Below are 224,695 nucleotides of genomic sequence, written 5' to 3'. Positions count from 1 at the left end.
CGGATAGCGTGCCGGACACCGCCAGCTGATCACCCGGGCCCAGATCGCCAAGCGCCGTGGTCACGTCGGTATCGTTCACAGTCGACCAGTCGAGGCGCGGGCCGGTCGGCGCGGTTGTCGAGTTCGATGCCAGCGACATGCCCGACAGCTTGATCTGGACCGCGTCGATGCCCTTGGCCTCCAGCGCGCTCAGCGAGCCGATCACCCCGGTATATTTCACGCCGGTCGTCGTATCGGTCAGCAAGCCGAGCGCGAGATTGCCACCATTCGCATAAAGACCCGCGGCATCGCCCAAGAGGTTCAGCGTGGTCGTGCCGGTCGCCTCATCCGTGGTGGTCGACGCGCCGGTGCCCGCGAAGAACTCAACATCGCTGAGCGTCACAAAGGTCAGCGTGCCCGTGGTGATATCGACGAGGTCGAGCGTCTCGGTGCTGCCCGCCTGCGCGGTCACGTCGATTGCCTTCAGCCCGAAACCCGCGCGCAGATAGACGAAATCGCCCACCGCCAGCGTCAGCTTGCCCGAGACCGCGAGGCTCACCGTGTCGGTCACATCTTCGAGGCCGGTCAGGCTCGACCAGTCGAGATTGGAGAGGTTGGTATCGCTGACCGAGTTGTAGAGCACTTTGAGGCTCGCAAGGTTCAGCGTCACGCCTTCGACATTCACCAGACCGAGGCTCGCGAGGCTCGCCGACACGCCGGTATAGCTGACCGGGATCGGGTCGGTGGTGGTCAGGATGCCGATGTAGAAATTGCCGCCCGCCGCCGAGAAGCCGATAGCGTCCGTCGTGTCGATGCCGCTTGCGCCGATCGTGGCGCCCGCCCCCGCGAAGAGGCTCAGATCGGTGAGCGTGATGTAGAGCAGATCGCCGGTGACGCCGCCGACCGAGGTGCCCGCCGTCTTCTCGACTGAGAAGCTGCCAGTCAGCAGAACGGTGTCCGAGATATTCAGCTCGTCGATGGTCGCGCCGATGAAGAAGCGCTCGGTATTGTCGAAGCCGTCAGTGCCATCGGTCAGCGCGAGCGGCGTGCCGAGATCGAGCCCGGCCCAGCTCATCACCGTCGGGTTCATCCCGCCCATCGCATCAGGTGCATTCACCTCGACCACAAAATCGCTGACGGCAAGCGTAAAGCCCGGAATGCCCGCGACCTCGACGGTGCCGACATAGAGCTTGATCGCGTTCCAGGCGTTCAGCACGGCGCCGGTCGTTCCATCGACATTCTTCACCGAGGCGAATTCGAACAGCACCCCTTCCGCGCCGAAGCCGGTGCCGACCAGCTTGCTATCAAGATCGCGGTCCAGTCCGTTGACCTTGCCATTCCCATCGGTGGTGAAGCTGCCGCCGCTGCCCACGAAGATGTAGCCATCCGCCAGCGCGAAGGTCATCACCTGCGCGTCGGTCAGATCGGAGCCAAGCGGATTATCCGCCGCCGCAATGGTCTGCTTCGTCACCGTGATCGAGATATCGCCCGCCAGCAGAACGGTGCTCTTGATCGTGAAGACCGCGCGCACATCGATGGTGAAGCCCGTGAAAGTGGTGTCGAAGCTGAAGCTCGGCCCGCCCACCTGGCTCCAGTCGAACGCCATGCTCGCATAGGTCACGTCGAGCGCATCGACCGTCGCGGTCACACCGGTGATCCCGTGCAGCGTGGCGGCGGTCGAGAGTTCCAGCGCGGTGACCTTGTGGCCGAGGTTTGCCCCAGCCGAGGTCACGGTGAACATGGCCAGCGTCAGATCGAGGGTCGGGATCTCGAAGCCGGTGGCATTGGTCAGGTCGTAGCTGCCGCCCGAGACCTCGGCGCCGACGCCCGCGAAGAGACGCCCGCCGATGATCGAGAGGGTGAAGTAATCGCCATCCTCCGAAGCACCATTGAACGTCACGCCGGTCTTGGCGGAGCTTTCGAGCGCGAAGGTGCCGCTAACATAGACCGCGTCATTCACGATCAGGGTCGCGGTGGCCTCGACCTTCGTGAGCGCACCGTTCAGCGTCAGCCCGGCTTCGCTCAGCCCGCCTTGGTCCCAGTCCAACGGAGTGGCCACGCCCGAGGCGGTGTTCACCTGAACGGAAACATTGCTGACCTCGGCGGTCAGCCCGGTGATGCCGACCGGGGTCGCGTTGGCGAAGGAGAAGTCGATGCCGGTATAGGTGGTGCCGCCCGCGCTCAGCACCGCGAAGGTGCCGGTGAAGCCGGTGACCGAGAAGCCGAAGGCGTTAGTGGTGTCGACGGTGACCGGGCCGCTCGTATCGAAGACCGCTCCGGTGCCCGCGAAGAATTTGACCGCGTTGAAGCCGAAGACCATCAGATCGCCGATCGTGTCGGTCGCGCCGGTCAGACCGCTGACGAAGGTCTTGGTGAAGCTGAAGCCGCCCGCGATCAGAACCTCGCCGCCGATGGCCAGCGTCACATCGCCCGAGACTTTGGCCAGCGGTGCGGTCGCGCCCGTCGCCACGCTGTCGATCTCGGAGACGACGAGCTTGGCGCTCAGCGCATCGTTCGGGTCGGTCAGTTGCGAGGTCGCCAGTTCCAGCGTGCCGTTGGAGAGCGTCGCGGTCACGTTGTCGACGTTCACCAGACCCAGCGCATCGACGGCGCCATTGGCGATCACCCACTGGCGGTCCGTTGCAGTCTCGCGGATCATCGTGATCGAGAAGCTCAGGTTGTCGACTGCGAAGCCGACCGAGCTGTTGGGCTGGCCGAGGGTGAAGTAGCCGTTCGCACCGCTGCCCGCGAAGAACGAGCCGCTAGTGAGCGAGATGGTCGTCACCTCGAGCCCGCCGGTGACGGCGGTGGTCGTGCCGGTGTCCACTTCGTAGAGCACACCGTCGAGCCCGGTGTCGGTGGTGTAGCCAATCGGCGAGCCGACGCCGTCACTGGTCGCGAGGCTCACGAAGTCACCGACCGAGATTTCCATCAGACCGGCATTGCCCGCGAAGCCCGAGGTCACGAAGCCCGGCCCGTCGATCGCGAAGGCATCGGCATCGGTGCCCCCCTCGAGACGCTCGACCCCGGTGAAGGTGATGGTGAGGCCGTTCCAGCTCAGCGACCCTTCGTTGATGCCGGTGATCGTCCAGACCGTCGCGGCGTCCGGACCCTCGATCGTGTCGTTGAAGCCAGCGCCCGCTGCGATCGAGGTGACCGGGGCGCCGGGCGTGCCATAGGTCGTGCCGTTGACGGTGACGGTGCCGTCGAGGTTCACGGTGTAGGTCAGGTTGCTGTCGGCGGTGCCGTCGAGCGCGCCCCCCGCTTCCGAGATCGCGCCGGCCACCGGAGCGCCGAGGCTCGGGGTCGCGTCGGGAAGGCCGATGCGCTCGCCGGTGCCAAGCGTCGCGCCCATCACCGCTGCGTCCGCGTCATGGTCGAGACCGAGCGCATGGCCGATCTCGTGGAGCAGGACGGTGTAGAGGTCGACGCCCTCAGAGGCCGCACCGTCGGTCGCCACCAGACGGTCGCCTGCGAGCAGATCGAACTCGGTGCTGTCGCCGGGCGTCGCGTCGATGAACCAACCGGCCCCGGCCGCGTCGGCGTCGATCTCGATCAGCGTGCCGGTGATCCGCGCGAGCGCGCCGTCCTCGAGATCGGTGATGGTGAAGGTGAGTTGCGACAGGATCGCCGCGTCGGTGCGGCTGGCCCACTGAGCGAGGGCTTCGTCGAAGATCGGGGCGACCTGTGCCTCGGTGAGATCGGCGGTGCCGGTGCCAGCCGCCGCCGGATCGAGACGAAGCGATTGTCCGCTCTCCTCCGCAAACGGGATCTGGATGCCGAGTGCCGAGGCCAGACCGGCGAACAGCGCGCGGAGGTTCTCGGCGAACCCGGCGCCGGGCGTGATGACCGGCGCGGTGAACGCGTCGGACAGTTGGAGCGCGCCATCGACCGGGTCCGAGGTCGCGAGTTGAAGTTCGGGAAGCGCGATCCGTTCACCCGTGCCGAGGCTCTCCCCCATCACGGCCAGATCGGCGTCGTGGTCGTAACCGAGCGCATGGCCGATCTCGTGGGTGAGGACCGTCAGCAGATCGACGCCATCGATCGGCTCGCTCGTATCGAGACCGGTGAACCAACCGGCCCCTGCCGCGTCGGCATCGACTTCGATATGCGTGCCGGTGATCCGGGCAAGCGCGCCGTCCTCGAGATCGGTGATCGAGATGGTGAGCTGCGACAGGATCGCCGCGTCATCGGTCCGGGCCGCCCACTGAGCGAGCGCTTCCTCGAAGACCGGGGCAAGCTCTTCCTCGGTGAGATCCGCGGCGTCCGCGCCCGTCGGGGCGGTGCCGGCGAAATGGAGGTAATCGGCTTGCGGGCCCCACGGACCAGCGTTGAAAATTTCGCCAAGACCAAGGGTTTCACTGATTTTCTGGAACAGATCCTGGAGCGCAGCAAGAACCGCCCCATTGTTGGAGTTTTGCGTATTTTCGTTATTCGTCAGTGCATTAGTGGTTGCGGCCGGGGGGCCAGTAGGCTCATTTCCGGTCAGATCGACCACGGAGCTGCTTGCGGGGTCTTGTCCCGCGCCAAAGCTTCCACGTAGCTGCGACAGCATCGAACCGAGCAGCTCGCGCAGCCCTTCGATGCCCTGATTTTCTTGAATATCGAACTGGGCAAGGAACGCTTCGAAGGGCGTTGGCTGCCCCTCTTCCTGCACGTCCTGCGGAGCGACGGCTTGCGTTGCAGCGGCAGGATTTCCCCAGTCTTCCGGCCAGTCCACACTGTTCGAACCGGTGTCCGAAGCCCCTTCATCAGCCCCCGTTTCGCCGCGCACATTCTGGTCGAAAGCCGTCTGAACAAGCACGATGAGGTCTTCGAGAAGGTCCAATGGCTGCGCATTGGCTGCCATCCGGGCCAGTTCTCCCGAAATCGGGTCCGCCGAGAGCAAAAGCCGCGGCTCCAGCGCCTCGATGCGGTAATTTTCCTCGCGGTGAAGGGTGTTATCGGCTTCGTGGAGGGCGGTGTCATTGGCCAGACCGACAGCATCCTGCACGTCGGAGCGGGTCCGACGCAGGAATTTCGTCACACTGGTCAAGCCAAATAAAGACAAGACGCGCCTGAAGCTCACCGATATCGGCAAGCTCCCTCCCCAAGTTGCGATATGAACGCGGTTCCGTCATCTGACGAAATTTTGTTCCCCTTTAGGCTGAACTCACGCAGCAATATTGCAACGAAAATAGTATCCACAGGGCGCCAAAATCATATGAAACATATATATTTCAGTGACTTAAAAACCTTACTTTGCGTCAACAATGAAGCTTATCCACAGGGCTTTCTTGACGTAACGAAAACAATTGCGTCCAAGGCGAGGCGAATCGCCGCACCGGGCAATGTGTCGCGCCACGGCCGATAGAGGCCGGATTTCAGTGGAAATCTCGGCTCGGAAAAAGCCGTTTCGCCTGCTCGCGCGGATGGCGTGCGGTGGTCTGCGGACGGGGCCTCGGAGCGTCGTCCGCCTGGGGTGTGGTGAGACCCAGAACATCGTCGAGCGGGTGCCCCAGATCGGCCAGTCGCGGGGACAGATCCTCGATCTTTTCGGCGATCAGATGGACCACCACCCCCTCCCGTTCGAGCCGCCCTGAGACCCGCAGAAGACGCCCGCCCATCACCGCCCGGCGGAACCGCTCATAGAGCTTTGGCCAGACCACGACATTGCTCACACCGGTCTCGTCTTCCAGCGTGATGAAGATCACCCCGGAGGCCGTTCCGGGGCGCTGTCGGGTGATCACGAGGCCACAAACCGTGACCCGATTTTGCAGCGTGCCGACCAGTTCGCAATGTGGTGTGAGGCCGGAAATCGAGGGGCGCAGCAGCTCCATCGGGTGGGCGCGGAGGCTCAATCTGAGCGCCACGTAATCCTCCACGACCTCCTCTCCCAGATGCATCGCGGGCAGCTCCACGGCTGGTTCGCGCCCTCCTTCCCCGTCCATCGGATCGGCAAAAAGCGGTAGCGGCGCGGGGGCGCGGATCGCCTTCACGGCCCAAAGCGCATCGCGCCGCGTGAGGCCAATTCCGGCAAATCCATCGGCCTCGGCGAGCCGTTCAAGCACATGCGGCGGCGTGCCCGCGCGCAGCCACAGGCTCTCGGGATCGGGGTAGCCATTGCCCCGTGCGGCGACGATCCACCCCGCATCCTCCTCGCGAAATCCCTTGATCTGGCGAAAGCCCAGACGCAGCGCCAGGGCCCCGTCCGCGCGGCGTTCCAGCGAGCTGTCCCAGCCCGAATGGTTCACGCAAACGGGCCGCACTTCGATCCCGTGTTCGCGCGCGTCCCGCACGATCTGGGCCGGCGCGTAGAAGCCCATCGGCTGCGAATTCAGGAGCGCGCAGGCGAAGATCGCGGGGTGGTGGCATTTCAGCCAGGAGGAGACATAGGTGAGATGTGCGAAGGCCGCCGCGTGGCTTTCGGGGAAGCCGTATTCGCCGAACCCCTCGATCTGGGAAAAGCAGCGATCGGCGAAATCGGGCGTGTAGCCGCGCGCCAGCATCCCTTCGACAAAGCGGTCGCGGAAGGTGCCGATCGTGCCCATCTTGCGGAAGGTCGCGAGCGAGCGGCGCAGGCGGTCGGCCTCTTCGGGGGTGAAGCCCGCAGCCACCACCGCGATCTGCATCGCCTGCTCCTGGAACAGCGGCACACCGAGGGTTTTGCCCAACACGCCTTCCAGTTCCTTGGAAGGAAAATCGACCTTTTCGCGGCCCTGACGGCGGTTGATATAGGGGTGGACCATGCCGCCCTGAATGGGGCCGGGACGAACGATGGCGACCTCGATCACGAGGTCGTAGAAGATGCGCGGACGCATCCTCGGCAGGAAGTTCATCTGCGCCCGGCTTTCGACCTGAAACACCCCCACCGCATCGGCGCGACACAGCATGTCATAGGTCGGCGTGTCCTCCTGCGGGACGGTGGCGAGCGACATATCGAGCTTCTCGTGGCCGGCCAGAAGGTCGAAGCTCTTGCGGATGCAGGTGAGCATCCCGAGGCTGAGCACGTCGACCTTCAGGATGCCCAGCGTGTCGATATCGTCCTTGTCCCATTCAATGCAGGTGCGCCCCTCCATCGCGGCATTCTCGATCGGACAAAGCGCGTCGAGGCGGCCGTTTGTGATAACAAAGCCGCCGACATGCTGGCTGAGATGGCGCGGAAATCCGATGATCTCGCCGATCAGTTTCAGCGTCTGCGACAGCCGCCGATCGGTGGGGTCGAGGCCCAGTTCGCCCATCCGCGCGTGGTCCGGCCCCTTGCCCGAAATCCCCCAGATCTGGCCCGCGAGGCTCGCCGTGACATCGGCGCTCAGCCCCATCACCTTGCCCACCTCGCGGATCGCGGCGCGGGTGCGGAAATGGATCACGGTCGCGCAAAGCCCCGCGCGGTCGCGACCGTAGCGCTCGTAGATCCACTGGATGACTTCCTCGCGGCGCTCATGCTCGAAATCGACGTCGATATCGGGCGGCTCGCCGCGATATTTCGAGATGAAGCGCTCGAAGACCATGCCGATCTGGTCGGGGCTGACATCGGTGATGCCAAGCGCCCAGCAGATGATCGAATTGGCCGCCGAGCCGCGCCCCTGACACAGGATGCCACGGCTGCGGGCGAAGCTCACGATGTCATGAACGGTGAGGAAATAGGCGGCGAAGCCCAGCTCGGAGACAAGGCGCAGTTCCTTCTCCAGCAGGTCTGCGTGACGCTCCGAAATCCCGCCCGGAGAACGCCGGGCCAGCCCCTCGCGGGCGAGCCGGTCGAGCCGGTCCTGCGCGGGCTCTCCCTGCGCCACCTCGTCGGGATATTCGTAGCTGAGTTCGTCGAGATCGAAGCCGCAACGGGCCGCGATCTCGCAGCTTCGGCGCAGGGCTGCGGGGTGGCGACGGTAGAGCCGCGCCATGTCCTCGGCCCCTTTCAGGCGGCGTTCCGCATTGGGCAGCGCGCGGGTGCCAAGCGCATCGATGGTGCAGCCCTCGCGCAGGCAGGTCAGCACATCGGCCAGCTGCCGGCGCGACCCGCGATGCATCAGCACGTCGCCGGTCGCGACCATCGGCGTCGAGGCCCGAAGCGCGAGCGCCGCGCAGGCGTCGAACCAGCGCTGGTCCGAGCCATCATAGCGCGGCGGCGCGCCAAGGAAGACCTGCCCCGGAAAGCGCCGCCGCATCTCCTGCAGCGGGCGATAGGCACGGGCCAGATCGGCAGGCGGCAGCGCGATCAGGATCATCCCCGCGCAAGCCTCCAGCAGGTCCGCGCGGGTCAGGTGACACTCCCCCTTCCCCGCCCGGCGCTTGCCGCGGGTCAGAAGCTGGCTCAGCCGGTGATAGGCCGCGCGGTCGGTGGGCAGCGCCACCCACTCGACCGGGCAATCGGTCAGCACCAGCCGCGCGCCGACGATCAGCTTCGGCAGTTTCGCGGTTGTGGGTCGGGCCAGATCCTGTGGCGAGCCGATGGGCTGGCGGGAGCTTTCGTCGCGCTGGACTTCCGAGCGGATACGCAGCGCCTCGCCGATCTCGCGCTTGAGCTCCTTGAGCGCCGAGAAGGCCCGGACCACGCCTGCGAGCGAGTTACGGTCGGTGATCGCGATGGCCTCCAGTCCCAGCTCGGCGGCGCGCACCATCAGCTCCTCGGGGTGCGACGCCCCGGTGAGAAAGGTGAAATTGGACGTGGTGCAAAGCTCGGCATAGGCGAGCGGAATGGCGGGGGTGCTGGCGGTGGTCACGACCGTGGAGGGGGCGCTGCCCCCGCGCCCGTCGGGCGCCCCCCGGGATATTTCGGCCAAGGCGAGGGGGGCGGTCATGCGAATACCCCCTCGACATACCAGCCGGGATCCTGCGGCGTGTGGAACATCCAGAGCCGCAGCCCCTGCCCGGTCTCGACGCGCCAATAGTCGCGCATCCCGCGCCGCCAGTTCGGATCGTCGAACCACCATTCCGGGGTCAGCCGTTCCGGCCCCTCGATGCGTTCCGCACTGAGCGACTGGCGGCGCCAACGGAAGCGCCGCGGCGGATCGGGGGCGTCGGACATGAGCGGCTCGGGCGGGAACAGCCGCAGCGGGCGGGGATGCGGCTGGTGCCAGTTGCCCTCAGGTTCGGTGAAGGCGGCGGGCGCGATCAGGAAGCTGCGCTCGGGAATATGGCTGTCGGCGGGCAGGTAGCGCTGAACGTTTTCCAGCCCGATGCGCAGCCCGATCCGGGTGATCAGATCGCCCAGCTTATCGCGCCGCTCGGTGGCGATGGCGCCGATCTGGCGGGCGGGCAGTGCCTCGACCTGCGTGGCGGCGAGGCGCATCTGGTCGATCCCGAAGCCCGCGTCGATATCCTCGATGCCGCGCGCGAAGAGGGCCGCGATCCGGGTGGGGTCGCGGAGCGGGGTGGCGAGGCGTAGCTCGACCTCCTGACTGGCCTGATCGACGCGGCGCAGGGTGAGGCAGAGCACCCGCGCGCCGACCTCGTTTTCCTTGAGTTTGGCGCAGAGCCGGTCGAGCAGCCGCTCGATCCCCGCCATCACATCGGGCTGCTGCCCGATCGGTTCGGGCAGGGTCAGGCGGGTGCCGTAATGGGGCGGATCGGCCACGGGCGAGACCTGTTCGGGCAGATCGCCCAAGGCCTGATCGAGCCGTGCCATCAGCCCTGCGCCAAAGCGGCGCACGAGCGGCGCGCGCGGTGTGCGGGTCAGATCGCCGATCTCGCGCAGGCCCAGCCGCTGCAGCCCCGTCACCGTCTCATGCGGCAGGCGCAGCGCGGCCACCGGCAGCTTGCCCAGTGCCGAGAGCCGCGCGCCCGGCGCAGCCCGGCCGGGGGCGAAACGCGCCAGCGCCCAAGCCGCACCGCGGGTGTCGGCGAGGCCCAGCCGCGCGGTGATCCGTGCGCGCTCCAGCCGGGCGGCCATCTCGGCCATCATCGGCTCCTCCCCGCCCCAGAGGTGATCCGAGCCGGTGATGTCGAGCACCAACCCCTCGTCCTCCAGCCCCACCCACGGGCAATAGCGCGTGGCCCAGCGGCGCAGGGTTTCGAGGAATTGCGCCTCGCGGGCGGGATCGGCGGGCGCGGTCTGCAGCGCAGGGCAGAAGGCGCGGGCCTCGGACAGCGCCATGCCGCGCGCGAGCCCCTGCCCCTCGGCCGCCGCGTTCAGGCAGTGCAGCCGGTCGGTATTGCCCTCGCGCAGGACCAGCGCGAAGGGCCCCTCAACGGGCCGCGCGCGGAGAACCCGGTCGTTCGCCAGCCGGGGAAACCAGAGGGTGAGAATACGCCGTGTGCGCCCGTCGAGCATGTCGCTGAGCCTAGGGTTCGAGTCATCCGTTCGTGCTTTGTTCTTTTTAAGTCTCGCAGGACGCGGAGTCGAGTCCGTCTCGCGGACGGGCGCGTATCAGGGTGTGGCGATCGCGCCCTCGACGAAGGCGATCAGGCGCGGCAGGCAATGGGTGCGCAGGTCGTAACGCTCGCACATATGGGCGCGGGCCGCATCGCGCATCGGGGCGAATTTTGCGGGGTCGCCAGCCCTTCGGTCAGTGCCCTCGACCAACCGGGGATATCGAAGAAATCCACCAGCCGCCCGGTCTGCCCGTCGGTGATCACCTCGCGCACCGGCGCGGTATCCGAGGCCACGATGGCGCAGCCGGCGGCCATCGATTCCATCAGCGACCAGCTGAGCACGAAGGGATAGGTCAGATAGGCATGGGTGCGGCTGACATGGAGCATGTCGACGTAATCGCCGTAAGGGATGCGGCCCAGAAAATGCACGCGGTTCATGTCCAGTCGGTCGCGCACCTCGCCCAAGAATTTCTGCTTCCAGCTTTTGGCGTCCTTCGGCGGGGCGCCATAGCTTTGCCCCTCCTCGCCCACGATCAACACATGCGCCTCGGGCCGCGCGGCGAGCACATCGGGCAGCGCGCGCATAAAGGAGTGATAGCCGCGATAGGGTTCGAGCGAGCGGTTCACGAAGGTCAGAACCTCGTCGCCGGGGCGGAAGGTGAGCGTCGTTCCGGGCACGGTGAAGCGCGCCTGCGGGTTCGGTGCGAGCCGCGCGCAGTCCACCCCGTCATGGCAGATGGTGAGCTTGGCACGCAGCTCCGGCGGGAAGGTCTCGGCCTGAAACTCGGTCGGGGCAAGCCCCGCATCGGCCTGCACCATCGACTGGATCAGATGGGCCGAGCGCGCGGTGGTGGAGATCCGGGTCTCGAGGCCGGGCTTCTGGAACTCGGCATCGAAATCCGTGTCCATCCCGGTCGTACGATACATCAGCTCGGCATAGACCAAGAGCTTCGCCTCGGGCCAGACCTCGCGAAGGAACAGCGTCTCGCCCCAGCCGGAATGGCCGAAGATTACATCCGGCACATAGCCGTGCCTGTCGCGCAACTGCCGGGCGGCGAGCGCGACCTTTGCCCCGCGCGCCGCGCTTTCGGCGTAGAGGCGTGTGAGCCGCGAGGACATCTCGACCGGATCGGGCTTGCGGTATTTCACCACCTTCACCGGCGAGGGGCGCTGGTTCGTCTCGACCGTCAGGGCCAGAACGTCATGACCGCGTGCGGCCAGAGCCGGTGCCAGATGTACGAACTGGCCCGGGAAGTTCTGGTGAACGAAGAGGATCTTCATGCAATCTCGGGGGTCAGCGAACTCTCCCCCAAGGCGGCCACCATCAACTGGCGGGTATAGGCGGTCTGCGGATTGGCGAAGACCTCCGCTGCGTTGCCCGCCTCGACCACGTCACCGCGCTTCATCACCATGATCTTGTGGCTCAGCGCGCGCACCACCCGCAGGTCGTGGCTGATGAACAGATACGCGAGCCCGTGGCGTTTTTGCAGGTCGCGCAGCAGGTCCACGATCTGCACCTGCACCGTCATGTCGAGCGCGGAGGTCGGCTCGTCCAGCACCACCACCTTGGGGCGCAGGATCATCGCACGGGCGATGGCGATCCGCTGGCGCTGACCCCCGGAGAATTCATGCGGGTAGCGCTCCATCATCGACGGGTCGAGCCCGGTCTCCTCCATGATCTCGGCCACCATCTCGCGGCGGTTGCGGCCCGGATCGACGCCGTGGACGGTCAGCCCCTCACCGATGATCTGTTCCACCGTCATGCGCGGCGAGAGCGAGCCGAACGGGTCCTGGAACACGATCTGCATGTCGCGACGCAGCGCGCGCAGCTTGTTCGCCTGCCAGCTGGAAATGTCCTGGTTCTCGTAGATGATCGGCCCTTCGGAGGCGATGAGCCGCATGATCGCGAGCGCGAGCGTGGTCTTGCCCGAGCCGGATTCGCCCACGATGCCCAGCGTCTCCCCTGCCCTGACCGACAGCGAGGCGTCGTTGACCGCCTTCACATGGCCGATGGTCTTGCGCAGCAGACCGCGCTGGATCGGAAACCAGATTTTCAGATGCTCGGTGCGCACCAGTTCGGGCGCATTCTCGGGCACCGGTTCGGCGCGACCGGTGGGTTCGGCCTCCAGCAGCTTCTTCGTATAGGGGTGCTTGGGGTTGGCGAAGATGTCTTCGGTCTTCCCCTGCTCCACGATCTCGCCATGCTGCATGACGCAGACCCGGTCCGCGATACGCCGCACCACGCCGAGGTCGTGGCTGATGAACAGAAGGCTCATCCCCATGTCGCGCTTCAGATCGGCCAGCAGTTCGAGAATCTGCGCCTGAATCGTCACGTCGAGCGCGGTCGTGGGTTCGTCCGCGATCAGCAGATCGGGCCCATTGGCGAGCGCCATCGCGATCATCACGCGCTGACGTTGTCCGCCCGAGAGCTGGTGCGGGTAATCCTGCAGCCGGTCCGCCGGGTTCTGGATGCCGACCTTGTCGAGCAGGTCGATGATGCGTTTCTTGGCCTCTTCGCCGGTCACGCCCTGATGCAGCGCGAGGCTTTCGCCGATCTGCTTTTCCAGCGTGTGCAGCGGATTAAGCGAGGTCATCGGCTCCTGAAAGATGAAGCTGATATCGTTGCCGCGCACCTGCATCAGCTCGCGCTCGGTCGCGCCGACCATCTCGCGGCCCTCGTAGCGGATCGAGCCCTCGACCTTGGAATTGCCTCCGACCAGCGCCACGGTCGACAGCGCGGTCACGGATTTGCCCGAACCGGACTCGCCCACGAGTGCCACGGTCTCGCCCGCATTCACGGTGAAGCTCACGCCTTTCACGGCCGGGGTGAACTTGCCCTCGGAGCTGAAGGCGACCTTCAGGTTTTCGACCTCGAGAACCGGTTTCATCGGAACACCTTTCTGGGATCGAACGCGTCACGGATGCCCTCGAAGACGAAGACCAGAAGCGAGAGCATGATGGCGAAGGTGAAGAAGGCCGAGAAGGCCAACCACGGCGCTTGCAGGTGCTGCTTGCCCTGTAGCGCAAGCTCCCCAAGCGACGGCGCGGAGGACGGCAGCCCGTAGCCCAGATAATCGAGCGAGGCGAGCGCGCCGATCGCGCCGGTGATCACGAAGGGCAGCATGGTCAGCGTCGCGACCATCGCATTGGGCAGGATGTGGCGGAACATGATCACCCGGTCCGACACACCAAGCGCACGGGCGGCGCGGACGTACTCGAAATTGCGCGCGCGCAGGAACTCGGCCCGGACGACGCCCACCAGCGCGGGCCAGCCGAAGAGGATCGAGACCATCACCAGAAGCCAGAAACTTCGGCCCAGGATCGCGAAGAGGATGATGATAACGTAGAGCGCGGGCGTGGAGGACCAGATCTCCAGAATGCGCTGGAAGAACAGGTCCACCTTGCCGCCGAAATAGCCCTGCACGGCACCCGCCGCGATCCCGATGATCGAGCCGATCCCAGTCACGATCAGCGCGAACAGCACCGAGGTGCGGAAGCCGTAGATCACCCGCGCCAGCACGTCGCGCGCGGTGTCATCTGTGCCCAGCCAGTGATCGGCATCGGGGGCCGAGGGCGCGGTGCCCACATCGTTGATCGTGTTGAAGCTGTAGGGGATCGGCGGCCAGAGAAGCCAGCCTTTCTCGATCTTCTCGCCATCGACCTCGCCCGCCTGCAGCGCCTCGTTCGCGAAGGCTTTCGGGTCGTCCGCGTCGAAGCAGCCCTCGGTGCCGCCGGTCTCGATCAGGCATTGCACGGTCGGGTCGCGATAGATCGCCTCGGTGCGGAAATCGCCGCCGAAGGCGGTCTCGGGGTAGAAGTTGTAGATCGGGAAATACAGCTCGCCGCGGTAGCTGACCACGATGGGTTTGTCGTTCGCAATGAACTCCGCGAACATCGCGAGGACGAAGAGCACGGCGAAGATGATCGCGGACCAGAAGGCACGGCGATTGGCCTTGAAGTTGCGCCAGCGGCGTTGGTTGAGAGGAGACAATGCCATCAGCCGGACCTCTTCTCGAAATCGATCCGCGGGTCGACGAAGACATACATCATGTCGGAGATGATATTCACGACGAGCGAGATCAGCCCGAACATGTAGAGCGTGCCGAAGATCACCGGGTAGTCGCGCTCCACCGCCGCCTGGAAGCCCAGCAGTCCCAGACCGTCGAGCGAGAAGATCGTCTCCACGATGATCGAGGCGCCGAAGAAGATGCCGAGGAACTGCGCCGGGAAGCCCGCGATCACGATCAGCATCGCGTTGCGGAAGACGTGACCGTAGAGGACCTTCTTCTCGGACAGGCCCTTGGCGCGGGCGGTCATCACGTATTGCTTGTTGATCTCGTCGAGGAAGGAGTTCTTCGTCAGCAGCGTCATGGTGGCGAAGCTCGCGATGGTCGTCGCCGTCACCGGCAGCGCGATGTGCCACAGGTAATCGAGCGCCTTGCCGATCATCGTCAGCTGGTCGAAATTATCCGATGTCAGGCCGCGTAGCGGGAATATCTTGAAATAGCTGCCGCCGGCGAACAGCACCATCAGCATAACCGCGAACAGGAAGCCCGGGATCGCGTAGCCCACGATGATCGCGCCGGAGGTCCATGTGTCGAAGGGCGTGCCGTCGCGCACCGCTTTGCGGATGCCCAGCGGGATCGAGATGATATAGGCGAGGATCGTCGACCACAGGCCCAGCGTGATCGAAACCGGCATCTTGTCGATCACGAGGTTCACGACGCTCTCGTTGCGGAAGAAACTGTTGCCGAAATCGAAGGTCAGATAGCCCTTCATCATGATCGCGAAGCGCTGCCAGGCGGGGATCTTCTCCTTGTGGCAGGCCGGGTCCGCCAGATCGGGCGTGCCGGTGAAGCCATCATCGCAGACGATCCGCGCGAAGCCCATCTGCACCTCGAGCTGATTGAGCAGCTCCGGAGAGATGCCGCGCGCGCCCTGATAGCCGCTATCCTCGACGCCGCCCTGGTTCTGCGTACCCGCATCCCCGCCGCCCGAGATATTGCGCATCGAATCCGCCTCGCCCTGCACGCGGGCGATCACTTGCTCGATCGGCCCGCCGGGGACGAATTGCGTCAGCGTGAAGTTGATGATCATGATTCCCAACAAAGTGGGGATCACCATCAGCAATCGCCGCAGGATATAGGCGCCCATGTCCGGCCCTCTGCTCGTTTATCGGCGGTCGCTCAGAGTGCGCCGCTCGCTTTCAGTTTCTTGGCCTTGTCGGCGTCATACCACCAGAAATCCAGCTCTCCCAGAGCGTAAGGCGGCAAGTTTTTCGGGTGATCGTACATATCGTAGTAAGCGACCGTATAGGTGGGCTTGAACCATTGCGGCACCCAGAAGCGCAGGGCGCGCAGGCTGCGGTCCAGCGCATGGACGCGCGGCAGCAGCTCTTCTTCGGTATTCGCCTCTTCGACCATCCGGATCATCTTGTCGATCGCCGGGTTCTTCAGCCCCATCGCGTTGAACACGTCATCGGTCGAGCCCGAGCCGAAATACTGCTGCAGGTTCGAGCCGGGGATTTCGTCCTGCCCCAGATGGGTGGTGATCATGTCGAAGTCGTGGCTGCGACGGCGGTTCTCATATTCGCTGTCGTCGACGCGGTCCATTCTGGCGTCGATGCCGAGCGCGCGCAGGTTCTGCACATAAGGGTTGATGACACGGTCGAAGGTCTGGCTGTCATTGAGGATCGCGACGGTCAGTTTCTCGCCCTTGTCGTTGCGGCGCATCCCGTCATCGCCGACGGTCCAGCCCGCATCTTCCAGCAGCTTCGCCGCCTTGCGCATATTCTTGCGGTCCAGCTGGCGCTTGCCCGAGACCGGCTGGATCACCGCATCGTCGGTCAGGACTCCGTCGGGCAGGTCCTTGGCGAGCGGTTCGAGGATTTTCTTCTCCGCGTCCGAGGGCTTACCCTGCGCCTGCAGCTTGGAGTTTTCCCAGAAGCTCTCGACCCGGTCATAGAGCCCGTAGAACAGCGTTTCGTTCGACCACTCGAAATTGAAGACGAGCCCCAGCGCCTCGCGCACGCGGATGTCGTCGAATTTCGGCTCGCGCAGATTGATCGCAAAGCCCTGCCCCGAGGCGATATTGCCGTTGGGCAGCTCCGCCTTCACGACCTCGCCCGTCTGCATCGCCGGGAAGTCGTAAGCGGTGGCCCAGATGATCGAACTGGCCTCGTTGCGGAACGTATAGGTGCCCGATTTGAACCCCTCGAAGGCCGACTGGTAATCGCCGAAATACTCGACGCGGATCTTGTCGAAATTCGAGCGCCCCTTGTTGATCGGCAGGTCCTTGCCCCAGTAGTCGGGGTTCCGCTTCCACGTGATCGCGCGATTGCTTTTGACGCTGTCGAACACGTACGGCCCCGAGCCGATGAAGGGCACCGGCGAGGTCTGCGACAGGTCGATGTTCTCCTTCTCGAACTGCGCCTTGGAGAAGATCGGCAGCGATGCCACCGACTGGATGATATCGCGGCGCGGGTAATCGGGCTGGAACTCGAAACGGATGTGTGTGTCGTCGATCGCCTCGGCCGATTTGACCTGCTGGGCGATCACCGCGCGGAAGGAGCTCAGTCCTTTGTCGCGCAACTGTTCATAGGAGAAGACCACATCCTGCGCGGTCAGCGGCGTGCCGTCGGAGAATTTGATCCCGTCGCGCAGCGTGAAGACGACCCAGTCCTTGCTCGGCGGATATTCGAGGCTCTTGCAGAGCAGGCAATACAGTTCCCCCACCGTATCGGCGGTGCCTTCCATCAACGATTCCAGCGGCACCGACGACAGCGCGGCGGCGCGGCCCTGAATTGAATAGGGATTGTAATTGTCGAACCCGCCCGGCGCCCATTCCGAGATCTCGCCGCCCTTGGGCGCATCCGGATTGACGTAATCGAGATGGGTGTAGTCGGCGGGGTATTTCAGATGTCCGAGCGTCGCGATCCCGTAGGAGGTGATCGTATCGCCGCTTTGCGTGCTGTCTTGTGCATGTGCGCCGAAGGCCAGTCCCGCCCAGATCAGACCCGCTGCAACCAGCCCGCTCAGCGCGCGCGGCGCCACCTGCGTCCAATCCGTATCGATCGCTTTACTCGCCACTCGCGCTTTTGCCATGCACACCTGCTCCCTGCTCCAAAGCGTTTTCGCGTCCGCCTAGCTAAAAGCCTAAGTGCGCAGGGAGCAAGTTACGAATCTGTAAAGCAGGACGGGAAATGCAAAAGGCCGCCCAAAGAGGCGGCCTTGAGAAGATTCGAGAGGGATTTGCCTCAGTTCGAATTCTCTTGCAGATAGGCGATCACGTCGTTGCGGTCTTCGGGTTTCTTCAGACCAGCAAAGGACATCTTGTTGCCCGGGATGTAGTCTTTCGGGTTCTCCAGCCACGAGTTGAGCGCTTCGAGCGTCCACTCGCCGCCATGCGACTTGAGCGCGTCCGAGTAGGAATAATCGCCAACCGAAGCGACCGCACGATTGACCACGCCATCGAGATGCGGGCCAACGCCGTTCTTGCCTTCGAGCGAGTGGCAGGCTTTGCACTTGCCGAAAATCTTTTCGCCCTTGGCGGCGTCACCGGTGCCCAGTTCGACCTGTGCGACCTCTTCTTCCTTCGCGGCGCCATCGCCTTCTTCCGGCGCGGCCAGCAGATCGCCGGGGGCTGCGGACATCGAGTCCTTCATTGCGTGCTCGCTGCCGCCGGAAGCGTCATGGCTCTCGCCAACGGTATAGAGCGCGCTCGAGGCCCAGGCCGTGAGCAGGAAGAACAGCAACGCGCCCAGAAACGCGCCCGCCGCCTTGGTAAAGGTCATGGTATTGAACATGTCTCGTCCCTGATATGCGTCGTCGTCCCGCGCATCTATCCGCACAGGGCCTTTCAGATCAAGGGAACTTTACCAGATGTGATCGGATTTTCAGAGGGTGGATAATGAATGACGCAGCGTGAGCCTCCCGCGCCCCGGCCCTTCCCTTCCGCGCGGGCACGGGCTAGGCAGGGCGCGAGACAAGATCAGTGCGGGGGATTGCACATGAGCCGCCAAGGACAATCGCCGAAAACCGGTCGGATCGCCTTTCAGGGCGAGCTGGGCGCCTATTCGCATCAGGCCTGCCGCGATGCACGCCCGGACCTCGAGCCGGTCCCCTGCCGCACCTTCGAGGACGTGATCGCCGCTGTGAAGAAAGGCGATGCCGATCTCGCGATGCTGCCGGTGGAGAACTCCACCTACGGGCGAGTGGCCGACATTCACCGCCTGTTGCCGGAATCGGGGCTGCATATTCTCGATGAGGCCTTCGTGCGTGTGCATATCAGTCTGATGGCCCTGCCCGGCGTCGAGATCGAGGAGCTGGAAAAGGTCCGCGCGCATCTGGTGCTTCTGCCGCAGGCGGCGAGCTTCCTCGCGCGCTACGGCATCCGTGGCGAGGCGGCCGCCGACAGCGCGGGTGCCGCTGCCGAACTCGTGCAGACGCAGACCCGGAGCGTCGGCGTGTTGGCCTCCGACATGGCCGCCGAGACCTATGGCCTCAACATCCTCGCGCGCCATATCGAGGATCACGCGCATAACACCACGCGCTTCCTCATCATGGGCACCGAGCCCGATACCCGCCCGCGCGGCGAGAAGATGATGACCACCTTCGTCTTCCGGGTCCGCAACATTCCCGCCGCGCTCTACAAGGCGATGGGCGGCTTCGCGACCAACGGCGTGAACATGACCAAGCTGGAAAGCTACATGGTCGGCGGGCATTTCACCGCGACGCAGTTCTATGCCGATGTCGAAGGTCACCCGGACGATCCGGCGCTGGCGCGTGCGCTCGAAGAACTCGACTACTTCACCAGCTATCTGGAAATTCTGGGCGTCTATCCGGCCGCCCCCGAACGCGACGGCTAAGGATCAGGGCGTCAGGCGGTTTTCTCGTGCTGACGCTCGATATCCTGCGCGAACTGGTCGATCCGCTCCTTGAAGCGGCGTTCCAGATTGCCCTTGCCGAGCTTAGCCGACTGGATCATCAGCCGCGCGCCGAGGCTGCGCGGCCTCAGGTCCAACCCCACCAACAACCGCGTGCGCGTCTTCGACAGATCGGTCAGATCGAAATCCATCACCGCCTCGAAACTGTTCGACACGCCCTCGTAGATGATCAGTTCCGGCACCTCGAAATGCTTCACATCGGTGATCATCTGGCGCTGCTTGCCACGAAAGCGAAAGCCGATATCCCAGGACATGCCCGCGCCGGGTTCGCTCAGCGTGTCGAGCCGTTTCAGCGTGATCCCGCGCCGCATCGCCACACGCTCGAAGCTGCCGAAATCCGCGAGCCGCTCGAAGACGAAACCGGCGGGGGCAGATATATCGGTGCGGGTCGACAATTTCATTAGGCGAGTTCCTCAGGGCAGATCGGAGGCCGGGGAGTGGCGCACCGTGCGGGGCAAACTGGCCTCATTCCAGCCGATCTGCAAGCCACTCGCGCATGAGCCAACCGGCAATCGCGCCTTGGCGTGGCGCAGATATCTCAGGATCGCGCCCCGCCACCACCTGCAGCAGCCGCTCACGGCTGATCCAGCGCGCATCGGCGATCTCGACCGGGTCGATGGTGATCTCGGTGGTCGTCGCCACCCCGCGACAGCCCAACATCAACGAAGCCGGAAACGGCCAGGGTTGCGACGCCACGAGAGAGACCTCGCCCACTTCGACGCCGCTTTCCTCGAAGACCTCGCGGCGCACGGCAGCCTCGACCGTCTCACCCGGCTCCATGAACCCCGCAAGGCAGGAATACATCGTCTCGGGCCAATGCGGGCCGCGCCCCAGCAAGAGTTGGTTGCCATGGGTGATCAACATGATCACCACCGGATCGGTGCGCGGGAAATGGTGCCGCTCGCAGACCGGGCAGCGTCGATGCCAGCCCGCCTGTTCGGGCTCGCTCTCGGCGCCGCAGGTGGAGCAGAAGCGATGGGTCCGGTGCCATTCCACGAGCCCGCGCGCGGTGGCGGCGATCTCCGCCTCAACCGGGCTGAGAAACCCCATTCGGCCGCGCAGCTCGGCGAAGACGATATCGTCGGGCAGATCGGGATGGCGCTGCTCGGAGGCGTCGAAGAAGGCGGCTCCATCGGGTTGTTCGCCATCAGGCTCGAACGCCGACACATCGCGGGAAAACAGCGCAAGCCCGCCGTGACAGCCAAGGAAAATCTCCGGTCCCGGCATCGCCTCTAGCGCCGCTTCGCCCGCGCGCAGAAGGTGCAGCCCTTCGGGCCCGAACAGCGGACGCCCGCGCCAAAGCGCGATCACCCGCGCAGCCTCGCCTGCGCGCAGCTCCGCGAGCCGCTCTGCATCGCCCCGCAGATGGGCCGCCCGCTCGTGCGCGCCCGGCGCCTCGGCGAAGGCCAGCCCACGGGGGTCGAGCGCGCGCCCCTGAGACAGTCGGGCGGGCTGCGAAATCGGTTGCTGGGTCTCGGCGAGGGAATCGGGCGGCATGAAAAACTCCTGCGGAACGCCCTACCCATGCCACGAGCCGCCGACCCGAGACCAGTGCCGATCAGGTGACGCGCATCGGCCACATTCGCCACCCGCCTTACCTCGCAAGTACGTTACGTCAATTTAAAACTTGGCAAATGACCGACCTCTACTCTAGGTTGCGTGTGGGGACACGCGACCGCCAAAAGGCGGCATTACAACGATAAAAGGTCAATTTCGGGCCAAGGGGATCATATGGGAAAACTGTCTGACCGGGATTGGCCCGGCCAGTTTTCGGATCAGCGCGTCACACTCGCGCTGAGGCTTCTCGAGACGACCGATTTGCATGGTCAAGCTCGAGGATACGATTACTTCAACGACCGCCCCGCCCCGCGCAGAGGCTTGGCAGCGCTGGCCTCGGAAATCGCGCAAGCGCGCAGCGAAGCCCCGAACTGCCTTCTGTTCGATTGCGGTGATTTCCTTCAGGGCACGCCGTTGACGCAGCTCTGGAGCGAGCCATGCAAGATCGCAGGCAGCCACGACGGCGAGAACCCGATGATCGCGGCGATGAACGCTCTGGGCTACGACGCGGCGGCGCTTGGCAATCATGAGTTCGATTTCGGGATCGGGCCGCTCGCTCAAGCGCTGGAAGCGGCGAAGTTTCCGATGCTCTGCGCCAATCTGAGCGCCTCCATCGGCACGCCGATCCGGCCTTGGGCGATGCTCGAACGCAGCCTGCTCGACAGTCACGGCATAGAGCGGACCCTGCGCATTGCGGTGATCGGCGTGCTGCCGCCCCCTAGCCTCGCTTGGCTCGAGACCCGCCCCGGGGCCGAGCTTTCGACCTCTTCGCTCCTGGAGGCGACGGAGGCGCAACTGCGCATGATCCACGCGTCAGGGGCCGATCTTGTCGTCGCCCTCGCCCATACCGGGATTTCGCCGCTGCCGCTGGACGAGGAATCGCAAGACCCCGAAAACTCTGCCGAACGGGCGGCGCTCTCGATCGCGCGGCTCGACGGGGTCGATATCGTGCTCGCCGGGCATGACCACCACGGCTTTCCCGATGCCACACGGCCGGCTTTCGCGGGGATCGACCCCGTTCTCGGCACGCTTCACGGCAAGCCCGCACTCAATGCGGGCGCGCGCGGGACACATCTGGGGGTGCTCGACCTCGTGCTGGAGCAGGCGCAGGACGGCTGGAAACTCGCAGCGCATCGGGCGGAACTGCGCCCGGCGCAGCAGGAGACCGGGCCGGACAGCGCGGCGGTGCTTGCCGCCTCCGACCGTGCCCATCGCCGCACGCTCGATCACATCCGCCGCCCCATCGGCACCACTGCGGAGCCGCTGCACAGCTATTTCACGCAGATCGCACCGGACCGGACGCTCGCGCTGATCAGCGCGGCGAAACGGCGCTTCGCCCGCGAACGGCTCGCCGGTCGCCCCGAGGCGGATTTGCCCCTCCTCGGTGCCGCGTCGAGCTTCAAATCGGGCGGCGCGGCGGGCTCGGCCCATTTCATCGACATCCCCCCCGGCCCGCTGCGGATGAGCCATGTCGACGACATCTACCTGTTCAATAATACGGTCGGCGGGGTGGAGCTGAACGGCGCGGAGCTGCGCGACTGGCTCGAACAGGCGGCCTCGATCTACAACCAGCAGCATCCCGATGGGCAGTTGCGGATGCTCTGCGACCTCAGCTTCGCGAGCTACCATTTCGATGTGATCTCGGGGATCACCTACAAGATCGACCTCTCTCAACCCCCGCGTTTCCGCCCCGATGGCAGCCTGCGCCCCGCCGCGCCCGGCCGCATCCGCGACCTGCGCCATGAGGGCGCCCGGATCAGCAACACCGACCGCTTCATCGTCGTCAGCAATGATTTCCGCCTGTCGGGCGGCGGCGGCTTCAAGCGGCGGGGCCGTCCCGTTCCAATCGATCCGGAGCCGGTGCTGGTGCGCGATCTGCTGCTCGAAGAGATCGACGCACAAGTGGGGCCGCTGCATCTCGACGCCCCACCGATCTGGCGGTTCTCTCCCCTGCCTGGCGCGCGTGCGCTCTACCATACGGGTCCCGGTGCCGGGGCGTATCTCTCCGAACTGAAACAGGCGGGGCTGCGTGCGTCTCACGGACCGGTCGACGCGAACGGGTTTCTGCCCCTCGAGATTTTGCTCTGAGCGCCCGCTGATGCCGCGCCTAATTTTCTTGCATTCTCGCAGCACACCGCCCAAAACTTAATCACGAAACCGTGAGCGCCTCGCCTGCTCGCATGGCGCGCGCGGTTTGAGTTTACCCCCGCGCGCCGCCGGTCAGGATCGGGGCGAAAACGGATTAACGAAGTGAGGGATATCATGCTGCACATCAAACCGGGGCTTTTCGCGGCGCTCGCGCTTGGCCTCTCGGCCACGCTGGCACAGGCCGAAACCAAGATGCCTTTCGCGCTGGACTGGAAATTCGAAGGCCCCTCGGCGCCCTATTTCCTCGCCGTGGACGAGGGCTATTACGGCGAGGCCGGGCTCGACGTGGAGATCGCAGAGGGCAAGGGCTCGCTCGACGCGATTCCGAAAGTGGCGACCGGCGCCTACCCGGTGGGCTTCGCCGATATCAACTCGCTGATGAAATTCCTCGACCAGAACCCCGGCGCACCCGTCACCGCGGTGATGATGGTCTATGACAAGCCGCCCTTCGCCGTGGTCGGCCGCAAGTCGCTGGGCGTGAACGAGCCCAAAGACCTCGAAGGCAAGGTGCTGGGCGCGCCGCCGCCGGATGGCGCCTGGGCGCAGTTCCCGATCTTCGCCAAGGAGACCGGCCTCGACATGGACAAGATCAAGGTCGAGCCCGTCGGCTTCCCCACGCGCGAGCCGATGCTGGCCGAGGGCAAGGTCGATGCGGTCACCGGCTTCTCCTTCTCCTCGACGCTCAACCTCAAGCGCCTCGGTGTCGGCATGGATGACCAGTCGATCCTGCTGATGGCCGATTACGGCGTGGCGCTGTACGGCAACGCGATCATCGTGAACACCGATTACGCGAAAGCCCATCCCGAAGAGATCACGGGCTTCATCAAAGCGACCGCCGAAGGCTGGAAAGCCGCCGTCGCCGATCCGGGCAAGGCCGTGGAAGCGCTTCTCAAGCGCAACCCCGCCGCCGACAAGGATCTGGAGACCGAGCGCCTGCAGATGGCGATCGATGCCAACGTCCTGACCGATTACGTCAAGGAAAACGGCATAGGCGGGATCGACGCGGACCGCATGGCCACCGCGATCGAGCAGACGAAGACCGTCTACGAGTTCCAGAACACGCCTGACGCGGCGCTCTATTTCGACAGCGAATACCTGCCCGACGCGGCAGAGCTGAAGATCGACTGATCCGTCACCGTCTCGGGGGCGGGCGCCGCAGACGCGCCCGCCCCTTTTCTCTGCCTTCTCGCGCCGGACCCTCATGGAAAACCTCATCGACATTCGCGGCGTGACCCACGCCTATCAAACCAAGCATGGCCCCCTGCCCGTGCTCGACCATCTCGACATCCGCGTGCCGCAGGGCGAGTTCTGCGCCGTGGTCGGCCCCTCGGGCTGCGGGAAATCCACCCTCACCCGTCTCGTGGCGGGCTTAATGAAGCCCGATCAGGGCGAGGTCTGGCTGCATGGCGAGAAGGTCACCAGCCCGCGCAAAACCGTCGGCATGGCGTTCCAGAACCCGGTGATGCTGGAATGGCGATCGATCATCGAGAACGTCATGCTGCCCTTGGAGATCGTGGCTCCGGGCATGGCGAAATCCGAGAAGGTCGCGCGCGCCGAACATCTGCTGGAGATGGTGGGCCTGAAGGGGTTCGAGACCAAGCGCCCCTCCGAGCTGTCCGGCGGGATGCGCCAGCGCGCCTCGCTCTGCCGCGCCATCGTGCATAAGCCCGACGTGCTGATCATGGACGAACCCTTCGGCGCGCTCGACAATTTCACCCGCGAGGATCTGTGGCAGACGATGCGCGACCTGCGCGCCGCCGAGCCCTTCACCGCCGTGCTGATCACCCACGACCTGCGCGAGAGCGTGTTCCTCGGCGATCAGGTCATCGTGCTCTCGGGCCGCCCGGCACATACGCAATATGTGCTGGATGTCGACCTGCCGAAGGATCGCACGATCGACGTTCTCTACGAGCCGAAAGCCGTCGACATGCTGCATTTGCTGCGCGACCAAATCCGCATCGCTCAGGGCCGCGACGAGGAGATGCACTGATGGACTTCAAGAAAATCCTCACCCCGATCCTGTCGATCATCGCCTTCCTCGCGATCTGGGAATTCATCGTCTGGGCGAATGGCTGGCCGAATTACGTCATGGCCTCGCCCTCGGACCTGCCCGCCGCCTATGTCCGCTACTGGAACCTGTTCCTGATCGATAGCTGGCAGACGCTGTGGCGCACCGTGGCGGGCCTCGCGATCTCGATCGTGTTCGGCACGTTTCTCGGCATGGTGATGGGCTTTTCGCGCACCGCCCGCGATGCGCTCTATCCGCTGCTGGTGGGCTTCAACGCAGTGCCGAAAGCGACCGTGGTGCCGGTGCTCGCGCTTCTCTTCATCGGCGCGCATGACTTCAACACCGTGCTGATGGCCTTCATGATCTCCTTCTTCCCGATCGCGGTGTCGGTGGGGATCGGCCTGTCCACGCTGGAGCCCGAATATCGCGATATTCTCGGCGCGCTCGGGGCCTCGAAATTCACCATCTTCCGCAAGATTGCCCTGCCGAAAACCCTGCCCGAGTTCTTTGGCGCGCTGAAGGTCTCGGTGACGCTGGCCTTCATCGGCACCAACCTCGTCGAGATCATCTCGCCGCATGGCAAAGGCCTCGGCGCGCTGTTCCTGTCGGGCCAGACCAACGGGGATTACCCGCTGATGTTCGCGGTGCTGATCGCCTTGGCCTTCCTGGGCATCCTGCTCTACTACGCCGTCGTCGCGCTGGAGAAGATCTTCGCAGGCTGGGCGGAACGGCAACCGGGCTGAGGGGGCTCTGCCCCCGCCGCCGGAAGGCGACAAAATTTAACAGCGAGGGGGCTCTGCCCCCTCGGGCTTCGCCCTCACCCCCGGGATATTTTCGCCAAGGCGAAGGGGGGCCGCTCCGCGATCCGATAAAGAAAAACCGCCCGCACGTCTCTCTCGTGCGGGCGGTTTTGCGTTTCAGGTCGGAGACCGGATCAGGTCTTGAAGATCCGGTAGATCGCCGGGATCACGAGCACGGTCAGCAGGGTCGAGCTGAGCAGACCGAACAGCAGCGAGATCGCGAGACCCTGGAAGATCGGGTCGGCCAAGATCACCACCGCGCCGATCATCGCCGCGATCGCGGTCAGCAGGATCGGCTTGAAGCGGATGGCCCCCGCCTCGATCAGCACCTCGGTCGGCGATTTGCCCTCGTGGCTGCCGTGGCGGATAAAGTCCACCAACAGGATCGAGTTGCGCACGATGATCCCCGCCAGCGCGATGAAACCGATCATCGACGTGGCCGAGAACGGCGCGTGGAAGATCCAGTGACCGAGCATGATCCCGAGGAAGGTCAGCGGCACCGGGGTCAGGATCACCAGCGGCAGGCGGAACGAGCCGAACTGCGCGACGACGAGGATGTAGATCCCCAGAAGCGCCACGGCGAAGGCTGCGCCCATGTCGCGGAAGGTCACCCAGGTCACCTCCCATTCGCCGTCCCACAAGAGCGTCACATGGCTCTCGTCCTGCGGCTGACCGTGCAGCGACACGACCGGTTTCTCGCCCTTGGGCCAGTCCATGTTGTTGATCGCATCGTCGACGGCGAGCATCCCGTAGAGCGGCGCCTCGAACTTGCCGGCGAGCTCTGCGGTGACCATCTCGGCCTCGCGCCCGTTATGGCGGAAGATCGGATAGGACGCCTTTTCCTTGTCGACGCTGACCACGTCGCCAAGCTCCACCACGCCGCGCGCGCCGGGCAGGACATTGGCCGGGATCGGCGTCGAGAGCGTTTCCTCGTTCATCACCTTGTTCGACTTCGAGCGCTCCATCACGATCGGGATCGGCTGGCGCTCCTGCCCGCGATGGGAATAGCCCACCGTGGTCGAACCGTTCAGCATCCCCAGCGTGTCCCAGACATCGCCCTCGGAGACCGAGTAGAACTCCAGATCGTCGGAATTGACCGTGGCGCGCAGCTTGTCGGGCTGGATGCCGAAGCTGTTATCCACGTCGACGATATACGGCACCTGCTTGAAGGCGTCCTCGATCCGGCGGGCAGCGTCACGGCGCATCTCGGGCGTCGGGCCATAGACCTCGGCCAGAAGCGTCGCGATCACCGGCGGACCCGGCGGCGGTTCGACCGTCTTCAGGCTCGCGCCTTCGGGCAGCTTGATCGCCTTGATCTTGTCGCGGATCTCCAGCGCAATCTCGTGGCTGGTGCGGTCCCGTTCCCCTTTCGGCGCAAGCTGAAGCTCGACATCGCCCTGATTGGGCTGCGCGCGCAGGTAGTAGTGGCGCACGAGCCCGTTGAAGTTGAACGGCGCGGAGGTGCCCGCATGGGTCTGCACCGAGAGCACCTCGGGCAGCTTGGTCACGATCTCGGCCACTTGCTGAGCGACCGCATCCGTGCCCTCGACCGAGGTGCCCGCAGGCATATCGACCACGACCGAGAGTTCGGATTTGTTGTCGAAGGGCAGCAGTTTCACAGTGACATGCTTGGTATAAAGCAGCCCCAGCGAGCCGAAGGACAGCACCGACACGACCAGCAGGAACAGACCCGAGCGGCCTTTGGTCTTCAGGATCGGACGCGCCACAGCGCTGTACATCCGGCCGAGCTTGCCGCCCGCATGTTCGCCGCCATAGGCGTCGTCATCGCCGTGATGGCCATGCAGCTGCGCCTTGCCCGCGACCTTCACCATCAGCCAGGGCGTGATGATGACCGCCACGAAGAAGGAGAAGATCATAGCCGCCGAGGCCACCGCCGGAATAGGCGACATGTAAGGCCCCATCAGCCCCGACACGAAGAGCATCGGCAGCAGCGCGGCGACAACGGTCAGGGTGGCGACAATGGTGGGGTTGCCCACCTCGGCCACCGCCTCGATCGCCTTGGTCACGCGCGAGCCCGGCGTCTTCATCGCCCAGTGTCGCGCGATATTCTCGATCACCACGATGGCGTCATCGACGAGAATACCGATCGCGAAGATCAGCGCGAAGAGCGACACCCGGTTCAGCGTGAAGCCCATGATATAGGCCGCAAACAGCGTCAGCAGGATCGTCACCGGAATGACGACCGCGACCACGATGGATTCGCGCCAGCCGATCGCGACCAGCACGAGGCCCACGATCGAGATCGTCGCGAGGCCAAGGTGGAACAGCAGTTCGTTGGCCTTCTCGTTCGCGGTCTCGCCATAGTCGCGGGTGACCTTCACCTCGACATTGTCGGGGATCAGCTGGCCATGCAGCTCGTGCACGCGGTCGAGGATATGTTCGGCCACGACCACGGCGTTGGAGCCCGCGCGCTTGGCGATGGCGAGGGTCACGGCAGGCGAGCGCTCGATCTTGCCATTGGCGTCGCGCTGCACATTGGAGACGATATGGTCCGAGGCGTCCGGCACATAGGAGACCTTCGCGACATCGGCCACATAGACGGGGCGGTTGTCGCGCGTGGTCAGCAGGAGGCCCGCGATCTCGGAAGGCGCGGTCAGCGTCTCCCCTGCCGAAAGGCTGATCTGTTTGCCCTCATGGCGGATATTGCCAGTGTTGAAGGCGCGGTTCGCCTGCGTGACCTTGTTCGAGAGCTGCTGCAGCGTCACGCCGTAAAGCGCGAGCTTGTCGGGCTCGGGTTCGATGCGAATCTCGCTCGTGGCGTCGCCCACCAGATAGGTCAGGCCGACGTTCTGGATCTTCGTGACCTCGGTCTGCAATTCGCGCGCGACACGGGTCAGCTCGTCGCTGTCGACCTGCGCGCCGTCCTTGCCGGTCAGCGTCAGCGAGACGATCGCCACATCGTCGATCCCGCGGCCCACGATCACCGGATCGGGGATGCCTTTCGGGATCTTGTCCATATTCGCGCGGACTTTTTCATGCACGCGCAGGATCGCGGCATCCGACGAGGTGCCGACCTTGAAGCGCGCCATCACCAGCGAATAGTCGTCCTGCGTGCGCGAATAGACGTGCTCGACCTCGTTGATGCCCTGCACGATGGTTTCCATCGGCTCGGTCACCAGCTTCATCGCGTCCTGCGCCTTCAGACCCGGCGCCTGCAGGTGGATATCCACCATCGGCACGGAAATCTGCGGCTCTTCCTCGCGCGGCAGCGAGATCAGCGCGACGAGACCCACCGCGATTGCGGCGAGGATCATCAGCGGCGTCAGCGCCGAGCGGATGAAGGACTTCGTGAGTCCCCCCGCGATCCCCAGCTTGACGTGGATTTCGTCGTCGGGCGTCTCGGGCCCGGTGCCTTGGTTATTGCTCATCGTTCGGCACCACCGTGTCGCCGGCGTTCAGGCCGGTAAGAACTTCGACCATGTCCTGGCCGTCGATATTGACCTGAACGCCCGGCACGACCGTGCGCAGATAGGTGCCGTCCGCTTCCTTCACGCGGACGAAATCGAGCCCGGTGCGGTTGAAGACATAGTCCTGCGGGATGACGATCGCGTCACGCTCGCCCATCGGCAGCTTCACCAGAAGCCGCGCGCCGACGAAGCGCGAATCCAGATCGGGCACTTCGACATCGGCCTGCACCCGGCCGCCCTCGATTTCGGGGTAAATCTTGGCCAGCTTGCCCTCGATCTCCTTGCCGTCGGGGTCGGTGATCATGATCGTGTCGCCCATGTGCAGCGTGTCGGCGTGGCGCTCGGGGATCGACAGACGCAGGAAGAACCCGCCGCCGCCGATCGTCGCGATGGTCTCGCCGCCCATGATGACGGCATCCTTGGTGACCGGAACGGTCACGACCTTACCGTCGATCGGCGCGGTCACGGTGCCGAATTCCTGCTGCTGTTCATAGACCTTGCGCTGCGCTTTCTGCGCCGCGATCTGGCCCTCGTAGACATTCACCTGCGTCTGAAGCTGATCGACATTCTGCGAGGTCGAGACGCCCCGCGCCTGCAATTCCTGCCCGCGCTTGAGCTCGGTCTTCGCGTTTTCCAGCTGCGCTTCGAGCGCATTGATCTGCGCATCGACCGCACCGATCTGATAATCGAGCGTCTGGTCGGTGATCTTTCCGATCTCCTGACCGGCTTTGACCTCGTCGCCCTCGGTCACGTCAAGCGCGGTGATCGTGCCCGAAATCCGTGCACGCGCCGCAATCGTGTTCTTTGCCTCGACCTGCCCGTAGACAGACTTCCAATCGGTCACGACCTGCGGTTCGACCGTAATCGCCCCGTCCTGCGCCAACGCGATTCCCGGCAGGATCAACGCGGCGAATGCCAACGGCAGAAGCTTCAACGTCATCTCGGGTTCCCTTCCCTTACCGGCGCGCCCCTGCGCCTGCAATTTATATTCCGCTTATTGAATATGTATTCACCCAACAGAATACAACCACTCCAGAGGCCCGAATTCATTGACCTGTGTCATGGCCGCATCGCCGGGGGTTTTCGCTTTCACTTTCATGCGCTAAAGCCTTTCCCGCAACAGTCTTGGAGATGGTGAGATGCACGATATCCGCGCAATCCGCGAAAACCCCGAAGAATTCGACGCGCAGCTGGCGCGGCGGGGGCTCTCGCCGCTCTCGCCCGAGATTCTCGCGATGGACGAGGCGCGCCGCACGGCGATCCACGCCGCCGAGACCGCGAAAGCCGATCAGAACGCCGCGTCGAAGCAAGTCGGCGCCGCGAAAGCGAAGGGCGACGAGGCCGAATTCGAGCGCCTGCGCGCACTGGTGACCGAGAAGAAAGCCGAAGTCGCGCAGATGCAGACCGAGGCGGGCGAGCTCGACGGCAAGCTGCGCGATCTGCTGATGACGATCCCGAACCTGCCGCTGGCCGATGTGCCCGATGGTGCAGATGAGGACGAGAATGTCGAAGTGAGCCGCTGGGGCACGCCGCGCGAATTCGCCTTTGATCCGAAAGAGCATTTCGAGCTGTCCGCGGTGGGTGGCGAGATGGATTTCGAGACGGCGGCGAAGCTGTCGGGCTCGCGTTTTGTGGTGCTCAAGGGCGGGGTCGCCCGCGTCCACCGGGCGCTCGCGCAATTCATGCTCGACCTGCATGTCGACAAGCACGATCTGTCCGAGAACATCACCCCCGTGCTGGTGCGCGACGAGGCGATGATGGGCACCGGGCAACTGCCGAAATTCGCTGAGGACAGCTATCAGACGACGAATGGCTGGTGGCTGATCCCCACCGCCGAGGTGACGCTGACCAACTACGCCAATGGCGAAGTGATGGACGCTGCCGCCCTGCCCCAGCGCATGTGCGCCCACACCAACTGTTTCCGCTCGGAAGCCGGGTCCGCAGGCAAGGACACGTCGGGGATGCTGCGTCAGCACCAGTTCGAGAAGGTCGAGATGGTGACGCTCTGCACGCCCGAGACCGCGATCGACGAGCATGAGCGCATGACGAAATGCGCCGAGGCTGTGCTGGAGGCGCTGGAGCTGCCCTATCGTCGTATCGTGCTCTGCACCGGCGACATGGGGTTCGGCGCGCAGAAGACCTACGATCTCGAGGTCTGGCTGCCGGGTCAGAACACCTATCGCGAGATTTCCTCGGTCTCCACCTGCGGCACCTTCCAGGCGCGACGGATGAACGGGCGCTACAAGCCCGAAGGCGGCGGCAAGCCCGAATTCATCGCGACGCTCAACGGCTCGGGCCTCGCGGTCGGTCGCTGCCTGATCGCGGTGCTGGAGAACGGTCAGGAAGAGGACGGCTCAGTCACCCTGCCCGCCTGCCTGCACCCCTATCTGGGCGGCAAGACCCGGCTGGTCGACGGCAAGCTGACCTGACACTGCGACCCGGCGACGCAAGACTCCGGCCGGGAACGTTGTTAACGTTTCCGTGTTCGAAGTGAGTCGCCGGGAGAGCTGCACATGTCCGTAACAGTCACGCACAAGCGGGATAGCGTCTTGATGAGGCGCATTCTCGAGATCGGCGAGGATCAGATTCCCGCGCAGATCATCGCGATGCGCCGGGAAAAGACGCTGTCGAAACTGATGGCGGAGATCAATGCGAGCGTGCTTTCGGACTCGACCGAAGAGCGCGCACGCGCCCAAGCGGCCCTCGATCGGCTGGGCTTTCTGTAAAGCGCGTCGGCCTCGCCGAAACGAAAAACGCCCGCCGAAGATCGACATCTTCCGGCGGGCGTTTTCTTTCAGGATTAAAGGCTTACTCGCCCTTTTTCGCCTCGCGCGCTTTCCGCGCCGATTCCTTGTGGGCCGAGCGCTTCTTCGCATCGACGTGCTTTTTCAGGCGCGACGGGATCGACTTCTTGCGATCCTTATAGGGGTTCGTCTTGCCCTGATCGCGCATGTAGAGGCGGATCGGCGTGCCCGGCATGTCGAAGCTCTCGCGCAGACCGTTGACCAGATAGCGCTCGTAGCTTTCGGGGATCTTGTCGGTATGGGTCGATTTCACCACGAAGCCCGGCGGACGGGTCTTCGCCTGCGTGATGTAGCGCAGCTTGATCCGACGGCCTCCGGGAGCCGGCGGCGGGTGCGCCTCGGTCATCGCGGTCAGCCAGTTGTTCAGCTTCGCGGTCGGCACGCGGCGGTTCCAGACCTCATGGGCCTTCAGGATCGCATTGTGCAGCCGGTCGAGCCCCTTGCCCGTCTTGGCCGAGACGGTCACCAGCGGCGCACCTTTCAGCTGCGGCAGCAGGCGCTCGAACGCCTCGCGCAGTTCCTTCAGCTTCTCAGGTTTGTCTTCTTCGAGATCCCATTTATTCGCGGCAACCACAACCGCGCGCCCCTCGGTCTCGGCGAAATCGGCGATCCGCAAGTCTTGGGTTTCAAAGGGAATATTCACGTCGAGCAGCACCACGACCACTTCGGCGAAGCGCACCGCGCGCAGGCCATCGGCCACGCTCAGCTTCTCGACCTTGTCGGTGACCCGCGCCTTCTTGCGCATCCCCGCCGTGTCCCAGATCCGCATCGGCGTGCCCATGAAATCTGCGGTGACCGAGATCGCGTCGCGGGTAATCCCGGCCTCGGGGCCGGTCAGCAGGCGGTCTTCGTTGAGGATCTTGTTGATCAGCGTCGACTTGCCCGCATTCGGGCGCCCGATCACGGCAAGCTGCAGCGGCTTCGTGGCGGAGGGCGGCTGGTAGGCGGGGATATCGCCTTCCTCGAGCTCGTCCTCGATCACGATATCGGTGACTGGGGCGTTCGCGGCATTACGTTCGGCGAATTCGTCGGCCAGCGGCACCAGCGCGGTGTAGAGATCGTCGAGACCTTCGCCATGCTCGGCCGAGATCCGCAGCGGCTCGCCCAGACCAAGGCTCCACGCCTCTATCGCGCCCGCATCGCCTGCCGCCCCTTCGGCCTTGTTGGCCGCGAGGATGACGTTGGCGTTCTTCTTGCGCAGGATATCGGCGAAAATCTCGTCGGCGGGCGTCACGCCCACGCGCGCGTCGATCATGAAGAGGCAGATATCGGCCTCTTCCACGGCGCGCTCGGTCAGGCGGCGCATCCGGCCCTGAAGGCTGTCGTCTTCGGCCAGTTCCAGACCGGCCGAGTCGATCACGATGAAACGCAGATCGCCCAGACGCGCATCGCCCTCGCGCAGGTCGCGCGTGACGCCGGGCATGTTATCGACAAGCGCGAGTCGCTTGCCGACAAGCCGGTTGAACAGCGTCGATTTTCCGACATTCGGGCGGCCTACGATGGCCAGGGTAAAGCTCATGATGCCCTCCTTGGGCGGTCGTAAGCGGCCCCCTTACACCCTAAAGGGCTCACTGAAAAGCGTGCAGTTTCCCATCGCCGCCGACGACGTAGAGGGTGCGCCCCGCCACGACCGGATCGGTCGCAGCCCCGCCCGGGATCTTCGCTTGCCCGATCAGGCTGCCGTCGATCGGGCTGAAGACGCGCAGCACGCCGTCGGAAGACGCGACGAACAGCTTGTTGCCAGCGAGAACCGGGCCGTAGCTTGCGACGATGTCGCGCTGCCGCTTCGGCTTATCCTTGGTGTAATAGGGCAGATCCTTGGACCAGATCTGATCGCCGGTCTTGGCATCGAGACGCACGATCTTGCCCTGATCGGAAACGAGGAAGATCGAGCCGCCCGCAACCTGAACGGGGCTGTTGGCCCCTTCGGTCGCGGTCCAGATCCGCTCGCCGGAATTCACGTCGAAGGCTGCCAGCTTGCCCGCCGAGGAGCCCGCGTAGACGGTATCGCCCACGACGACAGGATCGCCGGTCAGATCGACGATATTGGCATAGCCCACACCCGGACGTGCGCCCGGCACTTTGGAGTTCCACATCTGCATCCCGCTTTGCGGCAGGACGCCGCTCAGGAAGCCAGAGGAGAACGGGAAGATCACCATGCGGTCGGTGACGGCAGGCGAGGAGACGCCGGTCATGCCCGAAGCCGACGGCGCACCCGGCACCTGCCAGATTTCCTTGCCGTCGCTGGCGCGGATCGCCCAGGCCGAGGAATCGCGCGCGACCACATAGACCACGCCGTTCTTCACGGTCGGCGCACCGCCGATGCCTGCGTCGAAATATTGCCGCCACCTGATGCCGCCGGTGGCTGCGTCGATCGCGACGAGCTCGGCGAAATCGGAGGTCACGTAGACCGTGCCGTTGGCATAGGCCACGCCGCCGCCCGAAGCATCGCCCTGACGATCGCCCGGAGGCGTGATGTCGGTCTGCCAGACGCGCCCGCCATTCGTCGCGGTCGCGGTGACACGGGCCTGACTGTCGAGCGTATAGACCTTGCCGCCACCCACGATCGGATCGGCGGTGATGCGGTAGCGACGCGCATTGCCCGAACCGATATCGGCGGACCAGACCGGCGTCGTGCCATTGCCGAGCGCCGCGTTGAACAGACTATGCGTGGCCGAGCCAGCCCGCTGCGGCCATTCGGCATTGCTCACCTGACGCGGCAGCGAGATCGGCAGCGACTGCTGGGCGGGCGCATCGGCCAGCGGCAGCCCCTCTTCCGCGCGCAGCGCGTCGCGGGGCGAGAGACGCTCGCCGGGAAGGATCGTCTCCTTGGTACAGCCTGCCACGAAAGCCGCCACACTCAGCACGCAGATCGTCTTGCTCAGCTTCACGCCCGTTCCCCCTGCCTGTCTCGGCTCTCTTGCAGTGCCCGCACGCCCGATAAAGGCGCGCCGGTTCAACCCTTTACTCTTGCGGTGCCGGAGCGGTCTGCCCCGGCTGGGTCGGCACTTCGCCACCCAGCGCCACAATCAACTCTGTCGCGCGTTGTTGCAAGCCCGGCGTGAGGCCGGCGTCCTGAAGAATCTGCTGGGCGATCGAGATCGCACCGTCCCTGTCGCCCGATGCGACGGCTGCGGCCGCCTGCTGCTCCATCGCCAGAAGGCGGTAGGGCGCGCCGGGGGTAGCCAGCTCCTGCAGCGTCGCGTCGCGCTTGGCCGCATCCATCTTGTCGCCCGCCGCGATCACCGCCTTGAGCTTCGCGAGATCGCTGATCGAAAGCGGCAGGCCCTGCTCGGCGCTGACTGCGTCGAAGAATTTGATCGCCTCGTCGGGCTTGCCCGCCTCGATCGCGGCGTCGCCCTGCATGATCTTGAGAACCGCGGTGCGGCCGGGACCGTCGGGCGTGACCTTGGCGAGATCGGCGCTGGTGGCGTCACCGTTTACGGCCGCCATCACCTGATCGCCAAAGGCGCGCGCATCGGCCTCGGTCTTTTCCTTCTGCCACGCATTCCAAGCGGTGCCGCCGACGATCGCGAGGATGATAACCGCGCCGATCCAGCCCCATTTCTTGAACGCCGCCCAGAGCTTGTCCTGACGCACGGCATCGGTGACTTCGTCGATGAAACTGTCGGTATCACTCACGCGCGGGTCTCCTCGTAGCTTTGGCGCCCCTCTTACACGGCTCCCCCGGCGCTGCCAAGGGCCGCACGGACTGCGCTGTTCATGCCGGTCCCTGAGGAATGCAAGCCTTGAGATCACGCGCCGCTCTCGGTAAGTTGAACGCTGCGGTTCAGTCCCCATTTTGGCGAGACGCCGTGCCCACATACAGGAGCCCGCCGATGCGTCCGGTCCCGATCCTTAACGCGATCCTCGTTCTTGTCGCGCTCTACCTTCTGGTGTTCGAGCGCGACCGCCTGATGGGCTATCTCGGCGATGCCGCGACGCCTGCCGAGCAAGCGCAGCAGGTCGAGGAGACCGGCACCCCCGCCGTGCCGGTGCAGGCGATGGTCTCGACCGCGCAGCCGCTCGATCAGGGCGTTCTCACGCGCGGGCAAACCGAGGCCGCGCGACGCGTTGAGGTGCGCTCCGAGACGACGGGCAAGGTGATTTCCGAGCCGCTCGGCAAGGGCGCGCAGGTCGAAAAGGATCAACTGCTGTGCAAGCTCGATCCTGGCACGCGGCCCGCAGCGCTGGCCGAAGCGCAGGCCCGGCTGGCCGAGGCGCGGCTCAACGCCACCGCTGCCGAGAAGCTGAAAGAGGGCGGTTACCGTTCGGAAACCTCCACCGCCTCCGCGCAATCGGCGCTCGAAGCGGCCAGCGCCGCCGTCGGGGCCGCGCAGACAGAACTGGCGCGGCTTGAGATCACCGCGCCCTTTGCCGGGATGATCGAGGAAGACACCGCCGAACTCGGCGCGCTTCTGTCGGCGGGCGGGCTTTGCGCCACCGTGATCCAGCTCGATCCGATCAAACTGGTGGGATACGTCCCTGAGACCGAGATCGACCGGGTCAAGACCGGCGCGATGGTCGGCGCACGCCTCGCGACCGGGCGCGAGGTGATGGGCAAGGTCACCTTCGTCTCGCAATCGGCGGATGCCGCCACGCGCACTTTCCGGATCGAGGCCGAAGCGCCCAATGGCGACCATTCGATCCGCGAAGGGCAGACGGTCGAGATGATCGTCGCCGCCGATGGGACCAAGGCGCATTTCCTGCCCGCCTCCGCGATGACGCTGAATGATCAGGGCAAGCTGGGCGTGCGGCTCGCGGTAGACGGCGTGGCCCGTTTCTCCCCGGTCGACTTCCTGCGTGACACGCCAGAGGGTGTCTGGCTGGCGGGCCTGCCGGAGAGCGTGACGGTGATCGTGGTCGGACAGGACTACGTCACCGAGGGCTCGCCCGTGGCCGTGACCCTCGTCGATCACGCGCCGGGCGATGCGGCCCAAGACACGCCTGCCCCCATGACGCCCGCCCCGCAAACCGATGGCGACGCCACCGACGGGGCCGCGCAATGACCGGCATCGTCGATTGGGCCGCAGCACGCGCACGGATGGTGATCGCCTTCGTGGCGATCTCGATCCTCGCGGGGCTCACCGCCTATCTGAGCCTGCCCAAGGAAGGCGAGCCGGATATCGAGATTCCGATGCTGTTCATCTCGGTCCCCTTCCCCGGCATCTCGGCCACCGATTCCGAGAAGCTGCTGGTCAAGCCGATGGAGACCGAACTGGGCGGGCTCGACGGGCTCGACAAGATGACCGGCATCGCGAAGGAGAATTACGCGGGGCTGATGCTCGAATTCGACTTCGGCTGGGACAAGACGAAAATCATCGCCGATGTGCGCGATGCGATGAACACTGCCGAGGGCAAGTTCCCCGACGGGGCCGAGAAATATTCGATCAACGAAATCAACTTCTCCGAGTTTCCGATCGTCGTGGTGACGCTGTCGGGCAACGCGCCCGAGCGCACGCTGCAAAAGCTCGCCCGCGAATTGCAAGACGAGGTCGAGGGGCTGGAGCCGGTGCTGGAAGCCCAGATCGCAGGCCAGCGCGACGAGATGCTGGAAGTGGTGATCGATCCTCTGAAGCTGGAGGCGTATAACGTCACAGCGCCCGAGCTGATCAATGTCGTGCAGGCCAACAACCAGCTGATCGCGGCAGGCGAAGTCGAGACCGATGGCGGCGCGTTCTCGGTTAAGATCCCCGCGACCTTCGAGACCGCGCAGGATGTCTATGCGCTGCCGGTGAAGAAGAACGGCGAGAGCGTCGTGACGCTGGGCGATCTGGCCGATATCCGCCTGACTTTCGAGGACCGCACCGGCACTGCGCGCTTCAACGGCGAGCCGACGGTGGCGCTGCAGATCGTCAAGCGCAAAGGCTACAACGTCATCGACACGGTGGACCTGCTGCGCAAGACGGTGGCCGAGACCGAGAGCAAATGGCCCGAGCCGCTGCAACGCGCGGTCGATGTGGGCATCTCGCTCGATCAATCCAAAACCGTGGGCGCGATGGTCAGCCAACTCGAAGGCTCGGTGCTGACCGCGATCGCGCTGGTGATGATCGTGGTGCTGGCGACGCTGGGCACGCGCTCGGCGCTGCTGGTGGGCTTCGCAATCCCGACGTCGTTTTTGCTGACCTTCCTGCTGCTGGGCGCAATGGGCGTGCCGATCTCGAATATCGTGATGTTCGGCCTGATCCTCGCGGTGGGGATGCTGGTCGATGGCGCGATCGTCGTGGTGGAATATGCCGACAAGCGGATCTCGGAGGGCTCCGGCCCGATGGCCGCCTACACCGAAGCCGCCAAGCGCATGTTCTGGCCGGTGGTGTCGTCCACGGCGACGACGCTCTGCGCCTTCCTGCCGATGCTGTTCTGGCCGGGCGTGCCGGGCGAATTCATGGGAATGCTGCCGGTCACGATCATTTTCGTGCTCTCGGCCTCGCTGGTCGTGGCGCTGATCTACCTGCCGGTCGTGGGCGGCGTCGCGGGCCGGATGAGCCGTCGTCTCGACATGGGCGCGCGGGTCATCAAGGGCTGGCCGTACGGGCTGCGCCTGCTGCTTGCCGTAGCTTCGGCCGGACTCGTCTTCCTCGGCGCGCTGCTGACGCTCAACCCGGCCTTCTTCTCGGGCACGCATACCGCCTCGGGCAATCTTCTGGCCTCGCTGCCCGGCGTGATCCTGTTCGTGATCGCGACGCTGCTCAGCTCGATCACCTTCACGGCGGCTAAGCCCCAAGGCAAACCGAAGCCCATCGAGGCGGGCTATCGCCGCCGCCCCTTCGGCTATTTCACCGCCGCCATCGCGGGCAATCCGATCATGCCGCTGATCGTGGTCGCGGTGATCGTGACCAGCGTCGTCATGACCTTCGGCTATTACGGCAAGAACAATAACGGCACCCAGTTCTTCACCGATAGCGAGGTGGAGCAGGCGATCGTCTATATCCGGGGCCGCGGCAACCTCTCGCTGACCGAGAAGGACGCGCTGCTGCAGGAAGCCGAAAACATGGTGATCGGCACGCCCGGCGTGGGCGCGGTCTTCTCCTTCGCGGGCGAAGGCGGGCTGAACCAGAACAATGGCGGGGCCAGCGCGCCGCGCGACACGATCGGTCAGATTCAGGTCGAGATGATCCCCTGGGCCGAGCGCAAGGACGATCCGGCGCTCGATGGCGATGTGGTGATGGAGAAGATCATGGCGAAGATCGCCACGATCCCCGGCATCCAGTCCGAATATCTCGCTCAGGATCGCGGACCGTCCTCCGGCAAGCCGATCCAGCTGCGGCTCGAAGGCGACGATTTCGTAGCGCTCGACAAGGCCGTGCGGCAGGTAGAGGCGCATATGGCGGATATGAAGGGCGTCACCGCGATCGAGGATACCCGCCCCCTGCCCGGCATCGACTGGGTGATCGACGTGGACGTGACCCGCGCGGGCCGTTTCGGCGCGGATGTGGCGACGGTGGGCGGCATGGTGCAGCTGGTGACGCGCGGCATCCTGCTGGACACGATGCGCGTGCCCTCGTCTGACGAGGAGATCGAAATTCGCGTGCGCCTGCCCGAGGAAGACCGGGTTCTCTCGACCCTCGACACGCTCAAGCTGCGCACCTCCGAGGGGCTGGTGCCGCTCGCGAATTTCATCACCCGCACGCCCGCCCCCAAGCTGGGCCAGATCGACCGGATCGACCAGACCCGCTATTACGACATCAAGGCCGGGGTCGAAGAGGGCCTCACCAATGACGACGGCCAGCCGATCACCGGCAACGAGCGGATCGCGGCACTGGGAGAGTGGCTCGATACTGAGGCCACCCTGCCGCCGGGCGTCAGCTACGAATGGTCCGGCGATCTGGTCGAGCAGAACGAGAGCCAGGATTTCCTGATGACTGCCTTCGGCGGTGCGCTGGCGCTGATGTTCGTGATCCTGCTCGCGCAGTTCAACAGCTTCTACAATTCGGTGCTGGTGCTGCTGGCGGTTGTGCTGTCCACGGCAGGCGTGCTGATCGGGATGCTGGTGATGGGCCAGCAATTCTCGATCATCATGACCGGCGTGGGCATCGTCGCGCTGGCCGGGATCGTGGTGAACAACAACATCATCCTGATCGACACCTATCAGGAATTCTCGCGCTACATGCCCGAGCTCGAGGCGATCATCCGCACCGCCGAGGCCCGTCTGCGGCCCGTGCTGCTGACCACGATCACCACGATGGCGGGGCTCGCGCCGATGATGTTCGGCCTGTCGCTCGACTTCTTCAATGGCGGCTATTCGATCGACAGCCCGACGGCGCTCTGGTGGAAGCAACTGGCGACCGCAGTGGTGTTCGGCCTTGGCACCGCGACCGTGCTGACGCTGGTTCTCACGCCCGCGCTGCTGGCGATCCGGGTCTGGTTCAACACCGGCGCCTATCGCGGGACCAAGGCGCTTTCGGCACTTATGCAGGGCATCGACAGCCGGGCCGCGCGCGACCTCGCGCTGGAACGTGCGATGCGCAAAATGCGAGGGCGCGAGATCATCTGGGAGGATGGCGAACCCGAAGGCGGCGTGAAGCCGCATCTGGTGACACGGCCCGACGCGGCGGAGTGAAGCTGCGAAAATGCCCGGGCGGCTAGCCCGGGCCGCGCCCGACCCTCCCCCCGGGAGGGCGCAATGGCGATTTCGGCGCAGGCACAACCGACCTGCGGGCTTTCGAGATAAAGCGCCAAGCCTCGCAGGGATGGGCGGCGCCCACCCAAGGGTCGGGCGCCGCCCTTCACGCGTTACGCCGCCCCTTGCTCCGCCTCGTCTTCCTCTTCCGCCGATTGCCGCGCCCACATCGAGGCATAGCGCCCGCGCTGTGCCAGCAACTCCTCGTGGCGCCCGCGCTCGATGATCTCGCCCTTGTCGAGCACGAGAATCTGATCGGCATCCGCGATGGTCGACAGACGGTGCGCGATGGTGATCACGGACCGCCCCTCGCCCATCGCCTTCAGGCTCATCTGGATATCGCGTTCGGTCTGCGTATCCAGCGCCGAGGTCGCCTCATCGAGCAACAGGATTGGCGGGTTCTTCAGGATCGTGCGCGCGATGCCCACCCGCTGCTTCTCGCCGCCCGAGAGCTTCAGCCCCCGCTCGCCCACGGCCGTGTCATAGCCTTCGGGCAGGCTGAGCACGAAGTCATGGATGCGTGCTGCCTTCGCGGCCGCGACGATCTCCTCGTCCGTGGCATCGGCGCGCCCATAGGCGATATTGTAGCGGATCGTGTCGTTGAAGAGCACCGTATCCTGCGGCACCACGCCGATCGACTGCTGCAGGCTCTCCTGCGTCACGTCGCGCAGGTCCTGATCGTCGATGCGGATCGCGCCGCCGGTCACCTCGTAGAAACGGAACAGCAGGCGCCCGATCGTCGACTTGCCCGAGCCCGAGGGCCCGACCAGCGCCACGGTCTGGCCAGCGGGCACGTCGAAGGAAATCCCCTTCAGGATCGGCCGCGTCGGGTCATAGGCGAATTCGACATGGTCGAAGCTGATATGCCCGCCTTTCACTTTCAGAACGTCTGCATCCTCTTTGTCCTGAATTTCGGCCGGTTGCTGCAACAAATCGAACATTTCGCCCATATCGACCAGCGCCTGCCGGATCTCGCGATATACTGTGCCGAGGAAGCCCAGCGGCATGGTGATCTGGATCATGTAGGCCTGCACCATGACGAAATCGCCGACCGTCAGCGTGCCCGCCTGCACCTGCATCGCGGCCATGACCATCACCGTCACAAGCCCGATCGTGATGATCAGCGTCTGGCCCGCATTGAGCGCCGCGAGCGACTGGCCGGTCTTCACCGCCATCGCCTCGTAGCCCTTCATCGAGTCGTCGTAACGTTCGGCCTCGCGTTTGGCCGCGCCGAAATATTTCACCGTCTCGAAGTTCAGCAGGCTGTCGATCGCCTTCTGGTTCGCCGCCGTATCGGCCTTGTTCATCTCGCGCCGGATATTCACGCGCCATTCGGTGACCTTGAAGGTGAACTTGATATAGGCCGCGATGGTGACCAGCACGACCGCCGCGTAGCGCCAGTCGAAGACCACCGCGAAGATGATCGCCACCAGCGTCAGCTCGACGATCAGCGGGCCGACCGAGAACAGCATGAAGCGCAGCAGGAACTCGACGCCTTTCACCCCGCGTTCGATGATCCGGCTGAGGCCGCCGGTCTTGCGGGTGATGTGATAGCGCAGGCTCAACTGATGCATATGAGTGAAGGTCTGCAGCGCCAGATGACGCAGCGCGCGTTGCGCCACCTTCACGAAGATCGCGTCGCGCAGTTCGCCGAAGGCCACGGTCATCAGGCGCGCGACGCCGTAAGCCACGGTGATCGCCACCGCCCCCATGCCCAGCGCCCAGGCCGCCGAGGTCCCCTCGCCCGAGAGCGCGTTGACCGCCTCGCGATAGACGAAAGGCGTCGAGACCGAGATGATCTTGGCGATCACCAGCATCACCATCGCGAAGACGACGCGGCGCTTCACCCACGGGGCTTCATGCGCCCAGAGATAGGGCAGCACCGCGCGGATCGTGCGCCAGCCGCGGGCGCGTTCCTCGGCATTCATCTTGTCCTTGGTCGTGATCTGTGCCGGAGGCATCGCGCCCTCCTCTTCCTCTTGGCGAAAATATCCCGGGGGCTCCCATCAGGGAGCGGGGCAGCGCCCCTCACCGGTCAAACCTGCGCGCAACCTACTCGGCGGCGCGCAGGAGTCCAGCCATGCAAGCTGTCTGTGCGCTACTGCGCAGCCTCGGCGGGCTGGGCATCGGGGGCGGGAATATTGAAGACCTGCCCCGGATAGATCAGGTCGGGGTCGCGGATCTGGTCGCGATTGGCGTCGAAGACCCGCACATAGAGGAACCCGTCGCCATAGACCTCGCGCGCGATCGCCCAGAGCGTATTGCCCTTCACGATCTGCACCACCTTCACCGCGTCGCCGACCTCACCGGTCGCGCGCACCGAAGCCGCCTGCGCACCGGTCGGATCGGCGGCGCTCGCCACGAGGATCTCGTCGGGCTGGTCGAAGCCGGTCTCGGCCCGTGCGACCACCTTGCCGGACGCATCCTGCGCATCGATCCGCAGCTTATGCTCGCCCGTGCCCAAGCCAGGCAGGCTGAGCGACCAGCGCCCATCCGCACCCGGCTGCGCCTCGGCGACGAGCGTGTCGTCGAGATAGGCCGACAGCGTCGTGCCCTCGGGCGCGCCGCGCCCTTCACTGCGCGCAACCTCGCCCGAGCCGAAGGAGATCGTGTCGATCACCAGATCGTCGCTTTTCGGAGCAAGCAGCCGCGCGCCATCGGCATCCGCGATGAGCGGGGCTGCCGGCGGCGTGGGTGTGGAGGGGGCCGCGTCGCTCGCGGTTGCGGCGGACGCGCCCGCATCAGTGCCGGTCATCGCCGCACCATCGGTCGCCGAAGCCGTCGCCCCGCCGCTACCATCTGTCGCACCATCCGCAGCCGTTCCGGAGGTCGCGCTCTCCCCTGCCGAAGCAAGGCGCTCCTGTTTCGGCTGGCCGCGCAGCACGAGCGTCTCGGCACTGTCACGCGTGGTGCCATCCGCGCCGGTCACCCGCAGCGAGAGCGCGCGCGGGCCATCGGAGGGCGGCAGATCGAAGAGCGAGGCGAAGCTGCCGCCGCCATCGGCCAGCGTGCTCGCCACGACTTTCCCATCGACCAGAATATCGAGCTTGGCACCCGGTTCGGCCCGCCCGGCGAGCGTCACCGATCCGTCGGGCGCGGCGCGCAGCGCATCGAATTGCACCTGGGCGAGCGGCTTGCCGTCCGGCGCCGCCTTCACGGTGGCACCGTCAGCCCCGATGGCAGCCCCAGCGTCCGACCCGGTGGCGGTCGCCGTCGCGGATGTCTCCGCACCAGTCTCACCAGTCGTTTCAACCAGCTTATCGGTAGGCTCTTCTGCCAGCGGAGCCACGGCACTCGCCGCCTCTTCCGCTTCCTGAGCCACGGTTTCCACGCCTTGCTTTTGCGGCGCGGCGGTGCCGAAGGTCGTGCCCCCATCCCCCTGCTGGGCCGTTTGCGGCGCCCCTGCGGAACCGGTCGCGGCGGTCGTATCTGTCCCCGACGGTTGCGCCCCTTCGCGTTCCACCGGGCGCAGCACGCCCCAAAGCACCAGCCCCAAGACCACGAGGAGCAGTGCCACCGCCCCGCCTTTCACCGCCCCGAGCCCGGTGCTCTCGACTGGTTGATCCGTCACGTTTTCATTCATTTAAGTCCCGCCTTCACGTCATCCCTCGGGGCCTGCCGCCTGTTCTTATGTGCGGCTAGGTCACCCGGTCCCTTGAGGGAACTTAGCAACCCCGGTATCACCGCTCAATAACAATGCATTTTCGGAGACACCGTCATGACCCTTCCCCGTTCCGTCTGTGTCTATTGCGGCTCTCGTTCGGGCGCGAAGCCTGCTTATGCGGCAGCAGCGCAGGAAACCGGAGAGATGCTCGCCGCGCGCGACTGGCAGCTGGTTTACGGCGCGGGCGATGTCGGGCTGATGGGAGAGGTTGCGCGCGCGGCGCAAACCGCGGGTGGGCGCACCTTCGGCGTGATCCCCGAGCACCTCTTCCCGCGCGAGGTCGGCAAGCGCGACCTGACCACCTTCGTCGTCACCGAGACGATGCACGAGCGCAAGAAGGTGATGTTCATGAATGCCGATGCGGTGGTGGTGCTGCCGGGCGGCGCGGGCTCGCTCGATGAACTGTTCGAAGTGCTGACATGGCGCCAGATCGGCCTGCATGAGAAGCCGATCTATCTGCTCAATATCGAAGGCTACTGGGCCCCGCTCGAGGCGCTGATCGACCATATCATCGGCGAGGGCTTCGCGGATGCGTCGCTGCGCGAGCTGGTCGTGACGGTCGATAGCGTGGCGGAGCTGGAAAGCGCGCTCGTCTCAGCCTTCGCCTAATCCGCGCTGCGTGGCTGGCTGTGCCGCAGGCTGCGGGCGGCGCATCCGCAGGTTGGCGCTGGAATAGAGCGCGAGCGCCGTCCAGATCAGCCCCAGCGCGATCGCGTGCCAGATCGTGACCGTCTCGCCGAAGGCCAGCGTCGCCACCGCGAATTGCAGGGTCGGGTTGAGATATTGCACCAGCCCCACGGTCGCCATTCGCACCCGCTGCGCCGCATAGGCAAACAGCAAGAGCGGCGTGCCGGTGAGCGGGCCGGAGAAGATCAGAAGCAGCGTCGTCTTCCAGTCGCCGCCGAAATGGCCCGCGCCGGGCGCATCACCCCACCAGCCCGCGTGATAGCCCCAGAGCACGATCAGTGCGACCGGCGAGAGCAGCAGCACCTCGGCGCAGACCGAGACCATCGGACCGGCACGCAGCCCCTTCTTGATCAGCCCGTAAGTGCCGAAAGTCGCGGCAAGGATCAGCGAGACCCAAGGCGCGACGCCCAGCCCGATCGTCAGGACGATGACCGCCGTGGCCGCCAGCGCGACCGCCATCCATTGCCGCGTGCTCAGCGCCTCGCGATAGACGATCAGCCCGAGGACGACGGCCACGAGCGGGAAGATGTAATAGCCGAGCGACGCCTGCACCGCATGGCCGAAATGGACCGACCAGATGAAGGTGAACCAGTTGGCCGAGATCATAAACGCCGCTGTCGCGATCACCAGCGTTCCGCGCCCGCGACGTTCCGCCAGCGCGATCCAAAGCTCGCCAAGGCGGCCTTTCAGCCCGAGGATCACGGCGAAGAACAGGAAGGACCAGAGCGTGCGATGGGCAAGCACCTCGATCGGCGGCATCCCGTCGAGCATTTTGTAATAGAGGCCCGACAGCCCCCAGATGACGCAGGCCGTCACCATCGCCCAGAAGCCCTTGACCGCCTCGTTCATCGAAATTCCCTTCTCTCAACCGCGTGACCCTGACCGATCGGCGGGCGAAAGGAAAGGCCGCGCCTCACGGGAACCTGTGCGCTTGTCCACGCATTGGGTCTGCGTCAATTCACAGTACCGAGAGAGACCGCCAATGTCCGCTACAGACAGCCACGACCCCGACGATTTCGCTTGGGCAGTGCCCGTAATGCGCACGGGCTACGGGGGGCGCGGGCTGGTCTATCTCGTCGTCGCCGGCGTATCGCTCTGGTCGCTTTTTCATGGCGGCAGCGCCGAGGGCACCAAGCAGGTGCTGCAGAAGCTGTCGAGCGGCTGGGGCGCCGTGGTACTGGTCGCCATCGCGCTCGGCATGGCGGCATATGCGATCTGGCGCGTGGTCGATGCGCTCTGGGACCTCGAGGCCTATGGCTCCGAGATGAAGGGCTGGGTCGCGCGGATCGGCCTCGTGGTCAGCGGCCTCGTCCATCTGGGCATCGGCGGCATCGCGGTGACGACTCTGGCCGCACGCGCCAGCGGCGACAACGGGACGAGCAAACTGGTCTCCACGATCCTGAGCGCACCGATGGGACGTATCGCGCTTGGCGTCATCGGGCTGATCGTGATCGGCGCGGGCGGCTACTACCTCTACAAAGGGATCACCAAGGCTTACCTGAAACATCTGCAAGCCAACGAGGTCACGCGGCGGGCCAATATCGTGCTGCAGGCGGGGCTTGTGGCGCAGGGCGTGGTGATCGCGATCATGGGCGCGCTGATCGTCTATGCCGCCTATAGCTACGATCCCTCCAGCGCGGGCGGCCTCGGCAAGGTGTTCGACTGGCTGCGCGGACACCCGTTCGGGCAGTTCCTGACCGGGGCGATCTGCGTGGGCCTTCTCGGGTTCGCCGTGTTCTGCTTCGTCAACGCCGTCTATCGGATCGTACCGCGCGCCAGCGACCCCGATATCGAAACGCTCAAGCAGAGCCTCGAGAGCGACGACTGAGCCGTCTCGTTCCTTCTCATCCAACGAACGCCGCGCGGGCTTCGCGCGGCGTTTTTGCGTTGCGCGACAGACGACCGGAGACGCATGGCGGGTTGAACGATCGGTGGCGCTCGGACCATCAGCATCCCCCACTCCCCTTTCAGCCCAAATGAAAAAGCGCCGCGCGAAAACCCGCACGGCGCTTTTCCTGTCATCTTGGCGAGGCGCGGCTCAGGCGGTCGCGAGCTCTTCCTTCACCAGCTTCTCGATCTCGTCGCGCGGGTGATTGGTCAGCGTCTTGTCGATCTCGGCCACCACCACGTCGGAGACTTCCTTGTGCAGTGCAGAGCGGATTTCGCCCAAGACGCGCGGCGCCGCAACGATCACCAGCCGCTCGATCCGGCCTTTATGGACCATCTTGTAGAGCCGGTCGGCCAGATCGTCGGCGAAGCGCATCTTCGCCAGCTCGTGCCAGTCGGTCTCCTGGAAGGCCGAGCGATGGCCGGGGCCGTCATCGGCCATACGACCGGGGCTGTCGGTGCCCTGCTCGTGGTCCGGCGGGTTCTCCTGCTCGTCGATGCGGCGCACGACGAGGTTGGGATCCTGCTCGTCCATCATGTTTTCAAGAAACAGCGCCTTCTCGCCATCCGCGATCACAACCCAGGTGCCTTTGGAAAGCTTGGTCATCACATCTTCTCCTTTTCACCGCTGTCGCGCTCGTCGCCGCCCAACGGACGGGTCGCGCCTGCCGAAGTCTCATCCAGGCGTTTCTTCTCGTCGCGGGTGCCGACCTTGCGATTGAGGTTCCCGCCCGAGCTGCCTTGCCCTTCCGGCGTCTCGATATTCTCGGGCTTCTCGCCGAGGACCTCTTCGGTTTCGCGCTTGCCGTCTTTCGAACGAATACGCTCTGCCATCATATCCTCCTCTTGGTTTCTGGTAGCTGTCAAGAAAACCGATATGGCAGGGGTGCGGTTCCTGCCTTGCAGGCTTTCCGTTCCGGCAATCGCCGCGGGCGCGGAAATGAAAAAGGGCGCCCCGCAGGACGCCCTTCCAATTCATTCGTTTCGCGGAAATTACATGCGCGAAGCGACGTTTTCCCAGTTCACCAGTTTGTCGAGGAAGTTCGACAGGTAGGCGGGGCGCTTGTTGCGGAAGTCGATGTAGTAGGAGTGCTCCCACACGTCGCAGCCCAGAAGCGCGGTCTGACCGAAGCACAGCGGGTTCACGCCGTTCTCGGTCTTGGTCACTTTCAGCGACCCGTCGGTGTCCTTCACGAGCCATGCCCAGCCCGAGCCGAACTGGCCCGCGCCTGCGGCGGCGAAGTCTTCCTTGAACTTGTCGACCGAGCCGAAGCTTTCGGTCAGCGCCTTTTCCAGCTCGCTCGGCATCGCCGAGTTGCCCGGCCCCATCATTTCCCAGAACTGGGTGTGGTTCCAATGCTGCGAGGCGTTGTTGAAGACGCCGCTCTGCGCAACCGCGTTCGGCTGGTAGGTGCCTTTCACGATCTCTTCGACCGACTTGCCTTCCCATTCGGTACCGGCAATCGCCTTGTTGCCGTTATCGACATAGGCCTTGTGGTGAATGTCGTGGTGATATTCGAGGGTTTCCTTCGACATGCCGAGATCCGCGAGTGCGTCGTGGGCATAGGGAAGATCGGGAAGTTCAAAAGCCATGATGTCCTCTCATTAGTTCGAAGGTACGTGTGTCAAACACTAAAGAAGCGCTGGAGGTTCCGAGGTCAAGCCGTTTCCGGCCCCAAAATCCGAGAGATGCGCTCAGGTTTTTCGCCTCAGCGAGAGGGCGATCCCGCCGATCACCAGCGCCGCGGCCAGCCAGAAGCGTGCCGAAGGCGTCTCCGCGAGCAAAACCGCCCCGCCCAGCGCCGCGATCAAGGGCACGGAGAGTTGAGCGATGGCGGCGAGGCTCGCGGGTATTTGCGGCAACACGCGATACCACAGCGCATAGCCCAGCCCCGAGGTGACCGCGCCCGAGAGGATCGCAGGCGTCCAGCCCCAGCTTGCCCCTGCCCCCAATCGCCCGCGCCCAGCATCCAGATCAGCGCAAGCGGCGTGGCGAGTGCGAAATTGAGTGCGGTCGCGACCAGCGGATCGCCCGTGCGCCTTCCGTTGAGCGAATAGAGCCCCCAGCCGATCCCGGCCAGCGCCATCATCGCAAATCCGCGCGGGTCGATGTGGGCGGCACCCGAGGCGGGCAGCAGCAGAACAGCCAGCCCTGCGAAGGCCAGCCCCGCCCCGATCCAGCGCCAGAGCGAGATCGCCTCGCGCAGCCACAGGGCACCCGCGAACATGGTGCTCTGCACCATCCCGAACAGCGTCAGCGCGCCGACGCCCGCGTCGATCAGCCCGCTCGCGATGGAGAACCCGAAGATATAAAGCGCGAGCGTCGCAACCCCGGCCCCCAGCACCGCGCCCGGCAGCCGCAGCCCGCGCGCGCCTTTGGCCCGGATTGCAAGGATCAGCAGCACCAGCGCCCCCGAGGCGAGCCGCACGAAGCCCGTCGCGGCCGGCCCCCAGCCCGCATCATGCACCGCCATCCGGTTGAGCACCGAATTGGCCGCGAAGGCGACCATGACGAGGGCGGTGAGGGCGAAAAGGCGCATCCCCAAGTCATCGCCGCGCCACGCAGCGCTGTCCAGCCCGACCTTTGGCCGACGCGAAAACAATGGCTTCGACGCCCGGCCCTATACATCGCGGGACCGTTGCCGCACGATGCTATTGCTAGGGATTGACATAGAGGAGCCGGATCATGGCGAAGAAAGCGAAGCTCAAGGAGCTGAAACAGGAAGTGAAGACGCGCAAGGCCAAGGTCGAGCGTCAGGAAAAGAAGCTCAAAGAGGCGAAGAAGGCGCTCAAGAAAGCTTCGTAACCCCGCGCTCGGGATCGGGCGCAATGAAAAAAGGCCCGGATCGCTCTGATCCGGGCCTTTTTCCTGTCTCGGGCAAGCCGCGGATCAGTCGCGGGTATACATGCCCTCGTAGATCGGGACGAGCGTGTCGGTTTCGAAGAGCGACGACACGGATGTGCCGGACCAGGTGTTGAGTATCGCCTGCGCGAACATCGGTGCGGTCGGCACGATGCGGATGTTCGGGCACGCTTTCACGGCGTCGGTCGGCTCGATCGAGTCGGTGATGACCAGCGATTTCAGCGCCGAATTGGTCACGCGCTCGACCGCCGGGCCCGACAGGACGCCGTGGGAGATATAGGCGTGAACCTCGGTCGCGCCGTGCTCCATCAGCAGATCGGCGGCCTTGCACAGCGTGCCTGCCGTGTCGACCATGTCGTCGACGATGATGCATTTCTGGCCCTTCACGTCGCCGATCACGGTCATGCCCGCAACCTCGCCCGCCTTCTCGCGGCGCTTGTCGACGATGGAGAGCGGCGCGTCGATCCGCTTGGCCAACTCGCGCGCGCGGGCCACGCCGCCCACGTCGGGCGAGACGACCATGATATCGTCGGTCTGGCCTTTGAAATTGTGCAGGATATCGAGCGCGAAGACCGGCGAGGCGTAGAGGTTGTCCACCGGGATATCGAAGAAGCCCTGGATCTGGGCGGCGTGCAGGTCGAGCGTCAGGATGCGGTCGACGCCCGCTTCGGTCAGCAGGTTCGCGACCAGCTTGGCCGAGATCGGCGTGCGGGCCTTGGTGCGGCGATCCTGACGGGCATAGCCGAAATAGGGGATCACGGCGGTGATGCGATCGGCCGAAGAGCGTTTGAGCGCGTCGGTGATGATCAGCAGTTCCATCAGGTTGTCATTGGCCGGGTTCGAGGTCGGCTGGATGATGAACATATCCTCGCCGCGAACGTTCTCGAAAACCTCGACGAAAATCTCGCCATCGTTGAAACGCTCGACCCGCGCATCCACCAAACCGACGGACATGCCGCGATGCATCGACATGCGCCGCGCGATGGATTGCGCGAGCGGTTTGTTGGAATTTCCGGAGATGAGCTTCGGTTCAGTGACGACGGACATGGGCCAGTTCCTTCGTGACGCCGGTCAGTGCCGGCGGGATTCGCTTGATTGCGCCTGCCTTAGCACCGGGGTAGCGTGGCGGCAATTTCGACTGTCAAGAAAGTGTTATGAATGGCACGCATCGACTACTATTTCGGCACGTTCAGCCCTTGGGCCTACCTCGGCGGCCCGCGATTCGAAGAGATCGCGGCGCGTCATGGCGCTGACGTGACTTACAAACCGCTCGACCTTCTGGGCCTGTTCGACCGCACCGGCGGGGTGCGCCCGGCGCAGCGCCACCAGAGCCGGATGGAATACCGGATGCAGGAGCTCAAGCGCTGGTCGAAGCGGCTCGGGATGGAGATGAACACCACGCCTCCCGGCTATCCGCCGAACCCCGCGCCCTCCTCTTACGCGATCATCGCAGCGCAAAAAGCCGGTGGCGGCGATGTGGGCGGTCTGGTCAACGCGATCCTGCGGGCCTGCTGGGCCGAGGATAAGGACATCGCCTCGGACGAGGTGATCCGTGAAGCGCTGGAAGCCAATGGCTTTGACGGCAATCTGGCGACCACGGGCCTCTTCGACGGCGCGGTTACCTATGAGAAGAACCTCGAAGACGCGGTCGAGGCCGGGGTCTTCGGCTCGCCCTTCTATATCGTGACCGATACGGATGAGCGGTTCTGGGGGCAGGATCATCTGGAGTTGCTCGACGACTATCTGGGGACGCTCTGAATGCCGCGAGACCAACGACAAGGGGCCGAGGTTTTCTGGCAGAGCTTCGGTCAGGGCGAGCGTCCGGCGATCGCGATCCATTGCACGTTGGGCAGCTCGAACCTCTGGGCGAAGGCGCTGACACCGCTGGGCCAGCAGATCAACGCCATTGCCTTCGACCAGCCGAGCCACGGGCAATCCGCCCCTTGGCGCGGCGACACGAGCGAGCCGGGCAGCTTCCAGACGCTGGTGACGCGGATCGCGGCCAGCTTCATCGAGCGCCCCGTGGACCTGATCGGGCATAGCTTTGGCGCCTCGGTCGCGCTGCGCATCGCCGTGGGCGCGCCCGAGGCCGTCCGTTCGCTGACGCTGATCGAGCCGGTCCTGTTCGCGGCGCTCCCCCAGGACGACCCGGATTGGCAGGACCTGCGCGCCAAGCAGGATCACTTCGAGCAATTGATGGAAGCGGGCGATTACGAGCCTGCAGCACGCGGCTTCATGCGCGACTGGGGCACCGGTCAGCCGTGGGACAGCTATTCCGAGACGCAGCGCGAGCGCTTCACCGCCTGCATGCCGATGGTCGAGAACATCAGCCGCGCCAATTTCGAGGATCCGGCGCAGATCGTGCGACCCGATGGGATCGAGCAGATCGACGCGCCCGCGATGATCATCCACGGCGACCGCTCGCCCGCGACGATGCCGAAAGTGGCCGAGGCGATTGCCGCACGACTTCCGGACGTGGGCGTCGCCTGCGTCGAGGGCGCCGGTCATATGCTGCCCGCCACCCATCCCGAGCAATGCGCGAGCCTGATCGCCGCCAATCTGGAACGTAGCTGACCTTATGGCCAAGCAATCCGCGATCTTCCGCTGTGCCGAATGCGGCGCGACGCATGCCAAATGGTCCGGGCGCTGCGACGCCTGCGGCGCATGGAACTCGATCCACGAGGAAGCGCCGATCTCGACCACGCCCGGCTCCGGCATGAAGGGCGCGAAGGGCAAGGTGATCCCGCTCACCGCGCTCGACACGAAGGAAACCCCGCCTGCCCGCGTAAAATCGGGCATGGAGGAGTTGGACCGTGTCCTGGGCGGCGGTCTGGTCGCGGCCTCTGCCGTTCTGGTCGGCGGCGATCCCGGCATCGGGAAATCGACGCTTCTGCTGCAAGCGACGGCCAGCTTCGCCCGCAAAGGCGTGAAGGCGCTCTATATCTCGGGCGAGGAAGCGGCGAGCCAGGTGCGGATGCGCGCGCAACGTCTTGGGCTGGCCGATGCTCCGGTCGGTCTGGGCGCAGAAACATCCCTGCGCGACATCCTGACGACGCTGGAAACCGAGCGCCCCGACCTCGTCATCATCGATTCGATTCAGACCATGTGGTCGGACAATGTCGACAGCGCGCCGGGATCGGTGAGCCAGTTGCGCGCCGCCGCACACGAATTGGTGAGCTTCGCCAAAAAGCGCGGCACCGCCGTGATCCTCGTGGGGCATGTGACCAAGGAAGGCCAGATCGCCGGCCCGCGCGTGATCGAGCATATGGTCGACACGGTGCTCTATTTCGAAGGCGAGCGCGGCCACCAGTTCCGCATCCTGCGCGCGGTGAAGAACCGCTTCGGCCCGGCTTCCGAGATCGGCGTCTTCGAGATGACCGGCGCGGGTCTGGCCGAGGTCGCCAACCCCTCGGCGCTGTTCCTGTCCGAGCGCGGCCAACCCGCACCGGGCTCGGCGGTTTTCGCAGGAATCGAAGGCACGCGGCCTGTGCTGACAGAGATTCAGGCGCTGGTTGCGCCGTCCACGCTCGCCTCGCCGAGACGAACCGTGGTCGGGCTCGACAGCGGACGGATATCGACCATTCTCGCGGTGCTGGAATCGCGCTGTGGCATCCCGTTTGCGGGGCTCGACGTGTTCCTGAATGTCGCGGGCGGCATGAAAGTGGTGGAGCCAGCAGCGGACCTCGCCGCCGCCGCAGCCCTTCTCAGCGCGCGCGAAGATGTGGCACTGCCTGCCGATATGGTCATTTTCGGGGAAATCAGCCTGTCGGGCGCGCTGCGTCCCGTGGGTCAGGCGGAAAACAGGTTGAAAGAAGCGGCGAAACTTGGTTTTTCACAAGCGATCGCACCCTCGGGAACGAAAGCCGAAGGGTCAAGCGGGATGTCCCTGCGCAAGCTGGGCGATCTCGTGACATTTACCGGGGAGATGTTCGGCGCCGGTTAACGCCGAGAACACAGGAGCGCAAATGGACGGGTTCACCATTGTCGATGCCATCGTGGCGGTCGTCATCATTCTTTCGGCGATCCTCGCCTATTCGCGTGGCTTCGTGCGCGAGGCGCTGGCCATCGTCGGCTGGATCGCAGCGGCGATCGTCGCCTATATCTTCGCCAACGAGGCACGCCCTCTGGTGCAGCAGATCCCCGGCCTCGACAAGTTCATCGGCCAAAGCTGCGAGCTGGGCATGATCGGCGGCTTCGCGGTGGTCTTCGCCGTGGCGCTGGTCGTCTTCTCGATCCTCACGCCGCTCTTTGCCTCAGCCGTGCAGCGCTCGGCGCTTGGCGGGATCGACCAGGGTCTGGGCTTCCTGTTCGGCGTGCTGCGCGGGGTGGTCCTCGTGGCGGTGGCCTTCGTGGTCTATGACCGCGTGATGAGCAACGACCCCGTGCCGGTGGTCGACGACTCGCGTTCGGCCAAAGTGTTCTCGCGCGCCTCGGGCCAACTCGACGAATCGATGCCCGCCGATGCACCCGGCTGGATCGTGCAGCGTTACGAACAACTTGTGGCCGCCTGCCCCGCTCCTCCCGGCGCGGATGCCCCGGCCCGGACGGATGAACTGCCTCCGGCGACCGACAATTGATGTCAGTCACATGACGGTTTTACAGGCGCGAGGGGTTAACACCTCTCGCGTTTGTCTATAAATGGGCCAAAGCGCCCTCCCCTTGCGTCATTCGGAGCTGATTGCCATGTCCTGCCCCGCCGCCCAGAAGACCCACTACGCCCACCCTTTCGACGACGACAAGCTCAAGGAAGAATGCGGCGTCTTCGGTGTTGTCGGCATTTCCGACGCCGCGAATTTCGTGGCCCTCGGTCTTCACGCCCTCCAACACCGCGGTCAGGAAGCGGGCGGCATCGTCGCCCATGACGCCGCCACCGGCTTCAACTCGGCCCACCGTTTCGGCTACGTCCGAGACAACTTCACCAAGTCGAGCCTGATGGAAACGCTGCCGGGCGATGTCGCCATTGGCCATGTGCGTTACTCCACCGCCGGCTCCAAAGGTGCGGTGATCCGTGATATCCAGCCTTTCTTCGGTGAATTCTCGATGGGCGGCTGCGCGGTCGCGCATAACGGCAACCTCACCAATGCCGACGCGCTGCGTCGTGAGTTGATCGAACGCGGCGCGATTTTCCAGTCCAGCTCGGACAGCGAATGCATCATCCACCTGATGGCGCGCTCGATCCAGCGCAAGCATGCCGACCGGATCGCCGATGCGCTGCGCCGCGTGGAAGGCGCCTTCTCGATCGTCGCGATGACGCGGACCAAGCTGATCGGTGTGCGCGACCCGCTGGGCGTGCGCCCGCTGGTGCTGGGCAAGCTTGGCGAGCATGGCTATGTGCTGAGCTCGGAGACCTGCGCGCTCGACATCATCGGTGCGGACTTCGTCCGTGAGATCGATCCGGGCGAGATGGTCGTCATCCAGGACGGCCATATTGAGAGCTCGCGCCCCTTCGGCCCCTCCACCGGTCGCTTCTGCATCTTCGAGCATGTCTATTTCTCGCGCCCCGACAGCATGATCGGTGGCCGCTCGGTCTATGAGACTCGCCGCGCGATCGGCGTCGAGCTGGCCCGCGAGGCCCCGGTCGAGGCCGATCTGGTCTGCCCGGTGCCCGACAGCGGCACCCCGGCGGCAATCGGCTACAGTCAGGAAAGCGGCATCCCCTTCGCGCTCGGGATCACGCGCAACCAGTATATGGGCCGCACCTTCATCGAGCCGACCGAGCAGATCCGCAACATGGGCGTGCGCCTCAAGCTCAACGTCAACAAGTCGCTCATTCGGGGCAAGCGGGTGGTCCTTGTCGACGACTCCGTCGTCCGCGGCACCACCTCGCGCAAGATCAAGGACATGATCCTCGATGCGGGCGCGAAATCGGTGCATTTCCGGATCGCCTCGCCGCCGACCGCATGGCCGTGCTTCTACGGCGTCGACACGCCCAACCGCGACAAGCTATTGGCAGCGCAGATGACCGAAGAAGAGATGCGCGACTGGGTTGGCGTGGACAGCCTGAAATTCATCTCGCTCGACGGGCTGTATCGCGCCGTGGGCGAGGCCGAGGGCCGCGACAATTCCTGCCCGCAATATTGCGATGCCTGCTTCTCGGGCGAGTATCCGATCACACCGTCGGATCAGCTTGAAAAAGGCTTCGAGATGAAGGCGGCCGAGTAAGCGCGCGACGCTTCAGGTTTCCAGAACCAACAAGACAAGGGCCGCCGCGCTGATCCGCGTTGCGGCCCTTATTCTTGGCGGCAGGCCCTGAGCAGCGGTTGCACCTCGCCATCCTCGGCGATCCAGTCGAGCATCGCCTGCGCGCCGCGCGTCCACCAGACATAGCCGGCTTCGCCCTCGCCATCCTCGGCATATTTCGCCCCATCGGCGGAGCGGATATGGCTCATCACAACCTGCCGCCCCTGTAGAAACACGACGACGCGCTGCGGATCGGTGTCGTTGAGATAGGCCGCATGCACTTCTGCGCCGCGCTCGCAATGATAGGTGGCGTTCACCACCGCCGGGGGGCCGTCGCCGACAATCGGATTGAGAGGCTCCAACCGCTTGACCGATCCGTCATCCGGGGCCGTGCCCTGCGCCGCGTCTTGCGCCGCGACCGGTCCCGCCAGCGCGACGCATGCGAGCGCCGCGCCAAACAGCGCCCGCCTCACGCGTCGTCCTCGACCCGGTCGGCAAGCGACTCCGCGCGCGCGGCGATCTCGGCCAGCGTCTCGGTCACTTCGGGCGGCACGATCGGCACTTCGACATGCGCAGGGTTCGACTGCAGCTCGTCGATCTTCGCCTGCAATTCGCCCAGACGGTTCATCGCGTCTCGCAGCTGATCCTCGATGCCCGCCGCCTTGTCGGCCAGCATCAGCCCCGACATCAGCAGCATCCGGTTCTCGGGCACCCGCCCGATCTGGCCCAGAAGCACCTGCGCCTCGCTGTCGAGCATCCCGGCAGCCGAGCGAAGGAAATGTTCTTCACCTTCTTGGCAGGCGACCTGAAAATCGCGGCCGCCGATGGAAATCGTCACCTCAGGCATCGGTCTCCTCCTCGCGGTTCGCCGCTTCAATGATGGGGTCGAGACCCGCGATGATCTGCTCCAGCTCGGCGCTCTCGCCGTCGCGCGCGGCGCGCAGGCTTTGCAGCTCGGCCATCAGCGCCTCCTCGGAGAAGGCCACGCCCTCGTCCATCAGCTTGCGGTTGGCCGCGACCAATGCTGCGTTGGCTTGCTTGAGGGCTGCGACTTCCTTGAAAGCGGCTTCCTGCGCGCGGACAGCGGCGCCGTATTTGCGCTCCATCGCGCCCAGCGTGGTGTCCTGTTTCTCGCGGATCGCGCGGACGCGTTCGGAGAGTTGCGCGTTGGCTTCCTGCTCGGCGGCGAGCGCGGCTTTCAGCTCGGCCACTTCCGCCGGATCGGCAATCGCTTCGGGCGGCGCCTCCGGCACGGGGGGCAGCTCTGCCTCGGCGGGCGCTGCGGTCTCCGGCTCGGGCTGGTGCGTAGCATCCTGCGCCGCTTGCGCCTGCAATGCCTCGCGCTGCTTGAGCGCTTCGACCCCGCGCCCGATCCGTTCGAGCGCGAAAGCGATGCGGCGTTCGTATTCGGCTATGTCACTCATACGCGCCTCCTCGTCCTCATGTTTTTCGCTTGCCATGGCCGAATCGCGGCCGACTGCGGGTTTGGTTAAGTCTAACCTTTTGCGACAGGGCAAGCCCACCCTTTTGCCTCAAGCACTTGTGGGCCGTGCTTGATCTTGGGCCGATCCCTGCTATCAGGGGCGCGGACCCATCCAACAGCTGCCCCGCGAAAGGACGTTTCATGGAAATCGAAGAGCTGCGCGCCGCCCATCCTGAGCATTGGAAACTTGCCTCCGCGATCCGCGCACTGGCGATGGATGCGGTGCAGGCCGCCAATTCCGGTCACCCCGGCATGCCGATGGGCATGGCCGATGTGGCGACCGTTCTGTTCCAGAACCACCTGAAATTCGACGTGAAGAACCCGAAATGGGCGGACCGCGACCGATTCATCCTGTCGGCCGGCCACGGCTCGATGCTGATCTACTCGTTGCTCTATCTCTGCGGCGACGAGCAGGTGACGCTCGACCAGATCAAGAACTTCCGCCAGTCGGGCGCTCTGACCGCGGGCCACCCGGAGAACTTCCTGCTCGACGCGGTGGAGACCACGACCGGCCCGCTCGGCCAGGGCCTCGCGACTTCGGTCGGCATGGCCATCGCCGAAGAGGCGCTGCGCGCGCAATGGGGCAAGAAGCTCGTCGATCACCGCACCTGGGTCATCGCAGGCGACGGCTGCCTGATGGAAGGCATCTCCCAGGAGGCCATCGGTCTTGCCGGGATGCAGGAACTGTCGAACCTGATCGTGCTGTGGGACAATAACGACATCACCATCGACGGCCGCGTGTCGATGTCCGACAAGACCGACCAGCGCAAGCGCTTCGAGGCGTCGGGCTGGACGGTGTTTGCCTGTGACGGCCACGATCCGGCCTCCATCGACGAGGCGCTGACCAAGGCGAAGAAAGCCAAGGGTCCGGTTCTGGTCGACTGCAAAACCATCATCGGCTTCGGCGCACCGACCAAGGCCGACAGCTACTCGGCCCACGGCTCGCCGCTGGGCGACGAGGAAATCGCGCGCACCAAGGCGATCTACGGCTGGGATCACGGCCCGTTCGAAATCCCCGCCGACGTGAAATCGCAATGGGAAGCGATCGGCACCCGCGGCGCGGCTGAGCGCGGCGAATGGGAGGAGCGCTTCGGCAAGCTTTCGGCCAACAAGCAGGCCGAGTTCACCCGCATCATGGAAGGCGGCGTCTCGAAGAAGCTCACCGGCGCGATCCGCAAGTTCAAGAAAGAGCAGGCCGAAGCCGCGCCGAAAGTCGCGACCCGCAAGGCGTCCGAGATGGTGCTGGGCGTGATCAACGCCGCCTGCCCCGAGACCATCGGCGGCTCGGCCGACCTGACCGGCTCGAACCTCACGAAGTCGAAGGACATGACGGTCTTCAACCCGGAGAACCGCAAGGGCCGCTACATCCATTACGGCATCCGCGAGCACGGCATGGCGGCTGCGATGAACGGTCAGTGGCTGCATGGCGGCGTGCGCCCCTATGGCGGCACGTTCTTCTGCTTCACCGACTACGCGCGCGGCGCGATGCGCCTGTCGGCGCTGATGAAAGTGCCGACCGTCTATGTCATGACCCATGACTCCATCGGTCTCGGCGAAGACGGCCCGACCCACCAGCCGGTCGAGCATCTGGCAATCTGCCGCGCGACGCCCAACACGCTGACCTTCCGCCCCGCCGATGTCATCGAGACCGCCGAGGCGTGGGAAATCGCGATGAACCAGGAGGGCACGCCCTCGGTTCTGGCGCTGTCGCGTCAGGGTCTGCCGACGCTGCGCACCGAGTACAAGCCGCAGAACCTCACCGCGCGCGGCGCTTATGTTCTGGCCGAGGCCGACGGCAAGCGTCAGGTGATCCTGATGGCGACCGGCTCGGAAGTGGAAATCGCGATCAAAGCCCGCGAGCTGCTGCAGAAGGAAGCGATCGGCACCCGTGTCGTCTCGATGCCCTGCATGGAACTGTTCGCCGAGCAGGACGAAGCCTACCGTAAGCGCGTGCTGCCGCCGAACTCGGTCCGCGTGGCCGTCGAGGCCGCCGTGCGCCAGCCGTGGGACCGTTGGCTTCTGGGCGAGCGTGGCCGCGAGGCGAAAGCGGGCTTCGTGGGCATGGAGGGCTTCGGCGCCTCCGCCCCCGCAGGCGAGCTTTACGAAAAGTTCGGGATCACCCCCGAGGCCGTGGCCGAGAAGGTCAAGAGCCTCCTCTGATGGCTCTGCCCGGCTTGAAAGCGACTGCGAGGGGGCCCGGCGTGGCCCCCTCTTCACATCCCGAGGGCGATCGTCCCGGGATGGGGATCGCGCTGATGCTCGGCGCGTTCTCGATGCTGACGCTGATGGACGCTTTCGCGAAGCTTCTCGGGCAAGGGTATCACCCGCTCCTGATCGTCTGGGCGCGCTTCGCGGTGAATGCCGCCGTGCTGGCGGTTATCTATCGCGGCAGCCTGCCGCGCCGCATCCGCAGCGCACAGCCGAAGTTCCAGCTGGGCCGGGCGCTGTTCCAGATGGGTGCGATCGTGTCGTTCTTCTACGCGCTGAAACACGTGCCGCTGGCCACCGCCACCGCGCTTGGCGATCTCAACCCGGTGATCGTGACGCTCGGCGCGGCGCTGTTTCTGGGCGAGCGGCTAGGCCCGCACCGCATCTTCGGCATTCTGGCGGCCTTCATGGGCGCGATGATCATCCTGCGTCCGGGCTTCGGGGGGCTCCATCCGGCGGCGTTTCTGGCGCTGCTGGCCGCGTTCAGCTTCGCGGGCGCGGTGTTGCTGACGCGCTACCTGCGCGGCGACAGCGCGGCCACCTCACAGCTCTGGTCGGCGTTCACCGGGCTTGCGCTTTCTTCGCTCGCCCTGCCCTTCACCTGGCAACCGATCGAGCTGTCGGACCTGTGGATTTTCCTCGGTCTCGGGCTGGCGGGCAGCCTGTCGCAATTCCTGCTCATCCGCGCCTTCGCACTGGCCGAAGCCTCGACGCTCGCGCCCTTCGGCTATTCGGGCCTGCTGTTCGCATCCTTCTGGGGATGGCTGATGTTCGGGCAGTTTCCCGACGGGTTCACCATTGCCGGGGCGCTTGTGATCGTAGGGGCTGGGCTCTATGTCTGGTCGCGTGAGCGCCGTGCCGCGCGCCAAGCCAGAGCCTGACACCCGACACGATGAAGAACCGCGAACCCACCCTGTCCGACCGCGCCTCGAATGCCCTTTTCGTGGCGGTGATGCGGCTGGTCCAGCGCCTCCCCTACGAGCGGCGCATCCCGGCGGCGGGACGGATGGTGGCGCGGCTCGCCCCGATCCTCGGCTTCACCCGCAAGATCCGCGAGAACCTCCGTATCGCCTGCCCGGACCTGTCCGAAGACGAGATCAAACGGCTGCAGCGCGAGATGCCCGACAATCTGGGCCGGATGCTGGCGGAGATTTATTCCGGCGAGGAATTCGTGGCCCGCGTCCGCGATCTGCCGATCGAGGGCCCCGGCGCCGAGACGCTGGAGGCCGCCCATCGCGAGGGTCGCCCCGTCGTCCTCGCGGCAGGCCATTTCGGCAATTACGACGCGTGGCGCGCGGCGCTTGCGGGCCGCGGCTACCGGGTCGGCGCAATCTACCGACCGATGAACAACCCGCTATTCAACGAGCAATATGTCTCGACCATCTCGGCCATCGCGGAGCCGCTGTTCTCGCGCTCGCGCCGGGGGCTGGGCGACATGATGAAATTTCTGCGCGACGGCGGGATGGTGGCCTTCGGCTTCGACCAGCATTTCAACAAGGGCGCGGAGCTGAGCTTCTTCGGCCTGCCCGCGCGCACGCCCCTGTCGGCGGCGGAAATGGCGCTGAAGATGAAAGCCGATCTGGTGCCGATCTACGCGATCCGGCAGCCGGATGGGCTCAACTTCAAGATCTATGCCGACAAGCCCGTGCCGCACAGCACCCCCGAGGCGATGACGCAGACGCTCAATGACGGGCTGGAGGAGATGATCCTCAAGCATATGGAGCAATGGCTCTGGATCCATCGCCGCTGGAAGGTGAAGCGCGCATAGAAAAGGCGCGCGAGTATCCCCGCGCGCCCTTTTGTCATCTCGCAAAGGCTCAGTTGCCGCGCTGGATACGCTCCATCAGCGCGCCGGTCTCTTCGGCCGGCAGGGCCGCGCGCAGCGCGAACCAGATCACCACCAGCGACCACACCGCGACCAGGGCCATCCCGCCCCAGAAGTTCAGCACATTGAGCGCGTGATCCGACGTTCCGAGCGCCGTGATCACCCAAAGCCCGCCGAACCACAGAGCCAGCCAGCCGATATGGCCCCAGCCGAACTCGGAGGCGGATTTCTTCTGCACGACGTGGAAGACGACGGCATAGACCGCGAAGCCCCCGAGCAGCATCCCGAACAGGATCGAGTCGGTGTAGAAACCCGTCCAGTAGATCACGAGGTTCGACGCGATGAAGGCCAGCGGCGCAAGGAACTCCGCCCCTTTCAGGCGGAAGGCGCGCTCGGCATCGGGTTGGCTGCGGCGCAGCACCATCAGGACGATCGGACCGAGGCCGTAGGTCAGAACCGTGATCGAGCTGATATAGCCCACCAGCAGTTGCCATGCCGGGAAGGGCAGCAGGAAGAACACGCCCACGGCCCACATCACCGCAACCGCCAGCCACGGCACGCCGTGGCGGGTCGTGTGGGTCAGCGCGCTCGGTCCGCTCTCGGTGTCGCCCACCGCGTAGAGGATACGCGAGCCGCCGGTGACGTAGATCAGCCCCGTCCCGCCGGGAGAGACATAGGCATCGACGTAAAGGAGCAGCGCGAGCCATCCCATGCCCAGCGTCGCCGCGAGACCGGCGAAGGGACCAGCGGAGCCTTTGAAGCTCAACGACGACCAGCCATTCGCCAGATCGCCCTGCGAGAGCGCCATGATGAAGGCCACCTGCAGCAGGATATAAACGATCGCGGCGAGAATGACCGAGCCGATCACCGCCATCGGGATATTGCGGCCCGGATTGGCGCTCTCGCCGCCCAGGTCGATCGCGGTGCGGAAGCCAAGGAAGGAGAACACGATCCCTGCGGCCGGAATGGCGGTGAACATGCCCTGCGCCTTGTAGGTGCCCGGTGCCGCATGCCAGACGCCCCAATGGGACGAGGCCGCGATCAGCCCGACCACGGTGATCAGCGGCACGGCGATCTTCCACCACGTGACGGTGTTGTTCACCTTTAGCAGCGCCTTGATCGCGAGCAGGTTCAGCAGCGCCAGCACGCTCAGGAGCAGCGCAGAGGTGATGAAGCCCACCAGCGTCAGCGTGCCCGACCCGTCCCCGCGCAGGAAATAGGGCAGGTAGTTATTGGCATAGGTGACGATCCCCTCGGCCTCGACCGCGGGCACCGGCGCATAGCTGAGAAACAGCATCCAGCCCCAGAGCCGTCCCAGCGTCGCGCCGTGGCTCGCATGGCTCATATGGACGAGCGCGCCGGATTTGGAGAACATCGTGGAGAGCTCGGCGAAGCACAGCGCGATCAACATGATGATCGCAGCCCCGATCACCCAGGACCAGACCGAGAGCGGCCCCGCGATTTTCGAGGCGTGATAGGCGCCGAACAACCAGCCCGAGCCGATCATCGACGTCGTTGAGGCAAAGAGCAGCCCGATGACCCCGGCGTCGCGCCGCAGTTTGCCTCCTCCGGCCATCGTTTCCGTTGATGCCATTGGTTAATCCCCTGTTTCTTATTAATCACAAGGGTTCAACTAGGGCGCGATTTCGCCAACCGGAGCGATTACACGGGCTTGTGGCGGAACGCGATCACGCGTGAAATCTGCAGTCGGACTTAGCGCAGGAATTTCTGGGCAAGCTTCGCCATGCGTCCGCTGCGATAGGGCGGCATCAGCATCGAAAGCGGCGCGAAACGGTTCTCGAGCACGGGCTTGAGATGGGTGAAGGCCTCGAAGCCCCAATGCCCATGCGCGGCCCCGACACCCGAATTCCCGATCCCGCCGAAGGGCAGGTTTTGGTGCAGGTAATGGACCAGCGCGACATTGACGCCGACCGCGCCCGAACTGGTCGCGCGGCGCAATCGGTCGATCAGACCGCGGTCGCGCTCGAAGATATAAAGGGCGAGCGGCTTCGGCCCGGCTTCGATCCGCGCCACCACATCCGCCGCATCGTCGAAGGGAATGACCGGCAGAACAGGGCCGAAAATCTCCTCCTGCTCGACGCGCATCGACGGGTCGGTGCCCATCAGGACGGTCGGCGCGATATAGCGGCTCTCGGCCTCGCTCGTGGCGCCGGTCAGCGCCTTTGCGCCAGCGGATTGCGCGCTCTCGATCATGCCCATCAGGCGGGCGAAATGATCCGGGTTGATGATCCGCGCGAGGTCGCGCGACGCCGCCTGCGCCTCTTCCGTCTTGCCATACATCCGCGCGATCGCGGCTTTCAGCTCGGCCAGAAACGGCGCTTCGATCTGCTTGGCGACATAGACGTGATCGGGGGCGATACAGGTCTGACCGGCATTCGCGAACTTGCCCCAGGCGATCATCCGCGCGGCCTTTTTCAGATCCGCACCGGGGCCGACGATGACCGGGGATTTGCCCCCGAGTTCCAGCGTCACAGAGGTGAGATGCTTCGCCGCCGCCGCCATCACGATCTTGCCCACCCGCGGCGAGCCGGTGAAGAAGATATGATCGAAAGGCTGGTCGAGCAGTTCCTGACTGACCTCGACCCCGCCCTGCACCACGCGCACGAGATCGGCGGGCAGCGCCTCCTCGACGATCTGCGCGATCACGGCAGCGCTGGCCGGGGCCAGCTCGGACGGTTTGACGATCGCGGCACAGCCAGCCGCGATGGCCGAAACCAGCGGCCCGAGCGACAGCGCCAGCGGGTAATTCCACGGCGCGATGATCAGCGCGGTGCCCTTCGGCTCGGGCACGATCCGCGCGCGGGTGCCCAGCATCGCGCGGGTCGGGCGGACCCGGCGCACTCGCGTCCACGTTTTCAGGTGGCGCAGCGCGTGCGAAATCTCGGCCTGAACGGGCAGAATTTCGGTCAGGCGGATCTCGGCCTCGGGCTTGGAAAAATCCTCGGCCAGCGCCGCGAGGATCTCCGCCTCGCAATCGTGGATCGCGCGCGAGAGCGCCTGCAGCGCCGCGCGCCGCTGCGCGGGATCGAAGGCCATGCGGCGCTGTGGATTGCCCGCCGCGAGGTCGACGAAAATCTGCGCCGGGGTCTTGAAACTGCGGTGATCCATCGGGGCTCCTTTGCCGCGCATCTCACCGCGCGGGAGGGGAAATGGCAAGCGGCAGCGCGGCTTAGCGCGCGCGACGCAGCGGCAAGGACAGCACGAAGAGCACGGTCGAGGCCGCCACGATCGACGGACCGGCGGGGGTGTCGAACTGCAGCGAGCCCCAGAGCCCCAGCAGCACCGAGGCGATCCCCACCCCGGTCGCGCCCGCGGCCATCGCCTCGGGCCCGCGCGCGAATTGCCGCGCCGTGGCCGCCGGGATGATGAGCAGTGCCGCGATCAACAGCGCGCCGACGATCTTGATCGCCACCGCCACGGTCAGCGCCAGCGCGATGGTCAGCGCCATCTGCTCGCGCCGCGGATCGAGCCCCGAGGACATCGCCAGCTCGTCATTGATCGTCGCGGTCAGCAGCCCCTGCCAGCGCCATGCCAGCAGCGCCACGACCACGGCCGAGCCGCCCCAGACCACGGCGAGGTCGCTGCGCGACACGGCGAGAATATCGCCGAACAGCCATGCCGACAGATCGACCCGCAGCCCCGATTGCAGCGACGCCGCAACGAGGCCGAAGGCCAGTGCGGAATGGGCGAGCACGCCCAAGAGCGTGTCCATCGCATGGCCGCGCCCAGAAAGCCGCGCGACGGTCAGCGCCATCGCCAGCGCCACGCCGAGCGTGCCGAGATAGACCGAAATACCGAAAGCGAAGCTCAGCGCCACGCCGAGGATCGCCGCATGGGCCGTCGCATCGCCGAAATAGGCCATCCGCCGCCACACCACGAAAGAGCCCAAGGGGCCGGTCGCGAAGGTCAGGCCGATCCCGGCCAACGCCGCGCGGAAAAGAAAATCGTCAAACATGCGCCTGCCCGTGGGTTTGAGTGCCGTCCTGCGCCGCGTCATGGGCGTGATCGTGATCGTGGCCGCAGGTCGCGTGATCCGCATGTTCGCCATGATCGTGGCTGTGCTGATAGAGCGCGAAGGCCCCCTGCGTGCCCATCCCGAACAGCGCGCGATATTCCGGTGCCTCGGCCACCACCTTCGGCGTGCCCTGACAGCAGACATGGCCGTTGAGGCAGATCACCCGATCCGAGGCCGACATCACGACGTGCAGATCGTGACTGACCATCAGCACCGCGCAGCCGGTTTCCTGACGGACCTCTTCGATCAGCTTGTAGAACCCCGCCGTGCCGGGCTGGTCGAGGCCCTGCGTCGGCTCGTCGAGGATCAGGATCTGAGGCTCCGACAGCAAGGCGCGCGCCAGAAGCACCCGTTGGAACTGCCCGCCCGAGAGGCGCGAAATCTGCCGCGCGCCCAGATGCGGAACGCCGGTGCGCTCCAGGGCGGCCTCGGCGCGGGCGTTCGAGACGCGCTTGGGCAGCGACAGGAAGCGGCGCACCGTCAGCGGCAGGCTCGCATCGACATGCAGCTTTTGCGGGACGTAACCGATCCGCAACCCCGCCTGACGGTTCACCTTGCCGCGCGCGGCGCGCTCCAGCCCGATCAGAGCGCGGATCAGCGTCGATTTACCCGAGCCGTTGGGCCCGACGACGGTAACGATCTCGCCTGGGGAAATAGTGAAGTCGACGCCGTGAAGCACTTCGACCTCGCCATGGCGCACGCTCAGGCCCTGCGCCGTGATCAATTCGCTCATTGCGCCTCCTCAGCGGCGCAGTTCGGGCAGAGCCCCAGCGCCTCGACGGTTGCCCGCTCGACATGGAAATTCAGCCGCTCGGCCGCGCCCTGCAGCGCGTGGCGCACCTCTTCGGCCCCCTCTTCGGGTCCAGCCTCGGCGACCTCGCCACAGTTGCGGCAGATCAGGAAGACCGGCGCATGTTCCTCGCCCGGGCTCATGCAGGCGGCAAAGGCATTCAGGCGGCGCACGCGATGCGCAAGACCGTGCTCGACAAGGAATTCCAGCGCGCGATAGGCGACGGGCGGCTGCTTGCCGAACCCATCCTCTGCGAGCCGGTCGAGCACCTCGTAGGCCCCCATAGCCCGGTGTTCTTCCAGCAGAATTTCCAGCGCGCGCTTGCGCACCGGGGTCAGACGCGCGCCCTTTTCGGCGGCGACAGCCTCGGCGCGCGCCAGCGTCGTGCCGGCGCATCGGCTGTGGTCATGCGGCGTGAAAGCCTTGGCGGAAGAGGTCGAAGATCCCACGAGAGCGTTACCTTATCACATTTCTTCTTGACGAGTGATTTTATAACATACATGTTCCGCTCCTCAGATCAAGTTGGACAGGAGACATCCGATGCGCCCCACCCTTCCCGTTCTCGTGAGCGCCCTCGTCGCGCTGCCCGCGCTCGCCCAAGCCGAAGTGCCCAGCGTCGTCACCGATGTGCCGCCGGTGCAGTCTCTCGTCGCGCAGGTGATGGGCGATCTGGGCAAGCCCGAAGTGCTGCTCGGTCAGAATTCGGACGCGCATCACTATCAGCTAAAGCCAAGCCAAGCGCGCGATCTGCAGGATGCCGATCTCGTCTTCTGGGTCGGCCCGCGCCTGACGCCTTGGCTCGAACGCGCGATCGAGGGCGTCGGCGTGAAGGGCCAATCGGTCGAATTGCTGCACGCCCCCGGCACGAATGTGCGCAGCTTCTCGGCGCAGGACCCGCATGATCACAGCGCCGATCTCGACGAGGACGAGGATCACGCCGAGGCGGGGCACGACGACCACGGCGAGGTCGACCAGATGACCGATCCCCATGCGTGGCTCGACCCCGACAATGCGAAGCTTTGGCTCGGCCTGATCGCCGACGACCTTTCCAAAGCCGATCCCGAACATGCCGACACCTACGTGGCCAATGCCAAAGAGGCACAGGCGCGGATCGAGACGCTCGACGCCAAGCTCAAGGCTGAATTCGCGCCGGTCGCGGATAAACCCTTCCTCGTCTATCACGCGGCCTATGGCTATCTGGCCGATCATTACGGGCTGACCATCATGGGCGCGCTCTCGCCCAGCGACGCTTCGACCCCCGGCGCGGCGCATCTGGTGAGCCTGCGCGACGAAGCCTCGGCGAAGGAAGCCGTCTGCGCCTTCCCGGAAGCGAACCACGACCCGAAAATGGTCGAAATCCTCGTCGATGGCACGCCGGTGACGCTCGGCAAGCCGCTCGATCCGTCCGGCACCGCGCTGACCTATGGCCCCGGCCTGTACAACGACCTGATGCAGGGAATGGCGGACACGATCACCGCCTGCCTGTCGCAGGGTTGATCCCGCAAGACCGCCGTGCGATCTGATGCGCCATGGCTGATTGGATCGCACTCACGGAAGAATTCGGGCGCTGGCGCGCCGCACATGTCTCGGACGGGGCGGTGAGCGACCGCAAATCCGGGCCCGCCGCGCGCCCGCTCTTGCCCGACGGGGCCGCTGCGATCGTGGCGGCCTCCGCTGCAGGCCCTGCCCCGCGCGCCCTGCCCTGCACCCCTCGCCCCGAAGGCGCGCTGCCGCTGACCGAAATCGGCGGGCAAAGCTATCCCGCCCTGCCCGGCCTGATCCAAGACAGCGACGGCACCGAGATCACCGCCCCCGAGGCGGCCCGGATCGCCGGCATCCTCGCCGGCCTCCCGCAATTCGACGGCGTGATCTGGATCTGCGGCGCAAGCGCGATCTGGGCGCATATCTCGGCGGGTGAAGTCGTCAGCGCGATGCGCGCAGGCTCCGCCGCGATGCTGGCCGCCCTTGGCGCACCGCTGGAGGCAGGCGACGGGTTCGACGCAGCCCTCGCCGATACGCTCTCGCGCCCCGAACGCCTCGCCCGCGAATTGGCCCCGCTCAGCCTCGGACGCCCCGCCCCACGCGCCGCTGGTGCCGTGCTTGGGGCCGAACTCGCAGCTGCGAAACCGTGGTGGCTCGGGCAAACCGTGCTGGCGCTGTCCTCCGCCTCCGCCCCCGGCTGGTCGGAAATTTGCGCCCGCGGCTTGCAAGCGCAGGGCGCGCAGGTCACGTTGGGCGACGGGGAGGCCGCGCTGATCGCGGGCCTGTCCGCGGCGCGCCGACCCGGCGCGTAACCGAGCGGCGAAAATAGGCGGCAGAGGATGGATGCATGAGTGAAACCGAACTGCCCGAAGCCTTCGCCGAACTCGCCCCCCGTTTCGGATTTTCCCGCCCCGCAGGCCGCTGCCTCGGCGCGATCTGGCGCGCGGCGCAAGCGCCCTCGGCCGACGATCTGGTGACGCAGCTTGGGCTGTCGCGTTCCAATGTCTCGACCGCGCTTAAGGAATTGCGCGATGCCGGTCTGGTGCAGGCCGCACGCTCGCCCGGCTCGCGCAAGGATTTCTTCGTGGCGCCCACCGAGCCGTGGGAACTGGCACGCCTGATGCTGGCCGAACGCGAGCGTCGCGTCATCGGCCCCGCGCGTGACCACCTTTCCGCCCTGGAAGCCCGCAGCGCCGATCCGCGCGCGGCGGCCCTGTGCGAGCTGCTCGACGCGGCCTCGGGCTACATCCAGGCACTGATCCGTCTCGACCCCGCCGAGCTTGCCCGTCACATCGACCCGGCGCGCGGCGGCGGCAAAGCGGAAAAGCCCGCGCCTAAGCCGTCGAAGAAGAAAAAGAAAAAAGCCGCGCAAAGCTGAGCGCGGCTTTTTCGATTTCGAGTGGCGATGCGGTTTACACCAACCGGCTCTGATCCCGCGCGGCCTTGATGAAGCCCGCAAAGAGCGGGTGCGGTGCGAAGGGCTTCGATTTCAACTCGGGGTGGAACTGCACGCCGATGAACCACGGATGGTCCTTGTGCTCGACGATCTCGGGCAGGCGGCCATCGGGCGACATGCCGGAGAAGGTCATGCCGCATTTCTCGAGCGGCTCGCGATACTTGATGTCGACCTCGTAGCGGTGGCGGTGACGCTCTTCGATATCGGTCGAGCCGTAGACTTCCGCGACCTTCGAGCCCTCTTTCAGTGCGGCCGAATAGGCGCCCAGACGCATCGTGCCGCCCTTGTCGTCGGTCACCTTGCGCTCGACCCGGTGGTTGCCCTGCACCCATTCCTTGAGGTGATAGACGACCGGGGTGAAGCGCTTCTTGCCCGCCTCGTGGTCGAATTCTTCCGAGCCCGCATCGCTGACGCCCGCGAGGTTCCGCGCGGCCTCGATGACGGCCATCTGCATCCCCAGACAGATGCCCAAGTAAGGCACGCCCTTTTCGCGCGCGAATTGGGCCGCCCGGATCTTGCCTTCCGTGCCGCGCTCGCCGAAGCCGCCGGGCACGAGGATCGCGTGGTAGTTTTCCAGATAGGGCGCGGGATCTTCGTTCTCGAAAATCTCCGCGTCGATCCATTCCGCCTTCACGCGGACCCGGTTCGCCATGCCGCCATGGGTCAGCGCCTCGGCGATCGACTTGTAGGCGTCCTCCAGCTGGACATATTTGCCGACGATCGCGACACGCACTTCGCCCTCGGCATGGTCGAGACGATCCATCACGTCTTCCCAGCGGCTCAGTTCAGGCTTCGGCGCGGGCGAGATGCCGAACGCGTCCAGAACCGCCTGATCGAGGCCCATGCGGTGATAGGCCAGCGGCGCCTCGTAGATCGACTTCAGGTCATAGGCCGGGATCACCGCTTCGGGGCGCACGTTACAGAACAGCGCGATTTTGCCGCGCTCTTTCTCCGGAATCGGCTGCTCCGAGCGGCAGACCAGCACGTCGGGCTGCAGGCCGATCGAGCGCAGTTCCTTCACCGAGTGCTGCGTCGGCTTGGTCTTCAGCTCGCCCGACGCCGCCAGATAGGGCAGCAGCGTGAGGTGCATGAAGATACATTGGCCGCGCGGACGGTCCTGGCTGAACTGGCGGATCGCTTCGAAGAAGGGCAGGCCCTCGATATCGCCGACCGTGCCGCCGATCTCGCAGAGCATGAAATCGACCTCGTCGTCGCCGACATCGAGGAAGTCCTTGATCTCGTTGGTGACGTGCGGGATCACCTGGATCGTTTTGCCCAGATATTCGCCGCGGCGCTCTTTCTCGAGCACGTTGGTGTAGATCCGCCCCGACGAGATCGAGTCGGTCTTGCGCGCCGAGACGCCGGTGAAGCGTTCGTAATGGCCAAGGTCGAGATCGGTCTCGGCCCCGTCATCGGTGACGAAGACCTCGCCATGCTCGAACGGGCTCATCGTGCCCGGATCGACATTGAGATACGGGTCGAGCTTGCGCAGCCGAACCGAAAAGCCGCGTGCTTGCAGCAATGCCCCCAAGGCGGCGGATGCCAAACCCTTGCCGAGCGACGAGACAACGCCGCCGGTAATGAAGACATAACGTGCCATGAAGACCCCCGTGATCTGCGAAATTCGAATGGTTTCCCTGCCCAAAGAGGGTCAGGATCACGGGATTTAATGCTTACACGATTCGCGGCCTGCCCGCAACCAGACCGCAAGCTATTGAGTTTGGATTGGACGCACCCGCAACTTTTTGTGGGTGCGAACCGATTGTCGGCTGAAGTGACGGCTTAGTTGGCGGCGGGCGGCGTAACCGGACCGCTTTGCGTATCCGTCGTGGTTTCGCCCGCGTTTCCGCCGGTCGAGGAATCCGACCCGCTTGCCGGCGGCGGCATCACGACATCGAGCGACGGCGTCGAGCCGGTCGTGTCATTCGCCGGCGCGGTCTCTGCCGGAGCGCTTTGCTCGGGCGCGGCGCTATCGAGCACCGAGCTGCTGCCCGCTTTCTGCGCGGCCAGAACCGTCAGCGTCACCGAGGTCGCGAAGAAGCCGGCGGCGAGAACCCAGGTCACGCGAGTCAGCGCATTGGCCGCCTGCCGACCGGTCATCAGCCCGCCGACACCGCCGCCAGAGCTGTTGGACGACCCCATGCCGAGGCCACCCCCTTCGGAGCGTTGCAGCAGCACCACGCCAATCAGCAGCAGTGCGAGGATCAGATGGATCGAGAGAACGACGTTTTCCATGAACGGGTCGGGCCTTCTTTCTTGCGACGCGCCTATCTAGGCGGATGAGACTGAGGGTGCAAGGCCGCAGAGGTGTATTTTCGGCTTTCGCGGGGTCAAATCGGCACAGCCACGCAGCGTGCGTCCGCCCTCCCCTTCGTTTTGGTCCAAATATCCCCGCCGGAGGCGCCTGCCCCTCGCGCGCGCGTCACACGTGAGTAGAGCGGACCACCTCTCGCAAATGCGGGCTTTCGCACCGCGCGCTCAGCCGCTATACCTCGCGCGGTTTTACACCTGCCAAGGAGAGAGCAATGGCCAATGTCGTCGTCGTCGGCGCCCAATGGGGTGACGAGGGGAAAGGCAAGATCGTGGACTGGCTCAGCGAGCGCGCGGATGTGATCGCGCGGTTTCAGGGCGGTCATAACGCGGGCCATACGCTCGTGATCGACGGCAAGGTCTACAAGCTCAACGCGCTGCCTTCGGGCGTGGTGCGGGGCGGCAAGCTCTCGGTGATCGGCAATGGCGTCGTGCTCGACCCGTTCCACCTGCTCGCAGAGATCGAGAAGATCCGCGATCAGGGCGTCGAGATCACCCCCGAGACGCTGATGATCGCGGAAAACACCCCGCTGATCCTGCCGATTCACGGCGAGCTCGATCGCGCCCGCGAGGAAGCGGCGTCGAAAGGCACCAAGATCGGCACCACCGGTCGCGGCATCGGTCCGGCCTATGAAGACAAGGTGGGCCGCCGCTCGGTCCGCGTGGCTGATCTCGCCGATGACGCGACGCTGGAAGCCCGCGTCGACCGCGCGCTGCAGCACCACGATCCGCTGCGCAAGGGCCTCGGCATCGAGGCGATCGACCGCGACGCGCTGATCGCAAAGCTAAAGGAAGTCGCGCCCGAGATCCTGAAATACGCAGCTCCCGTCTGGAAAGTGCTCAACGAGAAGCGCAAGCAGGGTAAGCGCATCCTGTTCGAAGGCGCGCAGGGCTCGTTGCTGGATATCGATTTCGGCACCTACCCCTTCGTGACCTCGTCGAACGTGGTCGCAGGTCAGGCCGCAGCCGGCACCGGCATGGGCCCGGGCGCAATCGATTTCGTCCTTGGCATCGTCAAAGCCTACACCACCCGCGTCGGCGAAGGCCCCTTCCCGACCGAGCTGGACGACGAAGACGGCAACCGCCTCGGCACGCGCGGCCATGAATTCGGCACCGTCACGGGCCGCAAGCGCCGCTGTGGCTGGTTCGATGCGGCGCTGGTGCGCCAGACCTGCGCGATCTCCGGCGTGAACGGCATCGCGCTGACCAAGCTCGACGTGCTCGACGGCTTTGAGACGATCAAGATCTGCACCGGTTATGAGCTCGACGGCGAGACGCTCGACTATCTGCCGACCGCCGCGGAAGAGCAGAAGCGCTGCGTGCCCGTCTATGAAGAGATCGAAGGCTGGGCCGAATCGACCGAAGGCGCGCGCAGCTGGGCCGATCTTCCGGCGGCGGCGATCAAATATGTCCGCCGGATCGAGGAGCTGATCGACTGCCCGGTCGCGATGCTTTCGACCTCGCCTGAGCGCGACGACACGATCCTCGTGACCGACCCCTTCGCGGATTGATCCGATGGCGCTGAGCTACAAGGCCCGACGCCGCCTCTCGCTGCTGGCCCTCGTCGTGGGGCTGCCCGCCTATATCGTCGTCGCGGTGACGGTGGTGAACTGGGCGGGCGCGCGCTGGGGGCGGCTGCCGATCTGGGCCGAGTTCGGCGTCTATGTCGTGCTTGGCTTGCTGTGGATTGCGCCGCTCAAGCCGATCTTCAAAGGCGTCGGCAAGGACGATCCCGACGATCCGTCGCAGCCGTGACACCCTCTGGCGGGCGCGCTGAAAAACGGGCAAATTAGCCCGATGACAAGCGCGCCCTGCCCCTCCCGCCCGACAGTCTGACCAATTCCGACATCGCGGAACTGACCGCGTGGCGGCACCGTCTGCATCAGGACCCCGAGCTTTCCGGCGAGGAACGCGACACTGCCGCGCGTGTCGTCGCGATGCTGCTGCCGACCGCCCCCGACCGGACGCTGACCGAGCTTGGCGGGCATGGCATCGCCGCGATCTACGAGGGGGCGGAGCCCGGCCCGACGATTCTCTTACGCTGCGAATTGGACGCGCTGCCGATCCACGAGACCGGCACGCCGCCTTACCGGTCGAACTTTCCCGGCAAGGGGCATCTGTGCGGCCATGACGGTCACATGGCGATTCTCGCAGGCGTGGCGCGCTGGCTGTCGCGCAATCGACCCATCCGCGGCCGCGCGATCTTGCTATTCCAACCCGCCGAAGAGACGGGCGCGGGGGCTGCGGCCGTGATCGCCGATCCGCGCTTTGCCGAGATCGCGCCCGATCTCTCCTTCGCGCTGCACAATATGCCCGGCGTGCCCTTCGGGGCGGCGGCGCTGCAGGACGGGGTGATGAATTGCGCCTCGCGCGGTATGAAAATCACGCTCACGGGGTGGACCGCCCATGCCTCGCTGCCTGAAAGCGGTCGTTCCCCCGCCTCGGCGCTGGCCCGGCTGCTGACCGACCTGACGGCGCTCGGCAACGATCTGCACCAGAGCGATCCCGATTTCGCGCGCGTGACGATCACCCATGCGCGGCTCGGCGAACCCGCCTTCGGTGTCGCGCCCGGCGCGGCGGAGCTGTGGGCGACCCTGCGCACCCAGCGCGATACGGGGATGGCGGGGCTCGTGGAGAAAGCCGAGGCGATGGTGCATGAGGCTGCCGATGCGCTCGGGCTGGAGCGCGAGATCACCTATCACGACGTCTTTCGCCATTGCGAAAATACTCCCGAAGCGACCGAAATTCTGCGCGCGGCGCTGCAGGCCGAGGGGATCGAGACCACCGAGACCGATCTGCCGATGCGCGCCTCCGAGGATTTCGGGCGTTTCGCCGATCACGGTCCCGCCGCGATGGCGCTTCTGGGCGCGGGCAACCGCCCGGCCCTGCACAACCCCGATTACGATTTCCCCGACGCGCTGATCGGCCCCGGCGCGCGCGTCCTGATCCAGTGCCTGCGCGCGCGGCTGTACTGATCCAATGAGAAAGGGCGGCCCCGCAGGACCGCCCCTTCTGATCTGTCGCCGGGCTTACTGCCCCGAGGCCATCTTCGCCTCGTCCCAGTAGCGCGAGGCTTCGGTGATCGCGTATTGGCCGCGCTTCACCTTGGTGATCTTGCCCTGACGCAGCAGGCGGCCGAAGACGCGCATCCGCTCTTCGCGCGGCACGTCAGCCGCATCGTCCATGACGGACAGTTTGCGCATGATCTGCGGCGGCGAGAAATGCGGGCGCCCTTCCACGGCCGACGTATAGGCGGCGGCGGCTTCCAACAAATCGGAGAGGCCCTGCGTGCCGAGGCTTTCCGCGAATTCGGCGAAGCTGGTCGCCTGCTCGGGGTTCATCGGCGTGGCTTCGGATTCGTCGCCTTGGGCAGCGGCGAACTGACCTGCCGAGACACGGCGCGGACGGATCGCGGCGGCGGGCTGAGCAGCCGGCTGCTCGACCTCCTCGACATCCGAGGCTTCTTCGGCGTCGACGCGCTGTTCGGAAACCAGCACCAGCGGCGCGGGGCGCAACGGATCGGGACGGCGCGATGCCGTCTCGCCCGAGCTGACCGGGCGGCGCGGACGCACGGCCTGGGTCAGATCGGCGCGGTAGGGCTCGGACCCGTCCTCGTCCTCGACGCCCCCTTTCGCGGTGTCCTGCCCCTTGGCAAGACGATCCGCAACGGTCGCGGCGACGGCGGCCTTGAGATGCGCGATCGCGGAGAAGCGGCGGCGGGTTTCGACGACTTCAGCCTGCTTGTCGGCCTCGGCCAGAAGGCGATCCACCTCGGCTTCGCGGTCGGTCTCTTCCTCGGAGAGCGACGCGGCCTCGCGTGCGGCAACCTCGGTCGGGGCCTCCGCCTCTTCCGTGTCTTCCGCGTCGGCGGTCTCGACGGTTTCGGCCTCTGCCTCCGTCTCCTCGGCTTCGATCTCTTCTGCGACCTCTGCTTCGAATTCGGGTGCGAAGACGTCGGCGGAGATATCCTCGGCCTCATCCTCGGCCACGGTGTCGTCTTCCGACATCTCGGCTTCGGCCTCTTCGGCGATGATCGCGTTGCCCAGAACCAGCACGTTTTGCGCGTCGAGGGACGCGGCTTCCATGGTCGCCTCGGGCTCTTCCGCCTCGGGCGCGGCGGCCTCGTCTTGCGTCAGAACCAGCGGCGCGTCGACCGACTCGTCTTCCAGATCGGACAGGTCGATATCGGGCAGCGCCAGATCTTCGTAGACATCTGCCTGCGCAACCGCCTCGTCCGGGGCTTCGTCAGCCGTCTCGATTTCGGCGCCGGTGAAAAGGTTCTCCATCTGCAGCGCGGCGAGTTCGCGCATGAGATCAGCTTCGGCTTCGGGCGAGAGGCGCCCCGGCATCCGACTGTCGCGATCACTTTCGTCCTGCGCCTGCGGCTGCTCTGCCTGCGGCGCGACCGGAGCAGGGCTGGCCTCCTCCGTCGTTTCGCTCAACTCGGCAGCCAGACGTGCGGCGAGGTCGTCCTCCTCGGCCTCTGCCTCCAGCTCGGCCTCGGCTTCGACGTCTTGCTCGGCTTCGGCAGCCACTTCAGGTGCCTGTTGCGCGGCGTCGTCCTCGACCTGCTCGGCAGTCGGGATCGACTGATCCTCTGCGCTGTCTGCCGTGGCCGCGTCGTCGGTCTGCGCCGGAAGCTCTTCCGAAGCGTCCGCTGCGACCTCCGCAGTCGCGGCTTCGATCGTTTCGCGGCGGCGTACCTTGATCACACGCGCGCGCATCCGCGGCGCGGCAGGTGCGTCGGCCTCAACGGTGGTCTCAGCCGAGGTCTCCTCGGCCTGGTCCTCGGCATGTTCGACCGTTTCCTCTTCGGTCGCACCGAGCTCTTCGGCTGCGGCCTTGAGCGCTGCGATGCGCTTGGCACGCTTGGCCGAACGGCGCGCGCGGCGGCTTGCCTGACGGCGCTGCATGTGATCGTCGGTCGGGCCAAACGCGGCTTCGGCTTCGTCGACAGCGTCCTCTTCCGAGGCAACGGGTTCGGCTGCTGCGATGTCTTCGGCTGCAGTCTCATCCGCTTCGGCGACGGGCTCTTCCTCGGTGACGACGTCTTCGTCTTCGCGAGCAACTTCCGCCACTTCTTCGTTTTCTTCCGCGATCTGTTCGAGTGCGGCGTCTGCCGAATCTTCTTCTGCCACGTCCGCCTCGGGCATCTCTGCCTCGGTCTGCGTGGGTTCGGAGGCTTCGGGTTCGATTTCCTCGGCGCTCAGCGGGCCGGAGATGTCGAGGGCATAGCCGAAATCTTCCGCTTCGCTCGACGGTTCGGCCTCGAAGCGGTCCAGAAGCGCCTCAGGGGCGGAAACGGGTTCGTCTTCCTCGGCGAAGCTATCTGCCTGAACCTCGCGAGCGCGGGCCACGGCTTCGCGGATACGTTGCAGCTTGGCGGCGACGGTTTCCGGCTGCGCGAAGCCTGCTTCGGGTTCGACGGGCTGGGTTTCAATCTCGGGCTCGGGCCGCTCTGCGACCGGTTCGGGCGCGGCTGCCGGCTCGGGCGTCTCGGCGACCTCCGGCTGCGCGGGCGCTTCGGCGGCAGGCGCGGCTTCTTGCAGCGCGTCCGACGTCACCAGCGGCTCTTCCTGAGCGGGCGCGGGCGCTTCATCCGCCGCAGCCTCGCCACCCAGCAGGGTGTCTTGCTGGCGCAGAACAACGCCGTTTTCCTGAATTTTCGCTTCGACCCGGCGCTGAATTTCGCGCTCTGCGATACGGTGAAGCATTTCCGCATCAGGCTGGGGCGGCTCTGCACCGAAATACCGGTCGTCGGCAGCCAGATCGCGGAAATACTCCGCAATCGCCTTCATCGTGTTGAAAGGCTCATCAAATCCTTCCAAGGTGCACGAAAAGGTGCCGTAGGATACGGTCAGGATCTTGCTCGCACCAACCATGGACCACTCGCTTTCTATTGGACCTCAATGCGTCGACATTCCTGTCCAACTGGTTCTTTCGCGTGGACGAAAGAAGGCATTTGAAAGGTTTTTTACCGGTCTCGATTGTCTTTCTTTGCCACAATCGTCATCAATCAGCCCATGATTAGCAGTATTGTCCATTCGTCAACCGGGGTTTCGCTTCTCGGCGCCGGCGCAGTTAACCATGCGGATGTTGACGAAGCGTTGACAATCGCCCCCTGTCTCGTGGCCGCAGATGGCGGTGGAGATCGGGCCTTGGCGATGGGTCTCGAGCCCGAAGCGGTAATCGGCGATCTCGATTCCCTGTCGGATGCGGCGCGCGCCACCCTTGGCCCGCGGGTGCATCCGGTGGCCGAGCAGGACAGCACCGATTTCGCGAAATGCCTGCAACGGATCAAGGCGCCGTTCATCCTGGCGCTCGGCTTCACCGGGATGCGGCTGGATCACACGCTGGCCGCGATGACCGACCTGATCCGCACGCCGCACCGGGTCGTGATGCTGGCAGAAGAAGAGGTGATCTTCCGCTGCCCGCCGTCCCTTTCGCTGGATGTGACGGAAGGCACGCGGGTCTCTTTGTTTCCGTTCGGCGAGGTAAAGGCGCGCTCGGAAGGGCTGCAATGGCCGCTGGACGGGATCGGCTTCACGCCCGCCGAGCGGGTCGGCACGTCGAACCGGGCGACGGGGCCCGTGCGGATCATGCTGGAGGGGCCAGCCCTGATGATGCTGCCGCGCGAAGAATTGGCCGCCGCCCTGACAGGTCTGGGGATCGGCTGAGGCGCTAGCCCGCCTCGACCCGCAATGTCCCATCCAGCCACGGCGCTTCTTCCAGCGCCGGTCCGACCACGCGTTCTTGCAGCAACGCCCGCAGGCGGGCAGCCACTTTCGCGGGCCAATCGGCCATCATCCCGTCGCGCGCCGCCAGCACGATGCGTCGGGTCAGCGGCGGCCCGTCGAGCGGCGACAGCGCCAGCCCCGCGCGCGGCGCATGACGCACCGCCGAGGGCGTCAGGATCGTCCAGCCCCGCCCCGCCGCGACCAGCGCGAGGATCGCGGGATAGCTGTCGAGTTCCAGTTGATGCGGCGGCGCCTTGCCCGTTTGCGCGAGATGCGCGGCGATCTGGCGCCCCATCAACGTGCGCTGGGAATAGTGGATCAGCGGCAGCGACGGATCGCTTTTCGCAGGTGCATCGGCGGGATGAATGGCGAGGAAGGGCTCGGTCAGTAGCGGATGCAGCTCGATCCCGTCGAGCGCCGCGCCCTGCGGCTCGGCGGCGACGGCGACATCCAAGCCCCGCGCTTCGAGCTTCGACAGCAGCCGGTGGCTCGGTCCGGTTTCCAGCTCGAACCGGCAGGTGCTGAGCTCGTCGGCCATGCCCGCCAGCAGAAGTGGCGTAACCTCGGCCTCAAAATCCTCGATCATGCCCAGCCGGAAACTCGTGAGCCCCGCCGGATCGGCCTGCCCCACCCCGGCACGGCCGCGGGCCAATTCGTCCAGCATCGCCTCGGCATGAGGCAGGAACGCCCGCCCGGCGGCCGTCAAAGCGAAGGGGCGCGCGGAGCGGTCCACAAGCTCCGCACCCAAAGCTCCCTCCAGGCCCGCAAGCTGCTGGCTGACCGCCGAAGCCGAGACACCCAAACGGCGCGCGGCTGCGGTGGTCGCGCCTTCTTCCGCCGTGGCCACGAAGACCTCGACCGCCCAGAGGCTGATGCGGGGATTGGGGGCGGGCATGGGAGGCTCCGTGATCGGGGAGGCGGTAAGGCTTGAGGCGCAGACTGCCTTGCCCCGCCCCGGCGCGCAAGCCGTGCGGCATCCTGAGACATCGCGGGCCATTGACGCCGACCGCGCCGCGGATAGCCTCGCTTTCATCCATCGCCCATCCCGGAGGAGTCGCGAGATGAAAGACCAAAGCTGGCAGGCCCGCGCCGATGCGCATAGCTTCTACGGTTTCACCGATCTGCCCACGATCCATGACCGCGGCGCGGTCGTCGTGACCCATGGCGAGGGGCCGTACATCTTCGACACCGAGGGGCGGAAATATCTCGACGCGAATTCCGGGCTCTGGAACATGGTCGCGGGGTTCGACCATCCCGGGCTGATTGAGGCCGCGCAGGCGCAATATGCGCGCTTCCCCGGCTATCACGCCTTCTTCGGTCGAATGTCGGATCAGACGGTGATGCTGTCCGAGAAGCTGATCGAGGTCTCGCCCTTCGAGGACGGCAAGGTGTTCTACACCAACTCCGGCTCCGAGGCGAATGACACGATGGTCAAGATGCTGTGGTTCCTGCATGGGGCCGAGGGCAAGCCGCAGAAGCGCAAGATCCTGACCCGCAAGAACGCCTATCACGGTGTCACGGCGGTCTCGGCTTCGATGACCGGCAAGCCCTACAACTCTGTCTTCGGCCTGCCGCTGCCGGGATTTCTGCACCTCACCTGCCCGCATTACTGGCGCGAAGGGCAGCCGGGCGAGACGGAGGAGCAGTTCACCCAGCGCCTCGCGAATGAGCTGGAAGCGACGATCATCAAGGAAGGCGCGGACACGATAGCGGGCTTCTTCGCCGAGCCGGTGATGGGTGCAGGCGGGGTGATCACGCCACCCAAGGGCTATTTCCAGGCGGTCGCGAAGATCCTCAAGAAATACGACATCCCGCTGATCTCCGACGAGGTGATCTGCGGCTTCGGGCGCACCGGCAACACATGGGGCTGCGAGACCTATGACTTCCAGCCCGACGCGATCATCTCGTCGAAGAACCTCACCGCCGGCTTCTTCCCGATGGGCGCGGTGATCCTCGGCCCGGAATTGTCGGACCGCCTGCAAGCGGCCTCCGAGGCGATCGAGGAATTCCCCCATGGCTTCACCGCCTCGGGCCACCCGGTCGGCTGCGCGATTGCGCTGAAAGCCATCGACGTGGTGATGAACGAGGGACTGGCCGAAAACGTCCGCCGCCTGAGCCCGCGCCTCGAAGCGGGCCTCGCCCAGATCGCGCAGAACCCCAATATCGGCGAGCTGCGCGGCGTGGGCTACATGTGGGCGCTGGAGGCGGTAAAGGATCGGGAGAGCAAGACGCCGTTCGACGGGTCGCTCTCGGTTTCGGAACGCATCGCCAATGCCTGCACCGATCAGGGGCTGATCTGCCGACCCCTGGGGCAATCGGTGGTACTGTGTCCGCCGTTCATCCTCACCGAGCCGCAGATGGACGAGATGTTGAAAAAGCTGGAAACGGCGTTGAAGAAGGTGTTCGCGGAGGTGGGGTGACCCGCCAAACCGCGAGATCACCTGCGTTCTGTCTTAGGCACCCCGACGCATAATTCAGTCCAACTGACGAAAATTATGCTATTTTTACCTCGCCCCCTGTGGGCGAGGTAAATTGCGTTGGTCGGAGGAACGCGCATGAGCCGTCTTCTCAGAGTACTTATCTGCGCCGCCCTGATCGCCCTCGGTGCGCTCTCGCCAACCTATGCCGCCGATAGCATCGGCAATGTCGGGAAGTGGAGCGTCTTCGAAGAGAGAAACGGCACCATGAAGACCTGCTGGACAGCGACCGCGAATGATCGGCGGATTTTGCTGAATGGCTCGCTTCTCTATGTCGCGGTGACGAAGCACTCGGGCAGGCAACCGGAGCTGTCCGTCTATGCCGACCGACGACTTCCGCGCTCCGGCGGACTGACCATCGCGATCGGGCAGAGCACATTCCGCCTGCGTTCGACAGGGCAATATGCCTGGCTGGATCAACGCACCGACAAGCTTGCGATCAACGCGCTAAAACAAGTTGAGGCGGCAGGCGGGAACGCAAATTTCACCGTCTCCATTCCGAACGTGGGTGTCTTCGACTTCTCCGCAAAAGGCTTCGCCGCCGCGTTGGACATGACATTGAAGCGATGCAGATGACGGCTGAGGATGCGTTTCGATTGGGTCGTTCGGACGCGTCTCACGTGGACCGGACGGAGGAACTGAAACGGGCCGCATCTTACGATGCGGCCCGCTGTCAATTTCATGCAGCGCCTGCATTGCGCCGACGCGGGCGACGCCGCTTCGGCGAGGCGTTGCCACCGGCATCGACCTTGGGCTTGGCTTCGGCGCGAGGTTTCGAGCGCGCCTGGGCCTGAGCTTGACCTTGCGGCTGCCCCTGCCCCTGCGGTTTGCCCTGAGGCTTGCCACCGCGACCCTTGTTGCCGCCAGAGCGCGGACCGCCGCGACCGCGGCCTCGAGCTGCACGCGCCGAGGGGCGCACGGCCGCAGACGGGCGTTCGCCGCTCGCGGTCGGGATCTCGATTTTCATCAGTTTTTCGATCTGCAGGAAGTTATCGGCCTCATCCGGCGAGCAGAAGGCAATCGCCTCGCCCTCGCGACCGGCACGCGCGGTGCGCCCGATGCGGTGGACATAAGCGTCCGGCACGTCCGGCAGGTCGAAGTTCACGACATAGGACACGCCCGGAATGTCGATGCCGCGCGCGGCCACGTCGGTCGCGACCAGCACGTTGACCTTGCCATCGCGGAAGCCCTTGATCGCGCGGTCACGCTGGCCTTGGCTCTTGTTGCCATGGATCGATTCCGCGTTGTAACCGTCGGCGCGCAGGCTCTTCATCAGCTTTTCCGCGCCATGCTTGGTGCGCGCGAAGACGAGCGTCAGCGCGCCCATATCGGCGGAGAGAATATCGCGCAGCTTGCGGGCCTTCTCGGCCTTGCTATCGAGGAAGTGCACCGACTGGGTGATCTTGTCGGCAGCCTTGCCGGGGGGCGAAACCTGCACGCGCTTGGGATCGGTGAGGTAGGCCTGCGAGATTTCCTCCATCTGCTTCGGCATCGTGGCCGAGAACAGCAGGGTCTGGCGCGGCGTGCCAAGGCGCGACGCGATCTTGCGCAGCGCGTGGATGAAGCCGAGGTCGAGCATCTGGTCAGCCTCGTCGAGCACCAGATGGCGGGTGTAGCGGAGGTCAACCGCGCCACGATCCATCAGGTCGATCAGACGGCCGGGGGTGGCGACGAGAATGTCGTTGCCGCGATGCATCATGGTGATCTGGCGGTTGATCGACTGGCCTCCGACGACGGTCGCGACGTTCATCTTGGTGCCCTGAACGAGCCCCGCGAGGTTGTCGGCGATCTGGTTCACCAGCTCGCGGGTCGGCGCGAGGATCAGCGCCTTGCAGGTCTTGGGCGAGGGTTTGCCCGGCTGCGCCATCAGCTTGTCGATGAGCGGCAGGCCGAAGGCCAGCGTCTTGCCGGTGCCGGTCTGGGCGAGGCCCAGCACGTCATGGCCCGCAAGAACCAGCGGGATCGCCTTTTCCTGAATCGGGGTCGGCTGGGTGAACTTTGCGCGTGCGAGCGACTTGAGAATGGCCGGGGAGAGCCCCAGCGAAGAGAAATCGGACAATGCCTATCCTTTATGGCCGAGGCTCCCAACGCGGGGATGCGCACGGCGATCAGCCCGGACGGGATTGTCCGGAGCGCAGGTTGACGCAGACCTCGGGACAGGCGGGCTAGTCCCGCGTGGTCCGGTCTTGCGTGTCAGAACCCTGCGTGAATGGGAACTCGGGAGGTATCGCCGGTGCGCCTCTGTCGGGCGCGGCTTGCTCACGCGGCAGCGCGGCGATTGGGGGTAAATGCGCGTGATGGCGCGAAAAGTCAAGGGGGAGCGTGTTTTGCGAGTGCCTCCATTGGAGTGATGCCCGCCCGGGCGACCAGCCCGGGCCGCGCCCGACCTCCCCCCGGGAGGGCGCATCTGCGCAAGCTGCGCGCGCTCGGCCTTCGGGAGAGGTGGCACGATAAAGTGCAAACCACCTAGCGAGCATGCGCCCATCCGAGGTCGGGCGCAGCCCTCAGCACGAATGAGGCACCCTCAGCAGTTTGGCACGTTCACCGCCAGCCCGCCGAGGCTCGTTTCCTTGTAGTGCTCGTGCATGTCGCGGCCCGTCTGGCGCATCGTCTCGATCGCCGCATCCAGCGGCACGAAATGCGTGCCGTCCCCGCGCAGCGCCAGCGAGGCCGCCGACACCGCCTTGATCGCGCCAAGACCGTTGCGCTCGATACAGGGCACCTGCACCAGCCCCTTCACCGGATCGCAGGTCATCCCGAGGTGATGCTCCAGCGCGATCTCGGCCGCGTTCTCGATCTGCTCGGGCGTGCCGCCCAGCACGGCGGCCAGTCCCGCCGCCGCCATCGCCGCCGCCGATCCGACCTCTGCCTGACAGCCGCATTCCGCCCCCGAGATCGAGGCGTTGGTCTTGATCAGCCCGCCCACCGCCGCGGCGGTCAGCAGGAAATCGGGGATCTTAGCGGAGGACGCGGAAGGCACATGATCCAGCCAATAGCGGATCACCGAAGGCATCACGCCCGCCGCCCCGTTCGTGGGCGCGGTGACGACCTGCCCACCGGCCGCGTTTTCCTCATTCACCGCCATTGCATAGGCCGAGATCCAGTCATTGATCTGATGCGGCGGCGCTAGGTTCTGGCCCCAATCCGCCTTCAGGCTCTCATGGATCGCCTTGGCCCGGCGCTTCACCCGCAACCCGCCGGGCAACTCGCCTTCGCTGGTCAGCCCGCGCTCCATACAGTCGCGCATCGTGATCCAGATTTTCTCGAGACCTTCGTCGATCTCCTTCGGGCCGCGGAAACGCGCCTCGTTGCGCCGCTTCATCTGCGCGATGCTCTGCCCCGAGGCATGGGCCATCGCCAGCATCTCCTCGGCGGTCTTGAAGGGGAACGGCACCGGGCTCGGCGCGTCGCGGGCGGCATCGTCGACCGCGGCCAATTCGGCCTCGGTGCGCACGAAGCCGCCACCGATCGAGTAATAGACCTCGTGCATCAACACGTCGCCCTGCGCGTCGCGCGCCTCGATCACCATGCCATTCGCATGGCCGGGCAGCGACGTGTCGTAATCGAAGATCAGATCGGCCTCGGGGTCGAAGGCCAAGGGCGGCAATCCGTCAGGCTTCAATAGGTGGTCGCGGGCATTCGCGGCCAGCAATTTCTCGGCCAGATCATTGTCGTAGCTCTCGGGCACCACGCCCGCGAGCCCGAGGATCGCGGCGCGGTCCGTCGCATGGCCCTTGCCGGTGAAGGCAAGCGAGCCGTGCAGGCGCACCCGCACCCCATGCGCGGTGAAGGGCGAGGCCCGGAGCGCGTCGAGAAACCGCGCGCCGGCCACCATCGGCCCCATCGTGTGCGACGAGGACGGCCCGACGCCGATCTTGAAGATATCGAAGACGCTCAGAAACATGCGGCCTCCCTGCCCTGATTTTGGCCCAGACTGCCGTGTTCGCCCCCGGACCAACAGCCCCAAAACGACCCCGCCACGCGCAAAAGCAACATCGTTGACGCGATATTCAGGATTATCGAGCAGCCTGAGCGGCGAAAGGCTGTGGTGGGCACGATGCCGATTTTCGGTGCATGGCAATTTTCGGACCTGATCGTCTCGGGCCCGGACCCGTTCGGGTCGAACGCTTTGGCGAATGCCGATGCGGTGGGTGCGACCAGCTTCACGATCGAGGCTGACGCTGCGGTGCAGATGATCGATCTGACCGATGACGACGCCAATCTCGAGGATGCCGACGGCTCGCAGGAACTCACCGTCCCGATGACATTCGACGGAATCGCCTGGGGCGCAGGTGCGGCGGGCGATGTCGAAATCGAATACAGCTATGTCATCCGTCCGGCGGGCTCCTCCGATCCGGCGGACAATATCACGATCTTCGTGCTCGAATTCGAGGGCGACGTTCATGGCATCGCGTCATCTCAGCGCCTTTTCGCGGGCCAAACCTACGACATCGTCGCAATCGACAGCAACGATCCGATCATTCCTTATAGCGATCTCGCTGTCTGCTTCGCCCGCGGCACCCGGATCGCGACGAAACTCGGCCCAGTCGCAGTCGAAGACCTGCGCCCGGGCATGAGAGTGCAAACCGCCGATAACGGCTATCGCGAACTGATCTGGACGGGCCGCTGGCGGATGACGGGGCGCGACGAGAACGCGCCGATCCGCATTGCGAAAGGCGTGCTTGGCAATGACCGCGCTTTTGAGGTCTCGGCCCAGCACCGGCTGCTGGTTCGCAGCCGCGCGGGAATCCTTGGCGGGCGGGAGCTTCTGATCCCGGCCAAGGGGTTGCTCGATCTGCCGGGGATCGCACGGGCGCCGCGTCCGCGCATCGAATGGCTGCATCTGCTGTTCGAGGCGCATGAGATCGTCTTCGCAGACGGGGCGGCAGTGGAAAGCCTTCTGCCTGGCCCGATGGCGCTGCGCGGGGTCGACCCGCAAGCCGCCGCGCGGCTGCGCGGGTTGATGGCGGAGAACCCGCTCCTCACCCAGCCCGCGCGCCCGATCCTGCCGCCGGGACAGGCGCGACGCCACGCCAAGCAGGCAGGCGGGATGCGACAATTCCTCCTGCGCTGAAGACAGGCCGACAAAGCCCTCGCCTGAGCGCCCCTGATTGCCTATAAGCGTCGGCAACTCAGACTGCCCATGAATGGAGTGCCAAATGGCTGCCGACCTCTCCCCGATCGACAAGGCGAAATTCGCCGCCGCCCGCCGTGCCGTTGACCTCGTTGAAGACGGGATGCGTGTGGGCCTCGGCACCGGCTCGACCGCCGCATGGATGGTGCGCTGCCTTGGCGAGCGTATCCGCGACGAAGGGCTGCAGCTGATCGGGGTGCCCACCTCGACACGCACCGCCGATCTCGCCCGTCAGGTCGGCATCAAGGTCGTGGCGCTCGACGAAGCGAAATGGCTCGATATCACGATCGACGGGGCAGACGAATTCGACCCCGACCTGAACCTGGTGAAGGGTGGCGGCGGCGCGCTGCTGCAAGAAAAGATCGTGGCCACCGCGTCCGATCAGATGATCGTCATCACCGATGCCTCCAAGGAAGTGAACCATCTGGGCGCCTTCCCGCTGCCCGTCGAAGTCGTGCCCTTCGGCTGGCAGGTCACCCGCGCGCTGATCGAGGAACTGCTGGATTCGATGGACGTGATGGGCCGCCAGACCTCGCTGCGCCTGAACGGCCAGCAGCCCTTCGTTACCGATGAAGGCAATTACATCGTCGATCTGCATCTCAACCGCATCGGCAACCCGCGTCAGCTGGCGCTGGTGCTGAACCAGATTCCCGGCGTGGTCGAGAATGGCCTGTTCATCGACATCTGCGACAAGGTCATCATCGGCGGCACCGACGGCAAGGTCGAGATCCGCGACATCAATGAGGGCACGGTGGCCAACGAGACCATCGAGTTCGCCGAGGACGAGAATATCTTCCGCGATATGGACTGATCTTGGCGCCGGACGCGCGCCTCCGGGATACAACACTGTGACGCATCCCCGCCTTGCGCGCGTCTTTCCGTCCCCGCCTTGCTCCTGAGCGCATGGACCGCTAAGCCAAGACCCAAGGAATATCAGGAAGGAAGGCGCCCCCATGAGCTTCGACTACGACCTTTTCGTCATCGGCGGCGGTTCTGGCGGGGTGCGGGCGGCCCGGATTTCGGCCGGGCATGGCGCGCGCGTCGCACTGGCCGAGGAATACCGGATGGGCGGCACCTGCGTGATCCGCGGCTGCGTCCCGAAGAAACTGATGGTCTTCGCCTCCACCGCGCCGGCGGCCATCGAAGAGGCGCGCGCCTATGGCTGGAGCGCGGATGCGGGTCAGTTCGACTGGCCGGGTTTCCGCGGCAAGCTGGATGCGGAGCTTGACCGGCTCGAAGCGATCTATCGCAAGGGGCAGGAAAACGCGGGCGTGAAGGTCTTCGACCAGCGCGCCACTGTGTCTGGCCCGCATGAGGTCACGCTGGCCGATGGCACGAAGATCACCACCAAGCATATCCTCGTCGCGGTCGGAGGACGGCCCTTCGTGCCCGAATTCCCGGGCTGCGATCTGGTGATGACCTCGAACGACATCTTCAAGCTCGACATCCTGCCCCAGCGCATCCTGATCGTCGGCGGCGGCTACATTGCCTGCGAATTCGCCTGCATCCTCAACGGTCTGGGCGTGCAGGTCACGCAATACAACCGCTCCCCCCTGCTGCGCGGCTTCGATGGCGAAGCGCGCGATCTGATCGTGGATCAGATGCAGGCGAACGGGGTCGACATTCATACCCATGTCGTGATCACCGAGATCGAAAAGACCGAGAACTGCCTGAAAGTCACCTGCGGCGACGGGCGCGAGGACGAATTCGACGCAGTGCTCTACGCGACCGGCCGCACACCGAATACCGAAGGGCTCGGCCTCGAGACCGCGGGCGTGGAACTGGGCGAGCGCGGCGAGGTCATGGTGGATGAATGGTCGCAGACCAACGTGCCCTCGATCTTCGCGGTGGGCGATGTCACGGACCGCATCAACCTGACCCCGGTCGCGATCCGCGAGGGCCACGCTTTCGCCGACACCGTCTTCGGCGCCAATGCCCGCCCCTCCGATCACGAGCTGGTGGCCTCGGCCGTCTTCACCCAACCCGAATTCGGCACCGTCGGCATCACCGAGGAAGAGGCAGAGGAGCGCGGCAATGCAGAGGTCTACGTCTCCAGCTTCCGACCGATGCGCTCGAGCTTTGCAGGCTCTGACGCGCGGGTGCTGATGAAATTGATCGTTTGCCGCGAGACGCGCTGCGTACTGGGATGCCATATCGTGGCCCCCGAAGCGGGCGAATTGATCCAAATGGTCGGTATCGCCGTCAAAATGGGGGCAACCAAGGAACAGTTCGACGCGACTTGCGCGGTCCACCCGACCATGGGCGAAGAGCTCGTGACCATGCGGAACCCTGTAAGACATTATTGAAATCACGGAAAAGATACCCAACTGTCCGACAAGATAACGGAAAGGTGAGGAGCATATGAGCAACGGAGGCCCCTGGGGCGGCGGAGGCGGTGGCGGCGATGACCGCGACGACGACCGCGAAGACAAGCGTCCCGGTCAGCGACGTCCCGGCGAGGGCGGACAGATCCCGGAAATAGAGGAATTCATGCGCAAGGGCTCCGAGCAGCTCAAGGTGCTGATGGGCGGCAAGGGGGGCGGCAATCGTCCCAACCGTCCCAATGGCGGCGGAGGCGGCGGCAAGAGCCCCTTCCCGGCCAAGACCGCGGTCGTCATCGGCCTTGTGGCCCTGGTTGCGATCTGGCTCGGCTCCTCGCTCTACAAGGTGAACCCGGAAGAACGCTCGGTGGAACTGATGTTCGGGCGCTACTACGCGACCAAAGGCCCCGGCCTGAACCTCGCACCGTGGCCCTTCATCACCTATTCCAAGGTTCCGGTGACGCGCGAACAGACCGTCGATATCGGCTCGGGCCGCGCAGGCACGAACGATACCGGCCTGATGCTGACGGGCGACCAGAATATCGTCGATCTCGAATTCCAGGTGGTCTGGAACATCAGCGATCCGGCGAAATACCTGTTCAACCTCGGCGATCCGCAGGACACGATCCGCGCGGTGTCGGAATCCGCGATGCGTGACATCATCGCGCGCTCGAACCTCGCACCGATCCTGTCGACCGCACGTGGCGAAATCGCGGGCGATCTGCGCTCGGCGGTGCAGAACACGCTCGACAGCTATGATGCAGGCATCAACATCGTCCGTGTGAACTTCAACCGTGCCGACCCGCCGCGCGAGGTGATCGACAGCTTCCGCGAGGTGCAAGCCGCCCAGCAGGAGCGTGACCGTCTCGAGAAGGAAGCCGACGCCTATGCCAACAAGGTGACGGCAGGTGCTCGCGGTGAGGCCGCTCAGGTCAAGGAAGAGGCCGAAGGCTACCGCGCGCAGATCGTGAACGCAGCCGAAGGTGACGCCGCGCGCTTCAACTCGATCCTCACGGAATACGAGAAAGCGCCCGAAGTGACCAAGCGCCGGATGTTCTACGAAACCATGGGCAAGCTGCTGCAGAACGTCGACAAGGTCGTCGTGGATACCAAAGACGGTGCTGGCGGGGTCGTGCCCTATCTGCCGCTGGATCAGCTGCGCAAGAACTCCAGCTCGTCGTCCAGCACAACCAACTCGACCGCTAACACGGGAGGAAGCAACTGATGCGCGGACCTATCGCAATTGCCGTTCTCGTTGTTCTCATCTTCCTCGGACTGAATTCGGTCTTCGTGGTGGACGAGCGTGAAAAGGCCCTCGTGCTGCGCTTCGGTGAGGTGCAGCAGGTGAAGACCGAGCCCGGTCTCGGGTTCAAGATTCCGGTCGTGGACACCATCGTGAAATATGATGACCGCATCCTGAGCCTGACCACGCAGCCGCTCGAAGTCACGCCCGAGGACGATCGTCGTCTCGTGGTCGACGCCTTCGCCCGCTGGCGCATCGTCGACGCGGTGAAATTCCGCGAAGCCGTTGGCGCGGGCGGTGAGACGACCGCAAAGAGCCGGATCGACGGCATCCTGAACAACGCGATCCGCGAAGTTCTGGGCTCGGTCCCCTCGACGGCTGTGCTGTCGGATGACCGGACGCCGCTGATGAACCGCATCCGTGATCTGGCACGGCGCGAGGCGCTGTCACTGGGCGTGGACGTGATCGACGTGCGTCTGACGCGCACCGATCTGCCCGAGCAGAACCTCGCCTCCACCTATGGCCGGATGCGGGCAGAGCGTGAACGCGAGGCCGCCGACGAGCGCGCCCGCGGCGCAGAAGCTGCACAGCGCATCCGCGCAACCGCCGACCGTACCGCGGTCGAGGTCACGTCCGAGGCCAAGAAACAGGCCGAGATCGTGCGCGGTGAAGCCGATGCGCAGGCCAACAAGGTCTATGCGGATGCTTACGGCAAGGATCGCCAGTTCTTCGCTTTCGTGCGCGCGCTGCAATTCTACGCGCAGTCGATGAAGACGCAGACCTCGTCGCTGGTGACGCAGCCCGACAGCCTCTACTTCGATTACGGGCGCTTCCTGCGCTCGATCGGGGAGAACCCGGGGCCGGAAACCGGTGCAGGCCGGGGCAGTGCATCCGCGAGCCAGGTCGGCCAGTGATGGCGATGCTCTTGACCGGTCTCGGACTGGTCCTTGTGATCGAGGGGCTGGCGCTTGCGCTGGCCCCTTCGCGTATCGAGGAGGCGCTGGACATGCTGCGCGCCATGTCGGCGGGCCAACGTCGCGCCCTTGGCCTTGCGGCTCTGGCGACGGGTGTGGCGATCCTCTGGGCGCTGCGGCAGTTCGGATAGCGGCCCTTTCTCTCGTGCCTTGAGCGCAAGAGAGCGCCCTTGTCCGCCCCCTGCGACGCAATTTCCTGTCGTGAATTTTGGCGAATAACTTCCCTTCGCCCCTCCCTGCTCCTACATTTCAAATCAAAGAGAGCATCGCGCCGGTCCTCCGCACCGGCGAAGCAAGGGAGAGCCATATGACAATCCTCACCGGACCCGGATCCATGCTGCGCGCCGGATTGAGCGCCGCCACGCTTGCCGTGGCGCTCGCCTGCGCCCCTCTGGCCGGGCCCGCCTATGCCCGCGCCGCCCCGGAAAGCTTTGCCGAACTCGTCGATCAGGTGTCCAATTCGGTGGTGAATATCACCACCTCGACCACGGTGGCCGCGCCGACCGGCGAAATGCCGAACTTCCCGCCCGGCTCACCCTTCGAGGATCTGTTCCGCGATTTCGGCCTGCCGAACCCGAACGCCCCCAATGGCCCGAACGGGCGGGGCGCGCCGCGTCGCTCGAACGCGCTCGGCTCCGGCTTCGTGATCTCGGAAGACGGCTATATCGTCACCAACAATCACGTCATCGAAGATGCCGACGAGATCGAGATCGAATTCTTCTCGGGCAAGCGTCTCGACGCGAAACTGGTGGGCACCGATCCGAAAACCGACATCGCGCTCTTGAAAGTCGAGAGCGATTCCCCCCTGCCCTTCGTCGCCTTCGGCGACAGCGACGCCGTGCGCGTCGGCGACTGGGTGATGGCGATGGGCAACCCGCTGGGTCAGGGCTTCTCCGCCTCGGCCGGGATCATCTCGGCGCGCAACCGCGAGCTGTCCGGCAGCTATGACGACTACCTGCAGACCGATGCCGCGATCAACCGCGGCAACTCGGGCGGTCCGCTCTTCGACATGGAAGGCGAGGTCGTCGGCGTGAACACCGCGATCCTGTCGCCCAATGGCGGCTCGATCGGGATCGGCTTCTCGATGGCCTCGAACGTGGTCGCGAAAGTGGTCGATCAGCTCAAGGAATACGGCGAGACGCGGCGCGGCTGGCTGGGTGTGAAAATCCAGGACGTCACCGCCGACATGGCCGAAGCGATGGGGCTCGAGGCCCCCGAAGGCGCGCTTGTATCTGAGGTGCCCGATGGCCCCGCCAAGGAAGCCGGGATCGAGGCGGGCGACGTGATCACCTCCTTCGATGGCGGCGAGGTCAAGAGCACCCGCGATCTGGTGCGTCGCGTGGCCGATGCGCCGGTGGGCGAGAAGGTCCGCGTGACCGTGATGCGCGATGGCGAGGCCAAGACGCTTCTGGTGACGCTGGGCCGTCGCGAAGCCGCCGAGGGCGAACAGCCCCCGAAAGCCGTGCAGGCCCCGCAGGAAGTCGAGAAGGACATGCTCGGCCTGACCGTGACGCCGCTGACGGATGAGTTGCGCACCGAGATGGGCCTGACGAAAGAGGCGAACGGCCTTGTCATCAAGCAGATCGACGAGACCTCCTCGGCCTATGAAAAAGGGCTGCGCGTCGGCGATTTGATCACCGAAGTCGGGCAGAAGCCGGTCTCCGCGGTCGATGACTTCGAAGAGCGCGTGCAGGCGGCGAAGGATGCGGGGCGCAAGTCGATCCTGCTGTTGATCCGCCGCGCTGGCGAGCCGCGTTTCGTGGCCCTCCCCGTGGAGTGATCCGCACCGTTCAAAACGATAGAAAAGGCGCCCCACGGGGCGCCTTTTGCAGTAAATGGTGCGCGTGAGAACCTTGAAGGCTCGAAGCGCAATGGCCGCTTCGAGCCTACTGCGGACATTGCTTCCTGTTGCGAAGGTTGGAGCGACATCAATCTTCGCCTAACTTGGCTGAGTGGGCCGGAATACCGCGAGGGCATCAGTGCTTCAGTCCTACGACATCGCTTCTCTGCTGCGCGAAAACCGGCAGCGATGGGAGATTCTTGAGTTGGTTGAATCACTCAATCTGCGTCAGGGAAGCATCGGTGCGGGCTTTGTCCGAAACTTCGTGTGGGACGCCCTTCACGGTCGGGCTTCGGATTGCAGAGATGAGGACACAGACGTTCTCTACTTCGACGATAAGAACCTCGATCCAGCGTCGGACGAAGCTTTTGAGAATTGGCTTCGGCAAGCAGCGCCGGAGTACCAATGGTCCGTGAAAAACCAGGCGAGAATGCACCTGCGAAACGGAGATTCACCATATTGTTCAGTGGCAGATGCAATGCGCTACTGGCCAGAAACGGCCACGGCAGTCGCGGCCCAAAGGTCGGGCTCAGATTGCCGGATCCTTGCACCCTTCACGCTCAACGACCTCTGTTCGATGATTTTGCGCCCAGCATCGAGCTTGCCACATAAGCGCGAAGCCTTCCGGACCAGAGTACAGAGCAAAGGCTGGCTGGAACGATGGCCACTGGTGCGGGTAGTAGAGATGTCCGCCTAGCCGACATCCGCCGCAGACAGCTCCCGAAGTTCTTGTCGGGAGCTGCTGATCGACATGCGTTGCGCCTACAAGGCGTCCGGCCCCACGCTGCACCAGTTACTGCAAAGGGCAGCCCCCCGGGGCGCCTGTTTCATTGCGCCGCTTCGCGCGCCCGCACCCGGCGCGAGGCGATCGTCAGGCTCCCGGCGGCGATCACGCACCAGACCGCCATGCCCAGCATCTGGGTCGGCAGCTCCACCCCCATATCGATCAGCACGCCCGTGATCCCCGGCCCCACGGCGGTCGAGAGCACCATCGAGGCCACGATGATCGCGCGGATGCCGCCGAGGTTTTTCACCCCGTAGACCTCGGGCCAGAGCGCGCCCATCAGCGTGCCGGAAAACCCGTTCGACATGCCAAGCAGCGCCATGAAGGCATAGACGCCCCAGACCGGCGTGACCAAGGCGACCGTCAGCGAGGCAAGCGTCAGCGGTGCCAGCACGAAGGGCAGCAGGCGCAGCGCCCCGAACCGGTCGATCAGCCCGCCGCAGACGAAGCCGAAGCCCACGGTCGCGAGGGACATCACCGGGAAGGCCGCCGCGAAGGCAAGCGGGGAGTAGCCGCGCAGCTCAGTCAGGTAGCCTTGGTGGAAGAAGATCACCGTGCCGATGAAGGGCGGCGCGAGCAGCCCCGCCAGCAGCATATAGAGGACCGGATCACGGATCACCTCCGCACGGGTCCAGTCGCGCGCGGTGCCAGAGGCGCTCGATTGCACCTCGGTCGCGTTGGGCACCCGCTCGACCTGCATCAGCCGCATCAGGAGCGGCCAGGCGATCAAGACCAGCACCCCGGCCGAGAGCCACCACGCGAGATGCCAATTGCCGCTCGCCTGCGCGATCAGCACCACCAGAACCGGCAGCACCGCAGAGCCGAAAGGCTGGCCCGGCACGATCAGCGACATCGCCTTGCCGCGGCTCGCGACGAACCAGCGGCCGATCTCGGTAAAGGCGATCTCGGTCATCATGCCCTGCCCGAAGAGCCGCAGCATGTAGATCGCGAGCGTCAGGAAGATCAGGTTCGGCGCGAGCGTGATCCCGATGCAGGCCAGCGCCAGCAGTGGGATGGTAAAACGCACGACCTTCCAGCCGGGCATCAGGTCGAGCGTGCGCCCGAGGAAGGGCAACGTCGAGGCCGAGGCCAGCGTCGCCACCATGTAGAGCGCCCCGAAGGTGCCGCCCGACAGGCCGAAAGTCGCCCGGATGTCATTGCCCGACAGGCCGATGAAGAAGGTCTGCCCGAAGGAGGAGAACAGCGTCAGCAGAAACCCCGCGCCGAGCCAGCGGGCATTGTCGCGCATGAAGCGCAGGTTGCTGCCGAAAAGCTTTTGCATGATGCCCCCTGATCCCTTGGTCCCCGGTTAGAGACCGTTCCCCCCGTGGGCACAACCCCGCCGCCTGCGCAAAGGTCTGTGCGGCGATGCGATGGCGGGCGCGGACGGCCTCAGTTCGACCAGATATAGAGACCCAGCTCCTGTGCGGCGCGGACCGAAAGCGTCGGGCTGTCGAGGCCACGCGGTGCCTGATAGGCCGCGATCGCGCGGCCCGTCGCCGGGTCGAGCTTGCCGTCGGCGGGGCCGGAATAAAGCCCGCGCAGCGCCAGCGCGCGCTGGGTCATGGCAACGAAAGCGGGCGTCAGATCCTCCGAACAGACGGATTCGAAATAGCGCGGCTTGCCGCTGTCGACGAGCTTCTGGCCGCTCAATTCGCGATAGATCGCAGGCTGCGTGACCTGGCCGGTCTTCGGATCGCGCTGTTCGGGGAGCACCTGCACCTGCCCGGTCACGGTCTCGACCTTCGCGGGACCTTTGAGTTGGGTGAAACATCCCTGCGCGTCGTCGGCGGGCGGGCGGCTTTGCAGCACATGGGCGAGCGTCTTGGCGGGCGGATCTTTCGGCGCGGCCTCCGAGCCCTGCGCTGTGGGCTGACAGCCCGCCATCCCCATCGTCACACCCAGCGCCACCAGCACCGCCCGCGCCGTGCCGAAGTTTTCAGCGATCTGCCGCATTCTTGTCTCCGCCTGCCTTCGGCCGGCAGACTAGCCGATATCTACGCTGCGGCAATCCCTTGCCCGTGACAGCCCACCTCTGGCCAAATCGCCGAAAGCAGCTTAGATCACTTGCGACCGGCCCCGCCGGCAAGCGCGTTTTGATTACGAACAAGAGGCCCCGAGCTATGGCGAAAATCACCTATGTCGAATTCAACGGCACCCGTCACGAGATCGACGTGAAGCCCGGCATGACCGTGATGGAAGGTGCGCGCGACAATGGCGTGCCCGGCATCGACGCCGATTGCGGCGGTGCCTGCGCCTGTTCGACCTGCCATGTCTATGTCGACAAGGACTGGATCGAGAAACTGCCTCCGCGCGATCCGATGGAAGAGGACATGCTCGACTTCGCGTACGAGCCCGATCCCGTCACCTCGCGCCTGACCTGCCAGATCAAGGTCACGGACGAGCTCGACGGCTTGATCGTCAACCTTCCCGAAAAGCAGATCTGATGCGCCGCGCGGTGGCCCTCGCCTTCGCGCTGGTCACCGCTGCCGCCCTGCCCGCGCGGGCCGAGATGTCGGTCGCCGCGCGTTTCATCGAGCCTACAGATCGCTATGGTCACGGCGCGCTCGGCCCCGATCATGAATTCGCAAATCTCCAGATCGACGTGACCCGCAAGGCGGGCAGCCCCAAGGGGCTGTTCTCGGGCCACAGCACCCTGACCTATGACCTGCGCCTCGACCCCGACATGGTCTACGAGGACACGAGCCCGCGCCTGAGCGATCTCGACGGTGACGGCATCGACGAGGTGATCGTGGTGCAATCTCATCTGAAATTCGGATCGCGGCTTCTGGTGCTCACGGTGAAATCGGGCAAGCCGGAATTCCTCGCCGCGACCGATTTCGTGGGAGAGCCGAACCATTGGCTCGCGCCCATCGGCGTCGCGGATTTCAATGACAACGGGCATCGTGACATCGCGCTGATCGACGCGCCGCATCGGTTGGGCGTGCTGCGCCTTTTCGAGTATCGCGACGGCGCTTTGCACCCGACCTTCGCGGGCGGCAAGTTCACCAATCACCGTTTCGGCTCTGACGCGATCCTTGGAGGATTGCGCGATTGCGGCGCTGGTCCCGAGATGATCGTCGCCAGTTTCGACTGGTCCGCGTTGCTGTCGCTCTCCGTCACGCCCAGACAAACCGTGGCATGGACACGCCTCGGCACCGACACCTCGCCCGGCGGTTTCGCGAAAGCGCTGAACTGCAACGGCTGAGCCCTGCCGCACCGGCCTCACGGAACCGCCCTGCCCCCGCCCATGTTACCCCTGCATCACGACACCGGCGCACGGTCGTTCCTCCCCGTCGCGCGCCCCGATGCAGGATCCCAGCCATGGCCGAAGCCCAAGCCTCCGAAGAAAAGCCGATTGCCGTCTATGGGGCGCTCGCGGCGAACCTCCTGATCGCCATCGCGAAATTCATAGCCGCGGCCTTCACGGGTAGCTCATCCATGCTGGCGGAGGCGTTCCACTCGGTGGTCGATACCGGCAATGAGGGGCTGCTGTTGCTGGGCCACAAGCGCAGCAAGAAGGAACCGGACGAGAAACACCCGTTCGGCTATGGCAAGGAGCTGTATTTCTGGTCGCTCGTCGTCGCGATGCTGCTGTTTGCGATCGGCGGCGGGCTCTCGATCTATGAGGGCATCGTCCATATCCAGAACCCCGAGCCGATCGAAAAGCCGATCTGGAATTACGGCGTGCTGCTCGTGGCTTTCCTCGCCGAAGGCACGTCCTGGGTCATCGCGATCCGTCAGCTTCTGAAGCAGCGCAAACCGGGCGAAGGCTATTTCAAGGCCTTCCGCCGCTCCAAGGACCCGTCGATCTTCGTCGTCGTCGCCGAGGACAGCGCGGCCCTTCTGGGCATCCTCGCGGCCGCACTTGGCGTCTATCTCTCGGTGACGTTTGAAAACCCCTTCTTCGACGGGGCTGCCTCCATCGTCATCGGGCTCATCCTGATCGTCGTGGCGATCATCCTCGTCTACGAGACCCGCGCGCTGATCATGGGCGAGGCCGCGGACCGCGACGTGCGCAAATCGATCCGCGAGATCGCGACCGGTTTCGACGAGGTCGCGGAGGTCAAACGCCTCCTGACGATGCATTTCGCGCCCGATCAGGTACTGGTGAATATAGAGCTGAAGATGAGGAACGGCCTCTCGCCCGAAGCGATCTTCCACGCGGTGGAGGCTGTGCAGAAGAAAATCCATGAGGCCCATCCCGAGGTTTCGAGCGTTTTCCTGGAAATCGAATCCCTGCGCGGCACGCAGCCCGAAAACGCGGCGGCCTGAGGCCGCGCGCCGCGCCCCCGACGCGATGCCGCTTTTCACCGCAACGCCGTCGCTTTCTCCCGCGCTCCTCCCCGGAGTCGGGGTGATTGTGTCCCCACCCCCGGCGCGCTAGGAAACCGGGCGAAAGATCAAAAGGGATGCGACATGACCCAGACTGCCGACGCTTACGTTCTTACCGTTGCCTGCCCCTCCACGCGGGGGATCGTCGCGGGGATCGCGAACGTGTTGGCCGATCAGGGCTGCAACATCACCGACTCGCATCAGTATGACGACCCGAAGACGGGCCAGTTCTTCATGCGCGTCAGCTTCGTCTCCGAGAAGGGCAAGGATGCCGAGGCGATCCGCGCCGCGTTCGAGCCGGTCGCCAAGGATTTCGAGATGGACTGGGCGGTCCGCGACTCCCGCGAGAAGATGAAGGTTCTGGTGATGGTGTCGAATTTCGGCCACTGCCTGAACGACCTTCTCTACCGCTGGCGCATCGGTGCGCTGCCGATCGAGATCGTGGGCGTGGTGTCGAACCACATGACCTATCAGAAGGTCGTCGTGAACCATGACCTGCCCTTCCACCACATCAAGGTGACGAAAGAGAACAAGCCCGAGGCCGAGAAGCGTCTTCTGGACGTCGTCGATGAATCGGGCGCGGAACTGATCGTGCTCGCGCGCTACATGCAGATCCTGTCGGATGCGCTGTGCCAGAAGATGTCGGGCCGGATCATCAACATCCACCACTCCTTCCTGCCGAGCTTCAAGGGTGCGAACCCCTACAAGCAGGCTTACGAGCGTGGTGTGAAGCTGATCGGGGCGACCTCGCATTACGTGACCGCCGATCTCGACGAAGGCCCGATCATCGAGCAGGATACCGTGCGCGTCACCCATGCGCAAAGCCCGTCGGATTACGTCTCGCTGGGCCGTGACGTCGAGGCGCAGGTGCTGTCGCGCGCGATCCACGCCCATGTGCAGCACCGGGTCTTCCTGAACGACAGCAAGACGGTGGTCTTCCCGGCTTCGCCCGGTGCCTACGCCTCCGAGCGGATGGGCTGATCAAAGATGTAGGATGCCCGCCTCGGTCACGATCATGTCGAGCGGCTGATCGGTCGGCTCGGTGGGCACTTCCGGCACTTCCTGCGCGGCAAACGCAAAGCCGATCGCCGTGACGGGGCCGCGGGCGCGCAGCCCCTCCAGCGTGCGGTCGTAAAAGCCGCCGCCATAGCCCAGCCGATAGCCCTTCGCGTCGAAAGCCAGTAGCGGCACGATCAGCACCTCGGGCGTGATCTCTTCGCCTTCCGCCGGGATATGCGCCCCGAAAGCGCCCGCGATCATCTCGGTCTCGGGCGTCCAGCGGTGAAAGACCAGAGGCTGCGCCTCCGCGACCACCACCGGCAGACAGAGCGGCCCGCCATGGGCCACCATCGCCGGGCGCGGATCGGGCTCGGTGCGGATCGGCCAATAGCCCGCCAGCACCTTGCCCGCGAAGGGCTCCAGCGCCGCCGTCAGCGCACGGGTCACCGCGCCATCATCGGCCGCATGGGCCGCCTTACGCGCCGCGAAAGCATCCTTGCGCGCGAGATCCTTGCTCATAGCAGAACCACAGAGGCCAGCCCGAGGAAGGCGAAGAAGCCCACCACATCGGTCATCGTCGTGACGAACGTGCCCGAGGCCAAGGCCGGGTCCGCGCCGAGCTTCTCCAGCGCGAGCGGGATCAGGATGCCCGACAGGGCGGCCACCACGAGGTTGATCACCATCGCCAGCCCGATCACGATACCAAGCTGTGCGCCCGAGAACCAGAAGGCGGCCACCGCCCCCATCACCACCGCGAAGGCCAGACCGTTGAGCAGCCCCACGATGGTTTCGCGTCGCACAACCCGCCAGACGTTGCTGTCGGTCAGGTCGCGCGTGGCGAGTGCGCGCACCGCCACGGTCAGGGTCTGCGTGCCCGCATTGCCGCCCATCGAGGCCACGATCGGCATCAGCACAGCGAGCGCCACAAGCTGCTGGATCGTACCCTCGAAGATCGAAATCACCGCCGAGGCGAGAATGGCCGTCAGGAGGTTAATGAAGAGCCACGGCAGGCGCTGACGCACTGTTTCCAGCACCGTATCCGAGATCGCGGATTCGTCGCCCACACCGGCGAGGCGGAGGATGTCTTCCTCGTGTTCCTCGTCGAGGACCGACATGGCGTCATCGATGGTAATCACGCCAACCAAACGGTCGTCTTCATCCACGACCGGGGCCGAGATCAGGTGATACTGGTTGAACGCATAGGCCACGTCGCCCTCGTCCTGATAGGCCGAGATCTTGCGGAACTCTTCCTCGCAAATCTCGATCAGCTTCGAGGCGCGCGGGGCGGACAGGATGCGTCCCAGAGTGACATTGCCGACCGGGTGGTGGCCCGGATCGACGAGAGTCACGTGATAGAACTGGTCGGGCAGCCATTTGGCTTTGCGCAGGAAGTCGATCGTCTCGCCCACCGTCCAATGCTCGGGCGCGGTCACGACCTCGCGCTGCATCAAACGACCGGCGGAATATTCGGGATAGCCCAGCGATTTCTCGACCGCGGCCCGGTCGGTCTCGTCGAGCGCGCCGAGGATCGCCTCCTGCTGCGGCTCCTCGAGGTCTTCGATCAGGTCGACGACGTCATCGGAATCAAGCTCGCGGACAGCGTCGGCCAGAACTTCCGGCGGCAGGCTCGCGAGAACCTCCTCGCGGATGCCCTCGTCGATCTCGGTCAGGATCTCGCCGTCGATCTGGCGGCCCCAGAGCCGCAGAATCTCGCGCCGCTCATGGCCGGAGACCTGTTCGATAAGGTCGGCGATATCGGCGGCGTGCAAGGGCTCGAGCAGCTCGCTCAGGCGATCTGCATCTTCCTGCTCGACGGCATCGAGAATTTCCTCGACCAGCTCTCCGCTCAGCCGATAATCCTCTTCCTCGCGCTCTGTCTCTTCGGCAAGTGCTTCGGCCATGTCGCCCCCATTCCGATCGCGCGTGAAACATAGCTGTTTTCTCGCAGATGGACAGGGGGGCGGCGGCGAAAAAGAAGCGCCGCCACGGCAGAGATTTACCTTCGCCCCGCCCCGCCCTAGCATGGCGCGTCGGACAGGAGAGAATGATGGCTGAGCTGCACCTTGGGCAGGTTCTGGAATACCGTGGCGACGCGCTTGTCGAGGGGCCGGAGGCGGTCTCGCACCGGCGCCGCGGCGGTATGCTGATCGACGGCGGTATGATCGCCGCCGTGGGCGAGGCCGACGATCTGCGCGACGCCCATCCGCAAGCCGAGATCGTCGATCATGGCGACCATCTCCTGTCGCCCGGGTTCGTCGATGCGCATGTGCATTACCCGCAAACCGCGATCATCGCGAGCTGGGGTAAGCGGCTGATCGACTGGCTCAACACCTATACTTTCCCCGAAGAGATTTCCTTCGCCGATCCCGCCCATGCCGAAGATATCGCGACCCGCTATCTCGATCTGGCGCTGATGAACGGCACGACGTCGATGTGCAGCTATTGCACGATCCATCCCGCCAGCGTCGAAGCCTTCTTCACCGCCGCCAAGGCCCGCGGAATGCGCGCCGCGGCGGGCAAGACCTGCATGGATCGCCACGCCCCCGAAGCTTTGCGCGACACCCCGCAATCGGCCTATGACGACAGCCGCGTCCTCTTGCAGAAATGGCACGGGACAGGCCGGCTGAGCTACGTCATCACGCCGCGCTTCTCGCCCACCTCTTCGGCGGATCAGCTTTGCGCCCTGGGCGCGCTCTGGGCGGAGCATCCCGATTGCCTGATGCAAACCCATCTGAGCGAGCAGGTGGACGAGATCGCCTGGGTGCGCGAGCTATATCCCACCGCGCGCGACTATCTCGACACTTACGAGACCTATGGCCTGCTGGGCGAGAACGCGCTTTACGGCCACGCGATCCATCTGGAGCCGCGCGAGGCCGACCGGATCAAGGAGATCGGCGCGGCGCTAATCCATTGCCCGACCTCGAACACGTTCATCGGCTCGGGCCTGTTCGACTGGCCGACGCGTCTGGCCGAAGGCCAGCAGATCGGTCTGGCCACCGATACCGGCGGCGGGTCGAGCTTTTCGATGCTGCGCACGATGGCGGCCGCCTATGAGATCGGGCAGCTCACGCATCAGCCGCTGCATCCCGCGCAGCTTTGGTGGCTGGCCACGCAAGGCTCGGCCCAGTCGATGCGGATGGGCGACAAGATCGGTGCGCTGGCCCCGGGGATGGAGGCGGATTTCATCGCCGTCGACCTCGCCTCGACGCTTGCCATTTCGCAACGCGTGGCGCGGGCGGAGGATATCTGGGAGGCGATCTTCCCCACGATCATGATGGGCGACGACCGCGCGATCGCGGGCACATGGGTCGCGGGCAAGCGGCTGCATTGAGCGATCCAGCCTTCGAGAGGATCTACGCCCGCGCGCCTTTCACGGTCGATTTCCTAGACGGTGGCGGCGGCGATCTGGTGATCTCCTTCGCCTCGATCGGCCATGACCCCAGCCGCCCGCCCGCACCGGAATTCGTCGCCACTGCCACGGGGCGCGGCACGCCCGGCTTCTCACGCCGGGCATTGTTCATCAGCGACGAAAGCCGCAGTTGGGCGAATGACCCGGGTTTCGCCGCTGCCCTGCGCGCCGCCTTGGCAGAGGTGACGCGCCGCCGCCCCGTCACCCGCATCGCCGCCATTGGCCTCTCGATGGGCGCGGTCTCGGCGCTGGTCGCGACGCAGGTGATCCCGGTCGATGTGGTGCTCGCCCTGTCGCCGCAAGTCTCGGTCAAACCGGGCGTCGTGCCGGGGGAGACACGCTGGAGCGAATGGACCTCTCGGATCGGAACATTCGCCCGCGAGACCACCCCGCTTCCGCCCGCGCCCTGTTGGACGATCCTGTGCCACGGCGCGCATGACGATCTGGATCAGGCGATGCTCTTCCCGCGCGCGTCAAATGTCGACCACCTGATCTTCCCCGCTCTTGGCCATTCCGACCTCGGGCCGCATCTGAAGGCGCGCGGTGGGCTATCGGGGCTGATGGAGGCCGCCCTTGCAGGCGACCGTCGCCGCCTGCTGCGGATCGCGAGCGCCGCCAGTGCCGTGCGGCGCGAAAAGTTCAGCCCATAAGCCGTGCCGCGAGACGGTTTTGCGTCTCGATCACGCGCGGCATGTCGATTGTCACCACCTGCCCGTCGCGCACCACCTGACGGCCCTCGACGAAGAGGTGTTTCACCTTGGGCGGCCCGCACAGCACCAGTGCCGCGACCGGATCCCATGCGCCTGCCGCCTCCAGCCCCGAGACATCCCAGATCGCCACATCCGCGCGTTTTCCGGGGGCGAGCACCCCGCAATCGGGACGACCCAGCACCTGCGCCCCGCCCAAAGTCGCGATCTCCAGCGCCTCGCGCGCGGCCATCGCGTCGGCGCCGTTTTGCACCCGCTGCAGCAGCATCGCCATGCGCGCCTCGCCGATGAGGCTCCCTGCATCGTTCGAGGCCGAGCCATCGACGCCAAGCGCCACCTTCACCCCCGCATCGCGCATCTGCCGCACCGGCGCGATGCCCGACCCCAGACGGCAGTTCGAGCACGGACAATGCGCAACGCCCGTCTTCGTGCGCGCGAACAGGTCGATTTCGCCCGCGTCCAGCTTCACGCAATGGGCGTGCCAGACATCGTCGCCGGTCCAGCCCAGATCTTCCGCATACTGCCCCGGCCGACAGCCGAACTGCTCCAAGCTGTAGGAAATATCCTCGTCATTCTCGGCCAGATGGGTGTGCAGCATCACACCCTTGTCGCGCGCCAGCAGCGCCGCATCGCGCATCAGCTCGCGCGAGACGGAAAACGGCGAGCACGGCGCGATCCCCACCCGGCACATCGAGCCCTCGCCCGCATCGTGGAACGCATCGACGACCCGGATGCAGTCGTTCAGGATCGCGTCCTCGCGCTCGACCAGACTATCGGGCGGCAAGCCACCATCGCTCTCGCCGATGCTCATCGCGCCGCGCGTGGGGTGGAAGCGCAGGCCCAGTTCGGCGGCGGCGTGGATCGTGTCCTCCAGCCGCGCGCCATTCGGATACATATACAGATGATCGGAACTGGTGGTGCAACCGGTCAGCGCCAGTTCCGCCAGCCCCACCTGCGCCGAGACGCGGATCTCCTCGGGGCCCATCTTCGCCCAGATCGGATAGAGCGTCTGCAGCCAGCCGAAAAGCAGCGCATCTTGGCCGCCCGGCACTGCGCGGGTCAGCGTCTGGTAAAGATGATGATGGGTGTTCACGAGGCCCGGTGTGACGACGCAGCCCTTTGCCTCGACCACCTCGCCCGGGCTTTCCAGCCCCGGCCCGACGGCGGCGATCTGCCCGTCGCGCAGCAGCAGATCCGCGCCCTTCAGCTCGCGCCGGGTGCCGTCCATCGTGACGATCACCTCGGCGCCCCGGATCAAGATCTCGCCCATCGCGCGCTCCTACTGGCTGGTTTCGCCAGAGCCTAGACCGCGCGGATGGGCGAAGACCAGAGGCGCTCAGCGCCCCATCGCGTAGAACTCGGGGTTCGGCGGGATCGCGGCCATGTTCACCAACCGGTTCGACAGGCTGAAAAACGCCGTGATCGCACCGATGTCCCAGATGTCGTCATCGGTGAAGCCATGGGCGCGCAGCGCCTCGTAATCGGCCTCCTCGACCTCCTGCGCGCGCAGGCTCACCTTCATCGCAAAGTCGAGCATCGCGCGCTGGCGCGGCGTGATCTCGGACTTGCGGTAGTTCACCGCGACCTGATCGGCGATCAGTGGGTTCTTGGCCCGGATGCGCAGGATCGCGCCATGCGCGATCACGCAATACTGGCACTCATTGGCCGCCGAGGTCGCCACCACGATCATCTCACGCTCGGCAATGGTCAGGTTACCGGGCTTCTCCATCAGCGCGTCATGATAGGCGAAGAAGGCGCGACATTCGTCGGGGCGATGCGCCAGCGCGAGGAAGATGTTCGGGATGAACCCGGCCTTCTCCTGCACCGCCTCGATCCGCGTGCGGATATCCTCGGGCATGTCTGCGAGTTTCGGCACCGGATGCCGGCTGATCTTGTCTTGCATGTGGGGTCTCCTCTTCTCCGCCGCCACTATGCACAGGTGCGACGGGGCCGAGGAAATGACGTTGCGGCAATCGCGCTCAGAGGTCGAGCGTGATCCAGACCGGCACGTGATCCGAGGGCTTGTCGCGGCCGCGGATTTCCTTGTCGATGCCGACCTCGCGCAGCAGATCGGCGGCCTGCGGCGACAGCAGCAGATGGTCGATGCGAATGCCGTTATTCTTCTGCCAGGCGCCCGCCTGATAATCCCAGAAGGAGTAATGCCCCGGCCCTTGGACCCGGGCGCGGAACGCCTCGGTGAAACCGAGATTGAGGATACGGCGGAAGGCTTCGCGGCTTTGCGGCAGCGCCAGCGCATCACCGCGCCACGCCTCGGGTTTCGCGGCATCCTCGTCCTGCGGGATGATGTTGTAATCGCCCGCCATCACGAAAGGTTCTTCCAGCGCCAGCAGCTCTTCCGCCCGCGCCTTCATCCGCTCCATCCATGACAGCTTGTAGGCATATTTGCCGCCTTCGACGGGCTGGCCTGCATCGTCCAGCTCCACCGGGTTGCCGTTGGGCAGATAGAGACCACAGAGTCGCACCGCGCCCTTGTCGCCGACCACGGTGGCCTCGATCCAGCGCGCCTGTTCGTCGCTCTCATCGCCGGGCAGGCCGCGCGTCACATCCTCCAGAGGCAGCTTCGAGAGGATCGCGACGCCGTTGAAGCTTTTCTGGCCGTGCGTCTCGACCGAATAGCCCAGCTCTTCGAAGAGCTCGCGCGGGAAACCCTCGTCAACCGACTTGATCTCCTGCAGCAAAGCCACGTCGGGCTCGGCCTCCTTCAGCCAATCGACCAGCGCCTGATGGCGCGCCTTGATGCCGTTGATGTTGAAGGTGGCGATTTTCATGAGCGGCTCCGGGGTTGGCGGTCGCGAAAGGTGTAACGGATCGCGGCGGGCGCGGACAGGGCGGAGTTAGCCCTCCTCGCTTTCCTCCGTATCGATCCCGTGACGCTCGAACAGCTTCGCCTGCGACATGATGAAGGCGATCATGATGATCGGCAGACCGAAGGTCTTGAAATCGACCCAATGCGCGTCCGACATCGTGCGCCAGACGATCTCATTGGCCACGGCAAGCCCGAGGAACAGCCAGACGAAGCGCTTGGTCAGGATCATCCAGCCCTCATGCGCCATCGGCATCGCCTCGTTCATCACCAGTTGCAGCCACGCCTTGCCGCGCAGCAACCCGGCCCCGAGGATGCCCGCGAACAGCAGGTAGATGATCGTGGGCTTCATCTTGAAGAAGGTCGGATCGTTCAGCCAGACCGACAGCCCGCCGAAGATCGCCACCAGCACGAGCGTCGCGATCTGCATCGCCGAGAGCTTGCCGGTCAGCAGCCACAGGATCAGCGTCGTCGCCGCGATCAGCGGGATGAACAGCGCGGTGGCCACGACGAAGCCCGAGTAATCGGTGCCGAGGATCGTGTAGGTGCCGTCCTTCAGCCGGTTGAAGGCGACGAAGAACACGATGAGCGGCCCCCAGTCGAGCGCCGCTTTCACCCAGGGGGAAATCTTTTTCTCTGCCATCTGCCTTTACCTGCCTGCTATCTCAACGATCACGGCCCCTGCCGCGATCAGCGCCATCAGGGCCGTGCGCCGCGGCCCCACTTTCTCGCCCAGCACGAGCCAGCCGATGAGCGCTGCGAAGACCGTAGACGTCTCGCGCAGCACCGCCGCCTCGCCCACCTTGTCGAGCCGTGTCGCCAACATGATCGAGCCAAAGGAGAAATAAGCAACAATCGCGCCGATAACACCCCTCTTGATGAGCGGCACCTTTTCCGAACTCGGCAGCTTCGTCCAGCGCCGCGCGGTGAAGATCGGCATGAACCAGCCGTCGATGAAGAAGAACCACGCAAGGAAAGTGAACGGATCGGCGGTCGCGCGGATGCCATAGGCGTCATAGGTGGTGTAGAGGGCGACGAAGGCACCGGTCGCCACGGCCAGCATCAGGGCCGGCACCATCGTCTCGCGATCGACCGTCACATTGCGCAGGTTGTAGAGCGCAAGCCCGTAGATGCCTGCCAGAAGCGTCGCCACCCCGGCCCATTGGCCCAGCGTGAAATGCTCGCCGAAGATGAACCCCGCGCCGATGACCGCGAAAAGCGGCCCGGTGCCGCGCACCACCGGATAGACCACCGTATAGGCCCCACGCTGGTAACAGGCCGCCTGCAACAGCTTGTAGGCGACATGGATGAAGAAGACGCCCACGAAGATCGGCCACATGAAGGGCTCGGGCCACGGCACCACGAAAAGCGCAAAGGGGGCTGCGATGATCCCGTAGCTCGCATCGATCGCGGCGCGGCTGAGCCAAGGATCGTGACGCCCCTTCTGCAGCGCCCCGAACAGCGCGTGAAGAAAGGCCGCGAGCAGAGCGAGGCTCAGCGCGAGGTGCTTGCCGGTCTCGGTGCCCGAGACGGAGATGATCCAGTCGCTCAAGGGGAAGTCCTTCGTGATGTCGGCGCCAAGGGGGCGCTGCCCCCGCTGGCCTCAGGGGCCATTCACCCCCGGGATATTTCGACCAAGGGGAAGAGGAAAGGCGCATCCCTCTCTTCGCTCTTGCACAAATATCCCCGGGGGCGCGCGCAAGCGCGGGGGGCGGCGCCCCCCCTCCGCGGTGTCAGTCTTCGAGACCGACGAGGGCCTGCGCGAATTCTTCCGGATCGAAGGGCGCCAGATCGTCGAGCTGTTCGCCCACCCCGATCGCGTGGATCGGCAGGCCGAACTTGTCGGCCAGCGCGACCAGAACGCCGCCTTTCGCGGTGCCGTCGAGCTTGGTCATCACCAGCCCCGACACGTTCGAGATCTTGCGGAAGACATCGACCTGCTGCAGCGCGTTCTGCCCCGTCGTCGCGTCGAGCACGAGAAGCGTGTTATGCGGCGCGGTCTCGTCGACCTTGCGGATCACGCGGACGATTTTGGCCAGCTCCTCCATCAGATCGGCGCGGTTCTGCAAGCGACCTGCCGTGTCGATCATCAGAAGGTCCGCGCCTTCGGCCTCGGCCTTCTTCATTGCATCATAGGCGAGCGAGGCCGGGTCCGAGCCTTCGGGCGCTGTCAGCACCGGCACGCCGGCGCGATCGCCCCAGACCTGCAATTGCTCGACAGCGGCCGCACGGAACGTGTCGCCCGCGGCGATCACCACCCGCTTGCCGGCGGCGCGGAATTGCGAGGCGAGCTTGCCGATCGTCGTGGTCTTGCCCGAGCCGTTGACGCCGACCACCAGCACGACCTGCGGCTTCTTGGGGTAAAGCGGCAGCGGTTTCGCGACCGGCTCCATGATCCGGGCGACCTCTTGGGCCAGCAGCCCCTTGATCTCGGAGACCGAGAGTTTGCGGCCCATTCGCCCCTCGGCGAGGTTCGCCGAGACGCGCAGCGCGGTGTCGACGCCCATGTCGGAGGCGATCAGCAATTCCTCGAGGCTCTCTAACATCTCGTCATCGAGGACGCGGCGCGGCTCGGCCACTTTCGCCTCGCCGCCACCGAAGATGCGGCCCAGAAGGCCGGGCTTCTTCGGCTCGGGGCTGGGACGTTCGGGCGCGGGCTCGACGTCGAGCGGCGCCTTGGCGATCTGCGCGTGCTCTTCCTCGACCGGTTCGGTCACCGGCGCGGGCACGTAGCCGGGTGCGGGCGGGGTCGGATCGGGGAGGTTGATCGTCTCGCTGTGCGGCGGCTCGGGTTCGGGTTCCGGCTCTGCCTCGGGCTCCGGTTCCGGAGCGGGTTCGGCGCGGGTCTGCGGCGCGGCCTCGGGGGAGGTCTCTGCGGGCATCGCGGGCGCGAAGGGTTCCGGCGTCTCCGCGACCTCGTCTTCACTGGCCGCATTCTCGGCGACGATATCCTCGAGGCCCTGCTCGAGCTTCGAGGAGGAACGCGTCAGACGCGATTTGAGCTTTTTGAAAAACGACATGGATCAGGCCTTTCCTTACGCTCCACCTAGTTCATCGCAGGCCCGGATGGAAGGCTTATCCCCCGGCAAAACCCGATCCCGCGCCCCAGCCGATCAAGGCCTGACCGCCCCAGTAGAGCACCCAGAGCGCGCGCGCCGCCAGCTGTTTGCGGCCTGCGTCGCGCAGCACGAACATCTCCAGCGCGAGGATCAGGTCGGAGAGGACGAAAGCGAGGCTGCCCACGATCACCATCAGATAGCCCGCGGGCAGGCCCATCGCCACCGCCGCCATCGCCACGATGATCCAGATGTAGCTGCGCACCGGCCAGCACAGCCCGCCCGTGCGCGGCAGCAGCCAGAACTCCGCCGACAGTCCCAGGGCGATAAGCGGGATGGTCCATGCGGAGGGCCGCGCGCCGATGTCGAGGAACCCCAGAAGATAGGCCAGATGCCCCGCCGCGAAGGCCGCCATGCCGATCAGGAAGGCCCGCTGTCCGGGACGCGACAGGGCGAAATCGCCCGCCGCCCCGAGCGCGAGCCCCGCAAGGATCGCAAGTGGCGCGCCCATGGCCGCCGCCATCGGAATCAGCGCCACGACGGAGGCGGTCTTCACAAGGGTTTTCGCGCCACTTTCCTCAGCGCCTGCATGACGCGCGAGGTAGATCAGCGCGAAGACGGCGGCGATGAAGAGACTGATCGGGGCTGCGGACATCATGGCCACATCTCGCGCAGAAAAGCCCGGCCGCCGCAAGCGGGGTCATAAAAGGGTCGAAATTGGCGAAAGAATAGCGCAAAACCATTGCACTAATGAGAGTGAGCGAAGCGGACCCGCAGCACGTGACCCAAGGCAAAGACCCTTCACGCAAGCGCCGCCTGAGCGGTGCGTTTGCAAATCTGCTGCGGCGGTCGCGCGAGATCCCCGGGGTCGACAGTTTCGCGGTCGTGACGCTTCTGCCGGTACCGCTTCTGTTGGTGGCGGGCGTCTTAGGCGGGATCGCGGCCTGGGCGGCGCTGGTCTGGATCGGGCTGTGCATGTTCATCCTGGATGAGGCGCTGAAGCATCCCTCTCCCGATGCCCCGGAAGGCTCCGAATTCCCGGCAGCGGATGCGCTGTCGACGACGCTGGCGGTGGTGCATTTCGTGCTGCTCGTGCTCGGCGTGGCGGCGATGTCGGGGCATACGCTGCTGGAGGGGCCGAGCTGGATCGCGGTCTGGCTGGCCTTCGGGCTGTTCTTCGGACAGGTGTCGAATTCCAACGCGCATGAGCTGATCCATCGCTCGGACAAACGACTGTTTCTGCTGGGGAAATGGGTCTATATCTCGCTGCTTTTCGGGCATCACACCTCGGCGCATCGGCTCGTCCACCACCGCTTCGTCGCGACGCCGGACGATCCGAATTCCGCGCAGCTTGGCGAGGGGTTCTGGTCGTTTGCGCCGCGGGCCTGGGTCGGCAGCTTCATCGGCGGCTACGAGATGGAGCGCAACCGCTTTGCCCGTCTGCCTGCGATCGACCCGAAAGCGCCGCTGAGCGCGCGGATCAAGGCAAGGATCGCGCGGCTAGGCCCCTACCCGTCCTATCTGCTGGGCGGGCTGTGGTTCGCGGTGCTGTTCGGGATACTCTTCGGGGCCGAGGGCGTGGTGGCTTACCTGATGCTCTGCGCCTATGCGCAGGTGCAGATCCTGCTCGCCGATTACGTCCAGCATTACGGCCTATCTCGGAAACGCCGTGGCGACGGCAGTTTCGATCCGGTCGATGCGCATCACAGCTGGGATGCGCCCGCGCCGATTACCTCGCTGTGGATGCTCAACGCGCCGCGCCATTCGGATCACCACGCGCATCCGGCGCGGGAATACCCGGCCTTGCGACTTGGCGATCTGACCGAGCCGCGGCGGCCCGTGTTGCCGCGCAGCCTGCCCGCGATGGCGGCGCTGGCGCTGTTCCCGCCGCTGTGGCGTCGGGTCATGGACAAGCGCGTGAAGGCCTTGGGCAAAGCGCAGCCAGTCGGCACCGAAGGGGCGAGCGCGCGCTAGGCAAGCGGGTCGCGATCTGGCAGGTTGGGTGAAAGACCTTGCCGGAGCCTCCCCCATGCGCCCGAACCCGATCCTGACTTTATCCCTTGCGGCCTTGGCTCTGATGCCGACGCTTGCGCGTGCCGCCGATCCGCTCGGCCCGCCGCTCAATGCGGAGCAATTCGATCAGCGCACCGTCGGGCGCACAATCACCTATTCGGTCTTCGGCCAGCCCTACGGCTCCGAGCAATACAAGCCCGGCCACAAGGTGATCTGGGCCTTCACCGAAAGCGAGTGCAAGGAAGGCGACTGGTATCAGGACGGGCAGTATATCTGCTTCGATTACGGCGAATACGCGCCGCTGCAATGCTGGACCTTCTACGACACGGCGCAGGGGCTGCTCGCACAGTTCAAGGGCGATCCCTCGCAGGAACCGCTGGTGAGCCTGTCGGAAAGCCAGGACCCGCTGGTCTGTCAGGGCCCGGATGTGGGCGTCTAAGTCTCAGAACAGACTGCCCTGAGACGGGCCCGGATCGGGCTTTTTCTTCTTCGGCTTCGGCGCAGTCGCACTGCCGCCCCCGCCCGGGATCACCGCGAGCTTGCCATCGGCGAACTCGATCTCGAGACCGGGCTGCTTTTCGGCCACCCCCTGCGAGGTCACCACGCCGTCGGGCCCGCGCACCACCGCATAGCCGCGCTTGAGCGTCTCGGTATAGCCCAGCGTCTGGCGCGTCCGGTCGAGCCGCTCGAGCCGTTCGCGCTGCGCCTCGAGCCGCGCGGGCAAGGAGCGGTCGAGCCGGGTTTCCAGCCCCGCCAGCCGCTCAGCGCCGTCGCGGTTGCGCCTTTGCGCATCGCCGATCATCCGCACCCGCGCCGCATCCAGCCGCCGCGCAAGCTGCGTGTGATCCTGCGTCGCGCGCCGCATCCGCGCCGCAGGCGCAGGGGCCAGCCTCGCCGACAGCCCGTCGATCTCGCGCGAGCGATCCCGGATGAAGCGCCGCAGCAGGTTCGGCGAAATTTGCGCAGCCAGCGGCGCGAAACGGGTATTCTTGCGCAGGACCAGCGTGCGCAGCGCAGGGCCCAGCCGCTCGGCCCAGAGGTCGAAGCTTTGCCGCGCCGGTTGCGTTAGCGCCTCGGGACGGCCCAGCCCACGCGCCAGATCGCGCAGCCGCTGGCCGCGCTGATCGAGCCGCCCGCGCGCCGCCCGCATCATCCGCGTCTGTGCCTCCGACAGCCAAGCGGCCAGTTCGGCGCGCACCGGCACCGCCATTTCCGCCGCCGCCGTGGGCGTAGGGGCACGCCGGTCGGCGGCGTGATCGACCAGCGTCGTATCGGTTTCGTGGCCCACCGCCGAAATCACCGGGATGTCGCTTTCGGCCACGGCGCGCACCACGGCTTCTTCGTTGAAGCCCCAGAGGTCCTCGATAGAGCCGCCGCCGCGCGCGACGATGATCAGATCGGGGCGCGGGATCTCCCCGCCCGGCGCCAGCGCATTGAAGCCCCGCACTGCACGCGCCACTTCCGGCGCACAGGCCTGCCCCTGCACCGCCACCGGCCAGATCAGCACATGGCGCGGGAAGCGGTCGGCGAGCCTGTGCAGGATGTCGCGGATCACCGCGCCCGAGGGCGAGGTCACCACGCCGATCACCTGCGGCAACCACGGAATGGGCTTCTTGCGGCCCGCGTCGAACAGCCCCTCGGCGGCCAGCGCCTTGCGCCGCGCCTCCAGCATCGCCATCAGCGCGCCCGCGCCCGCCGGTTCGACATTGTCGACGATCAGCTGGTATTTCGACTGGCCCGCGAAGGTCGTCATCCGGCCCGTGGCGATGACCTCCATCCCCTCCTCGGGGCGGACCTGCATCTTTGCCACCTGCCCCTTCCAGCTGACGGCGGCGATCACCGAACGGTCGTCCTTGAGGTCGAAATACATATGGCCCGAGCGCGGCATCGACACACGGCCGACTTCGCCGCGCACCCGGACGCGGCCGAATTCCCCCTCGATTACCCGCTTCACCGCCCCCGAAATCTCGGAGACCGTGTAGTCATGCGCGTTCGAGCCGTTTTCGTCGTCGAGAAGGTCCATATGCCTGCCTGCTTGAGCGTGGGTCCGGGGCGCCTTGCCTCAGGGTTTCGCGCAGCTTAGAAGGCGGGAAAGCGAAGGCCAAGGGGGCGAGCGATGAACATTCTGGTTCTGGGCGGCGGCGGGCGCGAACATGCGCTGGCTTGGGCGATCAAGCAAAATCCGAAATGCGACCGGCTGATCGTGGCCCCGGGCAATGCCGGGATCGCGCAGATCGCCGATTGCGCGGCGATCGATCCGAACGATGCGGCGGCGGTGCTGGAACTCTGCGAAGCCAACGCGGTCGATTTCGTGGTGATCGGGCCGGAAGCGCCGCTGGCTGCGGGCGTGGCCGATGCGCTGCGCGCGCAGAACATCCTGACCTTCGGCCCCTCGGCGGAGGCCGCGAAGCTGGAAGCCTCGAAAGCCTTCACGAAAGAGATTTGCGACGCCTGCAACGCACCCACCGCTGCCTATGCCCGCTTCACCAGCGCGGAAGGCGCGAAGGGCTATGTCCGCGAACAAGGCGCGCCGATCGTAGTGAAGGCCGACGGTCTGGCCGCCGGTAAGGGCGTGATCGTCGCGATGACGCTCGATGAGGCGTTCAACGGTATCGACGAGATTTTCGGCGGCGCGTTCGGAAGCGCGGGCGCGGAAGTCGTGATCGAGGAATTCATGGAGGGCGAGGAAGCCTCGCTCTTCGTGCTCTGCGATGGCGAGAACGTGCTGGCCGTGGGCGGCGCGCAGGATCACAAGCGCGTCGGCGAAGGCGATACCGGCCCGAACACCGGCGGCATGGGGGCCTATTCCCCCGCCCCGATCCTGAGCCCCAAGATCGAGGCGAAGGCGATGGACGAGATCGTCCGCCCCACCGTGGCCGAGATGGCGAAGCGCGGCACCCCGTTCCAGGGCGTGCTCTATGCCGGGTTGATGATCAAGGATGGCCAGCCGCGGCTCGTGGAATATAACGTGCGCTTCGGCGATCCCGAATGTCAGGTGCTGATGCTGCGGCTCGGCGCGCAGGCACTCGACCTGCTGCTGGCCTGCGCGGAAGGGCGTCTGGGCGAGGTGCAGGCGCAGTGGGCGCCCGATCATGCGATGACGGTGGTCATGGCCGCGCAGGGCTATCCCGGCGCCTATGAAAAAGGCTCGGTGATCGGCGGGCTCGACGCGCTGCCCGAAGACGGCTCGCGCATGGTCTTCCACGCGGGTACCTCCGAGAAAGACGGACATGTCGTCGCGACGGGCGGGCGCGTGCTCAACGTCACCGCGCGCGGCGAGAGCCTGCAGGAAGCGCGCGACCGGGCTTACGCAATGGTCGACGCGATCGACTGGCCCGAAGGCTTCTGTCGCCGCGATATCGGCTGGCGGGCGCTGAGCTGACCCGAGGGACGGAGGGGGCGCTGCCCCCGCTCGCGTTCCGCGCGCCCCCCCGGGATATTTCCACCAAGCCGAACGGGCGCAACGGAACATTAACTACGCTCCGGCTATCAAGGAATCGCGGAACAGGCGGGGACGCCGATGACCGCCCAAGACGAACGTGCCCGGCTCGCCCGCCCTTCTGCGGATCGAGTCGGGCATTTTTCGTTTTCGGCTTGGGTCAAATATCCCGGGGGGCTGGCGCAGCCAGCGGGGGCAGAGCCCCCTCGCTTGGCGCGTCCGAAGCTCGCCGGCTCGCTCTCCTCTCGCCTCACCAGGTGCTTGCAACGCGGCTTTACGCCACCTGCCGAAACGTCAGGCAGGAATTTTCCCCTTCGCGCAAAATTTCCTCTTGCAGCCTACGCCGCTATCCCCTAAATCCGCCTCCACCGAACCGGCGCGGGCGTAGCTCAGGGGTAGAGCATAACCTTGCCAAGGTTAGGGTCGGGCGTTCGAATCGCCTCGCCCGCTCCAGTTCGGTCAAATACCCAAGGATGCGGGCGTAGCTCAGGGGTAGAGCATAACCTTGCCAAGGTTAGGGTCGGGCGTTCGAATCGCCTCGCCCGCTCCAATACAAAAAAGCCTCCCTTCGGGGAGGCTTTTGTTTTTCCGCCCCACTGCCCGTCAATCGACATGCCCCCGCTTGAGCGCGCCCCCTGCCCCGGCCTATAAGGCGGTGAGTTTCAAGGAGGCGCCCAATGCGCAAAGCCACGATCAGCCGCAAGACCGCCGAGACCGAGATCAACGTCGAGATCAATCTCGATGGCACCGGTCAATTCGATAACAAGACGGGCGTGGGCTTCTTCGACCACATGCTCGACCAGCTCGCGCGGCATTCGCTGATCGACATGACCGTGCGCGCGAAGGGCGACCTGCATATCGACGATCACCACACGGTCGAGGATACCGGGATCGCGCTGGGTCAGGCGCTGGTGCAGGCGCTCGGCGACAAGCGCGGCATCCGCCGCTATGGCCATTTCGCGCTGGCGATGGATGACACGCAGGTCTCTTGCGCGCTGGACCTGTCCGCGCGCCCCTTCTTCGTGTGGAATTGCGACATGCCCTCCCCGAAGATCGGCACGTTCGACACCGAACTGGTGCGCGAGTTCTTCCAGGCGCTCGCCACCCATGGCGGGATCACGCTGCATATCGACCGCGTGCATGGCTTCAACAGCCACCACATTGCCGAAGCCGCGTTCAAATCGGTCGCCCGCGCGCTGCGCATGGCGGTCGAGACCGATCCGCGCATGGGCGGCGTGCTGCCCTCGACCAAAGGGGCGCTTTGATGCTCACCGCACTGGTCGATTACGATTCGGGCAACCTGCACTCGGCCGAGAAGGCGTTTCAGCGCATGGCGAACGAGACCGGTCACGGCACGATCGTCGTGACCTCGGAGCCGGACGTCGTCGCGCGCGCCGACCGGATCGTGCTGCCGGGCGACGGGGCGTTTCCGTCCTGCAGCGCGGCACTGTATCGCTTCGAGGGGCTGGCGCAGGCGATCGAGGAGGCGGTGACCGTGAAAGGCCGCCCCTTCCTCGGCATCTGCATCGGCATGCAGATGTTGGCGACGCGCGGGCTCGAGTTCCGCGAGACCGAGGGTTTCGGCTGGATTCCCGGCGAGGTGGTGAAGATCGAACCTGCCGATCCGTCGATGAAGGTCCCGCATATGGGCTGGAACGATCTGGTGATCGACAACGATCACGCCGTGCTTGACGGGATTTCGACCGGCGATCACGCCTACTTCGTGCATAGCTACCACTTCAAGGTGGCCGAGCCGCAGCACCGTCTGGCCTATGCCGAATATGGCGCCGAGATCACCGCGATCGTGGGCCGCGACAATATCGTCGGCACCCAGTTCCACCCGGAGAAATCTCAGGCGACCGGTCTGCGGCTGATCGCGAATTTCCTCGGCTGGAAACCCTGATGGCGCCCAAGGCGGTTCTCTCGTGGTCCTCGGGTAAGGATTGCGCGATGGCGCTGCATGCCTGCCGGACCGAAGTTCACGCGGATGTCGTTGCACTTCTGTCGACGACCAACGAGGCTTTCGACCGCGTGGCGATGCACGGCACGCGCAATGAGCTGCTGCGCCGTCAGGCGAAGGCCGCGGGCCTGCCGCTGATCGAGGTGCCGCTGCCCTGGCCCTGCTCGAACGCGGATTACGAGACGCGGATGGCGGGCGCGATGGACCGGGTGAAGGCGCTTGGCGTCGAGACGATGGTCTTCGGCGATCTCTTCCTCGAAGACGTGCGCGATTACCGGATCGAGAAGCTGAAGCCGCTCAGCGTCGAGGCGCTCTTCCCGCTCTGGCAGCGGCCTACGGATCAGCTGGCGCGCGAGATGATCGCGGCGGGGTTCGTCACGCATCTGGTGACGGTGGACCCGAGCAAGCTCGATCCCAGCTTCGCGGGGCGGCGGTTCGATGAAAGCCTGCTGGCCGATCTGCCCGAAGGCGTCGATCCCTGCGGCGAGAATGGCGAGTTTCATACCGCCGTCAGCGCGGGCCCGATCTTCGACGCGCCGATCCCGGTGCGGGTGGGCGAGACGGTGATGCGCGACGGGTTCGCCTATGCCGATCTGATCCCGGAGTAAGTCCGGCGAGAAATCCCGGCCCACTGCGTCCTCGCAGGGGCCGGGAAAAGCATCACTTCACGCGCTGCCAGTCCTGCGACTTGCAGAACAGACCGCCCGCTACGCAACCGGCCAGCGCCATCGCGTTGCCGTTCACGGTGACCTTGCCGAGGTAGATCTTGTTGTTGGACGGGCGCCAGACCTTGCCTTGGTATTTGTTGTTGCCCTTCGGCTCCATCCCGATCACGAGCTGCTTGCCGAGGTTCTCCGACTTGTACTCGCTGCCGCCCTTGAAGGTCCGAACGATTGTCCCGCAGAACTTCGAGCCGCAGGGTGCGATGTCCACATAGGCATAGGCGCCGTCATCGGGCTGCGTTTTCCAGGTGCCCTCGATCGGGTCGGCAAGCGCCGCGCCTGCGCCCAGTGCCAGGGTCGCTGCGGCGATCATCAAAGTCTTCATGGCAAATCTCCTCCCTTTTGCCTGCTGGCCGCATCAGGCCATGCAAGAGCGATTCCCGGCAAGACTGACGTGACGTCCGCGTCAGGCTTGGAAAATCCGCGAACCCGTGGCAAGAGGCATCGCGACAGTTCAGGAGTGCCCACAGATGATCCTCTACCCCGCAATCGACCTCAAGGATGGCCAATGCGTGCGTCTGCTGCATGGCGAGATGGACAAGGCCACGGTCTTCGGTGACGACCCTGCGGCGCAGGCGGCCAAGTTCGAGGCGGCGGGCTGCGAATGGGTGCATCTGGTGGACCTCAACGGTGCCTTTGCGGGCGAGCCGGTGAACGCCGCCGCCGTCGAGGCGATCCTGTCGCGCATCAAGGTCCCCGCGCAGCTGGGCGGCGGCATCCGCGACATGGCGACGATCGAGCGGTGGCTGGATAAAGGGCTGGCGCGGGTCATCCTCGGCACCGTCGCGGTCGAGAACCCCGATCTGGTGCGCGAGGCGGCGAAAGCCTTCCCCGGTCAGGTGGCTGTCGGGATCGACGCGCGTAACGGCAAAGTGGCGACCAAGGGGTGGGCGGAAGAGACCGATGTGATGGTCACCGATCTGGCGAAGTCCTTCGAGGACGCGGGCGTCGCCGCGATCATCTACACCGATATCATGCGCGATGGCGCAATGGGCGGGCCCAATATCGCCGCGACCGAGGCACTGGCCCGCGCGGTCGAAATCCCGGTCATCGCGAGCGGTGGCGTGTCGTCCTTGCCCGACCTGATTGCCCTGCGCGACACGGGCGTGATCGCGGGCGCGATCTCGGGGCGGGCGATCTATGACGGGGCGCTCGATCTGACCGAGGCGCTGGCCGCGCTGCGCGCCTGACACAGCGCTGAGGAAATCCACCGCAAGTGACACAAATCATTGCGCCATGTGAATTTACACGTGAGGGTTAACCCAGCGTTAACACCAAGTGTGGAGGGTGCCATGAAACGCATGATGACGATTGCCGCGGTGACCGCTTGCCTCGCAAGCGCGGCCATGGCGAATGATACCAAGGGCTTCGTGGGTCTGAACTGGACCTTCGGCCCGGGCGCGAGCGGCCTTGAAGGGGTGTTCGGCGCGATGAATTACGACCTCGACCCGGATGGCGACATCAACGGGGCGAAGCTGTCATTGCATCTCGGCATCGGTCCGGGGCCGGTGCAGGGCAAGATCAAGCTGACGGGGGTCGCGGGTCAAGACAACGCCATGGCGGAACTGGGCATGGGCTATGGCAGCCGCGGCTGGTTCGGCACGGGCGGCCTGATGGGCGAACATTGGACCGTCGGCGGCGATCTGTTCTTCCAGGGCGGCTGGGAAGGCTTCGGCGGCATTCACAGCCTGCAATTCGATCGGCCGAAAGCGCCCACAGCACCGGTTCTGGAGCCGCCGCCGCAGGAGGCTCAGCCCGGCTAAGTCGCGTTAAGCAATTCATCACAGAGGTACAGGGCGGCTTCGGTCGCCCTTTTCCTTAGCTCAGGCACCCACCGATTTGCGCACCATATCCCAGTAGATATCGGCCACGGTGGCGCGGCTCAGACGACCACCTTCGCGGAACCATGTATTCACCCCGGTCAGCATCGCGATGATCGCCATGGTCGCGAGCTTGGTGTCGGGGATCAGGAACACGCCCTCGTCCTGCCCCGCCTTCAGGATCGCTTCCAGCTCGGTCTCGTAGGTCTTGCGCAGCCCCTCGATCACCGCGAAATTCTCCGGGCTGAGGTTGCGCAGCTCCATATAGCTGAGGAACACTGCCTCCGCCCGCTCGAGGTTGAAGCGGATGTGGAAGCGCACGAAACGCTCCAGCCGCGCATGGGCATCGCCCCCGCCGGGCTCGGCGTGCCACGCGGCGATCAGCTCGTCCATATGGGTCTTCAGCAGGTCGAACAGCAGCGCCTCTTTGTCGGGCGTATAGAGGTAGAGCGCCCCCGCCTGCACCCCCACCGCGCCTGCGATCTGGCGCATCGAGACGGCGGCAAACCCGTGCCGCGCAAAGAGCCTTTGCGCCTCGGCGCGGATCTTCGGGCCGGTAATCTCGGAATGGGAGCCAGTCTTGCGTGCCATGATACCGACGCTAACTGAACGGGCGTTCATTATCAAACCGGATTTGCGGCGCAATCGGCACTGGCAATGGGGCCGTGGGCGCAATAGTTTGCCCCTGTCCCGAGAGGAGAAACCATGCGCGCCCCTGCCCTGATCGCCCTGTTTGCCTTGCTGGCCTCGCTCGCCGCCTGTTCGAAACAGTCGATGGAGGGCTATCCGACGCTGCTGCCGATGGATGAGATCCTGACCGATCAGCCCCTCACCCCCGATCCGGCCCCCGAGCTGGAGGCGCGCGCCGATGCGTTGCGCGCCCGCGCAGACACGATGCGCAGCCAATAAAATCTCGTTACAGAGCGGTTGAAGCCGCGCGCTGCGTTGCCCTGCCTGCGCTTTCCCGCTAACAGGGCGCAAACCACCAGTTTCTCTCATGAGGTCCCTATGTCCGCCGTCTCAGATACCGCACCCTTGCGTCTTGGCATCGCGGGTCTCGGCACCGTGGGCATCGGTGTGGTGAAGATCGTGCAACGCCATGCCGATCTGCTGGCGGCCCGCGCGGGCCGTCCGGTCGAAATCACCGCCGTCTCGGCCCGCGACCGCACGAAGAACCGCGATGCGGACCTGTCGAGCTATGCATGGGAAGACGATGCGGTGACGCTCGCCAAGCGCGACGACATCGACGTCTTCGTCGAGCTGATGGGCGGCCATGAAGGCCCCGCGAAAGACGCGACCGAAGCGGCGCTGAAAGCGGGCAAGGACGTGGTGACCGCGAACAAGGCGCTGCTCGCGCATCACGGCCAGGCGCTCGCGGAACTCGCCGAAAGCCTCGGACGCACGATCCGCTATGAAGCTGCCGTCGCGGGCGGCATCCCGGTCATCAAGACGCTGACCGAAGGGCTTGCCGGCAACGGCATCCGCCGCGTGATGGGCGTGATGAATGGCACCTGCAACTACATCCTGACGCGGATGGAAGATGCGGGCCTGCCCTATGACACGGTCTTCGAGGAGGCGCGCGCGCTTGGCTATCTCGAGGCTGATCCGAACCTCGACGTGGGCGGGATCGACGCGGGCCACAAGCTCGCCATCCTCGCCGCCATCGCTTTCGGCACGCAGGTTGCTTTCGACGACGTGACGCTGGAAGGGATCGGGCGCATCTCGATCGACGATATCCGCCGCGCGGGCGATATGGGCTACAAGATCAAGCTTCTGGGCGTCGCGCAGATGACCGGCCGCGGGCTGGAGCAGCGGATGACGCCTTGCCTCGTGCCCGCCACCTCGCCGCTGGGTCAGCTGACCGGCGGCACCAACATGACGGTGCTGGAAGGCGACTCGGTCGGCCAGATCGTGCTGCGCGGCGCGGGTGCGGGCGAAGGCCCGACCGCGAGCGCCGTGATGGGCGACGTGATGGACCTCGCACGCGGTCTGCGGCTGCCGGTCTTCGGCCAGCCCGCGGACAAGCTCGAGGCCCCGACCCCGGCCGTCACCGCGATCCCGGCGCCCTATTACCTGCGCCTGCAACTGTCGGACAAACCCGGCGCGCTGGCGAAGGTCGCGACCGTTCTGGGCGAGGCGGGCGTCTCGATCAGCCGGATGCGCCAATACGGCCATGCCGACACCTCGGCCCCGGTGCTGATCGTCACCCACAAGACGACGCGCGACGCAGTCGACGCCGCGATCGACGCCCTGCCCGCGACCCGCGTAGTCGAGGGCGAGCCGATCGCGATCCGCATCGAAGAGGTCTGAGCGGATGGGGATGCTGAGCCATGTCTCGCTGGGCATCTCCGATCTCGACCGGGCGCTGACATTCTACGCCCCGCTGATGGAGCGGCTCGGTCTGGCGCTGCGCTTTTCCGAGCCTGCAAAACAGTGGGCAGGCTGGACCGCCGAGGATGGCAGCCGCCCGATCTTCTTTATCACCCGCCCCTTCAACGGCAACGCCCCCGCCCCCGGCAACGGACCGATGGTCGGGTTCGATGCGCCCGACCGCACGACGGTCGATGCGGTGCACGCCCTCGCGCTGGAACTGGGCGGCACCGATGAGGGTCCGCCGGGGCTGCGCCCGCACTATCACGCGGATTATTACGGCGCCTATTTTCGCGACCCGGATGGCAACAAGCTCTGCATTGCGTGCCATTTTTCACCGCAATAGCGGCTGGCCTCTCCTGTTAGCGTTCACGGGGTTGCCCTTCGCGGCCCCACAGGCTTTACCTATGCCCGGCCCACAACGCCTAGGCAGACAGGAAGACCCAAATGACCCCTCCGAGTGATTTCAACGACCGCATGCTTTCGCTGGGCCTCGCCCGCGTGTCGGAAGCGGCTGCTCATGCCTCCGCCGACCTGATCGGTCGCGGCGACGAGAAAGCTGCCGACCAGGCGGCGGTGAACGCGATGCGCGATCAGCTCAACAAGCTGGAAATCCGCGGCACCGTGGTCATCGGGGAAGGCGAGCGCGACGAGGCGCCGATGCTGTATATCGGCGAGGAAGTCGGTCAGGGCGTCGGCCCCGAGGTGGACATCGCGCTCGACCCGCTGGAAGGCACCACGCTGACCGCGAAGGACATGCCCAACGCGCTGACCGTGATCGCGATGGCGCCGCGCGGCACGATGCTGCACGCGCCCGACGTCTACATGGACAAGCTGGCCATCGGCCCGGGCTACGAGAAGGACGTGGTCTCGCTCGACATGACCCCGACCGAGCGCGTTCAGGCGCTGGCCAAGGCCCAGGGCGTCGAGACCAAGGACATCGCGGTCTGCATCCTCGATCGTCCGCGCCATGAGGACATGATCGCCGAGGTCCGCGAGACCGGTGCGAAGATCCGCCTGATCACCGATGGCGACGTGGCGGGCGTCATTCACTGTGCCGAGCCCGATTTCACCGGCATCGACATGTATATGGGCTCGGGCGGCGCGCCGGAGGGCGTGCTGGCGGCCTCGGCGCTGAAATGCATGGGCGGTCAGATGTGGGGCAAGCTGCTGTTCCGCAACGACGACGAGCGTGGCCGTGCGAAGAAGGCCGGGATCACCGATCTCGACAAGGTCTATACGCGCGACGAGATGGTGCGTTCGGACGTGATCTTCGCCGCGACCGGTGTGACCAACGGGTCCATCGTGAAGGGCGTGAAGCGCGAGCCGACCTATATCGAATCCGAGACGATGCTGATGCGCTCGAAAACCGGCTCGCTGCGCCGCGTGATCTACCGCAACCCGGTGAAGTAACCGGCGCGTCTGGATATTTTTATCGAGAAGAAGAGAAAGGCCGGAGCGCGATGCTCCGGCCTTTCGTCATTCTGGCTGGCGGTTACTCTGCCGCGTCGGCGTAGCTCTCGACCGGCGGACAGGTGCAGATCAGGTTGCGGTCGCCGAAGACGTTGTCGACCCGGCCCACGGGCGGCCAGTATTTGTCGACACGGAAGGCGCCTGCCGGGAAACAGCCCTGTTCGCGGGTGTATTTCCGGTCCCAATCGGCCACGAGGTCTTCGACCGTATGCGGCGCATGGCGCAGCGGGCTGTCCTCGGGGGTGATCTCGCCCGCCTCGATCTCGCGGATCTCGTCGCGGATCGACAGCATCGCGGTGATGAAGCGGTCGATCTCGGCCTTGGTCTCGGATTCCGTGGGCTCGACCATCAGCGTGCCGGCGACCGGCCAGCTCATCGTCGGCGCGTGGAAGCCGTTATCCATCAGGCGCTTGGCAATGTCGTCCACCGTCACGCCCACCTCCGCGAAGGGCCGCGTGTCGATGATGCATTCATGCGCGACACGTCCACGGTTGCCCATGAAGAGGATCGGGTAGCCCTCTTTCAGCTTCGCGGCGATGTAGTTGGCAGCGAGGATCGCGACGCGGGTCGCCTGCGTCAGGCCCGGCCCGCCCATCATCAGGATATAGGCCCAGGAGATCAGCAAGATCGAGGCCGAGCCGTAGGGCGCGGCACTCACCGGCCCCTCTTCGCCGCCCGTCTCCGGGTGGCCCGGAAGGAAGGGCGCGAGGTGCGATTTCACCCCGATCGGCCCCATGCCGGGACCACCGCCGCCATGCGGGATCGCGAAGGTCTTGTGCAGGTTGAGGTGGCTCACATCCGAGCCGATCTCGCCCGGCTTCACCAGCCCCACCAGCGCGTTGAGGTTGGCGCCGTCGAGATAGACCTGACCGCCATATTCGTGCGTGATGTCGCAGATGCGCTTCACGGTCTCCTCGAACACGCCGTGGGTCGAGGGATAGGTGATCATGCAGGCCGCGAGCTTGTCGCCCGCCTCTGCCGCTTTCGCCTCGAAATCTTCCAGATCCACATCGCCATTGGGCGCGGAATTCACGACGACGACCTTCATCCCCGCCATATGCGCCGAGGCCGGGTTCGTGCCATGCGCCGACATCGGGATCAGGCAGACGTCGCGCTGATCGTCGCCATTGGCGCGGTGATAAGCGGCGATTGTCAGAAGCCCCGCATATTCCCCCTGCGCGCCCGAATTGGGCTGCATCGAGAACGCGTCATAGCCGGTGATCTCGCAAAGCTTCGCGGTCAGATCGTCGATCATCTCCGCATAGCCCTGCGCCTGATCGAGCGGCACGAACGGGTGCAGCGAGCCGAATTCCGGCCAGGTCAGCGGCATCATCTCGGCGGCTGCGTTGAGCTTCATCGTGCACGAGCCGAGCGGAATCATCGCGCGGTCGAGCGCGAGGTCGCGATCCGAGAGACGACGCATGTAGCGCATCATCTCGGATTCGGCGCGGTTCATGTGGAAGACCGGATGGGTGAGGTAGTCGCTCTCGCGCAGAAGCGCATCCGGCACCGCCGGTTGCGTGGCCTCGGGCGCGGGTTCAGTGATCCCGAACGCGTCGAGCACCTTGGCCACGACGCCCGGATCGCTGGTCTCGTCGAGCGAAATCCCGACCCGGTCGCGGCCCACCTTGCGCAGGTTGATCCCGCGATGGCGCGCAGCAGCGAGGATGCCCTGCTGGCCCACGCCCACCTCGACGGTGATCGTGTCGTAGAAATTCGCGGGCTCCACCAAGGCGCCTGCCGCTTTCAACGCATCGGCCAGCTGCACGGTCAGAAGGTGCACGCGTTCCGAGATCGCACGCAGACCGACGGGGCCGTGGAAGACCGCATAGAAACTCGCCATCACGGCCAGAAGCGCCTGCGCGGTGCAGACATTCGAGGTCGCCTTCTCGCGGCGGATATGTTGCTCGCGGGTCTGCAGGCTCAGCCGGTAGGCGCGATTGCCGTGGCTGTCGATCGACACGCCGACGATCCGCCCGGGCATCGCGCGCTTCATCTTGTCGGTGGAGGACATGAAGGCCGCATGCGGGCCGCCATAACCCATCGGCACGCCGAAGCGTTGCGCCGAGCCGACCGCGATATCGGCGCCCATCGCGCCCGGCTCTTTGAGCAGGCACAGTGCCAGAAGATCGGTCGCGACCACGGCCACGGCCTTCGCGGCATGAAGCGCTTCGCATTCGGCAGTGAAGTCGCGGACATGGCCATAGGTGCCCGGATATTGGAAGATCGCGCCGAAGACCTTCTCGGCCTCCAGCGTCTCGGGCGCGCCCACGATCACTTCGATCCCGAGCGGCTCGGCCCGGGTCTGGATCACGCCGATGGTCTGCGGGTGGCAGTTCTCGTCGACAAAGAAGGCGGTGGCCTTCGATTTCGACACGCGCTGCGCCATCGCCATGGCTTCCGCCGCCGCCGTCGCCTCGTCCAGCAGCGACGCATTGGCGACCGGCAGCCCGGTCAGGTCCGACACCATCGTCTGGAAGTTCAGAAGCGCCTCAAGACGCCCCTGCGCGATCTCGGGCTGATAGGGCGTGTAGGCCGTGTACCAAGCCGGGTTTTCGAGGATATTGCGCTGGATCGCGGGCGGCGTGACGGTGCCGTAATAGCCCTGCCCGATCAGGCTGGTCATCACGCGGTTCTTCTTCGCGACGCCTTCCATCTTCTGCAGGAGGCCATATTCGGTCAGCGGCGCCCAGCCCAGCGGCTCGGCCTGACGGATGCTTTTCGGCACCGTCTCGGCGATCAGCGCGTCGAGGTCCGGCGCCCCCACGGCTTTGAGCATCTCCTCCATCTCGGCCGGTGAAGGCCCGATATGGCGGCGATTGGCGAAATCGTAACTGTCGTAAGTCGTGGGGGTGAAGGTCATGGATATTACCCGATGAAGTCTTTGTAAGCGGCCTCGTCCATGAAGCCGTCGAGCGCGGAGGCGTCGGTGAGTTTCATCTTGAAGAACCACGCCTTGCCCAGCGGGTCTTCGTTCACGAGGCCCGGATTGTCGGCCAGGTCCTCGTTGATCGCGACGATCTCGCCACCCAGCGGCGCGAGGATGTCGGAGGCGGCCTTGACCGACTCGATCACGCAGATCTCGTCGCCCTTCTCGACCGTGTCGCCCACATCGGGCAGCTCGACGAAAACGACATCGCCCAATTGCTCGGAAGCGTGCTCGGTGATGCCGACGATCACAACGTCGCCTTCAGTTTTGAGCCATTCGTGGTCTTCGGTGAATTTCATGTAACGTCTCCCGATTGGTTATTCAGCGTTTGTAGGTTGCAGGGCGGAAGGGCATCGGCACGACCTTGGCGGGCAGACGCTTGCCGCGCACCTCGCCATAGACGGTGGTGCCTTCCTCGGTGCCCGCGGGCAGGTAGGCCATCGCCATAGGCGCTTCGATCGAGGGGCCAAAGCCGCCCGAGGTCACGCGCCCGATCGGATCGCCACCCTCGGCCTCGGCGAAAATCTCGACGCCTTCGCGCATCGGCGCGCGGCCTTCGGGGCGCAGGCCGAGGCGCAGGCGGCTCGGGCCGTTTTCCAGTTCGCTCAGGATGCGATCCGCGCCGGGGAAGCCGCCTTCGCGCTCCCCACCCTTGCGGCGCACCTTCTGGATCGCCCAGGCGATGTTGCCTTCGACCGGGGTCGTGGTGGTGTCGATATCGTGGCCGTAGAGGCAAAGCCCCGCTTCGAGCCGCAGGCTGTCGCGCGCGCCCAGACCGATCGGCTCCACCGCCTCATCGGCGAGCAGTTTGCGGGCGAATTCCACCGCGCGATCTGCGGGCACGGAAATCTCGTAGCCATCCTCGCCGGTATAGCCCGAGCGCGAAATCCAAAGCTCCGCCCCGTTCCAGTTATAGACGCCCACATCCATGAAGCGCATCTTGGCGGTGCCGGGCACCAGAGCCTCAAGCACGCCCTCTGCGGCAGGCCCTTGCAGCGCCAGCAGCGCGCGGTCGGTGAGTTCCTCGACCGATTCCAGATGCGCCCGCATATGGGCGATGTCGTCTTCCTTGCAGGCCGCGTTCACCACGACGAACAGATGATCGCCACGGTTCGCCACCATCAGGTCATCGAGAATGCCGCCATTCTCATCTGTGAACATCGCATAGCGCTGGCGACCCTCTTTCAGGCCCATCAGGCTCACCGGCACCAGCGCCTCAAACGCCTCGGCAGCGTCTTCGCCCGGCACGATCACCTGCCCCATGTGGCTGACATCGAACAGCCCGGCCTTGGCGCGGGTGTGCAGGTGCTCCTTCATCACGCCCAGCGGGTATTGCACGGGCATCTCGTAGCCCGCGAAAGGCACCATCTTGGCGCCCAGCTCAACATGCAGATCGTATAGCGGTGTGCGTTTCAACTCGCTCATCGCGGCCTCCCCTTCAGCCGGATGATCCGGCATCGATTCATGAGCCTTCCGGCTCGCCCGATGCCCCCTCTGTCCGTGCCTGCGATGCAGACGCCTGAGATCGTTATCCCTTCGGCGGATGCCGCGATTGCACGCAGCATCACTCTCCAGAGTCCTTCGTCGGGCACGGTCCTTTTGCCTGAGAGTTTACCGGGGCGGTTGCTCCTTCGGCACCGAGGTTTCCCCCGGATTCTCCCGTATCCGACTTCTCCCGATTACCTGAGGCCCCGCGCGACTGACAAGCCCCAATCGCCAAAACCGCCGCTTTACCGCCGAAAACGACCTCACGAGGTCGCGAATTGCACAAACAAAAAGCGCGAGGGGTTCTCCCCTCGCGCCTTTGGAATTGGTTGTGCAAGCCTGCGGCGGAGCCGTCAGCCGCGCGCCGGAACCTTGTGCAGAAGCGGCATCAGCTCGCCCATATCGGGCCCGTGCGCCATGCCGGTGACGGCTTTGCGCAGCGGCATGAACAGCCCCTTGCCCTTGCGCCCGGTCGCGTCCTTCACTTCCGAGGTCCAGTCCTTCCACGTGGTGTCGGAATAGGGCGGCGCGGGCAGCATCGTCATGGCCTGCGCGATGAAGTCGCGATCTTCCTCGTCGATCGACGGTTCCGCGCCGTTCAGACACAGCTCGGCCCAGCCCTTCAGATCGTCGAGCTTGTCGATATTCTGCGAAGCGACTTTCCAGAAACGCTCGCGCTGATCCTCGGGGATGCCGAGTTCCGCGATACGATCCGCCACGGCCTCGAACGGCAGGTGCTGGTTGCGCGCACGGGTCAGCGGGATCAGGTCCGCCGGGTCGAATTTCGTCGGCGCCGAGCCGAAGTGGCTCAGCTCGAACCCGTCGGCCAGTTCATCGATCGACATCTTCAGCTCGATCGGCTGGCTCGAACCAAGACGCGCCATCATCGACAGCAGCGCCTCGGGGGCGATGCCTTCGGCACGCAGATCGCGGATCGAAAGCGCGCCAAGGCGCTTCGACAGTTCCTCGCCCTGCGGGCCGGTCAGCAGTGAATGGTGCGCGAAGCTGGGCACTTTGCCGCCGATCGCCTCGATGATCTGGATCTGCGTCGCGGTGTTGGTGACGTGATCGCCGCCGCGCACAATATGGGTGATGCCCATATCCGCGTCGTCGACCGGTGAGGCGAAGGTATAAAGCACCTGGCCCGAGGCCTTGATCAGCACCGGATCGGACACGGAGGCCGCGTCGATCGACAGATCGCCGAGGATGCCGTCTTTCCACTCGATCCGTTCGAGTTCCAGCTTAAAGCGCCAGTAACCTTCCTTACCTTCCGCGCGCATCGCGTCTTTTTCGGCATCCGACAGATGCATGGACGCGCGGTCATAGACCGGCGGCTTGCCCATGTTCAGCTGCTTCTTGCGCTTGAGGTCCAGCTCGGTGGGGCTCTCGAAACATTCATAAAGCTTACCGTCAGCCTTCAGCTGCTCGGCCACCTCGGCATAGCGGTCCAGACGCAGCGACTGGCGCTCTTCGCGGTCCCATTCGATGCCGAGCCATTCAAGGTCCTGCTTCAGCGCGTCGATATATTCCTGCTTCGAGCGCTCCTGATCGGTATCGTCGAGGCGCAGGATGAATTGACCGCCGGTCTTGCGGGCGATCAGGTAGTTCATCAGCGCGGTGCGCAGGTTGCCGACATGGATATAGCCGGTGGGCGACGGGGCGAAACGGGTAACGGTGGTCATCTGGGCAAACTCCTGTTGGCGCCTGCTCTTTCACAAGGCGGCCCGTTTGTCCATATGAGGGGCCATGCGGCGCGTGCAGAGCGGCTTGGAGGGGACGATGAGCGAAGGTTACGACTGGACGGAGGTCACGGCGCCGGGCATCGAGGAAATCGAGGCTCTGGCCGAGGCCGCACGCGCGGCGCTTCCGCCGGAATTCGCCCGCGCCGCGCAAGGTGTCGCGATCCGGGTGGAAGACTTCGCCTCCGAGGCGATGCTCGCCGATCTGGGCATCGAGGACCCTTTCGATCTGACCGGGCTCTATGACGGCATCCCGCTGACCGAGAAATCCGTGATGGACCCCGGCGGCCACACGGATGTGATCTGGCTCTTCCGCCGCCCGATCCTCGACGAGTGGGTCTCGCGCGGAAACGAGCCCCTCGGAACCCTCGTCACCCATATTTTCGTGCATGAATTGGCGCATCACCTTGGATGGTCCGACGCGGATATTTCGTCGATCGATCGCTGGTGGGAGTGAACCGAAGCGGCTCACGCAACGTTCACGACTCTGTGGAAGCGGCGCGATGCGCTAGACTTCGACCTGCGAAGACCAACCATCGAGAGGGAGAGACCCGATGACCAGGACCTTCATGACCCGCCGTGCAGCACTGAAAACCGCCGCTTTCCTGCCCGCCGCCCCCGCGCTTCTGACCGGGAGCGGCGCCGCCGCGCAAAGCTCGAACGAAGCCCCGCCCGCGATCCCGCGCTATCGCCGGATGCAGATGGGCGATCTGACGATTACCACGCTGCTCGCCGGATCGCGCGAGCTGGAAAACCCGCAGACGATCTTCGGCATGAATGCCAGCCCCGAAGACTTCGCGGCCGTCTCGGAAGCCGCCTATATCCCCGCCGACAAGTCGTTGAATTTCTTTACTCCGACGCTGATCGAGACCGGCTCGGAGAAAATCCTCTTCGACACCGGCCTGTCGCCGGAGGGGATCACCTCGGCGCTTGCCGCAGCCGGACACGCGCCCGAGGACATCACCCAGGTCGTGATCACCCATATGCATGGCGACCATATCGGCGGGCTGATGGGCGATGGCGGCGAGACCTTCGCCAATGCCGCCTATATTACCGGCCAGAAAGAATTCGACCATTGGTCGAATGCGGGCAACGACACGTTCGAAGCCAAGGTCCGTCCGCTGGCCGAGAAGATGAGCTATCTCAAGGGCGGCGATTCGGTCGTCTCCGGCATCTCGGCGGTCGAGGCGTTCGGCCACACGCCTGGTCATATGGCCTTTATGGTGGAGTCGGGTGGCAAGGGGCTGATGCTCGCCGCCGATACGTCCAACCACTATGTCTGGTCGCTTCAGCGTCCCGATTGGGAAGTGAAATACGACATGGACAAGGAGATGGCCGCGAAGACCCGCAAGGAGCTTCTGGGCCGTGTCGCCGCCGACAAGCTGGCCTTCATCGGCTACCATATGCCCTTCCCCGGCGTCGGCCATCTCGAGGCGCTGGACACCGGCTTCCACTTCCATCCGATCACCTATCAACTCAACGTTTGATCCGTGATGGGTGCCGGCCTTAGCCCGCACGGAGAGTTTCAGGCGCGCGCCCGACCGGCGCGCGCTTTTCTTATGTCATCCCGCTCTGAGAGGGGCACGCCCCTAAGGGCCACGACTGACTGCGCCCCACCCGTCAGGCGGCGGCATCGCCCTCATGCAACTCCATGCGCACAAGGGTCTGGTTGAGCAGGATATAGGCGATCTCGCCGAACGTGACGGGGCCGGTGAAGCCGCCGGTGCGCTGTCCTTCCAGCTCGCCGTAGAGATAGTTCAGGATACAGTTGCACGAATATTCGTTGGCACCCTTCCCCCCCGCGCCTTCAGCGAAGGCCTGCGCGTAGGAGCCCAGCGCCTGCGCCAGACGGTATTCGACCCCTTCGACAACGGGGGCATATAATTTCACCTTGCCGGCCTGGGCATCGACCTCCTGGATCGAGACATTGACGAGCGTGCCTGCGTAATTTGCGACCAGCGGCAGGCGCGTGTCGATCTCGTGCTCGCCGATGTAGCGGGCGAGATTGACCTCCTGCCCCTCGACCGTCGCCACCTCGGCTTCGAACCCCGCCTTCGGGAAGGTGAAGGTCAGCGCCTCGGCCTCGCCTTGGGCGAAGATATTGAGGATGTCGAGATCGGCCGCGACGCCATCGGGCAACTCGACATGCAGCAGCACCGCCCCTTCGTCATGCGCCACCCCCGTCGCGCCGTCGAACACCTTCGGCGCGCGTTTGCCCAGCTCATCGAGATGCACCCCGGTGATCCAGCCCGCCAGCGGCTGATCGAAGAGACCGGGATAGCCTTGCCCCTCCACCGCGAAGTCGGAATGCGCCACCGAGAAGGCGGGGATCATGATCATGGTGAAGCCATTTTCGGCGTAGCCTTCGGAAATCTTCGGCAGTTCGCCCACCTCGAGCCAACGCGGCGCTGCGCCCGTCGCCCGCTCGAAACGGGTGCAGAACAGCTTGTCGCGCACCACCGCCCCGCCCTCTTCGGTGACGAAGTAAACGGTGGTGCCGCCGATCCATTTGCCGCGCGGGAGCTGCGCAAGAAGCGCCTCGTCCCCTGCCACGACCATGACGTCGCCCGCCTCGATCCGCGCGGCGGCCTCGGCCACGCTCAACATCTCATTTTTCATACCGGATCCCCTCTCGAGCCTAGAACGCCGCGACATCGCCGGCGGCAAAAGCATTTTTCGTCACGAACTCACGCAGCTCCGCGATCTTCTCGCCAAGCGAGGCCGGGCGCGCGGCCACCTCGCGACGCAAGCGCGCAATCAAGATCTTCGTTGCCAGCGACGCCGCACTCAAATCGCTCTGACTCGTTAAAACCCGCTTCCATCGCGGATCATCGGCACCCGGGACCATCCTCACACTCCTTTGAAACAGCACGGGAGAGGTCATAGCGCACCATCCCTTAACACTGCGTTGACAGGCGCGAGCTTCGCGCCGCAAAGTCGGGCTCTGGGCCAAAAGGAGACGCGATGACCTCGATCCTCACGATCACGCTCAACCCGACGGTCGATCTGTCGATCGAGACCCCCGAGGTCGCTCCCGAGCGCAAGCTGCGCTGCACGCGGCCGCTCACGGATCCGGGCGGCGGCGGCCTTAATGTCAGCCGCGCGATCGCCGCTCTGGGGGGCAATTCCACGGCTTTCGTGGCCCTTGGCGGGACCACTGGCGACCGGGTGATGCGGCTTCTGGCCGAGGCCGGGATCGCCGTCTTCCCCTTCCCCGCGCCGGGCGAGACGCGGATGAGCCTGACCGCCACGGATCAAAGCACGGGCGCGCAATATCGCTTCGTGATGCCGGGGCCGGACTGGGGCGCGCGCGATGTCGCGAAGGCGCTCAGCCGGATCGCGCGGGCCGCGCCTGAAGGTGGGATCGTGGTGCTGTCGGGCTCGCAACCGCCCGGCGTGCCCGAAGATTTCCCCGCGCGTCTGGCAACGAAGATGGCGCGGACCAAGGCGCGACTTTTCCTCGACACCTCCGGCGAGGCGCTGCACCAGCTGATGGAAAGCGAGGCGCAACCCGCCGATGTGCTGCGGATGGACGAGCTGGAGGCCGAGGGGCTGGCGGGTCGCAAACTTCCCGAACGCCGGGATAGCGCCGATTTCGCCCAAGACCTCGTGCGGCGCGGGCTGGCCCATGCGGTGATCGTGGCACGCGGCGCGGACGGCAATGTGCTGGCCACCAAGGATGCGCGCTGGTTCGCTGTGGCGCCGAAGGTCGACGTCGTGTCGAAAGTGGGCGCGGGCGACAGTTTCGTGGGAGCCTTCACGCTGGCGCTTTCCCGCGGCAAGTCCTTCCGCGAGGCGTTGCAGCACGGCGCCGCAGGCGCAGCGGCCGCCGTGACGACACCTGCGACCGATCTGTGTTCCGCCGCGATGGTGCGCCGCCTTCTGCCGCATTGCCCGGTCGAGCCGGTCTGAGCACTCTGCCCCTTTGCCTCGCGGCACCTGCGCGTTATGAAAGCGCCAAAGGAGCGCCGCCCATGCTGAAGACCCGCATCATTCCCTGTCTCGACGTCGCCGACGGCCGCGTCGTGAAAGGCGTCAATTTCGTGAACCTGATCGACGCGGGCGACCCGGTCGAAGCCGCCAAGGCCTATGACGCGGCCGGCGCCGACGAGCTGTGTTTCCTCGACATCCACGCGACGCACGAAAACCGCGGCACCATGTTCGATCTGGTGACCCGCACCGCCGAGCAATGTTTCATGCCGCTCACCGTGGGCGGCGGTGTGCGCACCCATGAGGACGTGCGTGCGCTTCTGCTGGCGGGGGCCGACAAGGTCTCGTTCAACTCCGCCGCCGTGGCCGATCCGAACGTGATCACCGAGGCCGCCGACCGTTTCGGCAGCCAGTGCATCGTCTGCGCGATCGACGCCAAGACCGTGGAGCCGGGCCGCTGGGAGATCTTCACCCATGGCGGGCGCAAGCCCACCGGGATCGACGCGGTGGAATTCGCGCGCACCGTGACTGCGAAGGGCGCGGGGGAAATCCTGCTGACCTCAATGGATCGCGACGGCACCCGCGCGGGCTTCAATCTGGAGCTGACGAAGGCGATCTCGGACGCGGTCGACGTGCCGGTGATTGCCTCCGGCGGCGTCGGCAATCTCGATCATCTGGTGGAAGGCGTGACCAAGGGCGGGGCTTCGGCCGTTCTCGCCGCCTCGATCTTCCACTTCGGCGAATACACGATCCGCGAGGCCAAGGAATACATGGCCGCCGCGGGCATTCCGATGAGGCTGCAATGAGCATTCTGGACCAACTCGCCGCGACCATCGAGAGCCGCAAGGGCGCCGATCCCGACACGTCGTGGACCGCGAAACTGCTGGCCAAGGGCCCGGAGAAATGCGCCGAGAAATTCGGTGAGGAAGCGGTGGAAGCGATCATCGCCGCAGCGAAGAACGACCGCGAGAACCTGACCTATGAGGCGGCGGATGTGCTCTATCACCTCTTGGTGATGCTGGCGGCGCGCGACGTGAAGCTGGCCGATGTGCTGGCCGAACTGGAGCGCCGCGAAGGGACGTCCGGCATCGCCGAGAAAGCGGCCCGCAGCTAAGGGGCGCTGCCCCTCTGCCTTACGGCATTCACCCCGGGATATTTTCCAAGAGCGAAGGGGCGGCCCGTGCCTGCCTTCGCTCTTGCCGAAATATCCCGGGGGTGAGGGCGAAGCCCGAGGGGGCAGCGCCCCCTTTCCCCGCGCGAACCGCGTGCTAGCTGGCCTCTCAAACAGGAGGCTTTCATGGCACAGACCACCGACACCAACCGCAAGATCATCCTCGCCGAGCGCCCGAAAGGCGCGCCGAACGAGAACACGCTGAAACTCGAGACCGAGGCCGTGCCACAGGCGGGCAAGGGTGAAATGCTGCTGCGCACCGTCTATCTGTCGCTCGACCCCTATATGCGCGGGCGGATGTCGGATGCGAAATCCTACGCAACCCCGGTCGAGATCGGCGGCGTGATGACCGGTCAGGTCGTGGCCGAGGTGATGGAGAGCGATGTCGCGGGCTTCTCGAAGGGCGATTATGTGCTCTCGCCCTCGGGCTGGCAGGACTTCTTCGTCTCGGATGGCACGCAGGTGCTCAATCTCGGGCCGGAGCCGGAGAACCCGAGCTGGGCCTTGGGCATTCTGGGGATGCCGGGCTACACGGCCTATGCGGGCCTGCTGAAGATCGGCGAGCCGAAGCCGGGTGAGACGGTCGTGGTTGCCGCCGCCTCCGGGCCGGTGGGCGCGACGGTCGGCCAGATCGCGAAGATCAAGGGCTGCCGCGTCGTCGGCGTCGCGGGCGGGGCCGAGAAATGCGCCCATGTCACCGACACGCTGGGGTTTGACGCCTGCATCGACCACCGCGCCGAGGATTTCGCCGAGCAACTGGCCGCAGCCTGCCCGGACGGGATCGACGTCTATTTCGAGAATGTCGGCGGCAAGGTGCTCTACGGCGTGCTGCCGCTTCTCAACCCCTTCGCGCGGATGCCGGTCTGCGGCATGGTCGCGTGGTATAACCTGCAAGGCCTGCCCGAAGGGCCCGATCACGGGCCGCAGATCCTCTCGACGATCCTGCGCATGAAGGTGAAGGTGCAGGGCTTCATCATCTTCGACAGCTTCCCGATCGAGCTTTATCAGGAATTCTCCGAGGCGATGACCGGCTGGCTGAAAGAGGGCAAGGTTCAGTACAAGGAGCAGGTGGTGGAGGGCCTCGAGGCCGCGCCGCAGGGGCTCTATGACCTGCTGGAGGGCCGCAATTTCGGCAAGATGGTCGTGAAAGTCGGCTAAAAGTGAGACACGCGCGCAGGGCTTTCGCATCCGTGACTTGCCCTGCGCCGCGCATCGCTTATCTCTATGCCTATGTTTGGACGCCTCTTCGATATGCTCAACGATCCCGCCCCCGATCCGATGGAGGGGGCCGATCGCGAATTGGCGCTTGGCGCACTTCTGGTGCGGCTCGCGCGGTCGGATGAAAACTATACCGAAGAGGAGAAAACCCGGATCGACCGGGTTCTCGCTCAGCGCAACGGTCTCTCGGGCTTCGAGGCGACCGAGATGCGCAAGCGCGCCGAAGAGGTCGAGGCGGGCGCGCCCGACACGGTCCGCTTCACCCGCGCGCTGAAGGACAAGGTCGCCTATGAGGACCGCACCGGCGTGATCGAGGCGCTGTGGGACGTGGCGCTGGCCGATGGCGTGCGCGATGCTCATGAGGATGCGTTGATCCGCCTCGCGGCGAAGCTTCTGGGCGTTAACGACGTCGATTCGGCGGTGGCGCGGCAACGCGTCGAAGCCCGCCGCACCTGAATTCGACGGTCAAGGCAGCGCGGGGCGCGACCGCTCCGCGCCTGTTTTTTCCTCAGATGCTCGTGATTTCGGCCCCTTCCCCATCGTCAACCGGGCAGACGCAGTTGCATTCACCGGTCAAATCGCGCCAGATTGCGCGGATGGACAAAGAGAAGCTGCCTGCGTGACCCGAAACGAGCCTGCGCCCAAAGACGCGCCCGTCATCGAAATCCGTGACCTTTACAAGAGCTACGGCTCGCTCGAGGTGCTCAAGGGCGTCTCGATCACCGCGCCGCGCGGCCATGTGGTGTCGTTGATCGGCTCCTCCGGCTCGGGCAAATCGACGCTCTTGCGATGCTGCAACCTGCTTGAAGACAGCCAGAAGGGCGATGTGATCTTCGAGGGCGAGTCTGTGCATTGGCGTGGCGAGGGGCTCAATCGTCGCCCTGCCGACCGCGCGCAGGTCACCCGGTTCCGCACCAACCTGTCGATGGTGTTCCAGCAGTTCAATCTCTGGGCGCACATGACGATCCTGCAGAACGTGATGGAAGCGCCGGTGACGGTGCTGGGCCGCGACAAGGCAGAGGTCGAACCGCTGGCGCGCCAGTTGCTCGACAAGGTCGGCATCGGCGACAAATGCGACGCCTGGCCCGCGCAGCTCTCGGGCGGCCAGCAGCAGCGCGCGGCGATCGCGCGGGCGCTGTGCATGGAGCCCAAGGCGCTTCTCTTCGACGAGCCCACCTCGGCGCTCGACCCGGAATTGCAGCAAGAGGTGGTGAAGGTCATCAAGGACCTCGCCGCCGAACACCGCACCATGATCCTCGTCACCCACGACATGCGACTGGCGCGTGACGTCTCCGACCACGTCGTCTTCCTGCATCAGGGCAAGATCGAGGAAGAGGGCCCGCCAGAGGCTCTGTTCGGCGCGCCGAAATCGACGCGCCTGCAACAATTCCTGTCGGCCACCGCGCCGGCGTGAACCAACCCAAGAATTAACAACGGGGAACCAAAATGAAAAAACTGATCCTGACCGCTGCCATCCTCGGCCTTTCGGCCGGCGTCGCCGCGGCACAGACCGTCCGCATGGGCACCGAGGGCGCCTACCCTCCCTACAACTTCATCGACGATAACGGTGAAGTCGCAGGCTTCGAGCGCGAACTCGGCGACAAGCTGTGCGAGATGGAGAGCCTCGACTGCACCTGGGTCACCAATGACTGGGATTCGATCATCCCGAACCTGCTCTCGGGCAACTACGACACGATCATGGCTGGCATGTCGATCACCGCTGAGCGTGAGAAGACCATCGACTTCACCCAGGCCTATTACCCGCCGGCGGCCTCGTCCTACATGGCGATGGACCCGGGCGCGGATCTCAAGGGCGGCGTGATCGCGGCACAGACCGGCACCATTCAGGCGGCGCATGTCGCTGAAACCGGCGCGACGTTGGCCGAATACGCGACCCTCGACGACACGATCGCCGCCGTGAAGAACGGTGAGGCCGACGCGGTCTTCGCCGACAAGGACGCGCTCAAGCCCTTCGCGGGCCAGGACAACATGGAATTCGTGGGCGACGACGTGCAGCTCGGCAAAGGCATCGGCATCGGCCTGCGCAAGTCCGACACCGAGCTGAAGGACAAGTTCAACGACGGCATTTCCAAGCTGAAAGCCGATGGCACGCTCAACGAACTGCTTAAGAAGTATTTCGGCGACGACGCCCTGACCTTCAAGAACTGATCCAGAAAACGAGGCCGGGGCGGCATGAGCCGCTCCGGTCCCGACCGAAAGTCCGATGTTCGAAAGCTGTTCCGATCCCTCTGCCCTTCACGGGCTTGGCTGGCTGCTCTGCTACCTGACCACAGGTAAGCAGATCATGTTCTATGGCTCGTTCGGCATCGTGCTGATCCTGCTGGCCGTGACCGCGCCGGTGGCGCTGATCTTCGGCTTCGGCGGGGCGCTGGCCGCCCGGTCGAGCGCCGCCCCGCTGCGCTTTCTCGGACGCGGCTACATCGCGATGGTGCGCGGTGTGCCCGATATCATCTTCTTCCTTTTCGTACCGATCGCGATGGACCAGGGCCTCGAATACCTGAAGTCACGCGCGGTCTGCCCCGATCCCGGCCCGGCTTGGACGGGTAACGAATTCCACGTCTGTGCCGCGGCGAAAATCCCGCTCGGCACGGCCCCGCAATTTTATCACGAGGCCTATGGCTTCGCGCTGGCCGTGGTGGCCTTCTCCATCGTCTACGGCGCCTTCGCCGCCAACGTGCTGTTCGGCGCTATGCAGGCGGTGCCGCGCGCGCAGCTGGAGACCGCCGAGGCTTACGGCATGACCCGCGCGCAGGTGAACCGCCGGGTGCTGATCCCGCAGATGTGGGCCTATGCGATCCCCGGTCTGTCGAACCTCTGGATGATCCTCATCAAGGCAACGCCGCTGCTGTTCCTGCTGGGCATCGAGGATATCGTCTACTGGGCGCGCGAACTGGGCGCGACCAAGTCGAGCATCTACGCCTATCCGCATCCCGACTGGCGCCTCTATTACTTCCTCGTGCTGCTGGTCTTCTATCTGGTGATGACCAAGCTCTCCGAGTTCGTGCTGGCCCGCATCAATCGCCGCCTCGCCTTCGGGCAGGCCACGGCTGCTGGTGAAGCGCTGAGAAAGGCGGACGCATGAGCTGCATTCAGACCATCGCGGATTACGGGCTGCGGTCGATCGGGATCGGCGAGCGGCTGCTGCCGCGCTCCGATTTCACCATGTGCCAGCAATTCACCCTGATCGGCTCGGGGATGATCTGGAACCTCTATTTCGGCATCCTCGCTCTGCTCGCAGGGTTCTTCCTCGCCACGACGCTGGCGGTCGCGAAGAACTCCGATCGCGCGATCTTCCGCAAACCCGCGGAGTGGTTCATCTTCCTGTTCCGCGGCTCGCCCCTCTTCATTCAGTTCTTCCTCGCCTACGAGGCCTTCGCGATGCTGCCCCGTGCAGGCTTCCCGATCCTCGGGATTACGGTCGCAACGGACTGGATCACGCGGGCCTGGGCAGGCGCACTGATTGTGCTGTTCTTCAACACCTCCGCCTATGCCGCCGAGATCTTCTACGGCGCGCTGCGCTCCGTGCCGAAAGGCGACATGGAAGCCGCCGACGCATACGGCATGACCGGCTGGACCAAGTTCCGCCGCGTGACATGGCCGACGATGCTCCGGCTCGGCTGGCCGTCCTACACCAACGAAGCGATCTTCCTGTTCCACGCCACCACGCTCGTCTTCTTCTCGGGCTTCCCGGCGTTCCGGCAGGAGGGCGACGCGCTCTATTACGCGAAATATTTCGCGGACAAGACCTTCAATCCCTTCATCCCCTACCCGATCGCGGCGTTCTACTTCATTCTGCTTACGCTCTGCGTCATCGCGGTCTTCGGGGTGATCAACCGCCGCCTGAACCGCCATCTGCCGCAGGAAAGCCGCAAGCGCTTCCGGTTCAGGCCGCAGATTATCAGGTGACACATGAACTGGCTGCACGACCATCCCGACGTTCGCACGATCCGCGTGGCGGCGGCCGATCTCAACGGGGTGGCGCGCGGCAAGCGCCTGCCAGCCCGCTTCGCCGATAAGGTCTTCACCGAAGGGACGCGTTTCCCCTATTCGGTCATGAATCTCGACATCTGGGGCGAGGATGTCGAAGACAGCCCGCTTGTCTTCGAGTCCGGCGATGCTGACGGGCTTCTGATGCCGACCGAGCGGGGCTTCCTGCCGATGCCGTGGCTCTCGGCGCCGACCGCGCTGCTGCCGATCTGGATGTTCCATATGGACGGCAAGCCCTATGCGGGCGACCCCCGGCAGGCGCTGGCGCGCGTGGTGGAACGCTACAAGGCGCTGGGGCTGACCCCGGTTGTGGCGACCGAGCTGGAATTCTTCCTGATCGACGACAGCGGCAAGACCCTGCGCGTGCCCCCCTCGCCGCGCTCGGGCAAGCGCCGCACCGGCGGCGAAGTCCTCAGCTTGCGCGCGCTCGACGCCTTCGACATCTTCTTCAGCCAGCTCTACGACGCCTGCGAGGCGATGGATATTCCCGCCGATACCGCGATCTCCGAAGCGGGTCCGGGGCAGTTCGAGATCAACCTTTCGCACCAGCCCGACCCGCTGAAGGCCGCCGATGACAGCTGGCTGTTCAAGATGCTGGTGAAAGGTCTGGCGCGCGCGCATGGCTTCGCCGCGTCCTTCATGGCGAAACCTTACGACGAATGGCCCGGCAACGGGATGCATATGCATTTCTCGGTGCTCGACGCCGAGGGCAACAACATCTTCAACGACGGCACACCGCAGGGCTCGGACCAGATGCGCCATGCGGTCGCCGGGTGTCTGGCCGCGATGTCGGGCTCGGGCCTGATCTTCGCGCCGCATGAGAACAGCTATGACCGGCTCGTGCCCGACGCCCATGCGCCGACCGGCATCGCCTGGGCCTATGAGAACCGCACCGCGGCGCTGCGCATCCCGGCCTCGGGACCGCAGGCGCGACGGATCGAGCATCGCGTGGCAGGCGGCGACGTGAACCCCTACCTGATGATCGCAGCGATTCTGGGTGCCGCCCTGATCGGGATCGAGGACAAGATGGAAGCGCCCGAGCCGATCAAGGGCAACGCCTATGCGCTCGACCTTCCGCAGATGCCGACCGACTGGGAAGCGGCGATCGACGCTTTCCAGAATTGCGAGATCATGCCGCGCATCTTCGACCGCGACCTGATCACCAATTTCGCCATGACCAAGCGGCAGGAGCTGCATTACATGGCCGAGCTGTCGGATCAGGAACAGACCGAGCTTTACCTAGATACCGTCTGAAGGGGGCGCTGCCCCCTCGGGCTTCGCCCTCACCCCCGGGATATTTCTCCCAAGGGGAAGGGAGCGGCGGGGCGCAGGCAGAGGGGCAGCGCCCCTACCCGGCTGCCGCTTTCGCCTCGGCACGGGGATAGAGCCGCGCCATTGTCAGGCCGCGCGTGGCGTTGAGGATCATCAGCCCCGCCCAGAGCCCGTGATTGCCGAAAAGCGGGATCAGCACGAAAAGCGCGGCCGTGTAGATCGCGACCGAGATCACCATCGCGTTGCGCATCTCGCGGGTCAGGGTCGCGCCGATGAAGATGCCGTCTAGCATCCAGGCCGGCCCGCCGATCAGCGGCGCGGCGGCGATCCAGATCAGATAGTCGCGCGCCTCGATGCGGACATTCGGGGCGGTGGTCATCAGGTCGATGATCGCAGGCCCCGCGAGCAGGAAGACCGCGCCCAGCGCGAGCGCGCCGCCGATCCCCCATTGCGAGGACACGATGCTCGCCCGGCGCAGCCTTGCAGCCGAATGTGCGCCCACCGCTTGGCCCACGAGGCTCTCGGCGGAGAAGGCGAACCCGTCCAGCGCGAAGGCGGTGATCTGCAGGAATTGCAGCAGCACCTGATTGGCCGCAAGGGTCACATCGCCCTGCCCCGCGCCGAGGAAGAGGAAGGAGGTGAAGCTCGCCTGCAGCAAGATCGAGCGCAGCATGATGTCGGTATTCACCCGCGCCATCGTCGCCAGTTTCACCCGATCAAAGATTGCGCGCGCCCGCCACAACCCGCCTGCGAAGGCCGCGCGACAGAGCCACAGCGCCAGCACCACACCACTGATCTCGGAGATCAGCGTGGCGCCCGCGACGCCTTGCACGCCCCAGCCGAGGCCCAGCACGAAGAGAAGATCCAGCCCCACGTTCAGCGCGTTCATCGCCACCTGCAGCAAGAGGACACCGCGCGTGCGTTCCAGCGCGATCAGCCAGCCGGTGAAGGCGTAAAGCGAGATGGTGAGCGGCGCGCCCCAGATGCGGATCTGCAGGTAGTCGCGAGCAAGGCGCTCGACCTCGTCGCTCGCCGGGGCAAGCTGAAACGCGGCCCAGAAGAGCGGCAGTTGCAGCACGATCAGGCTCAGCCCGGCGATGCCTGCAATGATCAGCGCGCGCATCAGCCCGGCAGAGACCTCGCCCGTATCGCCCGTCCCATGCGCCTGGCTCACGAGCCCGGTCGTGCCCATCCGCAGGAAGCCGAATATCCAGTAGAGCGAGGACAGGATTACCGCGCCGATCCCCACCGCGCCAATGGGCGCGGGCAGGCCCAATTGCCCGACGACGGCCGTGTCGACCGCACCGAGGATCGGGATCGTGGCGTTCGAGAGGACGATGGGCAGCGCGATCTTCAGGACCCGCGCATGGGTAATCTCAGCCATTGGCGGAGGTATCGTCCCGCGCGGGCATCAGGAAATGGCCCGTCGCTTGGGCGAAAATCCGGGTCCGGTTGTCCTGCCACGCCTCGACATGGACGCTGGCATAGCGCCGCCCCGAGCGGTTGACGCGCGCTCGCGCATAGGCGTCGCGCGGCAGGCCGGAGCGCAGGTAGTCCACGGTGAAATCGATCGTCTTGGGCAGCCGCGGCAGGCTCTCCGGCGTGAGCGCGTCGAAATCGATCCGCCCCGCCTCGATATCGTCCCACAGGTAAGACCAGCTGAGTTCGATGATCGCGGTGACCTCGAGAAAGGCCGCCGTCACCCCGCCATGGATCGCGGGCAGCATCGGGTTGCCGATCAGCTTGTCGTCATAGGACAGAACGCCGGTCAGCTCGTCGCCGCGCCGGTCGAAACCGATGCCGAGGAACTGCGCGTAAGGAATGCCTTCGACGAGCATCTTGAGCGCGCCGTCTCGGCGCTGCTTGACCTGCTGGACGGGTTCGGGCTTGGGACGGTTCATGCTTGCCCCTCCGATTTGGTTTTTTCGGGGCGCGAGACGGTGAAGGCACCGGTGGCGGTCGCCACGGGACGCTCGGCATCCTCGTCATGGGTGGTGGCGCGCACGAAGGCCACCGAGCGGGTGACGTGGTAACATTCGGCCCGCGCGGTGATCCGCTGGCCGGGCGTGGCGGGGCGCATGTAATCGATGCGCAGATCGAGCGTCGCGGTGGAGGCTCCGGCCTGCGGATGGCTCATCACGGCGGCGCCCGCGCAGGTATCCATCAGCGCCGAGACCGCGCCGCCATGGATCACGCCGGTGCGCGGATCGCCCACGAACCGCGTGTCATAGGGCATCGACAGGGTCGCGCAGCCGGGGCGGATCTCGTCCATCTGCATCCCCAGCGCGCGGGAATGCGGGATCGCCTCGATGAACTGGCGGGCCTGTTCGAGTATCTTGTCGTTCTCGTCGCTCATGAAATCATCCCCGAATATCTTGCGCGACTATCCCCGCTGGCCAACGGGGTTACAAGACCCGCGCTTCAGCCCTGACCCTGCGACACAAGGAAATAGCGCGCGATCCCGTAGAGGTAGAAGCCGGTGAACATGATGTTGAGATATTTCAACTGACGCTCGGTATGCAGCCACGCGTGATAGGCCCAGATCAGGCAGAACGGCAGGCTGAGAAAGAGATTGAGCGGGTACCAGTTCTGCACGATGGCGATGGTCGAGGCGATGCCGAGGGCCAGAGCGACCCATTTCATCTCTTGCTGATAGGCCGCAAGGCCACCTTCGCGCAGACGCAGTGCCGGACGCATGCCCGCTCCTTCTGACTGATACCAATGTCGGGGATCGCGGCCCTTGGGGCCTGCGATGCGATTGATATGCCACAGGAAAGGCAATCCGTCCAGACGGGCGTCGCTCAGCGGCGCGCGGCGAAGAAATCCTTCAAAAGCGCCTCCGCCTCTGCCGCCCCGATACCGTCGTAGATTTCCGGCACGTGGTGGCTTTGCGGATGCGAGAAGACGCGCGGCCCCTGCGCGACGCCGCCCGATTTCGGATCTGCCGCGCCGTAATAAAGCCGCGCGATCCGGGTCTGTGAGATCGCCGAGGCGCACATCGGACAGGGCTCGAGCGTGACATAGAGATCATAGCCCGGCAGCCGCTCCGAACCGATCTGCGCGCAGGCCTCGCGCATCGCGAGGATCTCCGCATGGGCAGTCGGATCGCCCAGCTCGCGGGTGCGGTTGCCAGCGGCGGCCACCACCCTACCGTCAGGGGAGACGACGACCGCGCCCACGGGCACCTCGCCGCGTTTGGCCGCCTCGCGCGCCTCTGCCAGAGCCTGTTGCATGAAAGACCGGAATTCCATGGCTCTTCATCGCTTGCAAATCCGCGCTTATCAAGACGCTTCCCACGCGCAGCAGAAAGGTGTAGATCGCCATCTTTCGCGCCCGAGTGACTCGCGCGCCCCCTCCCCTAGAAGGAACCGGACATGACCGATACTCCCGACAACTCCCCCGAAAATTCCGTTTCGAAATCCGCCGAGAAATCCGGCGCGAAAGAACGCATCGCCAAGGTGATCGCGCGCTCCGGCGTGGCCTCGCGCCGCGACGCCGAGAAGATGATCCTCGCCGGCAAGGTCGCGGTGAACGGCAAGCAGATCGACTCGCCCGCGCTCGACGTGGCTGCGTCCGACAAGATCACCATCGACGGCAAGCCGATCGACGCACCGCAGGAAACGCGGCTGTGGCTCTATTACAAGCCGCTGGGTCTGGTCACGACCGAGAAAGACGAACAGGGCCGCCGCACGATTTTCGACGAGATGCCCGAGGGCATGCCGCGCGTGCTGAACGTGGGCCGTCTCGACATCAACTCCGAAGGCCTGCTGCTCTTGACCAATGATGGCGGGTTGAAGCGCCGTCTGGAGCTGCCCGAGACCGGCTGGCTACGCAAATACCGCGTGCGCGTGAATGGCCGCCCGACCGAGCAGTCTTTCGAGCCGCTGCGTCAGGGCATCACCATCGACGGCGAGGAATTCCTGCCGATGGAGGTCTCGCTCGACCGTCAGCAAGGCGCGAATGCGTGGCTGACCGTGGGCATCCGCGAAGGTCGCAACCGCGAAATCCGTCGCGCGATGACCGAGATCGGCTTCCAGGTGAACCGCCTGATCCGGATCAGCTACGGCCCGTTCCGCCTGATGGACATGAAGGCGGGCGACGTCATGGAAGTGAAGCGCCGGATGCTGCGCGATCAGCTTGGCGGGTTGCTCGACGACAAGCCCGCAGGCGGCGAGGCCAAGCCCGAGCGCAAAGAGCGTGGGGATCGTCCGGAGCGCGGCGATCGCAAGGATCGGGGCGACAAGCCGCGCTTCAAGCGCGATCGCGATGACGGCGGGCGTGATGACAAGCCGCGCTTCCGCAAGGATCGTGACGAAGGTGGTCGTGAAGATCGTCCGCGCAAGCCGCGTACGGGCGGCTTCAAATCGCATCGTGACGAGGGCGACCGCGGCGATCGTGGCGATCGGGGGCCGCGCTTCTCGAAGGACCGGGGCGACCGTCCGGATCGCGGGCCGCGTGGCGACAAGCCGCGCTTCAACCGCGACCGCGACGAGGGTGGTCGTGACGACAAACCGCGTTTCCGCAAGGATCGCGAAGAGGGCGGCCGCGAGGATCGTCCGTTCCGCGACGGGCCGCGCAAGCCGCGCACCGGTGGGTTCAAGTCGCATCGTGATGAAGGCGAGCGCGGCGACCGGGGCGACAAGCCTCGCTTCTCGAAAGATCGCGGCGACCGCCCCGATCGTGGGCCGCGTGGCGACAAGCCCAGCTTCAACCGCGACCGCGACGACCGCTCGGGCGGGAAGTTCGGCGGCAAGCCCAGTGGGAAGTTCGGCGACAAGGCGCGCTTCAACCGGGATCGCGACGAAGGTGGCCGTGACGACCGTGGTGGCGACAAGCCCCGCTCGGGCGGCTTCAAATCGCATGGCGGAAAACCGGGCGGCAAGCCGCGCTCGGGCGGGTTCAAGTCCCACGGTGACGCGCGCGGTGACCGGCCCGCACGCTCGGGCGGCTTCAAGTCGCATTCGGGCAAACCGGGCGGGAAACCCGGTGGCAAGCCCTTCGGTGGCAAGCCGCGCGGTGGCAATCGCGACTGACCGGCGAAAACGCGCTTTGAGAGAGGGGAAAACCGCCGTGGTTTTCCCCTCTTCTTTTTCCTCGGCGGGTTTACGCGAATTTCACACCGTCTCTCTGGCATAGACCCGCCAGCCTGCTTATAAATTCCCCTGAGGACGTCGAAATTCGCGTCCGATGGCAGGGGCTGGCGATGTCGCGCGAGGCGCAAAAGAGAATCGCTTTCTGGCTGATGATCGCGCTGACGCTGTCGGTCGCGCTCACCGGGAGCGTATGATGGCTCAACGCTATGGCGGAAAATACTCGCCCCAAGGCCCGGCCAGCGGGCCGGACCTGCATGATCCCCGCAGCGTGCCGCCCCATCGTCGTCCCGATGCCCGCCACCCCGAAGAAGGCCGTCCGTTCTGGATCGTGGCCGCCGCCCTGCCCTTCTTGCTAGGTGCCTTCGGCGAAGGCCCCTTCGCACTGGCCCGCGCGCTTGGCGCCTTCGCGCTGATCGCGGGCGCCGCCTGGACGATCCGCGAGGGGCTGCGGGCCGAATTCGCCTATGTCGCGCGCAGTTCGGCCAAGCGCCCCGCCTTTCCGCGAAAAATTCTGGGCTCCGTCGCCTATGGTCTGGGTCTCGCATTGGGCGCACAGGCCCCCGAATTGGGCGTGATCGGCGCGGCCGGGATCGGGGCTATCGGCATGGTGGTCTCGCTCGTGGCCTTCGGTCTCGATCCGCTGAAAGACAAGGGGATGGAGGGCGTAGACGAGTTTCAGCAAGAGCGCGTCGCTCGCGTGGTCAAGGAAGGCGAGGCCTATCTGGCCGAGATGCGCAAGGCGATCACCCCCTCGGGCGAGCGAGTGTTGATCACCCGGGTCGAGCAATTCGCGACCACCGCGCGCGATCTGTTCCGTGCGGTCGAGGAAGATCCCGGCGATCTGGCGCAGGCGCGGCGCTACATGACCGTTTATCTGGAGGGCGCGCGCGACGCGACGATCAAGTTCGCCGATCTGTGGCGCAACACGCGCGATCACAAGGCACGCGACGATTACGCGGCGCTGCTTGATGATCTGGAGGCGAATTTCACCGCCCGCACCCGCAAGATGCTGGAAGATGGCCGCGAGGGGCTGGAGATCGAGATCGACGTGCTGCGCGACCGGCTGGCGCGCGAAGGGGTCGTGCCGACGACCCGCGAGAATTGACGAAGCGTGAGTTTAAGAGTGACACCGGGAACTGCCCCGACAGGCGCAAGGAGGCCCTGAGATGACCGAGACGACCCGCCAAAAGGCAACCGAGCTGATGACCGAAGTGGAAGGTGTCAGCGGTTCGCTGCTGCCCGAGCCGGGCCCGGCAGAGGCGGTGACGCCGCTCGATCAGGCCCCGCCCGAGACCGCCGAAGAAATCCGCAAGCGCATGGCCGAGCTGGACATGGGCGACTCGAATTCGATTGTGCAGTTCGGCTCGCGCGCGCAGGTCGATCTGCAGTCGATCAGCCAGGAGATGCTCTCGGGCGTCAAGAACAAGGATGTCGGTCCCGCCGGAGACAGCCTGCGCCAGATCGTCACCACGATCCGCGGCTTCTCGGTCTCGGAACTCGACGTGCGCCGCAAGCGGAGCTGGTGGGAAAAGCTGCTGGGCCGCGCCGCGCCGTTTGGCAACTTCATCGCCCGGTTCGAAGAGGTGCAGGGCCAGATCGACCGCGTCACCGACGAGTTGCTGAGCCACGAGCACAAGCTGCTCAAGGACATCAAATCGCTCGACATGCTCTACGACAAGACGCTGCATTTCTATGACGAGCTCGCCCTCTATATCGCGGCGGGCGAGGAAAAGCTGGCCCAGCTCGACCGGGAGGAAATCCCCGCTAAAGAGGCGGCGATGGAAGCCGCATCCGAGGATCAGAAAGTGCTCAAGGCGCAGGAAATCCGCGATCTGCGCGCAGCCCGCGACGATCTGGAGCGCCGGGTGCATGATCTGAAACTGACCCGTCAGGTGACGATGCAGTCGCTGCCGTCGATCCGGCTGGTGCAGGAGAACGACAAGAGCCTTGTGACCAAGATCAACTCGACGCTCGTGAACACCGTGCCGCTGTGGGAGACCCAGCTGGCGCAGGCGGTCACGATCCAACGCTCGCGCGAGGCGGCAGGCGCTGTGCGCGAGGCCAATGATCTGACCAACGAGCTTCTGACATCGAATGCCAAGAACCTGCGCGAAGCCAATGCCGAGATCCGCACCGAGATGGAGCGCGGTGTCTTCGACATCGAGGCGGTGAAGGCCGCCAATGCCGATCTGGTCGCCACGATCGAGGACTCCTTGCGCATCGCGGATGAGGGCAAGCGCAAGCGGGCCGCCGCAGAGCATGATCTGGTCGAAATGGAAGACAAGCTGCGCGACACCCTGTCGGCGGCGAAATCCTCCGCACAGGCTGGCGGGGCTGCGGGATGACACGGATGCGTGCGGCCTTTCCGGTTCTTGCAGGGCTGGCGGCGCTGGCCCTTTCGGCCTGCGCGCCGGGCTTGGGCGGCTCGCCGCTCGCACCGGACAAGACCGCGCGCCCGCCCAGCGCACCGGCCGATCTCGATCGCTCGAACGCTACCAAGCAAAGCGCGCTCTCGCGGGAGATGTCGGCCTATTTCGCCAAGACCGCCGCCGAGATGGAAGCGCGCGGCCAGTTGCGCACCGATGTCGCGCCGCGCGATGCGCCGTTCAACCAGCGGCAACTGGTGCAGGACTTCATCCATATCGCGCTTTACGACGAATACGCGGCGCAGGGCGGCGGGTTCGTCGCGCGTCAGACCCCCTCGCGCCTGCGGCGCTGGGACAAGCCGGTGCGGATGGATATCGATTTCGGCGCCTCGATCCCCAAGGCCGACCGCGCCTCGGATATCGCCGAAGTGCGCGCCTATGCGGGCAAGCTCGCGCGCGCCTCGCGCCATCCGGTCAGCGTGGTGAACCGGGGCGGCAATTTCCACGTCCTGTTCCTAAATGAGGACGAGCGCCGGGCGATCGGCCCGCGCCTGCGCCAATTGGTGCCGGGGATCGATGACAGCTCAGTCGAGGCGATCACCAACCTGCCGCTCTCGACTTATTGCGTGGTCTTTGCCTTCTCGCAGGGCGACAGTCCGATCTATACCGACGCCGTCGCGGTGATCCGGGGCGAGCATCCGCCCGAACTGCGCACGAGCTGTATCCATGAGGAACTGGCCCAGGGGCTGGGTCTCGCCAATGACTATCCGCGCGCGCGGCCCTCGATCTTCAACGATGACGAGGAATTCTCGCTGCTGACCAAGCATGACGAGTTGCTGCTGCAAATGCTTTACGACCCGCGCCTGACGCCCGGCATGACCGAACGCGAGGCCCGCCCGATCGTCACCACCATCGCCTCCGAATTGCTGGGCGGCGCAAGCTGAGAACCAAGAAGGAACCGCATCCATGGGCATTCTCGATTTCCTCTCCGGCGAATTCATCGACGTAATCGGCTGGACCGACGACACCCGCGACACGATGGTCTGGCGGTTCGAGCGCGAGGGTCACGCGATCAAATACGGCGCGAAGCTGACCGTGCGCGAAGGTCAGGCCGCGGTCTTCGTCCATGAGGGCCAGTTGGCCGATATCTTCGGGCCCGGGCTCTATATGCTCGAGACCAACAACCTGCCGATCCTGACGACGCTTCAGCACTGGGATCACGGGTTCAAATCGCCCTTCCAGTCCGAGATCTATTTCGTCAACACCACCCGGTTCAACGACCTCAAATGGGGCACGAAAAACCCGGTCATGGCGCGCGATCCGGAATTCGGCCCGGTGCGCATCCGCGCTTTCGGCACCTATTCGATGCGCGTCACCGATCCGGGCAAGTTCCTGACCGAGATCGTCGGCACCGATGGCGAGTTCACCTCTGACGAGATCAGCTACCAGCTGCGCAACGTGATCGTGCAGGAGTTCTCGCGCGCTATTGCCAGCTCGGGCATCCCGATCCTGGACATGGCCGCGAACACCGCCGACATGGGCAAGCTGATCACCAAGGCGATCGCGCCGACCATCGCGAATTACGGGCTGGAGCTGCCCGAGTTCTACATCGAGAACGTCTCGCTGCCCGAAGCGGTGGAGGCGGTTCTCGACAAGCGCACCTCAATGGGGATCGTGGGCGATCTGAACAAATACATGCAATACAACGCCGCCGAGGCGATGGGCCAGCCGGGCTCGGGCGCCTCCGCCGGGATGGGCGCCGCGATGGGCGCGGGCATGGGCGCAGGCATGGGCATGGCGATGGGCCAGCAGATGGGGCCCTGGGGGCAGATGGCCCAGCAACCCGCCGCCGCACCGCCGCCCCTCCCCGCCGCCGGTGGAGAAGGTCTGGCATCTCGCGGTGAATGGGCAACGCAGGGGCCCTTCGGGCGCGGGCATCTGGGGCGTATGGTGTCGGAAGGCTCGCTCACCCGCGACAGCCTCGTCTGGACGCCCGGTCAGAATGGCTGGATGCGTGCCGAGGACGTGACCGAACTGGCGCAGCTCTTCACCATCGCACCGCCGCCGCCCCCGCCTGCTGCGCCACCTGCGAGCTGATCGAATGCTGGGTTTCCCGAAAGTGGGGCGGAGCGCGGCTGCCGCCCCTGCCGCCCCACGCGGCGAGAGCCACTATCACTGCGAAAGCTGCGGCGCCGATCTGCGCTTCGCACCGGGCCAGACGCGGCTCGTCTGCGATCATTGCGGCCATGTGCAGGACATTCCCTCCGCCACCGGGCGCGGAGAGGCGCGCTTGCGCGAATTGCCGCTCGACGATGCGCTGACCCGTGAATTGCCCGCGCAGGAGATGGAGGAGCACCGCACCGTCTCCTGCCCCAATTGCGGCGCCTCGATCGAGTTGCAAAACGGCGAGCACGCGACCGAATGCCCGTTCTGCGCGACGCCCGTGGTGGTCGATACGGGCACGACGCGGCTGATCAAGCCGCAAGGGGTGCTGCCATTCCAGCTGACCGAGGACCAAGCGCGCGCGGCGCTCTCGAAATGGCTCGGCTCGCTCTGGTTCGCCCCCAACGGGCTTTCGCAATACGCCCGCAAGGGCCGGCGCATGACCGGCATCTACGCGCCCTTCTGGACCTTCGACGCCGCAACCCGCACGCGCTATTCCGGCCAGCGCGGCGACGCCTATTACGTCACGCGCACGGTGCAGACCGACAAAGGCCCCCGCACCGAGCAGGTCCGGCGCATCCGCTGGACGCCGGTCTCGGGTCAGGTGGCGCGCGATTTCGACGATGTGGTGATCTACGCCGCGCGCTCGCTGCCGCCCGATTACGTGCAGGCGCTGCGCCCGTGGGACCTGACGGCGCTCGAACCTTATCGGCGCGATTATCTCGCGGGCTTCACCGCCGAGGGCTACACGGTGCAACTGCAGGAGGGTCATCACGCCGCGCAGGCCGAGATGATCCGCGTCATCCAGACCGACATCCGCCGCGATATTGGCGGCGACGAGCAGCGGATCGGCGCGATGGACCCGCAGTTCTCGGCCGAGACCTTCAAGCATATCCTGCTGCCGATCTGGACCGCCGCCTACAAGTTCCGTGGCCGCTCCTACCGCTTCGTCGTGAACGCCCAGACAGGCCGCGTGCGCGGGGATCGCCCGTGGTCGGCATGGAAGATCGCGCTGGCGGTGCTCGCTGCGGTGATCGTCGGGGGGACGCTCTTCTACCTCAAGAGCCGCTGAGCGGATCAGCCTTTCGCGAGATCGTCCATCCCGAAGGCGATGCCCTGTGGGGCGAGCCATTCGGCGAAGCGCGCGATCTTCTCGTCGAGCGAACAGGTATTGGTTTGCCGCGCCATCTCGATGTCATAGGCGGCGCGAAGGTCCATCTGGCGTTCGGGGCTCAGCTCTTTCCAGCGCGTCATGTCGTCTCCTTGCAAAGCCGAAGTGGGTTTCCGATATATCTTGCAACCCAATGTAAAGGAGGGGTGACATGACCCAATCCTCTCAAAGCTACCGCGTAACCTGCCTTGATTGCGGGCAGGCCAACCGCGTCCCCGCCGAGAAGCTGGGCGCGAATCCGAAATGCGGCACCTGCGGCGGCTGGCTCGTCTCGCACAAGGTGACCGAAGTCGACTTCAAGACGCTCGCCAAGGCCGAAAAGGACGATCTGCCGCTGCTGGTCGATTTCTGGGCGCCGTGGTGCGGCCCGTGCAAGGCGATGGCGCCGCAGTTCAACATGGCCGCCGAGAAGCTGACCCCACATGTGCGGCTGGCGAAGATCAACACGCAGGTGAACCCCACCGCGACCCAGCGCTACCGGATTCAGGGCATCCCCGCCTTCATCCTGTTCGCCAAAGGCCGCGAGGTTGCCCGCGCCGCAGGCGCCCGCCCGGCAGGCGATCTGGTCAATTTTGTGAAGTCGAAAATCTCGGTGCCCGCATAACGCGGATCGGCAGAAATTTTCGCGCGCGGCGCGGGCGGGCCGCTTGACAACGCCTGCGCCTTGCGCGAAATACCACGCCACGGTTCGGGGCCTTAGCTCAGCTGGGAGAGCGCGTCGTTCGCAATGACGAGGTCAGGGGTTCGATCCCCCTAGGCTCCACCAAACCGCTTCAAAAAGCGCCCGATCTTCGGGCGCTTTTTGCGTTTCCAAACAATCTCAAATGCTTAGCGTGTAGCAATCCGCAATTCGCCCCGCGTTGTGGATGAACTATCCCCAGATTTCGTGGGGGCCGCCCGGCTTATCCACCAGAATTTGCTTTACACAATAGCAACCTGCCTACACGATATCTTGTAGGGACAGGCGGCTGCTACCGCCGTTCCTTGTAAAGCCGACAAGCCCTAGGGGAGCTGCACCCCGGGCATCTAAAAAGGCAGGGGGATACGAGCATGGCACTGAGCGAAGACTATCTGTACGCCGAAGAACTCCACCCGATCGACATCGTCGAGACGCTGGCCGAAGCCCATGAATGGGAATTCGACCGGGTCACCGATGACCAGATCGCAATGGCGGTCGAGGGTCAGTGGCGGACCTACTCGATCACCCTCGCCTGGTCGCCGATGGACGAAACCCTGCGGCTGATCTGCACTTTCGAGATGGACCCGCCGCCGGCCCGCGAGGGCGCGCTTTACGAGCTTCTCAACCGCATCAACGACCGGGTCTGGACCGGCGCCTTCACCTTCTGGCCCGATCAGCGGCTGATGGTCTGGCGGCATGGTCTTGTGCTCTCGGGCGGGCAGCTGCCCGGGCCAGAGCAGATCGACCGGCTGATCGGCGCGGCTGTCGTGTCCTCCGAGCGGTTCTACCCGGCCTTCCAGCTGGCGACCTGGGGCGAGCGCGATCCCGAAGACGCGATGCAGGTGGCCATTGCGGAGGCCTACGGGCGCGCCTAATCTCCCCCCGAACCAAAAGGGGGAAGCATGAGCTTTGACAAGATTTCCGACCGCGGCCTCGTCATTCTGGGCTGCGGACGCATGGGCGGCGCGATCCTTCAGGGGCTGTTGAAGGGCGGTCTGCCCGCAGCCTCGGTCTGGGTGGTCGATCCGAATCCATCCGATTGGCTGAAAGAGACCGGCGTGAATCTCAACGCCGATCTGCCCGAGAATCCGGCTGTCGTTCTGGTCGCGGTGAAGCCGCAGATGATGGCCGACGCGCTGCCGCAGCTGTCGGCCATGGCCGAGGGCGATACGCTGTTTGTGACCGTCGCCGCCGGGATCACCATAGAGGGCTACGAGAAGATGCTGGGCACGCAGGCCCGGCTGGTGCGCGCGATGCCCAACACGCCTGCGGCGATCGGCCGGGGCGTGACCGCCATCGTCGGCAATCCGAACGCGACTGGGGACGATCTGGACACGGCGGATGCGCTGATGACCGGCGTGGGTCAGGTCGTGCGGCTCGACGATGAGGAACAGATGAACGCCGTGATCGGCGTCTCCGGCTCGGGCCCGGCCTATGTCTTCCACCTGATCGAGGTGATGGCGGCGGCGGGCGAGGCCGAGGGGCTCGACCCCGATCTGGCGCTGCGACTCGCCAAGGCGACCGTGGGTGGCGCGGGGCAACTGGCCGAGGATAGCGACGAGACGCCTTCGAAGCTGCGCGAGAACGTGACTTCTCCCGGCGGGACGACGGCTGCGGCCCTGGAGGTTCTGATGGACCCCGAGACCGGCATGCCGCCCCTGATGCGCAAAGCGGTCGCCGCAAATATCGCGCGCAACCGGGAGCTGGGGAAATGACCATCTCCTTCGACGACTTCATGAAGGTCGACATTCGCTGTGGGCGGATCACCGAAGCCGAGCCCTTCCCTGAGGCGCGCAAGCCCGCGATCAAGCTCTGGGTCGATTACGGCCCGGAGATCGGCGTGAAGAAAAGCTCCGCCCAGATCACGGTGCATTACGCGCCCGAGGAGCTGGTCGGCAAGCTGGTCTTCGGCGTGGTCAACTTTCCGCCGCGCCAGATCGGGCCGTTCATGTCCGAGGCGCTGGTGCTCGGCGTGCCCGATGAAGACGGCGAGGTCGTACTGCTGACGCCCGACAAGGACGTGCCGATCGGCGGGAGGATGTTCTGATGAAGCTCCTCGTGACCCGCAAGCTGACCGACGAGGTCGAGGCCCGCGTGGCGAAAGAATTCGACGTGACCTTCCGCAACGGGGCCGCGCCGATGACCGAGGACGAGGCGCGGCAGGCGCTGGCCGAATACGATGCGCTTCTGGTCACGCTTGGCGACAAGGTGAGTGCGGCGGCCTTCGAGGGCAGCCCGCGCGCGAAGATCGTGGCCAACTTCGGAGTCGGCTATAACCATATCGACGTGGATGCCGCCGAGGCGAAGGGCATTACGGTGACCAACACGCCGGGCGCGGTGACCGATGCGACCGCCGATATCGCGATGATGCTGATCCTGATGAGCGCAAGACGGGCCTCGGCGGGCGAGCGGTTCGTGCGGCGCGGCGACTGGACTGGATGGACGCCGACGCAATTCCTCGGCCAGCACGTCTCGGGCAAGAAGGTCGGCATCATCGGTCTGGGCCGGATCGGCACAGCGATTGCGAAACGCTGCCATTTCGGCTTCGGCATGGAGGTGGCTTACACCAAGCGCACCCCCGTCGATCCGGGTTTCCCCGCGACGCATCTGAGCCAGGACGAGCTGCTCGCAACTTCCGATTTCGTGGTGATCGCGGTACCCGCCAGCCCCGCCACGCATCATCTGATCGGCGCGGCGGAGATCGCGAAGATGCAGCCGCATGCGCATCTCATCAACATCGCGCGCGGCGATATCGTCGACGAGGCGGCGCTGGTGGCGGCAATGCAGGGCAATGCGATCGCAGGCGCGGGTCTCGACGTCTATGAGCGCGAGCCTTATGTGCCGGAAGCCCTGCGCGAGATGGATAACGTCACGTTGCTTCCGCATCTCGGCACCGCCGCTCTTGAGGTGCGTGACGACATGGGCCACATGGCGGTCGACAATCTCATCGCCTTTCGTGACGGCAACACGCCGCCCAATCGCGTGTCGTCTTGACCTTTCACCTCCTTGGCGGGAGGCTCTGCCAAGGAGGATCCGATGCATCAAGCCGTCATTACCGGGACCGGGGTCTATACGCCGGAACACGTCATCACGAATGCCGAACTGGTCGAGGCGTTCAACGCCTATGCCGATCTGTTCAACGCCGAGAACGCAGAGGCCATCGCCGCGGGCGAGATCGAGGCCAAGCCGCATAGCTCGGTCGAGTTCATCCTGAAAGCCTCCGGGATCGAGCAGCGCTACGTGATGGACAAGGAAGGCGTGCTGGACCCCACGCGCATGTATCCGCGCCTTCGCCAACGCTCGGATGACGAGCCGGGCATCATGGCCGAGATCGCGCTCGATGCCTGCAACAAGGCGCTGGCGCAGGCCGGACGGAAGGGCGAGGACGTCGATCTCGTGATCTGCGCCGCTTCGAATATGGAGCGCGCCTACCCCGCCGTCGCCATCGAGATCCAGAAGCTTCTCGGCGCGGGCGGGTTCGCTTTCGATATGAACGTCGCCTGTTCCTCGGCCACCTTCGGCATTCAGGCCGCCGCCGACATGATCCGCACGGGCTCCGTGCGCCGCGCGCTGGTCGTGAACCCCGAGATCACTTCCGGTCATTTGGAATGGCGCGACCGCGATTGCCACTTCATCTTCGGCGATGTGGCGACCGCGACGCTGATCGAGCGGCGTGAGGATGCGCCGCATGGCTTCCTGATCCGCTCCACCCGTTGCGCGACGGAATTTTCCAACAACATCCGCAACAATAACGGCTTCCTGCGCCGCACCCGCCCCGATGGCGTGGCCGACCGTCGCGACATGCAGTTCATGCAAGAGGGTCGGAAGGTCTTCAAGGAAGTGATGCCGATGGTCGCGCAGCACATCCTCGGCCATCTCGCCGATGCACAGGTGAAGCCCGAGGATCTGCACCGTCTCTGGCTGCATCAGGCCAACAAGACGATGAACGACTTTGTGGGGAAAAAGGTGCTCGGCCGCGATCCCGAGCCGGGCGAGCAGCCCAATATCCTGCAGGATTACGCCAACACGTCCTCCGCCGGGTCGATCATCGCGTTTTCGAAATATTCCGACGATTTCAAACCGGGCGAGATCGGGCTGATCTGTTCCTTCGGGGCGGGCTATTCGGTGGGCTCGGTCGTGGTCGAGAAGATCTGAGGCTTACGCCTCACCCATCGCTTTGCGCCAGTGACGGCGGCAGAGGCTGACATAGGTCTCGTTGCCGCCGATCTGCACCTGATCGCCATCGCGCAGCGCCTGTCCGTCAGGGCCCATCCGCACCACCATCGTGGCCTTCTTGCCGCAATGGCAGATCGTGCGGACTTCGCGCATCTCGTCGGCCAGCGCGAGCAGCGCCGCCGAGCCGGGGAACAGCTTGCCCTGAAAATCCACCCGCAGCCCGTAGCACATCACCGGCACGCGCAGGTCATCGACCGCGCGGGCGATCTGCCAGACCTGCGTCTCGGTCAGGAACTGCGCCTCGTCCACGAAGATGCAGGCGCAGGGGCCCTCGGCCAGCCGCGCCTCGATCAGCGCGAACATGTCCGTCTCTTCGGTGAAACAGGCCGCTTGCGCACCGATGCCGATCCGGCTCGCGATGCGCCCGTCGCCCGCGCGATTGTCGAGCCGCGCGGTCACGAGGCAGGTCTCCATCCCGCGTTCGATATAGTTGTGGGAGGCTTGCAAGAGGATCGTGCTCTTGCCCGCGTTCATCGTGGAATAATGGAAGTACAGCTTGGCCATGGCCTGCAATAGCCCGCGATTTTCAGGGGAGCAAGACTGCCCACGCGACGCTCAGGGACGGTCGGCGCTGTCCATCCAGATCGTGACCGGCCCGTCATTCAGAAGCGCCACTTTCATATCCGCGCCGAACGCGCCGGTCTGGACGGGCAGCCCCAGAGATTCGAGGTGCCGGGCGAAATGCTGATACAGGCGATCGCCCTCTTCGGGCGGGGCGGCTGCGGAGAAACCGGGGCGGTTGCCGCGCAACGTGTCAGCCGCCAGCGTGAACTGGCTGACCACGAGACAGGAGCCGCCGATATCGCCCACCGCGCGGTTCATCTTGCCCGCCTCATCCTTGAAGATGCGCAGCTTCGAGACGCGCTCGGCCAGTTTCTCGGCCACTTTCTCGTCATCGCCCTGCATCGCGCAGCACAGGATCAGAAGGCCCGGCCCGATCTCAGAGATGCGATTGCCATCGACAGTGACCGAGGCCTCGGAGACCCGCTGGATGAGCGCCCTCATGCCAGTTCGTCCGACCAGGGCGGGTTGGCCCCTGCCCGGCTGACGACCACCGCAGCGGCAGCCACGCCCAGTTTCAGGCAGTCGGCGATCAGCTCTTCCTCCGCCCCTGCGAGCCTGCGCTTGTCGAGAGCATCCGCGCGATCCAGCGCCGCCAGAACGCCCGCGTTGAACGTGTCGCCCGCGCCGACCGTGTCGATGACCTCAACCTTGCGCGCGGGCACGAACACTTCGCAGTGTTTCGAGAACCCATGCGCGCCGGTCGCGCCTTCGGTCACGAAGACCAGCTTCGGCCCCTTGGCGAGCAGCCCGCGCGCGAGATCGGCGATGGTGCCCGGTCCTTCGATCCAGCGCAGATCCTCGTCCGAGACCTTCACGATATCGGCCACGGCGAACATCCGTTCCAGCCGCGCGCGATAGGCCGCTTCGTCGCCGATGAACCCGGGGCGGATATTCGGATCGATCATGGTCACGCGGCTCTCGGCCTCGCGCAGCATCAGCGCCTCATAGGCCGCGCCGCAAGGCTCGACCGGCAGCGAGATGCCGCCGAAGAACATGGCCTTCACCTCTCCCGGGATCGCGGGCATATCCTCGATCTTCAGCATCCGGCCAGCCGTATTCTCGTCGTAGAAAGCGTAGCTCGCATGGCCGTCGGTGAGGGTCACGAAGGCGAGCGTCGTGGGTCGGTCCGAGCGCACCGCAAGCCCTGCATCCACCCCGCTATCGGAGAGCGAATGGATCAGCATCTTGCCGAACAGGTCTTCCGACAGCCCCGATAGAAACCCCGAGCGCGCACCGAGCCGCCCCAGCGCGATCGCAGTGTTGAACACCGCACCCCCCGGATAGGGCGCAAAGGCCGCCTCGCCTTGCGCGCTCTCGCGCGGGAGCATGTCGATCAGGGCTTCGCCACAACTCAGGATCATCGGGGGCCTCCTCATTCCGATACCGCTAACACCTGCTACACGCGAAGCGGTGTCCGGGCAATCCCCGCAGGGATCACGCTGCAGTCGGCCCGCCCCTATCGCCGCCACCGCCGCGCCGGTTGCGTCCTTCGACCAGCCACGCGCCCACGGTCAGCAAGGCCGCCAGGATCAGCCATGCCCAGGCGGGCAGCAGCGGCTGCACCCGGATGTCGGTGGTGGCGGTCGCGCCGCGCGGCGTGATGCCGATCCAGCCGCGCCCCGATGTCGGGCGGCCCGCACGCACTTCGCGGATGGCGGGCACCCCGTCCTCGAGCCGTGTCACGCCGCCATTCGACGCCTCGACCACGGCGGAGAGGGGACCGCCACTGGCGATCGTCTGTTCGAACTCGCGCGGGCTTGCAGGCCCCATCGCCACGACCCGCTCCAGATCGCCGTCCTTGAGGCGGTAGAGCCCCGCCTCGGGCGCAGTCCAGCGCGCGGTGAAGCGGCCCGGTGCGGTCTCGGTCAGCGGCACCTGCTCGGTCGAGCCATCAGGCAGGGTCACGGTCACCGGCGGCGCGCTGTCTTCCATCGTGCGGCGGATGATCCGCATCGAGAGCGCGCCGGGATCGATCTCGGCATAGAGCGCCTCTTCCTCGAGTTCCGGCTCTTTCATTTCCCAATGCGCGATCCGACGCAGCAATTCGAGCTGCGGCCCGCCGCCGTCATAGCCGCGATCCCAGAGCCACGCCTGATCCGAGGCCAGCAGCGCCACGCGCCCCTCGCCTTCGCGCGAGAGCACCAGAAGCGGCTTGCCCTCGGCGCCGGACATCACGACCTCGCCTGTGGGGTTTGTCAGTTCGATCTGGCGCAGCCAGTGCCCCCAATGCGGGCCGACTTTCTCGGCTTCCGTATCCTCGCCCTCGGGCGCGGGCGCCCCTTCCAGCCCGGCGGTCACCGGGTGGCGCAGACCCAGATCGGTCGGGCGCGGCAGAAAGCTTTCCGACATCACACGACCCGTGGGGCGCGCGGGCATGATATCGCCAAGGCTGGTCTGATAGAGGCTTTCGACGGTCGCGAATTCCGGACCGGCGGCCACGAGGATCGCCCCGCCGCGTTCGACGTAATCCTTGATATTGTCGAAATACGCGGACGGCAGGATGCCCCGCGCGCCGTAGCGGTCGAAAATGATCAGGTCGAACTCGTCGATCTTGTCGACGAACAGCTCCTGCGTCGGGAAGGCGATGAGCGACAGTTCCGTCACCGGCACACCGTCCTGTTTCTCGGGCGGGCGCAGGATGGTGAAATGCACGAGGTCCACGCCAGCGTCCGATTTCAGCAAATTGCGCCAAGTCCGCTCGCCCGCATGGGGCTGGCCGGACACCAAGAGCACCCGCAGCCGGTCGCGCACGCCGTTGATCTGCACGGTGGCGACGTTGTTACGGTCGGTCAGCTCGCCATCGGTCGGCGACAGCGTGAACTGCACCACGTTCTGCCCCCCATGGGTCAGCGTCAGCGGCAGTTCCAGATCGCGGTCGGTGCGCACCGTGTAGCTTTTCGGATCCTTGCCGTCGATCGAGATGGTCAGATCGGCGGTGCCGCCCGCGCTTTCAGGCACGTTGCCCATATCCTCGACCTTGAGGCGGATATCGGTCTCCTCCCCGATGATCCCGAAGGAAGGCGCCGTCTCGATCAGGATACGACGATCCCAGTCGCTGCGCTTGCCGGTCAGCAGCACCTGCAGCGGCGCGGGCAGATCGGGGGCGAGCTGCGCGTCATGGGCCTGCCCGTCGGTGACCATCAGCGCGCCTGCGACCCGTGCGCGCGGCTCTGCGGCGAGCGCCTCGGCCAGGGTCGAGCCCAGTTCGGTGCCCGCATTGTCGGCCCCGTCCGGAACGGTGATCCGGCGCGTCTCCACATTGGGCATCGCGTCGAGCTGTGCCTGCAGACGCGTCAGGGCGGTATCGGTCTGCGCGACACGATCCGAAAGTTTCTGCGACGAGGAGCGGTCGTCGATCAGCAGTACGATATTGGACAGCGGCGCGGTCTGTTCGCGCTGCAAGGAGGGCTGCGCGATGGCGGCCAGCAGCACCAGCGCGGCCAAGGCCCGCAGCGCCCAGCCTTTCAGCCCGCGCCACAGCGCCAGCGCGAGCAGCACGACCGCCACCACGGCTGCCCCCGCGATCACAGGCCACGGCAGAAGCGGTGCGAAGATGATCGACATCCCGTTCATTGCCCCAGCCTTTCGAGAAGCGCAGGCACATGGACCTGATCGGATTTATAGTTGCCGGTCAGCACATGCATGATCAGGTTCACCCCGAAGCGGTCCGCGATTTCGCGCTGACGCTCGCCGGTGCGGCCACGGCCCACCGGGAACATCGGCATCCCGCGATCGTCGACCGCCCAGGCCGAGGCCCAGTCATTGCCGCCGATCACCACCGGCGTCACCCCGTCATTGAGGTTGCGAAACGGCATCCCCTCGGCGCGTTCGGCATCGGCGGGCGGGGCCTCCACCCAGATCGTGCCGTCGTAGCGGCCGGGGAAATCCTGCAGCAGGTAGAAGGTGCGTGTCAGCACGTGATCGTCCGGGATCGGCGCGAGCGGTGGAATATCCAAGGGCGCGGCCAGCGCCTGCAACCGTTTGCCTGCGGGCGTCGCCTCGCCGAAGCCCGCGATATCGGCGTCGCGCGTGTCGAACAGGATCATGCCGCCGCCGCGCAGGTAGCGGTTCAGCTTGGCATATTCCATCGGGCTCGGCGCGGGCTGATCTGCGGTGATCGGCCAGTAGATGAAGGTGAAGACGGCCAGATCGTCGTTCTTGAGGTCGACCATCATCGGTGCGGAGGGCTCGACCGTGGTGCGGCGATTGAGAACCTGCGACAGCCCCTTGAGCCCCGCCATGGAGACCCGGTCCACCTCGGCATCGCCGGTGGGCATCGCGGCCAGAACCACATTGGACGCAGCCTCGATCGCGCGCGCCGGATCCATATCCTCGGCATGGGCTTGCGGCGGTGCGAAGCTGGCGAGGATCAGGGCGGCCCCGAAGGCGGCGGCCTTCATCGCGCGCGGTCCCCAAAGCTTGCCCGAGAGCGCCAGCGTCGCGAGGATATCGATCAGCAGCGCCGCCAGCGCCGCGCCCAGCAGCCAGCCCTTCAGCGGCATTTCGCGTTGCTCGAAGGCCCCTTCGACGGGGACATTGGCGGGCCAGCTGGCCGGGGACAGCGTCGCGCCGCGTGGAAGGGCGTTCAGCGCGACCGAGCGATCCTCGGCGGTGTAGATGCCCGGGCGCAGCTTCGGCCCCGGCTCGGCCTTGGCCAGCTCCTCGCCCGGCACACCTGCGGCGGCGCCTGAGTCCTGCAGCCGCCCGAACCCGTCGAGCAGCTTCTGCGGCACCCAGGTCTGGCCTGCGAGATCAGCCTCTTCCGGTGCGGCGGGCCGGGCCGAGACCGCGAGCCGCTCCAGCATCTGCGGGAACAGTAGCGACAGCGGCAGCGTCGACCATTCGGCATTGGCGGTGACATGGAACAGCACGACCGCCCCCTGCCCCATCTTGGCGCGGGTCACGAGCGGCGTACCGTCGGTCAGCGCGGCGATGGTGTGTTCGGAGAGGTCCGGCGTGGGCTCGGCCATGACCTGCGCCTTCACCGTCACATCCTCGGGCACTTGCAGCCCCGCGAAGGGCGAGTTCTCCGGGAAGGGCGCCAGCGCGCGCGGATCGCCCCAGCTCATCGTGCCGCCCAGCGAGCGGCCGCCCGCGCGCAGCTGCACCGGCAGAAGCGTATCGGCATCGAGATCGGCATTGGCCATGCGGGGCCCTGCGAAACGGATCAGTAGCCCGCCCTTCTCGACCCAGTCGTGCAGTTTCGATTGCTCCGGCAGATCGGCCATATCGGCGAGGATGATCACGTCCGGATCGGCGGTCAGCACATCGGCGAGCGTGCCCTCGATCAGGTCCGCCGTGGGGGCGAGCGCCTGATGCAGGTAATGGGTGGGCGAGAGCAGTTCCAAACCCTCGCGGTCGCGCGCGCCGGACAGGATCGCGACCTTGCGGCGCTTCACCGCGTCGTCGGTCAGGCTGACTGCGCCTGCCGAGCGCATGCCGGTGATCTCGATCCGGGTGATGCGGTTGCGCAGCTCGGGCGGCAGATCGAAGCGCAGCTCGGTCTCGCGCGAGTCGGTGAATTGCAGCGGCTGGCTGGCCAGTTCGCGCTCGATCCCCGCCGGGTCGCGCCCCACGGCGGCAACATCGCGCGGGCTGGGCGGGATTGTTGAGGCGAGCGCAGGCACGACGAGCGCGCCATCCTCGATCCGGGCAGCGCCCAGCGCCAAGACCGACAATTGCGGTTGCCAGACCTTGACCGGACCGCGCGCCTCCAGCGCATTCAGAACGCCGGCGCGGCTGTCGCGGGCCAAGCCGTCCGACAGCCAGAGCGTCTCGAAATTCCCCTCGGGCAGATTGGCGGCGTCGAAGCTCTGCGGGGCCCAGGGCTGCGGCTGGATACCGGGCAGCGACTGGATCAGCGCGCCCGCATCCATGAAACTCACCTGCGCGGGCGGCGGATCGGTCAGCGAGATCACCGCTGCGGGACGTCCCGCCTGTTGCGCATCCTTCAGCGCCGACGTCATCCGCTCCACCCGGCGCGGCCAGTCGCGCGCGGAGGCCCAGCTACCGTCGGCCACGATCAGGAGCGGTCCGGTGCCGGGAACGGCCCGCTGCGGGTTCAGGACCGGCCCGGCAAAGCCGATGATCGCGGCAGCCAGCGCCAGAAGACGCAGCGCCAGCAGCCACCACGGCGTGCGCGCGGCCTGCACTTCCTCGTCCTTGAGACCCAGGAGCAGCGCGACGCCGGGAAAACGCCTGCGGATCGGCGCGGGCGGCACCGCGCGCAGGATCAGCCAGATGATCGGCAAGGCGGCCAGCCCCAGCAGAAGCCAGGGCGCGGTGAAGCCGATGGGGCCGAGCATCCACATCAGCGCCCCCTCTCGAGCGCGGAATAAAGCCACAGCAGCGCAGCCTGCGCCGGATCGCCCGTGTGATGGGTCGAGAATTGCCAGCCCGCGCTGCGCGCCAGCCGGGCGAGCTGATCGCGTCGCGCGGCCAGCCGGTCGAGATAACGCGCACGCAGATCGCCCGCCTTGCGGGTTTCATGGACCAGCGAGCCGGTCATCGACTGGAAGATCGTGCGCCCGTCATAGGGAAAGGCCTCTTCGTCGGGGTCGAGCACCTGCATCATCACGCCCGAGACGCCCCGGTCGGCCAGACGGCCCAGCGCGGCTTCGATCGGGCCGAGATCACCGAAGAAATCCGACAGCAGCACCACGCGCGACTGCGGCGTGACGCCAGCGATTTCAGGGGCGCCGTAATCCTGCACGCCCGCCTCACGCGAAAGCAAGCCTGCAAGCTCCATCAGCTGCGCGCGCCCCGGACGTGGCGGCGCGAGCGGGCCGGTCAGCCCCACGCGTTCGCCGCCGCGCACCATCAGCACCGCAAGCGCGAGCCCCAGAACACGGGCGCGCTCTGATTTCGTGGCACGCGCATTGCGTCCGCTCTCGGCCCCGGTGAAGCGCATCGAGGCCGCGTCATCGACCCAGAGATGGACCGATTGCGCCAGCTGCCATTCCCGCTGGCGCACATATTGGCTGTCCGAGCGCGCCGAGCGCCGCCAATCGACGAAGCGCAGCTCGTCGCCCGCATGAGCGGGCCGGTATTGCCAGAATTCCTCGCCCGATCCCGCGCGCCTGCGGCCATGCGCGCCCATCTGGACGGTCGCCGCCAGATGCTCCGCCGCGACCAGCAGCGGGGGCAGCGCAGAGGCCGCCCCTTCCGCCTCGCGGCGCAGGCTCAGCGCGGGGGCCTGCCCCGACGCTGCGGTATCGGAGGTTACGCTCAAGCGGCGGCCCCGGCGGCGCGCGGCCCGGTGACCTCTGCCACGGCGCGATCGATCAGATCGCCCAGCGTCTCGCCACGGGCGCGGGCCGCGAAGCTCAGCGCCATGCGGTGGATCAGTACCGGGCGGGCCATCGCCTGCACGTCGTCCAGAGTCGGCGCGAGGCGGCCATTGATCAGAGCTCGTGCCCGCACGGTCAGCATCAGCGCCTGTGCAGCGCGCGGCCCCGGCCCCCAGGCAAGCGCATCGCGGATGAAGTCGGGCGCCTCGGCCTCGCGCGGACGGCAGAGCCGCACCAGATCGAGGATCGCATCGACGACCTTCTCGCCCACGGGCATCTGCCGCACGATCCCCTGCGCCTCGATCAGCTCGGCCGGGGTGAATACGGTATGCGCGCCCTCCGCCGCGACGCCGGTGGTCGCGAGCAGGATCGAGCGCTCGGTCTCGCGGTCCGGGTAATCGACGTCGACCTGCACGAGGAAACGGTCGAGCTGGGCTTCGGGCAGCGGATAGGTGCCCTCCTGCTCGATCGGGTTCTGCGTAGCGAGAACGTGGAAGGGGGGGCCAAGCGGACGATGCTCGCCCGCGATGGTGACCTCGCGCTCCTGCATCGCCTGCAAGAGCGCCGATTGGGTCCGGGGCGAGGCGCGGTTGATCTCGTCGGCCATCAGCAGCTGGCAGAAGACCGGGCCTTCGAGGAAGCGGAACGCGCGGCTACCATCGGGCGCGGTTTCCAGAACTTCGCTCCCGAGAATATCGGCGGGCATCAGGTCGGGCGTGAACTGGATGCGGTTCGATCCCAGCCCCATCACGGTGGATAGCGTCTCGACCAGAAGCGTCTTGCCCAAGCCCGGCAGACCCACCAGAAGCGCATGCCCCCCGGAGAGCATCGCGGCCAGAACCAGCTCCACCACCTGATCCTGCCCGATGAAACGCCGGTCGATCGACGCGCGCGCCTGTGCGAGCTTGCCGCCAAGTCGTTCGATATCTTCCATCAGCTTTTCGGGCTCGGCCATGACATTCTCCCCGTTGATGCCTATCTTTCCCAGCAAAGCAGATATCCACGCTCCGACCAACGGCCAAATTTACATGACGGATCACAAACAGACAGTTTCGACCCCTTCCCCGACGGCAGACGGGCTTGCCGATGCCGCCAAGAAAGCCAGCAAAAAGGGCCCGCCGCCCGTGCATTTGTGGGATCCGCCCTTCTGTGGCGATCTCGATATGGAGATCCGCCGCGACGGGACATGGTTCTATCTTGGCACGCCCATCGGCCGCGAGGCGCTGGTGCGACTGTTTTCATCGATTCTGAAACTCGAGGACGGGAAATACTATCTCGTCACCCCGGTCGAGAAGGTCGGTATCCGGGTCGAGGACGCGCCTTTCATCGCCGTCGATTTCACAACCGAGGGCGAAGGCGACGACCAGTCGATTCGCTTCACGACCAATGTGGGCGACGTGGTTCTGGCCGATGCGGAGCACGCGATCCGGGTGGAGCATAGCGAGGATGGCGAGCCCCGCCCTTACCTGCATGTGCGCCGCGGGCTGGAGGCTTTGATCGATCGCAAGAGCTTCTACCGGCTCGTCGATCTGGCCGTGACGCGCGAGCATGAGGGCGAGGACTGGACCGGCGTGATCTCGGCGGGCAGCTTCTTCCCGATCCTGCGCGCGGCGGAATTGTAACGTGCCGAGTTTCGCAGCGAACCTGACCTTCCTCTTCACCGAACTGCCCTTCATGGAGCGGTTCAAAGCGGCGAAACAGGCCGGCTTCGATGCGGTCGAAGTGCTTTCCCCCTACGACGCCTCCGCGCAGGAGATGCGCCACGAGTTGATCCGTCACGACCTGAGCTTCGTGCTGATGAACGTGCCGCCGCCGAATTATACGGGCGGCGATCGGGGCTTCGCCGCCGTGCCGGGGCTGGAAGACCGCTTCCGCCGCGATTTCGACCGCGCGATGCGCTTCGCGGATATCCTGAAGCCGCGCGTCATCCATATCATGGCGGGCAAGGCCGAGGGCGCGGAGGCCCGTGCGACCTATATCGCGAACCTGAAATGGGCGGCGGCGCGCGCGCCAAAACGGCGCCTGACGATCGAGCCGATCAACCCGACCGACATGCCGGGCTATTTCCTGAACGATTTCGATCAGGCGGCGGATATCCTCGATGCGGTCGCCGCCCCGAACCTGCATCTGCAATTCGACGCCTATCACGCGCAGATGCTGACCGGCGATGTGGCGGGAGCTTGGGCGAAGCATGGTCACCGTGCGGCCCATGTGCAATTTGCCGATGCCCCGGGGCGCGGCGGCCCCGGTTCGGGCAAGATCGATCTGGAAGGTTTCTTCGCGACGCTCGATGCCGATGGCTACGAGGGCTATGCGTCAGCGGAATACACCCCGCAGGCGGAGACGCGGGAAACGCTGGGCTGGCTTCCACGTTAACTCAATGCGCCGGTTGGCCCGCGTGCGCATGATCTGCGTGCCCATGATCTGAGTGATCGTGATCTTCGTGGTCGTCATGGTCCGCGTGATCGGCACAGCCCAAGCTCGCGCTTTCCGGCTCCAGCGTCGCGTGGTGGATGCCGAACTGATGCGCCAGCATATCCTTGGCCCGCGCGATGACCGTTGCGTAATCCCGCCCCTCGTCCAGCACCAGATGCGCCTCGACGGAGACACGCTTCTCGTCGATCTGCCACAGATGGACGTGGTGGACGCTCGAAACGCCCTCGACCTCGCCCAGCGCGCCCTGCACTTCCGTACAATCCTTCTCGGGCGGCGCGCCCAGCATCAGGATGCGCAGCACCGGTTTCAGATCGGTCGCGACATGCCACAGGATGAAGACCGAGATGCCAATGGTCAGGATCGGGTCGACCAGCCGCCAATCGTAGAGAAGGATCACGATACCGCCCACGATCACCGCGACTGAGGCGCCGGCATCGGCGAGGTTATGCAGGAAGGCCGCGCGGATGTTCAGGCTGTGCTTGGAAAGCGCATAGGTCAGCGCGGCGGTCGCCAGATCGATGATCAGCGCCAGCGTCGCCAGCCAGACCACGATCCAGCCATCGACCTGCGGCGGGTGGATCATCCGCCCCACCGCTTCGACGACCAGCCAGACCGAGATCAAGATCAGCGCGATGTAATTGACGAAGGCCGCGATGACCTCGGCGCGCGACCAGCCGAAGCTCATCGCCGCATCCGCCCCGCGCTTGGCCAGTTTGCGCGCCCCGAAGGCCAGCACCAGCGCCGCCGCGTCGGAGAAGTTATGCACCCCGTCCGCGATCAGCGCCATCGAGCCCGCGATCGCCCCGCCGAAGACCTGCGCAAAGGTAAGCACGACATTGACGACCACCGCCCAGAGCACACGGTTGTCACTGGCATTGTCCAGATTGTGGTGGTGATGATGATCGTGGGGCATGGGCGCCTTTCTCGGATTTCGGCGCCTGAGGCGCGGTTGGGACGCTCCGCGGGGGATATTTGGACCAAGCCGAAAGCAAGGCGCGTGTTTCGGCTTGGCGCAAATATCCCCGCCGGAGGCATGCGCAGTCTCAACATTGCCGGGCGGCAGGGTCAATGCGGGACGGTGTCTCTGCGCGAATGAACACACAGGTTTGTGCGTTGCGTGCTCACGTCCAATCACCAAAATGCGAGCGACTGACTTTCCGGCCCAAGGAGGAGACCCGATGATCCCCGCCCGCTACGCGCATTTCATTTTCAGCCTGATCCTGTCGGGGATCATGTCGTTTCTGGTCTCGGGTATCGCGACCTACCGCGCGACGGGGATGGTGGAAGACTTCACGGCGCTGTGGGTGGCAAGCTGGGTGTCCAGCTGGATGCTCTCCTACCCGTCGGTGTTGATCGTCGCGCCGTTTGCACGGCGCGTGACCAATCTGTTGGTGCGTCAGCCCGCGGCTCAGTGAGCGGCGGCCCAGCTATCGCCCTGCCCCGCATCGACGACCAGCGGCACCGAGAGTTTCATCACAGGTTCCGCCGCGCCTTCCATCGTGGCACGGGCGGTCTTGATCAGGTCGTCGATCGCAGCCTCCTCGACCTCGAAAATCAATTCGTCATGCACCTGTAGCAGCATCCGCGCGGGGATGCCTTCGATCGCCTCGGGCATCCGCACCATCGCGCGGCGGATGATATCGGCCGCTGCCCCCTGGATCGGCGCGTTGATCGCGGCGCGCTTGGCGAAGCCCGCCGACGGTCCCTTCGCGCCGATATCGGGCGTGTGGATTTTGCGCCCGAACAGGGTCTGGACGAATTTGTGCTCTTTGGCGAAGGCCACGGTGTCGTCCATGTATTTGCGGATACCGGGGAAACGCTCGAAATAGCGGTCGATAAAGCCCTGCGCCTCGGCGCGCGGGATGCGCAGGTTGCGCGCGAGACCAAAGCCCGAAATCCCGTAGATCACCCCGAAATTGATCGCCTTCGCCTGACGGCGGATTTCGGGCGTCATCTGATCCAGCGGCACATCGAACATCTCCGACGCGGTGGCCGCGTGGATGTCGAGGCCGTCCTTGAACGCTTCGCGCATCTCGGGAAGATCCGCGACATGGGCGAGGATGCGCAGCTCGATCTGGCTATAGTCGAGCGAGACGATCTTGCAGCCGTCGCGCGCGACAAACGCCTCGCGGATGCGGCGGCCTTCCTCGGAGCGCACGGGGATGTTCTGCAGGTTCGGATCGGTCGAAGCCAGACGCCCGGTATTCGCGCCCGCGATAGAATAGGAGGTGTGAACGCGGCCCGTATCCGGGTTCACATGGGTTTGCAGCGCATCCGTATAGGTCGATTTCAGCTTCGAGATCTGCCGCCAATCGAGCACCCGCGCCGCCAGCTTCGCAGCCTGCGGGTTGGTGTCCTCCATCGTGGTCACGTCTTCGAGCACGTCCGCCCCGGTGCCATAGGCGCCGGTCTTGCCCTTCTTGCCGCCCTCGACGCCCATCGTGTCGAACAGGATCTCGCCCAGCTGTTTCGGCGAGCCGACATTGAAGGGCTGGCCCGCGATCTCGGCGATTTCGTCCTCTAGCTGCGCCATCTTTTGCGCGAAGGCGTTCGACATGCGCGACAGCACCGAGGCGTCGACCTTCACGCCGGCCATTTCCATATCGGCGAGCACCGGGACCATCGGGCGCTCCAGCGTCTCATAGACGGTGGTGACCTGTTCGCGATGGAGCCGCGGCTTGAACTGCTGCCAGAGGCGCAGCGTGATATCGGCATCCTCGGCGGCGTAGCGCGTGGCCTTGTCGATCTCGACCTTGTCGAAGGTGATCTGGCTCTTGCCGGAGCCGATCAGTTCCTTGATCGGGATCGGCTGGTGGTTGAGGTAGCGATCCGAAAGCGCATCCATCCCATGGCCGTGGAGCCCCGAGAACATCGCGTAGGACATCAGCATCGTGTCGTCGATGGGCGCGACGCGGATGCCGTGGCGGGCGAAGATCTTGAAGTCATACTTCATGTTCTGCCCGATCTTGAGGATCGCAGGATCCTCGAGCACGGGCTTGAGCAGCGCGAGAGCCTCTTTGAGGTCCATCTGCCCCTCGGCGCGCTCGGCTCCGCCGAAGAGATCGCCTTCGCCTTTGCTATGCCCGAGCGGCAGATACGCCGCTTTCCCCGCCTCAATGGCGAGCGATACGCCGACCAGTTCGGCCTGCATTTCGTTGAGCGAGGTCGTCTCGGTATCGACCGCAACCCAGCCCTTGGCGCGGGCCTCATCGAGCCATTGCGTCAGCGTCTCGGCATCGCGGATGCAGATATAGCTGTCGGGATCGAAGGGCGGCTGCTCGACCTCGGGCGTAGCGTTGTCATGGCTGGCGGGCACGTCCGAGACCTCGGGCGCGGCCGGCGGCTCGGCACCGAATTTCTCGGCCACGCGGCGGGTCAGCGTGCGGAATTCCATCTCGTTGAGGAAGCCCATCAGCGTGTCGACATCCGGCTCGCGGATTTCCAGATCGTCGAGCGTGAATTCGATGGGGGTCTGATCGTCGAGCGTCACCAGCCGCTTCGAGAGGCGAATCTGGTCGGCCTTCTCGATCAGCGTCTCGCGACGCTTGGGTTGCTTTATCTCGGAGGCGCGCTCCAGCAGCGTGTCCAGATCGCCATATTCGTTGATGAGAAGCGCCGCGGTCTTCACGCCGATGCCGGGCGCACCGGGAATGTTGTCGACCGAGTCGCCCGCCAGCGCCTGCACGTCGATCACGCGCTCGGGGCCGACGCCGAACTTGGCCTCGACCTCCTCGACGCCGATGGCGCGGTTCTTCATCGCGTCGAACATCTCGACCCCGCCACCGACGAGCTGCATCAAGTCCTTATCGGAAGAGATGATCGTCACGCGGCCGCCCGCCTCGCGGCCCTGACGGGCGAGCGTCGCGATGATATCGTCGGCCTCGTATCCCGCCAGCTCCTCGCAGGCGATGTTGAAGGCCTTGGTCGCCTCGCGGGTCAGCGGGATCTGCGGGCGCAGTTCCTCGGGCATCTCGTCGCGATTGGCCTTGTATTGATCGTAGAGGTCATTGCGGAAGGTGTGGCTGCCCTTGTCGAAGATCACCGCCGCATGGGTCGGCGCGTCCGAGCCCTTGGCGTCTTCGATGTACTTCCACAGCATGTTGCAAAAGCCCGCGACCGCCCCGATCGGCAGCCCGTCGGACTTGCGCGTGAGCGGCGGCAGCGCGTGATAGGCGCGGAAAATGAAGGCCGAACCGTCGATAAGATGCAGGTGACAGCCTTTGCCGAATGCCATTGCGAGAGCCCTCCTTCGCGCGTTGGCCCCGGTTGTGCCACAGGGGGGTGCGGAGGGGAAGAGGATCGGAGCTTGAAGCGGAGGGCCGCGCCCGAGCCTTGGGTGGGCGCTTCGCTGTCGTCTGGTTTGGGCAGTTTATCTCGCAAGCCCGAAAGACCGCCGGGCCCGCGCGCCATCGCCAATGCGCCCTCCCGGGGGAGGGTCGGGCGCGGCCCGGGCTGGTCGCCCGTACCCAAGGATATGCGGAGAGCCCTTGCCAGAACCCCTGAAATCCCCCATCTCAAGCGGCAACCGCAAAGGATCGAACCGATGGATTATTCCAAAATGGGTGGCGCAAGGCCGCCGAAGAACACGCCCAAACATGCCGAGCACAACGCCTATGGCAGTGACAAGACGCCGTACGGGAAAAAAGACCCGAAGGCTGCGCTGCTCGAACGGATGAAGGCGGCGGCGAAGAAGGATAAGTGAGGCGCGGCAGCCAGACCGGTGCCTAGAGCTGATCTTCCAGCGCCGCGGCCCCGGCCATCATCTGGGCCGAGACCTTGCTGAACAACTCGGCCCAGTCGGCGGCCAGTTCGGGCGTCCAGTGATCGCCCAGCTTGGCCGCGAGGCCCGCGATCACCGCCTCTGACAGCCACACGTAATAGTCCGGCTCGGCTCCGAAGAGCACATGCATCTGGCCGAGGCCGGGCAGTTCCAGCTCCTGCTCTTCGGGCGGATCGAGCGTGGAGAGGATCACTTCCATCATCGCGGCATATTTCAGCTGCTGCCCGCCTTCGCTGTTGGGCAACACCTGATCAAGCTCGGGATGGGCCGCAAAAAGCCGCGCGAAGGCGTCGCGAAACAGCGACGGATCCTCGAAGTCGAGCCGCGCCGCGCTGGCTTTCACCCGCGCCGCGCGCTCGGGCGTCAAAAGTGGCTCAGTGATCGTCATGCGCGTGATCGCGGTCGATCACATATTTCTTGTCGCAATAGCCGCATTCGACGAAACCGGTGTCACGCGGGATCGACAGCCAGACGCGCGGATGACCCAACGCCCCCTCGCCGCCATCGCAGGCGACCTTCCAGGTGGTGACGACCTCGGTCTCGGGTGCCTCGGGGGCATTAGGCGAATGGGTGGCAGTCATGGATGCTCCGTCTATATAAGGCACGAAAACCGCGCCCTGAATTTGGGCTTCATTCTAGCAATCGCGAAAGGCGGGGCAAGTTGGAACAGCAGGCAATCGAAGTTACCGGGCTGCGCAAGACCTATGCAGGCGGCAAGAAGCAGGAACCGAAGGAAGCGCTGAAGGGGCTCGACCTGTCGATCCCCGAAGGCTCGATCTTCGGGCTGCTGGGGCCGAACGGGGCGGGCAAGTCGACGCTGATCAATATTCTCGCGGGTCTGGTGAAGAAAACCGACGGGCGCGTCGTGATCTGGGGCTTCGATCAGGACGTGAACCCGCGCCAGTCGCGCGCCGCGATCGGGGTGATGCCGCAGGAGCTGAACATGGACCCGTTCTTCACGCCGCGCGCGGCGCTGGAGATGCAGGCGGGCCTTTACGGCGTGCCAAAATCCGAGCGCTGGACCGACGAGATTCTCGAACTGGTGGGCCTGTCGGACAAGGCCGAGGCCTATGCGCGCAACCTCTCGGGCGGGATGAAGCGGCGGCTATTGCTGGCCAAGGCGCTGGTGCACCGCCCGCAGATCCTCGTGCTGGACGAGCCGACCGCAGGCGTCGATATCGAGCTGCGCGCGATGCTGTGGCGCAATGTCCGCAAACTCAACGAGCAAGGGATGACGATCATCCTGACGACGCACTACCTCGAGGAAGCCGAGGAAATGTGCGACGAGATCGCCATCATCAACAATGGCGAGCTGATCGTGCGCGACACCACGCCGAACCTGCTCAAGCGGATGGACCGTAAGGCGCTGGTGGTCGAGCCGCGCAATGAGGTCAGCCAGGAGATCCGCCTGCCCGAAGGCGTCACGCTGGAGACCCGCCCGGGTGGACAGATGGCGTTTTCCTATTCGCGCACCGACACCTCGGCGGAGGATATCCTCGATGCGCTGCGCGCAGCCGATGTCGAGATTCGCGATATCGCGAGCGAACAGCCGGGGCTGGAGGAAGTCTTCGTTTCGCTGACCTCGAACCGTTAAAGCCCGTGGCTGCGGTCGTAAGCGTTGGGCGCAGGCGGCGCCCAGCCTTCGGGCGCTGATTTCGGGCGGTAAATCTCCACACCCAGCGGGAAGCAGGCGGCCGTGTCCGAGCTGTGCTCGGACGAGCAATCCCCGCCCGGACAGGCCGAGAGCACGCCCAGCAGATCGGTCTCTGCGAAGAATTCGAGATAATCGCCGGGGCGCACCGGGCTCGCCTTCATGAAATACTGCCCGGTGTCGCGGGTGAAGCCGGTGCACATGAAGACGTTGAGCACGTCATGCACCATCGCCTCCGCCTCGCGCAGCGGCAGATCGCGGGCCTCGGCCAGCGCACGGGTCAGATTCGAATGGCAGCAATGGTGATACTGCCCGCCATCGGAGAGCAGACAATGCGTATAAGGATCGCAGCGCGTGCCGATCACATCATGGACCGAGCCACCGAACGCGTCGATGCCATACCAGTCGAGCGTATCCTCGGTGATCGTCGCCAACGGGCGCATCGTCGGAAAGCCCGACCACATTCGGTCGCCGCGGCTCAGATGCGTGCCATGCAGCGCGCGGGTCTTGCCGGAATAGAACCGCTCGGACAGGTCCGCCGAGAACAGGTTCAGATCGCCCACCTGCGGCCCCTCGACCGAAGCGATGCGGAAGAAATGCCCGGCAGGCACGTCGAAAGCCAGCGCCTCGCGCGGGGGCACGCGCAGATCGACGACCTTCTCCCAGCCCTCACGCGCGGCGCGATAGGCGGACAAGTCCGGCGCGGGCAGCGCGTCGGTCGGGTAACAGATCACCGGGGCGATGGCGCGGCGGGCTTCGGCGTCTTCGGGTGCGGCGTGCTCAGGCGTCGGATGCATGGGGCTCCCTCCTTGTCGCCGCCACTCTGCCCTGCCCCGACCAAGAGCGAAAGGCGCAAAGAAAAACCCCGACCGAAGCCGGGGTAGTCACGACAGAACTATTCGGGAGGTCACCGCTCAAGCCGCGGTGTAATACTCGTACATCAGCTCGACCGCTTCGAGACCGTCGGTATTTTCGGTCTTCGCGGTCGGGATGAATACGGGCGTGGACTTCTCAGGGGTGTAGTAAGCCAGATGCTCTTCGGCCACCTGGATCGGTTGCGCCCCTTTGGGGAATTTGACGATGTCGACCATGGAACTCTCTCCAGTCACGTTTCGAGTTCCTCCCTGACACCCGATTTAGGGATTTTTCCGCGGATTCAAACCCAAAATGCTGCATGTGCGATATGCATTTGCCGCAACGCAGCAAAAAGGGCGGCTCACGCCGCCCCTTCCACAAATCGTTGAGGGTGAACCGTAGGCTCACCCCAATATATGCATCGGATCAGACGACCCGGTTGACCTGCATCCGCTTGATCTCGGCAATCGCTTTCGCCGGGTTCAGACCTTTCGGGCAGGTCTTGGTGCAGTTCATGATCGTGTGGCAACGATAGAGCTTGAAGGGGTCTTCGAGCTGATCGAGACGCTCTGCCGTCGCTTCGTCGCGGCTGTCAATGATCCAGCGATAGGCGTGCAGCAGCGCTGCCGGGCCGAGATATTTGTCGCCGTTCCACCAGTAGCTCGGGCACGAGGTCGAGCACGAGGCGCACATGACGCACTCATACAGACCGTCGAGCTTCTTGCGGTCCTCGATCGACTGACGCCATTCCTTCTCGGGACGGTTCGTCTTGGTCTCGAGCCACGGCATGATCGACGCGTGCTGGGCGTAGAACATGGTCAGGTCGGGGATCAGGTCTTTCACCACCGGCATGTGCGGCAGCGGGTAGATCTTCACGTCGCCCTTGACCTCGTCGAGGCCGTAGATACAGGCCAGCGTGTTGATCCCGTCGATGTTCATCGCGCAGGAGCCACAGATGCCTTCGCGGCAGGAGCGGCGGAAGGTCAGCGTCGGGTCGATCTCGTTCTTGATCTTCAAGAGCGCGTCGAGAACCATCGGCCCGCACTTATCCATATCAATGAAATAAGTGTCGAGACGCGGGTTCTCCCCGGTATCCGGGTCCCAGCGATAGATCTGGAACTTGCGGATATTCTTGCCATCCGGCTTCGGCCAGGTCTTGCCGACGCGGATCTTGGAATTCTTCGGAAGCGTGAACTGAACCATGGTTGGTCCCCTTTCCGTCAGTACGAATAGAGCGGCCGCGTGGGCATTCGGCCGGATTTTCTGAAAACGCAGGAGTCGTACGCCGCAGAGGGATCGCCCTGCACATAGGCCCCGACATTGAGCTCGACCTTCATGTTCGAGCGGAAGCCGTCATTGGTCACTCCCATGCCCGCCTCGCCCGAGATGGGCGGTTTGGGCGCGAACTGGGCGTAGCACTGGCGCTCTGCCTGCTCGACCGGAATAGGGCCGCAGGCGGCAAGGCCAAGCCCTGCCGCGAGAAGCCCATATGCCGGTGCGTGACGCATCAGTAGACCCGCTTCTTCGGCGCGATCTTCTTGATCTCGATCCCGCCCTGATCCTCGGGGGTCAGCGGGTCCATGTGGACCGGGCGGAAGGTCAGATCGACATTCGCGCCTTCCACATGCATGATCGAGTGCTTACGCCATTCGGTGTCGTCGCGATCGGGATAGTCCTCGTGCGCGTGCGCCCCGCGGCTTTCCTTGCGCGCCTCGGCCCCGACGATGGTCGCCAGCGCGTTCGGCATCAGGTTCTCGAGTTCCAGCGTTTCCATCAGGTCCGAGTTCCAGATCAGCGAGCGGTCGGTGACCTTGAGATCGTCGAGCTTGGCGGCGACCGCCTTCATCTTCTCGACACCCTCGGCCAGCGTCTTGTCGGTGCGGAACACCGCCGCATCCGCCTGCATCGTGCGCTGCATCTCGTCGCGCAGCTCGGCAGTCGGCGTGCCGCCATCCGCGTAACGCACCTTGTCGAAGCGCTCGAAGATCGCGTCGATCTTGGCTTTCGGGATGACCGGGTTGGACGCATCCGCGTCGACGACCTTGCCAGCGCGGATCGCGGCGGCACGGCCGAAGACCACGAGGTCGATCAGCGAGTTGGAGCCCAGACGGTTGGCACCGTGCACAGACGCCGAACCCGCCTCGCCCACGGCCATCAGGCCAGGCACAATCGCATCGGGATCGCCCTCTTTCGGGTTGATGACTTCGCCGTGGTAGTTCGTCGGAATACCGCCCATGTTATAGTGCACGGTCGGCAGAACCGGGATCGGCTCTTTCGTGACGTCGACACCGGCGAAGATTTTCGCGGATTCCGAGATGCCCGGCAGACGCTCGGCCAGGGCTTCCGGCGGAAGGTGGCTGAGGTTGAGGAAGATGTGGTCCTTGTGCTCGCCCACGCCGCGGCCTTCGCGGATCTCCATCGTCATGCAGCGAGACACCACGTCGCGCGATGCCAGATCCTTATAGGTCGGCGCATAACGCTCCATGAAGCGCTCGCCCTCGGAGTTGGTCAGGTAACCACCCTCGCCGCGTGCGCCCTCGGTGATCAGGCAGCCGGAGCCGTAGATGCCGGTCGGGTGGAACTGCACGAATTCCATGTCCTGCAGCGCGAGACCGGCCCGCGCGACCATGCCGCCACCGTCGCCGGTGCAGGTATGGGCCGAGGTGGCCGAGAAATAGGCGCGGCCGTAACCGCCGGTCGCCAGCACAACCATCTTCGCGTTGAAGACGTGCATCGTGCCGTCGTCGAGCTTCCAGCAGACGACACCCTGACACTGCCCGTCATCGGACATGATCAGGTCGATTGCGAAATATTCGATGTAGAACTCTGCGTTGTTCTTCAGCGACTGACCGTAGAGCGTATGCAGGATCGCGTGACCGGTGCGGTCCGCGGCGGCACAGGTGCGCTGCACGGGCGGGCCTTCACCGTATTCGGTGGTGTGGCCGCCGAAGGGACGCTGGTAGATCTTGCCCTCTTCGGTGCGCGAGAACGGCACGCCGTAGTGCTCGAGCTCGTAGACGGCCTTGGGGGCGTGACGCGCGAGGTATTCCATCGCGTCGTTATCGCCGAGCCAGTCCGAGCCCTTGATCGTGTCGTACATGTGCCACTGCCAGCTGTCCGGGCCCATGTTGCCCAAGCTGGCGGCGATACCGCCCTGTGCGGCGACCGTGTGCGAGCGGGTCGGGAAGACCTTGGTCACGCAGGCGGTGCGCAGGCCCTGTTCGGCCATGCCGAGCGTGGCGCGCAGACCCGAGCCACCGGCGCCGACCACGACCACGTCGTAATTATGCGTTTCGTATTCGTAAGCAGCCATTATCTCGTCCCGTTCAGTTGCCCAGCAGAAGGCCGATGAAGACCATCTTGCCGAGTGCATAGAGTGCGGTCGCCATGATCACGTAAGCCAGCGAATGCATCGCGATCTTGGTCGCCTTTGCGGCGGTGCCGTGGATGTAGTCCTCGATCCAGATCTCGGTGCCCTTCGCGAAGTGGCGCATGCCGACGATCACGACCAGCGCGGTCAGGATGGCCGGGAAGGGCTGCGAGAAGGTCGTGATCACGGTCTGCTGATCGGCGCCGAGCGTGGTGCCGACGATGTAGAGCCAGGTCGGGATCATGAAGGCGAGAGCCACGGCCGAGGCCGACATCCACCAGTGATGCTCGGGGCCGGTGCCCGAGGCGCCCTTGCCCACGGCGCGCTTGCGGTCGGTGAGGTAACGCATGAGGGCCTCCGTCAGAATTGGATGATGATGAGGGTCAGCACGGTCAGCACGACCGAACCGATGGTGCAGATCCAGCCGAGCATCTCGGCGGATTTGATGTCCATGTATTTACCCGCATCGAAGATGAGGTGCCGGATGCCGGCGAGGTAGTGATACCAGACGCCCAGCAGCGACAGAGTGAAGACGAGATCGCCGAACCACGAGGTCGCGATCGCGTTCACGAAGTTGAAGTACTCGGGGCTGGTCGCGGCGGCGAGAAGCCACCAGACGAGCAGCAGCACGCCGACGATGATGCCGTTGCCGGTGATCCGCGTCATGATCGACGAGAAAGACGTCATCTGCGGGCGGTAAATTTGAAGGTGCGGGGAAAGCGGACGCTCAACCTGTTTCGCTTCAGCCATGATCGGTCCCTTTTCGCTGGGCTCGGCGCTCTCGTCGGCCTCAATCGGAGGCACGCGCTGGCGCGGAGCTGGCCGGAATTGGCTCTTTTAGTAGCGTAAATTTCTCCCAAGTCACGGGGGGCAAGCTTGAAAACCTGTCATTTACGCATAAAGAGCGGCGAAAAATTCGCTTTGTGATCACATAAATTCTGTGCGTGATCACATGTTAACGCTCGCGGGCGCCCTGCCCCCGCGAGTGAGTCTCTCGAGCCGGGTTCAGATCGGCATCAGTGCCCAGTAGTCGAGATCGAGCAGCACCTCGGGCAGGTATTTGCCGTCTTCTCCCTTATAGGCGAACTCGGGCGCGCCCTGCTTCACGGCGACCAGACGCAGACGGATCGCGCCCACACCGGGCGCGCCGGTCTCCGCCTTGTCGAGTACTTCCGACCATGCCTTCACCGTATCGCCCGAGAAGCAGGGATTGGCATGCGCCCCGCCATTGAGCGCCACGATCATCTGGGCGTTCGCCAGCCCGTTGAAGGACAGCGCGCGGGCCATCGAGATCACATGACCGCCATAGATCAGACGCTGGCCGTCCTCGCGGAATGTCGCGTCGAAATGCACCTTGGCGGTGTTCTGCCACAGCCGCGTGGCGATCATGTGCTCGGCTTCCTCAATGGTGACGCCGTCCACATGGTCGATCTTCTCGCCGATCTCGTAATCGCCCCAGCGATGCGGCTCGCCCGCCAGATCGAAATCGTAATCGTCGAAGCTCAGCCCCTCCGGGATCACCAGGTCCGCAGGCGCCACGACCGATGCCAGATCGGGCAATACCGTCTCCGGCGCAGGGGCGTCGAGATCGCCTTTGCGCACCATCACCCAGCGGACATATTCCAGCACGGTCTCGCCCACTTGGTTCAGCCCGCGGGTGCGGACATAGACCACGCCCGACTTGCCGTTGGAGTTCTGCTTGACCCCGATCACCTCGCTCTCCGAGCGCAGCGTGTCGCCCGGATAGACCGGCTTCAGCCAGCGCCCTTCCGCATAGCCGAGATTGGCCACCGCATTGAGCGAGACATCCGGCACGGTCTTGCCGAACACGACGTGAAAGGCGATCAGATCGTCGATGGGCGAGCCCTCCAATCCGCAGGCCGCCGCGAATTCGTCCGAGGAATAGAGCGCATGGCGCGCCGGGTAGAGCGCGTGATAGAGCGCGCGCTCCCCTTCTGCCACGGTGCGCGGGACGGCGTGACGGATCACGTCGCCCAGCTTGTAATCCTCGAAGAAACGGCCCGGATTGGTCTTGCCCATCATTGCTCTCCCAGCTTCATGTCGGGGTGATACTCACCCTCGATCTCTTTGGTCACGGCCTGGGCACAGCGCATCACGCCATTCGCCTGATCGTAGGCATATTGCGGATCGCCATACAGCACCCAGCCCTTGGACAGCGCGCGGCTGACCTTGTGACAGAAGGCCGAGGTGTCTTCCTCGGTCAGAAGGCGGTAGATCTGCATATCAGGCTCCGAACGGGTTGTGGCCGAACCAGAAGTGGATCGAGGCGATCAGGCCGTAGAGGACCAGCGTGCCGACGATCCCGCCGATCTCCTTGCCCATCTTCACCTCGGGGGTGACCTTGGCGGGCTTCGACTTCTTGTTGATCAGGATGACTTCGACCACCGCCCAGGCGAGCAGGCCGCCGAACAGGATGATCCCCGGCAGGGTCGGATTGACCAGAAGGTGCGCAAAGGCCCAGGTCTTCACGCCGGTCAGCTGCGGGTGACGGATCTTGCCGCTGAGCCAGAGCTTCATGCCCGAAACGGCGAACAGGTAGACCGCGAAGATCATCAGCAGGTTGTTGATCCCCTTGAGCGCCGCGTTCGGCGTCCAGAGGTAGAAGACCGGATCGGCGGCGCGCCAGCCGACGAACATCAGAACGAGGCTGATCAGGAGAAGCGCGGCGACCATCGGACGCTCGGCCCCTTTGAGCGCGCGCCGGAAGCCCGGAAAGATCCGTTTTGCCAGATGTGCGAGCGACCAGATCAGGACGCCGAGGATGAGTAGTGCCATTGCGATTGCCTCTTAGCTGCCAAGCGCGGCAATCGCCTCCGCCTTGGCGAGGACTTGCCGCGCCGTGACGATATGCAGATTTTCGACGATCTTTCCATCCACGACCGCGACACCCTGCCCCGCTTTCTCGGCTTCCTCGAAGGCAGCGATCTGACGTCGGGCGAGGTCGATCTCGGCCTCGGAGGGCGCGAACGCCGCATTGCAGACCTCGAGTTGCGCCGGGTGGATCAGCGTCTTGCCATCAAAGCCCATGTCGCGGCCCTGCTCGCATTCGGCTTTGAGCCCCTCGTCATCCTTGAAGGCATTATAGACGCCGTCGACGATGATCTTGCCATGCGCTTTCGCGGCCAGCAGGCACAGGCCCAGCCCCGGAAGCATCGGCAGACGGTCGGCGCGGAAACGGCTCCCGAGCTCCTTCGCGAGATCGTTTGTGCCCATCACCATGCCTTCGAGCCGCGGATAGGCCGCGATATCGCCCGCGTTGAGCATCCCCAGCGCGGTCTCCATCATCGCCCAGAGCGGCACGCCCTGAATCAGGTCCGCCACCTCGACGAGATCGGCGGGGGTCGAGACCTTCGGGATCAGGATCGCATCGACCTTGGCGCCGTTGCGGATCGCGTCGGCGAAGGCCAGCACATCCTCGCGCCCCCATTCGGTGTCGAGCCCGTTGATCCGCACGATCTTCATGCGCGGACCGTAATCGACCTCGGTCAGCGTCTTCGCGAGCAGCGCGCGCGCATTGGCCTTCTCGTCGATCGCCACGGCGTCCTCGAGATCGAAGATGATCGCGTCGCAGGCAAGCCCGGTGGCCTTCTCCAGCGCACGCTCTTTCGAGCCGGGAATGTAGAGCACGGAACGGGTCGGGCAGGCCATTTGATTCTCCATCTCGCAATTTTCTTTCGCCAAATCGCACGAATGAGACAGAATCGGCAAGTCCAGATTTGCCGCAACGCAGAAAAATCACAGCATTCAGCGATACGGAGCCGCGACGTAAAGCTTTCTTGACAGCTGGGCCGTCACTCTTTGATGATGACCTCAGAGGGATCAAAATGCTGAACAAAACTTATGTGCTAACGCTCGGCCTGGCCGCAGCGATCGGCTTCGCACAAGCTTCTTACGGAGAGACGCGGGACCCGTCTGATCCGTCGCGCGCCTGCGGCAAGCGAGATGAGATCGTGGCCAATCTCGAAGCGAAATATCACGAGAGCCGCCGCATGGTGGCGCTCTCCGCGAACAACTCCGTGCTGGAGATCTTCGCAGCCGAGGCGGGCAACTGGACGATCATCGTCACACCGGCGGATGGCGTGAGTTGCCTGATCGCTTCGGGCGAGGCATTCGAAGAGCTCGACGGGACGCTCAAGGAAAAGGACGCGGCGCTCTAAGCGCCGCCCTCACCCGGTGATCGCTTGCTGGATCAGCTTCAGCGAGATCAGCAGAAGCGCCCAGATCACCACCTTGAAGAAGATCTCCGTAGGCATGCGCTTCACCAGCCAGACGCCAAGGAACACCGAAGCCGAGGCAGGGATCGCCAGGATCAACGCGGTGCCGAGACTGTCCCAGTTCACCTCGCCCAGCGCGATGAACGGGCCGAGTTTCGCAAGGTTCACATAGGTAAAGAGAACCGTCGCCGTGCCCGCAAAGACCTGTTTCGGCAGATTCAGCGGGATCGTGTAAGCCTGAAAGGGCGGCGCGCCCGAATGGCTGACGAAGCTGGTGAAGCCCGCGATGGTGCCCCAGAAGACACCCGGCGCGACTTTCGCCTCCTGTCGCGCGCCATGCCGATGCCGGAACAGCGCGTTCAGCGCGAAAAGCGCCCCGATCACCCCCACCATCAGCGTCACCCAGCGTTCTGACACGACCTCGGCTGTGGCCCAGCCAATGCCGATCCCGATCGTCGTGGCCGGGATCATGATCGCGAGCACCCGCTTGTCGAAATGCTTGCGATAGGCCCAGAGACCGAACATGTCCGCGACAATATAGACCGGCAGCAACAGGCCCGCCGCCGCGACCGGGTCCATCACGATCGTCAGGACCGGGACCGAGATCGAGGCCGCCATCGGGATACCGCCTTTCGACAGCCCCACCATCACCGCGGCGAGCAGCGCCAGCGCCCAACCGAGCAGGCTCAACTCCATTCGGATGCTCCCTTCCCTGCGGGTCACAGAATCGCTCTGCCCCGTCTTGCCCCCTTGCTGACACGGCCCGTGACGAAACGGAACCGCACGTCAGTGTGCGGAACCAGTTTCGGCATACGAGTGCATACAAACAGTGTCGCCGCAGCGCAGCGCCCTTGCCCTTTGCGAGCCAAAGGGCTACTCCACCTGCGATCTATTTTCCAATCCATCCACCCGGAGGACCAAATGGCCAGACCCAAGATCGCCCTTATCGGCGCCGGCCAGATCGGCGGTACGCTCGCCCATCTCGCCGCCATCAAGGAACTCGGTGACGTCGTTCTGTTCGATATCGCCGAAGGTACGCCGCAGGGCAAAGCGCTCGACATCGCGGAATCGGGCCCGTCCGAGGGCTTCGACGGCTCCTTCAAGGGGACCAACGATTACGCCGGTATCGCGGGCGCGGATGTCTGCATCGTGACGGCTGGCGTTCCGCGCAAGCCGGGCATGAGCCGCGACGATCTGCTGGGCATCAACCTCAAGGTCATGAAATCGGTCGGCGAAGGCATTGCCGCCCACGCACCGGACGCGTTCGTGATCTGCATCACCAACCCGCTCGACGCGATGGTCTGGGCGCTGCAGCAATTCTCCGGCCTGCCGGCAGAGAAAGTCGTCGGCATGGCGGGCGTTCTGGACTCGGCCCGCTTCCGTCACTTCCTGTCGCTGGAATTCGGCGTCTCGATGCGTGACGTGAACGCCTTCGTGCTCGGCGGCCACGGCGACACCATGGTGCCGCTCGCACGCTACTCGACCGTCGGTGGCATCCCGCTGCCCGACCTCGTGCAGATGGGCTGGACCACGCAGGAGAAACTCGACGCGATCATCCAGCGCACCCGTGACGGTGGCGCAGAGATCGTGGGCCTGCTGAAGACCGGTTCGGCCTTCTACGCCCCGGCCACTTCGGCGATCGAGATGGCGGAAGCCTACCTGAAAGACCAAAAGCGCGTTCTGCCCTGTGCGGCTTACGTCAAAGGTGCGCTCGGCCTCGACGGTCTCTATGTCGGCGTGCCGACCGTGATCGGCGCCAAAGGCATCGAGAAGGTCATCGACATCAAGCTCAACAAGGACGAGCAGGCGATGTTCGACAAGTCGGTCGACGCAGTCAAAGGTCTCGTGGCCGCCTGCAAAGGCATCGACAGCACGCTCGCTTGATCGAAAGACAGGACTGATCCAATCTTGGGGCGCGCCTTTACTGGCGCGCCCTTTGTTTTGGAGAGTGCCATGTGTTCCGCCCGTCTCGCCCCTTGCCTTGCCGTTCTTCTTGCCCTTTCACCGATCAGCGCGCATGCGCAGGACGGGCCGGTGACCGCCAAGATCGCGCGAAGCGAGGCACCTGCCGCCGATCCGATTTCGGCGCGGATCGGGGCGGAAGGGATCGCGCCGGTGCTCGCCGATCTGCAATCGCAGGACGCGCTTGACCCGAAGGACCGTTTCGCGCTCGGGGGGCTGGAATTCCTCGCGAGCCTCGAGGCGACGATGCGCTGGCAGCTGGAAGCAGGCGGTGCCCGTGTGCTGATGCCCTTCGTGGGCAACCTTCCCGGCAGGCGCGACGCGCCGCGCGAAACCTTCACCGCCGACGCGGTCACGCGCGAAAGCGAGGCGCTGATCGCAGGCATGGATCGCGCCAAGACCGCGCTCGACGGGCTGGCCGATGGACAGGAGTTCGGTCTTGCGATCAACCTGAACGATCTCTGGTTTGACCTGAACGGCAATGGCACGCGTGACGACGGCGAGGACGCGGTGACGCTGTTGCGCGGTGCCTTCATGCCCCGCGCGCCGGAGGCCACCCCGGGCGCCTCGCGGATCGTGCGCTTCGACAATGCGGATGCGGCCTGGCTTTCGGCCTATACGCATCTGGTCTCGGGCGTGGGTGAGCTAATCTTGGCCTTCGACCCTGAACCGGCCATCGCCCGCGTGATGGCCACCTATGCGAAACTCGTGGACGCGCGCGACAGGGCGATGGGGACCGGGCAAGCCACGTCGATGGACGGTCTGATGATGTTCAGCTTCATCGACCCGGCGGCGGCGGTGCTCGACATGCTCCACCAGCAGCCCGATCCGCCGCGCACCCGTGCCGCGCGGGATCATTGGCTGGCGATGATTGCGGATAACCGGCAGTTCTGGGATCTGGCTGAGGCCGAGACCGACAATCAGGCGGAATGGATTCCGAGCGACGCGCAGGATCAGGCGCTTGGCGTGGAATTCCCCGACGGTCTGGGAGAGACATGGCGGGGCGTGCTGAGCGATGGCGAGGTGCTGCTGACGAGCGAGAAGTCCTTCCCCTTCTGGCGCGTGCCCGTCGGGGTCGATCTGGGCGCGTGGCTAGAAAATCCCACGCCACTGCCGCTGACCGGAGTGGTTCAGGGTTGGGCACTCGATCCTTTCTTCACCGATACGCCGATGCTGACGCCCGAGAACTGGACGCGCTTTTCGCGGCTGGTTGGCGGACGGACCGGCATGATGATGTTCACGCTGAACTGACGAGCGGCTCCGGGTCGAAACCGAACTCCTCGCGCAGCCGCGCGATCAGTTCGGCCTCATGGAGAAGCAGCGCGCGATCGAAGGCGGCGAGCGAAAGATCGACCTTGTCACCGAACAGCGCGCGGGTCTCGGCGGCTATTTTCACTTCTGGTCGGATCAGCAGCTCATGGGCTTCCAGCTCATCGGCCTCGTAATCGCGCATCCCCTGCACCTCCCACCAGAGGCTCATCAGCTCGGCGGGATCGGCGGCGCGCTCAGCGGCCTCAGCGAATTGCGCCTTGCGGGACCCGACATAGGGCACGGGTTGGCCCTTCACCTTCGTCGTCGCGCGACGCAGCATCTTGAGGATGCAGTGCAACGGCGTCAGCCCGTCGAAATGCATCAGCCGACCATTATAGCTGGGCCGATAAGGCAGATCGTTTTCCTTGCTGTCCCAGTCTTTCAGCGGGTAATGCACCCCGATCGCATAGCCGCGCCCAGCCCGCACGACAGGTTTTCCGGCGACATGGCCCGCGAGGCCCTTCTTTAGAAAGCGCGACCGGAGACCGTAGAACATCAGCCCGTCCTCCTGAAACCCGTCCCAGCGTCGCCTAAAGACACCGCTAAAGATGTCCGGGCCGGGGTTGCGGTCGAGATAGCAGCGTTCGTCCATTTCGAGACGCAGCCACGCTTTCTGTTCGCCCGTCTTCGCCAGCTCCCATTCGAGCGGGCGCGCGAGGCTCACGAACTCGTCCGCGTCGCAATGGATCATCCAATCCAGCTTGGTTTCGTTCAGCGCGCGGGTCGCATTGTATTTCTGGCGGCCCTGATGGCGCGCGGGGCGTTTCTTGCGCCAGCTGCGCGCCCAGTCGTCATCGCCGGAATGGTGAATGAACGCGCCGTCGACCGGGGCGAGCAGCGCCTCGGCCTCGGGGTTCGGGCGGTCGAAGAAGACGTGGACCTCGCTCGCGCCGATGCTCAGATGATGCGCGACATAGGCGGCCACCAGCGCCGCGGGCTCGTCGACCGTCGCCACCACGCCCCAGCGCGGCATATCTTGCCCTTGCGTCATCTAAATTCGATCCCTGCCGATGCCCTCTGCGCAGATAGGTTCAATTAACCGAGTCGTGCCAGTGCTCCCATGCCACAGCGCAGCATTTTCCAATTTGTGATCACACCTTTCCGCGCTGTGATCACGTATGTCGCTTTTTCCGGGCGAGTGGGGCAGAATGTCGCGATTTCGGTTTGTCCGCCCCGCTTAACAGCCTAGAACCCCCTCAAATCGCACCAGCATGGGGTATCCAAGGATGAATATCCACGAATATCAGGCCAAACAGCTTCTCAAGAGCTATGGCGCACCGGTCTCTGACGGCCGTGTCGTCCTCAAGGCCGAAGAAGCGAAGACCGCAGCCAGCGAACTCGATGGTCCGCTCTGGGTCGTCAAGGCGCAGATCCACGCCGGCGGTCGCGGCAAGGGCCACTTCAAGGAAGCCGAAGCCGGCGAAAAGGGCGGTGTCCGCCTCGCCAAATCGGTCGAAGAGGCTGAAACGCTCGCCAAGCAGATGCTCGGCAAGACGCTCGTGACGCACCAGACCGGCCCGGCGGGCAAGCAGGTCAACCGCGTCTACATCGAAGACGGCTCCGACATCGAGCGCGAACTGTATCTCGCGCTGCTCGTCGACCGCGTGACCTCGCGCGTCTCGATCGTTTCCTCGACCGAAGGAGGCATGGACATCGAGGAAGTCGCGGCGAACACGCCCGAGAAAATCCTCAGCTTCTCGATCGACCCGGCCACCGGCTACCAGCCGTTCCACGGTCGCCGCGTCGCCTTCTCGCTCGGCCTCGAAGGCCCGCAGGTGAAGCAGATGGTCGGCCTTCTCGGCAAGCTCTACCAAGCCTTCGTCGAGAAGGACATGGAGATGCTCGAGATCAACCCGCTGATCGTCATGACCGACGGCAACCTGAAGGTTCTCGACGCCAAGCTCGGCTTCGACGGCAACGCCGTCTACCGTCACTCGGACATCGCCGCCCTGCGCGACGAGACCGAAGAAGACAGTAAAGAGCTCGAAGCGTCGAAATACGACCTCAACTACATCGCGCTCGATGGTGAGATCGGCTGCATGGTGAACGGCGCGGGCCTCGCAATGGCCACGATGGACATCATCAAGCTCTACGGTGCGGAACCGGCGAACTTCCTCGACGTTGGCGGTGGCGCCACGAAAGAGAAAGTGACCGAAGCGTTCAAGATCATCACCTCGGACAAAAACGTCAAAGGTATCCTCGTGAACATCTTCGGCGGCATCATGCGCTGCGACATCATCGCCGAAGGCGTGATCGCTGCGGTGAAGGAAGTCGGCCTCGAAGTGCCGCTGGTCGTCCGCCTCGAGGGCACCAACGTCGAAAAAGGCAAGGAAATCATCGCGAATTCCGGCCTGAACGTCATCGCCGCCGACAACCTGTCGGATGGCGCAGAAAAAATCGTCAAAGCGGTGAAAGGCTAAGAATCATGGCAGTTCTCGTCAACGAAAACACCAAGGTCATCTGCCAGGGCTTCACCGGCTCGCAGGGCACCTTCCACTCCGAGCAGGCAATCGCGTACGGCACCAAGATGGTCGGCGGCGTGACGCCCGGCAAAGGCGGCCAAGAGCATCTCGGCCTGCCGGTCTTCAACTCGGTCCACGAGGCGAAAGCCAAGACCGAAGCGAACGCCTCGGTGATCTACGTTCCGCCGCCCTTCGCGGCTGACTCGATCCTCGAAGCGATCGACGCGGAAATGGAGCTGATCGTCTGCATCACCGAGGGCATCCCGGTCCTCGACATGATGAAGGTCAAGCGCGCGCTGATCGACTCCAAGTCGCGTCTGATCGGCCCGAACTGCCCTGGTGTCATCACGCCCGACGCCTGCAAGATCGGCATCATGCCCGGCCACATCCACAAGCGTGGTTCGGTCGGCGTCGTGTCGCGTTCGGGCACGCTGACCTACGAGGCGGTCAAGCAGACCACCGATATGGGTCTGGGCCAGTCCTCGGCCGTCGGCATCGGCGGTGACCCGATCAAGGGCACCGAGCATATCGACGTGCTCGACATGTTCCTCGACGATCCGGAAACGGAATCGATCATCATGATCGGTGAGATCGGTGGTTCGGCGGAAGAAGAAGCCGCGGAATTCCTCGCCGAGCAGAAGAAAAAAGGTCGCTGGAAGCCGACCGCTGGCTTCATCGCTGGCCGCACGGCCCCTCCCGGCCGTCGCATGGGCCACGCCGGCGCGATCGTCGCGGGCGGCAAGGGCGATGCGGAATCGAAGATCGAAGCCATGAAATCGGCTGGTATCGTCGTCGCAGACAGCCCCGCTACGCTGGGCGAAGCTGTGATGAAAGCGATCAAGGGCGAATAAGCCCTATTGAGACAGGCGGGGTCGCGGCGCACGCGGCCCTGCATCCTGACCAAGGAAAGGACCGGACCCATGTCGCTGCGGATCGCACGGCGCGCCTCCCTCCCCGTTTCGGGGACGGTCGCATGCGCCCTGCTTGAAAGCAGCGACGGGGGCCGGTCTTTTTTTGCGGCGGAGCGCGTCGCCAAACGCACCGGAAAGCCCGCCCCTGGCGGCCTCGCTCCGGTCGCGGGCGTCCGCTCACCGGTCGCAGCTCAGACTGTGCGCATCCCTGCCCTGCATGGAAGTCCTGACATCAGCACCTACATCATTGACCCAGAAGGCAATATGCCCGGGACTGCAGGTGCCGGTATCGACGTATCCGTGCCGGCCCCGCGCGCGAAGGAAAGGACCCTACATCATGTCCCGTTCCACCCTTGTATCCGTCGCGAGGGCGTTCGCGCGCCGCGCGACCCCGCCACCACACGCGCCCAGCGTTTAACCAACCGTTCAATGGGCCGCTGATAGACGTTCGAGTTCCACAGATCCCTGTTTCACCGACCGAAGGTGAGGAAAATGACCGACCAATCCCCCAACGACCAGTTCAATGCCTCGCAGTTCCTGCAAGGCGCGAATGCCGAATATGTCGAGCAGCTCTATGCCAAGTTCGCCGAAGATCCGTCTTCGGTCGATACCGCCTGGGCTGCCTTCTTCGCCTCGCTCGGTGATCCCGATCAGGACGTGAAGAAATCCGCCGAAGGCGCAAGCTGGGAGCGTCGTGACTGGCCGCCGGTGGTTGCCGACGACCTGACCGCCGCGCTGACCGGCGAATGGCCCGCCGCCCCTGCCGAGGGCAAGGCCGCTGGCGACAAGATCAAGAAGAAGGCCGCCGAGGCTGGCGTTCCGGTCGATGAGGCCGCGGTCAAACGCGCCGTGCTGGACTCGATCCGCGCGCTGATGATCATCCGCGCCTACCGTATCCGCGGCCACCTCGCCGCCGATCTCGACCCGCTGAACATGCGCGAAACCGGTCAACATCCGGAGCTCGATCCGAAGAGCTACGGCTTCACCGATGCCGACATGGATCGCCCGATCTTCATCGACAACGTGCTCGGCCTCGAGATCGCCTCGATGCGCCAGATCATGGATATCGTGAAGCGCACCTATTGCGGCACCTTCGCGCTGCAATACATGCACATCTCCGACCCCGAGCAATCGGCTTGGTTGAAAGAGCGCATCGAAGGCTACGGCAAGGAGATCACCTTCACCAAGACCGGCCGCCGCGCGATCCTCAACAAGCTCGTCGAGGCGGAAGGGTTCGAGAAGTTCCTGCACGTCAAATACATGGGCACCAAGCGGTTCGGCCTTGATGGCGGCGAAGCGCTGATCCCCGCGATGGAGCAGATCATCAAGCGTGGCGGTCAGCTCGGCCTGCAAGAGGTCGTGGTCGGCATGCCCCACCGCGGTCGCCTCTCGGTCCTCGCCAACGTGCTGCAAAAGCCCTACCGCGCGATCTTCCACGAATTCCAGGGCGGATCGTTCAAACCCGAGGACGTGGACGGCTCCGGCGACGTGAAATACCACCTCGGCGCGTCCGCCGACCGTGAGTTCGACGGCAACAAGGTCCACCTGTCGCTGACCGCGAACCCCTCGCACCTCGAGGCGGTGAACCCGGTCGCACTCGGCAAGGTCCGCGCCAAGCAGGACCAGCTGGCCGACCGTTCGGACCGCTCCAAGGTCGTCTCGGTGCTGCTGCACGGGGATGCGGCCTTCGCCGGTCAGGGCGTCGTGGCCGAGTGCTTCCAGCTCTCGGGCATTCGCGGCCACCGCACGGGCGGCACGATCCACCTCGTCGTGAACAACCAGATCGGCTTCACGACCGCGCCGCACTTCTCGCGCACCTCGCCCTACCCGACCGATCTCGCGCTGATGGTGGAAGCTCCGATCTTCCACGTGAACGGCGACGATCCGGAGGCCGTCGTGCACGCAGCCCGCGTCGCGACCGAGTTCCGCCAGAAGTTCCACAAGGACGTGGTCATCGACATCTTCTGCTACCGCCGCTTCGGTCACAACGAAGGCGACGAGCCGATGTTCACCAACCCGGTGATGTACAAGTCGATCAAGACCCACAAAACGACGCTGCAGCTCTACACCGAGCGTCTCGTGGCGGACGGCCTGATCCCCGAGGGCGAGATCGAGGATATGAAAGCCTCGTTCCAATCGCATCTCAACGAGGAGTTCGAAGCCGGCAAGGTCTTCAAGCCGAACAAGGCCGACTGGCTCGACGGTCGCTGGTCCGGCATGGAGCAGGAAAAGAGCGAATACGAGCGCGGCACCACCGCGATCGCGCCCGAGACCTTCGAAGAGGTCGGCAAGGCGCTCGTGACCGCGCCCGAGAAATTCGCGCTGCACAAGACGGTCGGGCGTCTGCTCGACAACAAGAAGCAGATGCTCGAGACCGGCAAGGGCTTCGACTGGGCGACCGCCGAGGCACTGGCCTTCGGCTCGCTTCTGACCGAGGGCTACCCGGTCCGTCTGTCGGGTCAGGATGCCACCCGCGGCACCTTCTCGCAGCGCCACTCGGCGCTGGTCAATCAGGACAACGAAGACCGCTACTATCCGCTGAACAACATCCGTGAGGGTCAGGCCCGCTACGAGGTGATCGACTCGATGCTCAGCGAATACGCGGTGCTCGGGTTCGAATACGGCTACTCGCTGGCGGAACCGAAGGCGCTGACGCTCTGGGAAGCGCAGTTCGGCGATTTCGCCAACGGCGCGCAGATCATGTTCGACCAGTTCATCAACTCGGGCGAGCGGAAATGGCTGCGCATGTCGGGCCTCGTCTGCCTGCTGCCGCACGGTTTCGAAGGTCAGGGACCCGAGCACAGCTCGGCCCGTCTGGAGCGTTTCCTGCAGCTGTCGGCGGAAGATAACTGGATCGTCGCGAACTGCACGACGCCGGCGAACTACTTCCACATTCTGCGCCGCCAGATCCATCGCGACTTCCGCAAACCGTTGATCCTGATGACGCCGAAATCGCTTCTGCGTCACCCCAAGGCGGTCTCGACCACGGAAGACTTCACCACCGGGTCCAGCTTCCACCGCGTGCTGTGGGACGACGCCCAGCGCGGCAATTCGGATATGGAGCTGAAGTCCGACGACAAGATCAAGCGCGTCGTGATGTGCTCGGGCAAGGTCTATTACGACCTGCTCGCACAGCGCGACGAGCGTGGGCTCGACGATGTCTACCTGCTGCGTCTGGAACAGTTCTACCCGTTCCCCGCGCAGGCGGTCACCAAAGAGCTGACCCGCTTCAAGAATGCCGAGATCGTCTGGTGCCAAGAGGAGCCGAAGAACCAAGGCGCTTGGTTCTTCGTCGAGCCCTATATCGAATGGGTCCTCGCCAAGATCGACGCGAAACATGCCCGTGCGCGCTATGCAGGCCGTGCAGCTTCCGCCTCGCCCGCGACGGGTCTGGCAAGCCGCCACAAGGCCGAGCAGGACGCGCTCGTCAACGATGCACTGGAGGGTTGAATAGATGTCCACTGAAGTCCGCGTTCCCACGCTCGGCGAGAGCGTCACGGAAGCTACCGTCGCCACCTGGTTCAAGAAGCCCGGCGACACGGTTGCCGCCGATGAGATGCTCTGCGAGCTCGAAACCGACAAGGTGACCGTCGAAGTGCCGAGCCCCGCGGCCGGTACGCTTGGCGAGATCGTGGCTGCCGAAGGCGAGACCGTCGGCGTCGATGCGCTTCTCGCGACGATCGAAGAGGCTGGCGCCAGCCCCGCGCCGAAGAAGAAAGAAGACAAACCGGCGGAAAAACCCGCCCAACAGCCCCAATCGAATGAGGGAAAAATGACCGACGTGATGGTGCCCAGCCTTGGTGAATCGGTCACCGAGGCAACTGTGTCGACGTGGTTCAAGAAGGTTGGCGACAAGGTCGCGGCCGACGAGATGCTCTGCGAGCTGGAAACCGACAAGGTCTCCGTCGAAGTGCCGTCTCCCGCGGCTGGCGTTCTCAAGGAGATCGTCGCCGAAGAAGGCACGACCGTCGATGCCTCGGCCAAGCTTGCCGTGATCGCCGAAGGCGAGAGCGGTGGCGCCTCCGACAGCGCCCCCGCGAAGGAAGAGGCCAAATCCGAAGCCCCCGCCGAGAGCAGTAGCAAGGGCGGCAAGGATGTCGAGGATGCACCTTCGGCCAAGAAGCTGATGGCCGAGAAGGGTATCGACCCGGCCTCCGTTCAGGGGTCTGGCAAAGACGGCCGGATCATGAAGGAAGACGTGGCCAAGGCCGAAAACGCTCCGAAGCAGGCGTCGGTCAACGTCGCCTCGACGCCCTCGCAGGCGCCGCGCGGCCCGGTCAATGCCGATGACGCGTCGCGCGAAGAGCGCGTGAAGATGACCCGCCTGCGTGCGACCATCGCCAAGCGCCTCAAGGATTCGCAGAACACCGCCGCGATGCTGACCACCTATAACGAGGTGGACATGTCGGGCGTGATGAACCTGCGCAACGAGTACAAGGACCTGTTCAACAAGAAGCACGGCGTGAAGCTCGGCTTCATGTCCTTCTTCGTGAAGGCCTGCTGCCACGCGCTCAAAGAGGTCCCGGAAGTCAACGCCGAGATCGACGGTAACGAGGTCGTCTACAAGAACTACGTCCACATGGGCGTGGCCGTGGGCACCCCGAACGGGCTCGTCGTTCCGGTCGTGCGCGATGCTGACCAGATGAGCTTCGCGTCGATCGAGAAGACGATCGCCGAGATGGGCACCCGCGCCCGTGACGGCAAACTCTCGATGGCCGAGATGCAGGGCGGTTCGTTCACCATCTCGAACGGCGGCGTCTACGGCTCGCTGATGTCCTCGCCGATCCTCAACCCGCCGCAATCGGGTATCCTCGGCATGCACAAGATCCAGGAACGTCCGATGGTCGAGAACGGCCAGATCGTCATCAAGCCGATGATGTATCTCGCACTCAGCTACGACCACCGCATCGTCGACGGCAAAGGCGCCGTGACCTTCCTCGTGCGCGTCAAGGAAGCGCTGGAAGATCCGCGCCGCCTGCTGATGGACCTGTAAGACCGGGACGAAGGCGGCAGCCCCCTGCCCCTTCCTCTTGATCCAAATATCCTCGGGGGGTCCGGGGGGCAGACAGCCCTCCGGTCCGCCCTCTCCACCGGGAGCGACCCATGACCCCCGAACTCACCGTGCTCATCCTCGCGATCCTGCTCCATCTGGGGCTGATGATCGCCTATTCGGTCAAAGCGAATACGGAACTCGGCACGAAATACCCCGTCTCTCCGCGCGACAGGACGCCGCCGCCGATCTCGACCCTGCTCGGCCGGATTCAGCGCGCGATGAACAACTCCTTCGAGGGGCTGATCCTCTTTGCCCCCGTCGCGCTGGTCATCGGCCTGACCGGGCAGTCGAGCGCCGCCACTGCGGCCTTCGCCTGGATCTTTCTGATCGCGCGGGTTCTCTACATTCCGTCCTATCTGCTGGGCTGGGTGCCGTGGCGCTCGCTCATCTGGGGCTTTTCCTTCTTCGCAATTCTGGCGCTGGCGATTGCCGCGCTGATCTGACCTCCCGGCGCGAGGCCCCCTCGCGCCCCAATCCAAGGAGCAAGAACAATGGCTGACTATGATGTGATCGTGATCGGCGGCGGCCCGGGCGGCTATGTCTGCGCCATCCGCTGCGCCCAGCTGGGCCTGAAAACCGCCTGTGTCGAAGGCCGTGACAGCCTCGGCGGCACCTGCCTCAACGTGGGCTGCATCCCCTCCAAGGCGCTGCTGCATGCCACGCATCAGCTGCACGAAGCCGAGCATAACTTCGCCAAGATGGGCCTGAAGGGCAAATCGCCTTCGGTCGATTGGAAGCAAATGCTGACCTACAAGCAGGAAGTCATCGACGGCAACACCAAGGGCATCGAGTTCCTGTTCAAGAAGAACAAGATCGACTGGCTCAAGGGCTGGGGCTCGATCCCGGAAGCCGGCAAGGTGAAAGTGGGCGAGGACGTCCATAACGCCAAGAGCATCGTGATCGCCACCGGCTCCGAGCCCTCCTCGCTGCCGGGCATCGAGATCGACGAGAAAACCGTCGTGACCTCGACCGGCGCGCTGTCGCTGAACAAGATCCCGAAGTCGATGGTCGTCATCGGTGCGGGCGTCATCGGTCTGGAAATGGGTTCGGTCTATGCCCGTCTCGGCGCGGATGTGACCGTCGTGGAATATCTCGACGCGATTACCCCCGGCATGGACGGCGAGGTCTCCAAGAACTTCCAGAAGATCCTGTCCAAGCAGGGCCTGAAATTCGTCATGGGCGCCGCCGTGCAGGGCGTCGACGTGAAGAACAGCAAGGCCACGGTGAACTACCAGCTGCGCAAGGATGAGAGCAACGCCTCGATCGAAGCCGAGACCGTTCTCGTCGCGACCGGCCGCAAGCCCTATACCGATGGTCTGGGCCTCGAAGGCGTCGGCGTCGAGATGCTGCCGCGCGGTCAGGTGAAGACCGACGCGCATTGGCAGACCTCGGCCAAGGGCATCTACGCCATCGGCGACGCGGTCACTGGCCCGATGCTCGCCCACAAGGCCGAGGACGAAGGCATGGCCGTCGCCGAAGTCATCGCGGGCAAGCATGGTCACGTGAACTACGAAGTGATCCCGAGCGTGATCTACACCACCCCGGAAGTCGCTTCGGTGGGCCAGACCGAAGAGGCGCTCAAGCAGGACGGCCGCGCCTACAAGGTCGGCAAGTTCTCCTTCATGGGCAATGGCCGCGCCAAGGCAGTATTCCAGTCGGACGGCTTCGTGAAGCTGATCGCCGATAAGGAAACCGACCGCATCCTCGGCTGCCACATCATCGGCCCCGGCGCGGGCGACCTGATCCACGAGATCTGCGTGGCGATGGAGTTCGGCGCCTCGGCGCAGGATGTGGCCCTGACCTGCCACGCCCACCCGACCTTCTCCGAGGCTGTGCGCGAAGCCGCGCTCGCCTGCGGCGACGGCGCGATCCACGCGTAAGGCGGAACACTCGAAGAAAAACAAAAGGCGGGCTTTTGCCCGCCTTTTTCGTGTTAAGGTCGGCTATTATTCTGTCATTTTTCAACGACATGGTCTAACCGATGTTTTCTAAATCCTTCATCGCATGTGGTGCAGGCCTATTTCTGGCCGCGACGCCAGTCTTTGCCGAGGATCGAGCCACCGCTTTTCTTACCCTTTTTGAAAATTACTGCCTGTCGCGCATCGGAGAGGAAGGCCCCGGCCATCTTCCCCCTGAGGCACAGGCCAAAACGACGACTTTCACATTGAACGGCAAGTCGATCACGCAGACCCGCCACATCCTCCGAGGACCGGAACTCAGCCTCGATCAAAAGGCCACGGCCTGCGCCGTGACGACCAAAAAGCCGCTTTCCGATGCGGCAGCGTCAAAGCTGGCAGCTAAGCTCGGCGAGAAAATTGAAAGTCGTCTGCCGAGTCTTCGACCCTATGAGCAAGATAAACTCGGCTGGAAACTCCATCGAAGCTGGCTCGATGGGATTCCGAGCACGACAGCAATCAATTGGGGTGTCATCCTTATTCATCCCGGAACGGGAGATCCGGGAACGGATTTCACCTCGGTCACCCTTATTTTGCCGCCAGCGGACCGTGCGGGAAGCTAGGGCTTCCCGACGTCGTCGAGCTCATCTCCCCATCATTCGTATTACGCGAGAAGACTGGGCAATTTCGGAGCCGAGACCCCGTCAGTGCGCCGTAGCTCACCCCTCGCCGTGATCCGCCGCCGCGTCCATCTTGGCGGCGAATTCCCGGCGCAGTTCGCGGCGCAGTTCGGCGGCGCGCCAGCGGTGGCGTTCCTCTGCCGTCTCCGGCTCCAGCTTCGGTACCGCGGCGGGTTTACCGTTCTCGTCCACCGCAACCATCGTGAAATAACAGCTATTGGTGTGCCGCCGCGTGCCGGCCGTGATGTTCTCGGCCTCGACGCGGATGCCGATCTCCATCGAGGTCCGGCCCGTGTGGTTCACGCTGGCGCGGAACGTCACCAGTTCGCCCACATTGATCGGCTGCTGGAAGGTCACCTGATCGACCGACAGCGTCACCGCGTAGCGCTGCGAGTAGCGCGAGGCGAGCGAGAACGCGACCCGGTCGAGCCAGTTCAGCAGCGCGCCGCCATGCACCTTGCCAGAGAAATTCGCCTGATCGGGCGTCATCAGCACGGTCATCACGAGGCGCTTGCGGTCCTCGAAGCTCAGCGTTTCGGTCATGTTTTTCCCTCGTTGCCCCGGGCCATATGCGCGAAAGCCTCCCGTCGGGTCAATCCGCGCGGTGCGCATAGCTTACTTGCGCGGCTTGGCCCGCAGGGTCGGATCGGCCTCGCGCGGATCTTCCGGCCACGGATGCTTGGGGTAGCGCCCGCGCATATCCTTGCGCACATCGGCGTAAGAGCCCTCCCAGAAACCCGGCAGGTCCATCGTCACCTGAATGGGTTTGTGGCCGGGCGACAGCAGCGTGATCCTGAGCGGCAGGCGTTTCGGGCCGACCGTGGGATGGGCGGTGACGCCGAACATCTCCTGCAGGCGGATCTCGATGCCCGGTGCCTCGCCCGCGTAGTCGATCGGCACGCGACGGCCCAGAGGGGTCTCGAAATGCGCAGGAGCCAAACGATCGACCAGTTGCATCTGCTCCCAGTCGAGCGCCGCGCGCAGCGGATCGGTGAGGTCCAGCTTGCGCAGATCGGCCTCGGTCCGGACCTTGCCGAGATAGGGCAGCAGCCAGTCCTCGGCCCTCTCCAACAGCCCCTCATCCGAGAAATCGGGAAGATCAGCCCCCTGCCCGCGCAACAGCTCCACCCGCGCCTGAAGGCGGCGCGCGGCGGGCGTCATCGGCAGACCGATCTGGCGCAGCCCGGCCAGTGCACCGCGCGCCAATGCCTCACGCGGGGCGTCTTTCCAGACCCGATCGTCCAGCACCAGCGCGCCGAACCGTTCGTGCTTGCGCGCAACCACGCGGCCCTCGCGCTTGGACCAGTCGCAGACATCGTGCCACGCGATCTGATCGGCGAAGAGGCGGCGAACCTCGGCCTCGGAGATCGCGATGCCCTGGCGCACTTTCGCCTCGCGCGGATCGCCGTCGAGATCGCTCACCACGATCAGGCGTTGTGCGCCCAGCGGATCACCCTCGGCCACCACCGCCCCCTTGCCGCCTGACAGCACGTAGCGCGGCGCATCGCCCTTGCGGCGCAGGCCCACACGGTCGGGATAGGCGAGCGCGAGTTGCTCGGCGGGGGAATAGGTCTCGGGCGTCTCGGGGGCGAGACGGGCCAGCCGCTTCGCCTCGGAGCGGATACGCTCGATCGTGCCGCGATGGGGCGTATAGGGGTGGTGCGACTCAAAGCGCTTCGGGTCGCGGATGGCGCTGAGGCGCAAGGTCAGATCGGCGGGCGCGCCCCGCAGCGGATCGCGTTCGGCCAGAAGGGCGGCGAGCGGTGCTGCCTCGGGGCCCGCGGTCAACAGCATATGCCCGAGGCGCGGATGCAGCGGCAGTTTGGCGAGCTTGCGCCCGTGTTCGGTAATCAGCCCCGATTTCAGCGCGCCGAGCTCCTCCAGCAGAGCGCGCGCCTCCACCATCGCAGGCGGGGGCGGCGGCGTCAGGAAGGCCAGATCGCCGCCCTCGGTGCCCCAGAGCGCAAGCTCCAGCGCGAGGCCGGTGAGGTCGGCCACCTCGATCTCGGGCGGGGCGAAGGCGGGCAGCGCGCCTTCCGCGCCCTTGGTCCAGAGCCGGTAGCAGATGCCTTCCGCCACGCGGCCCGCGCGGCCCCGGCGCTGCTCGGCCTCGGCGCGCGAGACGGGCTCTGTCACCAGCCGCGCCATCCCCGAACTTGGGTCGAAGCGCGCGCGGCGGGCGCGGCCGCCGTCGATGACGACGCGGATGTCTTCGATGGTCAGCGAGGTCTCGGCGATGGCGGTGGCCAGCACCAGTTTCCGGCCCGAAGGCGCGGGCGCGATGGCGGCGCGTTGGGCTGCGAACTCCATCGCGCCGAACAGCGGGCGGATCGCGATATCATCGGCCAAGCGGCCCTTCAGCAGCCCTTCGACGCGGCGAATCTCGCCCTCGCCCGGCAGGAAGGCCAGCAGGCTTCCGTCGGTGGCCTCGGCGGCCTCGGTGATTAGCCCGGCCATCGCGGCTTCAAACCGCATCGAACTGTCCACCGGACGGTCCAGCCACCGCGTCTCCACCGGATAGGCACGGCCCTCGGAGACCACGATCGGCGCATCCTCTAGAAGCTGCGCCACCGGCTCGGCATCGAGCGTGGCCGACATCACCACCAGCGCCAGATCGGGGCGCAGCGCGCCGCGTACTTCCCATGCCAGCGCCAGCCCCAGATCGGCATTGAGCGAGCGTTCGTGGAATTCGTCGAAGATCACGCAGCCGATGCCGGTCAGTTCCGGGTCGGATTGCAGCACGCGGGTCAGGATGCCTTCGGTCACCACTTCGATCCGGGTGGCTTTCGAGACCTTCGCCTCGCCGCGGATGCGGTAGCCGACCGTCTCGCCGACCTTTTCGCCCAAAGTGTCCGCCATGCGCTCGGCGGCGGCGCGCGCGGCCAGACGGCGCGGCTCCAGCATCACGATCCGGCCCTCGATCTGATCCAGTAGCGCCAGCGGCACGCGGGTCGTCTTGCCCGCGCCCGGCGGCGCCATCAGCACCGCGCGGCCATGCGCAGACAGCGCCGCCCGCAGATCGGGCAGCACCGCATCGATCGGAAGAGAAAAGCGGTCTGTGTTCACCCGCCCCTTATTGCCGAGTGAGGCGGCCTTTTCCATAGATCGTATCGGTCTCGATCTTGTCGACCTGCAAACCGCCCTTCGCGCTCGGCTCGTAATAGAGGGTGAAGGCGAAGCGGCTCTTTTCCTTCATATCCTTTTCCGAGAACCCTTCGAGTCTGCGATATTCGCCCGAACAGACGAGATCTTTGCCGTCCGGTTTCGGATCGAAGAGGCGCACCTGAGAGCGCCGCGCGCCGTCATACATCTTCACGTCGAGCTTGCAGGCCTCGTCGCGCGGCACATCGCGCAGCACGGCATAGAGCGCAGTCAGCGGATCGACCGTTCCGCCCTGTTTCGCGGGATCGACATCGCGGGGTTTGGGCTTGCGCGGAGGCTGCTGGCTGACGGAAACGGGCGTGCCGTTATTGTAGATGATCTGGTGCTTAGATTTGCGCCCCGGCGCGTCATCCACCTCGGAATACTTGAGCGGGGTGAATTTCTGGCCGTCATGAAGCCCCGAGACGCTGGCCGAGAACTTGATCTTGCGCAGCAGCCCCACGAAGCCCGCCGTCTGCAACACGCCATTCGCGCCATAGGCGCCGTCGGTGATCTTGCCGTTGATCGCCAGCTCCCCCGCGCGGATGCCTTTCAGCACCACGTCGAAGACGATCTTGTCGCTTTGCTCGGCGCGTGCGGGCGCTGCGCCAAGGGGCGCGATCACCAGCGCCGCTGTCAGCGCAGCGGTCAAGGCGCGGGGCAAACGGTTCGAAAGAGATGTCATTGGCATCCTCGTGTCAGGAATTTCCCATTGGCTCTGGACATAGGTCGCAGGGTGCAGGCAAGTAACCGTTAAGTCTTCACGTCTGATGTCATTTTTGACACGAATACCCAAAATCAGCGAAAGCCTGCCGATGACCAAACAAAGCCCCGCCGACCTCGCTCCGCGCATTCTGGCCTCCGATCGCCGCGCCTTGGCCCGCGCGATCACGCTGGTGGAATCGGGCCGGGCCGAGCATCGCGCGCAGGCGGTCGAACTCTTGGATACGCTGGCGGGCGAAGGGCGTCAGGCACTGCGCATCGGGCTTTCGGGCACGCCGGGCGTCGGCAAATCCACCTTCATCGAAGCCTTCGGGATGATGCTGACCGCGAAGGGGCTGAAGGTCGCTGTGCTCGCGGTCGATCCGTCCTCGGCGCGCTCAGGCGGCTCGATCCTCGGCGACAAGACCCGGATGGAGCGCCTGTCGCGCGATCCCAATGCTTTTATCCGCCCCTCGCCGTCTCAGGCGCATCTGGGCGGCGTCGCGCGGCGCACCCGCGAGGCGGTGTCTCTGTGCGAGGCGGCGGGCTTCGACGTGGTGCTGATCGAGACCGTGGGCGTCGGCCAGTCCGAGACGCTGGTGGCCGAGATGGTGGATCTGTTCGTGCTGCTGATGGCCCCGGCTGGCGGCGACGAGCTGCAGGGCGTTAAGCGCGGCATCATGGAGATGGCCGACCTGATCTTGGTGAACAAGGCCGATGGCGATCTGAAACCGGCCGCGATGCGGACGGTCTCGGATTACGCGGGCGCGCTGCGGCTGTTGCGCAAGCGGCCTCAGGACCCCGAAGGGTTCCCCAAGGCGCTGCCGGTCTCGGCGATGGAAGAGAACGGGCTGGAGAAGGCCTGGGACGAGATGACCGCGCTGGCCGAATGGCGGCGCGCGAACGGGCATTTCGATCAGCGCCGGGCAGAGCAGGCGCGGCACTGGTTCGAGGCCGAAGTGCGCGAGGGGCTTCTTGCGCGGCTGCGCCAGGACCCGGAGATCCGCGCCAAGATGCGCGAATTGGGCGATGCCGTGGCCAGCGGCGAGAGCGCGGCCTCGGCGGCCGCAGCCGAGATGCTGGAGCAGTTGGGCGGCTGAGCGCCGCCCTGCCCGGCCCCGCTCACATATCGCTTTCTTTCTTGTCCATCGTGGGCTCGGTATGCTCGGGCTCCCCGTGGGTCATGTCTTCATGTGAAATCTGCGGATCGGCGACCGGTGCACTCTCCGGCGTTGCCGCGGCGGGCTGATCGCGGCTCAGATCGACCGGGATGTCCACGACCATCAGCCCCGTCTTCTCGAAGCGCAGGTTGAGTGTGACCATGTCGCCTTGGTGGAGCGGCTGGTTCAGTCCCATGAACATGACGTGATCGCCGCCGCGCTGCAGGACATGCTCGCCCTTGGCGGGGATCTCGAAGCCTTCCTTGACCTCGAGCATCTGCATCTCGCCATTCGGCCCTTGCTTGTGGGTGTGCAGCTCGACGCGTGCGGCGACGTTCGAGCTGACCGAGAGAAGGCGATCGTCGAGATCGGAGATATTCTTGATCTCCATGAAGGCCGCCGCCGATTTCGACATCGGGGTCGAGACCCGAACATAGGGGTCGAGGATCTGGATCGGCTCGGCGGCGAAGGCGGGGAGAGCTGCGGCGATCAGCGCCGCGCTCATCAGGTATTTGCGGATCATTTGCGTCTCCTGTGGGTGTGTTCGTCTGAAAGCTTGGGGTCAGACGGGCATGGGCGGTCCGCGGGCGCGCGGCACCACGACGGCCTGCGCCTGCGCGGTCTCGGGCTCGACCGTCTCGACGCTGCGCCCCTCGCCCTTCGGCGGTGTCGGTAGAGCCGGCGCGAGCGCGACGGCGGCCATCATCGCCAGAACCATGTCGGGGCAGATATGGGCGGGACCGGTCGGATTGCCCTCGGCATCGACGCTGACCGTGGTCACGCCGTAGCCGGTGCAGAGCACCACCTCGCCCGCGACGCGCGCCTGACCGCGTGCGACCGCCATCGTCATGCTGGTCATGGCCAGCATGAGCGCCGCGGCGATCCCGATTGGCAGCTTGAAGCGCGTCCTCCACATGGCGCTCACACTAGCGTGACGACGCAGGGAGGGAAATATGGCAGATCGCTCCGCACAAGCAAAAACCCCGCGCCGAAGCGCGGGGTTTTCGTAACTTTGGATCCGGAAAGGATCAGGCGGCTGCCTGAGCTTTCGCGATCGCTTTCTTGATCTTCAGAGCATTCACCGACAGCTCTGCATCCTTCGCCTTGGCGAGGAACGCGTCGAGACCGCCGCGATGGTCAACCGAGCGCAGGCCGGCTGCGGAAACGCGCAGCTTGAAGCTCTGGCCCAGGGTGTCCGAGATCAGGGAGACATCGTTCAGGTTCGGCAGGAAGCGACGACGCGACTTGTTGTTCGCGTGGCTCACTTTGTTGCCCGTCGTGGGGCCCTTGCCGGTCAGTTCGCAAACGCGCGACATGGCATTCTTCCTTCGTTTCTTACCTGGCCGAAGTTACGCGAATCGCGCGCCCGGCCCCAACATGAGAAGGCGCCGCATGGCAGCGCCCGAAAATCTGTTGGCGCGGAATACGGGCAATGGCGTCTCGCGTCAAGTCGCCCAAGCCGTTTTTATGCCCCTCACGCATCGCTTAAGGGGCGGTTTTACCAGCCACGCTGGGCTAGGTGGCGCAAACCCTGGGTCACATCGGTGCGCACGGCCAATCGAAGCGCCGGTTCGTCGCCCGCCCGCAGAGCCGAGAGAATCATTCGGTGGTGGCGCGGCGGCTCGTTGCGCTGCAGCTTGGTGTAGACCGCGCGCATCGTCGGCCCCAGCTGCAGCCAGACGGTTTCGATCACCGCGAGCATCGCGGGCGCCTGCGCGCGCAGATAGAGCGTGCGGTGAAATTCGAGGTTGGTGCGGATGTAGCCCACCGCATCCTGCTTCGCGACAGCCTCGGCATTGGCGACGTTGATCGCGCCGAGACGATCGATCAGTGCGAGGTGGGCGCGCGGTAGGGCGCGGGCGGACAGCTCTGGCTCGATCAATGCGCGCAGCGCCGCCAGCTCCTCGATCCGCTCGTTCGACAGTTCCGGCGTGGCGACGCGGCCCGAACTCGACAGCGTCAGCGCCCCTTCCGCCACCAGCCGCCGCAACGCCTCGCGCGCGGGGGTCATGGAGACACCGTATTGCTTGCCCAAACCCCGCAGCGTCAACGCGGTGCCCGGCAGCAACTCCCCCACCATGATCTGCTGGCGCAAGGCGCGGTAGAGCCGATCATGGGCGGCGGTCTCGATGGGACGTGTGGAAATCGTGGTCATGCGCTTTTTGTGATCACGTTAGCAGCCGGGGTCAATCTCGAAACCGGATCGCATGCAATGCAGAGCCTTCGCGCTTGAGCCAGGCGCGCTCGGTCTTGAAGCTCGGACGCAGGGCCTCGACGACGCGCCAGAAGGCGGGCGAGTGATTCATCTCCTCGAGATGCGCGACCTCATGGGCCGCGACATAATCGAGCACTTCCGGCGGCGCCATGATCAGGCGCCAGCTATAGGACAGCGCCCCGGTCGAGCTGCACGAGCCCCAGCGCGAGCGCGTGTCGCGAATCGTGATCTTGGCGAAGTCGCGCCCGATCTCGGAGGCATAGCGCGCGCTGGCCGCATGCAACCGCAGACGGGCCGCGTGTTTGAAAAAGGTCTCGACCCGCACCCCCAGCCGCGCCGGGTCTTCGGGCACCAAGAGCCGCGCGCCATCGATCTTCGGGCTGCGCAACCGTGCGGGCTCTAATGTCAGCATCCGCCCCTCGAAAGGGATACCTTGCCCGAATCGTACCGCCTGCGCGGGCGGAATCGCCCCGAGGGTCTTGCGCAGCCATTCGGTTTGCGAGCGCGCGAAGGCCAAAGCCTCGCGCTCGGACGCACCCCGCGGGATCGTGAGCGCCACCCGGCCGTCCACCCGCGACACCCGCAGAGAGAACCTGCGCGCGCGGCCTGAGCGGCGCAGAACCAACTCCACCTCAGGCAGTTCCGGAATGGGGGGCGTGCGGGACAGAAGCTTTCTCCGAAAGGTTCGACAGCGAGAGGTGGCCCGCGGGTCGCAGCCCGACCAGAAAAGGCACGAAAAGGCTTTGACACCCTGCCCGGCATGTGGCAGGTGGCTGCGACTCTGCTGGATTAAGTGCGCAGGAGAATTCCATGCCGAAAGAGGAATGGGGCGTCAAGCGTCTGTGCCCGCATTGCGCGAGCCGCTTTTACGACCTGAATAACGACCCGATGACCTGCCCGGTCTGCAACAACACCTTTACCCTCGAGGCTCTGACCTCGGGCAGCGGTCGTACGCTTACGACCGACAAGACGTCGTCTCAGAAAGACGATGACGTCAGTCTCGGAGATGACGATCTCGACACCGATGACGGTGACGTGGATCTCGACGACGATCTGCTCGACGACGACGACGATGACGACAATGTCTCGCTCGATGACATCGCGGATGTCAGCACCGAGGATAAGGAAGACAACTGATCGGCTGGGCCGCTCGGGACCATTGATCAAGGCGCGACGGGAAACCGTGGCGCCTTTTTCTTTGGTGCCGCGCCCTGCCCCGGCACGCAGCCTCGCGCCCCGTTTTCGGGTGCGGATAAAGACTGACGTTCGGGAATGCGAGAGTGACGAAATTTTCGCGCGGTTCGGGGCGAAATTCCTCTTGCACCGCCGCGGCGCTTTGCCTATACGCCTCCCCACACAGCGGGGCTACCTGCTGGACCTCCGGTGGGGCCATAGCTCAGTTGGGAGAGCGCTTGAATGGCATTCAAGAGGTCAGGGGTTCGACTCCCCTTGGCTCCACCAATTCTCTACAGATCAGTATGATAGCTAGACGCTAGAGCGGTGTGACACACAGGTGTGACACCAAATGAAGCTACCAGCCTACCTTAGCGTCTCCCGGCACGGCATCTTCTACTTCCGCTGGCCCGTCCCCAATCCCCCATCACGCAGCGAACGCAGGACTGTACGCGTCTCCCTCGGCACAAAATGCTCGAAGGAGGCTGGCACTCTCGCAAGGTACCTTGCAATCTGCGGGTCGAGCATTGAGCAGAGATTACCAGTGGCAGGCATGGACTACTCAGTCATTCGGACGACACTCCATAAACACCTTCGGGCGAGACTTGAGAGAGCAAAAGCTTGGCGTGAACGCCACGGACCGCTGGCGGCGAAGGATAGGGCAAACATCAAGGACATCCTCTCCATGCTTGAAGAGGGCAACAGAGAATACTGGCACCTCCTAGGCTCTGATCACGCGCGGGAAGAGTTGGACAAATTCTTCAAAGAAACCGGGCTGCCTCGGGACGAATGCCGGGACCATACCTCGGTGATCCTCGACGAGATCAGAAAGGGCCAGATCGGTTACTGGAAGGCGCTGCTGGCGCATTCCGAAGCGCTGGAGGTTTATGACTTCTCAGAAGCCCAGAGGAGCCCTCAGAGCGCCTCCGCGCCCCGTCCGGCACCTCTCGCCAGCCCAACCCTCTCTGAGGCCGTAGAAGCGTTTTTCAGAGAGCATGAGAAGACGGCGGGCTGGACCTCCGGCACGGTTGAAAAACGACGCGCGGTGCTGGACGTCGCGTTGGAATGGCTGGGCCCAGACACGGCGATGGCGGACATAGGCAAAAGGGAAGCTGCCGGCCTCAAGGAGGCAACGCTGGCGCTTCCTGCAAATCGGGCCAAGGTGTCCAGACTGCGGGGACTGTCGTTACGGGAAGCCATCGCAGTGCCGGGCATCCCAAAGATCAGCAACGCCACAGCCAATGCATACCTCAGCGCCTACAAGGTGTTCTGGGCTTGGGCAGAGGCACACGGGTTCGCACCTGAGGCTCTCTTTGATGGCATGGCCGTCGCCAAGAGAGGGCACGGCACCAAGGACCGTCGCCCCTTCACTCAAGAAGCCCTAGAGAAGGTCTACTCGGCACTAACGGACCCCGGCAGCAAGTTCTTCGGGAAGACCAGCCACAGGTGGGCAACGCTCATTGCGATGTTTTCCGGGGCTCGCCTGAACGAGGTCTGCCAGCTACAAGTTGACGACATTCTTCAAGTTGACGGGGTTTGGGTCTTCAACTTCACTGACGACGGCGATGCCACCAAACGCCTCAAGTCCAGTGCTGCCCGGCGCCGCGTACCTGTCCACAGCGAACTGCTAAAGCTAGGACTACTCGAATACCGCGACAGTCAGCGCGCTCTGGGCCGCGACCGCCTGTTCGCAGACTACACTTACCACCCCAAGCACGGCTACGGCGACAAGCTGAGCAAGTGGTTTAACCGGACCTTCATGCAAGCTCTTGGCATCAAGTCCGACGCGCATGTTTTCCATGGATTGCGGCACACTTTCGCCACGCGCTTAGGACAGGCCGATGTGCCCCTTGAGCGTATCCAGTTCATAATCGGGCATGAGCGGCAAGGCGTGACCAATCAGGTGTACATGAAAGAGGGGTTCACTTTGCGGCAGACGCGCGAGGCTGTAGAGCGGTATGCGGTGGACTAGGGTGGGAGCGAGTACCGGACCCGCTACCATTTTCTAAGCCATTGATTGGCAATGGCCGCCGAGTGCGAGATTACTTGGTGTGTAACACTTTGTCCCGCCCCGAGCAGCTAACGCCAAGCCAATCTCAACGGAATGCGGAACTTCAAGCAGCGAGGCGTTGCATTTTCGGCTACGACATTCGTTCAGCCAGACAATGAAGCTTCAACCCATGTTGCCATCTTGTTCTCGCCATGCCACGTTGCGGACAGGGTGTTCGGTAGCTACGGAGCACGGACACGCGTATGCAGGGGAGACATTGGTGGCAGGAACTATTGAAGAGAAGGCACGAGGAGCCTTTTTCACGCCCGCCGAGATCGCCGAATACATGGCGCAGTGGTCCATCCGGAGCCCCGGGGATGACGTGCTTGAGCCTTCCTGCGGTGAAGCCGTATTTCTTCGCGCGGCCGGGAGAGCCTTGCGTGAAGTGAGCCAAGGCTCGTCACGGCCAGAAGGCAAGTTGTCAGGTGTGGAGCTGCATGAGACGTCGGCGGTACAGGCCCGCGAGATACTTGCAAACGAAGGCTTCACCGCCGACGTAGCCGTGGGCGACTTTTTTGAGCATTCGCCGGAGATCGCCTATGACGTGGTCCTCGGCAATCCACCTTACGTGCGGTATCAGGAGTTTTCGGGAGCCGCGCGCGCCAAAAGTCTAGAAGCGGCGCTTGCGCAAGGCGTTAGGCTTTCGGGCCTTGCAAGTTCGTGGGCGGCGTTCGTGATCAAGGCCGCGCTGCACCTGAAGCCACAAGGTCGGCTCGCGCTTGTCCTTCCAGCCGAGTTGTTGAGTGTTGGCTATGCAGCTGAGGTAAGGCGTTTTTTGCTCAATCGATTTGCGTCGCTCCGGCTTGTGACATTCGAGGAGCGAGTATTCCCCGGAGTTCTCGAAGATGTTGTGCTACTGCTGGCTGAGGGCAGCGGGGGGGCAAACAGCTTCCAACTTCATCAAGCCCGCAACGCTGCTTCACTTGCCGAAGATGCCAAAGATTGGACGGACTTCGTGCCCTCCAACGGTGGGAAGTGGACACCAGCACTCGTGGCCCAACATGCCTTCCAAGAGTACGATGCACTGGCCTCACAGGTTTGCGAACCTCTTTCGTCTTGGGGACGCGCCTACCTTGGTTCTGTGACGGGCAACAATTCCTTCTTCACGTTGACTGAAGAAGAGGCGAACAGGTACGGCATCAGCAGCAAAGAACTCTTGCGGATTTCTCCGCCCGGCTCCCGCCATCTTAAGGGGTTGGAGTTTTCGACAAAAGCGTGGAAGGCGTTGTGTGCTGATGGACAACGTGGCTATCTGTTCTACCCCGGCGCTAATCCTTCCTACGAAGCGCAGAAGTACATCGAAGAGGGGGAGCAGCGCGATGTTTCAAAAGCTTACAAGTGTCGCGTTCGGAAGCCGTGGTGGCGAGTGCCACTGGTCGACACGCCGGATTTGCTGCTCACCTATATGAACCATGATCGACCGAGGCTAATAGCGAACAACGCTAAAGCAACGATTATCAACTCTGTGTACGGCTTGATGCTGAAGGACGATCGCAAAGAGATTGGCAAGTCCCTGCTACCTCTTGCGTGCTTGAATAGCGTAACTCTCTTGGGGGCAGAAGTCGTGGGTAGAGCGTATGGCGGGGGGCTACTCAAGTTGGAGCCACGCGAGGCGGACAAGCTCCCTGTCCCATCACTTGAGGTTGTCAATGAGAAGAAGGATCGGCTTCAGGCGATCAAGCCTCAGCTGGGTTCTGCCCTTCGCAGTGGGCGGCTCGAAGAGGCATGCATGTTGGTTGACCCGATTGTGCTCGAAGGCGTGACGGACGCGACGCTCGCGAACTTGCGGCAGGCGCGAGAGGTTCTCTTCAACAGGCGGAAAGTGCGGGGTGGCAATGGCCAGAGTAGATGATCTCCTCGAAGCCGCCCTGAACCGAGTTGGCGCGAAACCGCCAGACACTGCCACTCAGGCGCAGAAGAAGTCTTTTTCGGAGCGTGTTTCTCAGGCCGTCGCCGAAGCCATTGCAGAGGAATTACGTCAGCGAGGCTTGGCCGGCGCACGCCCTGCTCCTCCGGGCGTCACAGGAGACACCGGCGCGGAGCGGCGCATGGCAGGAGGCATTGGAGCCAAGAAGGTCGATGTGACATGGGCGACCGAAGAAAGCGGACTGCTCCTCGGGATCTCCATCAAGACAATCAACTACCGCGATGCCAGATCGGGCAACTTCCAGAAGAACTTGATCAACCGGCGTGGGGACATGCTCATCGAAGCAGTGACCCTGCACCGGCGGTTTCCGTACGCGGTGCTAGCGGCTCTCTTTTTCCTAGACGCGGGGGCTGCGCGTGACGGCACCAACCAGCGCAGGTCTACGTTCGAGAACGCACATCAGCGGCTTGCATTGTTCACCGGTCGCGATGACCCTGGGGGCCGGGACGAGCAGTTCGAGGAGTTTTATCTATTGCTGCTCGACAGTGGAGCTACGCAAGGCAGGATCAAGGCTTTTGCTGTCGGAGAGCCCACTAAAGAGGTGGCCATGGAGGCGGTGATTGACCGGCTGGCGGAACTCGTTGCGTTGCGAAATCCAGACTTCTACGAGTGCGTCAACGGAACGATTAAACGTCTTTAGATTGAAAAATCCGGCACATTTTTTCGTGCCCATATCTACCCATCTAGTCGACAAGTCCTCCCCCATGCCGCCCCCTGCATTGCAGGCTCCATACTAGCAGGCAGCATTCCCAACTATTCCCAACTGTGACTTCACCCCAAACCCGTGCAGCGCAGCGGCCGCAGGTGTAACGCCCTCAACCATCGTTGACTTTTGCAACAATCTCGTTGATGCTGCGTGCACCCAAACAAACAGGCCGGTTCGGAACCATGCAGGACTATGTGATCTACAGGCGAGTGAGCACCAAGGAGCAAGGACGCAGCGGCCTTGGTTTGGACGCTCAGGACCGGGACATTGCCCTGTTTCTTGAGCGCTTCAGTGAGGTGCCCTATCGGGTTCTGGCTACCTTTACGGACGTGCTCAGCGGAGCAGATGGCGACAGGCCGGAACTGTCCGCAGCCCTTGACCTCTGTCGAAAGTCCGGGGCAACGCTCTTGGTCAGCAAGCTGGACAGGCTTTCACGCAAGGTCTCCGCCATTGCAACACTCATGGAGGACAAGCGCGTTAGCTTCCGCGTGGCCCAGATGCCCTATGCCGACAACTTTCAGCTACACATCTACGCTGCGCTGGCTGAGCAGGAGCGGGAGTTCATTTCGGCCCGCACTAAGGCGGCTCTGGCAGAGGCCAAAGCGCGGGGTACTCGGCTTGGCGGGCTTCGGGACAAAACCATGCAGCGCAACGCGGCGATACAGGCGAACGCCACCGCGCGCGCCGAGAAAGTTGCTGGGATCGTGCTACCACTGCGGGATGCCGGGAAGCCGCTACGGGAGATCGCAGATCACTTGAACCGGGCTGGCGTCCAAACCGCCAGAGGCGGGCGCTGGCAGGCATCTCAGGTGAAGCGCGTGCTAGATCGGCTGAAGGCGAGATAGGGCCTCAGAGATCCGCTCCGTGGCTCTGTGGGCGGCTTAGGTTGGCCAGCGCATCTGTTTTCTTTGGTTCGGGTCCGGCGGTGCCCGGTTCGGGCAACCCTAGCTCCTCCATTCCATAGACATAGACCCGATAGCTACTTCAACCGGGATTGCTCACCCGGGGCACTCTGTCTCGGACGGCGAGGCTCGGTTGGCTAACCTGCTATTTCGTAGAGACAGGCTGGCTTATTCCCTCATTCCATAGACACAGAGGGCCGGTATCTGTTTCAGCCTAGGTTGTTACCTGAGTTCAATAATTTAGCATTAGCCCACGGACCAGAATAGGTTGCTATAGCCTAGATTATATCAATCTTACAGATAGTTAGAATAACTGCAGCATACGACGCAGCATACGACCCGGATACATAACTTTGTAGTATCAATAGGTTAACTTCGGCATAAGCACTCCCGGATTAGCCTCAAGGGCAACATCTATTGTTTTTCAGTTAGTTATAACAGTTAAAGGCATCACTTACCCCTTCCGGGCTGACCTCCTTCTGAGACAGAACTGAGCGCACAAACCCGCCGGGCAAACCCGAACTTGCCAACGAAGCAGGTGTGACATTACAGTGTGACACACAACGAAACACGACACCGCACTATCGTTTAAGATCAAGTAGTTGTGGAACTTGCGGGGTCTCCCCTTGGCTCCACCAAACAAACTTCGACACGCCGAAAACCCCGCCCTTCGTGGCGGGGTTTCGCGTTTCCGGGGGCATTGTTTTTCTGAAAGCAGCTGAGCCTCTCGCCGCTTCAGACAGACGCGTGAGAGGGGCCCGAGAGGGCCGCCACGCGCCCTGCCCTTGGATCCCGCCCGGAGAGGACGCAGAGCCTCGATCAGCGCGCAGCCACCCTTCGAACACCTCCGCGGCACCCCACACCCATGCGCGGCCCGGAGCCTCTCTCGCAGCGCAGCGAGAGCTTGTCCGATGAGACGTCCCTAAGGACGACCGGAGGACCCGCGGCTCAACATGCACGATCGCGAGAGCGCGCAGACCGCAGCAGACAACGGCGCGAACGACAGGCATGGCCTGCGAGGCATTGATTTTCAGGAGTAGGGGGAAATGGCGGACCCGGGACGATTCGAACGCCCGACCCCTTGATTCGTAGTCAAGTGCTCTATCCAGCTGAGCTACGGGTCCGCTTATGTGGGGCGATGTAACGGCCACGTCGGAGCGATGCAAGAGCAAATTCGAGGCAATTTTGGAAAACCGTCAAAATTCTTGGATGCCCTCGCGGAAGCCCTGAAGATCGGCACGCACCTCCCGGAACGTAACCCTACGCAGGCTCAGGAAATTGCGCCCGCGCCCTTCTCGGAGGCGCAATCGAGCGCGATGTCCGAGGGCAGGAATATTCGGAACTCGGTGCCGTTGCCGTCGGTCCGAACCAGGTCCAGACGCCCGCCATGGCCACGAATCAACTCTGCGGCGATGGCGAGGCCAAGGCCTGTCCCGCCCGCGCGCGTGCCGCCCGTGAAGGGCTTGAAGAGGTGTTCGCGCGCAGTCTCCGGCAGGCCGGGGCCGCTATCTTGGACGCGGATCCACCAGCCATCGGCATTCTCGCCTGCGCCGATCTCCACCGTGCCGTTCTGGCCGGTCGCTTCGATCGCCTGTCGGGCGTTGCGCACGAGGTTGTTGAGCACACGATACAGCTGCTCGCGGTCGGCGCGGATCACCAAATTCGGCGGCATGTCGGTGACGAAATCGACGAGCGGGCCTTCGCTCGGATGCTCTTCGTTCTCCAGAACCTCTTGCGCCAGTTCTCCGAACATGAAGCGCGACAGAGTCGGCGGCGGCTCCTTGGCCTTGCCGAAGGCGAGCGTCGTTTCGCACAGATTGATCGCGCGCTCGATCGAGCCGGTCAGCTTGGGCGCCGCGCGCTTCACGCCGGGATCGTCGGAGCTTTCCATCCGGTCGGCAAAGAGCTGCGCCGTGGTGAGGATGTTGCGCAGGTCGTGGCTGATCTTAGCGACCGCCTGCCCGAGCTGCGCGAGACGCTCCTTCTGGCGCAGCGACGCGGTGAGCTGCTGTTGCATCGAGGCCAGCGCCTCTTCGGCCACGCGCAGCTCCTCGACGCTGGCCTGCGGAGTTATGATGCGCCGCGCATCCTCGGGCGCGTCCGCATAAGAAGACATATGCGCGACCAGCCGCTTGATCGGCACGACCATCAGGCGACGCACGAGAAGGAACAGCAAAACGGCGGTGATCACCGAGAAGACCGCCGAGATCGACAAGAGCCGCAGCCCGTATTCCACCATCGCGATCCGCATCGGTTCGGTCGCGAGCGTCACCTCGATCACGATACCGCCCTTCTGCACCGGCTGGCCCAGCACCCGGATCACCCGATCCCCGGAATCGAAGAGCGCGTGGACCGCGTCGCGAATCCGCGTCCATTCCGTCGAATCGCGCAGGTCGTAGGTTTCGGTCACCGGAGAGGGAATCGGCGAAGACAGCACCAGCTGCCGCGCCGCATCCCTGCGCAGCACCACGTTGAAGACGCCCGCATTGGACAGAAGCTCTTTTTCCAGATCGGGCGCTATAGTGGTGTCGGTGGTCAGAAGCGCAAGCGAGGCGATCTGCGCACGCTCAAGTCGCGTAAGAAGATAGTCTTCGCGAAAATTCGCCAAACCCGGCAAAAGGATCAACGCCTCGGCGAGCACCACGAAAACCGTGGTCAGGATCAGAAACCGCCCTGAAAGAGTGTTCACTTTCATCGCCTATCAAACGCAAGGCCGTCCCGAAGGATCGGCCCGTCCCCTTCAATGTCACTCTTGATGCACCGCCGGTCAGGATGCAAGGATACCGTCCCCTGCGTCAGCCGCGCTTTGCGCACAAGATAGGCGGCTCGCGCAGAAGGCAAAACCCCGTGAGCGGTCACGATCCGTGCGAAGCGACCGGAAAAGCCGGAAAAAACCCGCTTTCGCGAATTGACTTGCTGGGGAGAGGTCACTAAAGAGCGGCATTCGAAATGCTATCTGGCCCTCGAATCCTGTTTCTGGGCCCGAACCGGAGTGAAAACGATGAAACGCACGTTCCAGCCGTCGAACCTCGTTCGCGCCCGTCGCCACGGCTTCCGCAGCCGCATGGCCACGAAGGGTGGACGCCGGGTTCTCAACGCCCGTCGCGCGAAGGGCCGTAAGCGTCTGTCGGCTTAAGGCCGTTACAGCCGCGACTGGCTTTTGACGCCGCCGGATGCTTTTCGCAGGTCGGGCCCTCGGGTCGGATCGGTGAAAAGACCGGCGGCTTCGCTATTTTGCGCGTCGTTTATTCGCCGGAGGTTGCCTGATGGCCGCCATACGCTCAGATGATCCGACTCGTCCGACCGCGGTTCTGCGGCAGCGGGCGGATTTTCTGAAAGCGGCCTCGGCGCAGCGTAAGGGGATGCCCGGCTTTCTGCTGCAGGCGCGCAAGCGCCGCGAGGGCGAGCCCGTCGCCCCCGATCTGATCCGCGTGGGCTTCACCTGCTCGAAGAAGCTCGGCAACGCGGTGGCGCGCAATCGCGCGAAACGGCGTCTGCGCGAGATCGCCCGCGCCGTTCTGCCCAAGGCGGGACGACCGGGTTGGGATTACGTGCTGGTCGGGCGCCCCGAGGCGACCGCCACCCGCGACTTCGCCGCCATGCTGGCCGAATTCGAGACCGTGCTCACGATCATTCACGATTTGCCGATCTCCCCGCCGCGGCCGCGCAAACCCAAGGGGAGCAAACGCAAATGAGCCCCCTCGCCCGAATCCTCGCCCTGCCGGTTCATGCCTATCGCTTGCTGCTGAGCCCCTGGATGGGGCATGGCTGCCGCTACCAGCCGACCTGTTCGTCCTATGCGCTCGAAGCGCTTGAACGGCATGGTGCGGTGAAGGGTGGCTGGCTGGCCGGGAAGCGGCTCCTGAGCTGCCACCCCTGGGGCGGGCATGGCTACGACCCGGTGCCCGGGGCCGATCCCGACCATGACGCCGCCCATCGTTGCGCCCATGCGCATGACGCGAAGGACACTCCAGATGCTTGATGACGAAGACAGCCCGATCCATCCGCTTTTCGCAGGCGCACCCTCGACGACCGAGTTCAAGAAGCTGCGCAAGCGCATCGTGCGCGAGACCCGCGAGGCGATCGAGAAATACGGGATGATCGAACGCGGACAACGCTGGCTGGTCTGCCTCTCGGGCGGCAAGGACAGCTACACGCTGCTGGCCGTGCTGCACGAGCTGCAGTGGCGCGGGCTGCTGCCGGTGGAGTTGCTGGCCTGCAATCTCGATCAGGGCCAGCCGGGGTTCCCTGCAACCGTGCTGCCGGAATTCCTCGAGAAGATGGGCGTGCCGCATCGGATCGAATATCAGGACACCTATTCGATCGTGATGGACAAGGTCCCGCAGGGCCGCACCTATTGCGCGCTGTGCTCGCGGCTGCGGCGCGGCAACCTCTATCGCATCGCGCGCGAGGAAGGCTGCTCGGCGGTCGTGCTGGGCCATCACCGCGATGACATCTTGGAAACCTTCTTCATGAACCTGTTCCACGGCTCGCGCCTTGCGACGATGCCGCCGAAACTGCTGAACGAGGAAGGCGATCTCTTCGTCTATCGCCCGCTCGCCTTCGTCTCCGAGGCCGATTGCGAGAAATTCGCCCGCGCGATGGACTATCCGATCATCCCCTGCGACCTCTGCGGCTCTCAGGACGGGCTGCAGCGCCAGCAGGTGAAGATGATGCTCGACGGATGGGAGAAGAACGCTCCCGGCCGCCGCAACAAGATGTTCAAGGCGCTGATGAACGCGCGCCCCTCGCATCTGTGCGACCCCTCGATCTTCGATTTCGCGGGGCTCGAGCGCCGCGCGGAGGGTGAAGCGGATTTTAACGAAAACGTCCCGGTTTTGCGCGAGCGCGATTAACCGGCTGAACACCAATGACGTCTAGCCTTGCTGGCGAAGGGGGCCTTTAGGGGCCCGCATGTGCCACGGGGGTAGGTGTCATGGGAAATGACGGGGGCAAGCGCGCCGCCCGCAAATCAGAGCTGCGCGCAAGATATCAGGGCAAGCCGGGTCCGGTTCTGCTCCGACGCGAGATGATCGCCTTTTTGCCGGCCTGCGGGCTCGCCCTGCTTTGGGTCGGGCCGGAGGCGATGGTGCTGATCGGTCTGACCGCGATTCTGGTGGGCTGGATGACCCGCCCCCTGCCCGTTCCGCCCGAGATCGACGAGGAAGGATGCGACCCCGCGACGGGCCTCCTGCCGCCGAGTGCCGCGATTGCCGAGATGGCCGCCTCCTTGCAGGATTCGCAGCGGCGCAATCGCCCGACCGGATGCCTTATCCTCGGGCTCGACGCTCCCGATCAGGTGCTGCGGCGGCTGCACCCGAAGGAATTCGATCTTCTGCTGCGCCGGATCGGCGAACGGCTGCAGGCGCAGTTGCGCAGCGGCGATGTGGTCACGCGCTGGGACGGCGCGCGTTTCGCGGTGCTGCTGCGCCCGACGCCGCGGCTTGGCCTCGAAGGGATGATCCAGCTTTGCGGTCGCCTTCAGGAAGCGGTGAGCGAGCCTTACGTGATCGCCGAGCAGACGCAGGAGATCACCATGCATATCGGGTTTCACCTCGTGGGCCGAAGTGCCGCGGCCCCGGCCTATCGCGACGACGCGGCCACGCAGGCCAAGGCCGACGCGCGCGCCAACACAGAGGCGGAGGCGGCGCTCTCGCGCGCCGAGACCGCGGCCATCCGCGCGATGCAGTCCGGCCCGGGGGCGATCCGCTCCTCCCGCTCGGACAAGATCGCCACGAAAGACCCGGGCCCGCATCCGCTGTCCGCCAGTGTCGGAGAGGCGCTCGAAGCGGGCCATATCAAGGCGTTTTTCCTGCCGCAGATTTCCACCGACACAGGCGATATCAGCGGGTTTCAGGCGATTCCGCGCTGGCTTCATGCGCAACGCGGGATCCTGACCGAAAGCGAGATACTCCCCGCGATCGAGGCGGCAGGGTTGGGCGCGCGCTTCTCCGAGGTGATGCTTTACGCGGCCTTCGGCGCGCTGCGCGACATCGCCCGCGATGGCAGCGATTTCGGCCCGGCCTCGCTTCCCTTCCTGCCCGGACAGATGGGCGACCCGAAGCTGGCCGAGCGGTTGGCCTGGGAATTCGACCGCTTCGAGATCGCCCCGACCCGGCTGCGGCTGATCGTCCCGCAGGCGATGGTGGCACGGCTCGACGATCCGGTCTGCAGCCATACGCTGCACGCGATCAAGCGCCTCGGCTGCCTGATCGAACTGGCGGGATTCGGCTCCGGCCCCGTCTCGGCGGAGACGATCCGCCAGATCGGGCCGCAGCGGCTTCGCATCCATCGCTCGCTCACGGCAGAGATCGACCACAACACCGAACATCAGCGCCTGACCGCCGCGATCGTGTCGATGGCCGAGGGGCTGGGGCTGGAGACGCTCGCCGAAGGGGTGCCGGGGATCGCCGAACACGCGATGCTGTGCCAGTTGGGCTGCTCGGCGGTGCAGGGCCCGGCGATTGCCGCGCCGATGCCGATCAGCGAATTCCTCGAATGGGCGGAACGCCATCGCACCAAGCTCGACGCGACGCCGCAAATCGGCAGGCGTTGAAGCACCCCAAAGCCCGGGCCGCAGAGCGAGTCGCAAACCGGGCTTTGCGGCTGCGGACCCCGGATCCGGGCCAAAAGCGTGATGGCAAACCCTGCCCGATCCACTGTTTCAAGGGAAAATGGCTTGACCTTTGGCTGCCCCTTCTGTTGAACCCAAGCAAGTTTTCGACAGGCTTGTGGAATTAGGGTTTCATGGACAACCAAAACAAGAATCTCATTCTCGCGGTGGTGCTTTCCGCGCTCGTGCTGGGCGTCTGGACCTACTTCTTCCCGCCCACGGAAGACACGACAACGGCACCGAGCCAACCGGTCGCGGAGCAGAGCGCTACGCCCGAAGGCACTGATATCGCACCGAAGACCGCCGCCGACTCCACGGGCGCACCGGTCGATACGGCGACGATGTCCCAAGCCGCGAGCGCCCAGTCCCAGAGCGCCGCGCGGATCGAGATCGACACCCCCGCGGTCGAGGGCTCGATCTCGACTCTCGGCGGGCGTTTCGACGACCTCTCGCTCAAGAAATACAAGGAAACGCTGGACGAGGATTCGCCCGACGTGCGTCTTCTGTCGCCGATCAGCGGCGATACCGGCAATTCGACCCTGCCCTATTACGTCGTCTATGGCTGGCTGCCCGCAGGCGGTCTGCCCGGCGATCAGGTGCCCGGTCCGAACACGGTCTGGAGGCAGGTCGGCAACGGCAAGCTCACGCCCGACACCCCGGTCACGCTGCAATGGGACAACGGCCACGGCCTGACCTTCCAGCGCGAGATCTCGGTCGACGACAAGTATCTCTTCACGATCAAGCAGTCGGTGCAGAACGGCACCGACGCCGCCGTGAAGCTTGCCCCCTACGGCATCATCGCGCGTCACGGCATCCCGCAGGAGCGCCGCGTCTACGTGCTCCACGAAGGCCTCGTGGCGATGGATGACGGCAATCTCGAAGAGATCAAATACAAGAACATCACCAAGCTCGACAACAAGGGCGCAGAGGGTCAGGCCGAGATCAAGCAGGTGCAGGACGCCGGCTGGACGGGCTTCACCGACAAATACTGGCAGACCGTTCTGGCGCCGATTTCGGGCCCGTTCACCTCTGTCGTGAAATATTCGGGCGAGAAGTCCGACATCTACCAGACCGAGACCCGCCTGCCCGTGATCGACGTGGCGCCCGGCGCCAAGGGCGACGCGCAGACCCACCTCTTCGCCGGTGCGAAGGAATGGGAAACCCTGCGCGACTATCAGGACAATGTCCCGATCCCGAAATTCGTCGACTCGCTCGACTGGGGCTGGTTCTACTTCCTCACCAAGCCGATGTTCCGCCTGCTGCACTTCCTGCACGGCGCGATCGGCAACATGGGCTGGGCGATCATCGCACTGACCTTCATCATCAAGCTGATCGTCTTCCCGCTGGCACGGAAGTCCTACATCTCGATGGCGCGCATGAAAGAGCTGCAGCCCGAGATGGAGAAGATGAAGGAAGCCGCTGGCGACGACCGCCAGAAGATGCAGCAGGGCATGATGGAGCTCTACAAGAAGCACAAGGTGAACCCCGCGGCGGGCTGTCTGCCGCTTCTGATCCAGATCCCGATCTTCTTCTCGCTCTATAAGGTGATCTACGTCACGATCGAGCTGTATCACGCGCCGTGGATCGGCTGGATCCATGACCTCTCGGCGCCCGATCCGACCTCGATCCTGAACCTGTTCGGCCTGCTGCCCTTCGCAGCGCCCGATCCGGGCTCGCCGCTCTTCATCCTGTCGCTCGGCATCCTGCCGATCCTGCTCGGTGTGTCGATGTGGTTCCAGCAGCGCCTGAACCCGGCGCCGACGGACAAGACGCAGGCTATGATCTTCGCGTGGATGCCGTGGGTCTTCATGTTCATGCTGGGCAGCTTCGCCTCGGGGCTCGTGCTGTACTGGATCACGAACAACACGATCACGTTCCTCCAGCAGTACACGATCATGTCGATGCACGGGAAACGCCCGGATCTGTTCGGCAATATCAAAGAGAGCTTCCAGCGGAAGAAACCCGCCGAAGAGAAGAAATGAGCGCAACGCTCTCTCGCATCTACCGACATCCGATCAAGTCGATCGGGGTAGAGGAACTGAAGGACGCGTCCCTTGAAGAGGGGCGCGTCTTGCCTTGCGACCGGCAATGGGCGGTGCTGCACGAGCGCTCCAAGGTAGGTGTCGGCGCGGAGGGACGTGCCGATAGCTGGGGGCAGAAGATCAACTTCGTGATCGGGCGCTCCGCGCCGGGGCTGATGGGGGTGACGTCGCGGATGCTCGATAACGGGCACATCCTGCTGGAGCATCCCGAGCAATGGCATCTCGAGATCGACCCCGAGCGCGAAGCCGACCAGCGCAAGCTATTCGAATGGCTGCGCACCTTCTGGCCGGACAGTGCGCCGCGCCCGACCGCGCTGGTGCGCGGCCCCGACCGGGCCTTCACCGACGATCCCCTGCCCTATGTTTCGCTGATCGGGCAAGCCTCGCTTGATGATCTCTCGGCACGAGTGGGAAAACCGATCGACCGCCGCCGCTTCCGCGCCAATCTCTGGGTCGAGGGCTGGGAGCCCTTCGCGGAGATGGACCTGATCGGCAAGACGGTGCGCGTTGGCGAGGCGGAACTGCAACTGCGCGCCTGTATCGGGCGTTGCCGTGCGACGGACGCCAATCTCGAGACGGGCGAACGCGATATCGACATGCTGGCAGAGCTGGAACGCCACTACGGGCATACCGACCTTGGCGTCTTCTGTCTCGTCACCAAACAGGGCCGCATCGCGCGCGGCGACAAGATCGAGGTACTCTGATGGAGTTAAATTTCCCGCTGGCCGAGGCCCCCGACGATTTTTCGCGTGAGCGCGGTCGCAAGCTCTTCGCCGCGCCCGTCGAGTTCCTCAAGGGCGTCGTCGCAATGAAGGGGCTGCCGCCTGCCGACCGGATCGAGGTCTGCTTCGCGGGCCGCTCCAATGTCGGCAAGTCGAGCCTGATCAACGCGCTCACGAACCGTCGCAACCTTGCGCGGGCGTCGAACACGCCGGGCCGGACGCAGGAGATCAACTATTTCACCACGCAGGACGGTCCCTATCTGGTCGACCTTCCGGGCTATGGGTTCGCGCAGGCCCCCGTCGCGGTGGTCGCGAAATGGCAGGCGCTGCTGAAGGATTACCTGTCGGGCCGCGCCACGCTGCGCCGCGCCTTCGTGCTGATCGACACGCGTCACGGCGTGAAAGCGGTGGACGAGGAAATCCTGACGCTGCTCGACCGTGCTGCCGTCCCCTTCCAGGTCGTGATGACGAAGGCGGACAAGGTCAGCGCAAAGGATTGCGAGAAGGTGCTGGATCAGGTGCGCAAGGCGCTGACGAAGCACCCGGCCGCCTTCCCCGAGATCGTGCTGACCTCGTCCGAGAAGGGCGACGGGATCGAGACGCTGCGCGCGATCATCGCCGGGCTGGAGTAACCCCCTGCCCGGCTGCTGTCGTTACTTGCCGAGGCAGTAGCGCATCACCGCCTTTTGCGCGTGCAGACGGTTCTCGGCCTCGTCGAAGATCACCGAAGCCGGGCCGTCCATGACGCCGCTCGTCGCCTCGTCATTGCGATGCGCGGGCAGGCAATGCATGAAGAGCGCGTCGGGCTTGGCGTGGCTCATCAGCTCCTCGTTGACCTGATAGGGCCGCAGCTGGTTGTGGCGGCGCTCCTTCGCGGATTCCGGGTCATGCATCGACACCCAAGTGTCGGTGACGATCAGATCGGCGCCTTCGACCGCCTTGACCGGATCCCGCTCGATGGTGATCGGATGGCCCGCTTTCTCGGCCACGTCCAGCCAGGCGCGCTCGGGGTCGAGCGTCTCGGGCCCGGTGAAGGTCAGATCGAAGCCGAACTGCGCGGCGGCATGGGCGAAGCTCGCGAAGACGTTGTTGCCGTCGCCCGACCAGACCACCTTCTTGCCCGCGATCGGCCCGCGCTGCTCTTCATAGGTCATCACATCGGCCATGATCTGACACGGGTGGGTGCGGTCGGTGAGACCGTTGATCACCGGCACCGAAGCATATTCCGCCATCTCGAGCAGGGTTTCCTCCTCGAAGGTCCGGATCATGATCAGATCGACATAGCGCGACAGAACGCGGGCGGTGTCGGCGATGGTCTCGCCATGGCCCAGCTGCATATCCGCGCCCGAGAGCACCATCGACTGGCCGCCCATCTGACGCACGCCGACATCGAAGCTGACGCGGGTCCGGGTCGAGGGCTTCTCGAAGATCAGCGCGACCATGTGACCGGCGAGCGGCTGCTCGTCATCGGGCGCGCCTTTCGGGCGACCGTTGCGGGCCTGCTTCATCGCGATGCCTTGGTCGATCATGGACCGCAGCGCGGCGGGGTCGGTTTTGTGGATATCGAGGAAATGGTTCATCGGTTTGTCTTTCGTGGAGGGGCCTGAGGGGCTGTCCGCCCCGCTGCGCTCCCGCGCAGCCCCCGAGGATATTTACGCCAAGAGGAAGTCAGGCGGCCTTTTCGAGTTGCGACGCGGCGGCATCGAGCCGGGTCACGGCCTCGGCCAGATCGGCCTCGGAAATGTTCAGCGCGGGCAGAAGGCGCAGCACATTGTCGGCAGCGGGCACGGTCAGCAGGTGCTGATCATAGGCGGCGGCGACGAGATCGGTCGGCGCGCGCTTGCATTTGAGCCCGAGCATCAGACCGGTGCCGCGTACGCTCTCGAACGTGTCGGGATGCGCGGCGATCAGCCCTTCGAGCTTCTGACGCAGGAAGCCAGCGCGCGCGTTCACCTGATCGAGGAAGGCGGGCTCGGAGACGATCTCCATCACCTTGGCGCCGACAGCGCAGCCCAGCGGGTTGCCGCCATAGGTCGAGCCATGCGTGCCCGCGACCATGCCGGAGGCGGCGTCTTCTGTAGCCAGCACAGCACCCAGCGGGAAGCCCCCGCCGATGCCCTTCGCGACCATCATGATATCGGGGGTGATGCCTGCCCATTCATGCGCGAAGAGCCGACCCGAGCGGCCCACGCCGCATTGCACCTCGTCGAAGATCAGGAGCGCGCCGGTCTCGTCGCAGAGATCGCGCAGCCCTTTCAGACATTGATCGGGCACCGGGCGGATCCCGCCCTCGCCCTGGATCGGCTCGATCAGGATTGCGGCGATCTTGTCGGTGACGGCGGCCTTCAGCGCCTCGTGATCGCCCCAGGGAAGCTGGGTGAAACCGGGCAGCAGCGGGCCGAAGCCCTTCACCATCTTTTCCGAATTCGGCGTGGCCGAGATCGCACCGGTGGAGCGGCCGTGGAAGGCGCCCTCGAAGGTGATTATCTCCACCCGGTCCTCGCCTTTCGCGGACCAGTATTTCCGCGCCATCTTGATCGCGAGTTCCGCAGCCTCGGTGCCGGAATTGGTGAAGAAGACCGTATCGGCGAAGGTCTTCTCGACCAGCGCGTCGGCCAGCGCCTGCTGCTGCGGAATCTGGTAGAGGTTCGAGACATGCCACAGCTTGCTCGCCTGCTCGGTCAGCGCCTGCACCAGTTCGGGGGCGGCATGACCCAGCGCATTCACCGCGATCCCCGCGCCCATGTCGAGATATCGGGTCCCGTCCGCCGTCTCCAGCCAGGAGCCCTCGCCCTTCACGAAGGCGAGCGGTGCGCGATTATAGGTCGGCAAAACGGAGGGGATCATCGGGTCAAACTCCAGTAAGAGAAGGCAAATGCGTGCAACAGTCCCGGGGGTCTGTCAACATTCAGGGGCCTAAGGTCAGCGATTTGGGATAGGGTGTGGCGGCGGGCCACGGCAGATCGGACGTCAGGCGCTTCAGCGGCGACGTCGGGGACGGGTGATATATGCGGTCCGTGCGATCATGCGTTTGCGCTTACGCCGGGGCAGCGCGGAAGTAAAGAGGGTTCAGCCAAGCGTCACGTCGAGGAACATCATCAGGATCAACCCGAAAAGCAGCCCCGCGGTCGCGCGGTTCTGGTGCCCGTTGCGGTGGGTCTCGGGCAGGATCTCGTGGCTGATGATGTAGAGCATGGCGCCCGCCGCGAAGGTCAGCCCCCATGGCAGCAACGCGCCGGAGACCGAGACCGCCGCCGCGCCGACGAGCGCGCCCACGGGTTCGACCGCCCCGGTCATCGCGGTGACGAAGAAGGCTTTGCGGCGGGTGTAGCCCTGCCCGATCAGCGCAACGGCCACGGCCAGCCCCTCGGGGATGTCCTGAAGCGAGATGCCGGTCATCACCGAGAAGCCATTCTCGTTGCCCGCGCCGAAAGCGACGCCGATCGACAGGCCTTCGGGGAAGTTGTGGATCGTGATCGCGATCACGAAAAGCCAGATCCGCGCCAGTTGCGCCGCATCCGCCCCTTCGCGCCCGGAGGTGAAATGCTCGTGCGGCAGCGTCGCGTTCAGCCAGGCCACGAAGCCCGCGCCGATGGCGATGCCGATTGCGGCGATGGCAGCGGCGACCCAGACCGAGCCGAACATGGTCTCGGCCACGTCGATGCCCGGCAGGATCAGCGAGAAATACGAGGCCGAGAGCATCACGCCCGCCGCGAAGCCCAGCATCGTATCGGCGGTGCGCTGGCTCATGGAGCGCCCGAGCAGCGCCGGGATCGCCCCGGCAGCCGTTGCGACGCCCGCCACCATGCCGCCCATAAGGCCGAGCCAAATCTCGTTCACGCCGCTCTCCTTTTCGTGTTCGCCCGGCGAGATGGGAACGGATCGCGCATGATTGCAAGCCTTGCGATGGGTGATTGCGCAAATTTCGAGGGATTGGTAAGGAAACTTAACCACGGAGAGAGGAACACCCATGCCCGTCATCACCTCCATCGCCGATCTGAAACGTCTGCATAAGCGCCGCACGCCGAAGATGTTCTACGATTACGCGGAAAGCGGCTCGTACACCGAGCAGACCTTCCGCGAGAACACCGAGGACTTCGCGCAGATCCGCCTCAACCAGCGTATCGCGCGGGACATGACGGGCCGCACGACGAAATCGACGATGCTGGATCAGGAGGTCGCGATGCCGGTGGCGCTGGCGCCCGTGGGGCTGACCGGGATGCAGCGCGCCGATGGCGAGATCAAGGCGGCGAAGGCGGCGGAGAAATTCGGCGTGCCTTATACGCTCTCGACCATGTCGATCTGCTCGATCGAGGACGTCGCCGAGAATGTCAGCCAGCCCTTCTGGTTCCAGATCTACACGCTGACCGATGACGACTATAACAAGCGCGTGCTGGAGCGGGCACGGGCAGCAGGCTGTTCGGCGCTGGTGATCACGGTCGATCTGCAGCTGCTGGGCCAGCGGCACAAGGATCTGAAGAACGGCCTCACCGCGCCGCCGAAATTCACCCCCGCCGTGCTGGCGGATCTGGCGACGAAATGGCGCTGGGGCATTGAGATGCTGCAGACCAAGCGGCGTTTCTTCGGCAATATCGTGGGCCATGTGGACAGCGCCGCTGACCCGGCCTCGCTGTCGTCATGGACTGCGGAGAAGTTCGACCAGTCGCTGAACTGGGATCGGATCAAGCAGCTCATGGATATGTGGGGCGGCAAGGTGATCCTGAAGGGGATCCTCAGCGAGGAAGACGCCGAGATGGCCGCCGCGACCGGAGCCGATGCGATCGTGGTCTCGAACCATGGCGGGCGACAGCTGGACGGGGCGCTGAGCTCGATCCGGATGCTGCCGAAGATCGTCAACGCGGTCGGCGACAAGACCGAGGTCTGGCTCGACAGCGGTATCCGCTCGGGGCAGGACGTGCTCAAGGCGCTGGCGCTTGGCGCGAAGGGCGTGATGATCGGGCGCGCCTATGTCTACGGTCTGGGCGCGATGGGCGAGCCGGGCGTGACAAAGGCGCTGGAGGTCATCCAGAAGGAGCTCGACACCTCCATGGCGCTGTGTGGCGAGCGTCGGATCGAAGATCTGGGCCGGGACGATCTGCTGATCCCCAACGGCTTCTTCGACACCTATTCCTGAGGGCAGGCCCTAAGGTCTTAGGCGCTTTTCAAAGAACCGGTCGGGATAGGGATCGTCGTTGAAGCGATCGATCTCATCCCAGCCGAAGCGGTGATACATGGCGACCGCTTCGGGCAGTGCGGAATTGGTATCGAGCCGCAGATGCAGCTGGCCCAAGTCGCGCGCCGCCGCCTCAACCGCCTCCATCAACTGCCGCGCCAACCCGAGGCCGCGCGCGGCAGGTGCGATCCAGACGCGCTTCACCTCGGCATAATCCGCGCCGCCCTTCAGCGCCGCGCAACCAACCGGCACCCCGTCGGATAGTGCGATCAGGAAGGTGCCGCGAGGAGGGCGCATATCGTCGGCCTCGGGGTCTTTCGACAGGTTCACATCGAAGCCGCCTTCGAACCGGGCGGCAAGCTCCGCGTAATACTGCGCAAGACAATCCCGCGCCCGCGGATCGCGCGGATCGCAGGGCACGATCTCGATCTCGGCGCGGGTCAGCGCCGTCGCGATCAGGTCCATCGCCGCCAAGAGCGCGCTCTGGTCGGGATGACGCGAGAGGATATCCGCCGCCTGCGCATCGGAGAGCCGTTCATATTCCGCGAATTCCGCCTGCCCCGCCTCGGTCAGACACGCGATGCGGCGTCGCCCGTCTTCGGGATCGTCCTCCACGACCACCAGCCCCTCAGCCTCCAGCCCGCGCAACAGACGGCTCATCAACCCGGAATCGAGCGCCAACGCCTGACGCAGCTTCGCGACATCGCCCTGCCCGCGCCCGATCGCATTGAGCACCCGTGCAGAGCCCAAAGGCCGCCCGCGATCGAGGAAGGAGGAGTTCAGCGCGCCCACCTGCCGGGTGACGGCCCGGTTGAACCGGCGTATATGTGCGAGTGCGTCCATGGGAATACCTGACCTGTGTCCGAGATACTTTCTGACATTAGTCAGATATCCTTCTATAGCAACCCGGATTCCGCCGCACCGTCGGTTTCCCCTTGCCAACTCGGCCAATCCCGAGTATCCGCGCGGCTTCATGGGCCCGACACCCTTGGAGGCGGCCCATCACTTTGACAAATTGGAGACCAGTTATGGCAAAAGAGATCGAAACGATCGAAGCCGTGGCGCGTACGGGGACGGGCAAGGGGGCCGCTCGGCAAGCGCGTCGTGAGGGCCTCGTGCCCGGTATCGTCTACGGCGACGGCAAGGACCCGGTTGCAATCAACCTCGAC

209 protein-coding genes, 5 tRNA genes, 2 pseudogenes and 1 riboswitch (2 of these 217 running past the window's edge) are annotated in these 224,695 nt (G+C 64.9%); of the genes and pseudogenes, 113 read left to right on the top strand and 103 right to left on the bottom strand.

Going from position 1 to position 224,695, the window contains the following annotated elements; translation table 11 throughout:
* From AKL02_RS06375 to AKL02_RS06335, 9 genes and pseudogenes are all read right to left on the bottom strand, one after another.
* A protein-coding gene (locus AKL02_RS06375; protein WP_133051911.1) for a matrixin family metalloprotease crosses the window boundary here: on the bottom strand, positions 1–5,005 show its start. It extends 34,295 nt beyond the left edge of the window; only the first 5,005 of its 39,300 coding nucleotides appear in the window; the start codon lies at positions 5,003–5,005; its stop codon lies off the left edge, out of view.
* Positions 5,006–5,342: 337 nt separating this feature from the next.
* A complete protein-coding gene (locus tag AKL02_RS06370) occupies positions 5,343–8,756 on the bottom strand; it encodes an error-prone DNA polymerase (RefSeq protein ID WP_083074824.1) in 3,414 nt (1,137 codons plus the stop codon).
* The gene (locus AKL02_RS06365; protein ID WP_083074821.1) at positions 8,753–10,228 is read right to left on the bottom strand and encodes a Y-family DNA polymerase; all 1,476 of its coding nucleotides are present in this window, start codon (positions 10,226–10,228) and stop codon (positions 8,753–8,755) included. Before AKL02_RS06365 ends, AKL02_RS06370 begins: the two co-directional genes overlap by 4 nt.
* 96 nt (positions 10,229–10,324) lie before the next feature.
* A pseudogene (locus AKL02_RS06360) lies at positions 10,325–11,550 on the bottom strand (glycosyltransferase).
* Positions 11,547–13,157 carry an ABC transporter ATP-binding protein gene (locus AKL02_RS06355; RefSeq protein WP_083074815.1) on the bottom strand — a complete coding sequence of 537 codons (1,611 nt, stop codon included), beginning with the start codon at positions 13,155–13,157 and terminating at the stop codon, positions 11,547–11,549. Before AKL02_RS06355 ends, AKL02_RS06360 begins: the two are co-directional and overlap by 4 nt.
* A complete protein-coding gene (locus tag AKL02_RS06350) occupies positions 13,154–14,266 on the bottom strand; it encodes an ABC transporter permease (protein ID WP_078569392.1) in 1,113 nt (370 codons plus the stop codon). The genes AKL02_RS06355 and AKL02_RS06350 overlap by 4 nt, the downstream gene beginning before the upstream one ends.
* Positions 14,266–15,423, bottom strand: a complete 1,158-nt coding sequence (locus AKL02_RS06345; RefSeq protein ID WP_078539650.1) for a microcin C ABC transporter permease YejB — start codon at positions 15,421–15,423, stop codon at positions 14,266–14,268. Before AKL02_RS06345 ends, AKL02_RS06350 begins: the two co-directional genes overlap by 1 nt.
* Before the next feature lie 32 nt (positions 15,424–15,455).
* Positions 15,456–17,372 (bottom strand): extracellular solute-binding protein, encoded by a 1,917-nt coding sequence (locus tag AKL02_RS06340; protein WP_083074812.1) that lies wholly within the window; start codon positions 17,370–17,372, stop codon positions 15,456–15,458.
* A 152-nt stretch (positions 17,373–17,524) separates the two neighbouring features.
* Positions 17,525–18,073: a c-type cytochrome gene (locus tag AKL02_RS06335; protein WP_083074809.1), complete on the bottom strand. Its 549-nt coding sequence runs from the start codon at positions 18,071–18,073 to the stop codon at positions 17,525–17,527.
* Between the two features lie 204 nt (positions 18,074–18,277).
* Between AKL02_RS06335 and AKL02_RS06330 the strand changes: the two genes are divergently transcribed.
* Complete coding sequence (locus AKL02_RS06330; protein ID WP_083074806.1) at positions 18,278–19,135, top strand: prephenate dehydratase; 858 nt, start codon at positions 18,278–18,280, stop codon at positions 19,133–19,135.
* An 11-nt stretch (positions 19,136–19,146) separates the two neighbouring features.
* Here the strand turns inward: AKL02_RS06330 and AKL02_RS06325 are convergent, their stop codons facing one another.
* Together AKL02_RS06325 and nudC are read right to left on the bottom strand one after the other, a co-directional pair.
* A complete protein-coding gene (locus AKL02_RS06325; protein WP_083074804.1) occupies positions 19,147–19,614 on the bottom strand; it encodes an SRPBCC family protein in 468 nt (155 codons plus the stop codon).
* Between the two features lie 64 nt (positions 19,615–19,678).
* A complete protein-coding gene (nudC, locus tag AKL02_RS06320) occupies positions 19,679–20,710 on the bottom strand; it encodes an NAD(+) diphosphatase (RefSeq protein ID WP_083074801.1) in 1,032 nt (343 codons plus the stop codon).
* A 234-nt stretch (positions 20,711–20,944) separates the two neighbouring features.
* On the opposite strand from nudC, the gene AKL02_RS06315 reads away from it, so the two are divergent.
* From AKL02_RS06315 to AKL02_RS06300, 4 genes are all read left to right on the top strand, one after another.
* Entirely contained in the window at positions 20,945–22,858 is a 1,914-nt protein-coding gene (locus tag AKL02_RS06315; RefSeq protein WP_083074798.1) for a 5'-nucleotidase C-terminal domain-containing protein, read from the top strand.
* A 174-nt stretch (positions 22,859–23,032) separates the two neighbouring features.
* Positions 23,033–24,046 (top strand): ABC transporter substrate-binding protein, encoded by a 1,014-nt coding sequence (locus tag AKL02_RS06310; protein WP_083074795.1) that lies wholly within the window; start codon positions 23,033–23,035, stop codon positions 24,044–24,046.
* 73 nt (positions 24,047–24,119) lie between these two features.
* On the top strand, positions 24,120–24,908 hold the full coding sequence (locus AKL02_RS06305) for an ABC transporter ATP-binding protein (RefSeq protein ID WP_078539658.1): 789 nt from the start codon (positions 24,120–24,122) through the stop codon (positions 24,906–24,908).
* Positions 24,908–25,669 carry an ABC transporter permease gene (locus AKL02_RS06300; protein ID WP_083074792.1) on the top strand — a complete coding sequence of 254 codons (762 nt, stop codon included), beginning with the start codon at positions 24,908–24,910 and terminating at the stop codon, positions 25,667–25,669. Before AKL02_RS06305 ends, AKL02_RS06300 begins: the two co-directional genes overlap by 1 nt.
* A gap of 191 nt (positions 25,670–25,860) precedes the next feature.
* Here AKL02_RS06300 and AKL02_RS06295 read toward each other — a convergent pair whose 3' ends face one another.
* Positions 25,861–29,115: an efflux RND transporter permease subunit gene (locus AKL02_RS06295; RefSeq protein WP_083074789.1), complete on the bottom strand. Its 3,255-nt coding sequence runs from the start codon at positions 29,113–29,115 to the stop codon at positions 25,861–25,863.
* The gene (locus AKL02_RS06290; protein ID WP_083074787.1) at positions 29,105–30,094 is read right to left on the bottom strand and encodes an efflux RND transporter periplasmic adaptor subunit; all 990 of its coding nucleotides are present in this window, start codon (positions 30,092–30,094) and stop codon (positions 29,105–29,107) included. The genes AKL02_RS06295 and AKL02_RS06290 overlap by 11 nt, the downstream gene beginning before the upstream one ends.
* Positions 30,095–30,293: 199 nt before the next feature.
* Between AKL02_RS06290 and serS the strand changes: the two genes are divergently transcribed.
* The gene (gene serS, locus AKL02_RS06285; protein WP_083074785.1) at positions 30,294–31,583 is read left to right on the top strand and encodes a serine--tRNA ligase; all 1,290 of its coding nucleotides are present in this window, start codon (positions 30,294–30,296) and stop codon (positions 31,581–31,583) included.
* 123 nt (positions 31,584–31,706) lie between these two features.
* On the top strand, positions 31,707–31,880 hold the full coding sequence (locus AKL02_RS06280; RefSeq protein WP_158522071.1) for a hypothetical protein: 174 nt from the start codon (positions 31,707–31,709) through the stop codon (positions 31,878–31,880).
* An 82-nt stretch (positions 31,881–31,962) separates the two neighbouring features.
* Here the strand turns inward: AKL02_RS06280 and der are convergent, their stop codons facing one another.
* From der to AKL02_RS06265, 3 genes are all read right to left on the bottom strand, one after another.
* The gene (der, locus tag AKL02_RS06275) at positions 31,963–33,477 is read right to left on the bottom strand and encodes a ribosome biogenesis GTPase Der (protein ID WP_083074782.1); all 1,515 of its coding nucleotides are present in this window, start codon (positions 33,475–33,477) and stop codon (positions 31,963–31,965) included.
* Between the two features lie 49 nt (positions 33,478–33,526).
* Positions 33,527–34,849: a BamB-related PQQ repeat family beta-propellar protein gene (locus AKL02_RS06270; protein ID WP_083074779.1), complete on the bottom strand. Its 1,323-nt coding sequence runs from the start codon at positions 34,847–34,849 to the stop codon at positions 33,527–33,529.
* A gap of 73 nt (positions 34,850–34,922) precedes the next feature.
* Entirely contained in the window at positions 34,923–35,600 is a 678-nt protein-coding gene (locus AKL02_RS06265) for a tetratricopeptide repeat protein (RefSeq protein WP_083074776.1), read from the bottom strand.
* A 197-nt stretch (positions 35,601–35,797) separates the two neighbouring features.
* On the opposite strand from AKL02_RS06265, the gene AKL02_RS06260 reads away from it, so the two are divergent.
* Together AKL02_RS06260 and AKL02_RS06255 are read left to right on the top strand one after the other, a co-directional pair.
* Positions 35,798–36,967, top strand: coding sequence for an efflux RND transporter periplasmic adaptor subunit (locus AKL02_RS06260; protein ID WP_083074773.1), 1,170 nt, complete (start codon positions 35,798–35,800; stop codon positions 36,965–36,967).
* A complete protein-coding gene (locus tag AKL02_RS06255; RefSeq protein ID WP_083074770.1) occupies positions 36,964–40,518 on the top strand; it encodes an efflux RND transporter permease subunit in 3,555 nt (1,184 codons plus the stop codon). Before AKL02_RS06260 ends, AKL02_RS06255 begins: the two co-directional genes overlap by 4 nt.
* A 173-nt stretch (positions 40,519–40,691) precedes the next feature.
* On the opposite strand, the gene AKL02_RS06250 is transcribed toward AKL02_RS06255, so the two are convergent.
* Positions 40,692–42,539, bottom strand: a complete 1,848-nt coding sequence (locus AKL02_RS06250) for an ABCB family ABC transporter ATP-binding protein/permease (RefSeq protein ID WP_083074767.1) — start codon at positions 42,537–42,539, stop codon at positions 40,692–40,694.
* 137 nt (positions 42,540–42,676) lie between these two features.
* The gene (locus AKL02_RS06245) at positions 42,677–44,149 is read right to left on the bottom strand and encodes a LysM peptidoglycan-binding domain-containing protein (protein WP_165756908.1); all 1,473 of its coding nucleotides are present in this window, start codon (positions 44,147–44,149) and stop codon (positions 42,677–42,679) included.
* A 147-nt stretch (positions 44,150–44,296) separates the two neighbouring features.
* Here AKL02_RS06245 and AKL02_RS06240 point away from each other — a divergent pair, with 147 nt between their 5' ends.
* Entirely contained in the window at positions 44,297–44,851 is a 555-nt protein-coding gene (locus AKL02_RS06240) for an LOG family protein (protein ID WP_078519596.1), read from the top strand.
* Here the strand turns inward: AKL02_RS06240 and rarD are convergent.
* Positions 44,837–45,778, bottom strand: coding sequence for an EamA family transporter RarD (gene rarD, locus AKL02_RS06235; protein WP_083074762.1), 942 nt, complete (start codon positions 45,776–45,778; stop codon positions 44,837–44,839). The two genes, AKL02_RS06240 and rarD, sit on opposite strands and share 15 nt — an antisense overlap.
* A 133-nt stretch (positions 45,779–45,911) precedes the next feature.
* Between rarD and AKL02_RS06230 the strand changes: the two genes are divergently transcribed.
* Positions 45,912–46,757: a DUF1206 domain-containing protein gene (locus tag AKL02_RS06230; RefSeq protein WP_083074760.1), complete on the top strand. Its 846-nt coding sequence runs from the start codon at positions 45,912–45,914 to the stop codon at positions 46,755–46,757.
* Between the two features lie 210 nt (positions 46,758–46,967).
* Here AKL02_RS06230 and AKL02_RS06225 read toward each other — a convergent pair whose 3' ends face one another.
* The 6 genes from AKL02_RS06225 to AKL02_RS06205 form a co-directional block, all read right to left on the bottom strand.
* Complete coding sequence (locus tag AKL02_RS06225; RefSeq protein ID WP_083074757.1) at positions 46,968–47,423, bottom strand: baeRF12 domain-containing protein; 456 nt, start codon at positions 47,421–47,423, stop codon at positions 46,968–46,970.
* Positions 47,423–47,650 (bottom strand): hypothetical protein, encoded by a 228-nt coding sequence (locus AKL02_RS06220; protein ID WP_078519600.1) that lies wholly within the window; start codon positions 47,648–47,650, stop codon positions 47,423–47,425. Before AKL02_RS06220 ends, AKL02_RS06225 begins: the two co-directional genes overlap by 1 nt.
* Before the next feature lie 159 nt (positions 47,651–47,809).
* Positions 47,810–48,409, bottom strand: a complete 600-nt coding sequence (locus AKL02_RS06215) for a superoxide dismutase (RefSeq protein WP_078546351.1) — start codon at positions 48,407–48,409, stop codon at positions 47,810–47,812.
* A 102-nt stretch (positions 48,410–48,511) separates the two neighbouring features.
* Entirely contained in the window at positions 48,512–48,694 is a 183-nt protein-coding gene (locus AKL02_RS21235) for an EamA family transporter (RefSeq protein ID WP_332836472.1), read from the bottom strand.
* Entirely contained in the window at positions 48,625–49,356 is a 732-nt protein-coding gene (locus tag AKL02_RS06210) for a DMT family transporter (RefSeq protein WP_332836464.1), read from the bottom strand. Before AKL02_RS06210 ends, AKL02_RS21235 begins: the two co-directional genes overlap by 70 nt.
* A 350-nt stretch (positions 49,357–49,706) precedes the next feature.
* Positions 49,707–50,726 (bottom strand): ribose-phosphate pyrophosphokinase, encoded by a 1,020-nt coding sequence (locus tag AKL02_RS06205; RefSeq protein WP_078519603.1) that lies wholly within the window; start codon positions 50,724–50,726, stop codon positions 49,707–49,709.
* A 111-nt stretch (positions 50,727–50,837) separates the two neighbouring features.
* Here AKL02_RS06205 and AKL02_RS06200 point away from each other — a divergent pair, with 111 nt between their 5' ends.
* From AKL02_RS06200 to purF, 5 genes are all read left to right on the top strand, one after another.
* Positions 50,838–51,437 carry a 2-hydroxychromene-2-carboxylate isomerase gene (locus AKL02_RS06200; RefSeq protein ID WP_078519604.1) on the top strand — a complete coding sequence of 200 codons (600 nt, stop codon included), beginning with the start codon at positions 50,838–50,840 and terminating at the stop codon, positions 51,435–51,437.
* A complete protein-coding gene (locus AKL02_RS06195; protein ID WP_083074752.1) occupies positions 51,438–52,253 on the top strand; it encodes an alpha/beta fold hydrolase in 816 nt (271 codons plus the stop codon). It begins immediately after the preceding gene.
* A gap of 4 nt (positions 52,254–52,257) precedes the next feature.
* Positions 52,258–53,622, top strand: coding sequence for a DNA repair protein RadA (radA, locus tag AKL02_RS06190; protein WP_078603908.1), 1,365 nt, complete (start codon positions 52,258–52,260; stop codon positions 53,620–53,622).
* 22 nt (positions 53,623–53,644) lie between these two features.
* Positions 53,645–54,256: a CvpA family protein gene (locus AKL02_RS06185; protein ID WP_078519607.1), complete on the top strand. Its 612-nt coding sequence runs from the start codon at positions 53,645–53,647 to the stop codon at positions 54,254–54,256.
* A gap of 106 nt (positions 54,257–54,362) precedes the next feature.
* Positions 54,363–55,841 (top strand): amidophosphoribosyltransferase, encoded by a 1,479-nt coding sequence (purF, locus tag AKL02_RS06180; protein ID WP_078539679.1) that lies wholly within the window; start codon positions 54,363–54,365, stop codon positions 55,839–55,841.
* A 68-nt stretch (positions 55,842–55,909) separates the two neighbouring features.
* On the opposite strand, the gene AKL02_RS06175 is transcribed toward purF, so the two are convergent.
* The 3 genes from AKL02_RS06175 to AKL02_RS06165 are packed head-to-tail and all read right to left on the bottom strand — an operon-like array spanning position 55,910 to position 57,283.
* Complete coding sequence (locus AKL02_RS06175) at positions 55,910–56,332, bottom strand: MliC family protein (protein ID WP_083074749.1); 423 nt, start codon at positions 56,330–56,332, stop codon at positions 55,910–55,912.
* Positions 56,329–56,706: a cell division protein ZapA gene (locus AKL02_RS06170; RefSeq protein ID WP_078569416.1), complete on the bottom strand. Its 378-nt coding sequence runs from the start codon at positions 56,704–56,706 to the stop codon at positions 56,329–56,331. The genes AKL02_RS06175 and AKL02_RS06170 overlap by 4 nt, the downstream gene beginning before the upstream one ends.
* Positions 56,699–57,283 carry a hypothetical protein gene (locus AKL02_RS06165; protein WP_083074747.1) on the bottom strand — a complete coding sequence of 195 codons (585 nt, stop codon included), beginning with the start codon at positions 57,281–57,283 and terminating at the stop codon, positions 56,699–56,701. The genes AKL02_RS06170 and AKL02_RS06165 overlap by 8 nt, the downstream gene beginning before the upstream one ends.
* A gap of 200 nt (positions 57,284–57,483) precedes the next feature.
* Between AKL02_RS06165 and tkt the strand changes: the two genes are divergently transcribed.
* From tkt to AKL02_RS06150, 3 genes are read left to right on the top strand one after another with little or no spacing between them, the layout of a single operon-like run.
* Positions 57,484–59,502 carry a transketolase gene (tkt, locus tag AKL02_RS06160; RefSeq protein WP_078603911.1) on the top strand — a complete coding sequence of 673 codons (2,019 nt, stop codon included), beginning with the start codon at positions 57,484–57,486 and terminating at the stop codon, positions 59,500–59,502.
* 41 nt (positions 59,503–59,543) lie between these two features.
* A complete protein-coding gene (locus AKL02_RS06155) occupies positions 59,544–60,431 on the top strand; it encodes a DMT family transporter (protein WP_165756907.1) in 888 nt (295 codons plus the stop codon).
* A gap of 11 nt (positions 60,432–60,442) precedes the next feature.
* On the top strand, positions 60,443–61,318 hold the full coding sequence (locus AKL02_RS06150; RefSeq protein WP_083074742.1) for a lysophospholipid acyltransferase family protein: 876 nt from the start codon (positions 60,443–60,445) through the stop codon (positions 61,316–61,318).
* A 49-nt stretch (positions 61,319–61,367) separates the two neighbouring features.
* Here the strand turns inward: AKL02_RS06150 and AKL02_RS06145 are convergent, their stop codons facing one another.
* The 5 genes from AKL02_RS06145 to AKL02_RS06125 form a co-directional block, all read right to left on the bottom strand.
* Positions 61,368–62,969 carry an APC family permease gene (locus AKL02_RS06145; protein WP_083074740.1) on the bottom strand — a complete coding sequence of 534 codons (1,602 nt, stop codon included), beginning with the start codon at positions 62,967–62,969 and terminating at the stop codon, positions 61,368–61,370.
* 119 nt (positions 62,970–63,088) lie between these two features.
* Complete coding sequence (locus tag AKL02_RS06140) at positions 63,089–64,504, bottom strand: aldehyde dehydrogenase family protein (protein WP_083074737.1); 1,416 nt, start codon at positions 64,502–64,504, stop codon at positions 63,089–63,091.
* A 61-nt stretch (positions 64,505–64,565) separates the two neighbouring features.
* The gene (locus AKL02_RS06135) at positions 64,566–65,351 is read right to left on the bottom strand and encodes a metal ABC transporter permease (protein ID WP_078519617.1); all 786 of its coding nucleotides are present in this window, start codon (positions 65,349–65,351) and stop codon (positions 64,566–64,568) included.
* Positions 65,344–66,144: a metal ABC transporter ATP-binding protein gene (locus AKL02_RS06130; protein ID WP_078599433.1), complete on the bottom strand. Its 801-nt coding sequence runs from the start codon at positions 66,142–66,144 to the stop codon at positions 65,344–65,346. Before AKL02_RS06130 ends, AKL02_RS06135 begins: the two co-directional genes overlap by 8 nt.
* Entirely contained in the window at positions 66,141–66,650 is a 510-nt protein-coding gene (locus AKL02_RS06125) for a Fur family transcriptional regulator (protein WP_078519619.1), read from the bottom strand. Before AKL02_RS06125 ends, AKL02_RS06130 begins: the two co-directional genes overlap by 4 nt.
* Before the next feature lie 91 nt (positions 66,651–66,741).
* On the opposite strand from AKL02_RS06125, the gene AKL02_RS06120 reads away from it, so the two are divergent.
* From AKL02_RS06120 to AKL02_RS06110, 3 genes are read left to right on the top strand one after another with little or no spacing between them, the layout of a single operon-like run.
* Entirely contained in the window at positions 66,742–67,698 is a 957-nt protein-coding gene (locus AKL02_RS06120; RefSeq protein WP_083074734.1) for a zinc ABC transporter substrate-binding protein, read from the top strand.
* Between the two features lie 32 nt (positions 67,699–67,730).
* Positions 67,731–68,495, top strand: a complete 765-nt coding sequence (locus AKL02_RS06115; protein WP_083074731.1) for a 2-dehydro-3-deoxygalactonokinase — start codon at positions 67,731–67,733, stop codon at positions 68,493–68,495.
* Positions 68,496–68,530: 35 nt separating this feature from the next.
* Positions 68,531–69,061 carry a GbsR/MarR family transcriptional regulator gene (locus tag AKL02_RS06110; RefSeq protein WP_083074728.1) on the top strand — a complete coding sequence of 177 codons (531 nt, stop codon included), beginning with the start codon at positions 68,531–68,533 and terminating at the stop codon, positions 69,059–69,061.
* A 34-nt stretch (positions 69,062–69,095) separates the two neighbouring features.
* Here AKL02_RS06110 and AKL02_RS06105 read toward each other — a convergent pair whose 3' ends face one another.
* A complete protein-coding gene (locus AKL02_RS06105; RefSeq protein WP_078519623.1) occupies positions 69,096–70,739 on the bottom strand; it encodes a CTP synthase in 1,644 nt (547 codons plus the stop codon).
* A gap of 182 nt (positions 70,740–70,921) precedes the next feature.
* Positions 70,922–71,374, bottom strand: coding sequence for a preprotein translocase subunit SecG (secG, locus tag AKL02_RS06100; RefSeq protein ID WP_078569428.1), 453 nt, complete (start codon positions 71,372–71,374; stop codon positions 70,922–70,924).
* Positions 71,375–71,664: 290 nt separating this feature from the next.
* Between secG and AKL02_RS06095 the strand changes: the two genes are divergently transcribed.
* The 3 genes from AKL02_RS06095 to AKL02_RS06085 are packed head-to-tail and all read left to right on the top strand — an operon-like array spanning position 71,665 to position 74,424.
* Positions 71,665–72,960: an adenylosuccinate synthase gene (locus tag AKL02_RS06095; protein ID WP_078539695.1), complete on the top strand. Its 1,296-nt coding sequence runs from the start codon at positions 71,665–71,667 to the stop codon at positions 72,958–72,960.
* A gap of 4 nt (positions 72,961–72,964) precedes the next feature.
* The gene (locus AKL02_RS06090; RefSeq protein ID WP_078539696.1) at positions 72,965–73,204 is read left to right on the top strand and encodes a DUF2842 domain-containing protein; all 240 of its coding nucleotides are present in this window, start codon (positions 72,965–72,967) and stop codon (positions 73,202–73,204) included.
* Positions 73,205–73,260: 56 nt separating this feature from the next.
* Complete coding sequence (locus tag AKL02_RS06085) at positions 73,261–74,424, top strand: amidohydrolase (RefSeq protein WP_332836471.1); 1,164 nt, start codon at positions 73,261–73,263, stop codon at positions 74,422–74,424.
* A gap of 54 nt (positions 74,425–74,478) precedes the next feature.
* On the opposite strand, the gene AKL02_RS06080 is transcribed toward AKL02_RS06085, so the two are convergent.
* The gene (locus tag AKL02_RS06080; RefSeq protein ID WP_083079127.1) at positions 74,479–77,331 is read right to left on the bottom strand and encodes a hypothetical protein; all 2,853 of its coding nucleotides are present in this window, start codon (positions 77,329–77,331) and stop codon (positions 74,479–74,481) included.
* A 141-nt stretch (positions 77,332–77,472) separates the two neighbouring features.
* Here AKL02_RS06080 and AKL02_RS06075 point away from each other — a divergent pair, with 141 nt between their 5' ends.
* The gene (locus tag AKL02_RS06075; protein WP_083079239.1) at positions 77,473–78,126 is read left to right on the top strand and encodes a thiamine diphosphokinase; all 654 of its coding nucleotides are present in this window, start codon (positions 77,473–77,475) and stop codon (positions 78,124–78,126) included.
* 4 nt (positions 78,127–78,130) lie between these two features.
* On the opposite strand, the gene AKL02_RS06070 is transcribed toward AKL02_RS06075, so the two are convergent.
* Complete coding sequence (locus AKL02_RS06070; RefSeq protein WP_083079128.1) at positions 78,131–79,081, bottom strand: LysR family transcriptional regulator; 951 nt, start codon at positions 79,079–79,081, stop codon at positions 78,131–78,133.
* Between the two features lie 166 nt (positions 79,082–79,247).
* Between AKL02_RS06070 and AKL02_RS06065 the strand changes: the two genes are divergently transcribed.
* Positions 79,248–80,606: an aminotransferase gene (locus AKL02_RS06065; protein WP_083079129.1), complete on the top strand. Its 1,359-nt coding sequence runs from the start codon at positions 79,248–79,250 to the stop codon at positions 80,604–80,606.
* A 135-nt stretch (positions 80,607–80,741) separates the two neighbouring features.
* A complete protein-coding gene (locus AKL02_RS06060; protein WP_083079130.1) occupies positions 80,742–81,239 on the top strand; it encodes a hypothetical protein in 498 nt (165 codons plus the stop codon).
* 103 nt (positions 81,240–81,342) lie between these two features.
* Here the strand turns inward: AKL02_RS06060 and AKL02_RS06055 are convergent, their stop codons facing one another.
* Together AKL02_RS06055 and AKL02_RS06050 are read right to left on the bottom strand one after the other, a co-directional pair.
* Positions 81,343–82,722, bottom strand: coding sequence for a DEAD/DEAH box helicase (locus AKL02_RS06055; RefSeq protein ID WP_078539702.1), 1,380 nt, complete (start codon positions 82,720–82,722; stop codon positions 81,343–81,345).
* A gap of 465 nt (positions 82,723–83,187) precedes the next feature.
* Positions 83,188–84,567, bottom strand: coding sequence for an L-serine ammonia-lyase (locus AKL02_RS06050; protein WP_083079131.1), 1,380 nt, complete (start codon positions 84,565–84,567; stop codon positions 83,188–83,190).
* 153 nt (positions 84,568–84,720) lie between these two features.
* On the opposite strand from AKL02_RS06050, the gene AKL02_RS06045 reads away from it, so the two are divergent.
* The 8 genes from AKL02_RS06045 to AKL02_RS06010 all read left to right on the top strand — a co-directional run bounded on the left by AKL02_RS06045 (position 84,721) and on the right by AKL02_RS06010 (position 92,872).
* On the top strand, positions 84,721–85,737 hold the full coding sequence (locus tag AKL02_RS06045) for a Hint domain-containing protein (RefSeq protein WP_133051992.1): 1,017 nt from the start codon (positions 84,721–84,723) through the stop codon (positions 85,735–85,737).
* 85 nt (positions 85,738–85,822) lie between these two features.
* Entirely contained in the window at positions 85,823–86,608 is a 786-nt protein-coding gene (rpiA, locus tag AKL02_RS06040) for a ribose-5-phosphate isomerase RpiA (RefSeq protein ID WP_083079133.1), read from the top strand.
* 142 nt (positions 86,609–86,750) lie between these two features.
* The gene (gene gor / locus AKL02_RS06035) at positions 86,751–88,103 is read left to right on the top strand and encodes a glutathione-disulfide reductase (RefSeq protein ID WP_083079134.1); all 1,353 of its coding nucleotides are present in this window, start codon (positions 86,751–86,753) and stop codon (positions 88,101–88,103) included.
* A gap of 55 nt (positions 88,104–88,158) precedes the next feature.
* Positions 88,159–89,343: an FtsH protease activity modulator HflK gene (gene hflK / locus AKL02_RS06030; RefSeq protein ID WP_083079135.1), complete on the top strand. Its 1,185-nt coding sequence runs from the start codon at positions 88,159–88,161 to the stop codon at positions 89,341–89,343.
* Positions 89,340–90,275, top strand: a complete 936-nt coding sequence (gene hflC / locus AKL02_RS06025; RefSeq protein ID WP_166741438.1) for a protease modulator HflC — start codon at positions 89,340–89,342, stop codon at positions 90,273–90,275. Before hflK ends, hflC begins: the two co-directional genes overlap by 4 nt.
* Complete coding sequence (locus AKL02_RS06020; protein WP_083079137.1) at positions 90,275–90,466, top strand: DUF2065 family protein; 192 nt, start codon at positions 90,275–90,277, stop codon at positions 90,464–90,466. The genes hflC and AKL02_RS06020 overlap by 1 nt, the downstream gene beginning before the upstream one ends.
* Positions 90,467–90,642: 176 nt before the next feature.
* Positions 90,643–92,115: a DegQ family serine endoprotease gene (locus AKL02_RS06015; protein ID WP_083079138.1), complete on the top strand. Its 1,473-nt coding sequence runs from the start codon at positions 90,643–90,645 to the stop codon at positions 92,113–92,115.
* Positions 92,116–92,314: 199 nt separating this feature from the next.
* Entirely contained in the window at positions 92,315–92,872 is a 558-nt protein-coding gene (locus tag AKL02_RS06010) for a nucleotidyltransferase family protein (RefSeq protein ID WP_083079139.1), read from the top strand.
* Between the two features lie 130 nt (positions 92,873–93,002).
* Here the strand turns inward: AKL02_RS06010 and AKL02_RS06005 are convergent, their stop codons facing one another.
* Together AKL02_RS06005 and AKL02_RS06000 are read right to left on the bottom strand one after the other, a co-directional pair.
* On the bottom strand, positions 93,003–94,241 hold the full coding sequence (locus tag AKL02_RS06005) for an MFS transporter (protein ID WP_083079140.1): 1,239 nt from the start codon (positions 94,239–94,241) through the stop codon (positions 93,003–93,005).
* Between the two features lie 110 nt (positions 94,242–94,351).
* Complete coding sequence (locus AKL02_RS06000) at positions 94,352–94,915, bottom strand: peptidoglycan-binding domain-containing protein (protein WP_083079141.1); 564 nt, start codon at positions 94,913–94,915, stop codon at positions 94,352–94,354.
* Positions 94,916–95,082: 167 nt separating this feature from the next.
* Here AKL02_RS06000 and AKL02_RS05995 point away from each other — a divergent pair, with 167 nt between their 5' ends.
* The 4 genes from AKL02_RS05995 to purU all read left to right on the top strand — a co-directional run bounded on the left by AKL02_RS05995 (position 95,083) and on the right by purU (position 98,275).
* A complete protein-coding gene (locus AKL02_RS05995; RefSeq protein WP_075776110.1) occupies positions 95,083–95,406 on the top strand; it encodes a 2Fe-2S iron-sulfur cluster-binding protein in 324 nt (107 codons plus the stop codon).
* Complete coding sequence (locus AKL02_RS05990) at positions 95,406–96,167, top strand: FG-GAP repeat domain-containing protein (protein ID WP_083079142.1); 762 nt, start codon at positions 95,406–95,408, stop codon at positions 96,165–96,167. The genes AKL02_RS05995 and AKL02_RS05990 overlap by 1 nt, the downstream gene beginning before the upstream one ends.
* Positions 96,168–96,283: 116 nt before the next feature.
* The gene (locus AKL02_RS05985; RefSeq protein WP_083079143.1) at positions 96,284–97,234 is read left to right on the top strand and encodes a cation diffusion facilitator family transporter; all 951 of its coding nucleotides are present in this window, start codon (positions 96,284–96,286) and stop codon (positions 97,232–97,234) included.
* A gap of 144 nt (positions 97,235–97,378) precedes the next feature.
* Entirely contained in the window at positions 97,379–98,275 is an 897-nt protein-coding gene (purU, locus tag AKL02_RS05980; RefSeq protein ID WP_078546283.1) for a formyltetrahydrofolate deformylase, read from the top strand.
* On the opposite strand, the gene AKL02_RS05975 is transcribed toward purU, so the two are convergent.
* Together AKL02_RS05975 and mgtE are read right to left on the bottom strand one after the other, a co-directional pair.
* Complete coding sequence (locus AKL02_RS05975) at positions 98,276–98,812, bottom strand: 5-formyltetrahydrofolate cyclo-ligase (protein WP_083079144.1); 537 nt, start codon at positions 98,810–98,812, stop codon at positions 98,276–98,278. It lies immediately after the preceding gene.
* A complete protein-coding gene (gene mgtE / locus AKL02_RS05970) occupies positions 98,809–100,194 on the bottom strand; it encodes a magnesium transporter (RefSeq protein ID WP_083079145.1) in 1,386 nt (461 codons plus the stop codon). Before mgtE ends, AKL02_RS05975 begins: the two co-directional genes overlap by 4 nt.
* A 146-nt stretch (positions 100,195–100,340) precedes the next feature.
* Between mgtE and guaD the strand changes: the two genes are divergently transcribed.
* Both guaD and AKL02_RS05960 read left to right on the top strand, forming a co-directional pair.
* Positions 100,341–101,624 carry a guanine deaminase gene (guaD, locus tag AKL02_RS05965; RefSeq protein WP_083079146.1) on the top strand — a complete coding sequence of 428 codons (1,284 nt, stop codon included), beginning with the start codon at positions 100,341–100,343 and terminating at the stop codon, positions 101,622–101,624.
* On the top strand, positions 101,621–102,352 hold the full coding sequence (locus AKL02_RS05960; RefSeq protein ID WP_083079147.1) for a hypothetical protein: 732 nt from the start codon (positions 101,621–101,623) through the stop codon (positions 102,350–102,352). The genes guaD and AKL02_RS05960 overlap by 4 nt, the downstream gene beginning before the upstream one ends.
* Here AKL02_RS05960 and AKL02_RS05955 read toward each other — a convergent pair.
* From AKL02_RS05955 to AKL02_RS05925, 7 genes are all read right to left on the bottom strand, one after another.
* Positions 102,342–103,679 (bottom strand): 8-oxoguanine deaminase, encoded by a 1,338-nt coding sequence (locus tag AKL02_RS05955; RefSeq protein ID WP_083079148.1) that lies wholly within the window; start codon positions 103,677–103,679, stop codon positions 102,342–102,344. The two genes, AKL02_RS05960 and AKL02_RS05955, sit on opposite strands and share 11 nt — an antisense overlap.
* A gap of 66 nt (positions 103,680–103,745) precedes the next feature.
* On the bottom strand, positions 103,746–104,312 hold the full coding sequence (locus AKL02_RS05950; protein ID WP_083079149.1) for a peroxidase-related enzyme: 567 nt from the start codon (positions 104,310–104,312) through the stop codon (positions 103,746–103,748).
* Between the two features lie 76 nt (positions 104,313–104,388).
* Positions 104,389–105,198, bottom strand: a complete 810-nt coding sequence (gene xth / locus AKL02_RS05945) for an exodeoxyribonuclease III (protein ID WP_083079150.1) — start codon at positions 105,196–105,198, stop codon at positions 104,389–104,391.
* Between the two features lie 66 nt (positions 105,199–105,264).
* Positions 105,265–105,876: an inner membrane-spanning protein YciB gene (locus AKL02_RS05940; RefSeq protein WP_078519652.1), complete on the bottom strand. Its 612-nt coding sequence runs from the start codon at positions 105,874–105,876 to the stop codon at positions 105,265–105,267.
* Between the two features lie 6 nt (positions 105,877–105,882).
* Positions 105,883–106,785, bottom strand: coding sequence for an EamA family transporter (locus AKL02_RS05935; protein ID WP_083079151.1), 903 nt, complete (start codon positions 106,783–106,785; stop codon positions 105,883–105,885).
* A gap of 181 nt (positions 106,786–106,966) precedes the next feature.
* Positions 106,967–108,253, bottom strand: a complete 1,287-nt coding sequence (gene ftsY / locus AKL02_RS05930) for a signal recognition particle-docking protein FtsY (protein ID WP_083079152.1) — start codon at positions 108,251–108,253, stop codon at positions 106,967–106,969.
* 55 nt (positions 108,254–108,308) lie between these two features.
* On the bottom strand, positions 108,309–108,947 hold the full coding sequence (locus tag AKL02_RS05925; protein WP_083079153.1) for a lysoplasmalogenase family protein: 639 nt from the start codon (positions 108,945–108,947) through the stop codon (positions 108,309–108,311).
* 122 nt (positions 108,948–109,069) lie between these two features.
* Between AKL02_RS05925 and AKL02_RS05920 the strand changes: the two genes are divergently transcribed.
* Positions 109,070–110,263 (top strand): alkane 1-monooxygenase, encoded by a 1,194-nt coding sequence (locus AKL02_RS05920; RefSeq protein ID WP_232621725.1) that lies wholly within the window; start codon positions 109,070–109,072, stop codon positions 110,261–110,263.
* Positions 110,264–110,318: 55 nt separating this feature from the next.
* Positions 110,319–110,741: a hypothetical protein gene (locus tag AKL02_RS05915; RefSeq protein WP_083079155.1), complete on the top strand. Its 423-nt coding sequence runs from the start codon at positions 110,319–110,321 to the stop codon at positions 110,739–110,741.
* A 3-nt stretch (positions 110,742–110,744) separates the two neighbouring features.
* Here the strand turns inward: AKL02_RS05915 and xseA are convergent, their stop codons facing one another.
* Positions 110,745–112,325: an exodeoxyribonuclease VII large subunit gene (xseA, locus tag AKL02_RS05910; protein ID WP_083079156.1), complete on the bottom strand. Its 1,581-nt coding sequence runs from the start codon at positions 112,323–112,325 to the stop codon at positions 110,745–110,747.
* A 93-nt stretch (positions 112,326–112,418) separates the two neighbouring features.
* Here xseA and purD point away from each other — a divergent pair, with 93 nt between their 5' ends.
* The 6 genes from purD (at position 112,419) to AKL02_RS05880 (ending at position 116,309) form a co-directional block, all read left to right on the top strand.
* The gene (gene purD, locus AKL02_RS05905) at positions 112,419–113,684 is read left to right on the top strand and encodes a phosphoribosylamine--glycine ligase (protein ID WP_083079157.1); all 1,266 of its coding nucleotides are present in this window, start codon (positions 112,419–112,421) and stop codon (positions 113,682–113,684) included.
* A gap of 435 nt (positions 113,685–114,119) precedes the next feature.
* Positions 114,120–114,194: transfer RNA gene (locus tag AKL02_RS05900), tRNA-Gly, on the top strand.
* Positions 114,195–114,216: 22 nt separating this feature from the next.
* Positions 114,217–114,291: transfer RNA gene (locus AKL02_RS05895), tRNA-Gly, on the top strand.
* A 127-nt stretch (positions 114,292–114,418) separates the two neighbouring features.
* On the top strand, positions 114,419–115,006 hold the full coding sequence (gene hisB / locus AKL02_RS05890; RefSeq protein ID WP_083079158.1) for an imidazoleglycerol-phosphate dehydratase HisB: 588 nt from the start codon (positions 114,419–114,421) through the stop codon (positions 115,004–115,006).
* Positions 115,006–115,644 (top strand): imidazole glycerol phosphate synthase subunit HisH, encoded by a 639-nt coding sequence (gene hisH, locus AKL02_RS05885; protein ID WP_083079159.1) that lies wholly within the window; start codon positions 115,006–115,008, stop codon positions 115,642–115,644. The genes hisB and hisH overlap by 1 nt, the downstream gene beginning before the upstream one ends.
* Positions 115,644–116,309: a Dph6-related ATP pyrophosphatase gene (locus tag AKL02_RS05880; protein ID WP_083079160.1), complete on the top strand. Its 666-nt coding sequence runs from the start codon at positions 115,644–115,646 to the stop codon at positions 116,307–116,309. The genes hisH and AKL02_RS05880 overlap by 1 nt, the downstream gene beginning before the upstream one ends.
* 52 nt (positions 116,310–116,361) lie before the next feature.
* Here the strand turns inward: AKL02_RS05880 and AKL02_RS05875 are convergent, their stop codons facing one another.
* Entirely contained in the window at positions 116,362–116,748 is a 387-nt protein-coding gene (locus AKL02_RS05875) for a DUF2147 domain-containing protein (RefSeq protein WP_078519662.1), read from the bottom strand.
* Positions 116,749–116,893: 145 nt separating this feature from the next.
* Here AKL02_RS05875 and hisA point away from each other — a divergent pair, with 145 nt between their 5' ends.
* Both hisA and AKL02_RS05865 read left to right on the top strand, forming a co-directional pair.
* On the top strand, positions 116,894–117,613 hold the full coding sequence (hisA, locus tag AKL02_RS05870; RefSeq protein WP_075776131.1) for a 1-(5-phosphoribosyl)-5-[(5-phosphoribosylamino)methylideneamino]imidazole-4-carboxamide isomerase: 720 nt from the start codon (positions 116,894–116,896) through the stop codon (positions 117,611–117,613).
* Positions 117,614–117,715: 102 nt separating this feature from the next.
* The gene (locus AKL02_RS05865; protein ID WP_083079161.1) at positions 117,716–118,186 is read left to right on the top strand and encodes a hypothetical protein; all 471 of its coding nucleotides are present in this window, start codon (positions 117,716–117,718) and stop codon (positions 118,184–118,186) included.
* A 60-nt stretch (positions 118,187–118,246) separates the two neighbouring features.
* Here AKL02_RS05865 and AKL02_RS05860 read toward each other — a convergent pair whose 3' ends face one another.
* Positions 118,247–118,834 (bottom strand): TetR/AcrR family transcriptional regulator, encoded by a 588-nt coding sequence (locus tag AKL02_RS05860; RefSeq protein ID WP_078539730.1) that lies wholly within the window; start codon positions 118,832–118,834, stop codon positions 118,247–118,249.
* A 114-nt stretch (positions 118,835–118,948) separates the two neighbouring features.
* Between AKL02_RS05860 and AKL02_RS05855 the strand changes: the two genes are divergently transcribed.
* From AKL02_RS05855 to glpX, 4 genes are all read left to right on the top strand, one after another.
* A complete protein-coding gene (locus AKL02_RS05855; protein ID WP_083079162.1) occupies positions 118,949–119,152 on the top strand; it encodes a hypothetical protein in 204 nt (67 codons plus the stop codon).
* Positions 119,153–119,251: 99 nt separating this feature from the next.
* A complete protein-coding gene (locus tag AKL02_RS05850) occupies positions 119,252–120,553 on the top strand; it encodes a homoserine dehydrogenase (RefSeq protein ID WP_083079163.1) in 1,302 nt (433 codons plus the stop codon).
* Between the two features lie 4 nt (positions 120,554–120,557).
* The gene (locus AKL02_RS05845; protein WP_198453268.1) at positions 120,558–120,959 is read left to right on the top strand and encodes a VOC family protein; all 402 of its coding nucleotides are present in this window, start codon (positions 120,558–120,560) and stop codon (positions 120,957–120,959) included.
* Positions 120,960–121,060: 101 nt separating this feature from the next.
* Positions 121,061–122,026 (top strand): class II fructose-bisphosphatase, encoded by a 966-nt coding sequence (gene glpX, locus AKL02_RS05840; RefSeq protein ID WP_078519667.1) that lies wholly within the window; start codon positions 121,061–121,063, stop codon positions 122,024–122,026.
* Between the two features lie 82 nt (positions 122,027–122,108).
* Here glpX and gcvP read toward each other — a convergent pair whose 3' ends face one another.
* From gcvP to gltX, 4 genes are all read right to left on the bottom strand, one after another.
* Positions 122,109–124,949 (bottom strand): aminomethyl-transferring glycine dehydrogenase, encoded by a 2,841-nt coding sequence (gcvP, locus tag AKL02_RS05835; RefSeq protein WP_083079164.1) that lies wholly within the window; start codon positions 124,947–124,949, stop codon positions 122,109–122,111.
* Positions 124,950–124,954: 5 nt separating this feature from the next.
* Positions 124,955–125,314, bottom strand: coding sequence for a glycine cleavage system protein GcvH (gene gcvH, locus AKL02_RS05830; RefSeq protein WP_083079165.1), 360 nt, complete (start codon positions 125,312–125,314; stop codon positions 124,955–124,957).
* A gap of 22 nt (positions 125,315–125,336) precedes the next feature.
* The gene (gcvT, locus tag AKL02_RS05825) at positions 125,337–126,440 is read right to left on the bottom strand and encodes a glycine cleavage system aminomethyltransferase GcvT (RefSeq protein ID WP_083079241.1); all 1,104 of its coding nucleotides are present in this window, start codon (positions 126,438–126,440) and stop codon (positions 125,337–125,339) included.
* 156 nt (positions 126,441–126,596) lie between these two features.
* Positions 126,597–126,687: riboswitch (glycine riboswitch) on the bottom strand.
* A 166-nt stretch (positions 126,688–126,853) separates the two neighbouring features.
* Positions 126,854–128,182: a glutamate--tRNA ligase gene (gene gltX / locus AKL02_RS05820; RefSeq protein ID WP_083079166.1), complete on the bottom strand. Its 1,329-nt coding sequence runs from the start codon at positions 128,180–128,182 to the stop codon at positions 126,854–126,856.
* A 97-nt stretch (positions 128,183–128,279) separates the two neighbouring features.
* On the opposite strand from gltX, the gene AKL02_RS05815 reads away from it, so the two are divergent.
* Together AKL02_RS05815 and AKL02_RS05810 are read left to right on the top strand one after the other, a co-directional pair.
* Positions 128,280–128,696 carry a metallopeptidase family protein gene (locus tag AKL02_RS05815; RefSeq protein WP_083079242.1) on the top strand — a complete coding sequence of 139 codons (417 nt, stop codon included), beginning with the start codon at positions 128,280–128,282 and terminating at the stop codon, positions 128,694–128,696.
* Between the two features lie 97 nt (positions 128,697–128,793).
* A complete protein-coding gene (locus AKL02_RS05810) occupies positions 128,794–129,726 on the top strand; it encodes an MBL fold metallo-hydrolase (RefSeq protein WP_083079167.1) in 933 nt (310 codons plus the stop codon).
* A 133-nt stretch (positions 129,727–129,859) separates the two neighbouring features.
* On the opposite strand, the gene AKL02_RS05805 is transcribed toward AKL02_RS05810, so the two are convergent.
* A complete protein-coding gene (locus AKL02_RS05805; RefSeq protein WP_083079168.1) occupies positions 129,860–130,858 on the bottom strand; it encodes a DUF6976 family protein in 999 nt (332 codons plus the stop codon).
* A 19-nt stretch (positions 130,859–130,877) separates the two neighbouring features.
* Entirely contained in the window at positions 130,878–131,087 is a 210-nt protein-coding gene (locus tag AKL02_RS05800) for a hypothetical protein (RefSeq protein ID WP_078599473.1), read from the bottom strand.
* A gap of 116 nt (positions 131,088–131,203) precedes the next feature.
* Here AKL02_RS05800 and AKL02_RS05795 point away from each other — a divergent pair, with 116 nt between their 5' ends.
* From AKL02_RS05795 to AKL02_RS05750, 10 genes are all read left to right on the top strand, one after another.
* Positions 131,204–132,151 (top strand): 1-phosphofructokinase family hexose kinase, encoded by a 948-nt coding sequence (locus AKL02_RS05795; RefSeq protein ID WP_083079169.1) that lies wholly within the window; start codon positions 131,204–131,206, stop codon positions 132,149–132,151.
* Between the two features lie 62 nt (positions 132,152–132,213).
* On the top strand, positions 132,214–132,975 hold the full coding sequence (gene hisF / locus AKL02_RS05790; RefSeq protein WP_078603953.1) for an imidazole glycerol phosphate synthase subunit HisF: 762 nt from the start codon (positions 132,214–132,216) through the stop codon (positions 132,973–132,975).
* Positions 132,972–133,283, top strand: coding sequence for a phosphoribosyl-ATP diphosphatase (locus AKL02_RS05785; protein WP_078519676.1), 312 nt, complete (start codon positions 132,972–132,974; stop codon positions 133,281–133,283). Before hisF ends, AKL02_RS05785 begins: the two co-directional genes overlap by 4 nt.
* A 183-nt stretch (positions 133,284–133,466) precedes the next feature.
* Positions 133,467–134,498 carry an NADPH-dependent curcumin/dihydrocurcumin reductase gene (locus AKL02_RS05780; protein ID WP_083079170.1) on the top strand — a complete coding sequence of 344 codons (1,032 nt, stop codon included), beginning with the start codon at positions 133,467–133,469 and terminating at the stop codon, positions 134,496–134,498.
* A gap of 72 nt (positions 134,499–134,570) precedes the next feature.
* Positions 134,571–135,014, top strand: a complete 444-nt coding sequence (locus AKL02_RS05775; protein ID WP_078599477.1) for a tellurite resistance TerB family protein — start codon at positions 134,571–134,573, stop codon at positions 135,012–135,014.
* Between the two features lie 163 nt (positions 135,015–135,177).
* On the top strand, positions 135,178–135,972 hold the full coding sequence (locus AKL02_RS05770) for an ABC transporter ATP-binding protein (RefSeq protein WP_078519679.1): 795 nt from the start codon (positions 135,178–135,180) through the stop codon (positions 135,970–135,972).
* Positions 135,973–136,004: 32 nt separating this feature from the next.
* Entirely contained in the window at positions 136,005–136,727 is a 723-nt protein-coding gene (locus AKL02_RS05765) for a transporter substrate-binding domain-containing protein (RefSeq protein WP_078569472.1), read from the top strand.
* Positions 136,728–136,782: 55 nt separating this feature from the next.
* Complete coding sequence (locus tag AKL02_RS05760) at positions 136,783–137,661, top strand: ABC transporter permease (RefSeq protein WP_083079171.1); 879 nt, start codon at positions 136,783–136,785, stop codon at positions 137,659–137,661.
* A complete protein-coding gene (locus AKL02_RS05755; protein WP_078546203.1) occupies positions 137,658–138,485 on the top strand; it encodes an ABC transporter permease in 828 nt (275 codons plus the stop codon). The genes AKL02_RS05760 and AKL02_RS05755 overlap by 4 nt, the downstream gene beginning before the upstream one ends.
* A gap of 3 nt (positions 138,486–138,488) precedes the next feature.
* Entirely contained in the window at positions 138,489–139,820 is a 1,332-nt protein-coding gene (locus AKL02_RS05750) for a glutamine synthetase family protein (protein ID WP_078539744.1), read from the top strand.
* A gap of 94 nt (positions 139,821–139,914) precedes the next feature.
* Here AKL02_RS05750 and AKL02_RS05745 read toward each other — a convergent pair whose 3' ends face one another.
* The 5 genes from AKL02_RS05745 to AKL02_RS05725 all read right to left on the bottom strand — a co-directional run bounded on the left by AKL02_RS05745 (position 139,915) and on the right by AKL02_RS05725 (position 143,089).
* Positions 139,915–141,222 carry an MATE family efflux transporter gene (locus AKL02_RS05745; protein ID WP_083079172.1) on the bottom strand — a complete coding sequence of 436 codons (1,308 nt, stop codon included), beginning with the start codon at positions 141,220–141,222 and terminating at the stop codon, positions 139,915–139,917.
* On the bottom strand, positions 141,215–141,739 hold the full coding sequence (locus AKL02_RS05740) for a PaaI family thioesterase (protein WP_083079173.1): 525 nt from the start codon (positions 141,737–141,739) through the stop codon (positions 141,215–141,217). Before AKL02_RS05740 ends, AKL02_RS05745 begins: the two co-directional genes overlap by 8 nt.
* Positions 141,736–142,194: a PaaI family thioesterase gene (locus AKL02_RS05735; RefSeq protein ID WP_083079174.1), complete on the bottom strand. Its 459-nt coding sequence runs from the start codon at positions 142,192–142,194 to the stop codon at positions 141,736–141,738. The genes AKL02_RS05740 and AKL02_RS05735 overlap by 4 nt, the downstream gene beginning before the upstream one ends.
* Before the next feature lie 65 nt (positions 142,195–142,259).
* Positions 142,260–142,535, bottom strand: a complete 276-nt coding sequence (locus tag AKL02_RS05730; RefSeq protein ID WP_083079175.1) for a peptidase — start codon at positions 142,533–142,535, stop codon at positions 142,260–142,262.
* A gap of 104 nt (positions 142,536–142,639) precedes the next feature.
* On the bottom strand, positions 142,640–143,089 hold the full coding sequence (locus AKL02_RS05725; RefSeq protein ID WP_083079176.1) for a nucleoside deaminase: 450 nt from the start codon (positions 143,087–143,089) through the stop codon (positions 142,640–142,642).
* Between the two features lie 123 nt (positions 143,090–143,212).
* Between AKL02_RS05725 and AKL02_RS05720 the strand changes: the two genes are divergently transcribed.
* The 6 genes and pseudogenes from AKL02_RS05720 (at position 143,213) to AKL02_RS05695 (ending at position 150,532) form a co-directional block, all read left to right on the top strand.
* Positions 143,213–144,871 (top strand): pseudouridine synthase, encoded by a 1,659-nt coding sequence (locus AKL02_RS05720; protein WP_083079177.1) that lies wholly within the window; start codon positions 143,213–143,215, stop codon positions 144,869–144,871.
* A 253-nt stretch (positions 144,872–145,124) separates the two neighbouring features.
* Complete coding sequence (locus AKL02_RS05715) at positions 145,125–146,036, top strand: 5-bromo-4-chloroindolyl phosphate hydrolysis family protein (RefSeq protein ID WP_083079178.1); 912 nt, start codon at positions 145,125–145,127, stop codon at positions 146,034–146,036.
* Between the two features lie 61 nt (positions 146,037–146,097).
* Positions 146,098–147,276, top strand: a complete 1,179-nt coding sequence (locus AKL02_RS05710; RefSeq protein ID WP_083079179.1) for a toxic anion resistance protein — start codon at positions 146,098–146,100, stop codon at positions 147,274–147,276.
* 5 nt (positions 147,277–147,281) lie between these two features.
* Positions 147,282–148,241: a DUF2927 domain-containing protein gene (locus AKL02_RS05705; RefSeq protein WP_232621723.1), complete on the top strand. Its 960-nt coding sequence runs from the start codon at positions 147,282–147,284 to the stop codon at positions 148,239–148,241.
* A 22-nt stretch (positions 148,242–148,263) separates the two neighbouring features.
* Positions 148,264–149,394 (top strand): annotated as a pseudogene (locus AKL02_RS05700) (SPFH domain-containing protein).
* 4 nt (positions 149,395–149,398) lie between these two features.
* Positions 149,399–150,532, top strand: a complete 1,134-nt coding sequence (locus AKL02_RS05695) for a TFIIB-type zinc ribbon-containing protein (protein WP_232621722.1) — start codon at positions 149,399–149,401, stop codon at positions 150,530–150,532.
* A 5-nt stretch (positions 150,533–150,537) separates the two neighbouring features.
* On the opposite strand, the gene AKL02_RS05690 is transcribed toward AKL02_RS05695, so the two are convergent.
* The gene (locus AKL02_RS05690; protein WP_158522074.1) at positions 150,538–150,714 is read right to left on the bottom strand and encodes a hypothetical protein; all 177 of its coding nucleotides are present in this window, start codon (positions 150,712–150,714) and stop codon (positions 150,538–150,540) included.
* Between the two features lie 68 nt (positions 150,715–150,782).
* On the opposite strand from AKL02_RS05690, the gene AKL02_RS05685 reads away from it, so the two are divergent.
* The 7 genes from AKL02_RS05685 (at position 150,783) to AKL02_RS05655 (ending at position 155,465) form a co-directional block, all read left to right on the top strand.
* Positions 150,783–151,235: a thioredoxin domain-containing protein gene (locus AKL02_RS05685; protein ID WP_078539752.1), complete on the top strand. Its 453-nt coding sequence runs from the start codon at positions 150,783–150,785 to the stop codon at positions 151,233–151,235.
* 86 nt (positions 151,236–151,321) lie between these two features.
* Positions 151,322–151,397 (top strand) — tRNA-Ala (locus AKL02_RS05680).
* A gap of 284 nt (positions 151,398–151,681) precedes the next feature.
* Positions 151,682–152,185: a type III secretion system chaperone family protein gene (locus AKL02_RS05675; protein WP_078519694.1), complete on the top strand. Its 504-nt coding sequence runs from the start codon at positions 151,682–151,684 to the stop codon at positions 152,183–152,185.
* Positions 152,186–152,212: 27 nt separating this feature from the next.
* Positions 152,213–153,025, top strand: coding sequence for a pyrroline-5-carboxylate reductase (gene proC, locus AKL02_RS05670; protein ID WP_083079180.1), 813 nt, complete (start codon positions 152,213–152,215; stop codon positions 153,023–153,025).
* A complete protein-coding gene (locus AKL02_RS05665; protein ID WP_083079181.1) occupies positions 153,022–153,357 on the top strand; it encodes a tRNA-binding protein in 336 nt (111 codons plus the stop codon). The genes proC and AKL02_RS05665 overlap by 4 nt, the downstream gene beginning before the upstream one ends.
* Complete coding sequence (locus AKL02_RS05660) at positions 153,357–154,304, top strand: 2-hydroxyacid dehydrogenase (protein WP_083079182.1); 948 nt, start codon at positions 153,357–153,359, stop codon at positions 154,302–154,304. Before AKL02_RS05665 ends, AKL02_RS05660 begins: the two co-directional genes overlap by 1 nt.
* 42 nt (positions 154,305–154,346) lie before the next feature.
* Positions 154,347–155,465 (top strand): beta-ketoacyl-ACP synthase III, encoded by a 1,119-nt coding sequence (locus AKL02_RS05655; RefSeq protein ID WP_078539756.1) that lies wholly within the window; start codon positions 154,347–154,349, stop codon positions 155,463–155,465.
* Positions 155,466–155,468: 3 nt separating this feature from the next.
* On the opposite strand, the gene AKL02_RS05650 is transcribed toward AKL02_RS05655, so the two are convergent.
* The 7 genes from AKL02_RS05650 to AKL02_RS05620 all read right to left on the bottom strand — a co-directional run bounded on the left by AKL02_RS05650 (position 155,469) and on the right by AKL02_RS05620 (position 164,354).
* Entirely contained in the window at positions 155,469–156,050 is a 582-nt protein-coding gene (locus tag AKL02_RS05650) for a thymidine kinase (RefSeq protein WP_083079183.1), read from the bottom strand.
* A gap of 51 nt (positions 156,051–156,101) precedes the next feature.
* Complete coding sequence (gene dtd, locus AKL02_RS05645) at positions 156,102–156,551, bottom strand: D-aminoacyl-tRNA deacylase (RefSeq protein ID WP_083079184.1); 450 nt, start codon at positions 156,549–156,551, stop codon at positions 156,102–156,104.
* Entirely contained in the window at positions 156,548–157,471 is a 924-nt protein-coding gene (locus tag AKL02_RS05640) for a carbohydrate kinase family protein (protein ID WP_083079185.1), read from the bottom strand. The genes dtd and AKL02_RS05640 overlap by 4 nt, the downstream gene beginning before the upstream one ends.
* Positions 157,472–157,544: 73 nt before the next feature.
* Entirely contained in the window at positions 157,545–159,683 is a 2,139-nt protein-coding gene (locus AKL02_RS05635) for a hypothetical protein (RefSeq protein ID WP_083079186.1), read from the bottom strand.
* Positions 159,680–162,421, bottom strand: a complete 2,742-nt coding sequence (locus tag AKL02_RS05630; RefSeq protein WP_083079187.1) for a DUF4159 domain-containing protein — start codon at positions 162,419–162,421, stop codon at positions 159,680–159,682. The genes AKL02_RS05635 and AKL02_RS05630 overlap by 4 nt, the downstream gene beginning before the upstream one ends.
* Positions 162,421–163,341 (bottom strand): DUF58 domain-containing protein, encoded by a 921-nt coding sequence (locus tag AKL02_RS05625; RefSeq protein ID WP_232621721.1) that lies wholly within the window; start codon positions 163,339–163,341, stop codon positions 162,421–162,423. Before AKL02_RS05625 ends, AKL02_RS05630 begins: the two co-directional genes overlap by 1 nt.
* Positions 163,338–164,354, bottom strand: coding sequence for an AAA family ATPase (locus AKL02_RS05620; RefSeq protein WP_078546170.1), 1,017 nt, complete (start codon positions 164,352–164,354; stop codon positions 163,338–163,340). Before AKL02_RS05620 ends, AKL02_RS05625 begins: the two co-directional genes overlap by 4 nt.
* Before the next feature lie 73 nt (positions 164,355–164,427).
* Here AKL02_RS05620 and AKL02_RS05615 point away from each other — a divergent pair, with 73 nt between their 5' ends.
* Together AKL02_RS05615 and AKL02_RS05610 are read left to right on the top strand one after the other, a co-directional pair.
* On the top strand, positions 164,428–165,021 hold the full coding sequence (locus AKL02_RS05615) for a DUF1285 domain-containing protein (RefSeq protein ID WP_078569491.1): 594 nt from the start codon (positions 164,428–164,430) through the stop codon (positions 165,019–165,021).
* Position 165,022: 1 nt separating this feature from the next.
* Positions 165,023–165,775 carry a hydroxypyruvate isomerase family protein gene (locus AKL02_RS05610; protein ID WP_083079188.1) on the top strand — a complete coding sequence of 251 codons (753 nt, stop codon included), beginning with the start codon at positions 165,023–165,025 and terminating at the stop codon, positions 165,773–165,775.
* Between the two features lies 1 nt (position 165,776).
* Here AKL02_RS05610 and AKL02_RS05605 read toward each other — a convergent pair whose 3' ends face one another.
* The gene (locus AKL02_RS05605; protein ID WP_083079189.1) at positions 165,777–166,748 is read right to left on the bottom strand and encodes a cation diffusion facilitator family transporter; all 972 of its coding nucleotides are present in this window, start codon (positions 166,746–166,748) and stop codon (positions 165,777–165,779) included.
* Positions 166,749–167,013: 265 nt separating this feature from the next.
* Between AKL02_RS05605 and AKL02_RS05600 the strand changes: the two genes are divergently transcribed.
* Positions 167,014–167,250 (top strand): DUF2798 domain-containing protein, encoded by a 237-nt coding sequence (locus AKL02_RS05600; RefSeq protein ID WP_078519707.1) that lies wholly within the window; start codon positions 167,014–167,016, stop codon positions 167,248–167,250.
* On the opposite strand, the gene polA is transcribed toward AKL02_RS05600, so the two are convergent.
* Complete coding sequence (polA, locus tag AKL02_RS05595) at positions 167,244–170,069, bottom strand: DNA polymerase I (RefSeq protein ID WP_083079190.1); 2,826 nt, start codon at positions 170,067–170,069, stop codon at positions 167,244–167,246. The two genes, AKL02_RS05600 and polA, sit on opposite strands and share 7 nt — an antisense overlap.
* 309 nt (positions 170,070–170,378) lie before the next feature.
* Between polA and AKL02_RS05590 the strand changes: the two genes are divergently transcribed.
* Complete coding sequence (locus AKL02_RS05590; protein ID WP_165757027.1) at positions 170,379–170,537, top strand: hypothetical protein; 159 nt, start codon at positions 170,379–170,381, stop codon at positions 170,535–170,537.
* Between the two features lie 22 nt (positions 170,538–170,559).
* Here the strand turns inward: AKL02_RS05590 and AKL02_RS05585 are convergent, their stop codons facing one another.
* Positions 170,560–171,003 (bottom strand): globin domain-containing protein, encoded by a 444-nt coding sequence (locus tag AKL02_RS05585; protein WP_083079191.1) that lies wholly within the window; start codon positions 171,001–171,003, stop codon positions 170,560–170,562.
* Entirely contained in the window at positions 170,990–171,196 is a 207-nt protein-coding gene (locus AKL02_RS05580; protein ID WP_078519710.1) for a zinc-finger domain-containing protein, read from the bottom strand. Before AKL02_RS05580 ends, AKL02_RS05585 begins: the two co-directional genes overlap by 14 nt.
* A gap of 80 nt (positions 171,197–171,276) precedes the next feature.
* On the opposite strand from AKL02_RS05580, the gene AKL02_RS05575 reads away from it, so the two are divergent.
* Complete coding sequence (locus tag AKL02_RS05575; RefSeq protein ID WP_232621720.1) at positions 171,277–172,209, top strand: ABC transporter ATP-binding protein; 933 nt, start codon at positions 171,277–171,279, stop codon at positions 172,207–172,209.
* Here the strand turns inward: AKL02_RS05575 and AKL02_RS05570 are convergent.
* The 11 genes from AKL02_RS05570 to AKL02_RS05520 all read right to left on the bottom strand — a co-directional run bounded on the left by AKL02_RS05570 (position 172,206) and on the right by AKL02_RS05520 (position 180,172).
* Positions 172,206–173,063 carry an urea carboxylase-associated family protein gene (locus tag AKL02_RS05570; RefSeq protein ID WP_083079193.1) on the bottom strand — a complete coding sequence of 286 codons (858 nt, stop codon included), beginning with the start codon at positions 173,061–173,063 and terminating at the stop codon, positions 172,206–172,208. The two genes, AKL02_RS05575 and AKL02_RS05570, sit on opposite strands and share 4 nt — an antisense overlap.
* Before the next feature lie 117 nt (positions 173,064–173,180).
* Positions 173,181–173,357, bottom strand: a complete 177-nt coding sequence (locus tag AKL02_RS05565; protein ID WP_158522076.1) for a hypothetical protein — start codon at positions 173,355–173,357, stop codon at positions 173,181–173,183.
* 190 nt (positions 173,358–173,547) lie between these two features.
* Positions 173,548–174,324, bottom strand: a complete 777-nt coding sequence (locus AKL02_RS05560; protein ID WP_078539771.1) for a succinate dehydrogenase iron-sulfur subunit — start codon at positions 174,322–174,324, stop codon at positions 173,548–173,550.
* Positions 174,325–174,341: 17 nt separating this feature from the next.
* Entirely contained in the window at positions 174,342–174,629 is a 288-nt protein-coding gene (locus tag AKL02_RS05555) for a hypothetical protein (RefSeq protein WP_078569498.1), read from the bottom strand.
* Complete coding sequence (gene sdhA, locus AKL02_RS05550; protein WP_078603979.1) at positions 174,629–176,434, bottom strand: succinate dehydrogenase flavoprotein subunit; 1,806 nt, start codon at positions 176,432–176,434, stop codon at positions 174,629–174,631. The genes AKL02_RS05555 and sdhA overlap by 1 nt, the downstream gene beginning before the upstream one ends.
* A 13-nt stretch (positions 176,435–176,447) precedes the next feature.
* Entirely contained in the window at positions 176,448–176,840 is a 393-nt protein-coding gene (locus tag AKL02_RS05545; protein ID WP_078539774.1) for a succinate dehydrogenase, hydrophobic membrane anchor protein, read from the bottom strand.
* A gap of 11 nt (positions 176,841–176,851) precedes the next feature.
* Entirely contained in the window at positions 176,852–177,241 is a 390-nt protein-coding gene (sdhC, locus tag AKL02_RS05540) for a succinate dehydrogenase, cytochrome b556 subunit (protein WP_078546141.1), read from the bottom strand.
* Positions 177,242–177,496: 255 nt separating this feature from the next.
* Positions 177,497–178,531, bottom strand: coding sequence for a MaoC family dehydratase (locus AKL02_RS05535; RefSeq protein ID WP_083079194.1), 1,035 nt, complete (start codon positions 178,529–178,531; stop codon positions 177,497–177,499).
* Positions 178,531–178,734 carry a DUF1737 domain-containing protein gene (locus tag AKL02_RS05530; protein WP_083079195.1) on the bottom strand — a complete coding sequence of 68 codons (204 nt, stop codon included), beginning with the start codon at positions 178,732–178,734 and terminating at the stop codon, positions 178,531–178,533. The genes AKL02_RS05535 and AKL02_RS05530 overlap by 1 nt, the downstream gene beginning before the upstream one ends.
* Position 178,735: 1 nt before the next feature.
* Entirely contained in the window at positions 178,736–179,287 is a 552-nt protein-coding gene (locus tag AKL02_RS05525) for an NnrU family protein (protein ID WP_083079196.1), read from the bottom strand.
* A gap of 12 nt (positions 179,288–179,299) precedes the next feature.
* Complete coding sequence (locus AKL02_RS05520; protein ID WP_083079197.1) at positions 179,300–180,172, bottom strand: HpcH/HpaI aldolase/citrate lyase family protein; 873 nt, start codon at positions 180,170–180,172, stop codon at positions 179,300–179,302.
* A 164-nt stretch (positions 180,173–180,336) separates the two neighbouring features.
* Here AKL02_RS05520 and AKL02_RS05515 point away from each other — a divergent pair, with 164 nt between their 5' ends.
* Complete coding sequence (locus AKL02_RS05515; RefSeq protein WP_216644087.1) at positions 180,337–180,669, top strand: hypothetical protein; 333 nt, start codon at positions 180,337–180,339, stop codon at positions 180,667–180,669.
* A 9-nt stretch (positions 180,670–180,678) separates the two neighbouring features.
* On the opposite strand, the gene AKL02_RS05510 is transcribed toward AKL02_RS05515, so the two are convergent.
* Complete coding sequence (locus AKL02_RS05510) at positions 180,679–181,422, bottom strand: sulfite exporter TauE/SafE family protein (RefSeq protein ID WP_083079198.1); 744 nt, start codon at positions 181,420–181,422, stop codon at positions 180,679–180,681.
* A gap of 225 nt (positions 181,423–181,647) precedes the next feature.
* Here AKL02_RS05510 and mdh point away from each other — a divergent pair, with 225 nt between their 5' ends.
* Positions 181,648–182,610: a malate dehydrogenase gene (gene mdh / locus AKL02_RS05505; protein WP_078539780.1), complete on the top strand. Its 963-nt coding sequence runs from the start codon at positions 181,648–181,650 to the stop codon at positions 182,608–182,610.
* Between the two features lie 69 nt (positions 182,611–182,679).
* On the top strand, positions 182,680–183,939 hold the full coding sequence (locus tag AKL02_RS05500; protein ID WP_083079199.1) for a hypothetical protein: 1,260 nt from the start codon (positions 182,680–182,682) through the stop codon (positions 183,937–183,939).
* Here the strand turns inward: AKL02_RS05500 and AKL02_RS05495 are convergent.
* Positions 183,926–184,990: a glycosyltransferase family protein gene (locus tag AKL02_RS05495; RefSeq protein WP_083079200.1), complete on the bottom strand. Its 1,065-nt coding sequence runs from the start codon at positions 184,988–184,990 to the stop codon at positions 183,926–183,928. The two genes, AKL02_RS05500 and AKL02_RS05495, sit on opposite strands and share 14 nt — an antisense overlap.
* A 235-nt stretch (positions 184,991–185,225) precedes the next feature.
* Here AKL02_RS05495 and sucC point away from each other — a divergent pair, with 235 nt between their 5' ends.
* From sucC to AKL02_RS05460, 7 genes are all read left to right on the top strand, one after another.
* Positions 185,226–186,419: an ADP-forming succinate--CoA ligase subunit beta gene (gene sucC / locus AKL02_RS05490; protein ID WP_083079201.1), complete on the top strand. Its 1,194-nt coding sequence runs from the start codon at positions 185,226–185,228 to the stop codon at positions 186,417–186,419.
* Between the two features lie 5 nt (positions 186,420–186,424).
* Complete coding sequence (gene sucD / locus AKL02_RS05485; protein WP_075776193.1) at positions 186,425–187,312, top strand: succinate--CoA ligase subunit alpha; 888 nt, start codon at positions 186,425–186,427, stop codon at positions 187,310–187,312.
* A gap of 552 nt (positions 187,313–187,864) precedes the next feature.
* Entirely contained in the window at positions 187,865–190,822 is a 2,958-nt protein-coding gene (locus AKL02_RS05480) for a 2-oxoglutarate dehydrogenase E1 component (protein WP_078546115.1), read from the top strand.
* A gap of 4 nt (positions 190,823–190,826) precedes the next feature.
* Positions 190,827–192,365, top strand: coding sequence for a 2-oxoglutarate dehydrogenase complex dihydrolipoyllysine-residue succinyltransferase (gene odhB, locus AKL02_RS05475; protein WP_083079202.1), 1,539 nt, complete (start codon positions 190,827–190,829; stop codon positions 192,363–192,365).
* A gap of 110 nt (positions 192,366–192,475) precedes the next feature.
* Positions 192,476–192,868: an MAPEG family protein gene (locus AKL02_RS05470; protein WP_078539786.1), complete on the top strand. Its 393-nt coding sequence runs from the start codon at positions 192,476–192,478 to the stop codon at positions 192,866–192,868.
* A gap of 48 nt (positions 192,869–192,916) precedes the next feature.
* On the top strand, positions 192,917–194,305 hold the full coding sequence (lpdA, locus tag AKL02_RS05465; RefSeq protein ID WP_083079203.1) for a dihydrolipoyl dehydrogenase: 1,389 nt from the start codon (positions 192,917–192,919) through the stop codon (positions 194,303–194,305).
* Between the two features lie 101 nt (positions 194,306–194,406).
* On the top strand, positions 194,407–194,943 hold the full coding sequence (locus AKL02_RS05460) for a hypothetical protein (protein ID WP_133051993.1): 537 nt from the start codon (positions 194,407–194,409) through the stop codon (positions 194,941–194,943).
* A gap of 96 nt (positions 194,944–195,039) precedes the next feature.
* On the opposite strand, the gene AKL02_RS05455 is transcribed toward AKL02_RS05460, so the two are convergent.
* The 3 genes from AKL02_RS05455 to AKL02_RS05445 all read right to left on the bottom strand — a co-directional run bounded on the left by AKL02_RS05455 (position 195,040) and on the right by AKL02_RS05445 (position 198,826).
* Positions 195,040–195,543, bottom strand: coding sequence for an acyl-CoA thioesterase (locus tag AKL02_RS05455; RefSeq protein WP_083079204.1), 504 nt, complete (start codon positions 195,541–195,543; stop codon positions 195,040–195,042).
* A gap of 72 nt (positions 195,544–195,615) precedes the next feature.
* Positions 195,616–198,102, bottom strand: a complete 2,487-nt coding sequence (gene hrpB / locus AKL02_RS05450; RefSeq protein ID WP_083079205.1) for an ATP-dependent helicase HrpB — start codon at positions 198,100–198,102, stop codon at positions 195,616–195,618.
* Positions 198,074–198,826, bottom strand: coding sequence for a DUF3108 domain-containing protein (locus AKL02_RS05445; protein ID WP_083079206.1), 753 nt, complete (start codon positions 198,824–198,826; stop codon positions 198,074–198,076). The genes hrpB and AKL02_RS05445 overlap by 29 nt, the downstream gene beginning before the upstream one ends.
* A 130-nt stretch (positions 198,827–198,956) precedes the next feature.
* Here AKL02_RS05445 and meaB point away from each other — a divergent pair, with 130 nt between their 5' ends.
* Positions 198,957–199,943, top strand: coding sequence for a methylmalonyl Co-A mutase-associated GTPase MeaB (gene meaB / locus AKL02_RS05440; RefSeq protein WP_078539792.1), 987 nt, complete (start codon positions 198,957–198,959; stop codon positions 199,941–199,943).
* 22 nt (positions 199,944–199,965) lie between these two features.
* Here the strand turns inward: meaB and AKL02_RS05435 are convergent, their stop codons facing one another.
* The 5 genes from AKL02_RS05435 to AKL02_RS05415 form a co-directional block, all read right to left on the bottom strand.
* Complete coding sequence (locus tag AKL02_RS05435) at positions 199,966–200,526, bottom strand: copper chaperone PCu(A)C (protein WP_083079207.1); 561 nt, start codon at positions 200,524–200,526, stop codon at positions 199,966–199,968.
* Between the two features lie 39 nt (positions 200,527–200,565).
* A complete protein-coding gene (locus tag AKL02_RS05430) occupies positions 200,566–200,919 on the bottom strand; it encodes a hypothetical protein (RefSeq protein WP_083079208.1) in 354 nt (117 codons plus the stop codon).
* A 112-nt stretch (positions 200,920–201,031) separates the two neighbouring features.
* Positions 201,032–201,319, bottom strand: coding sequence for a 50S ribosomal protein L28 (rpmB, locus tag AKL02_RS05425; RefSeq protein ID WP_078519735.1), 288 nt, complete (start codon positions 201,317–201,319; stop codon positions 201,032–201,034).
* Positions 201,320–201,501: 182 nt separating this feature from the next.
* Positions 201,502–202,158, bottom strand: a complete 657-nt coding sequence (locus AKL02_RS05420) for a GntR family transcriptional regulator (RefSeq protein ID WP_078519736.1) — start codon at positions 202,156–202,158, stop codon at positions 201,502–201,504.
* A 31-nt stretch (positions 202,159–202,189) separates the two neighbouring features.
* Positions 202,190–202,885 (bottom strand): M48 family metallopeptidase, encoded by a 696-nt coding sequence (locus AKL02_RS05415; protein WP_083079209.1) that lies wholly within the window; start codon positions 202,883–202,885, stop codon positions 202,190–202,192.
* Between the two features lie 143 nt (positions 202,886–203,028).
* Between AKL02_RS05415 and AKL02_RS05410 the strand changes: the two genes are divergently transcribed.
* From AKL02_RS05410 to AKL02_RS05385, 6 genes are all read left to right on the top strand, one after another.
* Complete coding sequence (locus tag AKL02_RS05410; RefSeq protein ID WP_078519738.1) at positions 203,029–203,355, top strand: TIGR02300 family protein; 327 nt, start codon at positions 203,029–203,031, stop codon at positions 203,353–203,355.
* 248 nt (positions 203,356–203,603) lie between these two features.
* Positions 203,604–203,679: transfer RNA gene (locus AKL02_RS05405), tRNA-Ala, on the top strand.
* A gap of 265 nt (positions 203,680–203,944) precedes the next feature.
* Positions 203,945–205,363, top strand: coding sequence for a site-specific integrase (locus AKL02_RS05400; protein ID WP_232621775.1), 1,419 nt, complete (start codon positions 203,945–203,947; stop codon positions 205,361–205,363).
* A 298-nt stretch (positions 205,364–205,661) separates the two neighbouring features.
* The gene (locus AKL02_RS05395; RefSeq protein ID WP_165757029.1) at positions 205,662–207,293 is read left to right on the top strand and encodes an HsdM family class I SAM-dependent methyltransferase; all 1,632 of its coding nucleotides are present in this window, start codon (positions 205,662–205,664) and stop codon (positions 207,291–207,293) included.
* On the top strand, positions 207,277–208,008 hold the full coding sequence (locus AKL02_RS05390) for a hypothetical protein (RefSeq protein WP_198453265.1): 732 nt from the start codon (positions 207,277–207,279) through the stop codon (positions 208,006–208,008). The genes AKL02_RS05395 and AKL02_RS05390 overlap by 17 nt, the downstream gene beginning before the upstream one ends.
* Positions 208,009–208,217: 209 nt before the next feature.
* Positions 208,218–208,919, top strand: coding sequence for a recombinase family protein (locus tag AKL02_RS05385; RefSeq protein WP_232621719.1), 702 nt, complete (start codon positions 208,218–208,220; stop codon positions 208,917–208,919).
* 1,104 nt (positions 208,920–210,023) lie between these two features.
* On the opposite strand, the gene AKL02_RS05380 is transcribed toward AKL02_RS05385, so the two are convergent.
* Positions 210,024–210,100, bottom strand: a tRNA-Arg gene (locus tag AKL02_RS05380).
* Positions 210,101–210,246: 146 nt separating this feature from the next.
* The gene (locus AKL02_RS05375; RefSeq protein WP_078539797.1) at positions 210,247–211,671 is read right to left on the bottom strand and encodes a sensor histidine kinase; all 1,425 of its coding nucleotides are present in this window, start codon (positions 211,669–211,671) and stop codon (positions 210,247–210,249) included.
* Between the two features lie 306 nt (positions 211,672–211,977).
* Between AKL02_RS05375 and rpmH the strand changes: the two genes are divergently transcribed.
* The 8 genes from rpmH (at position 211,978) to yihA (ending at position 218,985) form a co-directional block, all read left to right on the top strand.
* Positions 211,978–212,112 (top strand): 50S ribosomal protein L34, encoded by a 135-nt coding sequence (rpmH, locus tag AKL02_RS05370; protein WP_075776231.1) that lies wholly within the window; start codon positions 211,978–211,980, stop codon positions 212,110–212,112.
* A 130-nt stretch (positions 212,113–212,242) separates the two neighbouring features.
* Positions 212,243–212,671 (top strand): ribonuclease P protein component, encoded by a 429-nt coding sequence (rnpA, locus tag AKL02_RS05365; RefSeq protein ID WP_083079213.1) that lies wholly within the window; start codon positions 212,243–212,245, stop codon positions 212,669–212,671.
* Entirely contained in the window at positions 212,668–212,958 is a 291-nt protein-coding gene (gene yidD, locus AKL02_RS05360) for a membrane protein insertion efficiency factor YidD (protein WP_083079214.1), read from the top strand. Before rnpA ends, yidD begins: the two co-directional genes overlap by 4 nt.
* Positions 212,951–213,832, top strand: coding sequence for a tRNA 2-thiocytidine(32) synthetase TtcA (ttcA, locus tag AKL02_RS05355; RefSeq protein ID WP_078539799.1), 882 nt, complete (start codon positions 212,951–212,953; stop codon positions 213,830–213,832). Before yidD ends, ttcA begins: the two co-directional genes overlap by 8 nt.
* An 80-nt stretch (positions 213,833–213,912) precedes the next feature.
* Positions 213,913–215,532, top strand: coding sequence for a bifunctional diguanylate cyclase/phosphodiesterase (locus AKL02_RS05350; RefSeq protein WP_083079215.1), 1,620 nt, complete (start codon positions 213,913–213,915; stop codon positions 215,530–215,532).
* A gap of 191 nt (positions 215,533–215,723) precedes the next feature.
* On the top strand, positions 215,724–217,571 hold the full coding sequence (gene yidC, locus AKL02_RS05345; protein WP_083079216.1) for a membrane protein insertase YidC: 1,848 nt from the start codon (positions 215,724–215,726) through the stop codon (positions 217,569–217,571).
* Entirely contained in the window at positions 217,568–218,335 is a 768-nt protein-coding gene (locus AKL02_RS05340) for an MOSC domain-containing protein (protein WP_083079217.1), read from the top strand. The genes yidC and AKL02_RS05340 overlap by 4 nt, the downstream gene beginning before the upstream one ends.
* Complete coding sequence (gene yihA, locus AKL02_RS05335) at positions 218,335–218,985, top strand: ribosome biogenesis GTP-binding protein YihA/YsxC (RefSeq protein WP_083079218.1); 651 nt, start codon at positions 218,335–218,337, stop codon at positions 218,983–218,985. The genes AKL02_RS05340 and yihA overlap by 1 nt, the downstream gene beginning before the upstream one ends.
* A gap of 21 nt (positions 218,986–219,006) precedes the next feature.
* Here yihA and argF read toward each other — a convergent pair whose 3' ends face one another.
* From argF to AKL02_RS05320, 3 genes are all read right to left on the bottom strand, one after another.
* Positions 219,007–219,933: an ornithine carbamoyltransferase gene (argF, locus tag AKL02_RS05330; protein WP_078519747.1), complete on the bottom strand. Its 927-nt coding sequence runs from the start codon at positions 219,931–219,933 to the stop codon at positions 219,007–219,009.
* Positions 219,934–220,021: 88 nt separating this feature from the next.
* A complete protein-coding gene (locus AKL02_RS05325; RefSeq protein WP_083079219.1) occupies positions 220,022–221,200 on the bottom strand; it encodes an aspartate aminotransferase family protein in 1,179 nt (392 codons plus the stop codon).
* A gap of 222 nt (positions 221,201–221,422) precedes the next feature.
* Entirely contained in the window at positions 221,423–222,169 is a 747-nt protein-coding gene (locus tag AKL02_RS05320) for a ZIP family metal transporter (RefSeq protein WP_078520030.1), read from the bottom strand.
* 154 nt (positions 222,170–222,323) lie between these two features.
* Here AKL02_RS05320 and AKL02_RS05315 point away from each other — a divergent pair, with 154 nt between their 5' ends.
* The gene (locus tag AKL02_RS05315) at positions 222,324–223,487 is read left to right on the top strand and encodes an alpha-hydroxy acid oxidase (RefSeq protein ID WP_083079220.1); all 1,164 of its coding nucleotides are present in this window, start codon (positions 222,324–222,326) and stop codon (positions 223,485–223,487) included.
* Between the two features lie 9 nt (positions 223,488–223,496).
* Here AKL02_RS05315 and AKL02_RS05310 read toward each other — a convergent pair whose 3' ends face one another.
* Positions 223,497–224,369: a bifunctional helix-turn-helix transcriptional regulator/GNAT family N-acetyltransferase gene (locus tag AKL02_RS05310; RefSeq protein ID WP_083079221.1), complete on the bottom strand. Its 873-nt coding sequence runs from the start codon at positions 224,367–224,369 to the stop codon at positions 223,497–223,499.
* Positions 224,370–224,554: 185 nt separating this feature from the next.
* Between AKL02_RS05310 and AKL02_RS05305 the strand changes: the two genes are divergently transcribed.
* On the top strand, positions 224,555–224,695 hold the 5' end (the start) of the coding sequence (locus tag AKL02_RS05305) for a 50S ribosomal protein L25/general stress protein Ctc (protein WP_078569525.1). The gene runs 495 nt beyond the window's last position; only the first 141 of its 636 coding nucleotides appear in the window; its start codon is at positions 224,555–224,557; the stop codon falls past the right edge of the window.

Origin of the sequence: Thioclava electrotropha (assembly GCF_002085925.2) — a bacterium.
In the GTDB taxonomy this organism is placed as follows: Bacteria; Pseudomonadota; Alphaproteobacteria; order Rhodobacterales; family Rhodobacteraceae; genus Thioclava; species Thioclava electrotropha.
This window is presented reverse-complemented; position numbering and strand designations above follow the sequence as displayed.

What these genes read in the sequence shown, in the direction of transcription:
- AKL02_RS05950 (WP_083079149.1), bottom strand. Translation starts at nt 104,312, where the DNA reads ATGCAAGACAAGATCAGCCGGCATCCGGTGCCGAAACTCGCAGACATG.
- secG (WP_078569428.1), bottom strand. Translation starts at nt 71,374, where the DNA reads ATGGAAAACGTCGTTCTCTCGATCCATCTGATCCTCGCACTGCTGCTG.
- AKL02_RS05985 (WP_083079143.1), top strand. Translation starts at nt 96,284, where the DNA reads ATGGCCGAAGCCCAAGCCTCCGAAGAAAAGCCGATTGCCGTCTATGGG.
- AKL02_RS06250 (WP_083074767.1), bottom strand. Translation starts at nt 42,539, where the DNA reads ATGCCTCCGGCACAGATCACGACCAAGGACAAGATGAATGCCGAGGAA.
- AKL02_RS05500 (WP_083079199.1), top strand. Translation starts at nt 182,680, where the DNA reads ATGTGTTCCGCCCGTCTCGCCCCTTGCCTTGCCGTTCTTCTTGCCCTT.
- AKL02_RS05315 (WP_083079220.1), top strand. Translation starts at nt 222,324, where the DNA reads ATGCCCGTCATCACCTCCATCGCCGATCTGAAACGTCTGCATAAGCGC.
- AKL02_RS05925 (WP_083079153.1), bottom strand. Translation starts at nt 108,947, where the DNA reads ATGATGTCCGCAGCCCCGATCAGTCTCTTCATCGCCGCCGTCTTCGCG.
- AKL02_RS05590 (WP_165757027.1), top strand. Translation starts at nt 170,379, where the DNA reads ATGGATTATTCCAAAATGGGTGGCGCAAGGCCGCCGAAGAACACGCCC.
- AKL02_RS05815 (WP_083079242.1), top strand. Translation starts at nt 128,280, where the DNA reads ATGAGCGAAGGTTACGACTGGACGGAGGTCACGGCGCCGGGCATCGAG.
- AKL02_RS06290 (WP_083074787.1), bottom strand. Translation starts at nt 30,094, where the DNA reads ATGACGTTGAAGCTTCTGCCGTTGGCATTCGCCGCGTTGATCCTGCCG.
- ftsY (WP_083079152.1), bottom strand. Translation starts at nt 108,253, where the DNA reads ATGTCGTTTTTCAAAAAGCTCAAATCGCGTCTGACGCGTTCCTCCTCG.
- AKL02_RS05520 (WP_083079197.1), bottom strand. Translation starts at nt 180,172, where the DNA reads ATGGAGAATCAAATGGCCTGCCCGACCCGTTCCGTGCTCTACATTCCC.
- purU (WP_078546283.1), top strand. Translation starts at nt 97,379, where the DNA reads ATGACCCAGACTGCCGACGCTTACGTTCTTACCGTTGCCTGCCCCTCC.
- AKL02_RS06145 (WP_083074740.1), bottom strand. Translation starts at nt 62,969, where the DNA reads ATGGCATCAACGGAAACGATGGCCGGAGGAGGCAAACTGCGGCGCGAC.
- AKL02_RS06200 (WP_078519604.1), top strand. Translation starts at nt 50,838, where the DNA reads ATGGCACGCATCGACTACTATTTCGGCACGTTCAGCCCTTGGGCCTAC.
- AKL02_RS05795 (WP_083079169.1), top strand. Translation starts at nt 131,204, where the DNA reads ATGACCTCGATCCTCACGATCACGCTCAACCCGACGGTCGATCTGTCG.
- AKL02_RS05585 (WP_083079191.1), bottom strand. Translation starts at nt 171,003, where the DNA reads ATGACGATCACTGAGCCACTTTTGACGCCCGAGCGCGCGGCGCGGGTG.
- AKL02_RS05865 (WP_083079161.1), top strand. Translation starts at nt 117,716, where the DNA reads ATGAAACGCATGATGACGATTGCCGCGGTGACCGCTTGCCTCGCAAGC.
- sdhC (WP_078546141.1), bottom strand. Translation starts at nt 177,241, where the DNA reads ATGGCTGAAGCGAAACAGGTTGAGCGTCCGCTTTCCCCGCACCTTCAA.
- AKL02_RS05565 (WP_158522076.1), bottom strand. Translation starts at nt 173,357, where the DNA reads ATGGTCGACATCGTCAAATTCCCCAAAGGGGCGCAACCGATCCAGGTG.
- AKL02_RS05635 (WP_083079186.1), bottom strand. Translation starts at nt 159,683, where the DNA reads ATGAACGGGATGTCGATCATCTTCGCACCGCTTCTGCCGTGGCCTGTG.
- AKL02_RS05955 (WP_083079148.1), bottom strand. Translation starts at nt 103,679, where the DNA reads ATGGGCGAGATCTTGATCCGGGGCGCCGAGGTGATCGTCACGATGGAC.
- AKL02_RS06195 (WP_083074752.1), top strand. Translation starts at nt 51,438, where the DNA reads ATGCCGCGAGACCAACGACAAGGGGCCGAGGTTTTCTGGCAGAGCTTC.
- glpX (WP_078519667.1), top strand. Translation starts at nt 121,061, where the DNA reads ATGACCCCTCCGAGTGATTTCAACGACCGCATGCTTTCGCTGGGCCTC.
- AKL02_RS05850 (WP_083079163.1), top strand. Translation starts at nt 119,252, where the DNA reads ATGTCCGCCGTCTCAGATACCGCACCCTTGCGTCTTGGCATCGCGGGT.
- AKL02_RS05940 (WP_078519652.1), bottom strand. Translation starts at nt 105,876, where the DNA reads ATGGCAGAGAAAAAGATTTCCCCCTGGGTGAAAGCGGCGCTCGACTGG.
- rnpA (WP_083079213.1), top strand. Translation starts at nt 212,243, where the DNA reads ATGGCCGCCATACGCTCAGATGATCCGACTCGTCCGACCGCGGTTCTG.
- AKL02_RS05320 (WP_078520030.1), bottom strand. Translation starts at nt 222,169, where the DNA reads ATGGGCGGCATGGTGGCGGGCGTCGCAACGGCTGCCGGGGCGATCCCG.
- AKL02_RS06295 (WP_083074789.1), bottom strand. Translation starts at nt 29,115, where the DNA reads ATGAGCAATAACCAAGGCACCGGGCCCGAGACGCCCGACGACGAAATC.
- AKL02_RS06090 (WP_078539696.1), top strand. Translation starts at nt 72,965, where the DNA reads ATGGCGCTGAGCTACAAGGCCCGACGCCGCCTCTCGCTGCTGGCCCTC.
- mgtE (WP_083079145.1), bottom strand. Translation starts at nt 100,194, where the DNA reads ATGGCCGAAGCACTTGCCGAAGAGACAGAGCGCGAGGAAGAGGATTAT.
- AKL02_RS06355 (WP_083074815.1), bottom strand. Translation starts at nt 13,157, where the DNA reads ATGAAACCGGTTCTCGAGGTCGAAAACCTGAAGGTCGCCTTCAGCTCC.
- AKL02_RS05325 (WP_083079219.1), bottom strand. Translation starts at nt 221,200, where the DNA reads ATGATCCCCTCCGTTTTGCCGACCTATAATCGCGCACCGCTCGCCTTC.
- AKL02_RS06330 (WP_083074806.1), top strand. Translation starts at nt 18,278, where the DNA reads ATGAGCCGCCAAGGACAATCGCCGAAAACCGGTCGGATCGCCTTTCAG.
- AKL02_RS05880 (WP_083079160.1), top strand. Translation starts at nt 115,644, where the DNA reads ATGGCGCCCAAGGCGGTTCTCTCGTGGTCCTCGGGTAAGGATTGCGCG.
- AKL02_RS05845 (WP_198453268.1), top strand. Translation starts at nt 120,558, where the DNA reads ATGGGGATGCTGAGCCATGTCTCGCTGGGCATCTCCGATCTCGACCGG.
- AKL02_RS06140 (WP_083074737.1), bottom strand. Translation starts at nt 64,504, where the DNA reads ATGGATCACCGCAGTTTCAAGACCCCGGCGCAGATTTTCGTCGACCTC.
- AKL02_RS06365 (WP_083074821.1), bottom strand. Translation starts at nt 10,228, where the DNA reads ATGCTCGACGGGCGCACACGGCGTATTCTCACCCTCTGGTTTCCCCGG.
- AKL02_RS05685 (WP_078539752.1), top strand. Translation starts at nt 150,783, where the DNA reads ATGACCCAATCCTCTCAAAGCTACCGCGTAACCTGCCTTGATTGCGGG.
- AKL02_RS06350 (WP_078569392.1), bottom strand. Translation starts at nt 14,266, where the DNA reads ATGGCATTGTCTCCTCTCAACCAACGCCGCTGGCGCAACTTCAAGGCC.
- AKL02_RS05630 (WP_083079187.1), bottom strand. Translation starts at nt 162,421, where the DNA reads ATGTGGATGCTCGGCCCCATCGGCTTCACCGCGCCCTGGCTTCTGCTG.
- AKL02_RS05525 (WP_083079196.1), bottom strand. Translation starts at nt 179,287, where the DNA reads ATGGCACTACTCATCCTCGGCGTCCTGATCTGGTCGCTCGCACATCTG.
- AKL02_RS05730 (WP_083079175.1), bottom strand. Translation starts at nt 142,535, where the DNA reads ATGCGTCCGGCACTGCGTCTGCGCGAAGGTGGCCTTGCGGCCTATCAG.
- AKL02_RS06345 (WP_078539650.1), bottom strand. Translation starts at nt 15,423, where the DNA reads ATGGGCGCCTATATCCTGCGGCGATTGCTGATGGTGATCCCCACTTTG.
- AKL02_RS06220 (WP_078519600.1), bottom strand. Translation starts at nt 47,650, where the DNA reads ATGGCAGAGCGTATTCGTTCGAAAGACGGCAAGCGCGAAACCGAAGAG.
- AKL02_RS05535 (WP_083079194.1), bottom strand. Translation starts at nt 178,531, where the DNA reads ATGGGCAAGACCAATCCGGGCCGTTTCTTCGAGGATTACAAGCTGGGC.
- AKL02_RS05620 (WP_078546170.1), bottom strand. Translation starts at nt 164,354, where the DNA reads ATGGCCGAGCCCGAAAAGCTGATGGAAGATATCGAACGACTTGGCGGC.
- AKL02_RS06045 (WP_133051992.1), top strand. Translation starts at nt 84,721, where the DNA reads ATGCCGATTTTCGGTGCATGGCAATTTTCGGACCTGATCGTCTCGGGC.
- AKL02_RS05805 (WP_083079168.1), bottom strand. Translation starts at nt 130,858, where the DNA reads ATGAAAAATGAGATGTTGAGCGTGGCCGAGGCCGCCGCGCGGATCGAG.
- AKL02_RS06070 (WP_083079128.1), bottom strand. Translation starts at nt 79,081, where the DNA reads ATGCCCGCCCCCAATCCCCGCATCAGCCTCTGGGCGGTCGAGGTCTTC.
- AKL02_RS05755 (WP_078546203.1), top strand. Translation starts at nt 137,658, where the DNA reads ATGAGCTGCATTCAGACCATCGCGGATTACGGGCTGCGGTCGATCGGG.
- AKL02_RS05310 (WP_083079221.1), bottom strand. Translation starts at nt 224,369, where the DNA reads ATGGACGCACTCGCACATATACGCCGGTTCAACCGGGCCGTCACCCGG.
- AKL02_RS06370 (WP_083074824.1), bottom strand. Translation starts at nt 8,756, where the DNA reads ATGACCGCCCCCCTCGCCTTGGCCGAAATATCCCGGGGGGCGCCCGAC.
- AKL02_RS05810 (WP_083079167.1), top strand. Translation starts at nt 128,794, where the DNA reads ATGACCAGGACCTTCATGACCCGCCGTGCAGCACTGAAAACCGCCGCT.
- AKL02_RS05410 (WP_078519738.1), top strand. Translation starts at nt 203,029, where the DNA reads ATGCCGAAAGAGGAATGGGGCGTCAAGCGTCTGTGCCCGCATTGCGCG.
- AKL02_RS05615 (WP_078569491.1), top strand. Translation starts at nt 164,428, where the DNA reads ATGACGGATCACAAACAGACAGTTTCGACCCCTTCCCCGACGGCAGAC.
- AKL02_RS05860 (WP_078539730.1), bottom strand. Translation starts at nt 118,834, where the DNA reads ATGGCACGCAAGACTGGCTCCCATTCCGAGATTACCGGCCCGAAGATC.
- AKL02_RS05385 (WP_232621719.1), top strand. Translation starts at nt 208,218, where the DNA reads ATGCTGCGTGCACCCAAACAAACAGGCCGGTTCGGAACCATGCAGGAC.
- odhB (WP_083079202.1), top strand. Translation starts at nt 190,827, where the DNA reads ATGTCCACTGAAGTCCGCGTTCCCACGCTCGGCGAGAGCGTCACGGAA.
- yidC (WP_083079216.1), top strand. Translation starts at nt 215,724, where the DNA reads ATGGACAACCAAAACAAGAATCTCATTCTCGCGGTGGTGCTTTCCGCG.
- AKL02_RS05690 (WP_158522074.1), bottom strand. Translation starts at nt 150,714, where the DNA reads ATGACGCGCTGGAAAGAGCTGAGCCCCGAACGCCAGATGGACCTTCGC.
- AKL02_RS05745 (WP_083079172.1), bottom strand. Translation starts at nt 141,222, where the DNA reads ATGGCTGAGATTACCCATGCGCGGGTCCTGAAGATCGCGCTGCCCATC.
- AKL02_RS05995 (WP_075776110.1), top strand. Translation starts at nt 95,083, where the DNA reads ATGGCGAAAATCACCTATGTCGAATTCAACGGCACCCGTCACGAGATC.
- AKL02_RS05740 (WP_083079173.1), bottom strand. Translation starts at nt 141,739, where the DNA reads ATGAACCGTCCCAAGCCCGAACCCGTCCAGCAGGTCAAGCAGCGCCGA.
- rarD (WP_083074762.1), bottom strand. Translation starts at nt 45,778, where the DNA reads ATGAACGAGGCGGTCAAGGGCTTCTGGGCGATGGTGACGGCCTGCGTC.
- dtd (WP_083079184.1), bottom strand. Translation starts at nt 156,551, where the DNA reads ATGAGGGCGCTCATCCAGCGGGTCTCCGAGGCCTCGGTCACTGTCGAT.
- rpmH (WP_075776231.1), top strand. Translation starts at nt 211,978, where the DNA reads ATGAAACGCACGTTCCAGCCGTCGAACCTCGTTCGCGCCCGTCGCCAC.
- AKL02_RS06255 (WP_083074770.1), top strand. Translation starts at nt 36,964, where the DNA reads ATGACCGGCATCGTCGATTGGGCCGCAGCACGCGCACGGATGGTGATC.
- AKL02_RS05915 (WP_083079155.1), top strand. Translation starts at nt 110,319, where the DNA reads ATGCGCCCGAACCCGATCCTGACTTTATCCCTTGCGGCCTTGGCTCTG.
- AKL02_RS06115 (WP_083074731.1), top strand. Translation starts at nt 67,731, where the DNA reads ATGGCTGATTGGATCGCACTCACGGAAGAATTCGGGCGCTGGCGCGCC.
- der (WP_083074782.1), bottom strand. Translation starts at nt 33,477, where the DNA reads ATGAGCTTTACCCTGGCCATCGTAGGCCGCCCGAATGTCGGAAAATCG.
- AKL02_RS05495 (WP_083079200.1), bottom strand. Translation starts at nt 184,990, where the DNA reads ATGACGCAAGGGCAAGATATGCCGCGCTGGGGCGTGGTGGCGACGGTC.
- AKL02_RS05800 (WP_078599473.1), bottom strand. Translation starts at nt 131,087, where the DNA reads ATGGTCCCGGGTGCCGATGATCCGCGATGGAAGCGGGTTTTAACGAGT.
- AKL02_RS05855 (WP_083079162.1), top strand. Translation starts at nt 118,949, where the DNA reads ATGCGCGCCCCTGCCCTGATCGCCCTGTTTGCCTTGCTGGCCTCGCTC.
- hrpB (WP_083079205.1), bottom strand. Translation starts at nt 198,102, where the DNA reads ATGGAAAAGGCCGCCTCACTCGGCAATAAGGGGCGGGTGAACACAGAC.
- AKL02_RS05580 (WP_078519710.1), bottom strand. Translation starts at nt 171,196, where the DNA reads ATGACTGCCACCCATTCGCCTAATGCCCCCGAGGCACCCGAGACCGAG.
- meaB (WP_078539792.1), top strand. Translation starts at nt 198,957, where the DNA reads ATGACCAAACAAAGCCCCGCCGACCTCGCTCCGCGCATTCTGGCCTCC.
- AKL02_RS05530 (WP_083079195.1), bottom strand. Translation starts at nt 178,734, where the DNA reads ATGCAGATCTACCGCCTTCTGACCGAGGAAGACACCTCGGCCTTCTGT.
- AKL02_RS05780 (WP_083079170.1), top strand. Translation starts at nt 133,467, where the DNA reads ATGGCACAGACCACCGACACCAACCGCAAGATCATCCTCGCCGAGCGC.
- AKL02_RS06340 (WP_083074812.1), bottom strand. Translation starts at nt 17,372, where the DNA reads ATGGCAAAAGCGCGAGTGGCGAGTAAAGCGATCGATACGGATTGGACG.
- sucD (WP_075776193.1), top strand. Translation starts at nt 186,425, where the DNA reads ATGGCAGTTCTCGTCAACGAAAACACCAAGGTCATCTGCCAGGGCTTC.
- AKL02_RS06060 (WP_083079130.1), top strand. Translation starts at nt 80,742, where the DNA reads ATGAGCCGTCTTCTCAGAGTACTTATCTGCGCCGCCCTGATCGCCCTC.
- AKL02_RS06015 (WP_083079138.1), top strand. Translation starts at nt 90,643, where the DNA reads ATGACAATCCTCACCGGACCCGGATCCATGCTGCGCGCCGGATTGAGC.
- AKL02_RS05445 (WP_083079206.1), bottom strand. Translation starts at nt 198,826, where the DNA reads ATGACATCTCTTTCGAACCGTTTGCCCCGCGCCTTGACCGCTGCGCTG.
- AKL02_RS06315 (WP_083074798.1), top strand. Translation starts at nt 20,945, where the DNA reads ATGGGAAAACTGTCTGACCGGGATTGGCCCGGCCAGTTTTCGGATCAG.
- argF (WP_078519747.1), bottom strand. Translation starts at nt 219,933, where the DNA reads ATGAACCATTTCCTCGATATCCACAAAACCGACCCCGCCGCGCTGCGG.
- lpdA (WP_083079203.1), top strand. Translation starts at nt 192,917, where the DNA reads ATGGCTGACTATGATGTGATCGTGATCGGCGGCGGCCCGGGCGGCTAT.
- hisB (WP_083079158.1), top strand. Translation starts at nt 114,419, where the DNA reads ATGCGCAAAGCCACGATCAGCCGCAAGACCGCCGAGACCGAGATCAAC.
- hisF (WP_078603953.1), top strand. Translation starts at nt 132,214, where the DNA reads ATGCTGAAGACCCGCATCATTCCCTGTCTCGACGTCGCCGACGGCCGC.
- AKL02_RS05515 (WP_216644087.1), top strand. Translation starts at nt 180,337, where the DNA reads ATGCTGAACAAAACTTATGTGCTAACGCTCGGCCTGGCCGCAGCGATC.
- AKL02_RS05640 (WP_083079185.1), bottom strand. Translation starts at nt 157,471, where the DNA reads ATGATCCTGAGTTGTGGCGAAGCCCTGATCGACATGCTCCCGCGCGAG.
- AKL02_RS06120 (WP_083074734.1), top strand. Translation starts at nt 66,742, where the DNA reads ATGCGCCCCACCCTTCCCGTTCTCGTGAGCGCCCTCGTCGCGCTGCCC.
- rpiA (WP_083079133.1), top strand. Translation starts at nt 85,823, where the DNA reads ATGGCTGCCGACCTCTCCCCGATCGACAAGGCGAAATTCGCCGCCGCC.
- AKL02_RS06205 (WP_078519603.1), bottom strand. Translation starts at nt 50,726, where the DNA reads ATGTCCGTCGTCACTGAACCGAAGCTCATCTCCGGAAATTCCAACAAA.
- AKL02_RS06310 (WP_083074795.1), top strand. Translation starts at nt 23,033, where the DNA reads ATGCTGCACATCAAACCGGGGCTTTTCGCGGCGCTCGCGCTTGGCCTC.
- AKL02_RS05785 (WP_078519676.1), top strand. Translation starts at nt 132,972, where the DNA reads ATGAGCATTCTGGACCAACTCGCCGCGACCATCGAGAGCCGCAAGGGC.
- AKL02_RS05990 (WP_083079142.1), top strand. Translation starts at nt 95,406, where the DNA reads ATGCGCCGCGCGGTGGCCCTCGCCTTCGCGCTGGTCACCGCTGCCGCC.
- AKL02_RS05765 (WP_078569472.1), top strand. Translation starts at nt 136,005, where the DNA reads ATGAAAAAACTGATCCTGACCGCTGCCATCCTCGGCCTTTCGGCCGGC.
- AKL02_RS05430 (WP_083079208.1), bottom strand. Translation starts at nt 200,919, where the DNA reads ATGTGGAGGACGCGCTTCAAGCTGCCAATCGGGATCGCCGCGGCGCTC.
- AKL02_RS05750 (WP_078539744.1), top strand. Translation starts at nt 138,489, where the DNA reads ATGAACTGGCTGCACGACCATCCCGACGTTCGCACGATCCGCGTGGCG.
- AKL02_RS05665 (WP_083079181.1), top strand. Translation starts at nt 153,022, where the DNA reads ATGACCATCTCCTTCGACGACTTCATGAAGGTCGACATTCGCTGTGGG.
- AKL02_RS06105 (WP_078519623.1), bottom strand. Translation starts at nt 70,739, where the DNA reads ATGGCACGTTATGTCTTCATTACCGGCGGCGTTGTCTCGTCGCTCGGC.
- AKL02_RS06260 (WP_083074773.1), top strand. Translation starts at nt 35,798, where the DNA reads ATGCGTCCGGTCCCGATCCTTAACGCGATCCTCGTTCTTGTCGCGCTC.
- AKL02_RS05655 (WP_078539756.1), top strand. Translation starts at nt 154,347, where the DNA reads ATGCATCAAGCCGTCATTACCGGGACCGGGGTCTATACGCCGGAACAC.
- AKL02_RS05560 (WP_078539771.1), bottom strand. Translation starts at nt 174,324, where the DNA reads ATGGTTCAGTTCACGCTTCCGAAGAATTCCAAGATCCGCGTCGGCAAG.
- polA (WP_083079190.1), bottom strand. Translation starts at nt 170,069, where the DNA reads ATGGCATTCGGCAAAGGCTGTCACCTGCATCTTATCGACGGTTCGGCC.
- purF (WP_078539679.1), top strand. Translation starts at nt 54,363, where the DNA reads ATGTCCTGCCCCGCCGCCCAGAAGACCCACTACGCCCACCCTTTCGAC.
- AKL02_RS06280 (WP_158522071.1), top strand. Translation starts at nt 31,707, where the DNA reads ATGAGGCGCATTCTCGAGATCGGCGAGGATCAGATTCCCGCGCAGATC.
- purD (WP_083079157.1), top strand. Translation starts at nt 112,419, where the DNA reads ATGAACATTCTGGTTCTGGGCGGCGGCGGGCGCGAACATGCGCTGGCT.
- AKL02_RS05695 (WP_232621722.1), top strand. Translation starts at nt 149,399, where the DNA reads ATGCTGGGTTTCCCGAAAGTGGGGCGGAGCGCGGCTGCCGCCCCTGCC.
- AKL02_RS05510 (WP_083079198.1), bottom strand. Translation starts at nt 181,422, where the DNA reads ATGGAGTTGAGCCTGCTCGGTTGGGCGCTGGCGCTGCTCGCCGCGGTG.
- AKL02_RS05650 (WP_083079183.1), bottom strand. Translation starts at nt 156,050, where the DNA reads ATGGCCAAGCTGTACTTCCATTATTCCACGATGAACGCGGGCAAGAGC.
- ttcA (WP_078539799.1), top strand. Translation starts at nt 212,951, where the DNA reads ATGCTTGATGACGAAGACAGCCCGATCCATCCGCTTTTCGCAGGCGCA.
- AKL02_RS05435 (WP_083079207.1), bottom strand. Translation starts at nt 200,526, where the DNA reads ATGATCCGCAAATACCTGATGAGCGCGGCGCTGATCGCCGCAGCTCTC.
- AKL02_RS06305 (WP_078539658.1), top strand. Translation starts at nt 24,120, where the DNA reads ATGGAAAACCTCATCGACATTCGCGGCGTGACCCACGCCTATCAAACC.
- AKL02_RS05350 (WP_083079215.1), top strand. Translation starts at nt 213,913, where the DNA reads ATGGGAAATGACGGGGGCAAGCGCGCCGCCCGCAAATCAGAGCTGCGC.
- AKL02_RS06325 (WP_083074804.1), bottom strand. Translation starts at nt 19,614, where the DNA reads ATGAAATTGTCGACCCGCACCGATATATCTGCCCCCGCCGGTTTCGTC.
- AKL02_RS06005 (WP_083079140.1), bottom strand. Translation starts at nt 94,241, where the DNA reads ATGCAAAAGCTTTTCGGCAGCAACCTGCGCTTCATGCGCGACAATGCC.
- AKL02_RS05725 (WP_083079176.1), bottom strand. Translation starts at nt 143,089, where the DNA reads ATGGAATTCCGGTCTTTCATGCAACAGGCTCTGGCAGAGGCGCGCGAG.
- AKL02_RS06335 (WP_083074809.1), bottom strand. Translation starts at nt 18,073, where the DNA reads ATGTTCAATACCATGACCTTTACCAAGGCGGCGGGCGCGTTTCTGGGC.
- AKL02_RS06150 (WP_083074742.1), top strand. Translation starts at nt 60,443, where the DNA reads ATGAAGAACCGCGAACCCACCCTGTCCGACCGCGCCTCGAATGCCCTT.
- AKL02_RS06165 (WP_083074747.1), bottom strand. Translation starts at nt 57,283, where the DNA reads ATGAGTGACATAGCCGAATACGAACGCCGCATCGCTTTCGCGCTCGAA.
- AKL02_RS05775 (WP_078599477.1), top strand. Translation starts at nt 134,571, where the DNA reads ATGTTTGGACGCCTCTTCGATATGCTCAACGATCCCGCCCCCGATCCG.
- AKL02_RS06110 (WP_083074728.1), top strand. Translation starts at nt 68,531, where the DNA reads ATGAGTGAAACCGAACTGCCCGAAGCCTTCGCCGAACTCGCCCCCCGT.
- hisA (WP_075776131.1), top strand. Translation starts at nt 116,894, where the DNA reads ATGATCCTCTACCCCGCAATCGACCTCAAGGATGGCCAATGCGTGCGT.
- xseA (WP_083079156.1), bottom strand. Translation starts at nt 112,325, where the DNA reads ATGGACCTTCTCGACGACGAAAACGGCTCGAACGCGCATGACTACACG.
- rpmB (WP_078519735.1), bottom strand. Translation starts at nt 201,319, where the DNA reads ATGTCGCGCGTTTGCGAACTGACCGGCAAGGGCCCCACGACGGGCAAC.
- AKL02_RS06050 (WP_083079131.1), bottom strand. Translation starts at nt 84,567, where the DNA reads ATGTTTCTGAGCGTCTTCGATATCTTCAAGATCGGCGTCGGGCCGTCC.
- AKL02_RS05675 (WP_078519694.1), top strand. Translation starts at nt 151,682, where the DNA reads ATGGCACTGAGCGAAGACTATCTGTACGCCGAAGAACTCCACCCGATC.
- AKL02_RS06300 (WP_083074792.1), top strand. Translation starts at nt 24,908, where the DNA reads ATGGACTTCAAGAAAATCCTCACCCCGATCCTGTCGATCATCGCCTTC.
- AKL02_RS05875 (WP_078519662.1), bottom strand. Translation starts at nt 116,748, where the DNA reads ATGAAGACTTTGATGATCGCCGCAGCGACCCTGGCACTGGGCGCAGGC.
- gcvT (WP_083079241.1), bottom strand. Translation starts at nt 126,440, where the DNA reads ATGAGCGAGTTGAAACGCACACCGCTATACGATCTGCATGTTGAGCTG.
- AKL02_RS05455 (WP_083079204.1), bottom strand. Translation starts at nt 195,543, where the DNA reads ATGACCGAAACGCTGAGCTTCGAGGACCGCAAGCGCCTCGTGATGACC.
- AKL02_RS05975 (WP_083079144.1), bottom strand. Translation starts at nt 98,812, where the DNA reads ATGAGCAAGGATCTCGCGCGCAAGGATGCTTTCGCGGCGCGTAAGGCG.
- AKL02_RS06230 (WP_083074760.1), top strand. Translation starts at nt 45,912, where the DNA reads ATGTCCGCTACAGACAGCCACGACCCCGACGATTTCGCTTGGGCAGTG.
- hisH (WP_083079159.1), top strand. Translation starts at nt 115,006, where the DNA reads ATGCTCACCGCACTGGTCGATTACGATTCGGGCAACCTGCACTCGGCC.
- hflK (WP_083079135.1), top strand. Translation starts at nt 88,159, where the DNA reads ATGAGCAACGGAGGCCCCTGGGGCGGCGGAGGCGGTGGCGGCGATGAC.
- AKL02_RS06185 (WP_078519607.1), top strand. Translation starts at nt 53,645, where the DNA reads ATGGACGGGTTCACCATTGTCGATGCCATCGTGGCGGTCGTCATCATT.
- gcvP (WP_083079164.1), bottom strand. Translation starts at nt 124,949, where the DNA reads ATGACCTTCACCCCCACGACTTACGACAGTTACGATTTCGCCAATCGC.
- AKL02_RS05480 (WP_078546115.1), top strand. Translation starts at nt 187,865, where the DNA reads ATGACCGACCAATCCCCCAACGACCAGTTCAATGCCTCGCAGTTCCTG.
- proC (WP_083079180.1), top strand. Translation starts at nt 152,213, where the DNA reads ATGAGCTTTGACAAGATTTCCGACCGCGGCCTCGTCATTCTGGGCTGC.
- AKL02_RS06170 (WP_078569416.1), bottom strand. Translation starts at nt 56,706, where the DNA reads ATGCCTGAGGTGACGATTTCCATCGGCGGCCGCGATTTTCAGGTCGCC.
- AKL02_RS06210 (WP_332836464.1), bottom strand. Translation starts at nt 49,356, where the DNA reads ATGCGCCTTTTCGCCCTCACCGCCCTCGTCATGGTCGCCTTCGCGGCC.
- AKL02_RS06080 (WP_083079127.1), bottom strand. Translation starts at nt 77,331, where the DNA reads ATGGTTGGTGCGAGCAAGATCCTGACCGTATCCTACGGCACCTTTTCG.
- AKL02_RS05555 (WP_078569498.1), bottom strand. Translation starts at nt 174,629, where the DNA reads ATGCGTCACGCACCGGCATATGGGCTTCTCGCGGCAGGGCTTGGCCTT.
- AKL02_RS06000 (WP_083079141.1), bottom strand. Translation starts at nt 94,915, where the DNA reads ATGCGGCAGATCGCTGAAAACTTCGGCACGGCGCGGGCGGTGCTGGTG.
- AKL02_RS05420 (WP_078519736.1), bottom strand. Translation starts at nt 202,158, where the DNA reads ATGACCACGATTTCCACACGTCCCATCGAGACCGCCGCCCATGATCGG.
- yidD (WP_083079214.1), top strand. Translation starts at nt 212,668, where the DNA reads ATGAGCCCCCTCGCCCGAATCCTCGCCCTGCCGGTTCATGCCTATCGC.
- AKL02_RS06240 (WP_078519596.1), top strand. Translation starts at nt 44,297, where the DNA reads ATGACCCTTCCCCGTTCCGTCTGTGTCTATTGCGGCTCTCGTTCGGGC.
- AKL02_RS05660 (WP_083079182.1), top strand. Translation starts at nt 153,357, where the DNA reads ATGAAGCTCCTCGTGACCCGCAAGCTGACCGACGAGGTCGAGGCCCGC.
- tkt (WP_078603911.1), top strand. Translation starts at nt 57,484, where the DNA reads ATGGAAATCGAAGAGCTGCGCGCCGCCCATCCTGAGCATTGGAAACTT.
- serS (WP_083074785.1), top strand. Translation starts at nt 30,294, where the DNA reads ATGCACGATATCCGCGCAATCCGCGAAAACCCCGAAGAATTCGACGCG.
- sucC (WP_083079201.1), top strand. Translation starts at nt 185,226, where the DNA reads ATGAATATCCACGAATATCAGGCCAAACAGCTTCTCAAGAGCTATGGC.
- AKL02_RS06225 (WP_083074757.1), bottom strand. Translation starts at nt 47,423, where the DNA reads ATGACCAAGCTTTCCAAAGGCACCTGGGTTGTGATCGCGGATGGCGAG.
- xth (WP_083079150.1), bottom strand. Translation starts at nt 105,198, where the DNA reads ATGAAAATCGCCACCTTCAACATCAACGGCATCAAGGCGCGCCATCAG.
- AKL02_RS05705 (WP_232621723.1), top strand. Translation starts at nt 147,282, where the DNA reads ATGCGTGCGGCCTTTCCGGTTCTTGCAGGGCTGGCGGCGCTGGCCCTT.
- AKL02_RS06215 (WP_078546351.1), bottom strand. Translation starts at nt 48,409, where the DNA reads ATGGCTTTTGAACTTCCCGATCTTCCCTATGCCCACGACGCACTCGCG.
- mdh (WP_078539780.1), top strand. Translation starts at nt 181,648, where the DNA reads ATGGCCAGACCCAAGATCGCCCTTATCGGCGCCGGCCAGATCGGCGGT.
- AKL02_RS05600 (WP_078519707.1), top strand. Translation starts at nt 167,014, where the DNA reads ATGATCCCCGCCCGCTACGCGCATTTCATTTTCAGCCTGATCCTGTCG.
- AKL02_RS06075 (WP_083079239.1), top strand. Translation starts at nt 77,473, where the DNA reads ATGATTAGCAGTATTGTCCATTCGTCAACCGGGGTTTCGCTTCTCGGC.
- AKL02_RS05735 (WP_083079174.1), bottom strand. Translation starts at nt 142,194, where the DNA reads ATGAGCGACGAGAACGACAAGATACTCGAACAGGCCCGCCAGTTCATC.
- AKL02_RS05340 (WP_083079217.1), top strand. Translation starts at nt 217,568, where the DNA reads ATGAGCGCAACGCTCTCTCGCATCTACCGACATCCGATCAAGTCGATC.
- AKL02_RS05760 (WP_083079171.1), top strand. Translation starts at nt 136,783, where the DNA reads ATGTTCGAAAGCTGTTCCGATCCCTCTGCCCTTCACGGGCTTGGCTGG.
- AKL02_RS06095 (WP_078539695.1), top strand. Translation starts at nt 71,665, where the DNA reads ATGGCCAATGTCGTCGTCGTCGGCGCCCAATGGGGTGACGAGGGGAAA.
- gcvH (WP_083079165.1), bottom strand. Translation starts at nt 125,314, where the DNA reads ATGAAATTCACCGAAGACCACGAATGGCTCAAAACTGAAGGCGACGTT.
- AKL02_RS05605 (WP_083079189.1), bottom strand. Translation starts at nt 166,748, where the DNA reads ATGCCCCACGATCATCATCACCACCACAATCTGGACAATGCCAGTGAC.
- AKL02_RS05375 (WP_078539797.1), bottom strand. Translation starts at nt 211,671, where the DNA reads ATGAAAGTGAACACTCTTTCAGGGCGGTTTCTGATCCTGACCACGGTT.
- AKL02_RS06065 (WP_083079129.1), top strand. Translation starts at nt 79,248, where the DNA reads ATGAAAGACCAAAGCTGGCAGGCCCGCGCCGATGCGCATAGCTTCTAC.
- AKL02_RS05470 (WP_078539786.1), top strand. Translation starts at nt 192,476, where the DNA reads ATGACCCCCGAACTCACCGTGCTCATCCTCGCGATCCTGCTCCATCTG.
- gor (WP_083079134.1), top strand. Translation starts at nt 86,751, where the DNA reads ATGAGCTTCGACTACGACCTTTTCGTCATCGGCGGCGGTTCTGGCGGG.
- radA (WP_078603908.1), top strand. Translation starts at nt 52,258, where the DNA reads ATGGCCAAGCAATCCGCGATCTTCCGCTGTGCCGAATGCGGCGCGACG.
- gltX (WP_083079166.1), bottom strand. Translation starts at nt 128,182, where the DNA reads ATGACCACCGTTACCCGTTTCGCCCCGTCGCCCACCGGCTATATCCAT.
- AKL02_RS05570 (WP_083079193.1), bottom strand. Translation starts at nt 173,063, where the DNA reads ATGCATCCGACGCCTGAGCACGCCGCACCCGAAGACGCCGAAGCCCGC.
- AKL02_RS05715 (WP_083079178.1), top strand. Translation starts at nt 145,125, where the DNA reads ATGGCTCAACGCTATGGCGGAAAATACTCGCCCCAAGGCCCGGCCAGC.
- nudC (WP_083074801.1), bottom strand. Translation starts at nt 20,710, where the DNA reads ATGCCGCCCGATTCCCTCGCCGAGACCCAGCAACCGATTTCGCAGCCC.
- AKL02_RS05390 (WP_198453265.1), top strand. Translation starts at nt 207,277, where the DNA reads ATGGCCAGAGTAGATGATCTCCTCGAAGCCGCCCTGAACCGAGTTGGC.
- AKL02_RS06020 (WP_083079137.1), top strand. Translation starts at nt 90,275, where the DNA reads ATGGCGATGCTCTTGACCGGTCTCGGACTGGTCCTTGTGATCGAGGGG.
- AKL02_RS05545 (WP_078539774.1), bottom strand. Translation starts at nt 176,840, where the DNA reads ATGCGTTACCTCACCGACCGCAAGCGCGCCGTGGGCAAGGGCGCCTCG.
- yihA (WP_083079218.1), top strand. Translation starts at nt 218,335, where the DNA reads ATGGAGTTAAATTTCCCGCTGGCCGAGGCCCCCGACGATTTTTCGCGT.
- AKL02_RS06130 (WP_078599433.1), bottom strand. Translation starts at nt 66,144, where the DNA reads ATGAGCGAATTGATCACGGCGCAGGGCCTGAGCGTGCGCCATGGCGAG.
- AKL02_RS05720 (WP_083079177.1), top strand. Translation starts at nt 143,213, where the DNA reads ATGACCGATACTCCCGACAACTCCCCCGAAAATTCCGTTTCGAAATCC.
- AKL02_RS06135 (WP_078519617.1), bottom strand. Translation starts at nt 65,351, where the DNA reads ATGTTTGACGATTTTCTTTTCCGCGCGGCGTTGGCCGGGATCGGCCTG.
- AKL02_RS05460 (WP_133051993.1), top strand. Translation starts at nt 194,407, where the DNA reads ATGTTTTCTAAATCCTTCATCGCATGTGGTGCAGGCCTATTTCTGGCC.
- AKL02_RS05710 (WP_083079179.1), top strand. Translation starts at nt 146,098, where the DNA reads ATGACCGAGACGACCCGCCAAAAGGCAACCGAGCTGATGACCGAAGTG.
- sdhA (WP_078603979.1), bottom strand. Translation starts at nt 176,434, where the DNA reads ATGGCTGCTTACGAATACGAAACGCATAATTACGACGTGGTCGTGGTC.
- AKL02_RS05400 (WP_232621775.1), top strand. Translation starts at nt 203,945, where the DNA reads ATGGACTACTCAGTCATTCGGACGACACTCCATAAACACCTTCGGGCG.
- guaD (WP_083079146.1), top strand. Translation starts at nt 100,341, where the DNA reads ATGGCTGAGCTGCACCTTGGGCAGGTTCTGGAATACCGTGGCGACGCG.